Source organism: Chitinophaga deserti, from assembly GCF_003149455.1.
In the GTDB taxonomy this organism is placed as follows: Bacteria; Bacteroidota; Bacteroidia; order Chitinophagales; family Chitinophagaceae; genus Chitinophaga; species Chitinophaga deserti.
Genome location: NZ_QFFK01000003.1, coordinates 115,344 through 346,029, shown reverse-complemented (window position 1 = coordinate 346,029; position 230,686 = coordinate 115,344). Strand labels below are relative to the sequence as shown.

At 51.3% G+C, this 230,686-nt stretch carries 182 protein-coding genes and 1 other RNA gene (2 of these 183 only partly in view); 103 read left to right on the top strand and 80 right to left on the bottom strand.

Annotated features, from left to right (window positions below):
- The 10 genes from DEV76_RS08640 to DEV76_RS08595 all read left to right on the top strand — a co-directional run.
- Positions 1-440 carry the 3' portion of an SDR family NAD(P)-dependent oxidoreductase gene (locus DEV76_RS08640; protein WP_232826910.1) on the top strand. It extends 343 nt beyond the left edge of the window, so 440 of the gene's 783 nt are visible here — the last part of the coding sequence; its start codon lies off the left edge, out of view; it ends in the stop codon at positions 438-440.
- A 3-nt stretch (positions 441-443) separates the two neighbouring features.
- Positions 444-1,184, top strand: a complete 741-nt coding sequence (locus DEV76_RS08635) for a hypothetical protein (RefSeq protein WP_109697213.1) — start codon at positions 444-446, stop codon at positions 1,182-1,184.
- 9 nt (positions 1,185-1,193) lie between these two features.
- Positions 1,194-2,048, top strand: coding sequence for a fumarylacetoacetate hydrolase family protein (locus DEV76_RS08630; RefSeq protein ID WP_109697211.1), 855 nt, complete (start codon positions 1,194-1,196; stop codon positions 2,046-2,048).
- 4 nt (positions 2,049-2,052) lie between these two features.
- On the top strand, positions 2,053-2,382 hold the full coding sequence (locus DEV76_RS08625; RefSeq protein ID WP_109697209.1) for an L-rhamnose mutarotase: 330 nt from the start codon (positions 2,053-2,055) through the stop codon (positions 2,380-2,382).
- 32 nt (positions 2,383-2,414) lie between these two features.
- Positions 2,415-3,245 carry an amidohydrolase family protein gene (locus tag DEV76_RS08620; RefSeq protein ID WP_109697207.1) on the top strand — a complete coding sequence of 277 codons (831 nt, stop codon included), beginning with the start codon at positions 2,415-2,417 and terminating at the stop codon, positions 3,243-3,245.
- A gap of 14 nt (positions 3,246-3,259) precedes the next feature.
- Positions 3,260-4,042, top strand: a complete 783-nt coding sequence (locus DEV76_RS08615) for an L-fucose dehydrogenase (protein ID WP_109697205.1) — start codon at positions 3,260-3,262, stop codon at positions 4,040-4,042.
- 37 nt (positions 4,043-4,079) lie between these two features.
- Complete coding sequence (gene fucP / locus DEV76_RS08610; RefSeq protein WP_109697203.1) at positions 4,080-5,333, top strand: L-fucose:H+ symporter permease; 1,254 nt, start codon at positions 4,080-4,082, stop codon at positions 5,331-5,333.
- A gap of 88 nt (positions 5,334-5,421) precedes the next feature.
- Positions 5,422-6,165, top strand: coding sequence for an MbnP family protein (locus DEV76_RS08605; protein ID WP_109697201.1), 744 nt, complete (start codon positions 5,422-5,424; stop codon positions 6,163-6,165).
- The gene (locus tag DEV76_RS08600) at positions 6,162-7,205 is read left to right on the top strand and encodes a cytochrome-c peroxidase (protein WP_109697199.1); all 1,044 of its coding nucleotides are present in this window, start codon (positions 6,162-6,164) and stop codon (positions 7,203-7,205) included. Before DEV76_RS08605 ends, DEV76_RS08600 begins: the two co-directional genes overlap by 4 nt.
- Positions 7,206-7,303: 98 nt before the next feature.
- Positions 7,304-7,735 (top strand): septal ring lytic transglycosylase RlpA family protein, encoded by a 432-nt coding sequence (locus DEV76_RS08595; RefSeq protein ID WP_109697197.1) that lies wholly within the window; start codon positions 7,304-7,306, stop codon positions 7,733-7,735.
- A gap of 126 nt (positions 7,736-7,861) precedes the next feature.
- Here DEV76_RS08595 and DEV76_RS08590 read toward each other — a convergent pair whose 3' ends face one another.
- From DEV76_RS08590 to glmS, 3 genes are read right to left on the bottom strand one after another with little or no spacing between them, the layout of a single operon-like run.
- A complete protein-coding gene (locus DEV76_RS08590) occupies positions 7,862-8,434 on the bottom strand; it encodes a DNA-3-methyladenine glycosylase I (RefSeq protein WP_109697195.1) in 573 nt (190 codons plus the stop codon).
- Positions 8,422-10,590 (bottom strand): DUF4954 family protein, encoded by a 2,169-nt coding sequence (locus DEV76_RS08585; protein WP_109697193.1) that lies wholly within the window; start codon positions 10,588-10,590, stop codon positions 8,422-8,424. The genes DEV76_RS08590 and DEV76_RS08585 overlap by 13 nt, the downstream gene beginning before the upstream one ends.
- 7 nt (positions 10,591-10,597) lie before the next feature.
- Complete coding sequence (gene glmS, locus DEV76_RS08580) at positions 10,598-12,436, bottom strand: glutamine--fructose-6-phosphate transaminase (isomerizing) (protein ID WP_109697191.1); 1,839 nt, start codon at positions 12,434-12,436, stop codon at positions 10,598-10,600.
- Positions 12,437-12,719: 283 nt separating this feature from the next.
- Here glmS and DEV76_RS08575 point away from each other — a divergent pair, with 283 nt between their 5' ends.
- From DEV76_RS08575 to DEV76_RS08565, 3 genes are read left to right on the top strand one after another with little or no spacing between them, the layout of a single operon-like run.
- Positions 12,720-13,199: a carboxymuconolactone decarboxylase family protein gene (locus DEV76_RS08575; RefSeq protein WP_109697190.1), complete on the top strand. Its 480-nt coding sequence runs from the start codon at positions 12,720-12,722 to the stop codon at positions 13,197-13,199.
- A 43-nt stretch (positions 13,200-13,242) separates the two neighbouring features.
- Complete coding sequence (locus DEV76_RS08570) at positions 13,243-13,584, top strand: YciI family protein (RefSeq protein WP_109697188.1); 342 nt, start codon at positions 13,243-13,245, stop codon at positions 13,582-13,584.
- 55 nt (positions 13,585-13,639) lie between these two features.
- Complete coding sequence (locus DEV76_RS08565; protein WP_109697186.1) at positions 13,640-14,872, top strand: RNA polymerase sigma factor; 1,233 nt, start codon at positions 13,640-13,642, stop codon at positions 14,870-14,872.
- A gap of 91 nt (positions 14,873-14,963) precedes the next feature.
- Here the strand turns inward: DEV76_RS08565 and DEV76_RS08560 are convergent, their stop codons facing one another.
- Both DEV76_RS08560 and DEV76_RS08555 read right to left on the bottom strand, forming a co-directional pair.
- Entirely contained in the window at positions 14,964-18,545 is a 3,582-nt protein-coding gene (locus DEV76_RS08560) for a TraB/GumN family protein (RefSeq protein ID WP_109697184.1), read from the bottom strand.
- A 50-nt stretch (positions 18,546-18,595) separates the two neighbouring features.
- Positions 18,596-20,950 (bottom strand): S9 family peptidase, encoded by a 2,355-nt coding sequence (locus tag DEV76_RS08555; protein WP_198651989.1) that lies wholly within the window; start codon positions 20,948-20,950, stop codon positions 18,596-18,598.
- Between the two features lie 94 nt (positions 20,951-21,044).
- Between DEV76_RS08555 and DEV76_RS08550 the strand changes: the two genes are divergently transcribed.
- Complete coding sequence (locus DEV76_RS08550) at positions 21,045-21,587, top strand: SixA phosphatase family protein (RefSeq protein ID WP_109697180.1); 543 nt, start codon at positions 21,045-21,047, stop codon at positions 21,585-21,587.
- A gap of 6 nt (positions 21,588-21,593) precedes the next feature.
- Here DEV76_RS08550 and mgtE read toward each other — a convergent pair whose 3' ends face one another.
- Positions 21,594-22,970 (bottom strand): magnesium transporter, encoded by a 1,377-nt coding sequence (gene mgtE / locus DEV76_RS08545; protein ID WP_109697178.1) that lies wholly within the window; start codon positions 22,968-22,970, stop codon positions 21,594-21,596.
- A gap of 30 nt (positions 22,971-23,000) precedes the next feature.
- Positions 23,001-23,882: a bestrophin family protein gene (locus DEV76_RS08540; RefSeq protein WP_109697176.1), complete on the bottom strand. Its 882-nt coding sequence runs from the start codon at positions 23,880-23,882 to the stop codon at positions 23,001-23,003.
- A gap of 89 nt (positions 23,883-23,971) precedes the next feature.
- On the opposite strand from DEV76_RS08540, the gene DEV76_RS08535 reads away from it, so the two are divergent.
- The 8 genes from DEV76_RS08535 to DEV76_RS08500 all read left to right on the top strand — a co-directional run bounded on the left by DEV76_RS08535 (position 23,972) and on the right by DEV76_RS08500 (position 32,063).
- On the top strand, positions 23,972-24,361 hold the full coding sequence (locus DEV76_RS08535) for an SET domain-containing protein (protein ID WP_109697174.1): 390 nt from the start codon (positions 23,972-23,974) through the stop codon (positions 24,359-24,361).
- A gap of 76 nt (positions 24,362-24,437) precedes the next feature.
- A complete protein-coding gene (locus DEV76_RS08530) occupies positions 24,438-24,944 on the top strand; it encodes a MarR family winged helix-turn-helix transcriptional regulator (RefSeq protein WP_109697172.1) in 507 nt (168 codons plus the stop codon).
- Positions 24,941-26,509, top strand: coding sequence for a histidine ammonia-lyase (gene hutH, locus DEV76_RS08525; RefSeq protein WP_109697170.1), 1,569 nt, complete (start codon positions 24,941-24,943; stop codon positions 26,507-26,509). The genes DEV76_RS08530 and hutH overlap by 4 nt, the downstream gene beginning before the upstream one ends.
- A gap of 27 nt (positions 26,510-26,536) precedes the next feature.
- On the top strand, positions 26,537-28,210 hold the full coding sequence (hutU, locus tag DEV76_RS08520; protein ID WP_109697168.1) for a urocanate hydratase: 1,674 nt from the start codon (positions 26,537-26,539) through the stop codon (positions 28,208-28,210).
- 19 nt (positions 28,211-28,229) lie between these two features.
- Complete coding sequence (gene hutI, locus DEV76_RS08515) at positions 28,230-29,432, top strand: imidazolonepropionase (protein WP_109697722.1); 1,203 nt, start codon at positions 28,230-28,232, stop codon at positions 29,430-29,432.
- Between the two features lie 45 nt (positions 29,433-29,477).
- The gene (hutG, locus tag DEV76_RS08510; RefSeq protein ID WP_109697166.1) at positions 29,478-30,476 is read left to right on the top strand and encodes a formimidoylglutamase; all 999 of its coding nucleotides are present in this window, start codon (positions 29,478-29,480) and stop codon (positions 30,474-30,476) included.
- 17 nt (positions 30,477-30,493) lie between these two features.
- Positions 30,494-30,982 (top strand): metallophosphoesterase family protein, encoded by a 489-nt coding sequence (locus tag DEV76_RS08505; protein ID WP_109697164.1) that lies wholly within the window; start codon positions 30,494-30,496, stop codon positions 30,980-30,982.
- Positions 30,983-31,016: 34 nt separating this feature from the next.
- Entirely contained in the window at positions 31,017-32,063 is a 1,047-nt protein-coding gene (locus tag DEV76_RS08500; RefSeq protein ID WP_109697161.1) for a DUF4421 domain-containing protein, read from the top strand.
- Here the strand turns inward: DEV76_RS08500 and DEV76_RS08495 are convergent.
- Together DEV76_RS08495 and DEV76_RS08490 are read right to left on the bottom strand one after the other, a co-directional pair.
- Positions 32,058-32,687: an HD domain-containing protein gene (locus DEV76_RS08495; RefSeq protein WP_157962786.1), complete on the bottom strand. Its 630-nt coding sequence runs from the start codon at positions 32,685-32,687 to the stop codon at positions 32,058-32,060. The genes DEV76_RS08500 and DEV76_RS08495 overlap by 6 nt on opposite strands.
- An 86-nt stretch (positions 32,688-32,773) precedes the next feature.
- Entirely contained in the window at positions 32,774-35,044 is a 2,271-nt protein-coding gene (locus DEV76_RS08490; RefSeq protein ID WP_109697157.1) for an aconitate hydratase, read from the bottom strand.
- 141 nt (positions 35,045-35,185) lie between these two features.
- Here DEV76_RS08490 and DEV76_RS08485 point away from each other — a divergent pair, with 141 nt between their 5' ends.
- Positions 35,186-35,407, top strand: a complete 222-nt coding sequence (locus DEV76_RS08485; RefSeq protein WP_109697154.1) for a PspC domain-containing protein — start codon at positions 35,186-35,188, stop codon at positions 35,405-35,407.
- Between the two features lie 122 nt (positions 35,408-35,529).
- Positions 35,530-36,339: a DUF4382 domain-containing protein gene (locus tag DEV76_RS08480; protein ID WP_232826909.1), complete on the top strand. Its 810-nt coding sequence runs from the start codon at positions 35,530-35,532 to the stop codon at positions 36,337-36,339.
- A gap of 216 nt (positions 36,340-36,555) precedes the next feature.
- Here DEV76_RS08480 and DEV76_RS08475 read toward each other — a convergent pair whose 3' ends face one another.
- Positions 36,556-36,951: a hypothetical protein gene (locus DEV76_RS08475; RefSeq protein WP_109697152.1), complete on the bottom strand. Its 396-nt coding sequence runs from the start codon at positions 36,949-36,951 to the stop codon at positions 36,556-36,558.
- A 138-nt stretch (positions 36,952-37,089) separates the two neighbouring features.
- Positions 37,090-37,911, bottom strand: a complete 822-nt coding sequence (kdsA, locus tag DEV76_RS08470) for a 3-deoxy-8-phosphooctulonate synthase (protein ID WP_109697150.1) — start codon at positions 37,909-37,911, stop codon at positions 37,090-37,092.
- Positions 37,912-38,129: 218 nt separating this feature from the next.
- Between kdsA and DEV76_RS08465 the strand changes: the two genes are divergently transcribed.
- The gene (locus DEV76_RS08465) at positions 38,130-39,086 is read left to right on the top strand and encodes an NAD-dependent epimerase/dehydratase family protein (protein ID WP_109697148.1); all 957 of its coding nucleotides are present in this window, start codon (positions 38,130-38,132) and stop codon (positions 39,084-39,086) included.
- A gap of 100 nt (positions 39,087-39,186) precedes the next feature.
- A complete protein-coding gene (locus DEV76_RS08460; RefSeq protein WP_109697146.1) occupies positions 39,187-40,800 on the top strand; it encodes a hypothetical protein in 1,614 nt (537 codons plus the stop codon).
- Between the two features lie 79 nt (positions 40,801-40,879).
- Here DEV76_RS08460 and DEV76_RS08455 read toward each other — a convergent pair whose 3' ends face one another.
- The 9 genes from DEV76_RS08455 to DEV76_RS08415 form a co-directional block, all read right to left on the bottom strand.
- A complete protein-coding gene (locus tag DEV76_RS08455) occupies positions 40,880-42,127 on the bottom strand; it encodes a sulfate adenylyltransferase subunit 1 (protein ID WP_109697144.1) in 1,248 nt (415 codons plus the stop codon).
- A 27-nt stretch (positions 42,128-42,154) separates the two neighbouring features.
- Positions 42,155-43,060: a sulfate adenylyltransferase subunit CysD gene (cysD, locus tag DEV76_RS08450; RefSeq protein WP_109697142.1), complete on the bottom strand. Its 906-nt coding sequence runs from the start codon at positions 43,058-43,060 to the stop codon at positions 42,155-42,157.
- Positions 43,061-43,081: 21 nt separating this feature from the next.
- Entirely contained in the window at positions 43,082-43,768 is a 687-nt protein-coding gene (locus DEV76_RS08445; RefSeq protein WP_109697141.1) for a phosphoadenylyl-sulfate reductase, read from the bottom strand.
- Between the two features lie 859 nt (positions 43,769-44,627).
- Positions 44,628-45,044, bottom strand: a complete 417-nt coding sequence (locus DEV76_RS08440) for an RrF2 family transcriptional regulator (RefSeq protein ID WP_109697139.1) — start codon at positions 45,042-45,044, stop codon at positions 44,628-44,630.
- An 81-nt stretch (positions 45,045-45,125) separates the two neighbouring features.
- Positions 45,126-45,842: a 4-hydroxy-tetrahydrodipicolinate reductase gene (dapB, locus tag DEV76_RS08435; protein ID WP_109697137.1), complete on the bottom strand. Its 717-nt coding sequence runs from the start codon at positions 45,840-45,842 to the stop codon at positions 45,126-45,128.
- Positions 45,843-45,867: 25 nt separating this feature from the next.
- On the bottom strand, positions 45,868-46,524 hold the full coding sequence (locus DEV76_RS08430) for a DUF5683 domain-containing protein (RefSeq protein ID WP_157962785.1): 657 nt from the start codon (positions 46,522-46,524) through the stop codon (positions 45,868-45,870).
- A gap of 1 nt (position 46,525) precedes the next feature.
- Positions 46,526-47,434, bottom strand: coding sequence for a ParB/RepB/Spo0J family partition protein (locus DEV76_RS08425; RefSeq protein WP_109697133.1), 909 nt, complete (start codon positions 47,432-47,434; stop codon positions 46,526-46,528).
- The gene (locus tag DEV76_RS08420; RefSeq protein ID WP_109697131.1) at positions 47,418-48,239 is read right to left on the bottom strand and encodes a ParA family protein; all 822 of its coding nucleotides are present in this window, start codon (positions 48,237-48,239) and stop codon (positions 47,418-47,420) included. Before DEV76_RS08420 ends, DEV76_RS08425 begins: the two co-directional genes overlap by 17 nt.
- 43 nt (positions 48,240-48,282) lie before the next feature.
- Positions 48,283-48,969: a metal-dependent hydrolase gene (locus DEV76_RS08415; protein ID WP_109697129.1), complete on the bottom strand. Its 687-nt coding sequence runs from the start codon at positions 48,967-48,969 to the stop codon at positions 48,283-48,285.
- A 244-nt stretch (positions 48,970-49,213) separates the two neighbouring features.
- Between DEV76_RS08415 and DEV76_RS08410 the strand changes: the two genes are divergently transcribed.
- The 7 genes from DEV76_RS08410 (at position 49,214) to DEV76_RS08380 (ending at position 58,640) form a co-directional block, all read left to right on the top strand.
- Positions 49,214-50,497, top strand: a complete 1,284-nt coding sequence (locus DEV76_RS08410; RefSeq protein ID WP_109697127.1) for a metallophosphoesterase — start codon at positions 49,214-49,216, stop codon at positions 50,495-50,497.
- Between the two features lie 20 nt (positions 50,498-50,517).
- Positions 50,518-51,510: a hypothetical protein gene (locus tag DEV76_RS08405; RefSeq protein WP_109697125.1), complete on the top strand. Its 993-nt coding sequence runs from the start codon at positions 50,518-50,520 to the stop codon at positions 51,508-51,510.
- Between the two features lie 148 nt (positions 51,511-51,658).
- Positions 51,659-52,273: a porin family protein gene (locus DEV76_RS08400; RefSeq protein ID WP_109697122.1), complete on the top strand. Its 615-nt coding sequence runs from the start codon at positions 51,659-51,661 to the stop codon at positions 52,271-52,273.
- Between the two features lie 206 nt (positions 52,274-52,479).
- Complete coding sequence (gene lon / locus DEV76_RS08395) at positions 52,480-54,882, top strand: endopeptidase La (protein ID WP_109697120.1); 2,403 nt, start codon at positions 52,480-52,482, stop codon at positions 54,880-54,882.
- A 173-nt stretch (positions 54,883-55,055) separates the two neighbouring features.
- Positions 55,056-56,114, top strand: a complete 1,059-nt coding sequence (gene porQ / locus DEV76_RS08390) for a type IX secretion system protein PorQ (protein WP_109697118.1) — start codon at positions 55,056-55,058, stop codon at positions 56,112-56,114.
- A 35-nt stretch (positions 56,115-56,149) separates the two neighbouring features.
- The gene (locus tag DEV76_RS08385) at positions 56,150-56,920 is read left to right on the top strand and encodes an ABC transporter ATP-binding protein (RefSeq protein WP_109697116.1); all 771 of its coding nucleotides are present in this window, start codon (positions 56,150-56,152) and stop codon (positions 56,918-56,920) included.
- Positions 56,921-56,933: 13 nt separating this feature from the next.
- Positions 56,934-58,640 (top strand): hypothetical protein, encoded by a 1,707-nt coding sequence (locus tag DEV76_RS08380; protein ID WP_109697114.1) that lies wholly within the window; start codon positions 56,934-56,936, stop codon positions 58,638-58,640.
- Between the two features lie 372 nt (positions 58,641-59,012).
- Here DEV76_RS08380 and DEV76_RS08375 read toward each other — a convergent pair whose 3' ends face one another.
- Both DEV76_RS08375 and ahcY read right to left on the bottom strand, forming a co-directional pair.
- A complete protein-coding gene (locus DEV76_RS08375; RefSeq protein WP_109697112.1) occupies positions 59,013-59,744 on the bottom strand; it encodes a pyridoxine 5'-phosphate synthase in 732 nt (243 codons plus the stop codon).
- A gap of 150 nt (positions 59,745-59,894) precedes the next feature.
- Positions 59,895-61,223, bottom strand: a complete 1,329-nt coding sequence (ahcY, locus tag DEV76_RS08370) for an adenosylhomocysteinase (protein WP_109697110.1) — start codon at positions 61,221-61,223, stop codon at positions 59,895-59,897.
- 372 nt (positions 61,224-61,595) lie between these two features.
- On the opposite strand from ahcY, the gene DEV76_RS08365 reads away from it, so the two are divergent.
- Both DEV76_RS08365 and DEV76_RS08360 read left to right on the top strand, forming a co-directional pair.
- Positions 61,596-75,248, top strand: a complete 13,653-nt coding sequence (locus DEV76_RS08365) for a Calx-beta domain-containing protein (protein WP_109697108.1) — start codon at positions 61,596-61,598, stop codon at positions 75,246-75,248.
- Between the two features lie 18 nt (positions 75,249-75,266).
- Positions 75,267-76,181, top strand: a complete 915-nt coding sequence (locus DEV76_RS08360; RefSeq protein ID WP_109697106.1) for a PorP/SprF family type IX secretion system membrane protein — start codon at positions 75,267-75,269, stop codon at positions 76,179-76,181.
- Positions 76,182-77,192: 1,011 nt separating this feature from the next.
- On the opposite strand, the gene DEV76_RS08350 is transcribed toward DEV76_RS08360, so the two are convergent.
- The 5 genes from DEV76_RS08350 to rplU form a co-directional block, all read right to left on the bottom strand.
- Positions 77,193-77,918: a PrsW family intramembrane metalloprotease gene (locus tag DEV76_RS08350; protein ID WP_109697101.1), complete on the bottom strand. Its 726-nt coding sequence runs from the start codon at positions 77,916-77,918 to the stop codon at positions 77,193-77,195.
- 1 nt (position 77,919) lies between these two features.
- The gene (locus DEV76_RS08345; protein ID WP_109697099.1) at positions 77,920-79,602 is read right to left on the bottom strand and encodes a DNA polymerase/3'-5' exonuclease PolX; all 1,683 of its coding nucleotides are present in this window, start codon (positions 79,600-79,602) and stop codon (positions 77,920-77,922) included.
- Positions 79,603-79,677: 75 nt separating this feature from the next.
- Complete coding sequence (locus DEV76_RS08340) at positions 79,678-80,082, bottom strand: histone H1-like repetitive region-containing protein (protein ID WP_109697097.1); 405 nt, start codon at positions 80,080-80,082, stop codon at positions 79,678-79,680.
- 71 nt (positions 80,083-80,153) lie between these two features.
- The gene (rpmA, locus tag DEV76_RS08335) at positions 80,154-80,432 is read right to left on the bottom strand and encodes a 50S ribosomal protein L27 (RefSeq protein ID WP_109697096.1); all 279 of its coding nucleotides are present in this window, start codon (positions 80,430-80,432) and stop codon (positions 80,154-80,156) included.
- Positions 80,433-80,460: 28 nt separating this feature from the next.
- Positions 80,461-80,763, bottom strand: coding sequence for a 50S ribosomal protein L21 (gene rplU / locus DEV76_RS08330; RefSeq protein WP_109697094.1), 303 nt, complete (start codon positions 80,761-80,763; stop codon positions 80,461-80,463).
- Between the two features lie 320 nt (positions 80,764-81,083).
- On the opposite strand from rplU, the gene DEV76_RS08325 reads away from it, so the two are divergent.
- The 9 genes from DEV76_RS08325 to DEV76_RS08285 all read left to right on the top strand — a co-directional run bounded on the left by DEV76_RS08325 (position 81,084) and on the right by DEV76_RS08285 (position 92,300).
- Positions 81,084-82,583 (top strand): GH3 auxin-responsive promoter family protein, encoded by a 1,500-nt coding sequence (locus DEV76_RS08325; RefSeq protein WP_109697092.1) that lies wholly within the window; start codon positions 81,084-81,086, stop codon positions 82,581-82,583.
- Between the two features lie 116 nt (positions 82,584-82,699).
- The gene (locus DEV76_RS08320; protein WP_109697090.1) at positions 82,700-83,863 is read left to right on the top strand and encodes a 1-deoxy-D-xylulose-5-phosphate reductoisomerase; all 1,164 of its coding nucleotides are present in this window, start codon (positions 82,700-82,702) and stop codon (positions 83,861-83,863) included.
- 43 nt (positions 83,864-83,906) lie between these two features.
- Positions 83,907-85,253, top strand: a complete 1,347-nt coding sequence (gene rseP / locus DEV76_RS08315) for an RIP metalloprotease RseP (protein ID WP_109697088.1) — start codon at positions 83,907-83,909, stop codon at positions 85,251-85,253.
- Between the two features lie 38 nt (positions 85,254-85,291).
- Positions 85,292-85,663, top strand: a transfer-messenger RNA (tmRNA) gene (ssrA, locus tag DEV76_RS08310).
- Between the two features lie 267 nt (positions 85,664-85,930).
- Positions 85,931-86,695: a hypothetical protein gene (locus DEV76_RS08305; protein ID WP_109697085.1), complete on the top strand. Its 765-nt coding sequence runs from the start codon at positions 85,931-85,933 to the stop codon at positions 86,693-86,695.
- 442 nt (positions 86,696-87,137) lie between these two features.
- A complete protein-coding gene (locus tag DEV76_RS08300; RefSeq protein ID WP_198651988.1) occupies positions 87,138-89,591 on the top strand; it encodes a TonB-dependent receptor in 2,454 nt (817 codons plus the stop codon).
- 89 nt (positions 89,592-89,680) lie between these two features.
- Positions 89,681-90,097: a hypothetical protein gene (locus tag DEV76_RS08295; RefSeq protein WP_109697083.1), complete on the top strand. Its 417-nt coding sequence runs from the start codon at positions 89,681-89,683 to the stop codon at positions 90,095-90,097.
- A gap of 140 nt (positions 90,098-90,237) precedes the next feature.
- Positions 90,238-90,567, top strand: coding sequence for a nucleotide pyrophosphohydrolase (locus tag DEV76_RS08290; RefSeq protein ID WP_109697081.1), 330 nt, complete (start codon positions 90,238-90,240; stop codon positions 90,565-90,567).
- The gene (locus tag DEV76_RS08285) at positions 90,564-92,300 is read left to right on the top strand and encodes a DUF2075 domain-containing protein (protein ID WP_109697079.1); all 1,737 of its coding nucleotides are present in this window, start codon (positions 90,564-90,566) and stop codon (positions 92,298-92,300) included. Before DEV76_RS08290 ends, DEV76_RS08285 begins: the two co-directional genes overlap by 4 nt.
- A gap of 134 nt (positions 92,301-92,434) precedes the next feature.
- On the opposite strand, the gene DEV76_RS08280 is transcribed toward DEV76_RS08285, so the two are convergent.
- Entirely contained in the window at positions 92,435-93,619 is a 1,185-nt protein-coding gene (locus DEV76_RS08280) for an epoxide hydrolase family protein (RefSeq protein ID WP_232826908.1), read from the bottom strand.
- 350 nt (positions 93,620-93,969) lie between these two features.
- Here DEV76_RS08280 and DEV76_RS08275 point away from each other — a divergent pair, with 350 nt between their 5' ends.
- A complete protein-coding gene (locus DEV76_RS08275) occupies positions 93,970-95,268 on the top strand; it encodes an OmpA family protein (protein ID WP_157962784.1) in 1,299 nt (432 codons plus the stop codon).
- A gap of 71 nt (positions 95,269-95,339) precedes the next feature.
- Here DEV76_RS08275 and DEV76_RS08270 read toward each other — a convergent pair whose 3' ends face one another.
- Positions 95,340-95,681: a HopJ type III effector protein gene (locus tag DEV76_RS08270; RefSeq protein ID WP_109697718.1), complete on the bottom strand. Its 342-nt coding sequence runs from the start codon at positions 95,679-95,681 to the stop codon at positions 95,340-95,342.
- Positions 95,682-95,748: 67 nt separating this feature from the next.
- Between DEV76_RS08270 and DEV76_RS08265 the strand changes: the two genes are divergently transcribed.
- Positions 95,749-96,606 carry a family 43 glycosylhydrolase gene (locus DEV76_RS08265; protein ID WP_109697074.1) on the top strand — a complete coding sequence of 286 codons (858 nt, stop codon included), beginning with the start codon at positions 95,749-95,751 and terminating at the stop codon, positions 96,604-96,606.
- 38 nt (positions 96,607-96,644) lie between these two features.
- Here the strand turns inward: DEV76_RS08265 and DEV76_RS08260 are convergent, their stop codons facing one another.
- Positions 96,645-97,412, bottom strand: a complete 768-nt coding sequence (locus DEV76_RS08260) for a MerR family transcriptional regulator (RefSeq protein ID WP_109697072.1) — start codon at positions 97,410-97,412, stop codon at positions 96,645-96,647.
- Between the two features lie 290 nt (positions 97,413-97,702).
- Here DEV76_RS08260 and DEV76_RS08255 point away from each other — a divergent pair, with 290 nt between their 5' ends.
- The 6 genes from DEV76_RS08255 to DEV76_RS08230 all read left to right on the top strand — a co-directional run bounded on the left by DEV76_RS08255 (position 97,703) and on the right by DEV76_RS08230 (position 105,630).
- Complete coding sequence (locus DEV76_RS08255; RefSeq protein WP_109697070.1) at positions 97,703-99,010, top strand: SWIM zinc finger family protein; 1,308 nt, start codon at positions 97,703-97,705, stop codon at positions 99,008-99,010.
- Between the two features lie 4 nt (positions 99,011-99,014).
- Complete coding sequence (locus tag DEV76_RS08250) at positions 99,015-100,520, top strand: DUF5691 domain-containing protein (RefSeq protein WP_109697068.1); 1,506 nt, start codon at positions 99,015-99,017, stop codon at positions 100,518-100,520.
- A 13-nt stretch (positions 100,521-100,533) separates the two neighbouring features.
- Positions 100,534-101,613 carry an ATP-binding protein gene (locus tag DEV76_RS08245; RefSeq protein WP_109697066.1) on the top strand — a complete coding sequence of 360 codons (1,080 nt, stop codon included), beginning with the start codon at positions 100,534-100,536 and terminating at the stop codon, positions 101,611-101,613.
- A gap of 12 nt (positions 101,614-101,625) precedes the next feature.
- The gene (locus tag DEV76_RS08240) at positions 101,626-103,869 is read left to right on the top strand and encodes a DUF5682 family protein (protein ID WP_109697064.1); all 2,244 of its coding nucleotides are present in this window, start codon (positions 101,626-101,628) and stop codon (positions 103,867-103,869) included.
- Complete coding sequence (locus DEV76_RS08235) at positions 103,866-105,005, top strand: VWA domain-containing protein (protein WP_109697062.1); 1,140 nt, start codon at positions 103,866-103,868, stop codon at positions 105,003-105,005. The genes DEV76_RS08240 and DEV76_RS08235 overlap by 4 nt, the downstream gene beginning before the upstream one ends.
- Before the next feature lie 91 nt (positions 105,006-105,096).
- Complete coding sequence (locus DEV76_RS08230) at positions 105,097-105,630, top strand: OmpA family protein (protein ID WP_109697060.1); 534 nt, start codon at positions 105,097-105,099, stop codon at positions 105,628-105,630.
- A gap of 52 nt (positions 105,631-105,682) precedes the next feature.
- On the opposite strand, the gene DEV76_RS08225 is transcribed toward DEV76_RS08230, so the two are convergent.
- The 5 genes from DEV76_RS08225 to DEV76_RS08205 form a co-directional block, all read right to left on the bottom strand.
- Positions 105,683-106,255: a pentapeptide repeat-containing protein gene (locus DEV76_RS08225; RefSeq protein ID WP_109697058.1), complete on the bottom strand. Its 573-nt coding sequence runs from the start codon at positions 106,253-106,255 to the stop codon at positions 105,683-105,685.
- Positions 106,256-106,302: 47 nt separating this feature from the next.
- Positions 106,303-107,175, bottom strand: a complete 873-nt coding sequence (locus DEV76_RS08220; protein ID WP_109697056.1) for an ester cyclase — start codon at positions 107,173-107,175, stop codon at positions 106,303-106,305.
- A 63-nt stretch (positions 107,176-107,238) separates the two neighbouring features.
- Positions 107,239-108,012 carry an AraC family transcriptional regulator gene (locus tag DEV76_RS08215; protein WP_109697054.1) on the bottom strand — a complete coding sequence of 258 codons (774 nt, stop codon included), beginning with the start codon at positions 108,010-108,012 and terminating at the stop codon, positions 107,239-107,241.
- Between the two features lie 96 nt (positions 108,013-108,108).
- Complete coding sequence (locus tag DEV76_RS08210; protein ID WP_109697052.1) at positions 108,109-108,948, bottom strand: sensor histidine kinase; 840 nt, start codon at positions 108,946-108,948, stop codon at positions 108,109-108,111.
- 83 nt (positions 108,949-109,031) lie between these two features.
- On the bottom strand, positions 109,032-109,670 hold the full coding sequence (locus DEV76_RS08205; protein WP_109697050.1) for a response regulator: 639 nt from the start codon (positions 109,668-109,670) through the stop codon (positions 109,032-109,034).
- A 174-nt stretch (positions 109,671-109,844) separates the two neighbouring features.
- Here DEV76_RS08205 and DEV76_RS08200 point away from each other — a divergent pair, with 174 nt between their 5' ends.
- A complete protein-coding gene (locus tag DEV76_RS08200) occupies positions 109,845-110,654 on the top strand; it encodes a hypothetical protein (protein WP_109697048.1) in 810 nt (269 codons plus the stop codon).
- A 110-nt stretch (positions 110,655-110,764) separates the two neighbouring features.
- Here DEV76_RS08200 and DEV76_RS08195 read toward each other — a convergent pair whose 3' ends face one another.
- Positions 110,765-116,062, bottom strand: a complete 5,298-nt coding sequence (locus DEV76_RS08195; protein WP_109697046.1) for a glycoside hydrolase family 44 protein — start codon at positions 116,060-116,062, stop codon at positions 110,765-110,767.
- A 637-nt stretch (positions 116,063-116,699) separates the two neighbouring features.
- Between DEV76_RS08195 and DEV76_RS08190 the strand changes: the two genes are divergently transcribed.
- Positions 116,700-117,689, top strand: coding sequence for an ABC transporter ATP-binding protein (locus DEV76_RS08190; RefSeq protein WP_109697717.1), 990 nt, complete (start codon positions 116,700-116,702; stop codon positions 117,687-117,689).
- A gap of 3 nt (positions 117,690-117,692) precedes the next feature.
- On the opposite strand, the gene DEV76_RS08185 is transcribed toward DEV76_RS08190, so the two are convergent.
- The 6 genes from DEV76_RS08185 to DEV76_RS08160 all read right to left on the bottom strand — a co-directional run bounded on the left by DEV76_RS08185 (position 117,693) and on the right by DEV76_RS08160 (position 122,913).
- Positions 117,693-118,580, bottom strand: coding sequence for an SMP-30/gluconolactonase/LRE family protein (locus DEV76_RS08185; protein WP_232826907.1), 888 nt, complete (start codon positions 118,578-118,580; stop codon positions 117,693-117,695).
- 52 nt (positions 118,581-118,632) lie between these two features.
- Positions 118,633-118,926, bottom strand: coding sequence for a thioredoxin (gene trxA, locus DEV76_RS08180; RefSeq protein ID WP_109697042.1), 294 nt, complete (start codon positions 118,924-118,926; stop codon positions 118,633-118,635).
- A gap of 17 nt (positions 118,927-118,943) precedes the next feature.
- The gene (locus DEV76_RS08175; protein WP_109697040.1) at positions 118,944-119,459 is read right to left on the bottom strand and encodes a DsbA family protein; all 516 of its coding nucleotides are present in this window, start codon (positions 119,457-119,459) and stop codon (positions 118,944-118,946) included.
- Between the two features lie 8 nt (positions 119,460-119,467).
- A complete protein-coding gene (locus DEV76_RS08170) occupies positions 119,468-119,932 on the bottom strand; it encodes a redoxin domain-containing protein (RefSeq protein ID WP_109697038.1) in 465 nt (154 codons plus the stop codon).
- Positions 119,933-120,008: 76 nt separating this feature from the next.
- Positions 120,009-121,898, bottom strand: coding sequence for a gamma-glutamyltransferase family protein (locus DEV76_RS08165; RefSeq protein WP_109697036.1), 1,890 nt, complete (start codon positions 121,896-121,898; stop codon positions 120,009-120,011).
- A gap of 133 nt (positions 121,899-122,031) precedes the next feature.
- Positions 122,032-122,913 (bottom strand): acyl-CoA desaturase, encoded by an 882-nt coding sequence (locus DEV76_RS08160; protein WP_109697034.1) that lies wholly within the window; start codon positions 122,911-122,913, stop codon positions 122,032-122,034.
- A 200-nt stretch (positions 122,914-123,113) separates the two neighbouring features.
- Between DEV76_RS08160 and DEV76_RS08155 the strand changes: the two genes are divergently transcribed.
- Positions 123,114-124,397, top strand: coding sequence for a hypothetical protein (locus tag DEV76_RS08155; protein WP_157962783.1), 1,284 nt, complete (start codon positions 123,114-123,116; stop codon positions 124,395-124,397).
- Between the two features lie 139 nt (positions 124,398-124,536).
- Here DEV76_RS08155 and DEV76_RS08150 read toward each other — a convergent pair whose 3' ends face one another.
- Positions 124,537-124,737 carry a hypothetical protein gene (locus tag DEV76_RS08150; RefSeq protein ID WP_109697030.1) on the bottom strand — a complete coding sequence of 67 codons (201 nt, stop codon included), beginning with the start codon at positions 124,735-124,737 and terminating at the stop codon, positions 124,537-124,539.
- A gap of 222 nt (positions 124,738-124,959) precedes the next feature.
- Here DEV76_RS08150 and DEV76_RS08145 point away from each other — a divergent pair, with 222 nt between their 5' ends.
- Positions 124,960-127,092 carry a catalase gene (locus DEV76_RS08145; RefSeq protein ID WP_109697028.1) on the top strand — a complete coding sequence of 711 codons (2,133 nt, stop codon included), beginning with the start codon at positions 124,960-124,962 and terminating at the stop codon, positions 127,090-127,092.
- Between the two features lie 199 nt (positions 127,093-127,291).
- Positions 127,292-129,757, top strand: a complete 2,466-nt coding sequence (locus tag DEV76_RS08140; protein WP_232826906.1) for a TonB-dependent receptor — start codon at positions 127,292-127,294, stop codon at positions 129,755-129,757.
- A gap of 205 nt (positions 129,758-129,962) precedes the next feature.
- Here the strand turns inward: DEV76_RS08140 and DEV76_RS08135 are convergent, their stop codons facing one another.
- Positions 129,963-130,835, bottom strand: coding sequence for an AraC family transcriptional regulator (locus tag DEV76_RS08135; protein ID WP_109697026.1), 873 nt, complete (start codon positions 130,833-130,835; stop codon positions 129,963-129,965).
- A 120-nt stretch (positions 130,836-130,955) separates the two neighbouring features.
- On the opposite strand from DEV76_RS08135, the gene DEV76_RS08130 reads away from it, so the two are divergent.
- From DEV76_RS08130 to DEV76_RS08090, 9 genes are all read left to right on the top strand, one after another.
- Entirely contained in the window at positions 130,956-132,356 is a 1,401-nt protein-coding gene (locus DEV76_RS08130) for a sugar porter family MFS transporter (RefSeq protein WP_109697024.1), read from the top strand.
- A 72-nt stretch (positions 132,357-132,428) separates the two neighbouring features.
- A complete protein-coding gene (locus DEV76_RS08125) occupies positions 132,429-133,847 on the top strand; it encodes a hypothetical protein (protein ID WP_157962782.1) in 1,419 nt (472 codons plus the stop codon).
- Positions 133,848-134,043: 196 nt separating this feature from the next.
- A complete protein-coding gene (locus DEV76_RS08120) occupies positions 134,044-134,817 on the top strand; it encodes an SDR family NAD(P)-dependent oxidoreductase (protein ID WP_157962781.1) in 774 nt (257 codons plus the stop codon).
- 17 nt (positions 134,818-134,834) lie between these two features.
- A complete protein-coding gene (locus tag DEV76_RS08115) occupies positions 134,835-136,061 on the top strand; it encodes a mandelate racemase/muconate lactonizing enzyme family protein (RefSeq protein ID WP_109697018.1) in 1,227 nt (408 codons plus the stop codon).
- A 13-nt stretch (positions 136,062-136,074) separates the two neighbouring features.
- Positions 136,075-137,358: an aspartate aminotransferase family protein gene (locus DEV76_RS08110; RefSeq protein ID WP_157962780.1), complete on the top strand. Its 1,284-nt coding sequence runs from the start codon at positions 136,075-136,077 to the stop codon at positions 137,356-137,358.
- 10 nt (positions 137,359-137,368) lie between these two features.
- The gene (locus DEV76_RS08105) at positions 137,369-138,865 is read left to right on the top strand and encodes a M81 family metallopeptidase (protein ID WP_198651987.1); all 1,497 of its coding nucleotides are present in this window, start codon (positions 137,369-137,371) and stop codon (positions 138,863-138,865) included.
- 227 nt (positions 138,866-139,092) lie between these two features.
- Positions 139,093-142,230, top strand: a complete 3,138-nt coding sequence (locus tag DEV76_RS08100; protein ID WP_109697012.1) for a SusC/RagA family TonB-linked outer membrane protein — start codon at positions 139,093-139,095, stop codon at positions 142,228-142,230.
- Between the two features lie 27 nt (positions 142,231-142,257).
- Positions 142,258-143,694, top strand: coding sequence for a RagB/SusD family nutrient uptake outer membrane protein (locus DEV76_RS08095; protein WP_157962778.1), 1,437 nt, complete (start codon positions 142,258-142,260; stop codon positions 143,692-143,694).
- Positions 143,695-143,712: 18 nt separating this feature from the next.
- A complete protein-coding gene (locus DEV76_RS08090; protein ID WP_157962777.1) occupies positions 143,713-144,837 on the top strand; it encodes a glycoside hydrolase family protein in 1,125 nt (374 codons plus the stop codon).
- A 92-nt stretch (positions 144,838-144,929) separates the two neighbouring features.
- On the opposite strand, the gene DEV76_RS08085 is transcribed toward DEV76_RS08090, so the two are convergent.
- Together DEV76_RS08085 and DEV76_RS08080 are read right to left on the bottom strand one after the other, a co-directional pair.
- The gene (locus tag DEV76_RS08085; RefSeq protein WP_109697005.1) at positions 144,930-145,976 is read right to left on the bottom strand and encodes an agmatine deiminase family protein; all 1,047 of its coding nucleotides are present in this window, start codon (positions 145,974-145,976) and stop codon (positions 144,930-144,932) included.
- Entirely contained in the window at positions 145,973-146,851 is an 879-nt protein-coding gene (locus DEV76_RS08080; RefSeq protein WP_109697003.1) for a carbon-nitrogen hydrolase, read from the bottom strand. The genes DEV76_RS08085 and DEV76_RS08080 overlap by 4 nt, the downstream gene beginning before the upstream one ends.
- A 109-nt stretch (positions 146,852-146,960) precedes the next feature.
- Between DEV76_RS08080 and DEV76_RS08075 the strand changes: the two genes are divergently transcribed.
- The 4 genes from DEV76_RS08075 (at position 146,961) to DEV76_RS08060 (ending at position 151,042) form a co-directional block, all read left to right on the top strand.
- Positions 146,961-148,481, top strand: a complete 1,521-nt coding sequence (locus DEV76_RS08075; RefSeq protein WP_198651986.1) for a sensor histidine kinase — start codon at positions 146,961-146,963, stop codon at positions 148,479-148,481.
- Positions 148,478-149,680, top strand: a complete 1,203-nt coding sequence (locus DEV76_RS08070) for a DUF4407 domain-containing protein (RefSeq protein ID WP_109697001.1) — start codon at positions 148,478-148,480, stop codon at positions 149,678-149,680. Before DEV76_RS08075 ends, DEV76_RS08070 begins: the two co-directional genes overlap by 4 nt.
- 17 nt (positions 149,681-149,697) lie before the next feature.
- Complete coding sequence (locus tag DEV76_RS08065; protein ID WP_232826919.1) at positions 149,698-150,399, top strand: LytR/AlgR family response regulator transcription factor; 702 nt, start codon at positions 149,698-149,700, stop codon at positions 150,397-150,399.
- Positions 150,400-150,565: 166 nt separating this feature from the next.
- A complete protein-coding gene (locus tag DEV76_RS08060; protein WP_109696999.1) occupies positions 150,566-151,042 on the top strand; it encodes a DUF4920 domain-containing protein in 477 nt (158 codons plus the stop codon).
- 55 nt (positions 151,043-151,097) lie between these two features.
- Here the strand turns inward: DEV76_RS08060 and DEV76_RS08055 are convergent, their stop codons facing one another.
- Together DEV76_RS08055 and DEV76_RS08050 are read right to left on the bottom strand one after the other, a co-directional pair.
- Complete coding sequence (locus DEV76_RS08055) at positions 151,098-151,790, bottom strand: alpha/beta fold hydrolase (RefSeq protein WP_109696997.1); 693 nt, start codon at positions 151,788-151,790, stop codon at positions 151,098-151,100.
- Positions 151,791-152,876: 1,086 nt separating this feature from the next.
- Positions 152,877-153,260, bottom strand: a complete 384-nt coding sequence (locus DEV76_RS08050; RefSeq protein ID WP_109696995.1) for a VOC family protein — start codon at positions 153,258-153,260, stop codon at positions 152,877-152,879.
- Positions 153,261-153,449: 189 nt separating this feature from the next.
- Between DEV76_RS08050 and recQ the strand changes: the two genes are divergently transcribed.
- The 3 genes from recQ (at position 153,450) to DEV76_RS08035 (ending at position 157,141) form a co-directional block, all read left to right on the top strand.
- Complete coding sequence (recQ, locus tag DEV76_RS08045; RefSeq protein WP_109696993.1) at positions 153,450-155,609, top strand: DNA helicase RecQ; 2,160 nt, start codon at positions 153,450-153,452, stop codon at positions 155,607-155,609.
- Between the two features lie 110 nt (positions 155,610-155,719).
- On the top strand, positions 155,720-156,748 hold the full coding sequence (locus DEV76_RS08040; RefSeq protein ID WP_109696991.1) for a sugar phosphate isomerase/epimerase family protein: 1,029 nt from the start codon (positions 155,720-155,722) through the stop codon (positions 156,746-156,748).
- A 57-nt stretch (positions 156,749-156,805) separates the two neighbouring features.
- Entirely contained in the window at positions 156,806-157,141 is a 336-nt protein-coding gene (locus DEV76_RS08035) for a hypothetical protein (RefSeq protein ID WP_109696989.1), read from the top strand.
- A gap of 108 nt (positions 157,142-157,249) precedes the next feature.
- Here the strand turns inward: DEV76_RS08035 and DEV76_RS08030 are convergent, their stop codons facing one another.
- On the bottom strand, positions 157,250-158,023 hold the full coding sequence (locus DEV76_RS08030; protein ID WP_198651985.1) for a FecR family protein: 774 nt from the start codon (positions 158,021-158,023) through the stop codon (positions 157,250-157,252).
- A 204-nt stretch (positions 158,024-158,227) separates the two neighbouring features.
- On the opposite strand from DEV76_RS08030, the gene DEV76_RS08025 reads away from it, so the two are divergent.
- A complete protein-coding gene (locus DEV76_RS08025; protein WP_109696985.1) occupies positions 158,228-159,406 on the top strand; it encodes a proline dehydrogenase family protein in 1,179 nt (392 codons plus the stop codon).
- Positions 159,407-159,627: 221 nt separating this feature from the next.
- Here DEV76_RS08025 and DEV76_RS08020 read toward each other — a convergent pair whose 3' ends face one another.
- Both DEV76_RS08020 and DEV76_RS08015 read right to left on the bottom strand, forming a co-directional pair.
- A complete protein-coding gene (locus DEV76_RS08020) occupies positions 159,628-160,914 on the bottom strand; it encodes a RagB/SusD family nutrient uptake outer membrane protein (RefSeq protein ID WP_109696983.1) in 1,287 nt (428 codons plus the stop codon).
- A gap of 25 nt (positions 160,915-160,939) precedes the next feature.
- Positions 160,940-163,903, bottom strand: a complete 2,964-nt coding sequence (locus tag DEV76_RS08015) for a SusC/RagA family TonB-linked outer membrane protein (protein WP_109696981.1) — start codon at positions 163,901-163,903, stop codon at positions 160,940-160,942.
- Positions 163,904-164,560: 657 nt separating this feature from the next.
- On the opposite strand from DEV76_RS08015, the gene DEV76_RS08010 reads away from it, so the two are divergent.
- Positions 164,561-165,355, top strand: coding sequence for a thymidylate synthase (locus DEV76_RS08010; protein WP_109696979.1), 795 nt, complete (start codon positions 164,561-164,563; stop codon positions 165,353-165,355).
- Complete coding sequence (locus DEV76_RS08005) at positions 165,352-165,843, top strand: dihydrofolate reductase (protein ID WP_109696977.1); 492 nt, start codon at positions 165,352-165,354, stop codon at positions 165,841-165,843. The genes DEV76_RS08010 and DEV76_RS08005 overlap by 4 nt, the downstream gene beginning before the upstream one ends.
- A gap of 14 nt (positions 165,844-165,857) precedes the next feature.
- Here DEV76_RS08005 and dnaG read toward each other — a convergent pair whose 3' ends face one another.
- Positions 165,858-167,858 carry a DNA primase gene (gene dnaG / locus DEV76_RS08000; RefSeq protein WP_109696975.1) on the bottom strand — a complete coding sequence of 667 codons (2,001 nt, stop codon included), beginning with the start codon at positions 167,856-167,858 and terminating at the stop codon, positions 165,858-165,860.
- A gap of 120 nt (positions 167,859-167,978) precedes the next feature.
- Here dnaG and DEV76_RS07995 point away from each other — a divergent pair, with 120 nt between their 5' ends.
- Together DEV76_RS07995 and DEV76_RS07990 are read left to right on the top strand one after the other, a co-directional pair.
- Complete coding sequence (locus DEV76_RS07995) at positions 167,979-169,151, top strand: acetyl-CoA C-acyltransferase (protein ID WP_109696973.1); 1,173 nt, start codon at positions 167,979-167,981, stop codon at positions 169,149-169,151.
- Positions 169,152-169,235: 84 nt separating this feature from the next.
- Positions 169,236-170,219, top strand: a complete 984-nt coding sequence (locus DEV76_RS07990) for a pyruvate dehydrogenase complex E1 component subunit beta (protein WP_109696971.1) — start codon at positions 169,236-169,238, stop codon at positions 170,217-170,219.
- Between the two features lie 360 nt (positions 170,220-170,579).
- On the opposite strand, the gene cysM is transcribed toward DEV76_RS07990, so the two are convergent.
- Together cysM and DEV76_RS07980 are read right to left on the bottom strand one after the other, a co-directional pair.
- The gene (gene cysM, locus DEV76_RS07985) at positions 170,580-171,464 is read right to left on the bottom strand and encodes a cysteine synthase CysM (RefSeq protein ID WP_109696970.1); all 885 of its coding nucleotides are present in this window, start codon (positions 171,462-171,464) and stop codon (positions 170,580-170,582) included.
- Between the two features lie 5 nt (positions 171,465-171,469).
- On the bottom strand, positions 171,470-172,273 hold the full coding sequence (locus DEV76_RS07980) for a serine O-acetyltransferase (protein WP_232826905.1): 804 nt from the start codon (positions 172,271-172,273) through the stop codon (positions 171,470-171,472).
- Positions 172,274-172,454: 181 nt separating this feature from the next.
- On the opposite strand from DEV76_RS07980, the gene DEV76_RS07975 reads away from it, so the two are divergent.
- The 3 genes from DEV76_RS07975 to DEV76_RS07965 are packed head-to-tail and all read left to right on the top strand — an operon-like array spanning position 172,455 to position 174,482.
- Positions 172,455-173,639 carry a sigma-54-dependent transcriptional regulator gene (locus tag DEV76_RS07975; protein WP_109696968.1) on the top strand — a complete coding sequence of 395 codons (1,185 nt, stop codon included), beginning with the start codon at positions 172,455-172,457 and terminating at the stop codon, positions 173,637-173,639.
- A 47-nt stretch (positions 173,640-173,686) separates the two neighbouring features.
- Positions 173,687-173,833 carry a helix-turn-helix domain-containing protein gene (locus DEV76_RS26265; RefSeq protein WP_109696966.1) on the top strand — a complete coding sequence of 49 codons (147 nt, stop codon included), beginning with the start codon at positions 173,687-173,689 and terminating at the stop codon, positions 173,831-173,833.
- Complete coding sequence (locus tag DEV76_RS07965; protein ID WP_109696964.1) at positions 173,826-174,482, top strand: alpha/beta hydrolase; 657 nt, start codon at positions 173,826-173,828, stop codon at positions 174,480-174,482. The genes DEV76_RS26265 and DEV76_RS07965 overlap by 8 nt, the downstream gene beginning before the upstream one ends.
- Positions 174,483-174,716: 234 nt before the next feature.
- Here the strand turns inward: DEV76_RS07965 and DEV76_RS07960 are convergent, their stop codons facing one another.
- A complete protein-coding gene (locus DEV76_RS07960; RefSeq protein WP_198651984.1) occupies positions 174,717-175,616 on the bottom strand; it encodes a MerR family transcriptional regulator in 900 nt (299 codons plus the stop codon).
- Positions 175,617-175,782: 166 nt separating this feature from the next.
- On the opposite strand from DEV76_RS07960, the gene lepB reads away from it, so the two are divergent.
- From lepB to DEV76_RS07945, 3 genes are all read left to right on the top strand, one after another.
- Positions 175,783-176,946: a signal peptidase I gene (gene lepB, locus DEV76_RS07955; protein WP_109696960.1), complete on the top strand. Its 1,164-nt coding sequence runs from the start codon at positions 175,783-175,785 to the stop codon at positions 176,944-176,946.
- 106 nt (positions 176,947-177,052) lie between these two features.
- Positions 177,053-177,541: a cytidine deaminase gene (locus tag DEV76_RS07950; RefSeq protein WP_109696958.1), complete on the top strand. Its 489-nt coding sequence runs from the start codon at positions 177,053-177,055 to the stop codon at positions 177,539-177,541.
- Positions 177,542-177,637: 96 nt separating this feature from the next.
- Entirely contained in the window at positions 177,638-178,582 is a 945-nt protein-coding gene (locus DEV76_RS07945) for a tetratricopeptide repeat protein (protein ID WP_198651983.1), read from the top strand.
- A 57-nt stretch (positions 178,583-178,639) separates the two neighbouring features.
- Here DEV76_RS07945 and argS read toward each other — a convergent pair whose 3' ends face one another.
- From argS to DEV76_RS07930, 3 genes are all read right to left on the bottom strand, one after another.
- Entirely contained in the window at positions 178,640-180,571 is a 1,932-nt protein-coding gene (argS, locus tag DEV76_RS07940) for an arginine--tRNA ligase (protein ID WP_109696954.1), read from the bottom strand.
- Positions 180,572-180,676: 105 nt separating this feature from the next.
- Positions 180,677-181,264, bottom strand: a complete 588-nt coding sequence (locus tag DEV76_RS07935; RefSeq protein WP_109696952.1) for a porin family protein — start codon at positions 181,262-181,264, stop codon at positions 180,677-180,679.
- Between the two features lie 114 nt (positions 181,265-181,378).
- Positions 181,379-182,734: an OmpA family protein gene (locus tag DEV76_RS07930; RefSeq protein WP_232826904.1), complete on the bottom strand. Its 1,356-nt coding sequence runs from the start codon at positions 182,732-182,734 to the stop codon at positions 181,379-181,381.
- A 210-nt stretch (positions 182,735-182,944) separates the two neighbouring features.
- Here DEV76_RS07930 and dnaK point away from each other — a divergent pair, with 210 nt between their 5' ends.
- The gene (gene dnaK / locus DEV76_RS07925) at positions 182,945-184,864 is read left to right on the top strand and encodes a molecular chaperone DnaK (RefSeq protein ID WP_109696948.1); all 1,920 of its coding nucleotides are present in this window, start codon (positions 182,945-182,947) and stop codon (positions 184,862-184,864) included.
- Between the two features lie 66 nt (positions 184,865-184,930).
- On the opposite strand, the gene DEV76_RS07920 is transcribed toward dnaK, so the two are convergent.
- Entirely contained in the window at positions 184,931-185,845 is a 915-nt protein-coding gene (locus DEV76_RS07920; RefSeq protein ID WP_109696946.1) for a BPSS1187 family protein, read from the bottom strand.
- Positions 185,846-186,038: 193 nt separating this feature from the next.
- Here DEV76_RS07920 and DEV76_RS07915 point away from each other — a divergent pair, with 193 nt between their 5' ends.
- Together DEV76_RS07915 and DEV76_RS07910 are read left to right on the top strand one after the other, a co-directional pair.
- Entirely contained in the window at positions 186,039-188,423 is a 2,385-nt protein-coding gene (locus DEV76_RS07915; protein WP_109696945.1) for a 4-alpha-glucanotransferase, read from the top strand.
- A 47-nt stretch (positions 188,424-188,470) separates the two neighbouring features.
- Complete coding sequence (locus DEV76_RS07910) at positions 188,471-189,490, top strand: dipeptide epimerase (protein ID WP_109696943.1); 1,020 nt, start codon at positions 188,471-188,473, stop codon at positions 189,488-189,490.
- On the opposite strand, the gene DEV76_RS07905 is transcribed toward DEV76_RS07910, so the two are convergent.
- The 3 genes from DEV76_RS07905 to DEV76_RS07895 form a co-directional block, all read right to left on the bottom strand.
- Positions 189,491-189,916 (bottom strand): hypothetical protein, encoded by a 426-nt coding sequence (locus DEV76_RS07905; protein WP_157962775.1) that lies wholly within the window; start codon positions 189,914-189,916, stop codon positions 189,491-189,493. It abuts the gene before it with no gap.
- A gap of 195 nt (positions 189,917-190,111) precedes the next feature.
- Entirely contained in the window at positions 190,112-190,375 is a 264-nt protein-coding gene (locus DEV76_RS07900; RefSeq protein ID WP_109696938.1) for a hypothetical protein, read from the bottom strand.
- Positions 190,362-191,846, bottom strand: a complete 1,485-nt coding sequence (locus tag DEV76_RS07895; protein WP_157962774.1) for a hypothetical protein — start codon at positions 191,844-191,846, stop codon at positions 190,362-190,364. Before DEV76_RS07895 ends, DEV76_RS07900 begins: the two co-directional genes overlap by 14 nt.
- Before the next feature lie 106 nt (positions 191,847-191,952).
- Between DEV76_RS07895 and DEV76_RS07890 the strand changes: the two genes are divergently transcribed.
- Positions 191,953-193,212: a DUF6807 domain-containing protein gene (locus tag DEV76_RS07890; RefSeq protein ID WP_109696934.1), complete on the top strand. Its 1,260-nt coding sequence runs from the start codon at positions 191,953-191,955 to the stop codon at positions 193,210-193,212.
- Here DEV76_RS07890 and DEV76_RS07885 read toward each other — a convergent pair.
- The 3 genes from DEV76_RS07885 to DEV76_RS07875 form a co-directional block, all read right to left on the bottom strand.
- The gene (locus DEV76_RS07885) at positions 193,158-193,958 is read right to left on the bottom strand and encodes a polysaccharide deacetylase family protein (RefSeq protein WP_109696932.1); all 801 of its coding nucleotides are present in this window, start codon (positions 193,956-193,958) and stop codon (positions 193,158-193,160) included. The genes DEV76_RS07890 and DEV76_RS07885 overlap by 55 nt on opposite strands.
- A complete protein-coding gene (locus DEV76_RS07880; protein WP_109696930.1) occupies positions 193,958-194,719 on the bottom strand; it encodes a glycosyltransferase in 762 nt (253 codons plus the stop codon). Before DEV76_RS07880 ends, DEV76_RS07885 begins: the two co-directional genes overlap by 1 nt.
- A 397-nt stretch (positions 194,720-195,116) precedes the next feature.
- Positions 195,117-196,472 carry an NAD-dependent succinate-semialdehyde dehydrogenase gene (locus tag DEV76_RS07875; RefSeq protein ID WP_109696929.1) on the bottom strand — a complete coding sequence of 452 codons (1,356 nt, stop codon included), beginning with the start codon at positions 196,470-196,472 and terminating at the stop codon, positions 195,117-195,119.
- A gap of 75 nt (positions 196,473-196,547) precedes the next feature.
- On the opposite strand from DEV76_RS07875, the gene DEV76_RS07870 reads away from it, so the two are divergent.
- A complete protein-coding gene (locus DEV76_RS07870) occupies positions 196,548-197,735 on the top strand; it encodes an MFS transporter (protein WP_109697712.1) in 1,188 nt (395 codons plus the stop codon).
- Between the two features lie 346 nt (positions 197,736-198,081).
- Here the strand turns inward: DEV76_RS07870 and pyk are convergent, their stop codons facing one another.
- Both pyk and pfkA read right to left on the bottom strand, forming a co-directional pair.
- A complete protein-coding gene (gene pyk / locus DEV76_RS07865; RefSeq protein WP_109696927.1) occupies positions 198,082-199,572 on the bottom strand; it encodes a pyruvate kinase in 1,491 nt (496 codons plus the stop codon).
- A 10-nt stretch (positions 199,573-199,582) separates the two neighbouring features.
- Complete coding sequence (gene pfkA, locus DEV76_RS07860; RefSeq protein WP_109696925.1) at positions 199,583-200,563, bottom strand: 6-phosphofructokinase; 981 nt, start codon at positions 200,561-200,563, stop codon at positions 199,583-199,585.
- 281 nt (positions 200,564-200,844) lie between these two features.
- Here pfkA and DEV76_RS07855 point away from each other — a divergent pair, with 281 nt between their 5' ends.
- The gene (locus DEV76_RS07855; protein ID WP_232826903.1) at positions 200,845-202,998 is read left to right on the top strand and encodes a prolyl oligopeptidase family serine peptidase; all 2,154 of its coding nucleotides are present in this window, start codon (positions 200,845-200,847) and stop codon (positions 202,996-202,998) included.
- Positions 202,999-203,065: 67 nt separating this feature from the next.
- Positions 203,066-203,968, top strand: a complete 903-nt coding sequence (locus DEV76_RS07850) for an SDR family oxidoreductase (RefSeq protein ID WP_109696923.1) — start codon at positions 203,066-203,068, stop codon at positions 203,966-203,968.
- 435 nt (positions 203,969-204,403) lie between these two features.
- Here DEV76_RS07850 and DEV76_RS07845 read toward each other — a convergent pair whose 3' ends face one another.
- The 4 genes from DEV76_RS07845 to DEV76_RS07830 form a co-directional block, all read right to left on the bottom strand.
- Positions 204,404-205,723, bottom strand: coding sequence for a hypothetical protein (locus tag DEV76_RS07845; protein WP_109696921.1), 1,320 nt, complete (start codon positions 205,721-205,723; stop codon positions 204,404-204,406).
- Positions 205,724-205,966: 243 nt separating this feature from the next.
- A complete protein-coding gene (locus tag DEV76_RS07840; RefSeq protein ID WP_109696919.1) occupies positions 205,967-206,887 on the bottom strand; it encodes an HU domain-containing protein in 921 nt (306 codons plus the stop codon).
- A gap of 35 nt (positions 206,888-206,922) precedes the next feature.
- A complete protein-coding gene (locus DEV76_RS07835) occupies positions 206,923-208,548 on the bottom strand; it encodes a porin family protein (protein ID WP_157962772.1) in 1,626 nt (541 codons plus the stop codon).
- 8 nt (positions 208,549-208,556) lie between these two features.
- The gene (locus tag DEV76_RS07830; protein ID WP_198651982.1) at positions 208,557-211,625 is read right to left on the bottom strand and encodes a tetratricopeptide repeat protein; all 3,069 of its coding nucleotides are present in this window, start codon (positions 211,623-211,625) and stop codon (positions 208,557-208,559) included.
- A gap of 349 nt (positions 211,626-211,974) precedes the next feature.
- Between DEV76_RS07830 and DEV76_RS07825 the strand changes: the two genes are divergently transcribed.
- The 4 genes from DEV76_RS07825 (at position 211,975) to DEV76_RS07810 (ending at position 215,543) form a co-directional block, all read left to right on the top strand.
- A complete protein-coding gene (locus DEV76_RS07825) occupies positions 211,975-212,382 on the top strand; it encodes a DoxX family protein (RefSeq protein WP_109696913.1) in 408 nt (135 codons plus the stop codon).
- A gap of 114 nt (positions 212,383-212,496) precedes the next feature.
- Positions 212,497-212,931, top strand: a complete 435-nt coding sequence (locus tag DEV76_RS07820) for an acyl-CoA thioesterase (protein ID WP_109696911.1) — start codon at positions 212,497-212,499, stop codon at positions 212,929-212,931.
- Positions 212,928-214,175, top strand: a complete 1,248-nt coding sequence (locus tag DEV76_RS07815) for a CinA family nicotinamide mononucleotide deamidase-related protein (protein ID WP_109696909.1) — start codon at positions 212,928-212,930, stop codon at positions 214,173-214,175. The genes DEV76_RS07820 and DEV76_RS07815 overlap by 4 nt, the downstream gene beginning before the upstream one ends.
- A 39-nt stretch (positions 214,176-214,214) precedes the next feature.
- Positions 214,215-215,543 carry a dihydrolipoamide acetyltransferase family protein gene (locus tag DEV76_RS07810; RefSeq protein ID WP_109696907.1) on the top strand — a complete coding sequence of 443 codons (1,329 nt, stop codon included), beginning with the start codon at positions 214,215-214,217 and terminating at the stop codon, positions 215,541-215,543.
- Positions 215,544-215,664: 121 nt separating this feature from the next.
- On the opposite strand, the gene DEV76_RS07805 is transcribed toward DEV76_RS07810, so the two are convergent.
- Complete coding sequence (locus tag DEV76_RS07805) at positions 215,665-215,994, bottom strand: RNA recognition motif domain-containing protein (RefSeq protein WP_109697710.1); 330 nt, start codon at positions 215,992-215,994, stop codon at positions 215,665-215,667.
- 249 nt (positions 215,995-216,243) lie between these two features.
- Here DEV76_RS07805 and DEV76_RS07800 point away from each other — a divergent pair, with 249 nt between their 5' ends.
- Positions 216,244-216,963 (top strand): hypothetical protein, encoded by a 720-nt coding sequence (locus DEV76_RS07800; protein WP_109696905.1) that lies wholly within the window; start codon positions 216,244-216,246, stop codon positions 216,961-216,963.
- On the opposite strand, the gene DEV76_RS07795 is transcribed toward DEV76_RS07800, so the two are convergent.
- The 8 genes from DEV76_RS07795 to DEV76_RS07760 all read right to left on the bottom strand — a co-directional run bounded on the left by DEV76_RS07795 (position 216,964) and on the right by DEV76_RS07760 (position 226,012).
- Positions 216,964-217,587, bottom strand: coding sequence for a DUF4230 domain-containing protein (locus DEV76_RS07795; RefSeq protein ID WP_109696904.1), 624 nt, complete (start codon positions 217,585-217,587; stop codon positions 216,964-216,966).
- Positions 217,584-218,051 carry a GNAT family N-acetyltransferase gene (locus DEV76_RS07790; protein WP_109696902.1) on the bottom strand — a complete coding sequence of 156 codons (468 nt, stop codon included), beginning with the start codon at positions 218,049-218,051 and terminating at the stop codon, positions 217,584-217,586. The genes DEV76_RS07795 and DEV76_RS07790 overlap by 4 nt, the downstream gene beginning before the upstream one ends.
- Positions 218,052-218,137: 86 nt before the next feature.
- Positions 218,138-218,785, bottom strand: coding sequence for a DUF6597 domain-containing transcriptional factor (locus DEV76_RS07785; RefSeq protein WP_109696899.1), 648 nt, complete (start codon positions 218,783-218,785; stop codon positions 218,138-218,140).
- Positions 218,786-219,231: 446 nt separating this feature from the next.
- The gene (locus DEV76_RS07780; protein WP_232826902.1) at positions 219,232-222,075 is read right to left on the bottom strand and encodes a S9 family peptidase; all 2,844 of its coding nucleotides are present in this window, start codon (positions 222,073-222,075) and stop codon (positions 219,232-219,234) included.
- Between the two features lie 93 nt (positions 222,076-222,168).
- Positions 222,169-223,053 (bottom strand): DMT family transporter, encoded by an 885-nt coding sequence (locus DEV76_RS07775; protein ID WP_109696895.1) that lies wholly within the window; start codon positions 223,051-223,053, stop codon positions 222,169-222,171.
- Between the two features lie 9 nt (positions 223,054-223,062).
- On the bottom strand, positions 223,063-223,788 hold the full coding sequence (locus DEV76_RS07770; RefSeq protein WP_109696893.1) for a polyprenol monophosphomannose synthase: 726 nt from the start codon (positions 223,786-223,788) through the stop codon (positions 223,063-223,065).
- Positions 223,789-223,859: 71 nt separating this feature from the next.
- Entirely contained in the window at positions 223,860-224,636 is a 777-nt protein-coding gene (locus tag DEV76_RS07765; protein ID WP_109696891.1) for a 3'-5' exonuclease, read from the bottom strand.
- A 2-nt stretch (positions 224,637-224,638) separates the two neighbouring features.
- A complete protein-coding gene (locus DEV76_RS07760) occupies positions 224,639-226,012 on the bottom strand; it encodes a UDP-N-acetylmuramate--L-alanine ligase (protein ID WP_109696890.1) in 1,374 nt (457 codons plus the stop codon).
- A 167-nt stretch (positions 226,013-226,179) separates the two neighbouring features.
- Here DEV76_RS07760 and DEV76_RS25885 point away from each other — a divergent pair, with 167 nt between their 5' ends.
- From DEV76_RS25885 to DEV76_RS07730, 7 genes are all read left to right on the top strand, one after another.
- Positions 226,180-226,320 (top strand): hypothetical protein, encoded by a 141-nt coding sequence (locus DEV76_RS25885; RefSeq protein WP_157962771.1) that lies wholly within the window; start codon positions 226,180-226,182, stop codon positions 226,318-226,320.
- Positions 226,321-226,338: 18 nt separating this feature from the next.
- Complete coding sequence (gene ytxJ / locus DEV76_RS07755) at positions 226,339-226,662, top strand: bacillithiol system redox-active protein YtxJ (protein ID WP_109696887.1); 324 nt, start codon at positions 226,339-226,341, stop codon at positions 226,660-226,662.
- Between the two features lie 83 nt (positions 226,663-226,745).
- Entirely contained in the window at positions 226,746-227,306 is a 561-nt protein-coding gene (locus tag DEV76_RS07750; protein WP_109696885.1) for a UbiX family flavin prenyltransferase, read from the top strand.
- Positions 227,307-227,324: 18 nt separating this feature from the next.
- On the top strand, positions 227,325-227,744 hold the full coding sequence (gene aroQ, locus DEV76_RS07745) for a type II 3-dehydroquinate dehydratase (protein WP_109696883.1): 420 nt from the start codon (positions 227,325-227,327) through the stop codon (positions 227,742-227,744).
- Between the two features lie 99 nt (positions 227,745-227,843).
- Complete coding sequence (locus DEV76_RS07740) at positions 227,844-228,470, top strand: RNA polymerase sigma factor (protein ID WP_157962770.1); 627 nt, start codon at positions 227,844-227,846, stop codon at positions 228,468-228,470.
- A 79-nt stretch (positions 228,471-228,549) separates the two neighbouring features.
- A complete protein-coding gene (locus tag DEV76_RS07735; RefSeq protein WP_109696878.1) occupies positions 228,550-229,572 on the top strand; it encodes a FecR family protein in 1,023 nt (340 codons plus the stop codon).
- 144 nt (positions 229,573-229,716) lie between these two features.
- On the top strand, positions 229,717-230,686 hold the 5' portion of the coding sequence (locus DEV76_RS07730) for a SusC/RagA family TonB-linked outer membrane protein (RefSeq protein WP_109696876.1). It continues 2,492 nt past the right edge of the window; only the first 970 of its 3,462 coding nucleotides appear in the window; it begins with the start codon at positions 229,717-229,719; its stop codon lies beyond the right edge, outside the window.

The window sequence follows — 230,686 nt, the reverse complement described above, 5'->3', positions numbered from 1 at the left end:
TCAATGTAAAAGGAACGTACAATTGCATGTACGCCGTAATCGGGCAGATGAAAGCCCAGGGCGGCGGCGTGATCCTCAATATAGCCTCCATCGCTTCCAGCGTGGGCATCCCCGACCGCTTCGCTTACTCCATGAGCAAAGGCGCGGTACTGACCATGACGCTTTCCACCGCGAAAGACTACCTGTCTGCCGGTATCCGCGTAAACTGTGTATCTCCCGCACGTGTGCATACGCCTTTCGTAGACGGGTTCATCGCCAAAAACTATCCCGGTAAAGAAGCCGAGATGTTTGAAAAGCTGTCTAAAACACAGCCCATCGGCCGCATGGCTAAACCGGTGGAAGTAGGGCACCTGGCACTGTACCTTTGTTCCGATGAAGCAGGATTCATCACCGGTTGCGATTACCCGATCGACGGTGGCTTTATCAAACTGAACAACTAATACATGCAGAAACTGATACCCGCCATATTCCTCTTTACCCTCTGCGCATGCGGAGGTTCCGGAGATGAGAAAAGCAAAAAATACCACGAAGGCGAAGCGCCCGTTACGCCCGCCAAGCCTGCAGGAACATTGCAGGTGAAAATCGATGACCGCGAGAAAGACACTTCGAAAGTTACCTTCTTCTGGAACATCGATTCGCTTAAATATGAGAAGTCGTTCAACGACCTCCCGCTGATGCAGAACCTCACAGATACTTCGCTGTATAAAGTACTGTGGGATGCACCCAACAGCGTATGGATCGGGTTCATCAAGCCCAACCGCGATACCCGTTATTACCATGGTACGCAGGATGGCAGATCGCTCCGCATCCTCTGGGTGCCTTCACCCCCGCAGCGCATCTACCAGTATATGGAAAAAGACATGGGGCTGGGTGATGCCATCAATAATTATGAAAAAGTAACGAGCTATAAGAAGCAACTCACCTCCGGCAAAATCATCGCAGACTTTATTGTAGACTTACGCGATGCTACTCCGGATAATGTGAAAGTTTACATGGAGTTCGGCGGCATCCGCCGTGATGTGGATCTGCCAACGCCTAAAGGCACCAAGCCTTACATTATGGCAGTGGCAGATGATCATTGCGTGGTAGGGCTGGAGATGGAAGACGGAGAAACAGAAGATATCTACCAGGTAAAGGTCGTGAATGGCCGCATCGGGTACAAACAAATGAAAACAGTTAAATAATCAAAGGATATGAAATTAATCAGGTTCGGATTGCCGGGTGAAGAGAAACCGGGTGTAGCAACAGACAACGGTATGTTTGATGTATCAGCTTTCGGAGAAGATTTCGGAGAGCGCTTTTTTGAAACTGACGGTATTGCCCGTTTGCAAAAATGGTGGGCTGCCAATGGCGCCGGCTGTCCGCAGGTACCTGCCGGCACCCGTCTTGGCCCCTGCGTTCAACGCCCTTCCAAGATCATCTGCATCGGTCTTAACTATGCCGACCACGCCCGTGAAACCGGCGCCGCAATCCCTTCGGAACCTATCGTATTCTTTAAATCCACCTCTTCGCTGGTAGGGCCTAACGATAACCTCGTGATCCCCCGCAACAGTGTGAAAACCGACTGGGAAGTGGAACTGGCCGTAGTAATCGGTAAGAAAGCCAGCTATGTGGAAGAAAGCGAAGCCATGGATTATGTGGCCGGCTACTCCCTCCATAACGATTACAGCGAGCGTGAGTTTCAGCTCGAAAGAAACGGCCAGTGGGTAAAAGGCAAATCCAGCGATACCTTTGCGCCCCTCGGCCCCTGGATGGTAACCAAGGATGAAATTAAAGATGTACACAACCTGCGCCTGTGGCTCACCTTAAACGGTAAAACCATGCAGGATGGCAACACCTCCAACTTCATCTTCAACATACCTTTCGTCGTTTCTTACCTCAGCCAGTTCATGACCCTGATCCCGGGCGATGTGATTTCTACCGGTACCCCTGCTGGTGTTGGCCTGGGCTTCAACCCCCAGATCTACATTAAACCGGGAGACGTGGTGGAACTGGGAATTGAAGGACTGGGTACTTCCAAACAAACGGCGGAAGCCTGGAAAAAATAAGGATATGACGAGATATTGTCTGGCGCTGGATCTGAAAGATGATCCGGCGCTTATTGCAGAATACGAAGCGTACCACCGGTCAGTATGGCCGGAGATCCTGGAAAGCATTCGTGGTGCAGGTGTGGAAGCCTGTGAAATATACCGTGCGGGCAACCGTATGTTTATGATCATGGAAGTGGGAGCGGATTTCTCGTTTGACCGGAAGGCGGCCATGGATGCTGCCAATCCGAAAGTGCAGGAGTGGGAAACGCTGATGTGGAAATACCAGCAGGCCATCCCCGCAGCCAAACCCGGTGAAAAGTGGGTGATGATGGATAAGGTATTTTCATTGTAATAACTGATACAAACCACGCAACCAGCAACGTTATGACAATTGATGCACACCAGCACTTCTGGCGCTTCGACCCTGTGCGGGACGCCTGGATCACGGAAGAGATGAACGTCATCCGCCGTGATTTCCTGCCTGCCGACCTGGCACCCCTTCTTAAAACCGCCGGTATAGATGGCTGCGTGGCCGTTCAGGCCGATCAGTCTGAAGCCGAAACACAATTCCTGCTCGATTGTGCGCTGGAAAATGATTTCGTGAAAGCCGTGGTAGGATGGGTGGACCTCCGCTCGCCGCAGGTAGCAGAAAGGCTCGCTTACTGGGCAGGGCAGCCGCTGGTGAAAGGCTTTCGTCATATCGTACAGGGCGAGGCCGATGATAGGTTCCTGCTCCGGGAAGATTTCAATAAAGGCATCTCCGCGCTGAAGAAGCACGGATTTACTTACGACATCCTCGTGTTCCCCCACCAGCTGCCCGCCGTGGAGCAGTTTGTGGAAATGCATCCGGAACAGCCCTTCGTTATCGACCACCTCGCTAAACCATACATCAAAAAGAAAGAAATCGGCGACTGGACCAAGCAAATCCGCCGCATAGCCCGGTGGCCGCACGTACAGTGCAAACTGAGCGGCATGGTCACAGAAGCGGATATGCAGAACTGGAAAGAGTCCGACTTCCGGCCGTATCTCGATATCGTGCTGGAAGCCTTCGGCCCCGGACGCCTTATGTACGGCTCCGACTGGCCGGTGTGCCTGCTGGCGGCAGATTACACCCGGCAGAAAGGGATCGTGGATTCCTTCATCGCCAGCCTCTCCGCATCAGAAAAAGCCCGGATCATGGGCGGCAATGCGGCGGCATTTTATAACATCTCTTAAATTTATACCACAACATGAATCTCGGGTTACAGGATAAAGTAGTGATCGTAACAGGCGGTGCCAAAGGTATCGGCGCAGCTATTGCAGAACTGATTGCGCAGGAAGGCGGCGTTGCCGTGATAGCAGGAAGAAGTGAAACAGATAATGAAAAAGCCGTTAGCGCCATCCGCGCCGCAGGTGGTAAAGCTTTCGGCATCCGCGCAGAGCTGGGGAAAGTAGAAGATTGTAAACACGTGATCGACACTACCGTGAAAGAGTATGGCCGTATCGACGGGCTGATCAATAACGCCGGTGCCAACGATGGTGTTGGTCTGGAAAGCGGAAGCCCCGAGCGCTTCATGGCCTCCCTGCAGAATAACCTCTCGCATTACTACAACCTCGCGCATTTTGCACTGCCTTATCTTAAAACTGCCAAAGGAGCCATCATCAACATCGGCTCTAAAGTAGCAGAAACAGGGCAGGGGAACACATCGGGTTATGCAGCATCCAAAGGCGCCATCAACGCCCTTACCCGTGAATGGGCGGTGGAGCTGTTGCCGCATTCCGTACGTGTGAATACCGTGAACCCTGCCGAAGTGTGGACGCCGCTGTACGAAAACTGGATCAATTCCCTTTCCGATCCGAAAGCGAAACTGGCTTCCATCGTATCTAAAATTCCGCTGGAGAAGAGAATGACCACGTCGGAAGAAATTGCGAATATGACGGTGTTCCTGCTGTCTGGCCGCTCTTCCCACACTACCGGACAGATCATTTATGTAGATGGTGGTTATACCCACCTCGACCGTTCCATCAGCTAATTCCCGTTATCCAATATCACCTTAAACAAACAAAATTATGGCAGGAGGCGCCGCAACCACCACGCAATATTCTTCCACCGGTACCGCATCGGGCAATGGTAAGAAGTTTCTCTTTCCCTTTATCCTCGTTACCAGCCTGTTTTTCATGTGGGGCCTGGCCTATGGCCTGCTCGATGTGTTGAACAAGCACTTCCAGAATACACTGTCTATCGACAAGGCGCGTTCCACGCTCCTGCAGGCAGCTTATTTTGGTGCATACTTCCTGATGGCATTGCCCGCGGGTATGCTCATGAAACGGTTCGGGTATAAATTCGGCATCATCTTCGGACTTTTGCTCTATGCAGCGGGAGCCGCCCTGTTTTATCCTTCGGCGCACTATGCCAGCTTCGAGTTTTTCCTGCTGGCATTGTTCGTACTCGCATCAGGCCTTACTTTCCTTGAAACTGCGGCAAACCCGTATGTTACCGTACTGGGTGAGCCCTCCACTTCTGAGCAGCGGCTTAACCTGAGCCAGTGCTTCAACGGTCTTGGTTCTTTCCTCGGCCCCTATATCGGCATGGCGCTTTTCTTTCATGGCGGCGAAGCGGAATCCGCCGGGAACCTGGAATCGGTGCAGCTCGTGTACATCGTAATGGCAGTGGTTGTATTGCTCATCGCATTCATGTTCTACCGTACCAGCTTACCGGAGATCCAGGAGGCTACTGATGGTGAAAACACTGCAAATACAAAAGGCCGCAGCCTGATGGAACAAAAGCATTTTGTACTGGCAGTAGTAGCGCAGTTCTTTTACGTTGCCGCACAGGTAGGTATCGGAGCATTGTTCATCAACTATGTAGTGGAATACTGGGGCGAAGGTGGTACCGATAAATTAGCTTCAGGCCTGCTTGGTCTTGCTTTAGGGCTTTTCACAGTAGGGCGTTTTGCCGGTACTGCGCTGATGCGGAAGTTTGCACCTAACACGCTGCTCGCAGTATATGCTTTGATCAATATCGTACTGTGCGGTGTGGTGATGATGGGAATGGGCATCACTTCAGTGGTAGCCCTGATCGCGATATTCTTCTTTATGTCTATCATGTTCCCTACCATTTTTGCGCTGGGTGTTAAAAACCTGGGTCCCCGTACGAAGGAAGGTTCTTCTTTCATCATCATGTCCATCGTTGGCGGGGCAATTATGCCTTACGTAATGGGTTCCATTGCAGACAGTGCTTCTACCGCACTGGCATTTGTAGTGCCGCTCATTTGCTTCGTGGTGGTTCTGTTTTATGGAATGAAAGGATATAAGACACGCTAACTTGTTGGCGGTCATTAAAGAAAACGCTGCAGGGCCTTCCGGTTTTGCAGCGTTTTTTTGTGTAACTTAGTGATCACACCCCCACCGCATGAAGCCTTGCTATTTCCTTTTCACGTTGTTGATCTTTTGCACGGCCTGCAAAAAGGATCTTATCCGGAAAGACGGTAATTTCCGCCTCCGGTTTGAGCATACGGTAGGCACGGTGCCCCTGGCGCTGGGAGCCACGGTATACCAGAACCCCTCTGCAGAAGCTTACACCGTTTCCGCTTTCAAATACTACATCAGCAATATCTACCTCGTGAAAATGGATAATTCCATTTTACGCCTGCCTGCTTCCTACCACCTCGTGGATGAAAGCAAGCCCGATTCCAAAACCTTCCTGGTACCCGCACCGCAGGGAGAATACCGGGCTATCGGGTTTAAACTGGGGGTAGACAGTATCCGGAATGTAAGCGGCGCACAAACGGATGCGCTCGATCCTGCATTAGGAATGTTCTGGAGCTGGAACAGCGGATACATCATGGCGAAGATGGAAGGTGCCTCTCCATTGTCGACCGCACCGAATAACATCCTTAATTTCCATATCGGAGGGTTTAAAGGACAATACAATGCCGTACAGGACTTCCGGCTGCAAACGCCTATTTCCATCAACGTAGCGCCCGACCGTGCGCCTGAAGTAACCTTCTCGGCTGATCTCAACGCCTGGTTCAGGCAGCCTAATCCTGTTTCGTTCGCTACTTCCGCTACCATTCATACTCCCGGGGAAGCTGCCTTTAAGATATCGGAGAATTATAAAAACATGTTCCGTATTACCAACGTCACCGACCTGTGAAGAAATACGTGGTTTATACCTGCTTCATCCTGGGGCTCTTCTGGGCCTGCCGCAAGTCGGGGGACAATAACGGTCCTTCGGGGCCAACACCCTATAAAATAGAACTGCCGGCTCATTTCCCGGCACCGGTATACGACCTTTCGCAGAACCCGCCCACTGTACAGGGCGTGGCATTAGGCAGGCGCCTTTTCTATGATCCGCGCCTTTCGCGGGACAGCACCATATCATGCGGTTTCTGCCATCAGCAGTTTGCTGCTTTCGCCCATTTCGATCATCCGCTCAGCCATGGTATCGATAACCGTACGGGCTTCCGCTCGGTGCCTTCTCTCTTTAACCTCATCTGGCAGGGAGATTTTATGTGGGATGGCGGAGTTAACCATCTGGATATTCAGCCACTGACGCCTATTACCGATGCCAATGAAATGGGGGAGGACCTCAGCCGGTTGATAGAGCGCCTCAATGCCGATAAGAAATACCGTTCGCTCTTCGAAGGGGCATTCGGAACGCCGGAGATCAATAGCCAGCGCCTCTTCCGTGCCCTCTCACAGTTTATGGCTACCATGAATTCCTTTAATTCGAAATACGACAGTGTGATCGCTAAAAAGGCTGTCTTTACACCGGATGAAGCAGGCGGATATGTTGTTTTTCAAACCAAATGTGCATCCTGCCACAAAGAGCCGCTGTTTACAGACGGATCGTTCCGGAACAACGGGCTTCCCTATAATCCGGCCCTGAACGATGCCGGTCGTATGCGGATCACTAACAGTACGGGCGATTACCTCAAATTCAGGGTGCCATCGCTCCGGAATATCATAAAAAGTCCTCCCTACATGCACGATGGCCGTTTTTACGACATATTCAACGTTTTCCGGCACTATTCCAACGGGATAGAACAAACCCCCACCATTGACCCGATTGTCAAAAATGGCCTACCTTTAAGCCCGGAAGAGCAAAGGCAGTTATACCTCTTCCTCACAACCCTGACAGATCATTCTTTCATCAACAGTAAATCGTTAAGCGAAATATTAATAGATAATTGATTGGTTGAGAGTGTATAGTGTTTTTAAGCCCCGGTTTTAACATCTCTTTTAAGTCGTTTTAACGGTTTTTGGCAGGAAATTTGCCAATTCTGGGCGTCATGCAAAAAAATGTATTAAAAAAAGTGATGAAGTATGCCCTGGCTACCCTGATGCTCTTCTCGGCGGGAATTATTCCTGCCATGGCGCAGCAGAAGCCGGGTACTGGAACGGCCAGTTACTACGCCCAGAAGTTTCACGGGCGGAAAACTGCCAGCGGGGAGATTTTTGATAACAATGGAATGACCGCAGCCCACAATACCCTTCCGCTTGGGACCCTCATAAAGGTTACCAATTTGCGGAACAACCGCTGGGTAGTGGTGCGCGTTACCGACCGGCTGCATGCGGCTAACCGCCGTATCGTGGATCTTACACAGGCAGCCGCTAAGAAACTTGGATTCATTCATTGGGGATTGACCAAAGTAAAGGTGGAAGTTGTCACAAAAGAATTCGTGAACAGCCTGCCCATTCTTGAAATGGCCATGAACCCATAAAGTTTGTGTTGGAAAACCCGCAAACGTGTACACGAACCGTCTATTGTAACCCACAGAAAAACGCTGCACGTTCGCAAAAAAATACCGGCCTTATGGCCGGTATTTTCTTTTTAAGATTATCGTGGATCAGGGGTGATATTTGAAGCATCCCTTCACATGATCGTCTACCATCCCGCAGGCCTGCATATAAGCATAGCAGATAGTACTGCCGATGAATTTGAAGCCTCTTTTCTTCAGGTCTTTACTCATGGCATCGGAGATCTCCGTTTTGGCGGGCACATCCTTCATACTGGCAAAGTGATTACGGATGGTTTTACCGCCGGTAAACTGCCAGATGTATTTGGAGAAGCTGCCGAATTCTTTCTGTACAGCGAGGAAGGCCTTTGCGTTTGCGATAGTGCCCCTTATCTTCAGCTGGTTCCGGATAATGCCTGCATTCTGCATGAGCGCTTCCACTTTCTTCTCTGAATATTTCGCGATCTTTTCCGCGTCCCAGTTATCGAATGCCTTGCGGTAGTTCTCCCGTTTGATGAGCACGGTATACCAGCTGAGGCCGGCCTGTGCACCTTCCAGGTTCAGCATTTCGAACAGGTGATGATCGTCGTGGCTGGGAACGCCCCATTCCTTATCATGGTATTCGTTATACAGCGGGTCTGTTCCGGCCCAGCCACAGCGTTGCTTTTCTTTTACAGTTGCCATTTCTTCGTCAGGTCCTTTATTTGTTTCTTATAAGCTTTCAATTCTTCCGCCGTTTGCAGGATGAAACTGTTCTCATCCAGCTTACCCACCACATTTTCCATTTCCTCCGTGCTTTCGTAAGTCATCTGGCGGAAAGGGTTCTGATAATCCTTCTCGCGTGATTTGCGGATATTGACTGTAATAATACCCAATGTTTCTGCAGAATCATTCAGGAATTGGTGCAAAAGGTCAGGTGTGAGTCCGGATGGTTTAAGACCATGCAGTTCCAGCAGGCTGGCGAGGGCATGGCGGAGTTTATCTTCGTCGTATACGGCGCCGGTTTCGCGGTATGCTTCATGCAGCGCGTCCCAGCTGTTGATCTTATTCTTGCGGATGCGTTGCTTGATTTCGTTCAGGCGGTCTTCCGGCATGAGCTGTCCGCCCACATTGCTCCATGGGGTGCGGCGGCATTGTTTGAGGAAAGCCTGCAGATCGCTGAATCCTCCGAACCGTGCGTATTCGCAGAGCAGGTTGCGCATGGCATAGAGGGTAACGAGTTTGCGGAACAGGGGATAAGCTTTATCCACTTTCAGCAGTTGCGCTTTGCGGGAGGAGTTTTCACATCCTTCTGCCAGTATTTCCATCCCGGCAACTTTCAGTGGTTCTTCAGTAAGCAGGGTGCGCCCGGCTTTACGGTCTTTTCCGATTGCTTTTCCCACAGCGGTTTCAAACAGCTCCAGCGCAGTGAATACCTCGTTGATGGAATCAGGTGCAAGGTAATCGAATTCGATATGCTGGGTTTTATCGGTCCGGCGGTCGCGGTCAATATACTTCCAGGCGTTGCGGGCCAGGGCGTACATATTGTGCAGGAACCAGTAGCCCGGCATGATCTTCAGGGTATTGTCGTGCTCATCGTTCACCACAAGGCTAAACGGGAAGGGGATATGCAGTTCACTCATATAGTTTCCTTTCGCGATGAGCGTAAAGGATGCAAACATGGAGTTGTGTTTCAGGCTCACGCAGAGGCCCGGCCAGAAGCCCCTTCCGGCAATGATCTCACCATCCGCCCCGCGGGAATTATGGTTGGAGCCGATGGTGGCACCGGCGGCCATATTACTCTGGCCCATGATAAGGGCCGCGCAGAGGAAAGAATTATTATGGTGTTGTTCGTGTGCTGGAAAGATGAGTGAATTGAGTACTTCGCAGCAGGAAATAGTAGCGTTGTTGCCGAGGTAAGAGTTGATAAGGCGTGCGCCGTATTTAAGCTGTGAGTGGGAGGCCATCACAAAGCGTACGGCTTTTACTCCGTAGAACACGCGGCATCCGTAACCGATAATACCGTTCACCAGTTCACAGCCTTCCCCGATCTGGGAAGGTGCACCGGCTTCACTGTTGATGGTTACGTTCTTTATTTTATTAGCGCCTTTGAGATAAGCGTCTGTCCCGATTTTTACATCTTTAATGATCTTACAATTCTTGATCACACTACGGTCGCCTACTTCGCCATAATAACCACGGCGCTTATCGAATTGCTTTTCTGTGAAGGCTTTGAATTGCTTTTGCAGTCCATCGTCCGCCCGGTTACGGGTCCAGAGCCAGGCATCGCCGGGGAGCATGCCATCGAAAGGCAGCACACTACGGCCTCCATTCTCGTTACACAACTCCATCCAAATCCTTACATTCTCCTGTTCACCTTCTTTCACGATGCCGTTACCGAATTTACTATGGTCGGTAACCGCCATTTCGTTCACATTCGTGATAATAACTTCGTTCCCCACAATGTAATGGGAGAGGAAGTTTACGTTATGAACTACCACATTATCTCCGAAATCGCAGGAGGCGATGGTGCTGTAATATAGTCCTACAGGCAGCCGCAGGTTATGGAATTCGAGGAAGTAGGGCTCCAGCTTACCGATGCGAACAATACCATAAAACTGGCAGTGCTGCACAAGGTTGGGATCGAAGTCGTTATCCACGTAGATGTTGTTCCAGTCGTCGGAAGTATTATCGTTCCGCACCAGCGTTTCGATTTCACCGGCTTTCAGTTTGCGGTACACACTGGCTTTGCCGCGTTGCTGATCGCGCAGGTAATACTCATCGCGGCCTTTCGGCAGGTAGCGCCCTTCAACGAACTGATAACCCAGCTGGCTGAGGGGCATCTTGGCAATATGGTTCATACGCGCTTTATTCTACGGTTACTGACTTGGCGAGGTTACGGGGCTTGTCTACATCAAACCCTTTGCTGACACCGATGTGGTAGGCCAGCAGCTGCAGGGGGATGACGGAGATGATGGGGGCCACCAGTTCGTCGGCCTCCGGTACTACAATCACATCATCAGCCATGGAAGGGATCATGGCGTCGCCCTCCGTGGTAATGGCGATCACTTTACCTTTCCTTGCTTTGATTTCCTGTATGTTGGAAACGATCTTTTCATAGTAGCTGTCTTTCGTAGCCACAAACACAACAGGCAGGTTTTCGTCTACCAGTGCGATGGGGCCATGCTTCATTTCTGCAGCGGGGTATCCTTCCGCATGGATGTAGCTGATCTCCTTCAGTTTCAGTGCACCTTCGAGGGCAATGGGGAAATTGTAACCGCGGCCGAGATAAAGGAAGTCGCGGGCATCTTTGTATTTCTCTGCGATGACTTTCACCTGGTCGTTGAGCAGGAGGGCGGTGGCTACTTTCTCGGATACATCATGCAGTTCATCGAGCAGGTGCTGGAAGCGCTGTTCGGTGATGCTGCCCTTTGCCTGCGCGATCTTCAGGGCTATCATGGCAAGAACAGCGAGCTGTGCGGTGAAGGCTTTGGTGCTGGCTACGCCTATCTCCGGGCCTGCGTGGGTATACACCCCGCCGTTGCTGAGCCTGGCGATGGAGGAACCTACTACGTTGCAGACACCGAGGATGATAGCGCCTTTTTCTTTGGCACTTTCCATGGCCACCAGGGTATCGGCCGTTTCTCCCGACTGGCTCACGGCAATGATCACATCGCCTTTACCTACTACGGGGTTGCGGTACCGGAACTCGGATGCATATTCCACTTCCACCGGGATGCGGCAGAGCTCTTCTATAATATATTCTGCCACGAGCCCTGCGTGCCAGCTGGTGCCGCAGGCTACGATGATGATGCGGCGTGCGGCTGCAAGGGTATCGAGGTGTTCGCGGAGGCCACCTAAAGTGAGGGTGCCCGATTTAGCATCCAGCCTGCCACGGAGACTATCGAAAATAGTTTGCGGCTGCTCGAATACTTCTTTCAGCATAAAGTGATCATACCCACCTTTTTCGATAGCCGCCAGTTCGATGTCGAGCTTCTGGATGTAGGGGGTCTGGATCTCGTTGGAGATGTTTTTAAGGATCAGTTCATCGGCCCGGAGGATGGCGATCTCATAATCGTTTACATACACGACTTCTTTGGTGTATTCAACAATAGGCGAAGCATCGGAAGCAAGGAAGTGCTCGCCTTTACCTACGCCGATCACCAGCGGGCTGCCTTTCCGTGCGGCGATGAGCGTACCGGGATTATCTTCATCCACGATCACGATCACATACGCACCTACTACACGCTTCAGGGCAATACGCACGGCTTCTTCCGTAGAACAGTCATTGCTTTGCTTGATTTCCTGGATGAAGTGAATGAGTACTTCCGTATCGGTATCACTGCTGAACTGGTGGCCCTTGTTCAGGAGTTCCTGCTTCAGCTGCATGTAATTCTCGATAATGCCGTTGTGAACCATGGCCAGCTTCCCGTCTCCGGAGAGGTGAGGGTGGGCGTTACGGTCTGAAGGTTCTCCGTGGGTGGCCCAGCGGGTATGAGCAATGGCGATATGGCTTTTCACATCTTTACCCATTGCATACTCTTCCATTTCCGCCACTTTCCCTTTCTTCTTATATACTTTCAGTTTTCCGCCGTTGAGAAGGGCTACTCCGGCGCTGTCATATCCGCGATATTCCAGTCTTTTTAATCCTTTTAAAACTACGGGATAAGCTTCCCGGTGGCCAATATAGGCTACGATTCCACACATGGATACAGTTAGTTGAGAGGTTAAATAAGTAACAAAAACGGGTTCAATGTAAGATTTATCGGGCAATTAAGTATGATACTCAGGTAATTTTCCATTTGTATACAATTATTTAATCATGAATAAATGAAATGAAAGCATAGTTGTAAGCGGATCGACAGCTATTGAAAGCAGCGGGAGGAAAAATAATTTTTAAAAATATTTCTCCGGGATTGTCCAATCGGGATTAAGCCGTGCATTATTAGGGTATAGAACAAATAATTCACCACATTAAAAACATAACATCATGTCTGAAAGATTCAATCCCATCGAAAAAGGTTTCCCGGTAACCAAAGCTTTATTTTCTCTCGGCGCCTACCTGCACAGATCGCCTGTTTTGGAACAGCCGTTGCTGCACCTGATTTATATGCGTGTTTCGCAGATCAACGGTTGTGCTTTCTGTCTGGATATGCATTCGAAAGATCTCCTTGCCATGGGCGAAACCACCCAGCGCCTTTTATTGCTCGACGGCTGGCGCGAAACGGAACTTTATACCGACCGTGAGCGTGCCGCTTTTGCCTGGGCCGAAGCTATTACCCGCCTGAACAACCGTGAAGTGCCTGATGATGTGTATGAAGAAGCCCGTGAAATTTTCAGTGAAGAAGAACTGACGGAGCTTACCTTCGCCACCATGGTCATCAACAGCTACAACCGCTTCAATATTGCTTTCCGTATCACCGGCGGCAATTACGTGCCCGGTATGTTAAATACCAAAGCTGCTGTTTGAACTATTTATTCTTTAATTTCAAGTATCCTGTAAAACATATCACATGAAAGAATTCGCATTATTATTCCGTCAGCCTTCATACGATCATCTTGAATTGCCCGAAGCAGAGCAGGCCGCACTTTTAAAAAAGTGGCAGGACTGGCTGGGAGGAATTGCCGCTCAGGGCAGGCTGGCCATGCCGCCTACCCGCCTCATTCCCGGAGCAGGGAAGGTGCTTAAACCGGGAGGTGTGGTAACAGACGGGCCATTCGTAGAGATCCGCGAGCGCCTGGGAGGCCTTACTGTAATACGTGCTGAAAATCTGGAAGAAGCTACCACCCTGGCACATGGCTGCCCCGCCATTGATTACGGCGGCAGTGTGGAGATCAGGCAGGTAATGGGATAAATAATTTTAGATACGGTTCGCCTGCATTTGCAGGCGAACCGTTTATTTTGTGACCATGAGCCAGGAACGTACCACTATCGATCAGCTGTTTCAGCAGGAGTTTTCAAAAATGGTGGCGGTAATCAGCCGCCAGTTCGGGTTGGAGCATATCGAAACCGCAGAAGATATTGTGAGCGATACTTTCCTGACTGCAGCAGAAAACTGGGCGGAGAAAGGAGTGCCTGAGAATCCGGCTGCCTGGTTGTATGTGGTAGCCAAACATAAAACCCTGGCACATTTCCGCCGGGGGGATGTATGGCAGCAAAAAGTACTCCCGGCCGTAAAGGCCGGCATGGATACGGAAGAAGCGGAAACCGACCTCGACTTCTCCGCACAGAATATTCAGGACAGCCAGCTCCGGATGATCTTCGCTATCTGCAACCCGGCCATCGCCAGTGAGTCGCAGATAGGGCTTGCACTCCGCATTCTTTGCGGCTTCGGGATAGATGAAATTGCCGCCGCATTTCTCAGTAATAAAGAAACCATCAACAAAAGGCTCTTCCGCGCCAAAGAAAAACTCCGTACCGAAAACATCCGGATGGAGCTGCCGCCCGAGCATATGCTCGATGCGCGTCTCGATAACGTACTCCACATCATTTACCTGCTGTTCAACGAAGGATATTACAGCCGTACGCAGGATGTAATTCTGCAAAAAGACTTTTGCCTCGAAGCACTCCGCCTCGGATTGCTGTTAACCACCTTCCCCGTAACCGCCCAGCCACGCACTTATGCACTCATTGCCCTCATGTGTTTTCATGCATCCCGCTTTGAAGCACGGCAACAGGCCGGGGAAGAAATTGTTTTGTATGAAGAGCAGGACGAAACCCTGTGGGACCGTGAGTTGATTGCACAGGGCATGCAGTTTCTGGCGCTATCTGCATCAGGCAATTCCATCAGCTCCTATCACCTCGAAGCACGGATCGCTTTACTGCATTGCCAGAAAGAAGATACGCCAGAGAAGTGGCAGGAGATACTGGCTTTATATAACGAACTCCTTTTCATTCATTATTCCCCCAGCGCTGCACTCAACCGTACTTTTGCGTTGTATAAAGCCGATGGTGCAAAGGCTGCTCTTGCAGAAGCGGAAAAGCTGCAGCTGGAAGACAATCATTTTTATTGGGTATTGCTGGGAGAACTCAACAGTAAAACCGACCCTGCCAAAGCGGAATCCCATTACCGTCGGGCGTATGCACTGGCGCAAACTGTTGCGGAAAAGGAAGGTATTCTGCGTGCCATTAAGCGATTGTAAAGTAAACTGCTTATAAAAATCTTCAGGTGGATAATGCTACAGATGTATGTAGCAATATCCCCCTGATAATTTATGCATGAAACAGGTTTGTTTATTCGTAAACCGGGCGCTCCCGGTTCCTGTAGCGTGCTTTCCGTAACAGCTTCTCCTGCTGGGTAGCAATGGAAGCCTTCACATCCATGGGTTCCAGGGAAACTTCTACAAGGCCCAGTTTTGTAGTCAACTTTTTAGGATCTTCCGGCTGAAGGCCGCTAACTGCCAGGTGCCAGGTATCTTCCTGATTCCTGATACGGCATTTGTAGAAATACACCACTCCCTTTTTCAACCGGTAAGTAGTGGCCTGTTTACCGATATATACTACGGAATCTATCCGGTTTGCCCAGGCGGGTGCTGTCATCAGCACACTGCGCGACAGTAGCTCCTGCCTGCGGTAGCGCTCCGGAAAGCGTGCAGACTGATCTATTTTCTCCAGTTCTTCCCACAGCTCGGTACGATAGAGGTCCTGGGCGGCAATGGCTTCGAGCAGACTATCCTTCACCGGTACTCCGCGGCGGAGGTACAATGCTATCAGGTGAATCTGCTGGGCAGGGTGCTTCAGTTTCTCGAGGCTGTTGAAAAAGCGGGCAGCATTACGGTTCTGATGGCGGTAGGGAAGGAGGAGTATGGCATACTGCTTCACATCATCATCTGCCTCCTCGTATGTTGCTTTGCCTTCGGGGTCTTCTTCCTGCGTTTGGGATGCTGCCACCAGCGCCTGCAGGGCCGCGCGGGCGTCAAAAGCTATCTGGCCGAGGTGGTCTTCGTATACGGAAGGCGCCAGGGCACTACTGTCTACCGCCTGAGCCATGAAGCGGTAAATATTGCTTTTATATTCTGTGAGTGCGGTGAGCTGCAGCAGGCCGGGGAAGAGGCCGGCGCTGAGCTTCAGCGTATCGTACATGGGATAGAACCAGTCGTAGCTGCGGTCGCCATCTCCGAGGATGGGAATATCCGTTAGCACCAGTTCTTTAAAGAGTGCATTTGCTTCCGTGGTTTTCTGCATGAGGAGGGCCCGCGCCACGGCCTGCTGGAAAGTGGAAGTGTCTTCCGCAGCCAGGTAGGCGCTCTTCAGGTAAGGCAATACTTCAGGATGATGCAATGTGCCCAGATTGCCGATGAGGGACGATTTCAATGGCATGTAATCTTTTTCCTTCCCGCTCCAGCCACGTATCAGGCGTATGAGTGCAGGGGCGTCATTATCCTGGAAGCTGGCTGTGGCAGCAGATAATCTTGCGCCGGAACGGATAGTGCTGTCGGGAGATGTGAAGTCACGGATCAATGCCGGGCCCTGCTTTGTAAACATAGATTGCTGATCGGATGAATCGCCCAGTACGCGGAAGCTGTTGAAGAAAGTACGTACAAAATCCGAGGGACCGGCAGCCGGATCAATCAATGCCGTTACCCAGTACCGCATATGGTTATGGATAATTACTTTGTGCATGATAGCGCGCGATGAGTTGGTGTCTCTCATCTGCAACAGTAAATGGTGTGCTCCGTTCTCAAATTTCCGTTCCCGGGAGGCGATCACCATATCGTTTTCTTCACTGAGGTCTCCTTCAACAAGGCGCCAGTATTCGGTACTATCTATCGAATAATACGGATTGTATTTACGGACGGATACGCGTACTACTTCCCCCGTACTGTCTGCCACAAACCAGCGCACCTTATTCCGGGATACCTCACCGGAAGCGCGGCCCCAGCTGAGGGATTCCTCCACGGCTTCAGCCATATCGTCCTGCAATGCCTTTACGGGTGATTGTACGGTGAAGTGAAGCATGGTATCCTGTTCCTGCTTCATGGTGCCGTATTGCGCCAGTTCCGGCCGGAAGGAGGCAAGGAAAGCCTCTGCTGCCGGTTTGTCTTTAGTATAGCGGGCAGTTACCATCACGGTATGCGGCCCCTGAATGAAGAACCGCGCAATGGTGTGACTGTTATCCGTATTCTGATATTGTTGCTCCAGGCAATCGCGGCCCTGCCAGCGGATGATTTTCCTGGTGGTAGCGTGTTTGATGGATTTGGAAGCGCGGAAAGATTCTTCTGCGAACGAGAGTTCTACCGTATCCTCTTCCAGCCGTGTAAAGTTATGCAGCGGAATGCGCGACACCTGGTAGCTGTTGCCCGTATTCCGGTCCAGCATTTCGTATTCATTCCGCAGGGTCATAGCTGGAAGGGATACGGTACTGGCAAAGAAGGGAGCTTCGGGTATTTGTGCGCTGAACGCGCCGGTGGCGGAACGGTATTGTGTTTTAGGTACAATACTGTTGGAATAATCAGCCCGCAGGCGGATGGATTGCAGGAACCTGTCGCCTTCCGGCCCGGCTGCATAATCCCCGTTGCCGCTGATCTTAAAAATTAATATCTCGTGCGGGGTAACGAAGATGCGGTAGCGCTGCAGATCGCCACGGCGGGTGCGGCTTTCTATTGCAAACCCCGGTACTTCATTGTCCGTGATTTTTTTGAGGGATGTAATCTTCCCCGGTACAAATTCATACAGCGTACTGTCTATCCTGGCAATTACATCCGCAGATGTTTGTCCCAGGCTGAGGGAGTTGGTTTTGATCCGGCTCACGAGATAATAGGCTCCATTCGCGAGGTCGGCATATTGCAGCTGGCTGAGAGAAACGAGGCGGCTGAAGTTGAAAAGTTTACCGGGTAGCTCCACGGTAAAGCGGCCATCTTCTGCGGTATATTCCCTGAACTGAACGGGCGCCTTCATTTTATCCAGTTCATCTTTCTGTTTACTGTCGCGGTTGGCGTATTGGATAGGCCGGAGGGTATAACCTGCTTTCCTGAGCAGGTTGATCACTCCGCGGTCGCCAGGGAGGTGGGCTGCCCCAACTCCGGCAAAAAGACTGCTCTTCCGGATGATGGAATCAATAGCATGCGCCATATTCTCATTACGCACGTACAGGAACTTTTCAAGGAATGCAGGGGACTCCGATTGTTTGTTGGAAAGGGAGTCCAGCATATCGAGGTCGCCCCTGCGGTAAGCATCGTTCAGCAGTTCTCCGGAAGTATTACGGAAACCACCGGAACGCCCCGGTTTGCGGTTCTGCCTGTCGAGACTGGCTTCGCGGTAAGCTTCGAACATCAGTCTTTCCGATTCATCGAAATTTTCAACGCCGGCAGCCTTTTTTCCGAGCTTGCTGCCTACCTGGTAGATGTACATGTCGAGGAAAGTGTTTTCCTCGAAATCTTCCTGCATGGCATAGGAGCGGTATAACAGGTGGTTGATCATTTCAGGGCGGTAAGCCAGCCCTGCTTCCAGTGCATCTGCATAAGATGATAAGGTGAAAGCCTGATCGGGAAGGGTTTTGCGCTGAAGTGGCCTGCGCGATGCCATGCTGCCGAGGAAGAACATGCGGCTGTTGGAAAAGTCTTCCTGCAAACGTTCGGGATTGGTTTCGAGCGCCACCATATCCGACTGGCGGATGCAGTGGTAGAAAGAATCGCTGAGATGGAATGCCAGTTTACTGCTCACGTGCATGGTACCGAAGAGGTAGGAGGGTTTCCGTAGGCCATTACCGGAGATTTCCCATAACAGGCCCTGGTACCGTGGCTGTTGCTGCGCTGCGGAAGTGAGTGAAATGGTCAGCAGGAGCGCCCCCAGTGCCAGTGTTCTCCGGAATATCATAAGGTTGCAAGGGATGGTGTTACCAAATATACTTAAAAAAAAGCAGCGCCTTAATGGCGCTGCAGTTCGTTTTCAAAGAGTTTCAGGATCCGTTTGTATTCGTCCGTCCAGCTGCTGGGCTCTGTAAATCCGTGATCTTCCACGGGGTATACGGCCAGCTCCCATCCGTCTTTCCCCAGTTCTATCAGCCGCTGGGAGAGCCGCACAATGTCCTGGAAGTGCACGTTCACGTCTACCATGCCATGGCACATCAGCAGCTTGCCTTTCAGGCCTTCCGCATAATAGATCGGGGAGGAGCGGCGGTAAGCGATGCTGTCGGTAAACGGTTCGTTGAGGATGTTGCTTGTATAGCCGTGGTTATAGTGTGCCCAGTCGGTTACAGAGCGGAGCGCGGCACCTGCGGCAAAAGCATCCGGCTCGGTAAAGAGGGCCATGAGGGTGATGAACCCGCCATAGCTGCCGCCATAGATACCTATGCGTTTAGGATCGATGCCATGCTGCTTTGCCAGCCATCTGGCGCCATCTACCTGGTCGGTAAGGTCTTTACCTCCCATGTGCCGGTAAATGCCTGTGCGCCAGTCTCTGCCATAGCCTGCACTACCGCGGTAGTCGATATCCAGTACGGTATAGCCAAGGTCGGTCAGCAGGTTATGGAACATATACTCCCGGAAATAATTGCTCCACCATTTATGTGCATTCTGTAAATATCCGGCACCATGAACGAATACTACGGCGGCACCGTTCTTCTTTGCAGCTTCGGGTGTATATAACCGGGCGTACACAGGCTGGTTGTCGCGGGCATTGAAAGTAATTACATTCGCTTCGCGCCAGGGATACGAGCGGAACTCATCGCTCATAGCTTTATCAGTGATCTGCTGCGCGGGAACTCCGGCTTTATTTTCCTGCAGATACATTTCCCAGGGATGGTTGGAGTTGGAATAGCGGTAAGCGATCCACTTTTCATCCGGACTCATACTTACCGTATTGGCGCCGCTCATTGCCGTGATACGCTCTGCCTTTCCGCCGCTAACCGGCAAACGGTAGAAATGCTGCTCGCCGGGGTGTACTTCATTGGTGGTAATGTAGAAATGCTTATTGTCGTTAGACAGCTGAGCCGTCAGCACCTCATATTTGCCACTGGTGAGCGCAGTTTTTTTACCGTTGGTGACATTGAGGGTATAGAGATGGCTGTAGCCCGTGGCCTCACTCTGGAACCAGCAGGTTTGTTCATCGGTCCAGCCGAGACTGCCCCAGCTAATGCCGGGCCCGCTGATCCATGCTTCATCGCGCTGGCGGTCTAGCGGTGTGAGTTTGCCGGAAGCGGCGTCCAGCAGCATGATCCAGCGGTCTTTATTGTCCTGTGCGCGAATGTGAACGATGGCATGTGTGCCTTTGGGCGACCAGTAAGGGCCGTTGATAATAACGGGCCTGATGGTTTTGCCGGTATCGCGGCCGGGATAGTCTTTTACATAATCCGGTTTATCGTAGATGCCGGGGATTTGCGCGGTACGGATAGGGAAGGAGGTATCTTTTTCACGGTCGTATACGAACGATTCATAGCTGGGCTGTGCGCTGCCTACTTTGGAGCGGCTGCGGAGGTCAGATGTATAGGCATTGTCAGTCACGAAATTAGGGACCTCAGTGCCACGTGCCATGGCCTCGCGGAATACGCGGTATACGACAAACCTTCCGTCCGGGCTCATACGTGCATCGTTTAGAGAGCGGTCGTCGAGGTAAAGGGAGCGGAGGGAGCGTGGTTTAGGAAGATTGTTATTGTAAGCGGTGGCGGCGTCGGACTGCGCTTTCTTCTCACGCAATACCAGGAACAGCTCCTGCTGCTGGTTGTTGAGGAATTTATCCTGATCCGACAGGGATTCGCTGCGCTTGGGAGGCCTGGCGCCCATCACAAAATCGGTCATTTGTTCGGTGGCCCCGGTAGCAGGGTCCCAGCTGTAAATATTGCGCTCGCGGCGGAAGAGGATGCGGCTTTCGTTGAATCCGAATTCTGCTCCCGATTCCAGGTCGGAAGTATAGGTAACCCGTGTATCTTTACCGGAGGCCAGGTCGCGGAGCCATACATCACCCTGCCAGGTGTATACGAGGCGGGTGCGGGCCTGGTTCAGTGTACCACTCTGCAACGCCTGTATGTGCGACCTTTCGGAAGGCACTGTTTTCACAGGCTTGTGGTTAGTTAGGGTAATAGCGTGCAGGGAGTCTGCAGGTGATTTTTCAGGGTTCCAGTTGAAATAAATGGTTTTACCATCTATCCCCCAGAAAATATTATCGGGAGATGTGCCGATCCATTTCGGGTCGCGCATGATTTTTTCAACTGAAAGGGGCTGTGCCTGCTGGGCGAAGGCGATGGCCGGCCCGCAAAGCGATGCGAGTAGCGTAAGGCGTTTCATGATTGTTGGCATATTCTCTTAAACAGGAGCAGTTTTTTGATTGATTGCGGATATTTTATAATTTGATGCACAAGATACTAAACAAGATAACCCGATGATGCGTAAAATGATGGCCGGTTCGTTCCTGCTGGCGGTTCTTGGAAGCTGCGGGCCTGCTAAGGTAAAAGAGCGGCCAGTGGTGCCCGTAGCGGAAGACACTACGTTTCTGACCGGTACTTTCTTTCTCGTGCGGCATGCCGAGAAGTTCCCCGGCCGCGATTCCACGCTCACACCGGAAGGTGAAAAGCGTGCGGGTAAACTATACCGCCTCCTGAAGGATTCTTCCATCCAGCGCATCTATGCCACGCCTTTCCACCGTACCCGGCAAACCGGCGATTCCCTCCGCATTCATCTCGGGATTGATACCGTTACCTATCAGGCAGACAGTACCGGTGAATCTCTGCTGTACGAAATCTCCCGGCGAGATGACTGGGGTAAGCGTATCCTTGTTGTTGGCCACAGCAACACCCTGCTGCCGTTAATCCGCAGTCTTAATGCCAAAACCAATATAGACAGCATAGCCGATAAGGATTATGGCAATCTTTTCATCATTTACAAAAGCAGGAGCCAGAGCCGCCTGGTACACAAGCGGTTCTGAAATGCATTACAGCAGAATTCCCTGGAGGAACATGTAAGCAACCGAGAAGTAGATGAGCAGTCCGGTCACGTCTACCAGTGTGGCTACAAACGGAGCGCTTGAACTGGCAGGGTCGGCACCCGCTTTTTTAAGCAGGAGAGGGAGCATACTTCCGGAGAAGGTTCCCCAGAGTACCACGCCTATCAGTGATACGCCGAGTGTGGCACCGATGAGAACGGTATGATCGCCGTAGGTATGGAAGAAATGGTTCCAGACAATGATGCGGATGAAGCCTATAAGGCCCAGTACACTACCCAGCATAAGGCCGGAAAGTATTTCGCGCCGCATTACCCGCCACCAGTCTTTTATAGTGATTTCCCCCAATGCCATTGCCTGAATAATGAGGGTGGAAGCCTGTGAGCCGCTGTTGCCACCGCTGGAGATAATAAGGGGGATGAACAGGGCGAGTACCACTGCCTTGGCGATCTCATCTTCAAAATACGCCATTACGGAGGCTGTCAGCATTTCCCCGATAAACAGGATAACCAGCCAGCCTACCCGTTTTTTGATAAGTCGCATGAGCGGCATATCGAGGTAAGGCTCATCCAGGGCTTCGGTACCCCCGATCTTCTGAATGTCTTCCGTATGTTCTTCATTGGCGATCCAGAGGATGTCGTCGATGGTGACGATACCCAGCATCACATTGTTATCGTCCAGAACGGGGAGGGCCACACGGTTTTCCAGCCGGAACGTCTGGATGGCATCTTCCTGATCGTCGTTCACATTGAGGGCCACGAAGCGTTCGTCCATGAGGGTTTCCACTACGGTTTCCGGGGATACGAGGAGGAACTCCCTGATCCGGAAATCATCGAGCAGCTTACCCTGTTTATCGATAATATAGATAACGTCGATGGTCTCGGAATCTTTACCGTACATCCGGATGTGGTTCAGCACTTTGGCCACGGTCCAGTGAGCGCGGGCGGCGATATAGTCCGGCGTCATGAGGCGGCCCACACTGTTTTCCTTATATCCGAGGAGGGAGAGGGTTACTTTTCTTTCTTCAGGGTCCAGGAGTTTGATGAGTTCCTGAACGGCCTGGCTGGGTAACTCTTCGAGGAAGGCGGTACGGTCATCCGGCTGCAGCTCGTTGAGCAGTTCGGCAATTTTGGGAGCAGGGAGGTCGCGGATGATCTCTTCCTGTGTAGGGAACTCCAGGATGCGGAAAGCTGCCGCAGCACGGCTGAGCGTCAGGTTATTGATAATAAGTGATCCCTGTTCGGGATCTTCATAGATCAGCTCGGCAATGTCCGTGATAAGCTGATCGTCCAGGAACGCACGTAGTTCCTGAGGTTGCTGATCGCGGGCCAATTGCTCGAACTTTTCCAGTAAAGCTTCATTTTCCATAAATCCTGACTCTTGCGCGAAAATAGGTAATTACTGCATGATCTCCTGCACATGCCGGCGGATATTGAGAGAGATGCTCTCCATGGGAAGATCGTTGGCGTCTTTCCCAAAAGGATCTTCGATCTCTTCCGCGATCAGCTCAAGGCTTGCCAGTACATAGAATATGAAAACGACCATAGGCACCACGAGGTAACCCAGTCCGAACACATAGCCCATGGGCAGGGTCATTACATAGAAGAAGATGAACTTCTTCAGGAACACGCTGTAGGAAAAGGGGATAGGGGTATTCTTGATACGCTCGCAGGCGCCGCAAACATCCGTAAACGATTCCAGTTGTGTATTGAGGGTGATGAGCTGCTCACCGGTAATAACCTGCTGGCGGTACAGCTCATTCGCTTTCTCCAGAATGAGTACTGCCATACGGTTAGGGATATGTATACCGCCGCCCATGCGCTCCAGTTCTTCGGCAGGGATATCTTCCAGCTTGTCAGGGTGATGCTCGCCACGTAGGTGATCCTTCAAAGCAAACGCATAGTTAGGTATCATATGGGCATACCAGGCCACGGCGGGATGCCCTGTGGGCAGCATGGCTTTCAGTTTCATAGCGAGGTTACGGCTGCTGTTTACCAGGGTGCCCCATTGCCTGCGGCCTTCCCACCAGCGGTCGTAGGCCGTATTGGTACGGAACACCAGCAGCATGGAGATCACAAAACCAAGGAGGCCGTGCATGGCCGAAATATTCTTCAAATGGTCGCGCTCCACCTGAGACCTTACGAAATAAAGCTCCAGCCAGGCTATAATGGCACTGTATATGGCAATGGCGATGAACATGGGGAAGAGTTTCTTCACCGTATCTGCCGTATGAATGCGAAAAATAAAGGTAAACCAGTCGCGAGGGTTATAGTTGATCATAGCGCAAAAATAATAAGACGGAGGCTTATTTTGCTTAGTGTTGGTATTAGTGTTAATTTACGCCCTGCTTATCTATTCCCAACTCATTTATGATCAAGCCGTATTTGTACATACAGAAGACAAAAGAAAAAGGCCGCGGTGTTTTCACCAAAGAAGCCATTCCTGCAGGTACCACCATCGAAGTGTCGCCAGTACTCGTATTGTCTAACAGCGATACCCAAACTGTTGATACCACGAAGCTGCATAATTACATCTTCCTCTGGGGCGTAAAGGAAACCCGCTCCTGCGTGGCCCTCGGGTTCTGCTCCATCTATAACCATGCTTACGATCCCAACTGTGAGTATGAAATGGACTTTGATGCCGAAACCATGTCCATCAAAACCCGCCGCGCCATCAAAAAAGGCGAGGAACTGCACATCAACTACAATGGAGATGTGGAAGATGTTTCCCCCGTTTGGTTCGACGTGAAGCGGAAATAATCCGCCAAAAAAATTCTACGCAGTATGCGCAGGATTTTTTAATATTGTAAAATATATAAGCACTTATATAATTTACATGAGCTTCTATCCCAAACTTGGTTACCTGATATTCGGCAGCCGCCTCCGGCGCCTCAGCGAGTACTTCCTGGCGGAGGTAAATAAAGTCTATACCCACGCCGGCATCTCCTTCGATGCCAGCTGGTTCCCCCTGTTCTTCCTCCTCAGCGAAGGGAAGCAGCTCACCCTGATGGATATTGCCCAGGAACTGGAGGTTTCCCACTCCGCCGTTAGCCAGCTTATCACCAACCTTAAAGGGAAAGGGCTGGTCACTACAACCCGCTGTGCAGAAGACGGGCGCCGCCAGCTGGTAGAGCTTACCCGTAAGGGTACTGCGCTGCTGGACCAGGTGCTCCCCGTCTGGAAAGCCATCGGCCAGGCCATGGAAGAACTGGTACAGGAAGATCCGCAAAGCAAAAAAATACTCGAAGCCATCAGTGCCGTGGAACGCTCGGTAGCGGACGATCCGCTTTCCGCCCGCATCCTCCGTGCTGTGGACATCAACACCAAAACAATCTCTTTATGAGCCAGCATTTTTATTACGGAAAAGAACAACTCACTGCCCGCATCGCGCTGGATATTGCCGAAGGTCTTACCCGCGGTGTACTCGATGCTGATGTAATGGACCGCGTACGCCAGAGCTACGGTTATGTTCAGGCCATCGTGAAGGAACACCGCACTGTTTATGGTATCAATACCGGCTTCGGTCCACTTTGTGATACCAAGATATCAGAAGAAGATACCCGCGCCCTGCAGTATAATATCCTGCAAAGCCATAGCGTTGGCGTGGGGGCTCCCATTCCTGAAACCATCGCCCGTATTATGCTCATCACCAAAGTGCAGGCGCTGGCACAGGGCTTTTCCGGTGTGGCTCCTGATACGCTGGAACGCATCGTATGGCACATCGATCAGCACCTCACTCCCCTGGTTCCTGAAAAAGGCAGTGTAGGAGCTTCGGGCGATCTCGCTCCCCTGAGCCACCTTTTCCTCCCCCTTATCGGACTGGGCGAAGTTTACCGCAAAGGCCAGCGCATCCCTGCTGCCGAAGCATTGCAGCTGGAAGGTAAAGAACCGGTGGTACTGGGCCCGAAAGAAGGTCTCGCACTTATCAACGGCACCCAGTTCATCCTCTCATTCGCTGTGAGTGCTGTAGCCCGCATGCATAATATTCTCGAAGCGGCCGACCTTACAGGTGCCCTTTCGCTGGAAGGCCTCATGGGTACCTACAAGCCCTTCGATCCCCGCCTGCATGCCATTCGACCTTACGCTGGTAACCAGCTCGTAGCACACCGGCTTAATACATTACTTAGCGGCTCCGGCATTATGGCAGCGCATGCAGATTGCGGGCGTGTGCAGGATCCTTACAGCCTCCGTTGCATGCCGCAGGTACATGGCGCTTCACGCACCGCCTGGAAGCACCTCGAAGAACTCACCTCCATTGAACTGAACGCGGTGACCGATAACCCTATCGTATTCGCAGCAGACGATACCATTTCCGGCGGCAACTTCCACGGGCAGCCCATGGCCCTCCCGCTGGATTACGCCACGCTGGCCTCCGCGGAAATAGGGAATATCTCCGACCGCCGCTGTTATATGATGATCGAAGGGCGCTTCGGATTACCCAAGCTGCTCATCGAAGATGCCGGACTCAATTCCGGTTTCATGATCCCGCAATACACCACTGCCGCACTGGTAACGGAGAACAAAACACTCTGCTTCCCCGCTTCGGCCGACAGTGTGCCTACTTCACTGGGGCAGGAAGACCATGTATCCATGGGCTCCATCAGCGGCCGCAAGCTCCACCAGGTGATCGGTAACGTGGAATACATCCTTGCCATCGAACTGCTGTATGCCGCACAGGCCATGGATTTCAGGAGGCCGCTCCGATCCACGCCCGTACTGGAAGCATTGCATGCTTACGCCCGTGAGAAAGTGACCTTTGCAAAGAAGGACCGCATCTTCGCCATTGATATCGCCGCACTGCATACCATCATCGCCGATGGATCATTTGTAGCTACCGCTACCGCCGCGGCGAAAGAACATGGTATCGATCTTAACGGTCCGTACCACGAAAAATTCCGTCTGTCTTAACCATCATTCACCACAACAATCCTTACGATGAAAAATATCAATGACTTTATCTCCCAATACGCCGCTCACCCGCATTATAAAGCCCCCCGTGGTACAGACCTCCATGCGCTGAGCTGGCAAACGGAAGCACCGCTCCGTATGCTGCTCAATAACCTCGACCATGAAGTAGCCGAGAACCCAGATGAGCTGGTAGTGTATGGCGGTATCGGCCAGGCCGCCCGCAACCGGGAAGCATTGCAGCAGATCATTCAATCATTGCTTACGCTGGACAATGATCATTCTTTACTGGTACAGTCCGGCAAGCCGGTGGGTATTGTACGCACGCATCCCCAGGCACCGCGTGTACTGCTGGCTAACAGTAACCTCGTTCCGAAATGGGCTACGTGGGAGCATTTCAATGACCTCCGCGCAAAAGGACTCATGATGTACGGCCAGATGACAGCCGGCAGCTGGATCTATATCGGCACACAGGGGATTTTGCAGGGCACTTATGAAACCTTCGTGGAGTGCGGCCGTCAGCATTTCAATGGGGATCTGAAAGGTAAATTGCTTGTAACCGCCGGTATTGGCGGTATGGGCGGTGCGCAACCTCTGGCCGCCACTATGGCGGGTGCTACCTTCCTCGGTGCGGATGTAGACGCCACGCGCCTGCAGAAACGTATCGACACAAAGTACCTCGACCGTATGACGCATTCCTACGACGAAGCCATTGCCTGGGTACGCGAAGCACAGGCTAAGGGAGAAGCCATTTCTATCGGTCTGGTAAGTGATGCCGGCGATATGCTGGAGCGCCTCCTGAAGGATAACATCATCCCTGATATCCTCACTGATCAAACCTCAGCACACGACCCCATCAATGGCTATGTGCCTAATAATATGAGCCTGGAAGCCGCTGCGGAATTGCGGGTGAAAGATGCTGCAGGCTATAAACAACTGTCGTTGAAAAGCATGGCCCGCCACGTAGGCTTTATGCTGGAAATGCAGCGCCGGGGTTCGGTTACTTTTGATTATGGTAATAATCTGCGTGAGTTCGCTAAGGAGGGGGGAGAAGCAGATGCTTTCAACTTCCCCGGTTTTACACCCGCATACATCCGTCCGCTTTTCTGCGAAGGGAAAGGCCCCTTCCGCTGGGTAGCCCTCTCCGGAGATCCGGAAGATATTTATACGACAGACCGTGCCCTGATGGAACTGTTCCCCGATAATAAACCGCTGCACAACTGGTTGCAGAAAGCACAGGAGCGCGTAGCCTTCCAGGGGCTGCCTGCACGCATCTGCTGGCTCGGTATGGGAGAGCGTGAAAAGGCAGGGTTGCTGTTCAACGAACTGGTGAGAACGGGTAAAGTGAAAGCACCGATCGTTATTGGCCGCGATCACCTCGACTGTGGCTCCGTTGCATCGCCCAACCGAGAAACAGAAGCTATGAAGGATGGTTCTGATGCCGTATCCGACTGGACCTTGCTGAACCTGATGAGCAACACTGCCGGAGGTGCCACATGGGTATCCTTCCACCATGGTGGTGGCGTAGGTATGGGATATTCCCAGCATGCAGGCATGGTAGTGCTGGCAGATGGAACTGATCGTGCGGAAGAATGCCTGAAGCGCGTGCTTTATAACGATCCGGCTATGGGTATCTTCCGTCATGCAGACGCAGGATATGAAAAGGCCCTCGAAGTACGCGACCAGTTCGGACTGGGATTATAAGACCTCCAAAAGCATCCACATGAAAATCATCGGACCATTTACCCAGATATTGCCTTTAACAGGGCTTCCCGAAAAAGGCCCCATCTCCGACGAGCAGCTCACCATCATCCCCAACGGCGGGGTGCTGGTGGATGCAGGGGATATTGTTACCTGCGGAGACTTTGAAGAACTGCGCAAAGCGCATCCCACTGCAGAAATTGATAAGATAGACGAGCCTATGGTATTGCTGCCGGGCTTTGTGGATTGCCATACCCATATCTGTTTTGCCGGCACGCGCAGCCGCGATTACGCCATGCGTATCGCAGGTAAGTCGTATCTCGATATTGCCCGTGCAGGCGGTGGTATATGGGATTCAGTAACGAAAACCCGCGCTGCTACCGATACGGAATTGATGGAAAATACAGTAGCCCGTGCCAACCGGCATTTAAGGGAAGGAGTGACCACCATTGAGGTAAAGAGCGGCTATGGGCTGGATATGGCTTCGGAACTGAAAATGCTGCGTGCTATTCGTACCGCCGACCAATACACGCCTGCCGCACTGGTCACTACCTGCCTGGCGGCCCACATCCGTCCAAAGGATTTTGACGGGGATGAAAAGGCATACCTGCGCTGGATATTAAACGATCTGTTGCCCGTTCTGAAAGAAGAGCGGTTAACGGAGCGGGTAGATATTTTCGTGGAAGAAACTGCTTTTTCCTTTGAAGCATCGCGCCCTTTCCTCGCCGCAGCTAAAGCTATGGGTTTCCAATTAACGGTGCATGCCGATCAGTTTACCAGCGGTGGATCAGCAGTAGCTGTGGAAGCCGGAGCCTTGTCTGCCGACCATCTGGAAGCTTCAAATGCGGAAGACATCCGCAGGCTGGCAGCATCTGATACCGTTGCAGTAGTACTCCCGGGTGCTTCCATGGGGCTGGGCATGAAATATGCCCCCGCCCGCCAGCTGCTGGATGCAGGAGCCTGTGTGGCCATTGCCAGCGACTGGAACCCCGGTTCTGCACCCATGGGCGATCTGCTCATGCAGGCAGCAGTGATGAGTGCAGCGGAAAGGCTTTCAGCCGCAGAGGTGTTTGCAGCGCTAACCATCCGTGCATCAAAAGCACTGGGCATCCGCTCTTCCGCGGCCGACCTGCAGGCATACCCCTGTAGCGACTACAGAGAGATTCTCTACCAACAGGGCAAGCTGAAACCCTCGTTTGTGTGGAAAAACGGGGAGCGCATCTGATTTTTCAGGATATTAGCAATATCAACAGATACAACCGCACAGCCCATGACCCTTGTATGTTACCAACCAACTACGCCCGGCAGCTGGCAGGGCAGAAACGATGGCACTGAACCCGATCTGCAGCGCTGGCACCAGCTGGTGCAGCCTACCGATCTCAGCCAGCATCCGCTGCCCGCCCTTCCCGCAGGGAAGAAAGGCATTGCTTTTCTCGGCTTCGCATGCGACGAAGGTGTACGCCGCAACGGTGGCCGAACCGGTGCGGTAGCTGGCCCGGAAGCCTTGCGCAAGGCTTGTTCTTCTTTCCCTGTACATTTTGAAGGCCATGTGCTGGCCGATGCAGGCAATATTGTTTGCGACGGCCGCCAGCTTGAAATGGCACAGGAAGCACTCTCGGCAACGGTGGCGCATATACTCAAAGCAGGTTACCTGCCTGTAGTGCTGGGCGGCGGGCACGAAGTGGCTTATGGGCATGAACGCGGCATCAGCCGCCACTTCGGGAAGGAAACTGTGGGCATTATTAATTTCGATGCGCATTTCGACCTCAGGGAACCCGGCGCAGAGGGCCCCAGCTCTGGAACAGGGTTCTGGCAGATTGCGGAAGACAGGAAGCAGGAAGGCCGGCCTTTTCATTACCTCGCCCTCGGCATCCAGCAGAACTCCAACACACCCCGATTATTCGAAACGGCCGCTACACTCGGTGCCGATTATCTCCCCGCCAGCCTTTTTCAACAGAAATACCACGATCAGCTGGTTGGGGCTATCCGTTCCTTTATCCAGCGGAACGACCGGATTTATCTTACTACCTGCCTGGATGTTTTTGCCGCGCCATATGCTCCCGGCGTAAGTGCTACGGCTTATAACGGACTGGTGCCCGATGCCCTTTTCCTCGATTGCTTCCGTACCGTATTGCGCACGGGTAAACTGGCCGGGGCCGACTTCGCGGAACTCAACCCTTCACTGGATCAGGATAACCGCACAGCTAAGCTGGCAGCGTCGCTTGTATTCGAAACGGTGATGAATTATTTCCTTCGGCAGGGCGATTAATTCCATATTTTAGCGGGATGAAGATTGGATTGATGTCAGACACGCATGGATACCTCCACCCGCAGGTGTTCCGTTATTTCGAACAGGTAGACCAGATCTGGCATGCAGGTGATATTGGTAACGTAGCACTTGCCGACGAGCTGGAGGCATTCAAGCCGCTGAAGGCCGTATATGGTAATATCGACGGACAGGATATCCGCATCCGTTATCCCGAACACAATCTCTTTATCTGCGAAGGAGTAAAGGTATGGATGACCCACATCGGCGGTTATCCTCCTAAATACACACCGGCCCTGAAACCCCATATTCAGAAGAAAAGGCCGAACCTTTTCATTACCGGGCATTCCCACATTCTCAAAGTAGTTCCTGATCCGGCACTGCAATTGCTACATATTAATCCGGGTGCCTGCGGTAAGCAGGGCTGGCACAAGGTTAAAACCCTCGTGCGCTTCGAGTGTCTGAACGGAGAGATTAAAAATCTCGAAGTAATTGAACTGCCCGATTAAAGGATTTGTTGTATACCTGACCACTGTTACACTTATGATGCACCGGATAAAAGCCATTTGCTGGATTTTGTTCCTTTGCCCGGCACTCTGCCGCGCTCAGGATAAGGGCATATTAAAATGGCTCAGTACAGAGAACGATAGTGCTTATGTTCAGGACCTTACGCGCGATCTCACGGTACGCATCTATGGTTCCCGGAAGTATAATTACTACGATATGCACGACCGGAAGCTGGACGAAGAGGTGCTTTACCGCCCAAATGCCAATAACAATGTGGGGGTGGGCTTCAACTACAAGTTCATTGGTCTTAACCTCGGCTTTAACCTCCCTTTCATTAACAACGACAACGATAAATACGGCAAAACGAAATATCTCGATTTGCAGACACATCTCTACACCCGTAAGCTGGTCGTGGATTTTTACGGGCAATATTACCAGGGTTATTACAATAGCGAGACCAGGCGTTTTTTCGATAACGCCATTTCCGTGAAGGCGGATGGCATCCGCCCGGATATCATCAATACCAATATCGGACTGCATGCGCAGTACATTTTCAATGATAAGCGCTTCTCATACCGCGCGGCATTTTTACAGAACGAATATCAGAAGAAGAGTGCAGGTTCACCTTTAATAGGTGCGGAGATCTTCGCATGGCAGATGCGGGGCGATTCTGCACTGGTACCTGCAGAACCGCGCGGGGAAGGTTTTTATGAAGGCCTGCCTTTCACACGGTCGGGCAACATAAGTCTTGCGGTTAACGGCGGATATGCTTATACGCTTGTAATTGCGAAGCACTTCTTCATCACCGGTTCACTCGCCTTGGCAGCAGGTGTAAACCGCACCGTGCTTTCTTTCAACGATGGCCGTGCTAAAGAGCATGGTATTGGATGGCAGCTCAATAATACCCTTCGTATTGCGGCAGGGTACAATTCCCCTAAATACTATGTGGGTGTTCATTATGTGGATATTTCCACGCGCGGCAGCGCTCCTGTGGCCAGGGCTTATCAGACCTTTGGCGCGGGTAATCTCCGGTTCAGTATAGTGCGCCGGTTCGGGCTGAAGAAGCCAATTTTCGGATCATAATTTTTCCAGTTCTCTTTCCAGGTTTTGCCTTGCCCGCAGCTCGTATTGCCCGCGGAAAAGCTCCGTGCGGTAAATATGCGGCATGGAAAGGAAGTGCTGCAATACCTTGATTCGGCCGTTACGATATTCCAGCCACGAATACATCCGGTATTCACGCCGGATGTTTTTGGCATACAGCTTATAACGGTCGGGTGTGGCGGCGAGTATGGAAAGGTCGAAGTCAAGGAAATAATCCAGATCCGGATCGGAGAGAGCGGGCTGATGCCCTGCAGTAGCTAATATGTAGCTATATACCTTATCCTGGCGCTCTACAGGGGCGCCGGCCTTCCGGAGGTAGAAGATGGCCTCTTCTGCGCTCTTAAGCTCGTTATCGTTGCGTTTGGGCTGGTAAACGCTGTCGTGGAAGTAAATCGCGAAGAGCAGGGAGTCATTATCAAGAATCAGCGGAGCATACTGATGCTGGAGGGCCAGCAGGTCGGTAAGATGATCGAGGTTGTGATAATGCCGCCCGAAGGTGGAATACCGGAGTATGAGCCGGTCGATCTCATGACGTGCCGTGGCCGCAGGGCTTCCGCACCGTTGATTAAGTGTCATCCAGTGTTTCCTGATTGCGTCTGGTTGCATAGCCGCAGGATTTTGGGGTGTTTGGAACAAAAAACAGGCCGTTCCCGGAGAGGAACGGCCTGTAATATATGCTTTTCAGCGAGTTTTTATTTTGCCGCTGCGAACTGGGCGCGGATCACGTTCAACGCACCGCCAGCCTTAAACCATTCGATCTGCTGCTGGTTGTAGGTGTGGTTCACAATGATGGAATCTTTCGTGCCGTCTTTGTGATTCAATACCACCGTCAGCGTAGAGCCGGGTGTGAATTCAGTGAGGCCCACGATATCGATCACATCATCTTCCTGGATCTTCTCGTAATCATCTTTATCGGCAAAGGTCAGCGCAAGCATCCCTTGTTTTTTCAGGTTGGTTTCGTGGATACGCGCGAAAGATTTCACGAGGATAGCACGAACACCGAGGTGACGGGGCTCCATAGCTGCGTGTTCGCGGCTGGAACCTTCACCATAGTTTTCATCACCCACAACAACGGAGCCGATGTTAGCGGCTTTGTATGCACGCTGCGTAGCAGGTACTGCGCCGTATTCGCCGGTCAGCTGGTTCTTCACGGTGTCGGTCTTATCGTTAAACGCATTCAGCGCACCGATGAGCATGTTGTTGGAGATATTGTCCAGGTGGCCGCGGTATTTCAACCAGGGACCCGCCATGGAAATGTGGTCGGTAGTACACTTGCCTTTGGCTTTGATGAGGAGCTTCAGTCCTTTCAGGTCGGTACCTTCCCATGCTTTGAAAGCTTCCAGCAGCTGGAGGCGGTCGGAAGAAGGGGATACTACTACCTGAACACCGGTGCCATCTTCAGCAGGAGCCTGGTATCCGGCGTCTTTCACGTCGAAGCCCTGCGGAGGCAGTTCATAACCTTTAGGCTCGTCCAGTTTCACTTCCTGGCCATCACGGTTCTTCAGCTTATCGGTCAGCGGGTTGAAGGTGAGGCTGCCGGCGATAGCCAGTGCAGTCACGATCTCAGGCGATGCCACGAAAGCATGGGTAGAGGCCAGGCCGTCGTTACGTTTGGCGAAGTTACGGTTGAAGGAAGTGATGATGGAGTTTTTGCGGTTGGGATCGTCGATATGACGGGCCCATTGACCAATACAGGGGCCGCAGGCGTTTGCCAGTACAACACCGCCGATCTGGTCGAAGGTAGCGAGCAGGCCATCTCTTTCGATGGTGTAGCGTACCAGTTCGGAACCGGGAGTGATGGTGAACTCGGAATGTACTTCCAGGTTTTTATCGATAGCCTGTTTCGCCAGAGATGCGGAACGGGAGATATCTTCGTAAGAAGAGTTGGTGCAGGAACCGATGAGGGCTACTTCCAGCTTTTCGGGCCAGTTGTTTTCTTTAACAGCCTGAGCGAATTTAGAGATAGGCCATGCCAGATCCGGAGTGAAGGGACCGTTTACATAAGGCTCCAGTTCGTCGAGGTTGATTTCGATAACCTGATCGTAGAATTTGGAAGGATCAGCAGCTACTGCGTCATCCGGACGGAGGTGCTCACGCACACCGTCTGCCAGGGCAGCAACTTCGGTACGGCCGGTAACTTTCAGGTAGTCAGCCATACGGGAATCGTAAGCGAAAACGGAGCAGGTAGCGCCGATTTCAGCACCCATGTTACAGATAGTGCCTTTACCGGTAGCGCTCATGGAGTCGGCACCTTCGCCGAAGTATTCCACGATGCAGCCGGTGCCGCCTTTCACGGTGAGGATACCGGCAACGCGAAGGATTACGTCTTTCGGAGAAGCCCATCCGCTGAGTTTACCTGTCAGTTTCACACCGATCAGTTTAGGCATTTTCAGCTCCCATGCGAGGCCTGCCATTACATCCACCGCGTCAGCACCGCCAACGCCGATGGCCAGCATACCCAAACCACCTGCGTTAGGAGTGTGGGAGTCTGTACCGATCATCATACCACCGGGGAACGCGTAGTTCTCCAGTACTACCTGGTGAATGATACCGGCGCCGGGTTTCCAGAAACCGATGCCGTATTTGTCGGATATAGAAGAGAGGAATTCGTAAACTTCTTTATTGGTGTCGATAGCAGTGGCAAGGTCTTGCGCTGCGCCGGTTTTCGCCTGGATCAGGTGATCGCAGTGAACGGTAGACGGAACGGCAACCTGATCACGGCCACAGGTCATGAATTGCAGCAAAGCCATCTGCGCGGTTGCATCCTGCATCGCTACACGGTCCGGAGCAAATTCCACATAGGATTTCCCTCTTTCGTAAGGTGTAGTAGTCGGTTCATACAAATGCGCGTAAAGGATCTTTTCTGCCAGTGTAAGCGGCCGGCCCAACAACTTACGGGTAGCTTCCACTTTACCCGGGAGTGCCGCATACAATTTTTTAATCATGTCAATATCAAACACCATGGAAATAAATAATTTAAGAGCGGTTACATTAAAATTTGCACGGCGAAGTTAAACATTTTCAGACTTTTTTTAAAGTTAAAACTCTTGTTAACGTTGCCAATTTCATTTGTTAAATTTGCTGGATTGTAATAAATTTGATATATGAATAAGGTCAAAGATTTTGTTGAGTGGAAGTCCTTTGGCGTTTGTACCGCCATCGGGGAGAAACTCGGCATTGCAACCTCCCGCATCCGTCTTTTCTTCATCTATGCCACCTTCCTCGCAATGGGCTCACCCCTCATCGTGTACATGATCCTGGCTTTCTGGATGAATATCAAGAACTACATCACCAACGCCCGCAGAAACCCCCTCCGGTATTTATAGATTCCCACAGGCCCCGATCTCTTTTTTTAAAATTTCCCAAAGCTTCGTTAAACTTTCCCGGTTTGATCCCATCAAAGATGTAAGAGTGACCTAACAATGCTCGACCATTAAACAACATCAAGATGAGAAAAACCTGGAAAAACCTCGCCCTCGGCACCTTCATGCTGGGTGGTATCGCCACACTGGCAGCCTGTTCCGATTCAGATTCCAACGGCGCACCCGACAAAGCACGCCTCCAGATCTCCCTTACTGACGATCCGGGAGACTATGCCGAAGTTTGGATCGATGTGAAAGAGATCCGTTTTAACGGTTCCGATGCTGATGATCAGAACTGGGTTGTGCTGCCCGGTGTAAAAGCAGGTGCCTACAATCTGCTGGATCTTGTGAATGACAAAGACACGATGCTGGTAGACGCGGAAATACCCACCGGTAAAATTTCCCAGATCCGCCTCGTACTCGGGGATAACAACTTCCTGATAACCAACGAAGGCGAGCGCATTGCCCTCACCACGCCCAGCGCCCAGCAATCCGGCCTTAAACTGAACATCCACCAGCCGGTAGTTGCCGGTATCATCAACAAGCTCACCCTCGATTTTGACGTGGCCAAGTCCATCGTAAAAGCGGGTAACAGCGGTAAATACATCCTGAAGCCGGTTATCCGCACCGTGCTCGAAGCCGTAGGCGGTAACATCCGCGGCGGTGTATTGCCGGATAGTGTGCAGGCTGCCGTACTCGCCATTGTGGGTACAGACACCGTTGCCAGCACCTATTCGCTGAACGGGGGCTACCTCCTGCGCGGCATCCCCGCAGGTGCCTATAACCTCCACTTCCTCCCTACAGACACCAATTTCCTGCCCGCCGTTAAATTAGGCGTGCCGGTTGTACTCGGCCAGGTTACTACCGTGGATACCGTAAAGCTAATGCACAAATAAAGATTTTTGCGGTTTCCGCCGCAATGATTCCTTGTAAAGCGGGGCTGCCTTCGGGTGGCCCCGCTTTTTTAGCTTTTGAACAGGCTGTAAACCGGATTTGTCGCAAAATGGTAGGGGAGGGTGTAATAATGCAATATTGGGATTGGGATAAAGGCAAAAAAGAAAGGGTGGCTGAATGTAATCAGCCACCCTTTTTATGCATAAGAAGGAATTGTATTATTCGAGATGGAACAACGTCATCCCCGCATAGTGGTTCTGTAGTTCATGCACCATGATGGCTCCGGCAATGTTCCGGGTTTCGTCGCGGTAATGAAGGATGGTGCGGGGATCGCTGCCGTTATGAAGCGTAACAGAGAAAGGACCGCGGACATAAGTTTCCGCCGCGCCGTTAATCGTTGTTTCCTCCGCCTTTTTAAATTTTAGTTTAACCAGTTGCTCAGTGGTGAGCGGAATGGGAAAAAGTTCGGCTGGCTCATACCAGTTCTCCTGATCGGTCAATACACAGGCCTGGCCCAGCTCACGGTCTACCTGCAGGACCTTGCCTTCTCTTAACTGTTCCTCAAATTGTGCCAGCACGAGATCGCCTGTCTTTAAATCATGCAAATGAATCATAGTGCGGTGTGTTTTTGGGTTGAAAACTTAGCAATTCGAATCAGTGTGCTATGAATTTAATGGAAATCCGGCGAACTAAAAAGTAAAAAAGGCAGAACCACGTGTGCTCTGCCTTGTTATAGATCAATTCTTTCGTACTTATTTTTTGTACACTGCTTCGCGAAGGCGCACCAGGTCTTCCAGCAACGGCTCCAGCAAATCGAGGCGCAGCATGTTGGCCCCGTCGGATTTGGCGCAGGAAGGATCGGGGTGGGTTTCGATGAACAGTCCGTCGGCCCCGGTAGCGATCGCCGCTTTGGCGATGGTGCTGATCATCTGCGGATTACCGCCGGTGATACCACCGGGCTGGTTAGGCTGTTGCAGGGAATGTGTGCAATCCATCACCACGGGCGCACCGAGTCCTTTCATAACAGGGATGTTGCGGTAATCCACTACCAGGTCCTGGTAGCCGAAGGTAGTGCCACGCTCGGTGAGCAGCACATGGTTATTTCCCGCCTGGTGGATTTTTTCCACTGCAAATTTCATGGACTCGCCGCTGAGGAACTGCCCTTTCTTCACATTTACGAATTTACCGGTATCGGCGGCAGCCAGCAGGATGTCTGTCTGGCGGCAGAGGAATGCAGGTATCTGCAGCACGTCTACATACGCAGCGGCCATGGCTGCTTCTGCAGCGGAGTGGATATCAGAAGTAACGGGTACGTTAAAAGTTTTACCTACTTTCTGCAACAGGTCCAGCCCTTCCACATCACCGATGCCGGTGAATGAGTTGATGGAAGTGCGGTTGGCCTTGCGGTAGGAGGCTTTGAATACATAGGAAATGTTCAGCCGTTTACACATGGCGGAAACCTTTTCGGCGACGCCCATCACCAGGTCTTCGTCTTCAATTACGCAGGGGCCTGCAATAAGGAAAAAGTTTTCAGGATGATATTGTTCCTTGAACAATGCTTTTAAAGTTTTCATTGCTATCGCTATTAGTCTGTTTATTCAATTCAAATTGTGCCTTACTCGTTTGCACGGCGCAAAATTAGGCTTATTTCCCGACATGGCTGATGCAGCCGTTACGAAGTAAGGGGCACTCAGGGTAGAATTGTTATCGTATTGTCATTGTTTGAATGGGTAATTCCGGTAATATTGCGACTTGAAGCTAAATTTGACCTCTTATTTTATCAATCGGCAATATGAAGAAAGACAAGATACTGGTAATTGGCGCCTGCGGGCAGATCGGCGTGGAACTGACACTGGCCCTGCGCAAGATGTATGGAGACGCGAATGTGCTTGCATCCGACCTGCGGGAGGAGCATGAGCTGCTGAAGGGTACCGGCCCCTACGTGTCGCTCGACGTGATGAACAAGGAGATGCTCCATGTGTTGGTGATCCGGCATAACATCACCCAGATCTATCTCCTTGCGGCCATCCTCAGCGCCACCGGCGAAAAGAACCCCCTGCTGGCCTGGAACATCAATATGGCCAGCCTCCTCAACGTCCTCGATATCGCGAAGGAAGAAGGGCTCGATAAAATCTATTGGCCCAGCTCCATCGCCGTGTTCGGCCCCAACTCCCCGAAAGAAGAAACGCCGCAGCATACGATCATTGAGCCTACCACCATCTACGGAATCTCTAAATTCGCCGGCGAGCGCTGGTGCGAATATTACAATACACGGTACGGTATCGACGTGCGCTCCCTGCGCTACCCGGGCCTTATCAGTTACAAATCCGCCCCCGGCGGCGGTACCACCGATTATGCGGTGGAAATCTATCACGAAGCCCTCGAGGAAGGCAGCTATAAGTGCTTCCTGTCGGAAGATACCTATCTGCCCATGATGTATATGCCCGACGCTATCCGTGCCACCATCGAGCTGATGGAGGCCGATAATGCGAAGATCTCCGTGCGTTCAGGGTACAACCTGTCCGGCATGAGCTTCTCGCCTAAAGAGATAGCCGGTGCCATCCGTGAGCATATCCCCACTTTCTCCATCAGCTACGAGCCCGACTACCGGCAGCATATCGCCGATGGCTGGCCTAAAAGCATCAACGACGAGCTGGCCTCCCGCGACTGGAACTGGAAGCCTGAATTCGATCTGGAGAAAATGACAGCCGATATGCTCAAAAACCTCAGGGTTCAAAAAGGCATGTAATCTCATTTTAACACTACTATAGGTACCGCCCCGGCATTTCTGCCGGGGTTTTCTTATTATAAATAGATTATATTTGTATCGGCCTTGCCAAACCAATCCTATGAAAAAGACATTGTTTTTCTGCCTGCTCGCTTTCAGCGCCGTGCAGGCCGCCGCACAATTCACCACCATCGCCGAAAGCCCCTCCTTCCAGGAGCCGGGCGAAGGCAATGCGCGCATCCTCCAGCTCGCTAATGGCAATACGCTCTTCCTGCATTTCACTCCCCGCCAGGGTGTGCAGTTCCAGTTATTCAATAAAGCCCATCAGCGCATCGATACGCTGCCCTCTGCAACCGACTGGAAGGCGTATAAGAACACTTACCTCGATGCCGCATTTGAAGCCGGTAACGGCGATGCCGCTATATTCCTCAGCGACCGCTCTCACCGTTATCCTGTATTACGCCGCCTTACCATCAGCGCCGAAACCGGACTGTTGAAAGAAGATACCGTGGTAGCGGCACAGGAGAAGGTAGACCTGCGGAAGAAGACCCTCGCCAGCTCCGACTTCCTCATCATCCGCGATCCCCACTCGGGCAGTTATGCGGTGTGGATGTATTTCAATACCGATGAAGAAAGCGATGGCGGTTACCAGATTGTACATTACTCCGCCAACCATCGTGAGATCAGTCGTGCCCGTTTCCGCAACTTCGAAAATAATGCCCCTTTCCGCTACTGGGATATGGCAGTGATCGGAGAAGAAAAACTCTGCATCCTGGGGATGGAGGAACATAAAGGCCAGCAGGGCGACAGTGCAGTAATGAAACTTGCCACGCTCGACAGTGGAATGGTATTTTTCAAATTCCACGATCTGCGCTTTCCTGCAGAAGCCGCTGTAACAGGGGCTTTCGTGAAGTATAATCCGGTTTCGCACCAGCTGCTTTTACTGCAGGCCGTGAAAAAGGAAGAAAAGAAAACGGCCCGTATCATTACCCGCAGTTCTGTGGTTCAGCTCCCGTCACTGCATGTATCTTTCGCAAAGGATATCGTGTTCTGGAATGTAAACAGTAAGCAGCAGGAAGCATTCGGCAGTGAAACTGAATACAACGGCGTACCGCAGAATGTGTTTTTCAGGAAAGACGGCGGGTACAGCATCGTGTTCGAAGAGCTGGATAACCACGTCCGCATGATGAATAATACGCCTACCGTGGTGAGCACAGTGCTGGCAAACGTGGCGGTAGTACAATACGACCGCGATGGTAAGGAAACCAACAGCTGGATCATCCCCCGCAGGCACATCAATCAGGGGGTGATTATGAAGCCCTTTTACCTCAAAGCCCGTGAAAACGTGAATGAGCCTTTCCAGTGGGGCGATCAGTACAAGCTGTTCTCCTATATCCCCGGTTACATCCTCATCAATGATCTCGATGCACGCCATAAGGCATCTGACCCTTCGCGGCAGACTGCTATCCGCGATATCAGGGATTGCCACGGGTTCTACTATTCGCTGGAAGGTAAGGCCCCCGTACCGCAGCGTGACTTTGTATTTAATTCGGAAACCGACCGCCAGGTGGCTCTTTTTGCGTTCTCCAACTACAATGCGGAAAAGCGGATGCTGGTAACGCTGAAAAGGAATCCTGAGAATAAGAAGGAAGTGAAACTGGTATGGCTCCAGGTGCCGGAGCAACAGCCTGCGCCACAGGATATGGCAGGTGCTACGGCCAGTGATATGAAATGAAACGCTAAGTTGCTATAAACGGTAAAGCCGGAGCGCGTATGGCTCCGGCTTTTTTATTTTAGTTGACAGATGGTTCAGGTTATTCCACGAAACCTACGGCTACGGTAGCGTTCGAGAACTCGTCCACGAGGATGAACGTGCCGTTGGCAGGATTGGATTGGTATGTGTCGGCAAATACGGGCTGTGCGGTTTTCAGCACAATGCGTCCGATGTCGTTAAGGCCCATCTCACTCTTTTCTTCCACACGGTTGGTTGTTACCTCGGTTACACTGGTGATCTGCTGCACTTTTGATTTGATACGGGTAGGCCCGTGCTGGAGCAGGTAAGTTTTGCCCGGTGTGAGCTTGTTCTGGTCCATCCAGCATACCTGTGCCTGTACTTCGCGGCGTGCTTCAGGGAGGGGCTGGCCTTCCTGTACGAGTATGTTGCCGCGGCTGATATCGATCTCATCTTCGAGGGTGATGACAACACTTTCGCCTGCATGCGCGGCAGAAAGCTGTTCACCAAACTTTTCGATGGATTTGATTTTACTTTTTTGTCCGTTAGGGAGCGATACGATGGTGTCGCCCACATTAAAGCTGCCACTGGCTATTTTACCGGCAAAGCCCCTGAAGTCGTGGAACTGCTCAGTTTTAGGGCGTATCACGTACTGGATGGGGAAGCGGGCAGGATGGTTCCGGTCGTTCCGGTCAAACTGTATCTGCTCCAGGAATTCCAGCAGGGGTTCGCCTTTATACCAGCTGATCTTTTCGGTACGGGTCACTACGTTTTCGCCATAGAGGGAGGAAATGGGAATGCATTTCACTTCCAGGTTCTCGTAATAAGAACCGGGCAGCAGTTGCCGGAAGTCTTCCACGATCTGGTTGTAGCGTGCTTCGTCATACTCCACGAGGTCCATCTTGTTGATGCAGACAACGAGGTGGGGGATGCGCAGCATGCATGCGATGAAGAAGTGGCGGTATGTTTGCTCAACGATGCCTTTGCGGGCGTCTATAAGGATGAGCGATACCTGGGAGGTGCTGGCGCCGGTTACCATGTTCCGGGTGTACTCGAAGTGCCCGGGGGTATCGGCGATGATGTATTTGCGGTTGGGAGTGCTGAAGTAGATGTGTGCCACATCGATGGTGATGCCCTGCTCACGTTCGGCAATAAGGCCGTCTGTAAGGAGCGACAGGTCCGTGAAATCCAGCCCTTTTCTTTTGCTGGCCGCCTGAAGGGCTTCCATTTTATCCTGGGTGATGGATTTGGTGTCGTACAGAAGGCGCCCGATTAGGGTGCTCTTGCCATCGTCTACACTGCCGGATGTGGTGATACGTAAAACGTCCATATGTTGGGTTGCGGTTATCGGTGAATATTAGAAGTAGCCTGCCTGTTTGCGTTTTTCCATTGCGGCTTCGGATCGTTTATCGTCGATACGGGCGCCACGCTCGGAGATCTTCGCCGCGAGGATTTCCTCGATGATGTCTTCCAGCTTATCGGCTTCAGACAATACTGCGGCGGTACAGGTCATATCTCCCACGGTGCGGAAGCGTACTTTCGAACGGAAAGGCACTTCTTCTTCAGTGGTGTTGAGATAGGGAGAGAAAGGCCAGTACATACCGTCGCGTTCGATGATCTCGCGTTCGTGCGAGAAGTAGATGGAGGGGATGGCCAGTTCTTCTTCGCGGATATAATTCCATACGTCGAGTTCCGTCCAGTTAGAGATGGGGAACACGCGTACGTTTTCGCCGATATTAATTTTGCCGTTGAGCATATCGAACAGCTCGGGGCGTTGCATTTTAGCGTTCCATTGTCCGAATTCGTCGCGAACGGAGAAGATGCGTTCTTTGGCGCGGGCTTTCTCTTCATCGCGTCGCGCACCGCCGATGCAGGCGTCGAATTTCAGTTCTTCGATGGCATCGAGGAGGGTAACGGTCTGCAATGCGTTGCGGGAGGCGTATTTACCGGTTTCTTCCTTCGCTTTGCCCTGATTGATGGAGTCCTGCACATTGCGGACGATCAGTTCGAGGCCCAGTGTTTCCACAAGCCAGTCGCGGAACTCAATGGTTTCGGGGAAGTTGTGCCCGGTATCAACGTGGAGGAGGGGAAAGGGTATTTTGCCGGGATAGAAGGCTTTCTGAGCAAGGCGCACGAGGGTGATAGAGTCTTTACCACCTGAAAACAGGATAGCCGGCCGCTCAAATTGTGCGGCGGTTTCCCGGAGGATGTAAATCGCTTCGTCCTCGAGGGCCCTTGGAAATTGCCATTGTATGCTACTCATATCTTGGTGTTAAAAGTTGGTCTAACTGTGTAATCCGCATTCTTTTTTGCTCAGCTCCCACCACCAGCGGCCGGCGCGTGGGTGCTCTCCAGGTTCAATGGCACGTGTACAGGGTGCGCATCCGATGCTGATAAAACCTTTATCATGCAGTTTGTTGTACGGCACGTTCTTTTCTTTCAGGTAAGCCAGCATCTGTTCGTAGGTCCAGCCAATGAGGGGGTTGTATTTATACAGCCCGCGGTGATCGTCCCACTCCAGTACCGGCATATCGTGCCGGTTATCGCTCTGTTCGGCTCTCAATCCTGTGATCCATACTTTGGCGCCCTGTAAAGCCCTGTTGAGGGGTTCTACTTTCCGGATATGACAACATTCCTTGCGATTCTCTACAGAATCGTAGAAGCTGTTGGTACCCTTTTCCTTTAACAGATTTTGTACTGCTTCGGTTTGAGGGAAGTAAACATCGAACGGCTGCTTGTACCTGGCCCTGGTGATGTCCATGAGGTCGTAGGTCTCCTGAAAGAGGCGGCCGGTGTCGAGTGTGAAAACGCGCACCGGAAGGGCGTTTTTCCAGATGATGTCTGCCAGCACCTGGTCTTCCTGCCCGAAGGAGGTGGAAAAAACCACTGCTCCCGGAAATTCCTCCGTTAATATGCGTATTCCCGTGGCGATGTCTGTTTGCTGGGCTATAATGCCCGTTAAATCTTTCATATCCTTATCCGAGTGTCCAGACTACAAAAATACATAAAGTCTATAAAAAATATAGACTAATTTTCTGTAAAAGTGAAGAGCCCCGTCCTGCGGGGCTCTTCGGTGACTTTTCTGGGGAACGTCATATCTGGTAAAACTCTTCGAAAGCAATATAAGCGGGTAAAAATCAAAAGTATACACGTTACAAAGGGTAGCCGGCAAGCGCGCTATTTCCATGGCAACAGGTATACGTTGAACGGACTGTGGCATCCGGTGCAACAAAGGTACCGGGCGGGGAATCACGTTCCAATACTTAGAAGTGAGTATTTTCTACGCATTTGGGTGAATATTTGCTCATTTAAAAAGGCATTTTTCCGGTTGGGAGGTGTGAATTGACGCTTTGGAGGTGCTTAGGAGGCAATTGTGACAGCGCTGCCTGAGGTAATTTATTTGGGAAACTATTAGGTTAAACAGGTATTTGAGCCAGGATATCTGCTATTCCAATTGTCATATAATTGTCATGTGAGTCACCTTTGAGATACCTTTGAGCCACCTTTGAGTCACCTTTGAGATACCCTATATAAGGGTAGCTTAGAGGTAGCTTAGGGTTGGCTTAAAGGTAACTTAAAAGAGGCTCGCATTAACTTTACCCATTGGGAATGGATGTCCCTGTTTTAGACTATACACACTCCGGATAACTTCCAGTTGCAGATTTACAGGTAGATTTCTATGTCTTGTAGATGGGTTATTAGCATTTCGGGGAAATTCCAGTTCGTTTTCATCCCAGATTGCTTTTCGACAGGCCAGGTTGGCAGAAATGTAAAAAAAGAGGCTGTATCGCATCGATACAGCCTCTGTACTTATAACCCTGAGAATGTTATTACTCTCTTGTGAGGATATCTTTTAAAGATTTGTTTTCCAGCAGTTTAAGCGTAGCGTCGCGCACTTTGCTCATTACTTCATGGAGGCCGCAGATGGCTTCATCCTTACAGTTTTCGCAGCGCTCGTAATAGTTGAGGCTCACGCAGGGCAGGAGGGCGATTGGCCCGTCCAGCAGGCGGATGATGCGTGCCAAAGGAATCTCCTTGGGGGTACGCATGAGGTAATATCCACCTCCTTTTCCCTTCTTGCTGCCCAAAATACCGGCATTCTTCAGCTCCAGCAGGATGTTCTCCAGAAACTTGATGGAAATGCTTTTCTCTGAAGCGATTTCAGAAATTAGTATAGGCCCTTTGTCGACATTCTCCGCCAGGTAAATTAAGGCGTGGAATGCATATTGTGTTTTTTTAGACAGCATATTCCGTAGTCTCCTGTGATTTTTGCACTCTCAATTGTACAAATATAACAAAAACCGGCGGTTTTACCGGTCCGGCAGGTTTTAGAGGCTGAGTACATCACTCATGGTGAAAATGCCTTTTTTGCCTTTCAGCCACTCTGCAGCCGTTACCGCGCCCGCAGCAAAGCCCTCGCGGGAGTGTGCAGTATGGGTTATGGTGATATCATCGATAGCGGAATGGTAATCAATAATATGCGTACCTGCCGCAGGATCGATGCGTTTGGAATGGATATACAGCTGGGAAGGGTCGTGCGAAGCCTCGTTTACCCAGCCGTTTTTACCAGGCAGCTGTGCAATGATCTGCTCAGCCAGGGTTATGGCAGTACCCGAAGGGGCATCTTTCTTCTGGGTATGATGGATCTCTTCCATCTGCACGGTATAAGACGTCTGGCCGGCCATCAGTTCGGCAAGTTTCTTATTGAGGGCGAAGAAGATGTTTACGCCGATGCTGAAGTTGCTGGCATAAAGGAAAGCCTGGTGCTTTTCGAGGCAGGTGGCTTTCACTTCCGGCAGTTTTTCCAGCCAGCCCGTGGTGCCGCAGATAACGGGCACACCCGCTTCAAAGCACTTGAGGATGTTGGAATAGGCGGTTTCGGGAGTGGTGAACTCAATGGCAACATCGGCCTGGGAGAGTTGATCTTTTTCCAGGAGGTGGCTGCTGTTGATGTCTATGCGGTGAACGATCTCGTGGCCGCGGCTGATGGCGATGGCTTCAATGGCTTTACCCATTTTACCATACCCTATTAATGCGATTTTCATATCAGAAAGATGGATACTGTGAATATTAGAAAGAAAACCCTCCCTGGCGCGAACCGCGCGGGTTGAGGGTGAGGGTAAGCCCTACGCCCAGCTGCCTGTTATTGAGCAGGCGGGGGCTGATACGGAGGCTCAGATCGTTGGAGATATCGAACTGCCGGAGGTGCGCAAACACAGTGGCATCCACGATATTGAGCGCATATGCCGCCACAAAAACCAGTACGGAGTAGTCGACATACTGCCGGTAAGCATCGCGGAGGTACCGGAGGTCCTGATCGCTGTAGAGCTTATGCGGGTCCACGTAATCCGGGTTGTCGCGGTTGGCGATACGGGTGCGGTAAGCATCCCTGAACTCGCGGTACTTGTCCATATTCCAGACGAAAACCCCGGTAGATACACCGAGGGCGGCATATACAACGGGTACCTTCCAGTACTGGCGGTTATAGATCTGCCCTAAGCCCGGGAGCACGGCGGAGTAGAAGGCCGCTTTGCGGGGGCTGTGGAGCGGTTTGTAGTTAGCGACGATACTGTCTTCCACGCTGGCATACACGGTATCGCGCGCGGCGGCCTGGCGTTTCAGCGAGTCCATGATCGTGCGGTTGCCGGTAGTATCTGCCTGGGCGTAAGCACCTGCACACGGCAGGAGCAAAAGGCAGTAAAGCAGGTAGCGGACGCTATTTTTCACCTTACATTGATAATTTTTCCAGAATGGCGTCCAGTTCTTCATCAGAATAGAATTCGATCTGGATGTTTCCCTTCCCGTTTTTTCCCCTCGCCAGGTTTACTTTGGTGGCAAAGTGCGTGGCAAGGTTGTCCTGGATTTTCTGGTAAGCCGGCGGCAGGAGGTTTTTAGCCGGTTTTTTCGAAGTTCCCTTATCGGAGTTCTGGTTCACTTTGCGTACGAGCTCTTCGGTCTGGCGAACGGACAGGCCGTTCTTCATGATTTCGCTGAATACGAAGAGCTGCTGCTCCACATTTTCAACACCGATGAGGGTACGGGCGTGGCCCATACTGAGTTTATTATTGCGTACTGCAACCTGGATATCTGGTGGCAGTTTCAGCAGTCGGATGTAGTTGGTAACGGTGCTCCTTTCCTTGCCCATCCTTTCTGCTACCTGCTCCTGGGTGAGGTCGATCTCCTCCATGAGGCGTTTGTAGCTGAGGGCAATTTCGATGGCGTTAAGGTTCTCACGCTGGAGGTTTTCCAGCAGGGCCAGCTCCAGGAGTTCCTGGTCATTAGCCTGCCGTACATACGCGGGAATATCTTTCAGCCCGGCCATCTTACTGGCGCGGAAACGGCGTTCCCCTGCAATCAGCTGGTATTTCTTACCGATGCGGGAAACGGTTACGGGCTGTATGATGTCGTGCAGCTTGATGGACTGGCTGAGTTCCTGCAGGGCCTGCTCATCGAAATCGCGGCGGGGCTGCTTGGGATTGATCTCAATCAGGTCAAGCGGGATCCGCTCGATACCGGTAGCCTGTGCCACCACCTGTTCGGCTAATGCCCCGGTGGTTTGCTTCAGGTCTGTGTCTATGTTCTGTAACAGCGAGCGGATGCCTTTCCCCAACGCCTCTTTCTTACTCGGATTGGTCATCGTTAATAGCTAATATTTTGTCTTCTTGATTGATCTTGGTAAAGTTGTGCTTCTGCAGTATCTCCTTCGCCAGGTTCAGATAGTTAATTGCACCGGTGCTCATGGCATCGTACATGATAACTGACTTTCCGAAGCTGGGAGCTTCACCCAGTTTGGTGTTGCGGTGGATGATGGTATTGAAAACGCTTTCCTCGAAGTGTTGCTTCACTTCGTCTACCACCTGGTTGCTCAGGCGGAGACGGCCGTCGTACATGGTCATGAGGATGCCCTCTATTTCCAGTTCGGTATTCAGCCTGCTTTGCACGATTTTGATTGTGTTGAGGAGTTTACCCAAACCTTCCAGGGCGAAGAACTCGCACTGTACGGGGATGATTACGGAATGAGAGGCCACAAGGGCGTTCACGGTAATCAGGCCCAGGGAAGGGGAGCAGTCTACTATGATAAAGTCATATTCGTCTTTCACGGCATCGATCACCTGTTTCATCACCCGTTCCCGGTTGGGGTGGTTGATCAGTTCCAGCTCTGCGCCTACCAGGTCGATGTGCGAAGGCAGTACTTTCAGGTTAGGCGTGTCGGATTCCAGGATTACATCCCGGGCCTGCACGTCGTTCACCATGCAGTCATACAAACTCTGCTGGATGTTACGCAGGTCGAAGCCCAGCCCTGTAGTGCTGTTAGCCTGAGGATCCGCGTCCACGAGCAGCGTTTTGTACTCCAGTACTGCCAGGCTGCTGGCGAGGTTGATAGCGCTGGTAGTTTTCCCCACGCCCCCTTTCTGATTGGCGATTGCGATGATTCTTGCCATTGTCTTGTCTTAAATTCCAGGTTTAATAGGATTAAATAGGATATCAGGCGATGGCATTGATGGTTTCACCAATTGCCGGCAGCAACAGGGTTAGCCCCGCTGCTTCAAACTGCTTAACGGCAGCCGCCTTATCGATCTTGATATATCCGAATGTGTCGTAATGAGCTCCTATAATGCGTTGGCATTCAATAAACTCTGCTGCGATGGTAGCGTCTTCCACACCCATCGTAAAGTTGTCTCCTATGGGCAATACTGCAAAGTCGAGCTTCGCCCACCGGGGGATCAGTTCCATGTCGAATGTTAAAGCCGTATCCCCGCTGTAATAAAAATTACCCTCTCCGGTCATAAAAAGGAAACCCATGGGGTTGCCGCCGTAACTGCCGTCGGGTAAACCACTGGAGTGATGCGCTACGGTACATTTTACCGTACCAAAATCAAATGCCCATTTCCCTCCGGTGTTCATAGGATGCACATTTTCGTGCCCCTGCTTCTGTACCCACTCCGTGAGTTCATAAGCTCCCACCACGGTAGCCCCGGTACGTTTTGCCAGCCCCATAAGGTCGGCCACATGATCATTATGCCCGTGAGAAACAAATATGTAATCGGCCTCAATACGGTCGACATCTATCGACTTTGCCAGCTCATTATGCGTGATAAACGGATCAAACACAATCTTCTTTCCCTTCACTTCCACAGCAAAACTGGAGTGACCGTAATAGGTGAACTTCATATTGCAATAATAGATTATTATGACCTAATCGGACAAAAATACAACGAATCGCCTAAAAATGGGGAAAGCCCCCTATTTATTTATTCACACCACCGGCTGGGGAAAAACCACATTTTTTGAGCAACTTTTGCAATTTTTTAGTCACATAACCGTCTACTTTACCACGGAAGCCATCCTAAACAAGCCAATTGTGCTAATTTCACCGATTGCTTCAATTATTAAAATCATTGATTCATAAAGTTTTATGCGAGCCGGACCAAACTTACTATCTACCATACTCCTTGTTCTGATCATGCTGGCAATAGACGCCTACGTCTTTTTCGCCCTCCGTGCCCTCCTTGTCAACGCTGCTCCCAGGATCCGGACAATCGTGTTCGGCCTTTACTGGGTACTTTGCGCAGTAGTTATGGCATCCATCGTTTTCTATGGCAAAATTCCCTGGGCAAGGTTCATGCAGGCCCGTGCTTACTACCTCACCTTCGCCTTCTCCTTTTCCTTCTCAAAACTGATGGTAGTTCTCTTCCTCCTCATCGATGATGGCCGCCGTGCGGTGATGTGGGTGGTGGAAAAGTTCCGTTCCGCACCGGCAGTAGCTGCTGCAGTTACCGCCAACCGGGAAGTGAACGGCATGTCGCGTTCAGGGTTCCTTATGAAATCGGGCTTCCTGCTGGGCGGCACCCTTATGGGCACCCTCCTGTACGGCCTTTCCAACAAATACAACTACCACGTCCGTAAACTGCGGCTTGCCTATCCTAACCTGCCCGCCGCCTTTAAAGGGCTCAAAATCGTGCAGCTGTCGGATATCCATTCCGGATCCTTCAACGATAAGGAAGCCGTTATGCGCGGCGTTGAGCTTATTCAGGCACAAAAGCCTGATCTTGTGCTCTTTACGGGCGACCTGGTGAACGACCGCTCCATTGAAATGGACGATTACATAGATGTGTTCAACAAGATAGAAGCCCCCTTCGGCGTGTATTCCACCCTCGGGAACCACGATTACGGTGACTATTACCCCTGGCCCGATTATGATAACAACCGCCGTTCCCGCCTCAAAGCCCAGAACCTGGAAACGCTTAAAGGCATCCATGCCAAAATGGGCTGGCGCCTCCTCATGAACGAAAACAGGATACTGGAAAAGGATGGTGACCAGATCGCCCTCATAGGCGTCGAAAACTGGAGCATCAACCCCCGCTTTCCCCGCCTTGGGGATATGAAGGCCGCCTATGCCGGTACAGAAGCGGTTCCCTTCAAGATCCTGCTCTCGCACGATCCCACCCATTGGGACGGTGAGGTTCGACCTTCCTACCCGGATATCGACCTCATGCTGGCAGGGCATACCCACGGCATGCAGTTCGGTGTTGAAATTCCTTTCTTCAAATGGAGCCCCGCGCAATACATCTACCGCCAGTGGGCAGGCCTTTATGAAGAAGGTAAACAGCGCCTTTATGTGAACCGTGGCTTTGGCTTCCTGGGTTATCCCGGCCGGGTGGGCATCCTGCCGGAAATCACCGTGATCGAGCTTGTTTAAGAATCCTTAACTTGCGGGCGATGAAAAACCTGATCATCGTTACACTGTGTTTGCTGCTCCCGGCAGCAACCTGCTATGCACAAACGCTGGCCGACCTGGAGCGCGAGCTGGACTCGTTGCTGGACAGCCGTTATAAAAGTGAGGTAACCGTGGCATTAGGCTTCGGGAATAACCCCGCTTATGGCGGTAAAGCGGCAGATGCTTTCCGGCCTATAGATATGAAGCCATTCCTTTCCCCGTCTGTCAACTACACGCATAAAAGCGGGCTTTTTGCCACAGCGGGTGCATATTACCTGCTGGGTGCAGACCGCAAACCCTGGTTTGAGCTGGACCTCAGTGCCGGATACGACTATACGAGAAACCGCGACCTGCTCACCGGAATTTCCTATACGCGATATATTTATGCAGATAGTTCCGATGTACCCCAAACCCCCATTAAAAACGAACTGTATGCATATTTCATTTACCGCAAATGGTGGCTGCAGCCGGGCCTGAGCCTCGATTATGGCTTCGGGAGCTACCGACAGGAAGAAGCCGGTGTGATTACTAACGAACGCGGCAGCGATTTCAATGTGATTGTAGATGTGCGGCATCCTTTTGTTTTCATGGATGTGATCACGGCAGACGACGGGCTGCTTATTATGCCGGTGATGGGGCTCACCACCGGTACGGCGAGGTATTTCAGCAATATGAAGAGCTTCCGCTACGCTACCCGCGGTAATGCCATCAAAAAGTTCAACGAAAAAAGGAACAACGGACGGGGGAATGGTAACGGGAATGGCAATGGTAATGGCGGGCAGCAGGGGCCGCAGCCGGGAACAGAAACTGAAACAGAAACCGTCTTGTCCGACGGGAGTGCTTTTAAGCCACGGGCTGCAGACCTGGGGCTTCGGGTTTCTTACATCATCGGCAGGTTCGCCATATCTCCGTCGTTCACCCTCTTTAAAATGCTGCAGGGCCCGGATACGGGTGTGGCGGGGTATTTCACCGCCAGTGTAAGCGTAACTTTCTGATAAAGAGCAGCGCAATGCTTTTAGCATGGAATTTGCAACATGCGTAGGGGTAAATGCCCTGAAGCACGTCTTTAAAGTAATTGGAAAGGCTTCATTATCAACAGATCAAGATTAAAATAAGCTGCTTAACACTAAACAAATATCTGATATGAAAAAACTGTTTTTGGCCCTTGCCGTTATAACCGGCTTAACCGTATCCTCCGCCAAAGCACAAAAAATGGTACGTTTTGGTATCAAAGGTGGCGCCAACCTGGGCAAGATCGATGGTACCGGATATGATGACGCATTTAAACTGGGATGGCATCTGGGTGGCTTTGCCCAGATCAACCTGATGAAAGGTTTCGGCATCCAGCCCGAACTCATCTACTCCAGCTCCAAAACTGAAGTAAAGAACACCGGCGAATTCCAGACAGAATACGAACTGAGCCAGGTAAATGAGAATAAACCGAAATTGGATTATCTTTCCATCCCGGTACTGGCTAATATCGACCTCGGATCTCCCCGCTTTAAACTGCAGGTAGGCCCCCAGTTCAGTATCATGACCAGCAAGAAACGGAACGTTTTCGAGGAAGGAAAAGAAGCGTTTAAAGGTGGCGACTTCGGTGCAGTAGGCGGCCTCTGGCTCCAGCTCCCCATCGTTAACATCAGCGCCCGTTACGTAATCGGCCTGTCCAACGTAAACGATATTACTATCGCCGACGGTACCAACTCCGAAAAGTGGAAGAATCAATCTATTCAATTAGGCGTAGGTATTACCCTTTAGTGTTTACCTACAACTGAGCGATGACCGCTCCCGGAAACGGGGCGGTCTTTTTTTTGCCCGGGGCAACCCCGCACCCCCTTCCTGCGTTTCCTATTTTGGCACACCTGCAGCAATGGCATTAATATTGACTATATAGCCATGTTCTATTTTCAGGGGCATTTATGGGGGGAATCCTGCCATTCTGTCCCGATACTTAAAACTGACAGATGAATACATTTTTCTTGGGTAATACAGAGGAAGAGATGGAATTTATGCCCATCATACCTCTTAATGAAGACGGAGATGGACAGGAAGAAGACATAATACCTGATGAGCTGGCCCTTTTGCCGCTCCGCAATACAGTACTTTTCCCCGGTGTAGTACTTCCCATTACCGTAGGGAGAGATAAGTCGATCAAGGCGGTTAACGATGCGTACAAAACTGACAAAATGATCGGCGTTGTCGCACAAAAAGACAGTAACGTAGAAGAACCCGGTGTGAACGACCTGAACGAAGTGGGCACCGTGGCTAAAATCGTGAAGCTGATCAAAATGCCAGATGGTGGCACCACCATCATCATTCAGGGCCGCAAAAGGTTCAAAATCACAGAGATCGTTAGTGAAGACCCATACTTCAAAACCAAATACGAAATATTGCAGGATGAAGTGGATAACAACGACTCTGAGTTTGATGCCTATGTTTCTTCAATCAAAGACCTGGCAGGGCAAATCATTGCACTCAGTCCGCACCTGCCTTCTGAAGCCAGCATTATTCTGAAGAATATTGAAAACGCTCCTTTCCTCATTCACTTCGTATCCAGCAACCTGAACAGCGATGTAAAGGAAAAGCAGCGCATACTGGAAATCAACAATCTCCACCAGCGTGCAGAACTGCTCATGAAAATGCTGCAGATGGAATTGCAACTGGCGGAGCTGAAGAATAAGATCAACAACAAAACCAAGCAGGACCTCGATAAGCAGCAGCGCGATTACTTTCTGCAGCAGCAGATGAAATCTATCAAGGAAGAGCTGGGCGGTGATTCCAACGATCGCGAGATCAAGGAAATGCTGCGCAAGTCCGAATCCAAGAAATGGCCGGAAGCAGCGAAAGAGCTTTTCACCAAAGGCATCGAGAAACTGGAGCGCATGCACCCCAGCACACCGGATTATTCCGTGGTTTATAACCACCTCGATCTGATGCTGGACCTGCCCTGGCTGGATTATACCGAAGACAGGTACGACCTCAAAAAGGCAAAGAAAGTACTGGATCATGATCATTACGGTATGGACCGGATCAAGGACCGTATTCTCGAATATCTGGCAGTGCTGAAACTGAAAGGTGATATGAAATCGCCCATCCTCTGCTTTGTGGGCCCTCCCGGTATTGGTAAAACTTCTTTGGGTCGCTCCATCGCCAATGCTATAGGCCGTAAATATGCGCGCCTCAGCCTCGGCGGGCTGCACGATGAAAGTGAGATCCGTGGTCACCGTAAAACCTATATCGGCGCCATGGCCGGCCGTATCCTGCAAACAATCCGTAAGGTGAAGTCTTCCAACCCGGTGATGATCCTCGATGAGATCGATAAGATCGGCAGCGACCACCGTGGCGATCCTGCATCCGCCCTGCTGGAAGTGCTGGACCCCGAGCAGAACAGTACCTTTTACGATAACTACCTGGAGCTGGAGTACGACCTGAGTAAGGTACTCTTCATCGCCACCGCCAATAACCTTGGCGCCATCCCTATGGCCCTGCGCGACAGGCTGGAGATCATCGATCTCAGCGGGTATTCCATTGAAGAAAAGGTAGAGATCGCCAAGCGACACCTGATTCCCAAACAGAAGGAAGCACATGGCCTTGCCAATGTAAAACTGACGTTTGCCAATAAAGTGATCGAGAAAGTGATCGCCAACTATACCCGTGAAAGCGGTGTGCGTGAGCTGGACCGGCAGTTTGCTGCTATTATGCGTAACCTCGCCAAAGATGTGGCCATGGGAACCATGCCCAAAGAAGCCGTGACAGAAGAAAGGGTGATCAAGGCGCTGGGTAAACCGAAATATTCAAACGAGATCTATAAAACAGGCAATCCTCCCGGTGTATCAGTAGGCCTGGCCTGGACGTACGTAGGGGGCGATATCCTTTTCATCGAATCCAGCCTCTCCGACGGTAAGGGAGAACTCAAGCTGACCGGTAACCTGGGTAATGTGATGAAGGAATCGGCTGTAACAGCGCTTAGCTGGTTGCAGGCCAATGCGCAAAACTTCAAGATCGATCCGAAAGTATTCCAGCAGAAAACCGTTCATATTCACGTTCCGGAAGGGGCTGTGCCGAAGGATGGTCCCAGTGCAGGCGTTACCATGCTTACTGCCCTGGCATCGTTGTTTACCGGCCGCCGCGTAAAACCTTACATGGCTATGACGGGTGAGATCACACTGCGCGGACAGGTACTGCCCGTAGGCGGTATCAAGGAGAAGATTCTTGCCGCCAAACGTGCCGGTATTAAGGAAATTATCCTTTGCTGGCAGAACGAGAAAGACATTGCAGACATCAACCCCGATTATATCAAGGGCTTGAAATTTCATTATGTGCGCGAAATGAACCAAGTGCTCGAATCTGCGTTATTAAGGAGGTAGAACGCACGGAGCGTTACTCCTGATGCAGCCGTGCTACCATGTTCACTTTAAAAGAGTGAGCGCATGTTGATTGTTTAAGGGTTTGAATAGAGCCATCTGTGATAGGATGGCTCTATTCTTTTTATGTACTTCTATCCGTAACTTACCGGCAATAAATCTGCAGTAAGCTCCCTGTGAAATACCGTTTCCTTATCATATGGCTGTTTTTGCCCTTTGCCGTATCAGCCCAGGTGCTGGGAGGGAGGCAATCGTATGGCTTCCTGGAGCTGCCGCCATCGCCACAGATCACCGCGCTGGGAGGGGTTAACGTTGCCATTCAGGGGAACGACCTGAGTACGGCCCTGCTTAATCCTGCCTTGTTACGACCAGAAATGGGAGGACAGCTACAGGTAAATATGGCCGGATACAACGGGGGGATTAAATACGGGCATGCAGGTTTCGGGATGTATGCACCCAAACTCGCTACTTCTTTCGCCGCCAGCCTGCAGTATGTCGATTACGGGAATATACAGCATACAGATGTTACGGGGAATGTGCTGGGCACCTTTCGTCCGGCTGATTTCACTTTCCAGGTAACCGCATCGCGCCGTTATCTTCAGAAATGGCACTATGGTCTCACCCTCAAATACATCCGCTCCAGGTATTTCGATTACCGGTCTGCCGGGCTTGCTGCCGATGTAGGCATAACTTTTTCCGATACCGCACGCGGGTGGCAGGCAGGGCTCGTAGCCACGAATATGGGAACTCAGTTCACCAAATATTCAGCAACTGAAAATGCCACCCTGCCTTTCGATCTGCAGATAGGTATTTCGAAGCGGCTGGAGCATGTGCCTATCCAGTTGTCTGCCACCATTCACCACCTCCACCAGTTCGATATAAGATACGCTGGTCCCGATCTGAGAGAAGATATCAGGATAGAGAATGGAGACACCCTGCGGGCAGGAGGCGGTGGCATTGATAATCTTTTCCGGCATTTTGTACTGGCCGCACAATGGAACATCGGGAAATATCTTGAAGTAACCGGAGCTTACAATCACCTGCGCAGGCAGGAGTTGTCGTTACCGGAACGCCGCGGACTAAGCGGTTTCTCTCTGGGTGTGGGCATTGTGGTAAAAAAGATTCAGATACGTTATGCGCGCAGCTGGTATCAACGCGCAATAGGCTTTCATCACATCGGCTGCAGTATTTCATTGCAACAATGGGCGGGAATCGGTATTTTCGATAAACGCTGACAGCACACCATGCAGCCAGCTTAACACAACAAATTATGCAACCTGTTATCTCCATAAAGAATCTGAATAAAAACTTCGGTACCAAACAGGTATTGAAAGACATAAACCTGGAAGTGCATCCCGGAGAAGTGATCGGATATATCGGGCCCAATGGTGCAGGTAAATCCACCACCGTGAAGATACTTATCGGTCTCCTTGGAGATTTTGAAGGGGAAGTAAGTGTGCTGGGGCACGATATGCGGCAGAGTACCCTGGCGGTAAAAGCGCAGACGGGCTACGTACCTGAAAACGCAGAGATCTACGAAGTACTCACCCCCATGGAGTACCTGTCTTTTACCGGGAAGCTTTACGGGCTGGATGATAATATCATTACAGAGCGTGGGCAGCGAATGCTGCAGGCTTTCGGACTACTGGAGAACAAAGACCAGCGCATGGATACCTTCTCCAAAGGCATGCGTCAGAAAGTACTGATCATTTCCGGACTGCTGCATAACCCACAGATCGTGATTCTCGATGAGCCGCTTTCCGGCCTTGATGCCAATGCAGTAATCATCGTTAAGGAAATCATTACCCTGCTGAAGAAAGAACATAAAACCATTTTCTACTGCTCTCATATGATGGATGTGGTGGAAAAGGTGGCCGACAGGATAGTGCTCATTGACGAAGGGCGTATTGTGGCCGACAGTACTTTCCGGGACCTGCAGCAAACCGGTTCGGAAACACTGGAACAGGTATTTGCCCGCCTGACTGGTAAACAACAGCTGAGCGAACAGGCTGATCAGTTCATGAACGCCTTCGGGCAATAAATACACTTCGCCCATGAATAAGATTATGCTGGCGATGGTATCGCTGTTTAACCCCCTTTGGCGTGCGCTGGGAGTGAATGTGGACCAACTACGGATCATCCTGCACACGAAGCTGACGATAGACGACCGGAGGCCAAATATTTACAACAGGGGATCGCGGCAAAGCACAAAGGTTGTAAAGAACAGCGCCATTTATACGATGGTGCTTTCATTTTTTATCGGGATGGTTTACCTGTCGGTTTTTTCGGTGGGCGATGATATCCGGTTACAATCTTTCCTTTGGTTTTCGGCTTATCTGCTGACCATGTGCATTACACTGATCACGGATTTTTCCTTCGTGCTGATCGATCCCCGGGATAACTACATTCTGCTGCCACGCCCTGTGAGCGACCGTACCCTTGTAGTGAGCAGGCTTTTGCATATAGCCTTGCATATTTCGAAGATCGCAGTGCCCATGAGCCTTTCTCCGATCATATTTATCGGCATCCTGTATGGTGTTTTACCTGCGCTGTGGTTCTGGCTTCTGGCTTTGCTGCTTACATTCCTGGCTATATTCGTTATCAATACCGCGTATCTGCTGGTGTTGAGAATTACCTCTGCCGAGAAGTTCAAGGAGGTGATTAATTCCATGCAGATAGCGTTTTCTGTTGTGATGTTTGGCGTGTACTTTCTGGGTCCAAGGGCGCTGCGGAACATTGAGATCGAGGGTGCGTTCAATAACGGAGATTATCCCTGGTTACCATTTGCGCCTACCTGGTGGTTTGCCCGTGTGTTTACATGGCCATTAGTTGGCTGGCAACCGGGAATGGGGGTTGATCTGGCATTAACTTTCCTGACGCCTGTTTTGTGCCTCTGGGTGGTGGCGCGCTTTCTTGCTCCAAGCTTCAACCGAAAAATTGCAGCAATGGGGGGGAGTGACACTGCACCTCAGGTGGTGAAAAAGGTGAAGAAAGAGGATGGGGGAGTACCCTATTACAAAAGGGTGGCTGGTGTTTTTACCAGAAACGGGCATGAAAGACTGTCGTTTGAGCTTGCTTGGTTATTAACCAGCCGCACGCGTGAGTTTAAGCTGAAAGTATATCCTTCCGTAGCTTATGTGATCGTAATGTGCGTAGGCGTTTTCTTTTTCTCCGAGGGGGGAATGGGAGTTAAAAACTGGGACCAGATACGGGAAACGCCCATCTATCTGTTCCTGATATACCTGACCAGCTTCGTATTTATCACGGCATTATCTCACCTCGTTTTTTCCGATAATTATAAAGCTGCCTGGGTATATTTCGTTTCGCCCCTTGAAACGCCGGGTCATGTTTTGGTTGGCGCATGGAAGGCTGCGCTGGTGAAATTTCTCCTACCATTTTATATTATCATCTCTCTGGTTGCAGGTGTCATTTGGGGAGTCCGGATAATTCCGGACCTGATAGTCGGGTTTATTAATGTGCTGGTGATCAGTTTGATTTATGCGCTCATTATCCTTCGGGAGTTACCTTTTTCCGCCGCCCCGGATCTCTCCGGTAATACGGGAAGGTTGCTGCGGAATGTTCTCGTAATGACGGTACCCGGGTTTATTGGCCTGGCGCATTTTATACTGGGGCTTGTAGGGAAAGGCAGTGGAGGTCTATATTTCGGGATGCTGTGCTGTTTTGCTTTATTGTCTGGCTCGGCACTGTATCTGTTGTATGGATCTTACCGGAAGTCAGGCTGGAAAGACATTAAAGGTTGACGGGTTTACAGGAATGAGAGTAGCCAGCATCCTACGGTAAATATTTTGAGTTAATTTACTACCATACTATCTGCTTTATAGGTGATTTTTGTAATATCACAACCCACTCAATATCATTTAATTACCTGCAATCCTCCATCCAACCTCCATCCAACCTCCATCAACCCTTGCCATTGCTGAAGATGGATGGAGGATGGATGGAGGATCGATGAAGGTTGGGGCAATAAATCCAATATAATATTACCTCAAACAAAGGATTGTAGGAGGGAAGAGCAGTAAGCGGATAGTTGCAGGCTGATACAATTTTAAAAGGGCCGCCTCTGTGTTTTTGCAAACATATGAGGCGGCCCTTTATATTTTGTAGCGTATGCGTTAGTCCTGCAGTTGGCGCTTGTACAGCTGGATGGTATTTTCCAGGCCGAAGTACAGTGCGTCGCAAACGAGTGCGTGACCGATGGATACTTCTTTCAGTTGCGGGATGTGCAGTTTGAAGAAGCGAAGGTTCTCGAGATTAAGATCGTGACCGGCATTGATTTCCAGACCCATATCTGATGCTGCGAAGGCAGTGTTTTTATAATCGTTAAACAGCCTGAAGTTTTGCGGCTGCGTGCGTGCGTTAGCGTATTCTTCCGCATAAGGGCCGGTATACAGCTCGATACGGTCGGCTCCTGCGGCTTTGGCGCCTTCTACTTTGCTCACATCGGCATTGAGGAAAATGGATACCCGGATGCCGGCAGCTTTCAGTGTGGAGATTACATCGGTCAGGAAAGACTGGTACTGAACCGTATCCCAGCCGGTGTTGGAAGTGATAACTCCCGGCGGATCGGGAACGAGGGTGCATTGTTCGGGCTTCACTTCCAGAACGAGATCCATAAAGTCGGTAGAGGGGTAGCCTTCGATATTGAACTCGGTGGTAACGAGCGGCTTCAACTCCCGTACGTCCTGGTAACGGATATGACGCTCATCGGGCCGGGGGTGAACGGTAATGCCATCCGCACCGAAGTTTTCACAGTCCTTCGCAACTTTCAGAATATCCGGAAGGTTGCCACCGCGGGCGTTACGCAGGGTGGCAAACTTGTTGATGTTAACACTCAGCTTAGTCATGCCGCAAAATTACGATTTATGCAGGAGGATCATCGCAGGAAGCGGGATAAAAATGATGAGCGCTGTTAGCGGGATGATGAATAGTACTGACTGCATAAAAAAAGCAGCCTCTTTGCGGGAGGCTGCTTTTCGATATCGGTAAAACCGTGATTAGTAACGGTAGTATTCCGGTTTGAAGGGACCTTCGACAGGGATGCCGAGGTATTCGGATTGTGCGGAAGTGAGTTCGTCCAGTTCCACGCCGATTTTCTTCAGGTGGAGGCGGGCAACCTTTTCGTCGAGGTGCTTGGGGAGAACGTACACTTTGTTTTCGTACTTGTCAGTATTCAGCCAGAGCTCGAGCTGGGCGAGGGTCTGGTTGGTGAAGGAGTTAGACATTACGAAAGAAGGGTGGCCGGTGGCGCAGCCGAGGTTTACAAGGCGGCCTTCAGCGAGGAGGATAATGTCCTTACCATTGATGGTGTACTTGTCTACCTGCGGTTTGATTTCCACTTTGGTATTGCCGTAGTTGGTGTTCAGCCAGGCAACGTCGATCTCGATGTCGAAGTGGCCGATGTTGCACACAATGGCTTTATCTTTCATGGCTTTGAAGTGCTCGCCGGTGATGATATCGCGGCAACCGGTGGTGGTTACAATGATATCGGCTTCTTTCACGGCATCGCTCATTTTCTTCACTTCGTAACCTTCCATTGCAGCCTGAAGGGCGCAGATGGGGTCGATTTCGGTAACGATTACACGGGCACCGGCACCAGCGAGAGATTCTGCGGAGCCTTTACCTACGTCGCCGAAACCGGCAACAACGGCAACCTTACCTGCGATCATTACGTCGGTAGCACGGCGGATAGCGTCTACACAGGATTCGCGGCAACCGTATTTGTTATCGAATTTGGACTTGGTAACGGAGTCGTTGATATTGATGGCGGGCATGGGCAGCGTGCCATTTTTCATACGCTCGTACAGGCGGTGAACACCGGTAGTGGTTTCTTCGCTGAGACCTTTAATGTGCTGGATCAGCTCGGGATAAACGTCGAACACCATGTTGGTGAGGTCGCCACCATCATCGAGGATCATATTCAGCGGACGGTCGGTGCTGCCGAAAAACAGGGTTTGTTCGATGCACCAGTTAAATTCTTCTTCATTCAGGCCTTTCCAGGCGTATACGGGGATGCCTGCTGCAGCGATGGCGGCGGCGGCATGATCTTGCGTAGAGAAGATGTTGCAGGAGCTCCATTGAACTTCCGCGCCGAGGGCCACGAGGGTCTCGATCAATACGGCAGTCTGGATCGTCATGTGCAGGCAGCCTGCAATACGGGCGCCTTTCAGGGGCTGGGATTTACCGTATTCTTCACGCAGTGCCATGAGGCCCGGCATTTCGGCTTCAGCCAGCTGAATTTCCTTACGGCCCCATTCAGCCAAAGACATGTCTTTTACTTTGTACTTGAGGCTCAAATCAATTTTGGATTTTGATATAGTCGACATTCCAATAATTTTTTGCAAAGCTACCTTTATTTTACCTATTCCCATAAACTAAAATACCCTCATATCTCTATCAAAATGAATGGCTATATCCCTGCCTTTCGTATTTATATATAGATAAATAAGTATAATTATTACTTGTTTTAATATTATAATTATTATATATTTGCTTCGATAGGTGGAGTCTGTCCGCCTATTTGTTCAGTATCCGGAGTCATTGTAAGTAGGAAAGAGGCGCCTTCCCAGAGGCGCCGGGTGTGATTTTGGCATTCGTGCCGGCAGTATCCCGCAGATAACGGGCCATTCAGGCTTCCGGAACCCAAAACGTCTGTTTCAGGCGAAAAAGTATGTATGTAAAGAAATTTTAAAGTTTTTATGTTAGTCCTATTCTATCCTATGAAAGCGGCAGTTCGTGCGTCCCGTGCTCTTTTGGGCCTGGCAATCGTTCTCTTCCTCCTCCTTCCTGCCGGAAGGGCCATGGCGCAGGCACAACCTGTCACCATCAACCCCACAGGCGGCAACCTGGGTGGAAATGACCTGCGGATTACAATTACAGACACGTCTGTCCAGGTAACCCACAACGGCTACGACCAGTATAGCACCGACCCTCTTTTGGGACGGTACGAACGGGGAGGGCTGAGGACTTATCTGGTCCTCCAGCAGAAAATGGGCAAACTGTACACTATTGAGGACATTCCCCAATATCTCAAACATTGTGAGATCTCGGAAGTGAAGGGTGATGGAACCCCTGCCAACCCCTGGAAGGTAGTGGCGCAATCCAGCATTCATAACGCGCGGGGATTGGAATACTTTATCAGTACTACTTATACCTACGTTGCAGGCGCACGGCATTACAACATCGACTTTCTGGTGACTTCGCCGGAAAGAGTTTATGATGGCAGCATGTATGGCGGGGCTTACTGGCTGCATTTCTACCTTTCAGAAACTGCATTCAACAACGGGAGCATGTGCGGCAAAGGCTTCGTAAGCGGAACCACGCCCAGTATGATGGACGAATACTATGCATTTCATCACACAACCGGGCCTAACATTAACTTTTACAATACTGTTGGTGTAACGCGCGCTGCGGGAGATTGTATAAACCCGTCATTAGGCAGTCATGTGTTCAAAACACAAGACTGCTTTTCATCGTTCGCCAGCCGTCCATTTTCTTCGCGGGATGTTAAAACCGGTGTTGGATACACTTTGTCTGACATGCTTGTTAATACAGTAAACGACATGGGGATTGCCGTACATAAAGCGGTAGATTTATCCATCGTAGCGCTGCCCACCCAAATCCTGCACGTAACTAAACGTTTTGCTGTTGGCTTCGACGCTGCAGAAATGGCAGGTGTTACCGTTACAGATCAACCCATTACACTCTGGAATACCACTCCTCCTTTCTTTGACCCGATTACGCACGACCGTGTAACGGTTAATTTTGCTTCTGCTGCACCTGAAGGGCTTGAAGGATTGACTGACCATGCTATCACCGGGCTGGAATTAAAGATCGGGCAGGGATATTTCAACCTGCCGCAGATATTAGAAGTAGTAGCCACTCCCATTCCAGGGCCTGGTAACGCGGTGCCAGGCACTGATTACGAAGTGATACGTAAGAAAATCATCATTGAACCTGGCATTTATTGGGATTCAGTGATGGCGATTGATAATATATTAATTAAAGGGAACAACGTTGTGCAGGCCGACCGGAAGTTCCGCGTGGAGATTAAACCTCTCGTATGTTCGCCTCATTTACTCATTGGTACTAACAATGCAGTTGACTATACAATTATTGACGACGATGAAAACCGGATTTACCTGGAGCCTGACTTTACAACTGTGAAGGAAGGAGGGAAGGTGAAAATGAAAGTGAAGATGACAGGTACCGGCACCCTGGCTACTCCGCTTGTCGTAAATCTGGTAAGGACCGCAGCTGTAGCACCCACCGCAGAACTGACGGATCATTCCGCTATCCCCGCCACCGTTACCATTCCGGCCGGAGCATGGGATACTGAATTTGAAATCACCGCCACCGGCGACCGCATACTGGAAAACGACGAGCTTTTCAAAATTGAAGCCACCGCCGTATTCCCCACCAAAACAAGTACCCATGATGTAACTATTACCATCACGGATACAACCGGCCTCAATACAGATAACCGCATCATCACCATGAGCGTTCCGCAAGGGAAAGAAGGTGAAACGGTAACATTAAAAGCCAGCCTGCCGGATGGTGTAACCACCGAAAGCCCCATCACCATTACAATTGACCCGCTTACAGGTGATATTAATAATACCGCGGAACTGAGTGATCTCAGCACAGCCTTCCCATCCACCCTTACCATCCCTGCTGGTGGTTCGGAAACTACTTTCAATATTGATTTCTACCAGGATGGTATCATGGAAGACTGGCTGGAGTACTGGTACTTTGAAGGCAGTGCGTCTGATCATGATGGTAATTTCGTATTGGTGAATACGGGACTAGTAATAGAAGACAGTCCTGACGGTAGAAATGTGGAAGTGATGCTCATGAGCGGTTCCACAGCAAATGAGAATGAAACGGAAGTGACAGTATGGTTTACTTTATCTGATGGAGTAACCCTCCCGGCCGGGAAATCGCTTACTTTCCCGATTGTGATCGGGGCAGGTTCCACCGCTGATATGAATGACATCTCGGCTGTGCTGCCTTTCGAGATTACTATTAATGAGTATGAAGGGCATGGTGAGTATAAATTTATTGTACCAACTGATCCGGTTTGGCTCGAAGCATATGAAGAGCTGGTGATTACCACGGCCAAAGTGGGCTTCACTGCACAGCCGGCCACACTTGGTATTATAGATGATACGGCACAAGATCCCGACAACATCGCTATCATAATAGAAGGCCCGGCTAATGTGAAAGAAGGCACCAATGCTACTATCACTGCCCGCCTGGCTAAGCCTACACTGAAACATAAAGGCGCAGTGCAGGTAGATCTTACTTTTGCAGGAGCTGCCGCTGCCTCAGATTATACCTTCCCGGATACTAAAATCATCATTCCGGAAGGAGACAACAGTGCAACTATAGAACTGACGGCAGTTACCGATGCGATCGTAGAAGGCGCGGAACAATTGCAGATTACTGCCAGTGCCCTTGTAGCAGAAACTCCCGTAACGGCTAATATGAATATCGACATCGTCGATCCTCCTTCTACTAAAATTAAATTTACTGCCACTCCGCTTACGCTGACTGAAGGTTCCGCCGGAGTTACCGTTACCGCTTCATTAGAATATGGTACCGCTGCAGTGGATATTCCCATCACACTGAACATTGGTACAGGTTCCACCGCCGATGGTGATGATTTTACAACAAGTCCGGTTACCATTAAGATTCCAGCAGGTAGCTCTTCGGTTCCTTTTACCTTAACCGCGACAGACGATATGTTGCTGGAGGATACCGAAACGCTCGAACTGAGCGGTACTTCTGCCGGTTACACTTTCGAAGGACTGACCTTCACTATTAATGATAAACAATCTGCTGACGCCAATAATAAAAAGCTTACCATTCAGCCGCAGACGCCTTCGGTAAATGAGAATGGTGACGTAACTGTTTGGGTACGCCTCCCGGCAGGCATCAAAACATCCAAAGCCATTCCGGTTACCCTGGCTCGTGGCAGCGGCAGTGATGCGGATCTTTTAACATCTGAGTATGTATTACCTGCAAGTGCCACTATCCCGGTAAATGGTAACGAAGTGAGCTTCGTGCTGCATGCCAATACGGATAATGTAATCGAAGCAGATGAAATACTGGAAATCGCCGGTACGGCAACTGTATTCGGTACCGCACAATCACCCAAAGGGAATGTAACTATTAAAGATATGTCGCGGACGGCTGCTAATACTACATTGGTAGTGAGCGGTCCTACAGAAGTGGCGGAAGGTGGCGTTACTGCTAACTGGCGCATCGAACTGCCGGCAGGTGTAACCACCAGCGTTCCCATCACTTTCAACATTACTCCGGCAACAGTTGGGAATACAACTACCGGGGCCGACTTTACAGGAGGCTACCCCACAACTGCAACAATACTAAAAGGACAGGCTTTTGTACTCGTTCCTTTCATCGCCCGGGCGGATAATTCTGTGGAAGGACTGGAAAGACTGGAAATGACGCTTCAATCTCCCGACTTCACCTTTAACAAAGGGATTGGGATGAATGTAAAAGATACCGACCCCGCAAGTTACAGGATCATTCTTTCGGCTGCCAAAACCACGCTTGCCGAAGGGGAGAGCACTTTAATCACCGCCACGCTCGATGGCTTCACATCTGCTACCGCGATAGACGTGGTATTAAATGCCGGTTCAGGATCTGTAGCAGTTTCACCGGCGGATTATACTGCGCTGGGTACGATTCATATCAATGCCAACGCAACTTCCGGTACGTTCACACTTCAAACGAATACTGATCTGCTGCTGGAAGACGATGAGCTGCTCGCTATTCGTGGAACAGCAGGTACCTATACCGTTCAGGGACAGGATGTCACTATCGAAGACCTTACCGGTACCGATGCCAATAAAACCCTCTCACTTACACCGGCTACAGCCAGTGTGAATGAAGGGAATACGGTAACCATGACCGTAGGCCTTCCGGCAGGAATCATCACCACAAAAGATATTACTGTAACGCTGACGAAAGGTGCAGGCAGTGCAGCTACCATCACTGCATCAGATTATACCTTACCTGCTTCTGTAGTGATTACTGCGGGTACAGGCTCCAGGACTTTTGTTGTAGGAGCTAATACTGATGCCCTCATTGAGTCGGCTGAACTGCTGGAAGTTACTGCTTCAGGTACAGTATTCGGTTTTGCATCTGGCGATGCTTCCGGCATTACAATTAATGATGCAACCAGCAAACTCATCACGGTTACCGGAGCGGGCACTGTTGATGAGAATAATAATATTACCTGGCGCTTTGCATTGCCATCGGGCGTTACCGCTGCCAGCGATATTAATATTGCACTCGCCTACGATGCAACTTCAACAGCCACAGTGGCTGATCTGAATAGTTTGCCTGCATTGAAGATAGCTGCAGGACAGCCCTTCGGTGAAATCATCTTCGCTGCCAAACCCGACCTGCTGATTGAGCCTGCTGAGATACTGAAACTGACGCCTTCCGCTACAGGTGGCTTCACGTTCTCTCAACCGGTATCTTTCACGATCGTGGATAAAGACCTCGCCGCTGCGGGTATTCAGTTGTCTGTTACGCCCAGTCCCATTGCAGAAGGTGCCGGTACGGTGATCAAGGCTGCCTTTACAGGTGGTATCAAATCTACCGGCAACGTTGTTATAACACTGGCTAAGGGTGCGGCATCCACACTCGATAATACAGAGCATGGAGCACTTGGTACAATTACAATAGCAGCGGGTGATTCAGAAGGTACCTTCACGCTGACAACCAATAACGACCTGCTGCTGGAGCCTGTAGAAACTTTAGTGCTTACAGGAACAGCCACAGGCGCAATACCAGTTACCGGTGCAACGCTCAGCGTAACGGATGCCACCGGTACCGTAGCCAACAGAACCCTGCAGATTTCTCCCCTTACTGCTACAGTATCGGAAGGAGGTAAAGTTGTGATGACGGTAGGATTACCTGCCGGTATCATTACCACGCAGGCGATAACGGTTACCTTATCTAAAGGGGTGGGCAGTGCAGCCACACTCACATCGGGCGATTATACAATCCCTGCCACCGTTACCATTGATGCAATGACGAACAGCAAAACGTTTGATGTGGATGCTGTGGCCGACGGGCTCATCGAAAGTGCCGAACTGCTGGAACTGAGAGCAAGTGCAATTGTTTTCAGTAACAACAGCACTGCCATTTCCAACATAACTATTAATGATGCAACCAGCAAGCTCATCACGGTAACCGGCGCGGGCACTGTTGATGAGAATAATAATATTACCTGGCGCTTTGCCTTGCCATCGGGCGTTACCGCTGCCAGCGATATCAATATTGCACTCGCCTACGATGCAACTTCAACAGCTACCCTGGCCGACCTGAACAGTTTGCCTGCATTGAAGATCGCAGCAGGGCAGCCCTACGGAGAAATCATCTTCGCTGCCAAACCCGACCTGCTGATTGAACCTGCTGAGATACTGAAACTGACGCCTTCCGCAACCGGTGGCTTCACTTTCTCTCAACCGGTATCTTTCACGATCGTGGATAAGGACCTTGCAGCTGCGGGCATTCAATTGTCCGTTGCGCCGAGTCCCATTGCAGAAGGTGCCAGCACAGTGATCAAGGCTGCCTTTACAGGTGGTATAAAATCTACAGGCAACGTTATCGTAACACTGGCTAAGGGTGCAGCATCTACGCTCGACAATACAGAGCACGGAGCGCTCGGTACCATTACCATTGCGGCAGGTGATTCGGAAGGTACGTTTACCCTCACAACTAGTAACGACCTGTTGCTCGAGTCAACGGAAACATTGGTTCTTACCGGTACGGCTACCGGCGCGATACCCGTTGCCGGAGCAACACTTAATGTAACAGATGCAACCGGTACTGTTGCTAACAGAACCCTGCAGATCTCACCCCTTACTGCCACCGTATTGGAAGGTGGTAAAGTGGTGATGACGGTAGGATTACCTGCTGGTATCATCACTACACAGGCTATCACGGTAACTCTGTCCAAAGGAGCAGGCAGTGCGGCTACTCTCACATCAGGTGATTATACCTTCCCTGCCACAGTTACCATCGATGCAATGTCGAACAGCAAAACATTTGATGTGGATGCAGTGGCTGACGGGCTCATCGAGAGTGCTGAATTGCTGGAACTGAGAGCAAACGCTACCGTATTCAGTAATAACAGCACTGCCATTTCCAACATTACCATCACCGACGTTTCCAATAAACACATTACCGTATCCGGACCGGCTACCGTAGCTGAAGGAGGTAATATTAAATATACTTTCAGTTTACCATCAGGTGTAACCGCTACCAGCGATATCAATATCTCGCTGGCACTGGCGGCTGCCTCTACCGCAGAACTGGCTGACCTTACGGGGTTACCTGTACTGAAGATTGCAGCAGGTCAGTCATCCGGAGAAATCACCCTGGCAGCGAAAACTGACCTGTCCATTGAGCCGGTTGAAACACTCATATTAACACCGGGTGCGGCAGGCTTCACTTTCTCTCAACCGGTTTCCTTTACGATCACAGATAGTGATCTGGCTGCAGCAGGTATTACGCTGTCTGCAACACCGGTAAGTATTAATGAGGGCAGCAGCACGGTAATCAAAGCTACCCTTACCGGAGGTGTGACTTCCGTTTCAAACATTACCATTACACTTGGAAAAGGCGGGACTTCTACTTTAGCTGACACTGAACATGCTGCACTGGGTACTATTACCATTGCAGCGGGTGCAACAGAAGGCACTTTCAGTCTTACCACGAATACCGACCAGGTGCTGGAGCCATCGGAAACGCTGGTGCTGACAGGTACTGCTAACCCGGGCATCCCTGTAACCGGCACCACAATAACTGTGACAGACGTTACCGGCACCAATGCTAATAAAACAATTCAGCTCACACCTGCCAATGCGGCCATCGTGGAAAGCGGAAAGGTAACGATGACGGTGGCACTTCCTGCCGGCATCACTACTTCCCAGTCCATTACTGTTACCCTCACGAAAGGTGCAGGTAGTGCAGCTACGCTGACGACGGATGATTACAGCTTCCCTGCCTCGGTAGTTATTGCCGCAGGTACCGGCAGCCAGACGTTCGATGTTACGGCAGTGGCCGATGCGCTGATCGAAAGCCCCGAGCTGCTGGAACTTTCTGCAACGGCTACCGTATTCGGATATACATCTTCCGACGTATCTAACATCACCATTACCGACGTTTCCAATAAACATATTACAGTGACCGGGCCTGCCACCGTAACAGAAGGTGGTACGCTCACCTGGCGTTTCAGTCTGCCTTCCGGCGTAACTGCCACCAGCGATATTAATATTACGCTGACAGCAGACCCTGCCTCTACGGCCTCACTGGCCGACCTTACCGGAGTGCCGGTATTAAAGATCCTGGCTGGTGAACCTTATGCCGATATCACTTTTACCGCCAAGCCAGACCTGCTGATCGAGTTACCCGAAACGCTGGTGCTGAATCCTTCCAACGTTGCAGGATTCACATTCAGCCAGCCGGTAACATTTACGATTAATGACGGCGATCTTGCCGCAGCAGGCATCACCCTCTCAGCAACACCTTCAGGAGTTGCAGAAGGCGGCAGTACCGTCATCAAGGCTACACTTACCGGTGGCGTGAAAGCCGCAGCTGATATCACGGTAACCCTTTCCAAAGTAAGCTCTTCCACCCTTGGCGATGCAGAACATGGAACACTGGGTACAATCGTAATCCCGGCCGGAGCAACTGAAGGAACAGTAACGCTTGCCACCAATACCGACCTGCTGCTCGAAACCACAGAAACACTGGTGCTGGCAGGTAATGCCACCAACGCTATACCGGTAACCGGTACAACCATTACGGTAACCGATGCAACCGGCACCACGGCTAACAAAACACTGCTGCTTACTCCTGCCACTGCAACTGTTGCAGAAGGAGGGAAGGTGACCATGACAGTGGCACTGCCGGCAGGTATTATTACTACTCAAGCCATCACTGTAACACTCGGAAAAGGCGCAGGAAGCAGTGCAACCCTCACTTCAGGTGATTACAGCTTCCCTGCAACCGTAACTATTGATGCCAATACCAACAGCAAAACTTTTGATGTATCTGCACTCACAGATGGTAACATCGAAGCTGCGGAATTGCTGGAACTGACCGCTGCCGGAACAGTGTTCGGTCATGCTTCTTCTGGTATTTCCAATATCACCATCACGGATGTATCCAACAAAACGATCACAGTGAGCGGTCCGGCAACCGTAGCGGAAGGCGGAAACATCAAATATACCTTTAGCCTGCCTTCAGGCGTAACCGCAGGCAGCGATATCAATATCTCACTGGCGCTTGCCGCTTCTTCAACTGCTGATCTGGCAGACCTTACCGGCCTGGCCGCATTGAAAATTGCTGCAGGACAAACTTCCGGAGAGATCACCTTTGCTGCAAAAGCAGACCTGCAAATAGAACCTGCTGAAATACTGGAACTGGTTCCCTCAGCAGCAGGGTTCTCCTTCTCGCAGCCGGTATCCTTCACTATTACTGACGGCGACCTCGCGGCCGCAGGTATCCAGCTTACCGCTGCGCCTGCCAGCATCGCTGAAGGTGGCAGCACGGTGATTAAAGCAACCCTCACGGGTGGTGTAACCTCAAAGAATGATATTACGGTTACGCTTGTGAAAGATGGGGCCTCCACGCTTTCTAATTCAGAACATGGCGCTCCGGGCACAATCGTGATCAGTGCTGGAGATACGGAAGGAACCTTTACATTAACAACCAATACCGATCTGCTGCTGGAGCCTTCGGAAACACTCATTCTTAATGGTACTGCATCTCCGGCAATTCCGGTAACGGCCACTACCATAACAGTTACGGATGCTACCGGTTCCAACGCGAATAAAACCCTGCAGCTGTCTCCCGCCACCGCCACCATCATGGAGGGCGGAAAAGTGACCATGACTATTTCACTGCCAGCGGGCATCCAGTCGTCACAGGCAATTACAGTTTCACTGACAAGGGGGGCAGGTACCGATGCCGGGCTTACTGCAGGAGAGTACAGCTTCCCGGCAACCGTAACCATCGATCCCAACACAAATAGTAAAACTTTCGAAGTAACGGCTATTGCCGATGCCAATATTGAAACACCTGAATTGCTGGAACTGGTAGCGAACGGAACAGTATTCGGTTTTTCTTCAGCAGATAAGTCCAACATCACCATCACGGATGTATCTAATAAATATATTACAGTAACCGGTCCGGCTGTGGCTACCGTTGCAGAAGGCAGTGGTATCACCTACCGTTTCAGCCTGCCATCGGGAGTGACTGCCACCAGCGACATTGCCATTGCACTGGGTGTGGATGCCTCTTCAACCGCAGGTATTGCTGATCTGACAGGCATTCCGGTACTGAAGATACTGGCTGGCCAGCCTTACGGAGAGGTTACTCTTACAGCTAAAGCCGATCAACTCATCGAAACGGATGAACTGCTCACGCTGAACCCTTCCGCCACAGGATTCACCTTCTCCCAACCTGTTGCCTTCACTATTACCGATGGCGATCTCGCAGGTGCAGGTATCAAGCTTTCTGTAGCTCCTGTAACGATAGCAGAAGGCGGCAGCACCATCGTTAAAGCTGAGCTGACGGGAGGGGTAACATCTGCTACTGATATCATTGTTACGCTTACTAAAGACGGTGCATCTACCCTTGCAGACGCAGAACATGGCGCACTGGGAACCATTACTATTCCTGCCGGCGGTACAGATGCAACAGTAACACTCAGCACGAATGGTGATCTGCTGCTTGAGGTTGCAGAAACACTTGTACTGGGTGGTACGGCCAATCCGAATATCCCGGTTACCGGCGCTACCCTTACGGTAACTGATGTTACCGGCACCAATGCTAACAAAACACTTCAGCTCACGCCCGCCACGGCCACCGTTGCCGAAGGAGGTAAGGTGACTATGACAGTTGCACTGCCGGCTAACATTATAACTACACAAGCCATCACAGTATCGCTCAGTAAAGGCGCAGGCAGCAATGCAACCATTACTGCGGCTGATTATAGTTTCCCTGCTTCGGTTACCATTGCAGCGAACAGTAATAGCGCCACATTCGAAGTAAACGCAGAAACCGACGGAGTAATCGAAAGCAATGAGCTGCTGCAGATCACGGCATCTGCCACTGTGTTCGGATATGCGACTTCCCAGTCTGCCGGTATTACGATCACTGATGTATCCAATAAGCTGATCACCGTAACCGGTCCGGCTACGGTTACTGAAGGCGCAACCGTTACCTGGACGTTTAGTCTGCCCGCAGGCGTAACTTCCACACAGCCGGTAGTGATCAACCTGGCTCAAGGCTCTGCGGCACCTGCAGCAGCAGATGATGATCTGGATGGCGGATTCCCTGCTTCGGTTACCATTCCGGCAGGCGCTGGCGCTGTAACACTTGATATTAAGACTGCCACAGATGATAAAATAGAATCCGAAGAAACGGTAGAACTGATACCTTCGGCAGCGGGTGGTTTCACCTTTAGCAAGCCGGTGGTAGTGAAGATCCAGGATGCGCCTGTTACTGGTAACATCACAATGATTGCTTCGGTATCCACTATCCGTGAGGGCGCTGCCAAAACCACGATTACGGTATCCCTGCCGGGTGCATATATCGCCGGCAGCAACATTGTGGTGAACATTGCGAAGAACGCCCTGTCCTCTGCCGCCGGTTCCGATCATACCATGTTGCCCGCTACCATCACCATCGGTGCCGGCAAACATTCGGAAACATTTGAGATTGGAGCGGTTACGGATAATATCCTCGAACAATTAGAATCGCTGCAGCTCGAAGGTACCGCCACCGGATTTGTGGTAGATGGTATCAGCATCAGTATTGAAGATGCTACCAGCCTCGATCCTGCAAATACTAAGATCTCGTTCCTCCCCGCAGGAGCGAAAATAACTGAAGGTGCGAGCGGCCAGTTCAGGCTCAGCCTGCCGGCCGGCATCACTTCCAGTACCAATATTACCGTTCAGCTCAGTAAAACAGATGCTACATCTACTGCTGCAGATACTGACCACGGCGCCATTCCGGCGAATGTGACGATCCCTGCGCTGGCAGCTGCCAGTGCCGATTTCACGATCACTGCCAGTGCAGACGGAATTCTGGAGCCGGTGGAAGTATTGCAGGTAGGAGGCATAGCACCCGCTGGCTTCAGCTTCAACGGTGGACCGGTAGAGATAGCCGATGGCACCGGACTTATTCCTGCCAACAGGGTTATCACCATTACCATCGACTCAACTGTGCTGCATGAAGGAAGCAATACCAAAGTGAAGTTCTCCCTCCCGGCAGGCATCACCACGGCAGTGCCCATTACCATCAGTGTTGGCGCAAATGGTGCACAAACTGCCAGCGCGGCCGACTTCTTCGTAGCACCGCTCCCGGTAGCTATCGGGGCAGGGCAGCAGGAAGTAACCGTACTGCTCACAGCTATTGCAGACATGATTACTGAACCTGCGGAAGTACTGCAAATTACGGCTACCGCAACAGGATACACATTCTCACCGGCAACGCTCATTACCATTCCGGGTGAGCCGGCACCGGGCCTGAGTATAACCGCTGCTAAAACAGTGGATGCATCAGAGCCTTCCACCCACGGAACCTTCCGCATCCAGCTGGCAACGGGTACGGCTCCTTCGGATATCACGGTGAACTATACAATGGGTGGAACCGCAGCTGCGGGTAAAGACTATACCACCCTCACCAGTACTGCGGTAATTAAGGCGGGAGACGCCGGGGTAAATGTAACGGTGAATGTGCTGGATGATAAGATCCTCGAAGGCAACGAAACCGTAACTCTCACACTGGTTTCCGGCAGCTTTGATCATATGGGTACCACTGTTCCTGTAAGCATTGCTACCAGTGGCGCTCAAAGCATGACCCTGGCAGATGATGATATGGCTATCGACAGAAGCATCCTCATCGAGAAGATAGCAGATGCTTCCGAACCGGCCACTTCAGGCAGGGTACGCGTACGCTTCGCGAATACCGACCTCACCACTGTAGTACCTGTCAACGTTTCTTATAATACTACAGGCACTGCTTCAGCAGGATCCGACTACCAGGTACTGACCGGCTCCATCGATATCCCCGCCGGACAGAAAGAAGCCATTATCGTCATCCAGCCTGTGAACGATAATATCCTCGAAGGCACAGAAACCGTGGAGATTCGTCTTACAGCGGCTTCCGCACCATTGGGAAGCTACACCTGGCCTATTGCCGCGCAAAACACTGCCACTGTAAATCTGCTGGACGATGATCAGATAAAAATGGAACTGGCAGCACCCGCAGAAATCACGGAAGGCGGAACACTGACAGTAACACTCCGCTCATCAGAAGCATTCCCTGCCGCCATTCCTGTGAAGATTGATTTACAGCACGATGCACAGCGGACTGTTAGCACAGCCATACCGAAAACCGGCAGCATACTTACGGTGACCATGCCGGCGAACCAGACAGAGGTTACCTTCCAGCTGAAATCCGAAGAGAATGATACGAACGACGATGATGGTTTCATCAACCTCGCCATCCAGCCCCACACTGGCGCCGGACAGGGATATGCACTGGGTGTGGCCGATAAGTCAAGCACGGCAGTAAAAGATAACGATCCGCTCACCATCCGTTTCGCGGTAGACAGTGCGCGTGTTGAAGAAGGCAATACAGGTATGACCCAGCTGCCCTTTAAAGTGGAACTGAGCCGGAAGAGCACACGTCCCATCACCCTGCAGTATTCCTTTGCCGATGCATTTGAAGGGCAGGGAGCAGATAAGGATCCGATGCGTGCAAAAGCAACAGAAGATTTCCTGGATGCTACAAGGCAGATCATTATTGCCGCAGGGCTGCAGGAAGCAGTGATCGAAGTGCCGGTGAATGGAGATGCCATAGTAGAGAAGGATGAATATTTCGTAGTGAAACTGACAGGCGCTGTAGTAGCTTCCGCACAAAATGTTCCTGCCATCGGAACTGCTGCAGTAGCAGTGGGTGTAATCCTGAACGACGATGTGATCCCGGATATGGAAGTGCGTGTACACAAAGGATTATCGCCTAACGGAGACGGGAAGAACGATGCGCTGGTGATCGAGAATATCGAGAAATACAAACGCAACGAACTCGTGATCGTGAACCGCTGGGGCGGTACTATTTTCCAGACTACCAATTATCACAACCAGAATAACGCGTTCAAGGGCATCGCGAATAAAGGTGGCGGCAACGGCACCCAGCTGCCTGATGGTTCTTACTTCTACATGCTCCAGGTTTGGGATGCAGACGGAAAAATGACGCGCTACACTGGTTATATCGTACTAAAATCAGCTCAATAAGCCTTAAATGATTTTCTGATGAAAACAGGCATTCAAAAAATGATACTTTCCCTGGCCGTACTTTTTACGGCCGGGGAAGCTGCCGCCCAGCAACAACCGCTGTATGGCCAATACCAATACAACGGGATGGTGATCAATCCCGGTTACCCGTCGATGGACGAGTTTGGCAGCGCCACTGTGGTGATGCGGAACCAGTGGGTGGGGATGGAAGGCGCCCCTAAAACGGCCACCTTCTCTTTTTATTCGCCTATTAAGTCTACCGGCACCAGCATCGGTTTTATGGCGCTGAAGGATGAGATCACCATTTATTCCCAGACGGGATACCACCTCAATGTTTCTCAAAAGGTAAAGCTGGATGACAAGTTATACCTGGCAATGGGACTGAAAGGAGGGATGGAGCAGTATAAGGAGAATAACGAGCATCTGGGCAGTCCGGACGACCCTGTATTCTCTAATAATCAATCTTATTGGAAAACGGATGTGGGATTTGGCCTCGTGTTGTTTTCAGACAAGTGGTTTGTTGGCTTTTCCGCACCCTCATTCCATAATTTTGATCTGGGAGGGTCTGTTAATAAAGTGGAGTTTAAAAGGCATATGTACCTGCATGGTGCTTATTTGACCACTATTAACAGTTTCCTTAAATTTAAACCCGGGGTGGTTTTGCGCCAGGTAGGGGGAGCCGGAATACAGGCGGATATCAATGCCATGTTTATACTGAAAGACGTTTTATGGGCAGGGGGCACCTGGAGAACGGAGAAATCGGCCAGTGCTACGATACAGGTGCAGGCCTCTAAGAACTTCCAGTTTGGGTATTCCTATGATTTTGCTTCCTCCACCCATTTGAAGAGTATGCAGGGCGGATCGCATGAATTAATGTTGAATTACCGGTTCAGCCTGCAAAAAGATAAAAGGCCAACACCCAGATTTCTTTAACCAATAAAATTATATACATTAGCTTTATAAATATACAGGTTTACAAATCTAATATTTATCTAGTTCCGTATATACTCCCGAACAGGCATACACGACATGTATTTTCCACAATTTCAAACTGTTGTATATGCTACTAATTTTGGTTAATTGTTAGTTATCCTAACGTAAACGCTTTGAATGTTCATTTTTTTCTGTTAGATTTGAATTAGTGATTGACACCGTATGTGAGGCTGTTGTTTTCGAATCAACCAAAGTTCTTTTCAAACCGAATCCGATTATTATTACATCAAGATATTAACCTGGTGGTAACACCTGGTTGTAAGAGTTGTCTTAAGCTAAATTGGAGAAAAATTCGAGCCTGATGTTCGTGTCGGGCTCTATTTTAAACCTTTGCTTTTACAGCTTTACAGAACGCATTTTAAAGAGTCTTATTAGGGAATAAGGGATTTTTGTCTTAAGCTAAATTGGAGAAAAACGAGCCTGGTTGTCTTATCGGGCTCTTTTCTTTTTACCCCATCCCACTAACATCACTAACTGCTAAATTCAAGTCATAAAAATCTCCGCACGACTTACAGAAATAGTTTAGCAATCCTAACTATATAATTAAAATTTTGTAGATTTACAGAGAGAGACTGGCCCGCCATGGCCTCTTTCAGTTAAACCATACAACTGCAGACTTCAACTTTTTTTTATATCCACTTTGCATTACTAGTTAATTTGGAGGATGGGCCTGATTGTCAAGTCGGGCCTCTTTTTTTCCCGCTTACTTCCAAAAAAATTCCTAGATTTAAAGTCATCAACGCGCCGGAAATCCATGACAGAAGAGTTGATTCTCATGATATTATTCCTTGCCCACCTTTGGCTGGTGGTCAGGTTCGTAGTGCTGCACACCTTCAAAAAACCAGGTAACAACAGGCCATACCACCTCAAATGGCTCATCCTGGTATTCTTCCTGCCATTTATCGGATATGCCCTATATTTTTGGTTAACGAGTAATAAAGCTCCTGAAAATCAATCCTGATTCTGTTCCTGTTCTCTTTCATTTTCTTCCCGAAGCCTTTCCCATTCCCGGGAAGTAGCCCTGTGCTGCCGGATAGCCCGGATAGACAGCCTTACCGCAATGTAGAGGCTCACCAAAGCCGCCAGTACCTGGAAGATGCTGTCTCCGATAAACAGGAAGAAATCAAATGCTCCATGGAATATCACTGCCCAGAACAAGCCGGTAAACAGTAAAGTTCCCCGGTGCTGGGGGATGAACTTCGCCAGGCCGGTGTAATAGCCCATGAGGATGGCGAAGCAGGCATGCGCCGGTACGGAAATAAACATCCGCGCCCAGCCGGTAGCCATGCCATATTGAAATACATACATGATATTCTCCGCCGTAGCGAAACCCATACCAATCATTACGGAATAAACGATACCGTCGAACGGCTCGTCGAACGCCTTTTTGGGGTACGCGAAATACCGGAGTGCGAGATATTTGCCGCCTTCTTCACTCAGTCCTACTACAATAAATGCATAAAAGGCACTGTGGAGCAAACCATAACCAGATGCCCGCAAGCCGTAAACGGATGCCATTGTTTGCACAATGAGCGGCAGAATCATGCCGGCGATCCCGAGTATGAAACAACGGACCAGCAGGCCCAGCGGCTCGCGGTTCCGCTGATCCAAAGCATAAATGGCCAGCATAATGGCGATTCCAGGCGCTACAGCCAGGGCAAATGCACTCAATAACATGTTATATTCCTTTGGATTGTCGGCGTGCTGCCAGCCATGTTTCCAGCTCAGACAGGCTGAAGCTGCTCAGGTTCCTTTCTGCAGTAAGACCGCCTTTTTGGGCGGCTAAGGTGCCATAACGGATATCGTCGTACCCTTCAATAGTATGCGCATCCGGGTCAATGGACAGCATGGCGCCTTTATCAATGGCCATAGGGATCCATTCCCAGTCGATATCCAGCCGGCGCGGATGGGCGTTCAGCTCTATCACCACCTGGTTGGCCACGCATGCATCAATGATGGCAGGGTGGTTAACGGGATAGCCGTTACGGCTCAGCAGGAGGCGGCCGGTCATATGCCCGAGGATGGTGGTGTAAGGATTGGCAATGGCAGCAAGGAGGCGGGCCATAGCTTTTTCTTCCGGCATCTTCAGGTTGGAGTGTACCGATGCAATTACCAGGTCAAAGCTCCTGAGGATCTCATCCGGGTAATCAAGGCTGCCATCGTTCAGGATATCGGCCTCAATGCTTTTGAAGATTTTGAAGGGAGCCAGTTTTTTATTCAGTTCATCGATCTGTGCGTGCTGTGCGAGGATACGGTCCGGGTGGAGGCCGTTGGCATAAAAAGCGGAGCGCGAGTGATCGCTGATAACGAGATACTCGAAACCTTTATCCCTTGCGGCTTTAGCCATATCTTCCAGGGTACTCATACCATCGCTCCATTGGGAGTGGGAGTGGATGATACCTTTGATATCACCGGGTTGAATGAGTTTAGGCAAGTTACCTGCGGCAGCTTTCAGAAGGATGTCGGGCGTTTCGCGGAGCGCCGGCTCAATCACAGAAATGCCTGCACGGGCGAAGATGGCATCTTCGGTAGTTTCATTGCCACCGTTGGAAGCGCCTTCCCGGGCAAAGAATGCAGTGAGGAATGCTTCTGTACCGGTAGTGGTAAAGAGCTTGGTAGCGAAGTGCTCTGGTGCGGTGCCATAGAGGCGTATTTTAACCTGGTCGCGGAACTGGACAAGGATGGAATCGTCGTTATTGCCGAGCCGTTCGAAGCCGTCAAGTGTATGGAATTGTTCGGATACCTGGTCTATTGGTACACCGATCACGGCTTCCAGTTCGTCTATTACCGGTTGTTGCCGGCGGAAGGCGCCTGTGAGGGAAACGGGGGCGGGGGAGAAGGTTTTCTCCAGGAGTTGTGTGAGTTCTTTAGCGAAGGGAGCTACTTCTGCGTAGAGTAAGCGTTCGCGGTTGGATAGGAAGAATTCGATGCTCTGGCGGATGGATTCCTGCGTTTTCTGACCAAACCCTTTGAGGAGAGAGAGGCGGTTTTCGTTGCAGGCATATAGGAGTTCGCCGAGTGTTTCGATTTCGAGTTCTTTCCAGATGGTGGCTATTTTCTTAGGCCCGATGCCTTTGATACGCATCATGTCGAGGATACCCGGCGGTGTTTTGGCGAGGTATTCTGTGAGGGCAGTGAAGCTGCCGGTATCGAGCATTTCGAGCACGGATTTACCGGTGGATTCTCCGATGCCTTTGATGCGGAAGATGGCATCTCTGGGTGTATCCTGCAGAGGTACAGTAAGTTTTTCTATCTGGAATGCTGCGTTAGCGAATGATTTGGCTTTGAAGGGATTATCTCCGTGGATGTCCATGAGTTTGGCGAGCAGGGAGAAGTTATCAGCGATGACGTAATTTTCCATAGGGCTGTAAGTTAACAAAAAAAAGAACCTCGATTTTCATCGAGGTTCTTTATGCTACAGTTTGTAAATCCGATCTTACATGGCCGGAGCTGCAGGAGCAGAGGGAGCAGCTTTCTTAGAAGCGGCTTTCTTTTTCGGAGCAGCTTTCTTCGCGGCGGGTTTTTTAGCAGCGGCTTTTTTAGGAGCAGCTTTCTTCGCAGCGGGCTTTTTAGCAGCGGCTTTCTTTTTAGGAGCAGCTTTCTTAGCAGCAGCTTTCTTAGGAGCGGCTTTCTTAGCAGCAGCTTTTTTAGGAGCAGCTTTCTTAGCAGCAGCTTTCTTAGGAGCGGCTTTCTTAGCAGCAGCTTTCTTAGGAGCGGCTTTCTTAGCAGCAGCTTTTTTAGGAGCAGCTTTCTTAGCAGCAGCTTTTTTAGGAGCGGCTTTCTTTGCAGCAGCTTTTTTAGGAGCAGCTTTTTTAGCAGCGGCTTTCTTAATTGTTGCCATTGTTTTTTGAATTTTGGGTTAGTAATTAAAATTGGGTATTAAAAAAACTTTATGGCAAACACTACGCTGAATTAGGCTTCCGCCTGCGCAGTGGTGTCAAATGATTTAACGGAAACGAAAGTCCGGTTTTCACGGCCTTTTCTGAATTCAACCACACCGTCGGTCAGCGCATAGATAGTGAAATCTTTACCGATACCTACATTGGAACCAGCATGATACACAGTGCCTCTCTGACGGATGATGATGTTACCGGCTACAGCTGCCTGACCACCGAAGATTTTAACCCCGAGCCTTTTGCTTTGGGAATCCCGGCCGTTCTTTACACTACCTTCACCTTTTTTATGTGCCATTGTATTAGTACTTTATAACTTTATTAATTTATGCAATTTCGTTGATCCTGATCTTGGTGAAATGGGTACGGTGGCCCACTTTCTTCCGGAAGCCTTTCCTTCTCTTCATCTTGAAGGCAATCACCTTGTCACCTTGCACATGGCCCAGAATTTCAGCCTTGATCACTGATTTTACATCAGTACCTACGGTAAGTTTACCGTCGTTGTCAGTCAGCAGAACTTCTGCGAATTCTACTTTATCTCCGACGTTACCAGCCAGTTGGTGAACGAAGATCTCCTGATCTTTTGACACTTTGAACTGCTGGCCTGCGATTGTTACAACTGCGAACATAGTATTTCCAAAAATAATTTCCTGCAAAGGTATTACTTTGTTTTTTAATCAACAAAACAAATCCTGCAATTTTAATGCCGGGTAGCCCAATGCGGACCATTACCGGTTTGAAAAATAGTTAATTACATATCAAAGATACGGACTTTTTACAATTTTAGTTTTTTTTAACAATTGTTTACCATCTGCCCGTTGCCCGCGTCTGCAAGCCGTTAGCCATCTTTAACCCCGCAACCCCCGCCTGTGGCCCGTTTGAAAAACGCTTAACTTGCGTACAATTTTTATACATTTGTTACTTACGTTGATCATTAAAATAACGGGGCATGAAGTTTAAATCACTGCTGGCCAAACCATTTGCTTCGATTATCGCCGCAAAGGTGAAGAAGGAAATGATGAGGGCGGCGGAAGACCAGGAGGCCATCCTCCAGGATTTGCTGAAGACAGGTAGAAAAACAGAGTTCGGGAAAGAGCACCAGTTCGAGAATATTCAATCCTACGATTCCTATAAACAAGCCGTTCCCATCAGGGACTATGAACAATTCAGGCCCTGGATTGAAAAAATCAAGGAAGGCCGACATAACATACTCTGGAAAGGCCTCCCCATGTACTTCGCCAAAACCTCCGGCACCACCAGCGGAGTGAAATACATCCCCATTTCCAAAGAATCTATCGATCACCACTTTAATACCTCCCGCAACGCCGTTTTCTGTAACGTCGTTGAAACAGGAGACTCCACCGCTTTCGACGGCAAACTTATCTTCCTCTCCGGCTCCCCCGAACTGGAAAGGATCGCCAATATCCCCACAGGGCGCCTCAGCGGCATCGCCAACCACCAGATCCCCCGCTACCTGCGCACCAACCAGTTACCCACCTACGAAACGAACTGTATCGAAGACTGGGAAACCAAACTGGGGAAGATCGTGGACGAAACCATCAATCAGGACATGCGTCTCATCTCCGGCATTCCGCCATGGATGCAGATGTACTTCGACGAACTGATGGCCCGCAGCGGCAAATCCGTTGGCGAACTGTTCCCTAACTTCAACCTCCTCGTGCACGGTGGCGTCAATTTCGAACCTTACCGCGCCAAACTGATGGACTCCATCGGCAGGAAAGTAACCACCATCGAAACTTTCCCCGCCTCAGAAGGCTTCTTCGCCTACCAGGACACCCAGCAGCAGGAAGGCCTCCTCTTAAACACCAATGCCGGCATATTCTTCGAGTTTGTGCCCGCCACCGAGATATTCTCTCCCAATCCCACCCGTATTCCCCTCAAAGAAGTGGAATTAGGGGTGAACTACGCTATGATCGTAAGCACCAACGCGGGACTGTGGGCATATAATATAGGAGACACCGTGAAGTTCGTGTCCCGCAATCCATACCGCATCCTTGTTACCGGACGTACCAAGCATTTCATTTCCGCTTTCGGCGAACACGTGATCGGGGAGGAGGTAGAACATAGCCTGATGGGTGTGGCCGACCGCCACGGTATCCGTATCACCGAGTTCACCGTAGCTCCCAAAATTCAGGTGAATGGCGAACTGCCTTACCATGAATGGTTCGTGGAATTCGAAGAGATCCCCGGTAACCTCACCGGCTTCGCCGGCGAGGTAGACGCCGCGCTGCAAGAGAAGAACATCTATTATAACGACCTGTTGACCGGCAATATCCTCCAAACCCTGAAAATCAGGCCGGTACGCAAAAACGGGTTCATCGACTATATGAAATCAATCGGTAAACTGGGCGGGCAGAATAAAGTGCCCCGTCTCAGCAACGACCGTACCATTGCGGACGAGCTGGGCAAATACCTCGAAGGCCGCTGACAGCAGGCATTTCATAGGTAATAACTCCCCGTCTCACCAGACGGGGCGCCCCTTTTCGCACGCTGCAATTGAAAAAACCTTTAAATTTAAACGCAAGGAGAGATTACAGACAGATCATGAGTAAAAAACGCATAGGCATTTTCGGGTCTACGGGCTCCATCGGCCGCCAGGCACTGGAGGTGATTGAAGCTCACCCCGCCCTGTTTGAAGTGGAAGTGCTCACGGCACAATCGAACGAAGCCCTCCTCATAGAGCAGGCTTTGAAGCACCGGCCCAACGCCGTGGTAATCGGCGACGAAAGCAAGTACGCCGCAGTGAAGGATGTTTTATTCGACCAGGGTATCAAAGTGTTCGCCGGCCCTTCCGCCCTCGTGGAAGTGGCCGCATGGGACTCCATAGACCTGATGTTGTCCGCCATTGTAGGCTTCGCAGGCCTCGCCCCCACGCTTTCCGCGCTGGAACAGGGTACCCCTGTGGCCCTGGCCAATAAAGAAACGCTGGTGGTTGCCGGAGATATCGTGATGGCCACTGCCCGCAAGAGAAACGTGCCCATTATCCCCGTGGATTCTGAGCATTCCGCCATTTTCCAATGCCTTCAGGGAGAACCGCTCTCCCGCGTGGAAAAAGTAATCCTCACGGCTTCCGGCGGACCGTTCCTCGGCAAAAAGACCAATTTCCTCATCAACGTGAAGAAAGACCATGCCCTCCAGCATCCTAACTGGAGCATGGGCGCCAAAATAAGCATCGACTCTGCCACCCTCATGAATAAAGGACTGGAAATGATCGAAGCCAAATGGCTCTTCGGGCTCCATGCCGATCAGATTGAGGTGATTATTCATCCCCAGTCTATCATCCACTCCATGGTTCAGTTCACCGACGGTTCCCTCAAAGCCCAGATGGGCCTGCCCGATATGAAACTGCCCATCCAGTATGCCATGGGGTATCCAGACAGGCTGGTGAACGACTTCCCGCGGTTTACCTTCAAAAACTATCCCTCGCTCACCTTCGAGCAGCCAGACCTGAAAACGTTCCGTAACCTGGGCATAGCCATGGAGGCATTACGCAAAGGGGGGAACGCCGCCTGTGTCATGAATGCTGCCAACGAAGAAGTGGTGAACGCTTTCCTTAAAAACAGGATTGGATTCCTCCAGATGACGGAAGTGATCGAGGAAACGATGGCCAAAGTGCCTTTCGTGGAAAAGCCGACTTTACAACAATATTATCAGGCCGACACAACTGCCCGCGATCATGCCGCAGAGTTGATACACAGCCTGTCCTAATTACTTACATTCGCAAAAAAATCCTGGTTTTTTAAGCAAATACATGGAAACATCCGCAATATTAGTCAAGGCAGGCCAGTTGCTCCTTTCTTTATCGATCCTCGTGGTCCTGCATGAGCTTGGGCATTTTATCCCTGCCAAACTGTTTAAAACGAAGGTGGAAAAGTTCTACCTCTTCTTCGATCCCTGGTTTTCCCTCTTCAAATTCAGGAAAGGTGATACGGAATACGGCGTTGGCTGGCTGCCCCTCGGTGGCTATGTGAAAATTGCCGGTATGATTGATGAGAGCATGGACAAGGAACAGATGAACCGTCCGCCGGAGCCATGGGAGTTCCGCTCCAAGCCAGCCTGGCAGCGCCTGATCATCATGATCGGCGGTGTAACGGTGAACATCGTTCTCGGTTTCCTCATTTATACAATGATCCTCTGGCATTGGGGCGAGAAAACGCTTCCCCTCCAGAACGTGAAATATGGTATTTACACGGATTCCATCGGTCACAGCATCGGACTGAAAGACGGGGATATGATTGTGTCGGTAGACGGAAAGGTTCCGGAGGACTTCTGGGACGTTACCGGAGACGTGATCCTCGACGAAGCCAAAACCATTCAGGTGAAACGCGACGGGCAAATGGTGGACCTTCATATTAAGGACGGCTTCGTAGGAAGCACTATCCGCAAGAAGGCTCCCATCGCAGGTGTTCGTGTTCCGGCCGTAATGGATACGATCATGACCGAAAAGGAGGGGTTAACCGCAGGGCACAAAGCCGGACTGAAGTTAGGTGACACCGTTATTGCCATCAACGGAACGGAGGTGAAATACTTCCATGAAATGGCAAAGCTGCTGGTGAAGGATTCAGGCCGTACGATTGATTTAACGGTAAAACGCGGGGCAGATACAATTACGTTACATCCCACATTGCCGAAAACCGGCCAGCTGGGCGTGAATACTTTCAGTGACCGTCACCTCGATTATGTAACGAAGCGCTATACTTTCGGAGAAGCGATCCCGGCAGGCTTTACAAAAGCTATCAGCACACTGGTAGGTTACGTTCAGCAATTGCGCCTCATATTCGTATCTAAGGAAGTGAAGGCGAGTGAGTCGCTCGGTGGTTTTATGGCCATTGGTAACCTGTTCCCGTCTGTATGGGACTGGCAGAGCTTCTGGACGCTGACGGCTTTGCTGAGCATCATCCTGGCATTTATGAACATCCTGCCAATCCCGGCATTAGACGGTGGGCATGTATTGTTCCTGATCTATGAAATGATCACCGGCCGCAAGCCCAGTGAGAAGTTCATGGAGTACGCGCAGATCGTGGGTATGGTATTGCTGTTCTCATTGCTGCTGTACGCCAATGGGTTGGATATATGGCGCTGGCTGACAGGAAAATAAATCAAATAAATATTGTATCTTTGCGGTGCTAAAACACCGGGGCTGACCGGTTTTGACAGCATAGGTCTTTGAAAGTGTAAGCATGCCGTGCGTTGGATAATTAGCACGTAAATCTGAATACCCAAATTTCAATTGGCGAATCTAACTACGCCATGGCTGCCTAATTAAATTAGGTACCCATTATAGCCGCCGGAATTGTGTCCTACTGCGACTCCCGCCGCCGAATCAAACCCACAGATGGATAAGTGTACATGGTTTCTGTGAGTGTACATCGAAAAACTTAACGGATAAGGGCAAGGTTGGTTTGTTCCGTTCCTGCCAGGCCACGAAAAATCAATAAGGAAATAAGCATGTAGAAAGCTTTCCGGGAATGTGTTTGGACGCGGGTTCGACTCCCGCCAGCTCCACAACCCTCTGTAGACTCAGGTTTACAGAGGGTTTTTTGTTTTTACAATCCCCCCCTCTGATTCTAACTGCATCAGAATTCCCGCAACCGCTCACTTTTCGAAATCCTCTAACCCCGAAGCACTTCACTTTAGAAATTACCCAACCCTGAGTGCTTGCAGCCTTCAACATTCTTCAATCCAGGATTTTGCGGTATTAGATATCCTTCAATTGCCCCAGCCACAGCTCCGTAGCGGCTTTTGTAACTTTAGGGATAACAAAAAATCGCTATTATGGCAATCTTAGATTCTCTCATTCCATTCACCGGCAGGCTGGGCAATATCATTGCCTACAAGCGCAACGGCAAGCACTGTTTACGGACGGTGCCGGAAAAAGTAAGGCAAACGGCAAACACCCGCCGTGCTGCCAAAAGGTTCGGTGCGGCCAGCCGCAAGGGCGCCCTTATCCGCCACGCTATTAAGCCGCACCTGGACGTACATACCGATCATGCGCTCGTAAACCGCCTGAACAGTTTAATTCTACAGGCTGGCAGGCACAACCATGCAGCATTGGTTAAGTTCCGCTTCAATGGCTACACAGGTATCAATACCCATATCAATGCAAGGCCCGTATTCACCAAAGACGGGAAGCTGCACATCCCAGCACAGCAATTCAAGGCCTGCGCGAAAGCAGAACACATGGAGATCAAAGTGATCGCAACCCGCATCGACTTTAACACCCGCACCATCACCGGTTCTGATACTGCCGTACTGAACATCCCCCTGAAGGGACGCAATCAGTACTTCGAAGGCGCAGATATGCAGGTAAACGTTCCCGGTAAAGGCACGCTGGTAGTAGTAGTGCAGGTACAACAGTTTAAAGATGGGGATGCAATCGGTAACCGCAGGAGTTATGCAGCTGATATTATAGCGGTGGTGGAAGAAGAGCCAAAGAAAGCAGTTAGTACCTTAGTTAAACCCCTGCAGGAACTAACTCATCTCCCCGAACGCAGGCCAGTCCCTGCTCAAAGCGGGCTCCCACTCATCCAGCGGGAATAGCATATCGCCATAAGAGCGAAATTTTGTTATAAATCATTAACTATCAAAACATACGAACCCCAGATCTACCCGGCAGGCACTTCCTCCGCCAGCCATTGCCATTTATCACAGGCACGCTATCTTCACTATTTCTGCTTCCTGTCACCTTTTCACCGGCTTCGCACACGATCCTCCCCACATTCGCTTCAAGTCCACGTTCTCTCTAAATATAATATTTAGTTACCCCACAGTTACTACGGAGTAATTAACCAGTAATTGTCTTCTAACCAGCACTGTAACTGCGCTGTTGTTGGAAGCTACATGTATTGTAGTCAGGGCGTTGCCTTATGCATCACCTCTTTTTTCCGCATTGCGTAAACTGTTTTCCCGATCCGATTGGAGGAATGGATAGTCACCGCGCTACTTTTGCGGCCAGATTTTAACTTTTCATTAATACATGACCATGCGTATAAAATTTAAAAATATAGCCTTCCTGGTAGCATCTTTCATCGCTATCGTTTGCGCTTTACCTGTTATGGCGGGGGTAGAACCTTTATCCGCCATTAAAGTGAAAGTGGTAACTAACGACGGCTCACCCGCCGGCTTTGTTTCCCTACAGCTCAAAGAGAAGAACAGAGGCGGTATGACCAACGAAAGAGGGGAGTATGTATTCAGGAAACTGCATGCAGGCCGCTACACCGTTCAGGTGTACCTCATCGGTTATAACAAAGTCGAGAAAGAAGTAGACCTCAAAGAAGACGAGATCTTATCCGTAAATATCGAACTGGAAGCCACCCATGCAGAACTGCAGGAAGTGGTAGTGAACGGTGAAAGGAATAAGTATAAAGTAGACAAAGTTTCCGGATCCCTCCGTTTACAAACCCCCATCCTCGAAGTTCCCCAGAACATCCAGGTAGTATCTGCCACCGTACTGGCCGATCAGCAGGTGTTTGACGTGGTGGATGGCATCACCCGCAACGTTAGCGGCGCTACCCGCACCGGCCATTGGGATAACCAATATGCCAATATCCGTATGCGCGGCTCCAAGATCCCCGCATTCCGTAACGGCATGAACATCGAACAGAGCTGGGGACCCACCGCAGAAGATGCTTCCATGATCGACCGTATCGAGTTCGTTAAAGGCCCCGCCGGTTTCATGCTGGCAGCCGGTGAACCCGGCGGCTTCTATAACGTGGTTACCAAAAAACCTACCGGTAACACCCGCAGCTCCGTTAACCTCAGCATGGGCAGCTTCAGCACCTACCGCGCAGCGCTCGACTTCGACGGTAAACTGAGCAAAGACGGTAAGTGGCTCTACAGGCTCAACCTCGCCGGTCAGCAAAAAGACTTCCACACCAAGTACAACTACAACAACCGTTACGTGATAGCTCCGGTAGTGAAATACCTGCTCGACGAAAAAACATCCGTAACACTGGAATACACCTATCAGGCATCCAAATACCTCGGTAACGGTAACTACACTTTCTCCCGCAGAAAGCTGCTGGATGAGGATATCAAAAACGACTTCTTCTACCAGGACCCCGCCCTCGAACCCAGCACCCTGAAAGATCATAGTGCATACCTCTATTTCGACCATGAGTTCAGCGACAAATGGAAAGCACATGCACAGGTGGCTTATTTCAACTTCGCCATGGAAGGCAGCAGCATGTGGCTGTCCAGCATCGAGATGAATGGTGATATGAAGCGCTATGTGAGCCAGGGCGATGAAGCCGGTGAAAACCGTTTCGGCCAGTTCTCCCTCAGCGGCGAAGAATATACCGGCAGCATCCGCCACCGTATCCTCGGTGGGGTAGACCTTGGTATCAAAAAATTCTGGGGCGACTTCCGTACCCTGAAAAACGATATCAGGCTCCCGAATCTCGAAGATCCCAGGAAGCCCGCTGATGTGATCTTTAATGTCTACAATCCCCAATATGGTATCCCCTTCGATTCTATGCCTAAGCTGGACCGCAGCAGGAGCGTAAGGCAGCGTGCCGCCAACTCCGGCTATATTACTTCTGTAAGCTATGCTTCCGTATATCTGCAGGATGAACTGGGCTTCTTTAACAATACGCTGCGCCTCTCCGTGGCCGGCCGCTTCACACAGGCAATGACCACCGGCCGCGAACGTAAAACCGATAAAACAGACAAGGTATTTTCTCCCCGCGTAGGTCTCAGCTATTCCATCGATAAAAACACCAGCGCGTATGTACTGTACGATCAGTCGTTCGTACCCGTTACCGGTGTAGACTCTTCCGGCAATGCATTTGATCCCGTAAAAGGCAATGATATGGAATTCGGTATTAAACGCGACTGGTTCAACGGCCGCCTCAGCACCTCCGCTACCGTTTACCAGATCAAAAGGGTGAATGATAAAACAAGCACCGGTTTGGTTGACAGTCGCGGACAAGCCGTAATGCTCCAGCTGGGAGAAACCACCACCAAAGGCCTGGAGATCGACATTAACGGTGAAATCACCCCCGGTCTGAACGTAACCCTTAACTACGCCCTCACAGATTCTAAAATATCCAAAGAATCGCCCACCATTACCGAGGAATCTAAAAAGACCGTTGGTAACATCACCCCTAATACCGCCAAGCACATCACCAATGCATGGGTAAACTACCGTATGATGAAAGGTGCCCTGAAAGGCTTCGGCGTATCTGGTGGCATCCAATGGCAGGCAGAGCGTGCAGTAGGCGCTACCAGGGTATCCAACATCCCCAACTACTTCCGCGTGGATGGTGGCCTCAACTACCAGCTGGGTAAATACAACATCGGCTTCGTGATCAACAACCTGCTCGACGACCGCAGACTGCTGACACAGGCCACCCTCGCAGCCAACGCCGCAGGTTATTACACCTACATCGTGGAAGCCCGCAGGAACTTCCGTTTGAGTGTGGGATATCGTTTCTAATCGAGAAATTGTCCATATGATAGGGCGGTTTGCTTCGGCAGGCCGCCTTTTTTTGCCTCGGGGCTTTTTGATTAATTTAGCACCTGCAAATGAATAATATGCTGGATCAGGTGCTTGTATCAACAGTACTCAGGAAATATCTGCAGGACCATCATCCCGCATTTTTAACGGATGCCACCGAACATGCGAATGGCTCTATGGATTGCTCATTAAAAAGCCCTTCCAGACACTTTTCCATATGGATAGGCACCTACAATAGTGAATACACGCTCGGCCTGGAATCCCCCGACGGAGACTCCGGATGCCATACCCATTTCACCCCTTACACAGAGAGGGATTTCCCCCACGTATTGGAGAATATGTCTGCCCTGCTGAACGATATCATGTCAGGCAAAGTCATCTTTTATCACAGCACCCTGCAGGGCTACACCTGGACGAGTGATATGGACGATACGTTGAAGAAGAAGAGACCGGATGAAGAGATCATGTTCTTCTCATGGAAGTGATCGATATAACGAAAAAGGCAGCTCGTTCAGAGCTGCCTTTTTTATGGATTGGCTGTGAGGATCACAGTTGTCTTATTCTGAGACGGCTATTCCCTTAATTCTAAATTCTTTCTTAAATTACATTAACTAAAGTCAAATATATGGGCGACTGGCATTCATTAATACAACTCATCAGGCAGTTTAATCAGGAACGGGACTGGAGCCAGTTTCATAATGCTAAGGATCTGGCCCTGGCATTAAGCATTGAAGCTGGTGAACTAAATGAGTTATTCCTCTGGAAAAATGCGGAAGAGGCAGACACTGAGAAAGTGAAGGAGGAGCTTGCGGATATCTTTACATATGCGCTTCAATTGGCAGATAAATATGGTTTTGATATTAATGATATAGTTACCGGGAAAATCCAAAAGAATGCTTTGAAGTATCCTGTTGATAAGGCAAAAGGCAGCGCCAGAAAATATGATGACCTATGAATTATGAGAACGAATATTCAATATGTGAGCATAGCTTTGACAAAGAGATTATCGGGAAGATAAGTGATTATCACTTTGCTGAGGACTTCTGGCCTGTCGTTTACATGTTAACAGAAAAAGGCAATAAGAAACTTACAGCTTATGTTGGTGAAACTATTGATATCATTACCAGATTTACCAATCACTTAAATCATCCCGAGAAAAGCAAGCTACATGAAGCACTTTTGATTTCCGGTGACAAGTTCAATAAATCCGCTACGCTTGATATCGAGTCAAATTGTATCAAGTATATGTCCGGTGATGGGAAATATAAGTTGCTAAATGCAAACATCGGATTGGCGGATCATAGCTATTACCAAAAAGAGGAGTTATACACGAATATTTTTCGTGCTCTTTGGGATACGCTTCGAATTGTTGGCCTGGCAAAGCATTCTTTAAAAGAAATAACAAATTCCGATCTCTTCAAATACTCACCATATAAGACTCTTAGCTCTGACCAGACGAAGAGCCTGATATTAATCCTCAGATCATTGCTTGATGATAACTTCGATAGCATAGTAATCGAAGGTGGAGCCGGCTCAGGGAAAACCGTACTTGCTGTATTTTTGTTTAAGTTGCTGCATACACCAGTAGACGATTTTAACTTCAGCATTTTCGGGCCTGAAGATCAACTTATCGTAGAACTGGTGCTCCAACTAAGGGATAAATACCCTAATCCCAGAATGGCTTTGGTTATTGCCATGGAATCTTTCAGAACAACCGTTCAAAAAATATTCAGAAATGTCGCAGGGCTAAGAGAGGAAATGGTAGTAAGCCCCAATGACCTGGCTAAAAATCATTATGATATTATTTTAGTGGACGAAGCTCACCGCTTACGTAGAAGGAAGAACCTGGGTGCTTATATCGGAGACTTCGATGCTGTTTCTAAGAAGCTGGGTTTTGACAAGGAAAAGAATCATGAGCTGGATTGGGTGCTGGCAAGATCGGATAAAAATATTCTTTTTTATGATGAGTTCCAATCAATAAAGCCATCAGACATACCCCAGGAGGTGTTTGATATGCTCAAAAATCAGCCAAAGACAAAAACCGAATACCTCTATTCTCAGTTTAGAGTAAAAGGAGGGCTGAAATACATAAAGTTCATTACTAGTTTGCTACAAGCCGAACTTTCCGGTAGTTCTGAAAAAATTAAGCTCAAGAAGTATGAGTTCATTGTATTTCATGATTTGCAACAAATGCTCGATCAAATCAGAATAAAAAACGAGGAGGAACAACTAGCCAGAATGTTGGCTGGTTTTGCATGGCCATGGGTATCCAAGAAAAGGAAGAATGTTATTCCAAAAGATTTTGATATTGAGTTAGGCTCTTTGAAGTTGAAGTGGAATAGCACTACTAAAAATTGGATCAATTCACCGAATGCCATCAACGAAGTTGGCTGCATTCATACTGTAATGGGATGTGATTTGAATTATGCGGGTATTATTTTCGGCCACGAAATAGGTTATGATAAGGAGAAAGGAGAAATAATTGTTAGGGAAGATCACTATTTTGACAAAAATGGGAAGCATGGAATTAAAGATCCCAACCAGTTAAAAAACTTTATTATCAATATCTACAAGACTATGATGCTACGTGGTATCAAGGGAACATACATCTATATATGTGATGAAGCATTGCGGGAATATTTTTCCAGATACATCCCAGTATTTGGAGAAGCTGCTCCCGTTAGTTAAGGATACCCCATCCAAAGGAGTTTGTATTGCTGTCGGAGGAAATTACATTGCCTGATAAGAGCTTAAAGGGACTGACCCAACTATGCATTTGGCCAGTCCCTTTCCATTTTATTACTGATATTACTGTTTCACTTTTACTTCACCGCATCACTCTCAAAAAACGCTCTCACTTCCTTCGCCCACAGATCAGGTGCTTCCCATGCTGCAAAGTGACCTCCTTTCTCCATCACGGTAAACCGTTTCAGGTTCACTTTTCTTTCTGCCCATTCTTTCGGGGTAGGGGCATCGCCGGGGAAAATGGCTACTCCGGTAGGTACGTTTACTTTTTTGGAAGATGCCAGCTGCTGGGTATGGTCTACGGCGTAGGTGCGCATGGAGGAATTGATGGACTGGCTGATCCAGTAGATCATGATATTGGTCAGCAGATCGTCTTTGGTAAAGTGGTCGTCAATGGTGCCGCCGGGTGTGCGCCAGCTGTTGAACTTCTCTACGATCCAGGATGCGAGGCCTGTGGGGGAATCGTTCAGGCCGTATGCCTGTGTTTGCGGTTTGGTGGAATGCAGCATGGCGTAGGCGCCTTCCCTGTACCACCATCCCTGGATGAACTGCCCGAATTCCTGTTCTGCTTTAGACATGGTGCTCCAGTCTTCAGAGCCATCGGGGTAGCCTACGTCTGAAAGGTGAATGGCTTTCACGTTTTCAGGGTATATGTTGGCGAGTGATTTGGCAATACCCTGGCCCACATCCCCGCCTGCGGCGAAGAAGGTTTTGTAGTTCAGCACGTCTTTCATGAGGGTTGCGAAGATTTTAGCCGACTTGTCGTCTGTGCTGGAAACATGATCGGAGAAGCCAAAGCCGGGGATGGAAGGTATCACCAGGTCGTAGCCATCCGTCAGTAAGGGGATTACCTTATGGAAACGGAAGAAGTTGTCGGGCCATCCGTGGATGAGCAGGAGGGGTTTGGCATTGGGGCTTTTGCTTTTGATGTGCTGGAAGTGAATGTTTACGCCGTCTATCTCCACCGTAAACTGTGGGATTTTGTTAATGGCGGCTTCCTGTTTACGCCAGTCGTACCCGTTTTGCCAGTAAGTAACGAGGCTTTTGAGGTATACGGGGTCTGTACCGTAATTCCAGCCGATGTTTTCAGGAGCGTCGGGCCAGCGGGTCTGGCGGAGGCGGGCTTGGAGATCGTCCAGTACAGCTTGCTGTACATCAATTTTGAAAGGTTTCACATTAAACATATAGTCCGGTTTTTTGGGTTGAGCGTTTGCCATTACAGCATTGATAGCAATAGTTAGGAAAAGTACGAGAGGTTTCATGGTTACTTGGTTTGATAAGACAAAGATCTTTCTGGGTTATGACAGCAGTATGTCAGTAGGAAAATGCCAGTTAAAAATATAAAATCCTTTTGGTAGTTGAAATAGGCAAAAGTACCATCAGAAGGGCGTTTTGCGTCTCTGAAATGTATACTTTGAATGTTGTAACAGTTAAAATTCGGGTATTAATACCCGTGCCTGCACCTCTAAAATGCCATACCTTCGCATCAGCAGCATCTGTCCATATCTACATACCCCATTCGCATTGGCATAATTTCCGTAAGGCAATTGAATCAACCGTAAGCAGCATTATAGCCCCAATATATAGCCACCACCTCAAAAAAACATATGTCATGAAAGCAGTACTATTACTGATCACCTGCTTCTTTACCTGCTACAGCCTTCAGGGGCAGGATATCATCAAGAGAATCGAAGACCGCGCCAGGCAAAAAGCCAATCAGAAAATCGATCGTACCATCGATAAAGGGCTGGATAAAGCAGAGCAGTCGATAGACAGCTCCCTCACCAAAAAGGAGAAAAAGCAGCGCAGTGGCGGCCGTACCCGGGAGGGGAGTGAAGCAACCGCTTCCGCTGAGGCATCATCATCTCCCTCACCATCCCCGCGCATCACAGTAGGCCAGCGCAGCAGCTTCCTGGACTTTGTACCCGGCAGCAAGGTCATCTTCGAAGACCATTTCGAGAAAGATGCCCTGATGGACTTCCCCGCCAACTGGAACACTACCGGAACCGGCAGGGTCATCACGGTAAATGGGTTCCCGGGCCATTGGTTCGAGATTTCCCATAACTCCGTAGTAAACCCCGTACTGAAAGGCCCCCTCCCCGAAAACTGCACCATCGAGTTCGATCTGTTACTCCTCGATGAAGGCGAGAAAAGGGCGCCTTTTATCGATTTCGGCCTCACCCCGGTGAAAGACATCCTCCGGGAAGACCTCTACTACAAGGATAAATTCTACACCACCATCCGCCGTTATAACGAGAAACACGGCAAAGAGGTGGAATACGGCCTGAAGGATGCCGTAGGCAACAAAAACGACTTCCCCCTTGGTAATTATGTCAATAAAGTACTCCGCGTAAGCATGGCGATCAATAAAACCCGCGTAAGGGTATACCTGGATCAGACCAAGATCGTAGACCTCCCCCGGGCACTGACAGATCCTATGCGGAATAACTTTTTCCTCAATAATGGTTACGTCATCCCCGCATCTGAACTGCCCATGATAGTAGGCAATGTGCGCATCGCTTCCGGCAGCACCGATGCCAGAAGCCTGCTTATCAAACAATTGATGGAAGATGGTAAAACCACCACCACCGATATCCTTTTCGATGTAAACAGCGAAACCATCAAACCGGCATCCTACGATGTGATCAAACAGTTCGGCGACGCCCTGGTAGCCAATCCCGCACTTAGAATAAAGATCATCGGGCATACAGACAGTGATGGGGGAGATGCAGAAAACCTGAGCCTTTCACAAAAGCGTGCCGCAGCGGTTAAGATGTATATCACGGAGAACTATGCAGTAGCAGGCTCCCGGATTCAGACCGACGGGAAAGGAGAGAGCCAGCCCGTTGCGGGGAATACTTCTGCAGATGGTAAAGCGAAGAACAGGCGGGTGGAGTTCGTTAAACTCTGACTGTAAATTTCATAAACTACAAAGGCTGCGCATCCACGATGCGCAGCCTTTGCTATATATATACCTTTATGTTATTTCGCGGCTAAAGCTGCTCCTTCAAAAACGATCCCGTCCCAGCCATTGGCCATGAACTGCCGGATGTTCTGATGATCTGCAGCATCGGGAGTTTGTAATACAGATTGATAATGTTCCGCAAACAGGTACAGGGTATCTTCCTTGCTGAGGTTGTTCAGCTGTGCGAAAGCAAATACTTTGGCACTCCCCTGATTCTGGTTAGCCTCATTCACAGCAGCCCCGTTTTTAAAAGCAGTAGGCTGATGCTGGTAATGCGTTTCTATGAATTCAATCACCTCTTTGAAGGTGAGGGTATTGGATTTTAGTTTGTCGAGCAATGTGCTGATTTGTTCTTTCATGCAGCAAAAGTAAAATAATCGGGCGGAAGGCACAATACTTGCAGCGATCCCCTTAAACGGAAAACCCATGTCTGCAACACCCATCATCCGGCATAAATTCACCGCCGACCCAACAGCAATAGTTCACCAGAACAAAGTGTTCCTCTTCACCGGCCACGATGAACCACCTCCCGGGGTAGACGATTACGTAATGCATGACTGGCTTTGCTTTTCTTCCTCCAATCTTACAGACTGGCAGGAGTATCCCTCACCACTGAAAGCCACGGATTTTACCTGGGCTTCCGGTGATGCGTATGCTTCCAAAGTTGTTTTCAAAGACGATTGGTTTTACTGGTTTGTGGCCGTTACCCATCAACACATTCCCGGTAAAGCCATAGGCGTGGCAAAAGCTCTGCAGCCGGAAGGGCCATACCACGACGCTTTAGGCCATGCACTTATTACAGGGGATATGTTACCCGGTAAGCCGGGTGAGAAGGCCAACCTCGACCCTACAGTGCTTATTGATGATGATGGCAGATCATACATCTGCTGGGGCCACCAGGTGTGCTACTTTGCAGAATTGAAGAATGATTTTACAGGGCTGGCAAGTGATATCTCCACTATTAGCCTGCCGCATTTTATGGAGGGGAGCCATCTGTTTAAGCAAAATGACTGGTATTATCTCCTGTATGGCCACGGCACTCCGGAGCAAATAGGATATGCCATGAGCCGGGATATTCATGGTCCCTGGGAGTTTAAAGGCTTTGTGTGTGGGCCGGCGGATAATAGTGAAACCAATCGTCCGGCTACATTGGAGTATGAGGGGAGGATGTTGTTTTTCTTCCACAACGGAAACCTTCCGGGAGGTGGCAGCCACCGGCGGTCGGTGTGTTTGGATGAACTTTATTTTAATGCAGATGGTACTATACAGGAAGTGAAGATGTAAAACAGCCATGAGCATAATTGCCCATGGCTGTAGCGGGTTTATTCTCCCTGTGTTTCAATGTAATGATCCATCGCGGCTTTCATAAACTGCGCCAGCTCCAGGCTGGGCATGCCATCTACCGGTGTGTAGCGGTTGTCCTGCACATAGAGTTCTCCCAGCTTCCGGAAGTACTCCAGTTTACCCATTTCTATTTTACCGCCGCTCAGCTGCAGTATGATCTTAAACCGCCGGGCAATGCATTCCTGAACGGGTGCGCTTGTTGGGTCTGTGTTCATCATTACGGTGAGCCGGGTGTTGATGTTGCTTAGCTCCGTTTGTAAATCGCGCATCTCTTCTTTACTGAAGCTGCGGAGGGTTTCTTCGGCGGAAAGGATGGTGTCTTTCCCCCATTTGGCCATGGCCTCGGCACGGTAGGCTTCCATCTTATCGTTGGGTATGCCTTCGTATAAATCTTCTACCTGTAACATAGTGTTGTTTTTGAGTGTTACCAATGTTTTGTCAATGGTACCAACCAATGTGTCTATCCGCTCCCTTTTCGCCAACAGCGCTTTCCTGTGCCCTTCCAATGCCTGCTGCAGGTCAAATGCAGGATCTTCCAGAATGGCAAGAATGTCTTTCAGCGGAAAGTCGAGCTCCCTGTAAAACAGGATCTGCTGCAGCCGCAACAGCTCCTTATCGCCATACAGCCTGTACCTGGCCTCGGTACGGACGGATGGCTTCAGCAATCCCAGTTCATCGTACAGATGTAAGGTGCGCACACTTACCCCCGCTAATCTGGACAGCTTCTTTACAGAATAATTGTTCATCGTTTGGATTTATACCGTTCTCAGCAAATGTAGGGTATGACGTAAGGTAAGAGTCAAGCTTTCAGACAGATTTATTTTTATAACATAAAAGTTACAGCCTGCGCAGATACCCTGCGCATACCGTTGCTACTTTTACACCATGTTACCGTAACAACATTGCAAATCATTCAAAATCAATACTAATAAACGTATATGTAATGATGCTGACGAAGTGTGGAGGTATTGCTTTTTTACCTATTTTGCGTAGTATTTTTTTGTTTGTCTATAGCCAACTTTTCAAATAGAATCCCTTGCAACTAACAGAAGACCAGATACTTTCCCTTGCACCCGACGAATCTTCCCGGAAGTCGGGTAAAGACCTCGCCAATCCTGCCAAATGGGTAAGCAAAGGTATCAACGAACTAGCCCTCTGGGGCGAATGCCAGGGCAGTGGCAGCAAACCCTACCAGACCCAGGTAGATGTTGCCTCCATCGCTTTCAAATGCTCCTGTCCCAGCCGTAAATTCCCCTGTAAGCACGGCATCGGCCTCATGCTCCTGCATGCCCGTCAGGCCGCTTCTTTCACGGATAACACCGCCCCGGCATGGGTAGCAGAATGGATTGATAAACGCTCTAAACGGGAAGAAAAGAAAGCAGAAACTGCCGCCAAACCCGTGGATGAAGCAGCACAGGCTAAAAGAAAAGAAGCCCGCGAGCAAAGCGTGGAAGACGGAATGGAGGAACTGCTCCGCTGGATGAAAGACATCGTGCGAAACGGTATCCTTAATATCCCCGAAAAAGATCCGGCTTACTTCGCGGACATGGCCCGCAGGATGATAGATGCCAAGTCTCCCGGACTGGCAGGCATGGTACGCACCCTCGGTTCTTTAAACTTCTACCGCGAAGGTTGGCAAAGCCAGTTCATGGACCAGCTGTCACGCATATACCTCGTTATATCAGGATTCCGTAACCGGGAAGGGCTGCCCGCCCCATTGCTGGAAGATGTACGCAGCTGGACCGGCTTCACACAAAGCCAGGAAGAACTGAAAGCGCAACCCGGCATCACAGACACCTGGATCGTGCTGGGAAAGCAAACCATTGAAGAAGACAGTCTGCTCACAGAGCGCAACTGGCTCTATGGTACGCAGTCTAAACGCTATGCACTGGTATTACAGTTCAGCGTGCGCGGGCAGGGACTGGCCTTTTCCATCAGTCCGGGTATGCACATACAGGCTACGCTGGTGTTTTACCCATCAGCACAACCCCTGCGTGCCATCATCCGCGAACAGCATTCTACCCGCGTGCAGGAACCATATACACCCTGCAGCGGCTGGCAGGAAGTATCCGCCGCTTCTGCCGCCATTTACAGGGAACTGCCCTTTGATGCAGAGCGCCCTTTTATTGTGCAGCAGGTGAAGCCTGTTCAGCAGGATGGGCAGTGGTGGCTCTGCGATCAGGACAGCCACATCGTGCGCATTAAAAACAATTTCAAACAGCTCTATACTTTACTCTCCATCAGTGGCGGTCAGCCGCTGGATATGGCCGTACTGGGCAGGGAGCATGTATACGAACCCATGGGCGTTTGGAGCGGCGGCCAATACTTTCACCTTACAAACTAACCCCATGCCTTCCTGGAATAACATCATACAAACCGCCCAGCTCGGAACGGAAAAGCGGCAGCTGAAACCGGCAGACATGGCGCCGGAACTACAGGAAACTGTTTCCATCACACAAAGCAACCCCGCCATCGACCGGGAGGAGCAATTCCTCCAATCGGCAGCACTGGCTTTTAATTACCGGCAGAGCGGTGTTTTACCTGCCACACATTCCGCGCCGGTTATTACACCCGCGCCTCCGGAAGAAAGCGCTTACTGCAGCCCCATCGCACATCAGGCGCTGAAAGATATCCTGCTTTACGAAAGCACCGGCCTGCTTTCCCTCTGGCTGAAGCTGTGCGCGGAAAAGCAACTTCTTGCCCGGCCTGAAGTATTGCCGGTTTTACTCAATACCGCCATGCAGCAGAAAGCCCTGCGCCCTGCTATCGACGCTTGCCTTGGGCATCGCGGTAAGTGGCTGGCACGGTTTAATGAAGACTGGCAGTTTACCTCCGGCCTTACGGATGATGAGTTATGGGAAACCGGTTCTCCGCAGCAACGTAAACAGGCATTGCTGAGAGCAGGCCATACGGATCCCGAAAAGGCCGTGGCATGGCTGAAAGATACCTGGCCGAAAGAGAATGCCGCCACCCGTACAGAACTTCTGAAAGACCTCCCCGCTGCATTTTTCGAAACCAACCTCCCCTGGCTGGAAAGCCTCCTGCAGGAAAAGAGCCAGAAGGTGAAAGAGGAAGCTTTGAAGCTGCTGAAAAGGATCCCCATGTCGTCAGTAGTACAGCTGTATTGGAACACCATCCGGCACTGCGTGAGCATCGTAACGGAGAAAACCATGCTGGGCCTGTCGTCTAAGAAAGTACTGCAGATAAAAGAACCGGATGCTTTCGATGAACAGATCTTCAAAACCGGTATTGAAAGAAATACCAGTGTAGACAAGAATTATCTGTCGGCCGATGGTATGGTGATATATCAGCTGGCAGAATATATTCCCCCGCATTTTTGGGAAGCGCATTTACAGGAAGAGCCTGCGGTTATCTTCGACCTCTTCCTGAAAAATAAAACGGGAGAGAAGCTGCTCTCCGCCATGGGCATGGCCGCTTACCGCTTCGGGAACGAAGACTGGGCGCCGCTTTTTACGAAAGATGATAAACGGTATTTTCACGATATCCTGCCACTGTTGCCGCAGGACCTGCGCGAAAGGTACATGGTGAAATTCTTCGACATCATGCCCGACGGTATCATCCGCTTCCTTACAGAAAACCAGCAGGAAGACTGGGGCATGGATATCACACGCTCTTTCATGAAGTATGTGGCCAACAATCATTACCACTACAACCGCGGCTTCTACAATAAATTCATCCATCTGCTGCCATTAAAAATCGCCGGTGAACTGGATTCTTTTTCTCCGGACGATGATTACAGCAAACGCGGCTGGACGGAAATGGCGGGGCACATCCTCCAGCTGCTTTCCCTTAAAGGACAAACCATTCAGGCATTTCAATCCATAAACCACTAATAATACCCAACTTATGTCAGCGATTTTACGCAGCCATGCAGAACAGCTCTTTGCACAGGAACTGGAAGAACTGCAGAAACAGGATGGCGGCAAACGCCCCTCCAACTGGAAGTTAACACCACAGGCCGTTGTCACTTACCTGATAGGCGGCACACTCAAAAACGGATTTGAGATCACTCCCAAATATATCGGCAGCCGCCGCCTCATGGAAATTGCCGTGGCCACCCTTACTACCGATCGCGCCCTGCTGCTCTATGGACTGCCCGGCACCGCTAAAAGCTGGGTAAGCGAGCACCTGTCTGCCGCCATCAGTGGTAACAGTACCCTGATCATTCAGGGCACCGCAGGTACCAGCGAAGAATCTATCCGCTATGGCTGGAACTATGCCCGGCTGCTTTCTGAAGGTCCCAGTGAAAGGGCGCTCGTGGAAACACCCGTGATGCGCGCCATGAAGGAAGGGCAGATCGTCCGTATCGAAGAGCTGACGCGCATCGGCGCCGATGTGCAGGATACCCTCATCACCATCCTCTCCGAAAAAACACTCCCTGTTCCGGAACTGAATACCGAAGTACAGGCCTCGAAAGGCTTCAATGTAATTGCTACCGCCAATAACCGCGATAAAGGGGTGAACGACCTCTCCAGTGCGTTAAAGCGCCGCTTCAATACCGTCATCCTTCCTGTACCCGATAGCATGGATGAAGAGATCGATATCGTGAAGCGCCGGGTGGAAAGCTATGGTAAGGTAATGGAACTGCCTGCTGAAAAGCCCGCCATAGAAGAGATCCGCCGTATCGTGACCATCTTCCGGGAACTACGCTCAGGCGTAACGCTCGATGGTAAAACCAAAATCAAGGCACCATCCGGAACGCTCAGTACGGCAGAAGCCATCTCTGTAGTGAACAACGGTCTTGCCATGGCTGGTTACTTCGGCGACGGACAACTCAAAGCCGCAGACCTTGCCGCAGGCATCCTCGGTGCGGTGATCAAAGATCCCGTGCAGGATAAACTCGTTTGGCAGGAGTACCTGGAAACCGTAGTGAAGCCCCGGAGCGAATGGAAAGATATTTACAGGGCCTGTAGAGACCTGGTTTAAAACATTGCCTTTATGTCGATACACGTTTTAGGCATACGCCACCACGGCCCGGGATCTGCCAGGAGTGTGAAAGCATTCCTCGAAAAGCTAAAGCCCGATATAGTGCTGGTGGAAGGTCCTCCGGAAGCAGATGCGATCCTGCAATGGGCCAATCATGCGGAACTGAAGCCACCTGTAGCCATACTGGCCTATCAGGCCGATGATATTAAGAAATCGGTGTTCTATCCCTTCGCGGAGTTTTCTCCCGAATGGCAGGCCATTCAATATGCAAAGCAGCACAACATCCCCGTAAGGTTTATGGACCTCCCGCTGTCGCATCACTTCGCCATAGAAAACGAAGCGGCAGCAAAGGAAGCAGGAGCAGATGTTGCGCCGGTAGAAAATGCGGTGGTGGAAGAAGTGGAAGTAACGGAAAGGAAGATGCACCCCATGGATGAAATGGCCGTCGCTGCCGGATTCGGCCACAGCGATAAGTGGTGGGAGCATATGTTTGAACACCGCCTCGATAACGAAGGCGTTTTCACCGCCATCGGTGAAGCCATGCAGGCCTGCAGGGAAGTATCCCCTTCGCAGCACGACCGGGAAGAGCTGCTGCGTGAAGCTTACATGCGGAAAGTAATCCGCCAGGCAGAGCGGGAAATGTACACGGAAATAGCCGTTATATGCGGCGCCTGGCATGCGCCTGCACTGATGGATATGCCTCCGCAGAAAGGGGATAACGAGCTGCTGAAAGGCCTGCCCAAAGTGAAGGTGGAATGCACCTGGGCACCCTGGAGCTACGACCGCCTCAGCTACAAAAGCGGATATGGTGCCGGGATACAATCGCCCGGATGGTATGAACATGTATGGCATCATCCCAACGATGATGGCTCCCGCTGGATGGCCAACGTAGCCCGGCTTTTCCGGGAAAACAGTATGGATACTTCCGTAGCCCACATCATAGAAGCCGTTCGCCTTGCAGAATCACTGGCAGCCCTGCGCGGCTTACCTAAAGCAGGGCTGGAAGAACTGAACGAAGCCACCATCAGTGTACTCTGCACCGGCGAAAGTGTTATGATGCAGCTCATTGCCAGCAAGCTGATTGTAGGCGTTAAAATGGGACAGGTACCTTCCGAAATACCCAAGCCACCACTGCAGGTAGACATCGAGAAGTTTCAGAAGAAACTCCGCCTGCCCGCTTCCGCCGACTGGAAAGATTACCTGCTCGACCTCCGCAAGGAGAACGATCTCGAACGCAGCGTTTTCCTGCACCGCCTGCTGCTGCTGCAGTTAGAATGGGGCAGAAGGAGCGAAGTGGGAGGCAGAGGTACCTTCAAAGAACAATGGCGCCTCCAGTGGGATCCCTCGTTTACCATAGAAGTGATCGAGAAAGGCGTATGGGGCAACACCGTTGCCGAAGCAGCTTCCAACTTTGTGGTAGACCAGGCCGTACATTCAGGTTCCCTGAAAACCGTGAGCCAGCTGTTGTCGGATACCATTCCGGCGGAGTTACCCGCTGCAGTGGAAAAGCTCATCCAGCTGCTCAACAACCTGTCTGCCGCCAGCAGCGATGTAATGCAGCTCATGGAAGTAATACCGCCACTGGTGAACGTAAGCCGCTACGGCAACGTGCGGAATACAGACAGCGCCATGGTAACGGGTATTGCTACCGGTATGATCACCCGTATATGTATCAGTCTCCCCAATGCCTGTAACGCCGTGGCGGATGATGCTGCACAGCAGCTGCTGGAATTATTGTACCGGATGAATGATGCGGTGAACCTCCTGCAGCATCCCGATTCCACTGCCGAATGGCAGGAGATGCTGCATACGGTTGCTAACGGCGGACAAACCGCCCCCGTTATAGCAGGCTACAGTACCCGCCTGCTGGCCGATTACCAGTTGCTGACGGGAGAGGGGCTGGTGAAAGCCTTCAACTTCTCCATGTCTCAGGCAACGGAGCCTGCCATTGCAGCCGCGTGGCTGGAAGGGTTCCTCAAAGGCAGCGGTACCCTCTTACTGCTCGATCCTCAGCTATGGAATGTGGTGAACGGTTGGGTAGCCACGCTGGACGAATCCAGCTTTACACAGGTATTGCCCCTGCTGCGCAGAACCTTCGCGCACTTCACCCATTCGGAAAGGAGGAAGCTGGGAGAGAAAGTAAAACAGGGTGATAGCGGAATGGTTTCCGCTCCATCCATTCAGGAACACGCATTCGATTCGCACCGCGCGGCACAAAGCCTGCCGGTGGTAATGAACTTATTGGGATACGCATGAACAACGAATTCAACATCCGCAAATGGCGCCTGATACTGGGCGGCGGGGAAAATGACGGTACGGGCACATCGCTCGAAGGTAAGGAGCTGCAAATGGACCGTACACTGGAAGCCCTCTATGACAGTGAGCGCAGCGGCGGCCTCGGCCCCTCATCACCGAACGTAAGCCGCTGGCTGGGCGATATACGCACCTTCTTCCCCAACTCCGTAGTGCAGGTGATGCAGCAGGACGCACTGAAGCGCCTCAACCTCACCCAGATGCTTTTCGAAAAGGAAATGCTGGAAAACGTAACGCCCGACGTTCACCTCGTAGCCACCCTCATGACCCTCAGCCGGGTGATCCCCGACAAAACGAAGGATACCGCCCGCCAGGTAGTGCGTAAAGTGGTGGATGAACTGATGCGCAAACTGCAGAACCCCATGCAACAGGCCGTTACCGGCAGTCTCAACCGCAGCGTGCGCAACTTCCGCCCCCGGCACAATGAGATCAACTGGGATATGACCATCCGTAAAAATCTCCGGCATTACCAGCCCGATTACAATACCATTATCCCCGAAGTGAAAGTAGGATATGGTCGGAGAAGGAACTCCCTCAAGGATGTGGTGCTTTGTATCGACCAAAGCGGCTCCATGGGCACCTCGGTGGTGTACTCCGGCATATTCGGGTCGGTAATGGCTTCTATCCCCGCTATTAAGACCAAAATGGTCGTTTTCGATACCGCCGTGGCCGACCTTACCGAAGAACTCACTGACCCCGTAGAACTCCTCTTTGGGGTGCAGCTGGGTGGTGGCACCGATATCAATGCCGCGCTCACCTATTGCCGGCAGATCATTACCCGCCCTATGGATACCGTGCTGGTACTCATTACGGACCTCTACGAGGGCGGTAATGAGGCCGAAATGCGTAAAAGGGCAGTTGAGCTTACCGCTGCCGGGGTACAGGTAGTAGTGCTGCTGGCACTGAACGATGATGGCGCCCCCTCGTACGATCACGGCAACGCACAGTTTCTCTCCAACCTCGGCATACCCGTTTTCGCCTGCAGCCCCGATAAGTTCCCCGACCTCATGGCTGCCGCACTCAGTAAGCAGGACATTGCCGCATGGGCCGCCCGGGAAGATCTGTCACTGAAGAAATAACCTATGTAATTCGGTTATCATATTGCTGTTTATTGTCATAACACATTGATTATTGGGGATTTACATAAATTTGTGCCCAAATCGCAAGCAAATGACTTTACCAGCAGTTAATCTCCGAAGCGCCCTGCTCGTTGCAGCAGTGGCCCTGTTAACCTCCTGCTCTGCATCTAAGAAATCAGGCGGAACACATGCTTACATGAAGAAACAATACAAAGAGCTGAAAGGCGCTTTGAATGAGGCAGAAGTCTCCATCATCCAGGACAGTGTGAAGGTCATCTTCCCCCATCATGTACTTTTCGCTACCGGGTCCGACCAGTTGAAGGACGAAGTACGCCCCACCTTCGGGCGCTTTGCCGGGGTATTGAACAAGTACGACAAAACAAAGATCCTCGTTACCGGGTACACCGATAATACCGGGGCCGACCAGTTTAATAACGAACTGTCGGAAAAGCGGGCTAAGAGCGGCAAGCAATTACTCGTGGAAAACAGTGTAGCGGATAACCGCATCTTTACCTGGGGCCTCGGCGCACGCCATCCCATCGCAACCAATGATACAGATGAAGGAAAGGCCCGTAACAGGCGCGTGGAATTCGTTATCCTGTACGATGTGAAGAACGATCAGTAAATCACGGAATGGTAATAAAACAAAAAAGCAGTCTTCATCAGACTGCTTTTTTTTATGTTATCTGGATATTGTATTTCGCCAGCAGCCCCAGTACCCCGGGTAGCATAAACTTCGCTTTCTTAATCTTATTCCTTTCCGGATCAATGAGGTAATGCTCCGCCGTCCTGAAATCCGCCTGCTCCAAAATAGTGTTGCCGAAAGTGGTATTCAGCAGATCACAATGTGTGAAGAAGGAAGCGGTAAGATCCGCATTTGTAAAATCTGCCTCCCGTACCAGGCAATGAGAGAAAACGGTTTTCTTAATCTTCAGGCCAAAGAAGGAAGTATTGTTCAGCGTGCAGCGTTCGAAGGTAAAGGAGAGGTTGAAGGAATTACATTCGTCGAACCGGAGGCCCAGCAATTTACAATCCTGGAACTTTACACCGCGGAATGCAGTGCCTTTAATCGTGGTGAGACTCATATTGCAGCCGGAAAATACACAGTCGATAAATACCGCGTTGATAAGGCTGCTCCCCGAAAAGTCACAGTTCTGAAATGTGCATTGCTCATATTCCACAGCAGGCAGCGGTGTGCTGGTATAGTCTTGCCGGTCAAACGTCCGGTCGGTATAATAATCCTGTTCCATAACCCTGAAAATTAATCAATTTCCGCTTCTATGGCATCTTAGGATTTTTATTCTGCTGCCAGTTTTTCAAACACACCCGGTTCTGAACGGATACCCAGCTGCTGACGGAAGGCCGCCAGATCAAAACCTTCTTTTTCATTCGCCTGCTGCACTGCAGCTTTTGCCGATTGCAGGGCCGCTTCGTTCTGCCAGCGCACAATCGTAATAAACACGCTTTCTCCTTTATCATTTTCTTTTACATACACTGCATCTTCAATAAAGCCCGGCTGGTTGCGGAGCAGGCTACGGCTAATGTGCATGCGTTGCAGAAAAGCAGGCTTTGCCGCAGCAGGTACAGTGAGCTGGCTCATATAGGAAATACCTCCTGCAATGTGCTTCCCGGATATAGTCGCAATATCCTGTGGTAATTGTCCCAGTGCCTGCAGGAAGCCCAGCCGGTCGTTTTGCAGCTGGCCTTTCACCACCTTTCCGTCTTTCAATGTATAAATAGCCATGGCATCGCTGGTGATGGTGTTACCCGTGGCGGGTATGTATGTGTAAGCTGCCTGCTGCGTGCCTTTCCATTGCCATTTCACCACTACCTGGTCTCCTTCCGCCATCACTTCCTGCAGTTGCCATTGAATGTCAGGGAAGGCATGGATAAGCGGGGCGATGGGTGCTTCGAAGCCTGCTGCTCCTTTCAGCCCGGATGGACCGGTGTAGCTGTCAGAGATGTATGCGGGTAATTCCTTGAACCTGCGCTGGTTGATGACTTCTTCGAATAACCGGCGGATGATGGTCTTGTTTTGTTGTGCGGTGCTCATGTGAGTGCTGTTGGTGGTTTTTTGATGGGAGGATGGATGGGACTGCTGTGCAGAGGCTTGTGTTGTTTCGAGGAACATCGCAAGGGCCAGACTGGTAGCGGGTAATATCTGTTTCATAGCCTTGAATTTTTCACAAAGCTACTGGCGCCGCCTAAGGGGGAATTGTAAAAAATCATTGATTTACCAACGGCGGGTGCCGCTGAAGAAAGCACGGGGCGTTTGCCCGGTAAATTGCCGGAAGTCGCGGATGAAATGCGACTGGTCGAAGTATCCCGCATCATATGCGGCCTGTGTAAGAGAGGTGGCATCGCTATGCCGGCGTACCAGGTTGCGGAGTCTTACAATGGCGGCGTATTGCTTGGGACTGGCCCCTATGAGGGAACGGAATCGTTTTTCAAATGCATCCTGGCTGATGTGAAGACTGCCGGCCAGTTCTTTCATGCGCAATTGCCCGTTTTCCCTGCGGATGGCTGCTGTGGCAGAGAGCACCAGTTCATCCTGCCGGGTATCCGTCATCTGACCGATAAGGAACGCTTCCAGTAAGGCAATGCGCTGGGTATGACTGGTAGCCTCCTGCAGCCTTTCCATCAACTGGCGGAGGTCATGGTCAGGGAAGAGGTTTTCCGTGCCAATGCTCAGCCCGAAAATCTCATGGGCAGGCATACGGGTAAAGGCAGATATGGCTCCCTCCCGGCAAATAGCCAGCAGGTTACCCGTACCTTTTTCGTACCGGAAGCTGCGTGCGCTTTTACGCAGGCCGCCAATCACAGTATCCGGCAGTTCGGAAAACTCTATGCCATCGTTCAGGAGGATGCGCCCGCGAAAACGGAAGGAAAGTACCAATGCCGTATCGGGGATCGTCTGGTTAACGATCTCCGCATCGCTTTCAATCACCAGGTATTCCCGGATGAAAGGAGCGAGTTGGGCAGACGGATGGTATTTCCCGATAGTCATTTCATAAAAGTAACCTTTTGAAGGCAATACCAAAAAGAACGACCGTCCGGAAGGTGCCGGACGGTCGCTGTGATCACTGATTTCCGTTTAACCGAATCAGGGGTTTAAGGGGATATCAAACATGAATACAAGTCCGCCGCCGGGGTTGCGTTCCACATGCAGCGGTTCGTTATAAAGTTTCTCCAGCCGCAGGGCGGTATTGCGGAGTCCAACGCCGGAGCCGTTCATGATTTGTTCCAGCGCTCCGTCGTAACCTGCCCCGTTATCGCTCACGGTAAAGCGCAGTTTGTTCCTCACTTTAGCGCAGCGGATGGTAACCGAGCCGCCTTCTATACAGGGGCCTATACCGTGCTTTACGGCATTTTCCACGATAGGCTGCAGCAGCATGGGCGGGATGCGGCAGGCGTGTACGGATTCAGGAGCGTCTATCTGTATTTTCAACCGCGAAGAGAAGCGGTGTTGTTCGATCTGGAGGTAATCCCGGAGGAAGGAGAGCTCTTTGCCAAGAGGCACCAGGTCTGCCCGGGTAGCATCCAGTGCATACCGGAAGGTGTCTGCCAGTTGTGCGATCAGTTCGCGGGCGCTTTCCTGCTCAGCGGGGATGCTGGCATTTACATGATTCAGTGCGTTGAACAGGAAGTGGGGCTGTATCTGTGCCTTCAGTGCCCGCAGCTCTGCCTGCAGCGCCTGCTCCCGCAGTTCCGCTACTTCCGCACCCGGCTGGGGAGAAGGAGGCGTTTGTCGCGATTGCAGCGGTAGCAGCAGTAACACGGCAGAAATGATCACCGCGGCCAGCGCCAGTAATGCAGCCGGCCCGCCTGGCGCTCCGGTATGGTAAACTGTAAAAGCGAGCATGCACAGCGAGGCTGCCAGCAGCCCGGCTATCAGCATTTGTAAGAGAAAGGAGGCTTTCTTTTCCACAAGCAACATGGTCATGAAGTTTCCTCAAAACTAGGAACCAGTGCATATGGATTTAACCGATGAATTACTCGAAAAAGGAACTGAGTAAAAGTACTTAGCTAGCTGGCGAGCCCCAGTTCCATCGCCTTGCGGACGAGCGCTGCCGTGTTCTTCACATCCAGCTTCTGCATGAGGTTGTAGCGGTGGTTTTCGATGGTGCGCACGCTGAGGGAGAGCTTTTCCGCGATCTCCTGGTTACTCAGCCCCTGGGCTATGAGCCCGAGTATCTCTTTTTCGCGCTTGGTAAGGGTAGGGGCATACCGGCTGGGCTTGCGCTGGAAGATCTGCTGGAACATCTGGTCTTTCAACTCTCCATGAACATATTGCTCGCCGGAACGCACGGTATCTATGGCTTCCCGGATCTCCCGGCTGCCTGCGGTTTTGAGTAAATACCCCGCCGCCCCGTTCTGGAAAGCGGTACGGATGGTATGCTTGTCTTCCACATTAGTAAAAATAATCACCCGTGTGTCCGGATGATCGGCCGAAACCCTCCGGCAAAGAGCCAGCCCGTCCTGCCCGGGAAGCTGAATATCAAGGAATAACACTTCCGGGGCACGAACGGTCAGCCCGTCCAGCAGCTCGTCGCCATTCTGGTACGCGCCAATAACGGATACATCGGGGAAACCCTGCAGTATCATCTGTAATCCGTTAAGAATGGCCGGGTGATCGTCTACCAGGGCAATGGTCAGGCTGTTCATGTAAATTGATTAGATGCGTAATATTAACGAATCGCCGGGAGATATGAAAACATTACAGTCTGGTACGGGTTTTGAATTATCAACAGTAATGCCGGCGTATATGTTAAACCTGCTTTAACAGTTAAACCAGGGCCAACCGCGGCAGTCTAACAATTAAGACTAAAAACAGCATGTATGAAAAGGGTAATGATTCTGTTGGCTGTGATGACCGCTTTTACAGCTATAACTCCGTCCTCCGCCTCGGCGCAGGTGCGTGTGAGTGTCAATATCGGCATTCAACCCGCCTGGGGCCCCGTGGGGTACGACTACGCGGAATATTATTTCCTCCCCGATATCGATATGTACTATTACATCCCGACGCAGATGTATATCTACTTCTACGGGGGCCGATGGATACAAACCCGCTATTTACCGGACTACTGCCGCCATTACGATTTCTACCGGGGCTATAAAGTAGTGATCAACGAGCGCGACCCATGGCGCTACCACGACCGCTACCGGGTACAATACCGCCCTTACCGTAACAACCACAGCCAGATCGTACTGCGCGACAACGACCGCTGGAGGAGCCACCACCGCGACTGGAACAACAGCCGTCCGGATAATGGCCGAAGGGACTGGAACAACAGCCGCCCGGACAACGACCGCCGCGACTGGGGCAACAACCGGAATAACGATCGTAACAACGACAGGAACAACGACCGCAGGGAATGGAATAACAACCGCCCGGATAACAACCGCAGGGAATGGAACAACAATAACAACCGTGGCAACGACCGGAATACCCGGGAAAACAACGTAAACCGCGGCAATGAAAGAAGAGAATGGAATAACAACGCCAACCGTGGCAACGAACGCCGCGAATGGAAAGGAAACAACGAGAACCGTGGAAACAACGATCAGAAAGGCAACAGAGGCAATAACTCCAGCAGGGGTAACAGTAGTGCCCGGGGTAACGATAATAACAGGGGAAACAGGAACTAAGCCTGTAGTGTGTGATAGATAACCGCCGGAAACGGCGGTTTTTTTTGTAATAGCGAAAGGGCCGGCTCAGTTATCTGAGCCGGCCCTTTCGCGTATAAATCGGATGCTGGTTACTTAGCTATGATCACAGGCCGCATTTGTTTATGCTTGCCTGATTTCACCGTAACGAAGTACAGTCCGGAGTTCAGTCGTGCTGCAGGCACATATTCATTGCCCTGCTCTGCCGTGAGGATTTTGCGGAACTGCACCCGGCCAAACAGGTCGGTAACGGTCAGTTCCATTTCATTACCTGCGGGTATCACATATTTCACCCGGAAGCCTTCCTGTGCAGGGTTAGGATACACCCACAGCGTTTCACGGCTGGCTGCCACCAGGATGGTGAATTGGGCAGTACATCCCGAACCATTATCAGTAACACGCACGGTATAAGTACCGGGAGGGCGCTGGTAGAGGTCTTCCGTGGTGGATTTGTCTGACCAGAGATACTGGTAACTGCCGGTTCCGCCGTGAACGGTGATGTTGATGTTACCGTCTTCATCCGCCGCCCCAATGATCTGCAGGGTATTCAGCGATCCTGCTACCACCACGTTCTGCGTGTTGGTAAAGCCGCCATCTCCCGTTACGCGGATGGAATAAGTCCCCGGTGCGAGGTTGCGGAACTCCGGTGTATGAACACCTGCAGGATTTTCCTGGTTATTGATAAAGTAGCTGAATGCAGCAGGTGTGCCTTCACTGAGGTTAGTCAGTATCCTGCCATTGGCGCCACAGGCCGCATTCGTAACGGTATACGTGATAGTGGGGTTAGCAGTACGGGATATCCGGAAAGTCTGCCTCCGTACACAGCCGGATCCATTGTCGGTTACATCCACCCAATAATCTCCGGAAGCCAGACCCGTCACATCCTGTGTGGTGGCGTTGTTAGACCATAGGTAACTGAAAGGGCCGGTACCGCCAGCCACTGTTACATCAATGCTGCCCAGCTGCTGGTTGATCTGTGAAGTAACCACTACATCGCTCACCCATCCATCCACAAACACTGTCATGGTTTTCTCGTACCCGTTGGCACCCGTAATCCGGATGTCGTACATATCAGGAGCGAGGTTGCGGTAAACTCTTTCTCCAATACCCGAAGGGTTCGCAATACCATTGAGGTAGAACTGGTACGGTGCGGCACTTGCACCGGTCATATTCACCGTAATGGTGCCATTGGCTTCACAGTCGGCGTCGGTTGCAACGGTCGTTACATCAGGCCCGGTGCGGGTAATCACAAAATCTATGGCGGTTACGCATTTGGTATCAAAGTCCGTCACTTCGAGATGGTATCTGCCGGATGGCTGGCCCTGGAGGTCCTGCCCGCGGGAACCAGTAGACCAGAGGTACCGGTAATTCCCACTGCCACCGCTCATGGTGATATCGATATTGCCATGGTGATGGTTAACCGTGTTTTGGATTACCATCGTATTCAGGTTGCCGCCTACGGTTACATCCTGAGAGAAATCCAGTCCGCCATCGCCGGTAACACGCATCGTATAAGTACCGGGGTTCAGCTGGTTGAAGACATTATTACCTGCCCCACCGGGATTGATGACACCGTTTATAAAGTACCGTAAGTTGCCGGTACCTGCTGCCACATTCACGGTGATCATTCCATTGGGGAAACACTGTGCGTCTTTCACCTGGAAAGTTACCTGTGCGGCACGCGTAACAGTAGCAGTGCCGGTAGCGGTACATCCTGTAGTGGCATCGGTAACGGTTACGGTATAAGCACCTGTCACCACATTCGCGAGGTCTTCCACCGTTGCGTTGTTAGACCAGCGGTAGGTGTAATTGCCGCTACCACCGGTCACGGTAAGGTTTACATTGCCTGCGGCATTATCTACCTGTAATGCCAGCTGCATGCCTGTTCCGCCGGAAAGCACAATCGTTTCCACATACACAAATCCGCTATCGCCCTCTATGCGCAGGTCATACGTACCGGCAGCGAGGTTAGCGAAAACAGGACTGGTCTGGAAGGCTCCGCCGGCCAGCGAATAACGGTAGTTGCCCGAAGTGGAGGTAATGCTTTTTACTTCGATGCGCCCGTTGTTGCCACAGGCAGAAGGTTGCGATTCAATTTGTACATCGGCAACAGGTGTGCCGCTCAGGTAAATATCATCGAGCTGCACATGCGTGCCCAGCGTGGGCAGGCGTTCAGACAACAAGCCCATCCATGCAATCTTACTGGCATCAATAGGAGAGTTGTTCAGCAGGTCTGCAATAGGTATGCGTACGTTCTGGTAATTGCCGGTGTAGGAAGTGATGTAGCCGCGGGCTTTCAGTCCCAGCGACTGCGTGCTTTCACCGAAGCGGTCTTTGAAATAGATCTGCAGGTCAAAATCCTGACGGCCGCCGCCGTTAGGAACCAGTACGGAGAAGTTGAGGTAACGCTTCTGGCGCACATCAATCATCCGGGCATCTCTGAACTCCGCAAAATCCCAGGTCACATAAGCATATGGCTCCGGACCGGGCTGCAGGTGCGCTCGCATACTGATGGGGCCTTTGTTGCCGCCTGTTTGCGCTACAAAGATTCTTGACTCAGGATTGCTGGATGCTTCCGCCACCCCTTCGTTTTTCGTATCACCATCCCACAGCACATCCGAGCTGGCGCGGCTCCAAACGTAGTATTTGGCAGATGCTTCGGCAGAATTGCTCTTCTGGTCAGTAGCCGTGATCCGGAAAGTATGGTTGCCGGCAGCAGCTACAGGAGGTATTGTAAATGTAGTCGTGTAGCGGCCGTTGGTCAGTATGAGTGCGTGCTTGTTAGCACCGCCTACAGAGGAAAGGTCTGCCGTTACGGTAGCCAGGTCGTTATTCGGATCAGTAGCAATAACACTGAGCGTGATGGGTGTTAACCCATCGGCAAAGCCTTCGGCGGGTGTTATGCGCACATCGCTCACCACGGGTTGCGATATGGGATTGTCGTGCGGAATGGCACGTACATCATCGATCCATACTTCAAAACCATCCTGTGCCGTATTCACCTGGAAGTTGAGCTGCCACAATGCAGAAAGGTCGAAACCAGTGCCAACGAACAGGTCATCGAACGGGATCTTCACTTTGGTGTAACGGGTGGGGTGGAAGGAGGAAATGTAACCGCTGGCTTTAAGGGGAAGTGTACGGGAGAACGTCATGTTTGCACTGGCGTCTCTTAAACTGAAGTCTATGTCTGCATATGCCGGAGCGTTGGAACGAATGTAAAATTCAAGATAACCGTATTCACGCACGTCGCGTGCCCCTGCTGCGCTGGGATCTATCCGCCAGGTCATGAGCCCCCAGTTATTGACATCGTGTTTAAAGCGGAGGTACAGGCTGGACGGGGCTTCATTACCGCCATCGGTGCGCCTTTCTATGCGCTGTGTACCTGCTGTCTGGTCGTTAGGGTCAGAGAAACGCTCGCCTTCACCGGTTTGAATAACATCGCCATCCCAGATCACGGAAGAAGGTATTTCACGCATTACGCGGTACGATACATCTCCCGAAATACTATGTCCTGCTGCATCTACCGCAGAAACGGTCAGTGTTTTCAGGCCGGATGGGGTGTTGAGGGGAACGGTATACTGCAGGGTGTAATTATCTCCGTTACGCATCAGCTGTGCGGCGGCATTGCCTCCTACAGAACTGAGGTTTACGGTGGGAGGGCGCATATCACCGTCGGAATCGGTGATGGTAGCGGAAATAGTGAACTGTGCCGTACCATCGCTATAACCTTGTGCGGGGTTGATGCGAAGGTTAGTGATATAGGGATATACGGTGAGGTCGGTTTCTGACAGCACCAAATGGTAAACCGTCATAGGCGGCAGCTTCACTTCAAAGGAGTTGTTGGTGATGCCACGGATATCCTGCAGGCGGCGTACCTGCGGGCTGGTCCAGTCTACCGCATACACCGCTGCACTGCGGTACGCCCGTGCACCGGAAATATTGATGGTAGCCACCACTGTATCCCGCACACTGCGGTTAATGGCCATGGTATGCATGCGCTCATCGCCGGAAGCATTCACGGAAGCATATACGGCGCTGATGGCGCGGTTGTTGGTTTGTGCGCTAACCGCAGTGTTGCCGTATCTGCCGCCGTTGCCATCATAATTGCAATAGAGGTCGAAGCCGCTGCGGATGTACCCGATGATGCCACCCCAGTAAGTAGCGAGGTATACGTCGTTGGTACCGAATGCACCCAATGCATCGGCCTGCGCAATGGCGCCGGATACATGCGAAGTGCCCCCGTAGCTGTATTCCGTAATGGCCAGCTTGGTACCGGGATAAAACTGGTCGATCATGGCTTTCATTTTCGGCAGGGCCGGAAATATATTGCCGTTGGATGCGTCCGTTACCCAGGAATTTTCCTGGTAGGTATCATCCCACAATCCGCGCGACATATCCAGGCGTGCGCCTACTGAGTTATCATCGTTGTCATCATCAAAGGGGCTCATGCCGCCGAAGTCGCGGTTCTGTGCAGGGTACCAGTGCAGGTCGAGCACATCGAGGAGCCGCTTGCCTGCCTGCTGGCTGCGGGCACGCATGTTGGCGAGGTAGAAATGCACAAACAGCTCGTAGTTGCCGCGTACCTGGTCCCAGTCGGGAGCGAACTGCAGGTTCTGGTATGCGGTATACCCCCAAAGTGCAGGACCGTACACCTCTGCGGTAGGGTCCATTTCCTTGATGAGCTCGGCCGTTTCGTAAGATTTGTTCATGAGGTAATTCACCGAAACGCCGGTATGGCCCCACAGCCGCGGATGGGTATCGAACCAGAGGCAGGGCTCGTTATCGAGCGAATAGGCTTTAACGCCCCTGGTGGTGTTAGACCGGCCGTAGTTGGTGATGAGGAAGTTCAGTTCTTCATCCACATACACCGCATTATCGTTTACATCGGGTGTAAGAGACAGCTGGCCACCGGGCTTCCGGGCAATTACCTGCGCCCAGCGGGCCGAGGGCGCACTTTCCGCTTCGGTAATGGTGCTGTTCTTGTCTTTCGCCACATACCCTGCCATAGGTAATGTTACAATCCCATAACCGCCCTGTTGAAGGGTGCGGTTTTGAAAGGCGGTGAGTGCCGAGCCGGTAACATCGTACTGGTCAGGCGGCACGTCCTGTGTACCGGGTACCCAGTTGTCGCTTTGGTGGAACCAGTCGCGCCCGGCGTTACTGGCATTGTTTTCCCAGTTGTAGTTGGTTAAACGGTTACCACCCAGCCTGCTGGAAAGGGCGTAAGGATAGGGGTCGTTGGTGCCATACACCAGCGGACTGATCGCTTTCCTGTTTGCCGGAGCGGCGTTGATGGTAAACTGCACATTACGGACGGCCTGTGCCGATACTTCTGCCGTCGTGTACAGCAGCAGCATCGTACAGGCTGCAATTTTGTAGAATGGTTTCATGAGAGATGGTTGAGGTCAAAGTTTCGTTCCGCAGAACGGCATGGAGCCTGTAGGTATATCCAAAAAAATTTGAATGCAAAATACATTGATTACAGGGGGCAATGCGGCCACTTCGGCCGGGATGTCGTTATTCATGGCTGAAGTATTCCCGGCCGGGAGTGAAACGACGGTCTGTTCCGACGAAGTGATGCCGGATCTGAGGGGGAAATAAACCACCCTTACTGCAGGGTTAAAGAAGGTTTAAAGAAGGGTTAATGTATATAAACAGTATATAAACAACCCCCAAACCCAATGCAGTATTGAATAAGTACCCTAAATATACAGGTACGATATACATACAGTAAGGATGAAGTACCACCGGAGCCGGGTTTCCTTAACATTGCTTAAACGAATGAGAAAAGTGTTTTAAAGCGGGGAAAGAAGAGGGACGGGGAAAAGGGATGGTTAGGGAGGATAAGGGCGCTAAAAGGCTTTAAATGCCTGTTTTGGATAGGGGGCGGAAGTTGGCAATATCCTGATTATCCGGGTATTGGAGGGTAAGCGGAAACCCGGTCAGGATCAAGTCCCGGAAATGTTTTTTCTTTATATCCCGGAAATGGAACGCACTTTGCAGTTACCGGCCGGCAATTTAGGGAATATGACATTATTACAAGTTTCAGATATATCAAAGAAAGACGCGCTTGGTTTTGAGTTGCAGCCGCTGTCTTTCAATGTGGAGAGCGGACAGAAAGTAGCGATCATGGGCGCTTCAGGATCAGGAAAAAGTACCCTGTTGCGCATCATTGCAGGATGGGTACAGCCCGCAGACGGTACCGTACTGTTTGAAGGCAACAAAGTACTGGGCCCCGATTACCGGCTCATACCCGGCCATCCCGGCATAGCCTATCTTTCCCAGCACTACGAACTGCGGAATAACTACCGGGTGGAGGAACTGCTGGCATACGCCAACCAGCTGTCTGACGAAGAAGCCATGCGGCTGTTCGACATCTGCCGCATCAGCCATCTCCTCAAAAGGAAAACCGACCAGCTTTCCGGCGGGGAAAAACAACGCATCTCTTTAGCACGGCTGCTGGTTACCAAACCGAAGCTCCTGCTGCTCGATGAGCCTTACTCCAACCTCGATCTCATTCATACCCAGATACTCAAATCCGTGATCCGTGAGCTGGGCGAAGCCTATGGCATTACCAGCCTCCTCGTTTCGCACGATCCGGATGATGTGCTGCCCTGGGCCGATCACCTGATCATCCTCCGGGATGGACAGCTGGTGCAGCAGGGCATCCCTTCAGAAGTATACCGCCAGCCTGCGGATGAATACGCGGCAGGCCTCCTTGGCGATTATCAGCTCTTTACGCCTGAAAAGGCAAAGGTATTTGCCCTTATGCCGGGCATCGTAATAAACGGGCGCAGTCTCGTAGTACGGCCCGAACAATTCCGTTTGGTAAATGATGGCAGTGAATCAATAAAGGGCGTGGTAAAGGAAGTGCTTTTCGGCGGCAGTTATCACGATGTGGTGGTAGAGGTGCCGGGCAACCTGCTCACCGTACGCACTACGGCACCGCAGCACCGGAAGGGCGATGCGGTTTTTGTAGCCTTATCGTCTAAAGGGATCTGGTTTCTTCCTAAGTAAAAATTATTCTGCTCCCTTCACTTTCATTTGTACCGTGTACACTGCCGTGGAGGCGGTGAGGAAGAGTATGTTGCGCTTTTTACCGCCGAAGCAGGCGTTGGCGGTCCATTTTTCCGGTACTTCGATGTGGCCTATCTGCTGCCCCTGTGGGTTGTAGATGAACACACCGTTGCCGCAGAGGTAGAGGTTGCCCCGCTCATCGAGCGTTATGCCATCGCCGCCTTTGGAAGTAAAGAGGATGCGGCCGGCCAGTTTTCCATCGGGCTGAATCTCGTAGCGGTAGATCTTATCTCCGCCAATATCCGCCACATACAGGTACTTGCCATCGGGCGTTCCCACAATACCGTTGGGCTTCACGATATCATCGGCCACCATTTCCGCAGTTTTTGAACCTGCAGGTAGGCGGTATACTTTCATGCCTTCTATTTCAGGCTTCTGGCGCGTCCAGTAGTTGCGCTGGTAGTAAGGGTCGGTGAAATAAATATCTCCGTTGGGATGGATCCAGAGATCGTTGGGGCCATTCAGTTTCTTTCCTTCAAAATTATCCAGCAACACGGTGTGCCCTCCTTTGGGAGAGAACGACCATAACTGGTTATCTGCATCCGCACATGCAAGGATGTTCCCTTTCCTGTCCACATACAACCCATTTGCACGGCCGCTCTGGTCTGTGAAAAGACTGAGTTTTCCCTTTGTATCGTATTTCCAGATGGAGTTGTTGGGCTGATCGGTGAAATAGATATTGCCTTTCCGGTCGGGCGCGGGGCCTTCCGTGAATTTGAATTGTTTGGATACCAGTACGGGCTTCGCGCCATCGGCTACGAGCCTATGCAGGGAATCTGACTGGGCATTGGCAGACAGGGCGGCCAGTAACAAAAAGGCGGCTAGTTTCATGTGGAATCTTATTTCCATCAAGATAATAAAAATGTCCGAACCCTGTTTATAGCTACGCCTGTTGTATCTGGCGGATCAGCGATGCCTTGTCGATCAAACCCGCATGGCGCCATACCTCTTTCCCATTCCGGAAAATGATGAATGTAGGTACAGCTGACACGTTGAATTGCGCGGGTGTCCGTTCATTTTTATCGATATTTATCTTTACTACTTTCGCTATGCCTTTCATATCATGGGCCACATCCTGGATGGTTGGTTCCATGCTTTTGCAGGGCCCGCACCAGTCTGCATAGAAATCAACGAGCAAGAGGGGTTCTGATGCCAGGAGGTCGTTAAATGAACTCATAAATTTGTTTTGGTGGTTTAAAAAGTGAGGGAAGCCATGAGCGATTCTTCGTCATAGCTGCCGTTGTATTTATGTCCGTTGATGAAGAAGGAAGGTGTTCCGTTGACACCGCTTTTTACGCCGCTTACGAAATCATTATCTACTTTTTCTTCCAGCGCGGGGTCCTGTATATCGTTCCGGAACTGCTGGAGGTCGAGGCCCAGTTGTTTTGCAAAAGCGAAGAGGGCTTCTGGTGAAAGGAGGTCCTGGTTCTGGAAGATGGCGTGATGCATTTCCCAGAATTTGCCCTGCCTTGCCGCGGCTTCTGCTGCAATGGCGGAGGGCTTGGCCATGGGGTGCGCTTCCGACAGCGGGAAATGCCGGAAGATGAAGCGGAGGCCCGGGCCCATTTGCTGAATGATATTTTCCACTGCTGGGAATGCCCTGCCGCAATGCGGGCATTGAAAATCGCCGTATTCCACAAGCGTTACAGACGCTCCTTCCTTTCCCCGCGCATGATCCTGCGGGCCTGGAGGCGGTGTGAGTTTAGCCATATACCGTTTTATTTTTTACCCTGAATCTTTTCCAAAGCATTGAGAATGCCATCTGCACCTGGATTAACAGCCGGAGGCGATAAAAAGTTCCAGCGGATGATGCCGCTGCCATCTATCACATACAACGCGCGCTCACATTGTCCTTCCTTTTCATCATATGCCCCATATTGTTTCGCCATGGCGCCTTTAGGCTCAAAGTCGGCCAGTAGCGGGAAGTGCAGATTGCGGGATTGCATGTATGCCTGGTGGCACCACTTACTGTCTACCGATATGCCCAGCAGCGCCGCATTGTGCTTGCGGAACAACTGCAGCATTTCGTTGTAGAGCGACATCTGGTCTCCACAAACCGGGCTCCAGTCTGCAGGGTAGAACGCCAGTATCAGGTTCCGGCCCTGAAAGTCCTGCAGCGAATGCTGCTGGCCGGGTGTGGAATAAAGAGTGAAATCCGGAGCCGGGGTGCCGATCGTTAACATGCCGCATGATTTTATGACAGGAAATCAGGTTTTACAATATCAGTAAATGTACGATCAAAAAACATACCGCTGCCCGTTACCAACCAATCCCGTAATCTTCCCCATGGTTGCTGCTACCGCCCCAGATAGACTGATGCAGCCGGTCGAAGAAGATGGCATTGATGGGGCCGCTGGTACGGGCCGCAAAGCTCAGAGTGTAGCCCATGCTCTCCAGCGCGAGGCGCGTACTGTCTGGCGTATTGGAAGCCACTAAGATGCTGCCTGCGCGGGGAACCCTGTCTTTCACGGAAGTGCCTCCCAGCGAAAGCCACAGCTGGTTACTGTTGATATTGGCCGCTTCGGTAGCCTGCTGCACCGTCATCCCGAATTCAACAACATTGAGGAAAAACTGCAGCAGGTTCTGATCCTGCGTATCGCCACCCTGCACGGCAAAGGAGAGGAAAGGTTTCCCGTCTTTCAGTGCCATGGAAGGGGTGAGGGTAACACGGGGGCGCTTACCCGGGGCAATTACATTGAAGGGGTTCATCACGGAATCGAGTACGAAGCTCTGTGCCCTTTGGCTAAGCCCCACGCCGGTACGTCCCGCAATACACGCCGGGAGCCATCCGCCACTGGGAGTGATAGACACAACCCATCCTTCGGCATCTGCGGCCTCCACGCTGGTAGTGCCGCGCCATAGCCGGTCGTGGTACGCACTGTCGGCCCTGTGCATGGCAATGGCATCATGCTTTGGTACGAACTGACCGGGCTGTTGTTGTTTGGTTGTATCGGAAAGGGAAGCACGCACATCGAGGAAGCGCTTCCAGGGGTTGCGTTCGTTTTGAAAAGGGTAGGGGTCGCCGGGCATTACCTCCGGTGCATTCCGCAGGGGATCTATGGTGGCTGCACGCTGGCGGGCATAGGCTTTACTGAGCAGCCCATTTATGGGAGGCTTCAGCGTACCATACGGGTCGCCGTAATAGAAGTCACGGTCTGCAAAGCTGAGGTTCATGGCCTGATAGACCGTGTGTATGTATTGCGGGGAATTATACCCCATGGTTTTGAGATCGAAGTTTTCGAGGATATTGAGAGCCTGCAGCATCATGGGGCCTTGTGTCCATTCGCGAAGCTTGTACACGTCGATGCCTTTGTATTGAACATGCACCGGCTCTTCCACGATGGGCTTCCAGCGGGCGAGGTCTTCCATGGTAATGAGGCCTCCCTGTTCGCGTGTGCCGCGTACCAGCTCCTGTGCAATGTCTCCTTTGTAGAAGCGGTCGTACGCAGCCATGATGGCTACCTTGCGTGATTTGCCTGCGCGGAGGGCTGCCTGTTCCGCATCCACCATCTTTTGCAAGGTGGCCAAAAGATCGCGCTGCACAAAGATCTCTCCCGCCTCCGGTGCTTCCCTTGCCGCGCCGGGATGGGTGAGGAAAACGGCTTTACTGTAAGGCCATTGTTTGATCCATGATTTGCCGCGCTCTATGCTGTTGGCCGTTTGCGCGTCTATCGGATAACCGGCCGCCATTTCCATAGCGGGCTGTAATACTTCTTTCAGGCTTTTGGTACCGTATTCACTCAGCATGTAGCAAATGCCGCCGGGCGTGCCGGGAGTTACTGCCGCAAGCGGACCGTACTCCGGCGGGAAGGCATACCCTTTTCCTTTGTAGAAAGCCGCCGTGGCGCCGGTGGGCGCAACACCGAGGGCGTTGAGGGCAATCACCTTTCCGGTTTTGGGATGATAGATGAGTGCCTGTGTTTCCCCGCCCCAGCTGAGCACGTCCCACATAGTACACGTAGCGGCCAGCATAGCGCAGGCAGCATCTACCGCATTACCGCCTTTCTGGAAAATGGCGGCGCCGGCAGTAGCGGCAAGAGGCTTACCGGTAATGGCCATCCAGTGGCGGCCGTGGAGGGGTGGCTTCTGGGTTTGCTGGGCCTGTGCAGTGGAGGTAATCAGCAAAAGCAGGATGAGGAAACGTTGCATAGTAGCTAATTTAATCAATGCGGATGGAAATTAGATATAGGGACGAATGCTATTTATGGGATTATAGATGCACGACCTTCCTGAAGAAGATATCTAAAACAAAAATCCCCCCGGCAGTACCGGGGGGATTTTTTTATGCTTCAGGTGCAGTTACTTTATTATTCTCTCTTATCTTCTCCGGTACCCCGTGTATATCCCACACAAGGCCGAACCATCCCAGCATCACAATGATGTAATACGTGATATCGATCTCCCACCAATAGAAGCCCTGGCGTGTTGCACGCTGGTAGTAGTGGTGGTTGTTATGCCAGCCTTCGCCCATTGTTACCAGCGCCAGTACAAGACTGTTGCGGGATTCATCGCCGGTCTTATACCTGGGCTTACCCCATTTATGCATGAGGGAGTTAATGGTAAAGGTGCCGTGGAACAGCAGGATGGTGCTGAGGAAGAAGCCGATGAACAGGGTAGAGAGGCCTGCAGACCAGTCGAACCATCCCGCACCGTTTACCTTGTTACCGATGAAATACACCACCACTGCCAGGATTACCGGCGGAACAAAGTGGTACTTATTGAGCCAGAACAGCTCTTTATGCTTCATATCCTTGATGAGATCGTAGCGGGTTTCTTTATGCTCCTTATCCATGATCCAGCCGATGTGTGCATGCCAGAATCCGTAGATCTTGGCAGAGTGAGGATCTTCAGGGGTATCGGAGTGCTTATGGTGAACCCTGTGGTTCGCCGCCCACCACAATACGCCTTTCTGGAAACTGCTCTGCGCACCGCAGGCCAGCAGGAACTGGAAGAATCGTGAGGTTTTATATGATCGGTGGGAGAAGTATCGGTGATATCCGCCGGTTACGAAAAACATGCGCACGAAGTACAACACTGCGCACAATATCCAGTCGAAAGCAGTCACATGTGTGAAAAAGGCTAAAAACGGTACCGCGTGCATTCCGATAAAGTCCATTTCGTGCAGCCAGTTCGTTCCCTTCTTTGGTGTAATGGTGGTGTTCATTCGCCAAAATTAAGGGCAGAATTATAAATCTGCAATGATTTCAATCAACGGATTACCCCACATTTAACATTGCCTTAACTTTTTCGGGAGACTTTCCGGGTAGTAAATAGGCATCACTGCCTACGTAACCCAACGTGGATACGGATAATTTTGCCCGGCTCTCATCATAAAAAAAACAGTTGACTCCAAACACCATGCACATGAAAGGAATCTTTTATTGCCTGGCGGCATGCCTTTATTTGTCCGCCTGCAGCCCCAACTCTGAAGATGACATTGTCGTTAAACCGGAAGAACCCAAAGGGGCTATATTCCCCAAAGGGGTTCCTGCGGGAACAACCATTACGGCAGCACTCGGCCCCCAGGGTGGCGTACTCCGTTCCCTCGACGGTAAGATCAAACTGACCGTACCCGCCGGCGCCCTTACCACTACAACCCCTATCTCGGTACAGCCTGTCACCAATACCCTGCCTGGTAGTCCGGGACTGGCTTACCGCTTTACCCCCGATAATCTCCAGTTCGCCAAACCCGTGACCATGACTTTCACCTGGAACGAGGACGATTTGGAAACCACGGTTCCTGAGGCGCTTTATATGGCTTTTCAGCAGGGCGATGGTATCTGGCGTTTCCTGCCCAAGACAGCCATTAATACCGCCCAGAAAACCCTGACGGTAGAAACCACCCACTTCTCCGACTGGGCTCCCTATGCCATGTTCTACCTCACCCGCCAGAAGCCGGAAGTGAAAACGAAGGAGAGTGTAAGCCTCCGCGTACAAACCACCAAAAACTACCTCGCCTTCAACTTCGACCGTACCGAAGTGGAAATAGCACAGGAAGCGGTGCTGGACGATCCTAAGAATATTCAGAACTGGAAACTGACCGGTGCAGGACAGCTGAATGCCGAAGCCCGCATCGCCAATTATACGGCTCCCGCTACTATTCCCCAGCAGAACCCCGTATGGGTGAGTGTGGATGTGCTGCACTTCATACCCGCCGGTAAAATCCCCGGCAGGGGGAACACGGGTAAAGTGATCCTCCGCGCCCCCATCCGTATCGTGGAAGATACCTGGCATTACGGAACAGTAGGCGGTGTGGAATTTACCACCCACCAGCACTGGTTCCTGTTCCAGGACGGAATCCTTAACATTGAAGGATTACTTCCCAATGGGCACAGCGTTAATATCGATATCCTGACGCTGGCAGTGGCTACCGGCACCCATACCTGGAATAATGAACCCCTGCCCGGAACTGCCAAGTTCGTGTACCTGACAGGCCTTACCGGCGCCATGATGCACGGGTATACCGACTGCAATACCGGATACGATGTAAACGCCGGAGGCAGTGTTACCATCAGCAAGGTGGAAAACGTGAACGGAGAAAAGTATGTGGAAGGCCATTACGACATCGGGGCATTCAATGTTACGGCAGACGCATGTGCGCCGCCGGTAAAACACATCACGGGAGAGTTCCGTGTTAAATCCCGGTAGTAACTGGCATTAAGGAATGTGGAAGAGGCGTGGTATTATGTTACCATTGAAGGGAATGAATGCAACAGTATGTACAAAGCAAAAGGGCCATCGTTTAATAGTGATGGCCCTTTTGGTATATGATTGTTTAGAGAGAATTTTAAGCAAGGGATTCTCTTACTTTACGATCGGCCTTATGACTGGCCTCTGCTGCTCTTTTGCTAACGCGCTCGTAAGCATTACGGGCTGCTGTCTTCATATCGTCTATGGCTGCATCAGCACGCTGGCGGTTTTTCATGTACCAGAAAATGCCGGCGGCGGCGGTGCCCAAAACGGAAGCTGCGATGATGATCTTATTCATGACTTTTTGATTTGGTTCGTGATAGTGAAAACAAGTGGCGTGCCAGAAATTCTGAAAGAATTCCCAAAAACAGGGGCGTGGCTTCTTTTCCACACTTATTAACAATTGCTGAAACCCTATCCCTGCGCGGAGTACGGCCTCCCAATGCTGTTAGTCTTCTGGCACCCCTATTGTACCCCTTTCCCGAGGTAACCATCCTTCACTTACATTAATCCACCACACATGGCAAAATCCAAACCCGGCGGCGACGCCAAGAATGAGCAATTGGCGAAGCATACCACTGATAACGAAGATCAGTTTCTTACCACCAATCATGGCACCCGCGTTAACGATGATCAGAATTCACTCAAAGCCGGTGAGCGGGGGCCCTCACTGCTGGAAGACTTTATCATGCGCGAAAAGATCACGCACTTCGACCATGAACGTATTCCCGAAAGAATCGTTCATGCGCGTGGCTCGGCCGCACATGGTGTGTTTAAAGTATATGATAATAGTCTTGCCCCATACACCAAAGCATCTTTCCTGACAGATCCCCAGGCGGAAACGCCTGTATTCGTGCGCTTTTCCACCGTGGCAGGCTCCCGTGGGTCTACCGATCTGGCCCGTGATGTAAGAGGGTTTGCCGTGAAATTCTATACTCAGGAAGGCAACTTCGATCTCGTGGGCAACAATATGCCCGTGTTTTTCATACAGGATGCCATGAAGTTCCCCGACCTGGTACATGCCGTGAAGCCCGAACCGCACCATGAAATGCCGCAGGCCGCCAGTGCACACGATACCTTCTGGGATTTTATTTCCCTTATGCCCGAATCCGCCCATATGATCATGTGGCTGATGAGCGACCGCGCTATTCCCAGGAGCTACCGGATGATGGAGGGCTTCGGTGTTCACACCTTCCGCCTCATTGATGCAGACGGGAAATCCACCTTCGTGAAGTTTCACTGGAAACCCCTGCTGGGAGTGCACTCCGTTGCCTGGGACGAAGCGCAGAAAATATCCGGTAAAGATCCCGACTTCCACCGCCGCGACCTGTGGGAGTCAATAGAAAACGGCCAGTTCCCGGAATATGAACTGGGAGTGCAGTTAGTACCGGAAGAAGATGAACACAAATATCCGTTTGATCTGCTGGACCCTACCAAACTCATCCCTGAAGAAATGGTGCCCGTTCAGCGCATCGGCAGGCTTACGCTAAACCGCAACCCGGATAACTTTTTCGCGGAAACAGAACAGGTAGCTTTTCACGTGGGGCATATTGTACCGGGGATCGATTTCACCAACGACCCGCTGCTGCAGGGACGCTTATTCTCTTATACGGATACTCAGCTGATACGCCTGGGCGGACCTAACTTCCATGAGATACCCATCAACAGGCCGCTGCAGGAAGTACAGAACAACCAGCGCGATGGTGCTATGCGCCAGCAGATCAATAAAGGCAGAACCAGTTACAACCCTAATTCGCTGGGAGGCGGCTGTCCTTTCCAGGCGCGTTGGGATGAAGGGGGCTTCCGCTCTCATACAGAAAGGATCGAAGCCCATAAAGTACGCGGCCGCAGCAAGAGCTTCTTCGACCATTTCAGTCAGGCTACCCTGTTTTACAATAGCCAGTCGCCCGCAGAAAAAACACACCTCGAAAATGCGCTGGCATTTGAGCTGGGGAAAGTGGAAACCGTGGAAGTAAGGGAACGGATGGTGGGCATCCTCACACAGATAGACCGCGGGCTGGCCACTAAAGTAGCCGATGCTCTGGGCCTCCCCGTACCGGATGCACCCGAGCAGCCCATCAATCACAGTGTGCCTGCAGATGGCGACCCGCAGGAGTACCAGCCCATAGATGTGAAGCTGGACCTGTCTGCCAGTGCTCCCCTCAGTATGGAGAATACGGTGAAAGACACGATTAAGAGCAGGAAAGTAGCCATCCTTACTGCCGATGGGGTACTGACGGCAAATGTGGAAGCCATGCTGGCAGCACTGGAAGCAGAAGGTGCAAAAGGAGAGGTGATCGCAACGCGTCAGGGGTTTGTGGAAGGAGACGACGGGAAAGAACTGGCGGTACAACATAGTTACCTCACTGCCGCATCGGTACTCTTTGACGCAGTGTATTTACCCGGAGGCACCGCCGCACTGGTGCAGAACGGGGATGCGGTGCACTTCCTCAATGAAGCTTTCCGTCATTGCAAGCCCATTGCTGCAGACGCATCGGCTTCGGATGTGCTGGACGGTACTTATTTCGGTGCGGGAGAGCACCCCGGAGTATTTATCGGGGATGATCCTGCAGCGCTGGCAAAAGCCTTTAAAGCAGGTATCCGGCAGCACCGTTTCTGGGAAAGGGAGATACCCGGACCTATTCCCGCATAGAATATACGGCTGAAAACATACTAAAACGCCTTGGAAAGTGGGAAATCCTACCTTTTCAAGGCGTTCCTGTATGGGTGTAATCGATTGAAACACATGATAGCAGCATTTTTCCCGATTGCGTAAATGGTTTTCCGCTTTGGAGCGTGGGAACGGTTGTTTTCGTCCGTCCTTTGCGGCACAACCTAACTTCAAAACCATAATGAAGCATATTTACAGCATGATGTTCGCCGGGCTGCTACTTTCCCAGGCATCAGTTGCACAGCAAATCACCTATCTGTCAGCATCAGGATCTTCCACCGCGGTAAAGGCGGTTACTTCTGAAGAGGACCCGGAAAACCTGCCCAAAGGCTTCGTAAAAGGAATTGTGGCTACCGCAGATGGTAAGCCGGCCGGATTTGTAACCATCGTGGTACGTGGCCAGAATAAAGGCACCACCACGGAAGAAGACGGTACTTTTTCCCTCCGTAATCTTAAACCCGGTACTTACACCCTCTATATTTCTTCTGTTGGATTAAAGCCGGTGGAAAAGCAGATCACCATTTCCGCAGAGGAAGGGCTGGAGATCAGCATCACACTCGAAGAAACTGCCAAACAACTCTCAGAAGTTGTGGTAACCGATAAACGCACACAGAACGATAAGCCCGTTACCATCAGCAAACTGCCCATCCCCGTGATGGACCTCCCGCAGGCAGTAGCCGTTATCGGACAGGCTACCATCCGCGAACAGCAGGCACAGCGCCTCAGTGATGTGGTGAAGAATGTGAATGGTGTATACCTCGCATCTACCCGTGCCGGCACACAGGAAACTTTCTCTGCAAGGGGCTACGGCTTCGGCAGCAGCAATATGTTTAAAAACGGTTCCCGCGTAAACTCCGGTACCTTCCCCGAAATGAGCTCCCTCGAAAGAGTGGAGATTCTCAAAGGTAGCGCCGCCATCCTCTATGGACAGGTTGCACCCGGTGCGGTTATGAACCTGGTGACTAAACAGCCCCGTTTTGAAGGCGGTGGCGAAATATCCATGAGAGTGGGCAGCTACGACCTGTACAAGCCCGCAATCGACATCTACGGCCCCATCAGCGGCAAGGTTGCCTACCGTCTTAACGGTACCTACGAATCTGCCAACAGCTACCGCGATCAGGTGCACAGCAAACGCTACTACGTGAATCCCTCGTTGCTGTTCAAGGTTAGTCCGCGTACAGAAATAGTGGTGCAGGGCGATTACCTGAAGCACGACTTCACACCCGATTTCGGTGTGGGTACCAACAACGGTAAATCTATCGTAGATGTACCCCGCAATACTTTCTTCGGTGCTCCCTGGCAATATGCCAATGCGCAGCAATACACCGGCGGCGTAACCGTGAAGCACCAGCTGAACGATAACTGGACCCTCAACGGCAACGTTTCTTACCAGAAGTATAAAAGAGACTATTTCTCTGTAGAGCGTCTGCAGTTCACCAACGGTAAACTGGGCCGCCCGCTTGGCCGCCAGTTCAATGAAGAAGATTACTACAGCGCCACCTTCGATGTAACCGGCCATCTGAAAACCGGTTCCATTAAACATACCATCCTCGCAGGTATCGACGGCGACCGTTATAAAACCGGTTCCACCGCGTTTACCATCGATGCAACGAAAGGTATTACTTACGATACCCTCAGCCTCAACGAGCCCGGCAAATACCCGCTGCGTACAGATATGCCCAATGCAGTGGCAAATGCCCTCACGGTGTCTCCTGTTAACCGTTTTGGCGGGTACATCCAGGATCTCATCAGCATTTCCGAGAAACTGAAAGTGCTGGCAGGCGTACGCTGGAGCTATGTGGAAACATCTGCTCCCGAGAGAACCGATTACAAAACCGGTGCAATTACCAAAACCGCTGCTGCCCGTTATGATAATGCTTTCTCTCCCCGTTTTGGTGTGGTGTACAAACCCATTCCCACCACGGCCTTCTTCGTGAGCTACAGTAACTCTTTCACCCCCAATACCGGTATCGATATCTACAGCGCGCCTATTAAGCCTTCTGTGATCGACCAGTACGAAGCCGGTGTGAAGAACGATTTCTTCGGCGGCAAACTGTCTGCCAACGTTACCGTGTATAAGATCAAAAACAGCAACCTCGCGCAAACAGCGCCCTTCGATAAAGATGGTAAGGATAACACCAATACCAATATCAAAACCCTCGTAGGTGGTACTACCAGCAACGGCTTGGAGATCGACATTGCAGGGCATCCTGTGGCAGGACTGGATGTGGTGGCCGGTTACAGCTACAACGACATCTTCGTGTCCAAAGCTATAGGCGGTCCGGGTAACCTGTTCAAGGGCGACCGTCTCGTGAACACTCCGCACCATACTGCCAATGCAAGCGTGTTCTATACTTTCCAGAACACTGCACTGAAAGGCCTGAAGCTGGGTGTAATGGCCTTCTATACCGGCGACCGCCCCGTGGGTTGGAACAATACCACCACGCAGCCCGACCGTATGTTCAATGTAGACGGTTACACTACGCTCGACCTGAATGCAGGCTATAGCTGGAAGAACTTCTCCCTCATGGCGAAAGTGTCAAACATCACCAACGAATACAACTTCCTGGTGCATGAGAACTACAGCATCAACCCCATTCCTCCCACGCAGTTTACGGCTACCCTCGCGTACCGTTTCAAATACTGATTGTAATTCAATTCAGCATATAAAGTGGCCGCCTCAAGAGATTGAGTCGGCCACTTTACATTTATACCAGATAAGGATATTGGTTCTCCTTTCTGTTAGTATCGTATAGGATACCGGAGTATCAAACTTCCGCCATCCTCCTTGCGAAACGGAAGTAATGCCGGGGATAGTAAGAGGATGAATATGCAGTCCAATCCGTAGTATGCTAGATTTCTTTCAGGTATTTACGGGCGTATGCCTTGGCAGTTAGCCCTGTAATGAGACGGAACTGTCGGTTGAAATGTGAGAGGTTGTTATAGCCCGATTCGAAGGATATTTCGGAAACGGTCATGTCGCTTTTAAGTAGGAGTTTACATGCGTTGAGTATCCGGATTTCGTTCAGTACCTGGAAGCAGGTTTTATTCGTACGTGATTTGAAATACCGGCAGAAGGAGGCTTTGCTGAGATTCACGAGGGCGGCCGTTTCCTCGATGGTAACATCCCGGTTGTAATTCTTCATGAGGAAATTCATGACTTTATTGATGCGCTCGGTATCATTATCGTTCACGGAGTTGGCGTAGCCCGGGCTTGATAGCAGCTCATAGTCTTTGGTATGCGCTATCCTGTCGAGTGTTTTGAGGAAGAGGCTCAGGCGCTCGATGCCGGATGCGCGGTAGGTGCTTTTAATCAGCTCTGCAATAGCTCCATGGTCGGCACCCTGGATCTGCACGCCCTGCTGCCCGCGCTGGAACAGCTTTTTGATGTGTGTGAACTCTACCAGGTCAAAGAAGCCCTGGCCGAGAGAGTTTTCGTTAAAGTGGATCACATAAACGTCTACTTTCAGATCCTCGTTATGCTGATAGAAATCCTTGTCGTTCCGCCATACATGTGGCAGGTTAGGACTAATGAACATCAGGTCGCCGTCGGTAAAGTTGCCGATGTGGTTGCCCATGAAACGAATGCCGTAACTCTTCTCCACGAAAATAATCTCGAATTCCGGATGGTAGTGCCATGGGTAATCCATGTAATCGGTGATCTCTCTTTTCACGGCCAGAGACGAGGTTCCGCTCGGTAATATCTTTTCAAGGGCTGGTTGCATCACTTTCACGTTTATATTGCTGCTGAAAATACAAAATATAGTAAAGTGATGCAAATATAGTGTCGTAAGCAGAAAATATAGGTGTTGCTTCCCACGGGATGGAACGATAGTTTTGTTACCATGAGAGAAAATGGACCGGGAAAATTCTACATCTATAAAATTGCCCTTGTTGCTTCCATCGGCGGCTTCCTTTTCGGGTACGATCTGGTGATTATTTCAGGGGCGTTGCCTTTGCTGGAACAATCATTTGCGCTGACGCCTGCGCTGAAGGGGTTTGCGGTCAGCAGCGCCATACTGGGTGCTATTTCAGGTCCGCTGGTGGGACTATGGTGTGCCGACCGGCTGGGCCGCCGTAAAACGATGATGCTGGCCTCTTTCTTTTTTATGATATCGGCCATCGGCAGCGGGGTGGCTGTGGGCATCTGGGATTTCGGCCTCTGGCGGTTTATGGGTGGGGTAGGGATTGGCCTGGCCATGATGTCGTCTCCCATCTACATCGCGGAACTGGCGCCTCCGCAAATGCGGGGTGTATTAGTGAACGTGAACCAGCTCTCTAATGTCATCGGCATCAACCTGGCCGTTATTGCAGGGTATTTCTTTTCGTTTGACGGCTGGGGCTGGCGGTGGATGATGTATTCCGAAGCCGTGCCTGTGGTGTTTCTCGTATTAGGACTACTGGTTATACCGGAAAGTCCGCGCTGGCTGGTAGCGCAGCGGCGCAATGGAGAAGCGCTCGGTATCCTTGAAAAGATCAACGGGCGGAAACGCGCCGAAGAAGAGCTGGCCGAAATACATGCAGGCCTGCAGCAGGAAGTGGGTGGGGAGTTCAGGGAAGTATTTCAGCCGGGTATCAAAACGGCATTTATCATTGGTACGATCCTCATGATCTTTTCGCAGATCAACGGAGTGAATATGATGTTGCTATATGCACCTACTATTATGGCCGAGGCGGGTGTGAGCATGGGTTCCGGCGCTATCCTCAGTTCCATTCCTGTATATGTGGTTATTCTCATTTGTACGTTGCTGGCGTTCCCCCTGATTAAGCGATTCAGCCGCCGCGGACTGCTGATCACTTCAGTGTCGCTGATGGCTTTCGGTCACCTGGTAATGGCGTTGAACCTTTATCAGGGCTGGCCGCCTATGTTTACCCTTATCCCCATGTTTATCGGTACCGGAGCATTCACGCTCGGCTTTGCGCCATTGAGCTGGATCATCGTTTCAGAAATATTCCCTACCCGCATCCGTAGCAAGGCGCTGGCAGTGGTATGCTTTTTCCTGTACCTGTCCTCTTTCCTGATTGCACAGTTCTTCCCTTCTTTAACGGATTACTTTACCCGGAGTTTTGGCAATGCGGCAGGGGTGTACGTGATGTTCGCCATCATCTGCGCTGCCTGCGTATGGTTCTCCTGGAAGAAAGTGCCGGAAACGAAAGGGCTGAGCCTCGAAGAGATAGGCCGGTTCTGGCGTAAGAACAGCGCGGAATCACAACCGGAGAAAAACGGAGTGCCGGAACGTGTTTGATGGAGAAGTCGTCTATTGCTTTTTCCAATTGAATTGGATATCATTGAGATATCAAATGAAAAAGCAGTATCTATGATGAAGTGTGAAGAACTATTAATGGGATGGGCTGTGGAGGATATAACGCCACAAGGCTCTGCCGTGCTTTTTGGACAGTATTATGGCCGGCCGGCGCAATACGTGGAAAGTCCGCTTACCGCTACAGCCTGCGCCATGGAAAGCGCCGGCGGAAAGGAGCAGGCCATTCTCATCTCCATCGATCTCATCTGGTGCCCTGCACCGCTGCTTGCGCAACTAAAGAAAATACTTCATACAACACTCCCTGAATTCGACAGTCAATTCCTCGTTGTAAATGCCACGCATACCCATTCTGCACCGGCACCTGATATTGATACTCCCTACGGACAACTATTACTCGAAAAGCTAAACGCAGTAGCAGTGGCAGCCTGGCAACGTCGCCGGCCGGCAGCAGTGGGTAATGCATTGGGATATGCTGTAGCAGGGCATAACAGGCGCGTGCGCTATGCAGATGGCTCCGCTGAAATGTATGGTGCAACAGACCGGCCCGACTTTACCGGCATCGAAGGTCCCAGTGATAGTGCGCTGGATCTGTTGTTCTGCTGGAACGACGCCAGCCAGTTGACAGGGATATTCATCAACGTGCCCTGTCCTTCACAGGTAACGGAAGCGAAATACTATATTTCCGCAGATTTCTGGAGTGTGGTGCGAAAACTGTTGCGGCAACAGTTTGGAGAAGGTGTTCAACTGTTGGCGCAATGCGGTGCTGCGGGCGATATATCTCCCCGCAACCTCCTGCGTGCTTATACGCCTGACGAGCCTAATATGTGGGACCTGCCGGGAATGACCGCAATAGGGGAGCGCATTGCACACGCAGTGATTATGGCTTATCCCGCTGCTGAATCTAAACGGCAAAGATTGCCGCTGTTCAAACACACCGCAACATCCATACAATTACCCTTCAGGACCGTCACAGATCAGGAATACGCATCGGCAAAAGCCATAGTGTCAGAGATCCGCTCCCGCGAGCCGGAAGACCCTGCTTCGCCGGATACGGCATTCAACCGCTTTCTGGCAGATATCAAAACAAAAGAAGCCATCAGTGAATACGGGCCCTGGGATAATAAAAACTCCGACTATGGCATCCTTCGCAAGCAGGAAATCATCCTGGAACAATATATCCGCCACCGCGAACAACCTTTTTATCCAACACCGTTGCATGTCATCCGCATCGGCGATGCCGTGATCGCTACCAATCCATTTGAATTGTTTGTGGACTATGGGGTACGTATCAGATGCCGCAGCAAGGCCGCGCATACTTTTGTTGTGCAGCTCTGCAATGATTACGGCGATTACCTGCCTACCCAACTGGCCATAGAAGGTGGAGGATACAGCGCCATTGCCACTCCCATCGGGCCAAACGGCGGCTCCGTACTCGTAGAAGAAACCATCCGGCTGATCAATAGCATGTATTAAGAAACCCCTCCGTTTTGATGCCGCAGCGTGTATATATGCCTGCGCATTACCTGTTTGCTGCATGTGGAGATGTTTGCAGTTTTCAGCAGCGTAAATACAAATATAGTGTCGAGATATGAAACTATAGTGGCTGATTAAATGTAGCTGCCGCGATACTTTTGTTTGCATCGGATCAATATCTCTAATGCAACGATTAATGAAAAATAACACCGGAAAGCTGGAAAAGAAATGCCTGGTAACAGGCGGAGCTGGAGGCCTGGGCACAGCTATCTGTACCACATTGGCTAAGGAAGGATACCGCGTGTTTATGCTCGATCTGCCGGCATCACCCGGTAAGGAGGTGGCGGAACAGGTCAATGAAATGGTGGGTGCAGAGCAGGTGGTTTTCCTGCCGGGAGATCTGGCAGACCTCAACGGACTGCGCTGCCAGTCGGCCAGGCTGTTGCAGCAGGAAGGCGGGATTGATGTACTTATCAACAACGGAGGCATTGATACGATCGGCGCGCTGGAAAGTGTTTCGCTGCAAACGTTCAGCGATACGCAAACCATCAACTCCGCCGCGGCATTTGTCTTGTCGCAGGCCCTTAGCCCTGCAATGAAAGCACTTGGCGGCGGACAAATCGTAAATATCATGAGCATCATACTCAGCGGCGGATGGAATGCCCGTGTGCCCTACGCCATGTCGAAAGGCTCGCTTCTGGGGCTTACCCGTGCGCTGGCGAGAGAGCTGGGACCATTTAATATCCGGGTGAATGCAGTGAGCCCCGGTGCCATTCCCACGAATATGGAACGCAAATTCTGGACAGACAGCCGCGAGGAGCTGGACAGGTTTATCCTCGATAAGCAGGCCTTGAAGTTCCGTGCTACCGCTCAGGATGTGGCAGATGCGGTATACTTTCTCGTATCGGAACAAAGCCGCTTCATAACCGGGCATGAGCTGCATGTGAATGGCGGATGGTATATGGGTTGATAAAAAATACAATAGCAATGATCAGAATCACGAAGATAGAAACCGTACATGTTTCGCATCTGCTGATGCTTCGTGTACATACCGATGCAGGAATTATCGGTCACGGAGAAACGTATTACGCTCCCGCTGCAGTGGCGGCGCTGCTGCACGACTGGATGTCCGAAAAGCTTCTCGGTGCCAATGCGCTTGATATCGAAAAGCACTGGCGTTTTTTTTATCAGCGCTTCATGAATTTTGGTGGCCGTGGTGCGGAAATGCGAGCCATTTCAGCACTGGATCTCGCACTCTGGGATATTCTCGCACAAAGCTGCCAGCAACCTGTATGGCAATTGCTGGGCGGCTGCACGCAAAGCATACTCCCTGCATACAACAGTGCCGGCGGTACCAGTTACGGCATGCCGGCTTCTGCAGGAGGTGAGCGCCTGTCGCAGCAACTCTTCTGGCCGGGGCATGGCAGCGCTGGTTTTAATGGGCCGCTTGAAGATAACTGGGCCAGTGTATACCGTCCGGCGGAATATGCGGCAGAACTGGTGAAAGAGGGATATACCGCCATGAAAATGTGGGCACTCGATCCCCTGGCGCACCGCCCCGGCGGTACATTGCATCTGGGCTGGAAAGAGCTGCGCGCCGCATTGGACCCGCTATTCAGGGTAAGGGAAAAAGTAGGATATGATATTGAGATCATGCTGGATGGCCACGGATTTTTCCAATGGCCTGCCGCCATGCGCATTGCCGAAGTGATGAGAGACATCAAACCGCTTTGGATGGAAGATGTGTTGCGCACCGATAATATGGATACCCTCAAACGCTTCCGCGACGAAGCCGGCGTACCCATTGCCGTCAGCGAAATGCTCACTGTGCGGGACGATTACCGGCAGGTACTGGAAACCGGAGGGGCAGATTATATCATGATAGACCCCACCTGGGCAGGAGGTATTTCCGAAACACGCCGGATCACCGAAATGGCGATCCCCTATAATATCCCGGTAACGATGCACGACTGTACCGGTCCGCTTACACTGCTTGCTGGTGTGCATGTTGGTATCGCCAATCATAACGTAGTGTACCAGGAAAGTGTACGTGCGCATCTCCGGGTGGCCTATAAAAAACTGATCGATACCGATATTGAAGTAATGAAGGGTGGCATCGCTGCACCGCTAAGGCCGGGGATAGGTGCAGCCTGGCTGCCGGAACTGTTCAGCGAAACAGACCCCACCTACAGGGCATCCGTATGGCCATCATAAAATGAAAGCATACATGACACATATTCATTCTGAACAATTATATGCGGAAGCATGCAGGATCATTCCCTGCGGCGTTTCCAGCTCTATGCGCAGGAACGTGAAGCCGCTGCTGTTTTTTGAACGGGCAGACGGGCCGTATTATTTTGATGTGGACGGCAACCGGTACATCGATTACACTCTCGCCTGGGGGCCGCTCATCGCCGGCAGCAACCATCCTGTCATAAATCAGGCGGTTATGGAGCAGTTGCAGAAAAGCTATACGTTAGGTGCGCAGCACCCGCTGGAAGTAACTCTGGCGAAGCGCCTTGTAGAGATACTGCCAGGGGTGGAGCAGGTAGCCTTCAGCAACACCGGAAGCGAGGCGGTGCAATCTGCCATCCGCATTGCACGAACCTATACCGGCAAACGAAAGATCGTGAAGTTCGAAGGGCATTATCATGGCTGGCTGAACAATGTTTTGGTCAGCTACAAACCACAGGCAGGGCAACTGGGTACGCCAACACCGGGTTGCGGCGGGCAGCCGGCACCTGAATTTGAAGATACGCTGGTACTTCCCTGGAACGATCTGGCAGCTGTACAGTCATTGCTGGCAGCACGGGGCCATGAAATCGCCTGCGTCATCACAGAACCGTTACTCGCTAACTCCGGCTGCTGCATGCCGCGGGAGGGCTTCCTGCAGGGTATTATAGACTGTTGCCGTGAGTACGGTGTGGTATCTGTATTTGATGAAGTGATCACCGGATTCAGACTGGCACTGGGTGGGGCAAGGGAGTACTTCGGGCAGCAGCCCGACCTGTCTGTATATGCCAAGGCTATTGCCGGCGGCTTTACAATGGCGGCACTGGGTGGCCGTAAGGATATATTCGATGTGATCAGGGAGGGCAAAACCATCCATGCCGGTACATACAACGGCGCCTCCATTAACCTCGCCGCTGCACTGGCAACAATAGGAGTGCTTTCCTCCACAAATTGTTATGGGGAACTTAACGCATATGGTCATGCGTTACGGGCCCATCTTGAGAAAGCGGCTTCCGGATCCGGCATTGCAATGGTTACTTCCGGAGCGGGCAGTGTGTTCAGCATGCACTTTGGCATGCAGGAGGCGCCCCTGAATTATGAAGATACGCTCAGAGCCGATACTGCCCTGTTCGCCAGGTTCCGGGCGTTCATGCTCGAAGAGGGTATTCACCTCTTGCCGGACGGGCGTTGGTATATCGGCGTTACGCATGGCGCTGCAGAACTGGCCGCCACCCGGCTGGCTATAGATCACACTTTTGCCAGACTGGCTCAATCCTGAACCGATGCATATGCAACCCACTATTTTTGTATCCGGACTTTTTCATGAAACGCATACCTTCCTGCACGAACGAACCGGTATGCAGGCTTTCCACGACCTGGCGCTTTTCCACGGTAATGATATCATCACGCATAATGTAGGTAACGGTTCCCCGATGGACGGGTTCCTCTGGTACGCACGGGAGAGAAACTGGCAGGTAATTCCCGGCGTGCAAATGGCGGCGATGCCCTCGGGTATGGTGGAAGATGCAGTGTTCGATTACTTCCGGCAGCATTTCTTTGCCGCACTCGAAGTGCATATCGCATCTGTGGATGCCATCTATCTGGTGCTGCATGGCGCCATGGTATGCGAAGGTACGGCGGATGTGGAAGGCCTGTTGCTGGAGTTGCTGCAGGAATTCCTCGCGCTGCGGGGCAGGAATATTCCTGTAGTAGCGGTATTGGACCTCCATGCCAATGCTTCACAAAAGATGATTGACAACAGTACCTGCCTGTACGCATATCGTAAAAACCCGCATACCGATGCCCGCGCTGCCGCTATAGAGGCCGCAGCATTGTTACATAAACTGCTGGAACGTCCTGATGGCGTGCAGCATGTTTTCCGCAGTACTCCATACATCATTCCGCCTGCAGGCCAGGGTACTGCTGCTGACCCTATGCGCGCCGTGCTGGCAAAGGCCGCTGCCATCGAAGAGGCGCATCCGGAAATTCTTTGCATCAACGTACTGGGAGGCTTCGCCTATGCGGATATTGCAGACTGTGGATTTAGTTTCACCTGCTGCACCCGTGGCTCCGCAGCAGAGGCCGAAGCATGGCTCGGGGCGCTGGAACAGGAACTGGAAAAACATCTGTATCATGCTTACCCGGAAGAACATGTATTGGAAGAAGTGCTGGCACTAACCGGACGGCAGACGCCGGTGCTGCTGATAGAAGCATCCGACAACATTGGTGGCGGAACCCCGGGCGACGGTACAGGCATACTGGCTCCGCTGCTCGCTTCAGGCAAAAAAGGCATTGTTGCCATATTAAATGATCCTTTGGCTGTACAGGCATGCATACAGGCCGGGATGAGCGCATCGGTCTCATTAGTAATTGGGGCTAAGACAGATTCTTTTCACGGGCAACCCGTTGCGTTCAGCGGTAAGGTGAAGAACCTGACGGACGGGCGGTTTAAACTGGAGAATGTAAACTCCCATCTTGCTTCTATCACCGGCGCTTATGTGAATATGGGCCCCTGTGCAGTCGTGAAGAATGAACAGGCAGTTATACTGCTCACCACACATAAAACACCGCCGATGGATCTGGGGCAGTTACGTTCGCAGGGTATTACACCGGAAGCGGCACAATATATCATCGTAAAAGCTGCCGTATCGCACAAGCAGGCATATGACCCGGTTGCCGCTGCAGCGTTTTATATCGATAGTCCCGGCCTTTGCACCAGCAATCTGCTCAGGCTGCCCTACCGGCATATCGGGCATAAAAGGATTGCACCGGATGTACAGGCCTGATGTTTTGTGCCTGTCATTTACATTCCGTACTGGGAATTACCCGCTGCGATGCAAATATGCTGTCGTACTTTGATAACAACGTGTCCAATTAAAAAAGGAATACGAATTATTTTTGAAAAGGCCGGGGGTGAGCCAATTCAACCAATTTCTTGAAACATTATTCACCACGTTAAGCTGTTTTATTTTGAACGGCATGAGTTTTTTTTGACTTATTAGAAGCATACACTATGAATGTATCAGCAGTTTTAATGATTGTATTGTCTCTGGGAACGGCCGGTGCTACCGCTGCACCGGTACCTTTATCCAACACGGCGGCTGCCATAAGCCACACAGTAGCGCGTGTACCTGTAGCAGGAAGGGTAACGGATGCTTCCGGCCAGCCGCTGGAAGGGGTTACCGTGTTTGTTAAAGGCACGCAACGCGGTACCGCTACTAATGCAGATGGCCGCTTCCAGATCGAAGCATCCAAAGGCGACGTGCTTATTTTCCGCATCGTAGGGTTCAAGGAGCAGAGCGTGGTAGTGGGCGACAATGGCGTGCCCGTTGTAGCACTGGAATCCAGCCACTCCGATCTCGATGAAGTAGTGGTAGTAGGATATGGCACCAGTTCCAAACGCAAACTTACCACTGCCATCGCCAAAGTATCCGGTGCAGACCTAAGCAGGCAGCCCGTAACCAACCCCGGAGATGCACTGGCCGGCCTTGCAGCAGGCGTACAGGTGCAATCTGCAGGTGGCAGCATGCCGGGTGATGCACCCACCATCCGCATCCGCGGTATAGGATCCATGGGTGCTTCAAACGATCCGCTGTATGTGGTGGATGGTTATCCTTTGCCTAACGCTGCACAGTTTCAGCGGATCAATGTGGCTGACATCGCATCTATAGAAGTGTTGAAAGATGCAGCCTCTGCAGCCATATACGGCTCCCGTGCCGCCAACGGTGTGGTGATCGTAACCACTAAACGGGGCAAAGCAGGGAAAACCTCCTTCAACGTCAATGCTTATACCGGCATGCAGCGCGTTTCCCGCACCATGAAAATGATGAACAAAAGCGAATACCTTCAATACGCTAAAGACGCCACAACAGCACAAAACAAACAATACCCGGATGTATTCAATACACCCGATCAGCTGGCTGATACAGACTGGCAGGATGTGATCTTCCGTACGGCTCCTATGTCAGACATACAGGTGAGTGCCCGCGGCGGTAATGAAAAAGTCCGCTTCTCCATATCCGGTAACTATACCAACCAGAAAGGCATCATGATCGGTACCGACTATAAAATGGGTACAGTGAATGCGAATATAGATGCCGATCTGAGCAGCAAATTAAAAGTAGGCGCCAGCTTCGCACCTTCGTTTACCACGCGCAATGTAAAGCCGGCCCCGGGTATGAGCGGTCCCGCATCCTATATGCCGGTATATGCCGCCATGCTGATGCCGCCTGTTGTGCCTGTACGCCTGCCTAACGGTGATTATGGTCAGAACAACGTGTTGCCTTTCACACAGTACGGCTTCAGCGAGCCGGGTATTCATAACCCGCTGGCGGTACTGGAACTGTATGAGAACAAGCAGCAATATTCCGGATTGCTCAGCAACGCTTTCCTGCAATGGGAGCCGCTGAAAGGACTGCAGCTCAGATCGCAGGGAGGTGTAACTGCCGGTGCTACAACGTATACTGAATATACGCCCTCTACACTGGCATATGGCAGCGCGGCCTTCGCCAACCTGTCTAACCCATTGCTGACGGGCATCGCAAGCCAGGTGGCCAATAACCGGGTTAACGGCTGGCTCTGGGAGAATACGCTGAACTACAGCAAAACCCTGCAGGGCGGCCATACTTTCGGCGGTATGCTGCTCTATTCCATGCAGCGTTACAGCGGTAACAGTACCACCACGCGTGGTAAAGCAGGTACCTTCGTAAACGACCAGGTGCATAACCCCGCTGCCGCTACCGAACAGATCGGTACGCTGAGTTATGAGCTGAACAGCTTCCTTTCTTACGCCGCTCGCATAAACTACGATTACAAGAATAAATATCTCCTTTCCGCCTCCATTCGTACAGATGCTTCGTCGCGCTTCGGCCCTGAGAACCGTTATGGTGTATTCCAGTCTTATTCCGCCGCCTGGCGTATTACGGAAGAAGACTTCATGAAAGGGCAGCAGCTGTTCGATGAACTGAAGCTGAGAGCCAGCTATGGTGAAACGGGTAATGCCAATATCGGCGACTTCACCTGGATGAGCGGCATCGATTATACCAACTACAGCCTGGGCGATCAGCGTGTGCCGGGGGTATACCAGACCGGATACATGAATAAGGAACTGACCTGGGAGAAGAATAAACAGCTAGGTATAGGACTGGAAGCGGCTTTCCTCAATGAGCGTATTTACCTGACGGTGGATGTGTATAACAAGGAAACCGATGGCATGCTCTTTTCCAAAGATCTGCCGGGTGTGATCGGTTATGCTTCTTCTTTCCAGACCAATATCGGCAAGCTTCGCAACCGTGGTTACGAAATTGAACTGAATACCCGGAATATGAAAGGTGCCTTCACCTGGAATACGAACTTCAATATCGCCTATAACCGTTCCGAAGTAATGAGCCTCGGTGGCAGAAAGTCACTCAATGCCTTCGACGGCATCGGCGGCTGGCCCAATGCGTACCGGGTAGAAGTAGGAAAGCCCCTGGGTAATTTCTATGGTTTCATTATCGACGGCGTAATTAAAAATGCAGACGAGCTGGCGAAGATCGCCAAATGGCCCGGCTCCGGTGTAGGCGATTACAAGATCCGTGACGTGAATGGAGACGGAGTGATCAACGAAGGCGACCGTACCCTGCTCGGCAATGGATTCCCTGACTATGTTTATGGTATCACCAATAACTTCTCTTACAAAAACTTCGATCTGAGCGTTCTGTTCCAGGGTACACTCGGCAATGGCATCATCAACGGTGCCGCCCGCCACTCCCAGCTGTGGATCGGTAAGTTCAATGCAGTGAAAGAAATGGCCAACAACTACTACCGTCCCGACCAGCCCGACAGGGATGTGAAGTACGCCCGCGTTGGCCCCCGTGCCGGTTTCAGTACAGCAGGACAATTAAGCTCATATGCAGTACACAGCGGCTCTTTCCTGCGCCTGCGTAATGTGACGCTGGGTTACAACCTGCCGGATGCTTTGGCTAAACGGTTCACCCTGCAATCGGCCCGCCTGTACCTCACAGCACAGAACCTCTTCACTTTCACCAAGTACCCGGGCTTCAATCCCGAACCCAGCCAGTACGGAGCTTCGGTATATCAGCCGGGTGCAGACCAGGGCAGCTATCCGCTGGCGAAAAGTATGATGGTGGGTATCAACATCGGGTTTTAATTGATCACGAACTTAAAAGAAGCGCAGATGAAATCGCATACATATAAACTGCTGGGTATGGCCGCTCTGATGCTTGGCCTCACACAAAGCTGCAAAGATTTTACAGACCTGAACTCGCCCACAGTGGTAAACAGGGACAATTACTTCAACCGCGAATCGGATATGACAGCCGCCGTAAACGGCATGTACGCCAGTTTACGCGGATATTACAACAACTACTTTATAGTGGCGGAAGTACCGTCAGACAATACGGAAGCTAATAATGGCAACCTGGCATATTCGGATGTGGATCAGCAAACATGGTTGAACAACAATACCTATTTCCAGGCGCTCTGGCTGAATTCCTATTCCGTTATCAGCCGTGCCAACATCATTCTCGACAAGATTGATGCGGTGCCGATGGCCGATAACCTGAAGAAGCAGTACAAAGGCGAGGCGCTGTTCGTTCGTTCCCTAATGTACCTGCACCTCGCACAGTTCTTCGGTGATGTACCTCTTATCCTGAAAGAGGTGAAAACAGAAGCGGAAGCCTACAGCTACCTCCGTGAACCGGTGACTAAAATATACGCGCAGCTGGAAACAGACCTGATAGCCGCCGCAGAAGGTTTGCCACCCACTTACACCGGTGCAAACGTGGGCCGCGTACCCAAAGGTGCGGCGCAGGCACTGCTGGGTAAACTTTACCTTGTGACCAAACAGTTCGGTAAAGCTGTGCCTGTGCTGAAAGCCGTGAAAGATGCAGGGATTTACGGCTTGCTGGATGATTACGGGCAGGTATTCAGTGTATTGAACCGCAATAACCGGGAGATCCTCTATTCCGTTCAATATCTTGGTAACGGAAACGGGGAGGGCAGCAGTTTCTGTATCCGTTTTGCGCCCTTCGGCTCTGGTACGGAAATAACTACCGGTGCTTTTCCCACAGGCTCCAACCAGGGAACGGAAGACCTGTATGCTGCCTTTGAAGCAGACGATATCCGCCGCCCGGTAGCCATTGAACGGTATGCTACTACCGGCGCCCTGTATACCCGGAAGTTCCTGGATCGCCCGATCGCCAACAATGAAGGGAAAAACAACTGGCCCGTACTGCGGTATGCCGATGTGCTGCTCATGTACGCCGAAGCCCTCAATGAAACCGGTGCTACCGGGGAGGCTATCAAGCCTCTCAACGAAGTGCGCAAGCGCGCTAATCTGGAAGATGCCCCCGATAACGGACAAGTTGATCTGCGTAAGGTAATTCAGCACGAACGCCGGGTAGAGCTTTGCTTCGAAGGCCACCGCTGGCTCGATCTGTTGCGCACCGGCACAATGCTGGAAGTAATGCGGGCGTACAAGGAACAATACAAAGGAGTTGGGTATCTTGTAGAAAACTATGAGATCAAAGACCGGAACGTGCTGTTTCCCATACCGTTCAGGGAAAGAAGCCTGAACCCGAAACTTACGCAGAACACGGGTTACGATCAATAACATATGCAAGCAAAAGATATGAGGTTATTTGTATTGATGATGTGCCTGATGTGGTCCGCTGCCGCCATGGCGGATCCCATCACGCCGAACGATTTCAGGAAAGGGACAGACAGTGAGCGCATCGAAGCGGCCATCCGGGAAGCATTGCGCACAGGAGTTAACGCCATCGAGATTCCACGCTGGAACCAGCAACGCAAAGCCGCCGAATGGCTCATCGACCGTGCCATACTGGTACCCTCTGATTTTACTTTGGTGTTGAACGACTGCCTCGTTCGCCTGTCTCCCGGTACGGCGGATAATATTATCACCAACGCAGGTGCCCGCACACAACCCCTGTCTGCCAACAGGAACGTACGGATCACGGGTAAAGGGAATGCTGTCCTGAGCGGTGGACTGGAAGCACACTTCAATCCGCCGGGCGATAAGAGTGGTTACCGCACCATCGGTATCCTCTTGTACGACACGCAGCACTTTACTATCGAAGGTTTTACCATGGAAGAAACGCAGGCGTGGGCCATTTCCATGGAGCATGGTTGCGCATATGGCAGGGTGGCCAATATCAACTTCGCCAACACCAATAAATTCCCGAACCAGGATGGTGTGGATGTACGCAAAGGCTGCCACGATATCGTGATCGAAAACATTACCGGCGTTACCGGCGATGATGTGATTGCCCTTACCGGACTGGCCACGCCGAACGATACTGCCCGCACCAGTATGCAGGTGGGAGGCCGCCTCCCGCGTAATAACGATGATATCTACAACATCATCATCCGCAATGTGCAGGCTAAATGCATTGGCGGGCATGCCCTTGTGCGCCTGCTGAACCAGGACGGTATCAAAATGTACAACATAACGGTGTCCGGGATCTTTGATACTTCTACCGAAGAAGACATCAGGCCGGCCACGGGTATCCGGATCGGGGAGGAGCACTATTGGTCTTCCCGGATGAACGTTCTGGGAGAAACCTATAACATCAAGGTCGATAACGTACATACCAGAGCGAAAACCGCGGTGAAAGTCGTGGGGACGCTGAAGGATGCCACTTTCACCAATATCACCAGTTACGGCGGTATTTCCCAGCTGGTGGAATTTGGGCGGCAACCGGTAGAAGGGGTTCGGATAGAGGCGCAGAAGCTATAATGTTACCCCAAAAATCCATGATTATAACGTGTGTCAAAAAGGCCGTTCTCCTATCGCGGGAACGGCCTTTACTTTTTGGGAGATGAACCTGCTTACACCGCAGGTTCCTGCTGGCTGAGGCAGTGGAAGCTGCCAAGGCCCCAGATAATATCGGTAGAATCCACGCCTACCACTTCGCGGCCGGGGAAGCAGCCGGAGATGATATCGAGCGCGGTATCGTCTTTATCGCACTGGAAAGTGGGAACGATCACGTATTTATTGCTGATACAGAAGTTAGCGTACGAAGCAGGCAGGCGCTGATCTTCACAGATCACCGCTGCGGGCATGGGCAGCTCTATGATATTGAGCTGTTTGCCGTTCAGGAGGCGCATGGCTTTGAGCTGGTGCAGGTTCTGCTGCAGTATTTGGTAGTTCTCATCCTGCTTGTCGGTTTCAACAACGGTAAGCACGGTGTCTTCATTCACGAAACGGATGGTATCGTCGATATGCCCGTCGGTATCATCGCCTACAATGCCTTCATCTACCCAGAGTACCTGCTCTGCACCATAGTAGTCGCACAGGTATTTTTCCACCTGTTCGCGGTTGAGGTGCGGGTTGCGGTTTTCATTGAGCAGGCAGCAGGTGCTGGTGAGGATGGTGCCTTTCCCGTTAAACTCTACCGATCCGCCTTCCATGATAATGCCCGGCTCAAAGAGGGGCAGATCAAAGTGGCGGGCGATGCGGGTGGGGATGATATCATCCTGATCGAAGGGAGGATATTTACCGCCCCAGGCGTTATAGTTCCAGTCTACCACCGCCTTCTTCTTCTCCGCATTGGGGTTGATGAGGAAAGCCGGACCATGATCGCGGCACCAGGCATCGTTGGTAGGGTGGAGGAAAAACTCCACGTTACCCATATTCACACCGGCAGTTTGCAGGTGGCCGGTGGCAAATGCTTTCATGGCTTCATCGGCCACGTTGATGCGCACCAGCTCACTGTCGGCCAGGTATTTAACGAAGCGGCTGTAATGGGGGAAGATGGTATTGATCTTCCCGGGCCAGGAGGCTTCTTTATGCGGCCAGCTGAGCCAGGTGGCTACATGCTGGTGAAATTCTGCAGGGAAGTAATAACCCAGTTCGCGCGGCGTAGGTTGTATCATTGTTCGTCGTCGATGTATCTTTTAGTGATCGGTTGGTAGGAATCAATTCTGCGGTCGCGCAGGAAAGGCCAGTGGGTACGGTAGCGGTCGGTTTTGGAAAGGTCCAGTTCCAGTACTGCGTTTTCTTCATCGGTATGGGAGCTCTGATGCAGCACGGTGCCGAAAGGATTGGCTACAAAGGAGCCGCCCCAGAATTTCATGAGTCCGTCCTGCTCGAAACCCGTACGGTTCACGCTTACCACGTGTACCCCGTTAGCCACGGCATGACTGCGCTGGATGGTTTGCCAGGCATTGTACTGTTCGGTATTGGTGGCATCGTCCTGGTTCGTGGCCCAGCCGATGGCGGTGGGGTAGAAGAGGATCTGTGCGCCCATGAGGGAAGTGATACGCGCTGCTTCGGGGTACCACTGGTCCCAGCAGATGAGAACGCCGATAGTGGCGAATTTGGTTTTGAACACTTTATAGCCGAGGTCTCCGGGCGTGAAGTAGAACTTCTCATAATACGCCGGATCATCAGGGATGTGCATTTTGCGGTATTTGCCGAGGTATTTGCCATCGGCATCCAGCACGGCAGTGGTGTTGTGGTACAACCCTTCCGTACGCTTTTCAAAGAGGGAGGCGATGATCACCACACCCAGCTCTTTGGCCACATCCGCGAGCGACTCCGTGGAGGGGCCGGGGATAGGCTCCGCCAGCTTAAAGTTCTCATAATCTTCCACATCGCAGAAATACAGCGAGGTGAACAACTCCTGGAGGCAGATGATCTGCGCTCCTTTGGCTGCAGTCTCGCGCACCTTCTCAATGGCTTTGGCGAGGTTTTCCGCTTTAGAGGCGGAGCAGCTCATCTGTACGTAACCGACTTTTACTTTAGACATGGGCGCAAAGTTATAAAAAAGGAAGCTTCGTCCCATATTCGGCTCTTTTCATCCCTTTTCCCCCTATGGGTGAGCCGGGATTGTTAATATTGCATCAAAGAAATCCTGCATGAAAAGATTCCAGAAAGGGGAAATATGGGTAGCCACGGGTTTTTACCTGTTCGCATGGCTGATTATCCTTTTCCCGGTCCTTACCTTCGATCAGGAAGCTATATATAGTGATCAGGCATACCGCTTCCGCCGTACTGAAATCACTTATGATTTTATCCTCCATACCGTTTGGCCCCAACTGCTGTTTGTAACTGCCATATACGGCGGATTTATGTCCCTTAACTTCTGGGTGGCCCCTCAGTTCCTGGAACATGGCCGGATATCCAAAGGCCTGTGGTCAGGGGCACTGGTGGTAGCCAGTTGCTTCCTCATGGTGATGGTCGGGGAAACCTGGTGGTATGGGTATAAGACCAATTTCCCCACCGTTAGCGCCTTCCATATCTGGTGTGCCGGGCGGGCGGCGGTTATCATGTTTGTATGGCTGCTAGGGTTTGCCGTATATACGCTGGTTAAGAACATATTGCCGGAATTAATGGACGATCCCCGGTTTACCCGCTATTTCCGCATTAAGCCGCGGGCAGATATGATCGTACTGATCATCTTCTGGCTGGCATGTGTCGCTTTCTTTATACTGGACAGGCGGCCTGCACGCGTACAGTTTTTCATCTGGGCCGGTGGTGCCTACCTGATAGCCTACTACCTACTGAGCCGCTATTTCTTTGAACCGCTGCTCCGGAAAGAACGTACGTGGTTGCAACTGGCGCCCAACGCATTGGTGATCATCACTATCACCTTCGTGGCTGCCTGCTTTATGTGCGACATTTCCACGAACATCCGCTACATGGCGTCTGTCTATGTATTTATCCTGATGTGGGAAATCATAATCGTAATACCACTGGCATGGGGCATCACCCGCTTACGCCTCCGTCAGAAAAATGAGGTGTTGGTGCTGGAGAAGGCGCTCGGTCGTTCTTCCGCCAATCTGGACTTTCTGCGCTCCCAGATCAACCCTCATTTCCTTTTCAACGCCCTTAATACCCTCTACGGCACCGCCCTCCAGGAGCGGGCCGCCCGTACCAGTGAAGGCATTCAGCGGCTGGGGGATATGATGCGCTTTATGCTCCACGAGAATGTGGAAGAAAAGATACATCTCAGCAAAGAGGTAGCCTATCTGCAAAACTACATCGCCCTGCAACGCCTCCGTACACAGGAATCACCGGATATCAAGATCGAAGTAAATATTACGGAGTCCGGCTATGAACACACCATCGCTCCCATGCTGCTGATCCCCTTCGTGGAAAACGCTTTCAAGCATGGTATCAGTCTCCGTAACCGCTCCTGGATCGTGGTATCGCTTTCCTGCGATGCGGAACACATCTACTTCGATGCATATAACAGCGTACACCCGAGGCCGGATAATGATCCGGAAAAGAACAGTCTGGGTATTGGCCTGAACAACGTGCGCCACAGGCTGCAGCACCTTTACCCGGGCAGGCACGAACTGTCTATCCGCCAGACCAATACCGAATTCTTCGTACACCTTACTATTACTACCCAAAAAGCAGCAGCAACAGCATGAACGGAACCACGCAACCAACCAACACGCAGCCTTCACAACCAACGCCTCCCGATGGATGGAGCCGCTTCCTGTGGTGGCTCGCCGCGGCAGATCCTGAAGTATTGGCCGAATGTAAATCCGACAGGGAAAGATACCGCATCATAGGCCTGGCAGTACTCGTTACCGCCCTGTTTGCCACACTGGCGTGGGGGTACTTCTTTTCCACCGTGGTAAAAGATGATCTCCTCATCGGAGGACTGGCCCTCTTTTTCGGCTTCGCCATTTTGTGTATAGACCGTAGTCTCATAGCCGCCATGCAACGGAACGGCAAACCGCAATTCCTTCCGGTAGCCTTCCGCCTTGTATTGGCAGTCACTATCGGACTATTCATTTCCCAACCCGTGGTGCTGATGCTTTTTCAGAAAGATATACAGGCCCAGATGGTGGTGGACCAGCAGCGGAAGATGGAAGAATTCCGGAAGCAGCAGTTGGCCTTTAACAGCGATCGCACTACCCACCTGCGCAACCAGCTGGCAGGGTACGATAAAGCAATAGCCGACCGGGAAAAGCAGGTGAAAGAATACAAAGACGCTTATATCCGTGAAACCGACGGTACCGGCGGCTCCGGGAAAATAGGAGAGTATACTGTAGCAAAAGTAAAACGGAACGAATACCTGAAGGCAGAAGAAGAGCTGCGCAAACTGCAGTCGGAAACAGGCCCTCTCCGCGAAGTACCTTTGCAGGAGCTGGCCGTGATCCATGCAGCAGACAGTGTAAGTGAGGCCGCTTACCGCGCCACGCTTACCGACGGCTTCCTTGCACAAACGGAAGCACTGAGTACCCTTACCGAAGAGCGCCCGCCGCTGAAGCAGCGTTACCGCCTCATCGTGTTCATCATCACGCTCATTGAGATTATGCCATTGCTCACGAAGCTCATGATGCCCAAAGGGGAATACGATGCACGTCTTGCTGCTATTACGGCTGCCAGTGTAAACGAATCGGAGCTTTCCATAGCGCAGCAGCGCCAGTTGCAGGCGCATTATCATGAAGGGGCCGGTGCGGCAGATAAGGAAGTGATGGATCACCTCTTTAGTATGACGGCCGGAGCGCGGCGGAGAGAATCTGCCAAACTGGTGGAGGAATGGGAACAGGCGGATGGCAGCAGCTTCCGCAAATTATGGGCATCCGCAAGGAGACTCCTTTTACTTCATAAAGCCTGAAATCGTACATTGTGACCATGAAGATGACCGCCATAGCGATCGATGATGAACCAGTAGCGCTGTCCGTTATTTCCGCACATGCGGAGAAGGTGCCGTTTATGGAACTGAAGCGCACGTTCACCAATGCCTTCGAGGCAATGGACTACCTGCGCCGTGAAAAAATAGACCTTCTTTTCCTCGATATCAAAATGCCCGACATCTCCGGGCTGGATTTCCTCTCGGGCCTGCATGAGCCGCCCATGACAATCTTCACCACTGCATATTCAGAACATGCGGTGCAGAGCTTTGAGCTGGATGCGATCGACTACCTGCTTAAACCATTTTCGCTTGCCCGGTTCCTGAAGGCATGCAACAAAGCACACAGCCTGCTCACCCTGAAGGCTGACAAGCCACAAGGCCCTCCCGTGCAGGATTACATCTTCATCAAAAGCGGGTACGAACAGTTTAAGATCAATTTTACGGAAATACTGTATGTGGAAAGTGCAGGCAACTATGTGCAATTCGTAACGGCCGACCGTAAAGTGCTCAGCCGCCTCTCCATGCAGGAAGCCCTGGCATTACTCCCTGCAGGACAATTCACCCGCGTTCACCGCTCGTATATTGTGGCGAATACGCAGGTTGACAGGATAGACCGCAGCAGTGTTTACATCGGTACAGCCGAGATACCGGTAGGGGCAGCTTTTGCAGAAGCGGTGAGTAAGATCAGCGGGGAAGGGTAAAAGGTACGGGCGCCGCCGTGGCAACGCCCGTGTTCAGATGGTGTATCCGGTAGGAGTTTCCTACACTACAAAGATATATTATAACATGTCATCAATTAAAAAAAATCCGAATGATGTTAGGGGAAAAATGCGGCGTATATTTGGGATCCAACGTTAATCTGAACTTATGAGAAAGATCCTTTTCCTTTTTGCCGCAGCAATACTGTCTGCAGGCGGGGCAATGGCCCAATCCAATATTACACCCGCCGCCCCCGGCGTTACTTATGGTAAAACGATTGATGCTCAGGGAGCTGTACAACTCGGTGCGCTGGAGCAGCAGCTGGGTACAGACACAGCATATGCCGGCAAAATCGAAGGTAAAGTGGTGGAAGTATGTAAGAAGAAGGGCTGCTTCATGAAACTGGAGCGCACCAACGGCGAAGCGGTAATGGTGAAGTTCACCGACTACGGGTACTTTATGCCGCAAAACATTGTAGGTAAAACCGTTGTGGTAGAAGGTAATGCCAAAGTAACCGAAACCTCCGTTGAAAGGCTGCGCCATTTCGCGGAAGATGCCGGTAAAAGCAAAGCTGAGATCGAAAAGATCACCAAACCCAAGAAAGATATTGTGATTGTGGCAGACGGGGTGGTGGTTGTGAAATAACCCTCTTCCCGAAGAATATTGGAAGCGCTCCCAGCCGGGGCGCTTTTTTTATGGTTTACAGGGTCATAAACGAACGGATCTCCCAGATGAGGACAGCTTTATTGACCTTCTCGATAGGGTGCTTCGTTTCCGGTAGTACTACCATGGAGCCGTTGGGGAGGCTTCGGAAGATGCCCAGTGTTTCCTCGATGCTAACCATATGATCGCGGTCGCCCACCATGAGGCGTACCGGAATATTGATATCGGCTACCGTTTCAGGGGTAAGGAGGGGTTGCATGCCAAGGGCTTCCATGAGGCCAACGGTGGCGGGTAATAGTGGTTCCCAGGCTTCTGAGCCATGGAGTTCTGCCAGCTGGTTCACGAAAGCAGGGGCTTTTTCACGGAGGAAGCCGGCATTGAGCTGGCGTGCTTCTTTGGCGGCGGTCTCCGGGGTCCAGTCGAACTTAGTACCGAGGGTGAGTATGCGCGAGACGGTTTCCGGCGCCTGGATGGCAGCCTGCATGGCGATGTAGCCACCCATGCTGTAACCGAATATGGCTGCTGAGCCTAAATTGTTATCCCGGATATATTGGATCAGTTGTTCGGTAAGTATTTCCATGCGCAGCGGGGCATCGGGCAGCGGCGTGCCTCCATGGCCGCGCAGGTTGAAGCGGTGAATTTCATACTGGTCTTCCAGCACGGTTGCAATACTGTCGAAATGTTGAGCAGCGCCAAGTGCGCCATGTAAAAGTAGGAGGGCAGGTTTCATAAAGGAAGCGGGGCTTTTTTTAAAAAGTATCTATGGAATCAGCGAATTTAACTATATTTATGTAAATCTGAATCTGCTGTCTTCAACACATTGATTATCGCCCGCTTACCATAAAACTATTTTCCATAAACGCATTGTCCTCGAAAACCCTACAGGAGCAGAAGGAATGTGAGCTACATGGATAATAGCCGCAGCTTATACGCTGCGGTTTTTTTATCGCTTACAATCTGCTTTGTCCTGCTGCTGTCTATGCCCTTATATGCATCGTTTGCGTTACGATCACACTCCTTCCCCGAACACCTCATCAGCCTTCCATCTCCCTGCCATTTCCATCATACCAGCCCTGATCTGGTTTTTCATGCTAACCAACCTTACTGCTGTATTGCTGCACCCTGCTCATTCATGTGGAACCCTTGTCTGCGGGGAGTATCAGTATTTTGCATAACCCTCTCTTAAACAGCCTGCATCCTCCTGTAATCTTAATTCCGGGAATTATCTGCAACTGGTTTACACCTCCTTGTCAGGGAACCCTGAAATTGGCTTACGGTATGCAAATCTGCGATGCTATTTCTGCCGGCTATTATGCAAACCTGTCAGAGTCCTGCCGGGATTCCTTGTGCCCATTTGAGGCGTTCCCTGTCCGGGTTCCTATTTTCCTTCCCTTTAACTCCTATGCATATGGTATCCAAAGGCTGGGTTTAAGATAAGATAAGCCGCCCTTAAGCCGCCTATATCCCGCCCTTAAGCCGCTCATAAGCCGCCCCTATATAAGGGCGGCTTATCTACGGGTTATCCCCGGTTTAAATCCGGGTAGACGACGGATTATCCCGTCAGCAGGCATATAGTTCTTCCAAAGCATCCCTGTGTGATAGCAAAAGCATACCTGCCCATGGCAGCCGGGCTGCCTTATTCAGACAAACCCGCTAATAGCAAAAAACACCCCGGAGGGGGTGTTTATGCAATGCGGTAAAGTTGCGGGGTACTTTGCGAAGGCAATTACTTACCCGCGCTGTATCCGTTATATGCAGGGCGCAGTTAGCCCGTGAAAGACATCGGGCCTTTCATGCACAGATCATCATTGAAGTATTAAGCGCTGATCTGCTCGCCGAACTGGAGCAGATAACCGTTGTTGTCGTAAATCCCGAATTCGCGCATGCCGTATTCGAAATTCTGGACAGGGAAGCATACCTCTGCACGGTCTTTCACCTTCTCCCATAATTCATCAATGCCATCCATATGAATGTAAATAGCACCGGTAAATACAGGTTCTTCAAAAGGTGTTGAGCTGCCAAAAGGGAATTTTGCCTGTGGGTGTACCAGTTGCATGGTTACCTTGTCTTTCTGGATAGATGCAAATTTCCATTGCTCGTCGAGCGTGTTACAGGTGAAGTCCAATACGGAAACGTAAAAATCAACGGTTTCCTGGAGCGATGGTGTAGCCAGTGTAGGAATGGGTGCCAGCAGTTCCATAAATTCAGTTGTTTGGGTGTGATGTGTGTGACAGTTGTACCAGTGTTGTTTGTTCGATTTAGTTTCGAAGCAGAGTGACTCTCGTTATAAATTTAATTAAATATTCTTACTGCCTGTAGTTGTTCATGTTAAATTTATGCACATCCTTTTATCCTATATTTGCCCGGAAGCTAAATTTTCGTTCCGGGTATGCAGATTTTGTTATCGCTTCTTAAACAACATTTCGGTTATACGCAATTCCGTCATAATCAGCAGGCTATTATCGAGCATGTGCTGAATGGGGGAGATGCGATGGTATTAATGCCTACAGGCGGTGGTAAATCCATCTGCTACCAGCTGCCCGCTCTGGCGCTGGGAGGCCTTACCGTAGTGGTTTCTCCGCTCATCGCTCTCATGAAAGACCAGGTGGATGCCCTCCGGGCAAACGGTATTTCCGCCGCCTGCCTCAATTCCACACAGCCGATGGCGGAACAGCAATCCATTATGCAAATGTTGCAGATGGGGCAGATTAAACTGCTGTACCTGGCGCCGGAACGCCTCATCGGTGAAGCGAATTTCATCCAATGGCTCTCAGGACTCAACGTTTCGCTCTTTGCGATCGATGAAGCGCACTGTATCAGCCATTGGGGCCACGATTTCAGGCAGGAATACCTGGCACTGGGGCAGCTGAAGGATAAATTCCCCGGCGTACCCGTGATAGCCCTCACCGCTACGGCAGATGGCATCACCAAACAGGATATCCTCGAAAAGCTCCGCCTGCACAATCCCGCCGTGTTCGAAAATTCTTTCAACCGGCCCAATATCCACTACAGCATACGCCCTAAACGCGACCACTACCAGCAACTGGTAGAATACCTGCGCCAGCATCCGGACGATAGCGGGATCATTTACTGTCTTTCCCGCTCAGGCACCGAATCGCTGGCGGAAGACCTTCATGCAGAAGGCTTCGCTGCCGCTGCATACCACGCAGGTCTGGAAAGGCAGTTACGCGAAGACCGGCAGGACCGCTTCCTGCGCGATGATATCCGTATCATGGTAGCCACTATCGCCTTCGGCATGGGTATCAATAAAAGCAACGTGCGCTTTGTGGTGCATGTGGATCTTCCCAAGAACATTGAAGGTTATTACCAGGAAACAGGCCGTGCCGGGCGCGATGGCCTGCCCAGTGAAGCCGTACTCTTTTATAGCGGGGGCGATGTGTTTAAAATGAAACGCTTCGCCAGTGTGGATGGCAACGAAGAGCAGTCGGCCGTTATGCTCCGTAAGCTGGAGCAGATGGCAGGGCTCTGCGAAACCATTACCTGCCGCCGCCAGTACCTGCTGCGCTATTTCGGGGAAGATGCTCCGGATAACTGCGGCAACTGTGATATATGCCTCGGCCAGTACGAGAAGGCCGATGGTACCGTAGCCGCACAGAAACTGCTCAGCGCGGTATACCGCCTGCAGGAGCGCTTCGGGCTGAATTATGTGGTAGACTTCCTGCGGGGCAGCGCCACTGTGCGGGATGCCCACCAGGAATTAAAAACCTACGGCATCGGGAAAGATATCAGTAAAGAGCAATGGAAACAATATGCCCGTGAGCTGATGCAGCTGGGCTACCTGGGGCAGTCGAACGGGGAGTACCCCTTACTGCGGCTCACTGATACCAGCTGGAGCGTACTGAAAGGCGAAGTGCCTGTACAGCTTACCGCTCCCGCACCCGCCAGTGCCACGATGAACACCACGCCGGGCCGTAAGGGAGAAGATATCCCGCAGCCTTTGCTGCTGGCAGAGCTGAAGCAGCTCCGGCGGAACTTTGCCGAAAAAGAACGCGTACCACCCTACATTATATTCTCCGATGCCACGCTGGCAGAGCTTTGCACCTTCCTGCCCCAACAAATGAGCGATATGGGACGCATCTCCGGGTTCGGGGAAGTGAAGCTGGCCAAATACGGATCAGCATTCCTCGAAGCCATGCAGTCGTATTGCCGGCGCCACGGCCTCCAGAGCCAGATGCACCATAAAGCAGAAAAGGCTAAACCCCGTAAAGCGAAATCAGATGCCGGCGGCAGCCAGCGTGCCACCCTCCAGTTCTTTTCTGAGGGTTTGGCCATTGAAGAAATCGCTGCACGGAGGGGACTGGCCATATCCACCATCGAAAGCCACCTGGCCGATTTTGTGCGGAAAGGGGAACTGGATATCCGGGAAATGGTGCCCGACAGCGGCCGCCTTTCCTGGATCATGAAAGCCATTGAAGCCGCGGGAGGGCAGGGCCTCACCGGTATCAGGGAACAGCTGGGCAACGAGGTGGGGTACGGAGAGATACGGGCTGTACAGAACTACTATTTCTGGCTGCAGGAACAGGCCTGATGATCCAAGTCTTTTTTTTATCGTTTTTTCCTTAAATTGTTTGATGCTTCCACGTTTACGTTTGTTACACGTGTAGTCTTTACTGTTTCATTACATTCAAATCTTTACAAATGTCATCATCCACGAATCGCAGAAACTTCTTACGCCAGATCGGTATGTTTACGGCCGGCGTAACCCTCGGCCCGGCATTCCTCTCTGCCTGCAACAATGCAGGACAGTCCGGCAACGCAGACTCTTCGAAAGCCGATAGTACCGGAACTGCCGGTGCGGCGAAAGAACTCTTCTTTAAAATCTCACTGGCAGAATGGTCTTTCCACAACGCCATCTGGTCCGGTAAAATGACTAACCTCGATTTCGCCGAGAAAGCGAAAAAGGATTACGGCATTACCGGGGTAGAATATGTAAACCAGTTTTTCAAAGACAAAGCGAAGGATAAGACTTACCTCGCAGACATGAAGAAGCGTGCGGACGATAACGGCGTTACCAGTGTACTCATCATGTGCGACGGCGAAGGTGAACTGGGCGATCTGGACCCCAAGAAGCGTACACAGGCAGTAGAGAACCATTATAAGTGGGTAGAAGCCGCCCAGTTCCTGGGTTGCCACTCCATCCGTGTGAACGCGGCAGGCCATGGCAAGGCGGAAGAAGTGAAGAAAGCAGCGATCGACGGCCTTGGCCGCCTTACTGATTTCGGGAAAGATTTCAATATCAATGTAATCGTGGAAAACCACGGCGGCTTCTCCTCCAACGGCATCTGGCTGAGCGATGTGATGAAGGGCGTAGGTAAACCCGGTTGCGGTACCCTGCCCGACTTTGGTAACTTCTGCATTACCCGCACCGAACCGAAAGATAATACCCCCGAAGCCTGGGCTGCCACCACCTGCACCGAGGAATACGACCGCTATAAAGGCGTACTGGAATTGATGCCTTTCGCGAAAGGCGTTAGTGCCAAAACCCATGATTTTGATGCCAATGGCAACGAAACCGAAACAGATTACCGTAAAATGCTGCAAATTGTAAAAGATGCAGGATACAAAGGTTATATCGGCATCGAATACGAAGGATTGAAAGACGCGGAAGAAGTAGGCGTGCGCAAAACGCTCGAACTGCTGAAGCGCGTAGGCATGGAGCTGAGCTGATAAACAATTGGCCCTGCCTATTGTTTTCATTAAATAACGGAATTAAAACACGGCCATATGGAAACAAAACCAGGAGAAATGACGACACTGTCTGAAGTGATGGAAGTACTGAAAGAAAGAGGCTGCGATCATGAATTGCACTTTCTGAAAAACGGGCAGCTGGAGGATACAGACTCCGGCAGGATTTATAATCCCGCAGGGATGAAGATCATCCGGACGTACCGTTTTGAAGGGGATTCCAATCCTTCTGATGCGGCAGTACTCTACCTGCTGGAGAATGAAGACGGTATTGCGGGATATATCATTGACGCCTACGGTGCTTACAGCGATTACGAAGGCGATGCATTCGATAGTTTCATCCGCAATCTGCCGGTGGAAGAGCGGGAATGGTAACATTCAGGGCCACAAAATATCAAAGGGTGACGTGAAAGCTGATTGCTTTTCCGTCACCCTTTTCCTTTCCCCGTTGCGGGGACCTTTTCTCAGAGGATATGGAGGGGTTTAGAACTTAATCACGACTTTGTCGCGGGTAATGCGGTATGTAAAGCCCATGCTATCCTGCAGGGCGTCGAGCATTTCATGGAGGCTTTCCTTGCTGAACTCGCCGCTGATGTTTTTAGACGGCCCGCGGCGGCCTTTCACTTCCATTTCCACGCCATACCAGTCTTCCATCTTCTTAAACGCTGCAGGCAGCGGCGTATTGTTGAACACCAGCCGGTTATTCAGACAATCGCGCTGTTCTTCCAGTTCAAACGTCTCTTTTTCCATCAGATCGATCATTTTATTGGCCAGTACGCTTTGTCCGGCAATGAGATCTTCGGGCTGGTTATCGGAAGGGGAGTGGTACGATTTACGGACGTGGGCAGCACCGCTGAGCACATAAACAAATGCGCCCTGTTGCGATTCGAGGCTGTGCAGGCGGAAGGTGGCGCCGGGTGTAACGGTCTTCAGTTTGTCAGTCCATACCGTTAATTGCGGCCCCTGCGGAACGGAAAAGAATGCTTCCCCGTCCAGGATGAGTTCACGGGTGGCAGGGTAGCCTTCGGGCATATAGAGGCGGGAGCGGGAGTTGAGGATCACGAGGGTACTGTCGGGCAGGCGAACGGCTTTGCGTTCCCCATACCGGCTCTGGTACATGGTATAGCGGGTACCGGGCTGTAACATGGCGGAACTGCGCTGATGACGGCCTGCGAGGTAATACAAGACCCCGCCTGCAATGAGCATAACGAGTATCAGCGCGAGGGCAACGGGCTGCCAGCTACGCCTTTTTTTCATATACAGTGGAAGTCTTGGCCGTCTGATTTGCGTGATTCGTGCACTCATGGTTGGGAATAAAAGATTTGGTGTACGTTGTCCCGGCTACAATATAATAAAAAATTGGCTCAACCTCCTGCTATCCTGAACGTTGTATGTCAGAAAACGATCATAAGAAAAAACAGTTTTTTTTACAACGTACCGATCCCCTTAACTTTGCGGGCCATGGAACAAAAACTACCATTATCATTTGAGAATACGGCCATTGCATTTGAGCATATGACCGACAAAGAACTGAAGAGAGCCAATTTTTTATTCAGCAACATCGGCAAGCCCTGGCTGGTTAAGTTTGGCGCCTTCGCCACACCGCTGGCATTTAAGCTCCACCTGCCGGTGAAAGGCCTCATCAAAAGCACCATCTTCAACCACTTCTGCGGAGGCGAATCTCTCGAGGAAGCCGTTCAGGCAGCTGAAGCCCTCGGCCGTTACGGCGTAGGTGTAGCGCTCGACTATGGTGTGGAAGCCCTCGAAGGCGAAGAAAATTACGATCGCGCCGTTCCTGAATTCCTCCGGGCCATCCAATATGCCGCCGGTAAACCATACATCCCTTTCCTGCCCATTAAGGTTACAGGCTTCGCCCGCTTCTCCCTGCTGGAAAAGATCCATGCACAGGAAGAGCTGAGTGCCGAAGAACAGGCAGAGTTCGACCGCGTGCGCGAACGCATCCGCACCATCTGCGCTGCCGCTGCCAAAGCTAAAATAAGCGTACTGGTAGATGCCGAAGAATCCTGGGTGCAGCAGCCGGTAGATGACCTTACCGACGAAATGATGTCCCTTTTCAACAAAGACAACGTATTCGTTTACAATACCTTCCAGCTTTACCGGCACGACCGGCTCGAGTATCTCAAAAGATCCTGGGAAGAAGCGCAGGCTAACGGCTACCACCTCGGCGCCAAGCTGGTTCGCGGTGCTTACATGGAAAAAGAGCGCAAGCGTGCGGAAGAACTCGAGTATACTTCCCCCATTCAGCCCAATAAAACATCGGCCGATGAGGATTATGACGATGCCCTCCGCTTCTGCCTCGACCGCCTGGATTCCCTGGCCGTATTCATTGGAACGCATAACGAAGACAGCTGTATGCTGGCTGCCCGCCTGATGGATGAGAAGAAGATCCCGCATAACCACCCCCGTGTCAGCTTCTCGCAGCTGTATGGCATGAGCGATAACATCACCTTCAACCTGGCGCATGCGGGCTACCGTGTGTCCAAATACCTGCCGTATGGCCCGGTAAAAGAAGTGATGCCCTACCTCATCCGCCGGGCACAGGAGAATACCTCTATTGCCGGCCAGATGGGCAGGGAACTGGGGTTGATCCGTAAAGAGATGAAACGCAGGGGTTTATAACAGTCCTGTCGTAAAATAACGGCCGCTTCCTTCCCGGGAGCGGCTTTTTTTATTCTGTTCACTGCTGTAACATTTCCGGGATATAGTACGTCTTACACATACTAATCCGCCGGTTTAATGGCGGAGTTGAACGGAAACCATACTTATTTCTTTTGCTACGTAGAAGAAAAAGGGCGCCTCTTTACAGGGGCGCCCTTCTTGTTTTTATCGTTCTCCTCTAATCAGTTTCCTTCTGTAAGCGGGATGGGGAATTTTTCCCAAACCTTATCTCCCGGCCGGGGATTGGGCAGGTCGGCCAGTCTGTTATACCGGCGCATATCTATCCAGCGGTGGCCTTCTGCGAACAGGGAGTACCGGCGGTGATACAACATTTCGTTGATCAGCGCGGCCTGTGTTATACCGCCTGCATAAGGCGTCAGGTTATGATCTACGCGGAGGCGGTTAATAGCCACAATGGCATCCGGTATCTGGTTCAGCTGGATTTTAGCTTCCGCATAGATCAGGATCAGTTCCTCGTTGCGGATAATGAATACCGGTGCTTCATTGCTTTTATGGATCCATACATCGCGGTTGCTGACAAGCCCCAGCTGGGAGGCTGGTTCTGTACGCAGTGTGGCCTTTGCAATGCGGTCGTCGCCCGGGAGGATCTGGGCCACATAATAGGGAGTAGCTACCCTGAACTCACCGGAAGTGGTGTTTTGCGGCAGGAACAAGGGGTTCAGCTGGTCGCCGGATTTATTACTGAATGAATGGAAATACCCGTTTTCGAACGGACCGTTAAGGTCAAAGAAAGACTCGTTCAGTGCTGTGAGCGCTGCTGCCCATTGCTGCCGGTAAATGGCCACACGAGCTGCAAGGGCGCGGTTGAACTTAATGACAGCCGCTGCATTGGTAGCGCCGATGGTAATGGGGAAAGCTATTTCGGAACCGGTAAGCTCCGCCTTACCCGCGTCCAGCAACGCAGCAATATCGGCCAGCGATTCAGGATACCCTTTAAACGGCCCGATGTTATTGGGGTCTTTCACATCGGTACGCACCCCGTTGGTATACGTCATGTTCAGGTTCATCAGCAGTTGATAAGCCATGATGGTTTTGGTGTAACCGGTATAGCCTTTCTTCTGCGCATCCGAAAGGTAAGTGGCATTGGCCACCACGTCGTGGATGATATTGCCCTGGCGCACTACGCGGTAGCGGGCAGACCATGGGTTGGTGATGTAGAAAGTATTATTGTCCAGCGCACCATCGCCCATGAGCTCTTTGGTATACCGCGGCTCTGAGGCAGACATGCGGTAGATCTCCCGGCCTATGAGGCCGATGGCGTCGTAGTAGGTGGCTAAACTGTTACGCGTGCCGGATTCCAGCCCCACCATGAGGTTATCGAGCTTGACCTTGGTGCCGTTGCGTATGGCGTCGTCCACGATGGGACTGTTGAGGTTGGGAATTTCTCCCTTCTGGCAGGCAGCCAGACCGATGAGCGATCCCAACAATATGATCAGATGCTTTTTCATGTTAAATTCTTTTCGGTTAAAACAATCAGAACGTTACAGTCACGTGGAAAGTGGCGCGCTTCGATGCCGGGTAAGGCATTACTTCCACACCGGAAGACAAGCCGTTGCTGCCTCTTGAAGTGGCGGTGGAAAGCGTGTTGGAACCGAAGTTGGAAGATTCCGGATCGTAGCTGTTATACTTCGTCCAGGTAATCCAGTTGTTCAGTGATGCGCCTATATTCACACCGGTGATGTATTTGTTCCGTGGAACGGGCACTTCGTAGTAAAGCCCTATTTCACGAATGCGCACGTAAGACGCGTCCTGCACAAATCCTGCGGCTTCGCCTTTACCGAATGCGGTATTGCGGTCGTCGCCATCTTTAATACCGTTACCATTCTTATCATCGTCATAGTCGGGCGAGGTCTGGTTAAGATCGTTCAGCAGCTGGGTGAGGTTGATGTTGTCACCACCTTTTTTCCAGTGCAGCATAAAGCGTAAGCTGAAATTTTTGAGGAAACTGATTTCGTTGAGCGTGCTCAGCTGGAAGTCGGGTTCAGAATTCCCGAGCACTCCTATACCGGGTGTGGCGCCCAAGGTACCGATGATCTGGGTGGCTGATTTGCCTTCTTCGATATAGAAGTTACCCAGCGAGTTGCCGAAGGCGCCCATGGGGAAGGGAGGAATCAGCAGCTTGGTGATCTTCGATTTGTTTTTCCAGAAATTGACATGCGTGTTCCAGCGGAAGTTCTTCGTGTTAACGGGTATGGCACCGATACCGATTTCGATACCCTGGTTGCGAAGGTCACCCGCGTTGAGCCACTGTGCCGTAAAGCCGGTAGATGGCTGCAGGTTACGGCGGATGAGGAGGTCGTAGATGTTTTTGTTATAGTAGGTAGCCTCCAGGGTTAACCGTCCGTTGAGGAAGCTCACGTCTAACCCGGTTTCGAACTCAGCCTGTTTCTCCTGCTTGATGTCGGGGTTACCCAGCTGGTTATCTACCAGTACACCGCCGTTGCCGCCGATGTTGTTAGGCAGTGCGGCCAGGAACCTTGCACCGTAAGGCGCTACGTTACCCGACTGCCCGTAAGCTGCGCGGATCTTTAAGCTGTTGATGAGCTGCATCTTCCAGAATGGCATTTTTGCCAGGTTCCAGGAGAAGGATGCTTTGGGCAGCACGAAGTATTTCTTATAGTCGCCGTTGTTGGTAGACCGGTCGAAGCGTACACCTGCGCCAATGGAAATAGCGTCCATGATCAGCACATCTTCCTGAATGAAAATACCATTATCGCGGTATTTGGTACGGAATTGCTGCAATGCGGCGTTGGCGGCCATGTCTACGTTCGTTTGCAACGGCGTGGTGTTGGTAGCCGTGGCAACGATGAGGTCGAGGTAATTGGTTTCCAGCGTGGCGCCCAGCGATGTGGTGAAGTTCAGTTTGGTGTTGGCAGCAAACTGGTTTACGAGGATGCCGGCGAGGTTGGAGTTGAGGTTGCTGGTATTACCCTGTATAGACGCACCTTCCAGGTTGTCTTTCATAAATGGAAGGGAGCGGGGGAAGATGGCTTCCGTTTTCAGGTGGAAGTAATCCACACCTCCGCGAACAATGAGGCGGGTATTGGTTTTGGTGTTTTCCTGCAGGTTCACCTTGATTTCACCGCCGGTGATCACGCGGTTAACGGATTCATTGTTCCGCATTTTATCGCGTGTTTCGATGGGGTTCTGTCCGCCTACGAGCAGGGGATAGTTGCCATTGGCATCGGGCAGCAGGGGCACATACTCCGGAGCAGCGGAAAGGGCAACGCCATAGCTGACAGAGTTGTTGTCGTTATTGGTAAGGCCGCGGTCTGCCGATGTTTTCATATACGTGGCACGCAAACCAACGGATATGCGGTTGTTGAGTTTGTGGTCTACGTTCAGGCGCAGGGAGTTATTGGAATAGCCGGTGTTTTTAATGATACCGTCTTCATCCTTACGGTTGGCGGAGAAAAAGACGCCGGTGCGTTCGTCGCCCCCGGTTACGCTTACATTGGTGTTGAGGAGCAGGCCTTTTTCACCGTACATTTCTTTTTCATGATCAAACAGTTTACCGGCGTTTCTTGCGGCGATAAATGCATCTCTTGCTGCGGCGCCGCCTTTATCGAAAGCGGTTTGTTCGGTGAAGTGCCGCATGCCGAGAAGTTTGCGGGCCTGCGTCCAGCCCACATCCTGCCTGGCACGTACCACGGTGCGCCCTGCCTGGCCTTTCTTGGTGGTGATGATAACCACGCCTGCTGCGGCTTTGGAACCGTAGATGGCGGCAGCGGAGGCACCTTTAAGTACTTCGATGTTTTCGATATCATCCGGGTTGATATCTGCTACGCGGCTGGAAGGGTTATCCTGGTATTGTTCGTTCCCTGCGCGCGAAGCTGCGGTGATGATGTTGAGGTTTGCGGGAACGGATACGTTACTGATAAAGATACCATCTACCACATACAGCGGCTGGCTGTTGGAGAAGATGGAAGTAACGCCGCGCATTTTAACGGACATACCGCCACCGGGAGCGCCGGAGTTGGCGGTGATGAGTGCGCCGGGAATCTTACCGCTGAGTGCAGCGTCGAAGGTTTGGGCAGGAGCCACACCGTACAGCTCTTTGGCGGAAATAGTAGCCACGGCGTTGGCGAGGTTACTGCGTTTTACGGAAGTGGCAAGGCCGGTGATTACCACTTCATCCAGGTTGGCGAAGTCTTCTTCCAGCTGAATGTTCATTGCGCCGGCGGAAGCTGCCTGCTGCACGGTTTTGTATCCTGTGAAGGAAAATACGAGGGTGTTGCCCACATTGGCTTCGAGGCTGAAGCGGCCCTGTATGTCTGATACGGTTCCGCGGTTAGTGTTTTGGATACGGACCGTTACTCCGGGCAATCCGTTGCCCTCTTTGTCCGTAACGCGGCCGCTTACACGCTGCTGGGCATGCGCCGATATGGCACTGCAGAGCAGGATGAGCAGCCAGGTACATTGTTTTAGGAAATGCATGTTCTGGCGATTTAGAGGTTTGATAATAGAGGAGGTTGATAAAAATGTGGTTTAACAGGAAATGCTACGAATCTGTGGCGTTGTGCATGTTGTAATTGATTTAGAGGTTGATAATACGTGTTACTGGCAGGTAGTGGTAATGCATACGGGTTCGCACGGGCTATAGCCGCGTGAATTCATGGCATCCTTCCGGCGGGTTAATGCCGGCTTGCTTCGGGTCTGGATTCTGTTGCATATGTCTTAATTGCGTACCTGCGTCCTGCCGGGCTGCTTCCGGCATACTGATATGGCCTTTCTGCTACATACATCTATAGTTGTCTTGCCCCTGCCCGATTTAATTGTTTTGATAAGTCCTGTTTTTCAATTCGTGGCGCTGCTATTGCTATTTGCGGTTCCAGGTGCTGTTTTTCAATTCTTTATAACACGGATGTTAGGCTCCGTGCCGGTTTATGCTGTTGTAACGTCGTGGGGGCATACTCACTTTTGCAGATTAACGAAATTTGAGAAAAATGAGATTTGTTTATGTGCAGCTTTTAGGTTATATTAATCCATCCTGTAATTTGTACTGTTATCCGGGCACATTCATGAGGTTATCCACATGATGTCAGGAGAAAACTGGCCCGGAATTCTGCATTTACCATTAAGTTTGCAGTGTATATGGAACAGTATAAAGACCTTCTCCAACATATCCTTGATCATGGAGCAGATAAAACGGACCGTACCGGCACCGGTACCCGTAGCTGCTTCGGTTACCAGATGCGGTTCGACCTTGCAAAGGGATTCCCCATGGTTACCACCAAGAAACTTCACCTTAAATCCATCATTTACGAACTGCTGTGGTTCCTCAACGGCGATACCAACGTACGCTATCTGCAGGACCACGGGGTGAAGATATGGGACGAGTGGGCCGATGCGGATGGCAACCTGGGCCCCGTTTATGGCAAACAATGGCGCAGCTGGGAAGGCGCCGACGGTAAAACCTATGATCAGATCCGCGACGTAGTGGACCAGATCAAAAAGAACCCCGACTCCCGCCGCCTCATCGTAAACGCCTGGAATGTGGGAGAACTGCCCGAAATGGCCCTCAGCCCCTGCCACTGCCTCTTCCAGTTCTATGTGGCAAACGGTAAGCTCAGCTGCCAGCTCTACCAGCGCAGTGCCGACGTTTTCCTCGGTGTCCCCTTCAACATCGCCTCATACGCCCTGCTGACGCTCATGATCGCACAGGTATGCGGACTGCAGCCCGGCGAATTCGTTCACAGCTTCGGGGATGTACATCTGTACAATAACCACTTCGAGCAGGCTCGCCTCCAGCTGGAACGCGAACCTTTCCCCCTGCCGGTTATGAAGATTAACCCGGATGTGAAAGATATCTTCTCTTTCAAATACGAAGATTTTACACTGGAAAACTACCAGTCTCACCCACATATCAAAGCCCCCGTTGCCGTATGATTTCTGTTATTGTAGCCGCATCTGAAAATAACGTCATCGGCATCAACAACCAGCTTCCCTGGAAGCTGCCCGACGATTTCAAATTCTTTAAGAACACCACCTACGGGTTCCCCATCATCATGGGCCGCAAAACCTGGGAATCCCTCGGCGGGAAGCCCCTCAAAGGCCGGCATAATATCGTCATCACCCGGCAGGAGGATTATGCCGCCGAAGGCGTTACCATTACCAACTCCCTCGCCGGTGCCCTGGCCATTGCGGAGAGGGATGATGTGAAAGAGATTTTTGTGATAGGAGGGATGGAGATCATCCGGCAGGCGTGGAACCAGGTAGACCGTATCTACCTCACCCGTGTGCACGGCACTTTCGAAGGCGATGCCTTCTTCCCCGACGTGAACCCCGCGGAATGGAAGCGCGTACATGCAGAAGAGCATCCTGCTGATGACAGGCATGCCTATGCCTTCACGTTCGAGACGTGGGAGCGCATTTAGTTTTCCCTTGATGTTTACTTGAAAATTACGGTACCTACAGCCTCTGTAAGCTCCTTCATGATCTGCTTGAGGTGCTTATCCATCTCAAGGCAGCGAACCTGTGCTTCATAGTCTGTGGCTACGCTTAGCTCCTGCTGGTTTTCCGCGATCAGTTTCTGGATCTTACGGATGATGAGGTAGTTGCTGCAGCTGATGGTATCGCGCCGGAAAGCATCGTCTCCATACACGGTTTTGATCTCGAACCTGTCTCTCCATGCCGCGCTCAGCTCGGCTTCCTTGTCTTCCAGAATAATGGCCACGTTCCGCGCCACCTCATCATCGGGGTGGTAAAGGAACATCTTTTTATCCGGGATGGTGCCCTGGTCGTACGATTCCTTGTATTCGCGGAGGATGCGTTTTACCACTTCGTTTTCCGACAGGGATTCGAAATCGTATGGCAGGTGGAAGATGTAATCGGCCACGGTGGTCTGCTGTTCTTCATCGAAGATCTTATCACCGAAGCGCAGCAGTATCTTGATGAGTTCCCTTTCCTGCCGCTCGGAAGTGTTGAAGATATTCTCTGTGGGAGCAGCGGGAGCATCGCCGCCATCGGGGAAGTACTCGGGGTACATTTCCGCGAGGGAAGGACCGTCGTCCTGCGGGGGAGGGGCGTCGAAACCGCCTTTCTTTTTATTGGAAGGTTCGTTGAGCGCCTGTTTGGCAAGGCGTTCGCGGATGAATTTGTTTACAAGGTCTACCAGCCGCTCTTCATCGATCTTCAGTAACTGGCTGCACTGGCGGATGTAATCCTGCTGGCGGGTGAAATCCTCTACTTTGTCGATCCGCGCAATGGTTTCCGCGATCTCGTTTACCAGCTGAGATTTGCGGGAGGTATCGTTGCCCGCTTCCTTCATGGAAACGTGCAGCTTGAAAAGGACGAAGTCCTGCTTGTTGTCGAGAATAAACTGTCGGAACGCTTCTGCGCCTATCTTTCTTACGTAGCTGTCCGGATCTTCCTTATCGGGGATAAGGGCCAGCTTCACGTTCAGGCCTTCTTCAATGGCCATGTCCAGCCCGCGGAGCGCTGCTTTCACACCTGCGTTATCGCCATCGTACAGAATGGTGAGGTTATTCGTGTACTTCTTGATGAGCCGCAGCTGATCGGTAGTGAGCGAGGTGCCCGACGATGCCACCACGTTTTCGATACCCGCCTGATGCAGGGATATTACGTCGGTATAGCCTTCCACCAGCAGGCACTCATCGTGCTTGTCGATGGCATGCCGCGCGAAGTAGGTGCCGTAGAGCACCTTGCTTTTAACGTAAATATCGTTCTCCGGGGAGTTGATGTATTTGGGAGCCTTGTCGGATTTAACGAGGATGCGCGCGCCGAAGCCCAGTACTTTCCCGCTCTGGTTGTGAATGGGGAAGATGACACGGCCGCGGTAGTTATCTATCGGCTGATCGTTGCGGACGGTGACTAGGCCCGTTTTCTGCAGGTATTCGAGGTTGTAGCCCTTATGCTGCGCTTCGCGGACGAAGGCTTCCCGGAGGTTAAGGGCATACCCCAGCTGGAACTTGCGTACGATCTCTTCCGAAAAGCCGCGCTCTTCGAAATAGGAGAGGCCCACGTTCTGTCCTTCGTCGGTTTCAAACAGTGTTTTTACGAAGTAGTCGCGGGCGAAGTTATTGATAATGAACAGGCTCTCTGCCTGCTGCTGGCGGGCTTTGACTTCAGGGCTTACCTCCGTTTCTTCTATTTCCACCTGGTACCGCTGTGCCAGCCACCGGATGGCTTCCACATAGGAGTACTTTTCGTGCTCCATGACGAAGTTGATGGCGTTGCCGCTTTTGCCGCAGCCGAAGCACTTGTAGATTTCCTTGGTACCGGAAACGGTGAAAGAGGGGGATTTTTCGTTATGGAAAGGACAGAGGCCCATGTAATTGGCGCCCCGTTTCTTCAGTTTCACGAAAGCTCCTACCACATCAATGATATCGATGCGGTGGAGGATCTGTTGTATGGTATTCTGAGTGATCAATGCCGGTAGTAGTGTATCTGCAAACTTAACGGAATTTTAGCGAACGGCGGGCGTTTTGGCGGCAGTCGGTCAATTCGGTATATTTGTCAGATTCCACCAAAACACCCGGAAAAATCAGTTATGAAAGAAGTATTTATCGTATCCGTAGCCAGAACCCCCATCGGGGCATTCAACGGCGCACTGGCCTCCGTGCCTGCCACCACATTGGGCGCAACGGTGATCACGGCCGCATTGGAGCGTGCCGGCGTAAACAAGGAGCAGGTGCAGGAAGTATACATGGGTAATGTGATCAGCGCCAACATCGGCCAGGCGCCCGCCAACCAGGCGAGCCTCTACGCCGGGTTGCCCAACACCGTACCCTGTACAACGGTTAATAAAGTATGCGCATCCGGTATGAAAGCCATTATGCTTGGCGCCCAGAGCATTATGCTGGGCGATAACGACATTGTGGTGGCCGGTGGCATGGAATCCATGAGCAACATCCCGTACTACCTCGATAAAGCCCGTAACGGCTACCGCCTTGGCCATGGTTCCGTGATCGACGGCATCCTGCGCGACGGGCTGTGGGACCCTTACAAGGACTTCCATATGGGCAACGCCGCCGAGATCTGCGCCACGGAGTATAAAATTACCCGGGAAGATCAGGATAACTACGCCAAACAGAGCTACCAGCGCTCCGCTGATGCGTGGAGCAAAGGCTACTTCGCCGGGGAAATCGTTCCGGTGAGCACAGGCGGTAAAACGCCGGTTACCGTGAGCGACGATGAAGAATACAAGAAAGTGAATTTCGATAAAATGACCACGCTGAAGCCCGCTTTTCAGAAAGACGGGACGGTGACGGCTGCCAATGCTTCCAAGATCAACGACGGTGCTGCCGCCGTGGTACTGGTAAGCGGGGAGAAGGTAAAGGAACTTGGCCTGAAGCCGCTGGCGCGTATTGTAAGCTTTGCGGATGCCAGCCAGGCGCCGGAATGGTTTACTACCACCCCCGTGCTGGCCGTAAATAAAGCGCTGACTAAAGCGAAACTGGGTATGGGCGATATGGATTTTGTGGAAATTAACGAAGCTTTTTCCTGCGTGGCGCTGGCCAACGGGAAAGATCTGGGCATCCCCAACGAAAAACTGAACGTATGGGGCGGCGCAGTGGCACTGGGGCACCCTATCGGCTGTTCCGGGGCGCGTATCATCGTTACCCTTACCTCCATCCTGCGGCAGGAAAACGGCCGTTTCGGCGTAGCCGGGATCTGTAATGGGGGAGGCGGTGCCAGTGCAATGGTGATAGAGAAAATCTAATTCCTTTGCTTTTTGGGAAACAAACGATAAATTTGCCCTGCCTTTTCAAAAAGGAACATCATTAAACATATAGTAAAGAATCAAATGCGTCAGATAGCCTTCAGACAAGCCTTAAGAGAAGCCATGCAGGAAGAAATGCGCCGTGACGAACGGGTGTTCCTGATGGGAGAGGAAGTGGCAGAGTACAACGGTGCCTACAAAGTTAGCCAGGGAATGCTCGATGAGTTCGGCGCCCGCCGCGTGATCGATACCCCGATCGCAGAGCTTGGTTTTACCGCAATCGGCGTAGGTGCTGCCCAGAACGGACTTCGTCCCGTGGTGGAATTCATGACCTGGAACTTCGCCGTACTGGCCCTCGACCAGATCCTCAATACCGCCTCCAAAATGCTGGCAATGTCCGGCGGACAGGTGGGTTGCCCCATCGTTTTCCGTGGAGCTAACGGTTCCGCAGGCCAGCTGGGTGCACAGCACTCTACCGCATTTGAAAGCTATTATGCCAATATCCCAGGCCTGAAAGTGATCTCCGTATCTAATCCTTACGATGCGAAAGGTCTCCTCAAAGCCGCTATCCGCGACGAAGATCCCGTGGTTTTCATGGAATCCGAGCAGATGTATGGCGATATGGGTGAAGTTCCTGAAGAAGAATACATCATCCCCATCGGTAAAGCAGATATCAAACGCGCCGGTAAAGATGTTACCATCGTGTCTTTCAACAAAATGATGAAAGTAGCCCTCGGCGCAGCCGAAGAGCTGGCAAAAGAAGGTATCGAAGCCGAAGTAATCGACCTCCGTACCATCCGTCCCCTCGACTGGTTCACCATCCTGGAGTCTGTTAAGAAGACCAACCGCCTCGTGATCGTGGAAGAGCAATGGCCCTTCGCCAGCATATCCTCCGAGATCTCTTACCGCATCCAGAAAGAAGGTTTCGACTACCTGGACGCGCCTATCCGCCGTATCACCGCTGTGGATGCTCCCATGCACTACGCTCCCAACCTCGTAAAACTGTACCTCCCCGATGTGGAACGTACCGTGAAACTGGTGAAGGAAGTAATGTACATGAAGAAATAGAAGTCAACTTTACAGTGCATATTTACAGCTGCGCTCCCAACAGGGGGCGCAGTTTTTTTATGCCCATTACCTAAGCCCGCATCCTGCTACCCGGTATACCTGCCATCAGGATATTGCAGTACGAAAACAATACCGGAAGCATACGGGAAGAGTACGGGAAGAGGGCGTCAACAGTACGGCAAATGGACTTCAAGTGAAGAGAGTAGGTGGAGGTGAGGTGGACATGAGGTGGACTTGATGCGTATATGTAGCTGGTTAACAAAGAGATAGGGAAAGGGGGAAACAGGGCTAAAATAGCGAACCGTGCCCCCGAAGAGGCACGGCCGGATTGACTGATGGTTGATGATATAAAGAGTTGAATTATTGTCCGAAAAGGTCGGTACTCAGATATCGGTCGCCCCGGTCACAAATAATGGCAACAATCACGCCACTTGTAAGCTCCCGGGAAAGCCTCACAGCCGCCGCTACAGCACCTCCGCTGCTCATACCGCAGAAAATGGCTTCCTCACGTGCCAGGCGGTTCGTCATAACACGGGCTTCGGCTTCTGAGATATCCATAACCCTGTCTACCCGCTGCCGCTCGAATATCTTAGGCAGGTAAGCTTCCGGCCATTTACGGATACCGGGTATCTTGCTGCCGTCTGTAGGCTGGCAGCCTACTATCTGAACTTCCGGGTTTACTTCTTTCAGGAACCGGGAAACACCCATAATCGTGCCCGTAGTGCCCATGGCAGATACGAAGTGGGTGATGCCATGCTGCGTATCGCGCCATATCTCGGGGCCGGTAGTACGGTAATGCATACCATAGTTATCGGGGTTGGCGAACTGGTTCAGCATATGAAAACCGCCTTTAGCTACCTGTGCATGGGCGTAATCAATGGCACCTTCCATGCTTTGCTCCTTTGGCGTGAGGGTAACCTTTGCGCCAAAAGCTTCCATGGTCAGCACGCGCTCGCGGGTAGCATCTTCCGGCATCACGATCTCTATCTCCACATTGAAGAGGTTGGCGATCATGGCCAGGGCAATGCCTGTGTTTCCACTGGTGGCTTCTATCAGTTTAATACCGGGGCGTATCTCTCCGCGGTCCAGCGCTCCTTTGATCATGCCATAGGCCGCCCTGTCTTTCACACTGCCGCCGGGGTTAGTGCCTTCCAGCTTGGCGTAAATAGTTACATCGGGATTTTCCGGGATGCGCTGCAGGGCCACCATGGGGGTGTTGCCCACTAAATCCAAAACTGAGCTCATACTTTTTAAGTGACTTTTATACTTCCGTCTGCTTTATAATATATCCTGGAAAGCGGCTCCACCGATTTGATGAGCCACACGTTCCCTCCGATTACGCTGTGATGGCCGATTACCGTATCGCCCCCCAGAATGGTGGCGCCAGCGTAGATCACCACGCCTTCCTCAATAGTGGGGTGGCGCTTGGCGCGGGCCATCGTTTTATCGATGCTCAGGGCGCCCAGCGTAACGCCCTGGTATATTTTAACATGCGGGCCTATCACGGTGGTTTCACCGATTACGATGCCCGTTCCATGATCAATGCAGAAATACGGTGCGATCTCTGCCGCAGGGTGAATATCCACTCCCGTTTTTGCATGCGCGTATTCCGTAATTACGCGGGGCAGGAGGGGTACTTCCAGCAAATGAAGCCCGTGGGCCACCCGGTAGGCTGCAATGGCGGCAAAGCCGGGATATGCCCTGATTACTTCGTATAGACAGGTAGCCGCGGGATCACCCTGGAGGATGGCTTCCGCATCTTTCGTCAGGTCTGCATAAATACCGGGTACCATCTCCATAAACTGGCGGCTTACCACCTGGGGAGACTCGGTGAGCTGGGTAGGGATGTGCATCAGCAGGTCGTTCAGCTGCATTTCCAGCCGCACGGCATACTGCTCAATGGCTGCATCATCCATCACCCGGCCGCTATGCTCGGGAAAAAGCCAGTTGATCAGGTCGTTGCAGAACTGCCAGACAGCTTCCGAACTGGGATAGGGCACAACGCCGGCCGCAGCGTGCCGCAGTTTCAATAATTCGAGTAGTTGGTGCATCATAACGATAGTTACCTGTGTCGGGCTAAAATTACTGATAAAACCAACAAGATTGGTAGACTTTATGTGCTTAAAACCCCCGTCCATGGATATTTTTTTATTTCAGTGCCGTATAAAGTAAGTGAATTGTGCTACATCGGCCGTTTTCCTTTATTTTTGCCCTGTTTAAAATAATAGACAATCTATGGCCAACATTCTGATCATCGACGACGAAAAGAGCATCCGGAAAACGCTCTCCGAAATCCTCACTTACGAAGGATACAAAATCGACGAAGCGGCAGACGGAGCAGAAGGCTTTAAAATGTTCCAGGCCAAAACCTACGACGCCGTACTCTGCGATATTAAAATGCCTAAAATGGACGGACTCGAGTTTCTCGAGAAAGCCCGTGAAATAAATGGAGACGTTCCCATCATCATGGTATCCGGCCACGGTAACCTCGAAACCGCGGTAGATGCCGTGAAGAAAGGGGCCTTCGATTATATCTCCAAACCGCCCGATCTCAACCGCCTCCTCATCACCCTCCGCAATGCGCTGGACAAAACCACCCTCGTGGCAGAAACCAAAACGCTGCGCAAGAAAGTGAATAAAACACCCGACATGATCGGCGAATCTGCACCCATCGTGCGGATTAAGGATACCATTCATAAAGTAGCCCCTACCGACGCACGCGTACTCGTAACCGGAGAAAACGGCGCCGGCAAGGAACTCGTAGCCCGCTGGATTCATACCTACAGCAACCGTGCAAACGGTCCGCTCGTAGAAGTGAACTGCGCCGCCATCCCTTCCGAGCTCATCGAATCCGAACTGTTCGGTCACGAGAAAGGCTCTTTCACCTCTGCTGTGAAGCAACGCATCGGTAAGTTCGAACAGGCTACCGGCGGAACGCTTTTCCTCGATGAGATCGGTGATATGAGCCTCAGCGCGCAGGCAAAAGTGCTCCGCGCCCTGCAGGAAGGTAAAATCACCAGGGTAGGGGGCGATAAAGAAATCAGTGTGGATGTGCGTGTAGTGGCCGCTACCAATAAAGACCTGCTGAAAGAAGTGGAAGAAAAAAACTTCCGCCTCGATCTCTATCACCGCCTCAGCGTGATCCTCATTCACGTGCCTTCCCTAAACGACCGGCGCGATGATATTCCCCTGCTGGTAGATCATTTCCTCGACCTGGTGTGTGCGGAATACGGCATGGCAAGGAAACAGGCGGATAAAGACGCCATGAAAGCATTACAGAACCATCAGTGGACGGGTAACATCCGCGAACTGCGCAATGTGGTGGAAAGACTGGTGATCCTCTCCGGCAAAACCATCTCGGCCGATGATGTGGAGAATTATGTAGTGCCTAACCACGACAAAAAAAAAGCCACTACCTGAATGACGAGCTGCTGATTTTAACGAAGCTGCACGACTTTCGCGACGAAGTGGAAAAGATATTCATCGAATTCATGTTGCAAAAGAACGGAGGAAACGTAACCAAAACTGCTCAGGCGCTGGATATCCAGCGCAGCCATCTTTACAACAAGATGGAGCGTTACGGCATCCGGAAAACTGCCGGTGGAGATGAGTGAACGCAGACATATATACCTCATCAGCGGTCTTGGTGCCGATGAACGGGTGTTTGAACGGCTGGTATTCCCGGCCGACTGTGACGTTCATTACCTCCCCTGGATCACGCCGCTGAATGCAGACGAACCCATTGCGGAATATGCCGTGCGCATGGCCCGCAGGATCATGCACCCCGATCCTATCCTCGTAGGACTTTCCTTCGGGGGCATGATGAGCATCGAGATCGCCAGGCAGATGCCTGTTCGGCAGGTGGTACTGATTTCCAGTGTAAAGAACCGTTTTGAGCTGCCGCCATATTACAACAACTTTGCCCGTAAGGTATTGCGCACATTGCCAGACAGGCTGTTGTTCACCAACCGCCAGTTTGTAGTACGCCTGTTCATGCAATGTCAGAGCGATGAAGAACGCAGCCTGCTGGATGCATATCTGGGCAAAAAAGACCTCCGCTACATGCGCTGGGCACTCAACAACGTGCTGCAATGGAGCAATGAATGGGCGCCTCCCGGCCTATTACACATCCATGGCAGCAGCGACCGGCCTTTCCCGCGGCGGTACGTTTCTCCCACGCATACGATTATTAAGGGCGGGCATTTCATGATCATGAACCGCGCCCCTGAAATCAGCCTCATTCTGGAAAAGAACCTGTTGTAAATAATTAAAGCCCCGGTTTTGCAGGACCGGGGCTTTTTTATGCCTTGTAAATGAGGAATGCTATGTATAGCCGGGCCTACTTCAGGGATACTCCTTACTTACTGAATGTATATCGTACCCGGTATTCAGGTATATAAAACCTTTACTGTATTGGGTTTTACCGGGTTTTATATACAGATGATATACATTAACCCTTCTTTTACCCTTCAGTAACCCTGCATTAAGTAAGTATTATCAGGAAGCGGGGACAGGTTTACGGCGTGCAAACTGCAGCACCTCGTCCATAGAGAGGAGCACTTTCACGTTTTCAGGGAGAGGTACGGAGATACGGGCGATCTGCGGGCCGGAGATGGTAACCGGGATGCCGGGGAAGAGGCGGCCAAGGTCTTTCACGAAATTATCCAGCGCCCTTTGGGGGTAGTTGGTAATAATGTGGGTATAGATCTGGTCTACCTGTTTGCGGTCGGTATAAAAACGGAGATCTTCCAGCGGTACGTTGGCGCCGAAGTTCACCACCCTGCAGCCGTGCTTTTTGAGCAGGTAATGCATGAAAAGGAGGGGGATCTCGTGCCATTCGCCTTCGGGAAGGAATACCATGAAGGATTCTTTGGGATTTTCGGGGATATCCAGCCCGTCTATCGCCACAATCAGCTTTTTACGGATGATGTTGGCGGCAAAGTGTTCCTGGGCGGGAATAACACAATCTACCAGCCAGAGCAGCCCTATGCGCTCCAGGTAGGGATATATTACCTTCAGCATGCATTGCTCGAAGCCCATGCGGAGAAGGATGTTATGAAAGATTTTTTCGATACGGACCTGGTCGAAGTCGATCATGGCTTCCACCAGCTGATTGATGTACACCTGGTGCAGGTGGTTGCCGTTCTGCCCGGTTTCCTCCAGAGAAAGCTGTTTAATCTCTTCTTCCGTCATCCCCACGATCTTGGATATCTTGTAGCCATGGCGGTAGAGGTAGGCAATACGCATGATGTGCTTCAGATCCCCATTGTCATAAACACGGTGATTCGTGTCTTTCCGTTTGGGACGAAGTACATTGTAGCGCTGTTCCCATATGCGGATGGTATGCGCTTTTATGCCCGTCAGGCTTTCAATATCTTTTATCGTGAAGCTGTTCAATGTTCTGGATATAGAATTAAACAAAAATAAAAAGAAAGTGGTTCAACCGCTGTTTTCATTTGGTAACTTACGTGGTATTTTTTTAAGAAAACTTTATCGGGAGAAAAAAGGGCTGACAATTAACAGAATATTATATTTGTTGATCAAATAAACTAAAACACATCGCATGAATCTGGTTTTTTGGAGGAAGAAGGACGGCCAGCCGAAGAAAAAGAAGTCCGCCGTGCGGGAATGGCTGGATGCGGCCATCTTCGCCATTATTGCGGCTACGCTGATACGTACTTTCATATTCGAGGCCTATACCATCCCTACGCCTTCCATGGAAAAAACGCTGCTGGTCAATGATTTCCTCTTTGTCAGCAAAGTTAGCTACGGTCCGCGCATCCCCATGACACCACTGGCGGTGCCCTTTACCCATCATACACTTCCCCTTACGAAATATACCAAAGCCTACTCCGAAGCCATTCAGTGGAAATACCGCCGTTTACCCGGTTTCAGTGAAGTAAAAAGGAACGATGTTGTGGTATTCAACTTCCCTGAAGGTGATACCGTGGCTCTCGAAATACAGGAAAACTCCGTGTATTCAGAAGAAGTTCGTAAAAACGGGCGTGATTATGTCTGGAATACCTATCGCGTGATCTCCCGGCCGGTTGATAAACGTGAAAACTATATCAAGCGTTGTGTGGGCATCCCGGGCGACAGCCTCGAAGTGCGCGACGGAATCGTGATCGTGAACGGAACACCCGAAACGCCCCCGCCAAACGGGCAGCGTAACTACACGGTGGCTACCAGCGATAACAGCGATCTTAATCCCATCCGCCTCGAAGAGCTGGGTATTGAGCATTCCCCCGGCGAACAATATAACCTCACACCCGGTGAAGCCAGGACTATCGCAGGCTTTGGTGGAACCGTTACCGGTGTAACGCCAAACGTTTATCCCGGCAGCACTGAAATCTGGCCGCATGATACTTCCAAATTCAAATACTCCATTGATAATCTCGGCCCTATCTACATTCCTAAAAAAGGCGCAACCGTGAAGCTCGACAGTGCTTCCATTGAGCTGTACCGCCGCATCATCGCGGTGTATGAAGAAAACAAACTGGAAGAAAAGGGCCCCAACGAGTTTATCATCAACGGTAAGCCCGCCACCACCTACACTTTCAAAATGGATTACTACTGGATGATGGGCGACAACCGTCACCGCTCCCTCGATTCCCGGTACTGGGGGTTTGTACCTGAAGACCACATCGTGGGTAAAGCCTGGATGATCTGGATGAGCTACGGTAAAAACGGCATCCGCTGGAGCCGCCTCTTCCGTACCATCAAATAAGGTACTTTTTACTGATTCAGTATATAATGGCAGTCACGCCCGCATCCCGAAAAAAATGTACTTTCGGACCGCAGCGTGACTGCCCTTTTTATGTAAACGCCTTTCCATGCAAAACAAAGCCCGGCACATTATCGAGTTCGAGACATATGCAGACAGCAGCGCCCTTGCGCCTGCAGACGCCGCCCTGCTGGACAAAGCCCGGCAGTCCACCGCATCTGCCTATGCGCCGTATTCCCGCTTCCGTGTTGCGGCAGCTGCCCTGCTGGAGAACGGGGAGGTGGTTACCGGCACCAACCAGGAAAATGCCAGCTACCCGGTAGGTATCTGTGCCGAGCGCACCGTACTTTCCGCCGCCTCCAGCATATACCCCGGCGTGCCGGTGGTTGCCATCGCCGTGAGCTATAATAATGAGCTGGCTCCCTCCGTAACTCCTATTGCCCCCTGTGGCATCTGCCGCCAAACGCTGGTAGAATACGAGGCCCGCTATGCCCGCCCCATCCGCCTTATCTTATCCGGGCAAACCGGGGAGGTAATTGCCATCGCTAAAAGCGGCGACCTGATGCCTTTATCATTTTCTGCTACTAGTATGAAATAAATTATATATATTTGATTCAGTGCCTAAGCGCATTGAAAGATGTTCCTATACCGTATTATCCTTATCCTATGCTTAGCCGGCCCGGCAATTCCGTCCATGGCCGTGATGGTTCCGCCCTTCAGCGGTGACCCTGCTACCGAATTATACCGCAAAGGAGAACAGCATATGCTGCGTGGTGAGCTGGATGATGCGGAGCAATGTTTTGAAGCGGCTATAGCGGCTAACCGCCGTTTTTCTGCTGCCTATCTTCATCTGGCCATTCTGCACCGCCTGAGGCAACAGCCAGAGCTGGCCCGGCAGCAATTCCTGAAATTACTGGTGATAATACCGGAAGAGCCTGCAGCACTGGCAGGCCTTGCGGAGGTGTGCTTTGAACTGAAGCAGTGGGAAGATGCTTTAACCTGGGCCCGCAGGGCGCAGGAGCGGGGAGCCCCTGCCATGGATGCTATTATAGGGATGAGTTATGCGGCACTAGACCAGCCTGCAGAAGCCATCAGGGCAATAGAGCGCTCGCTGCGGGATGATCCCTGGCAGCCCGCCCTCCGGATTAAACTGGCGCGCCTCCATGCACAGGAGGAAAATTATGCGGCAGCACTCAGAATATACGAAGAAGCACTGAAGACGGATAGTACTTCAGCAGATTTATATTTGGAATCAGGAATGATGCATTTTAATATGGAAAACTACAAAAACGCAGCCGGCGCATTCGAAATGGCAGCCAGGTACGGTACTTCCGGCGATGCGGATCTTTATGCAAACCTGGGTGTGGCCTACCTGCAACAGGCCGCTTATGCCGACGCCATTCAGAATCTCCAGAAAGCACTGCAGATTCGCCCTTCTGACATTAAAATCATGCAGCAGCTGGCGCATGCCTTTTTTAAACAGCAAAACTACTCACAGGCAGCCATGCAGTGGAACAGGATACTCGTGCTGCAACCGCAGAACGCTTTTGCCATGTTCATGCTCGGGAAATCCTATATATGCTCGGGTGAAGTGGTGAAGGGACAGCGCATCTGCGATCAGGCGCTGCAGTTACACTAGGGGCAAAAAGAAATGTCAATGACAGACGTCATTGACATTTCGGCAGTTTCTTATTTCCTACATTCTTTCAGGTACCCTGATGCCCAGGAACTTCATGGATTGCCGGATGGTATTGGCAGTCAGCGATGCGATCTGCAAACGCAGTTTCCGCTTGTCTTCGCTTTCCGCATCCCTTACGGAATAGGTATACTTACCGCTTTCCTTTTTAGCGTAGAAGGAGTTGAATGTTTGCGCCAGTAAGAAGGCGTAGTTCGCAATCACGGAAGGACTTAATTCCCGGCCTGCTTCTGCCAGTACATCGCCAAACTGCTCGTTGATCATGATCAGCTCCTTTTCCATGGGCAGCAGCGCATCCGTATGCCGGTAGCTTTCAAGCGCCTGCATATCACCTGAAGAGAACTCCCGCAGGATGGAACGGATACGGGCATGGCTGTATTGAATGAACGGCCCGGTGAAGCCATGGATATCGATAGACTCTTCCGGGTTGAATACCATTTTCTTTTTCGGATCCACTTTCAGGAGGAAGAATTTCATAGCGCCGAGGCCGATGGTCTCGTACAGTTCGCGCAGTTCTTCTTCCGTAAAGTCCTTCACCTTGCCGAGTTCTTCGGTATACCTGGCAGCGGTTGTCACCATTTCTTCCACGAGATCATCAGCATCCACAACGGTACCTTCGCGGCTCTTCATCCGGCCGTGAGGCAGTTCCACCATACCATAGGAGAGGTGGGCAATACCATCTGCCGAAGGCTCTCCGAGCTTCTGCATAATGAGCTTCAGTACTTTGAAGTGGTAATTCTGTTCGTCGGCTACCACGTAAATGCTTTGGTTCATGTGATAGTCGTCGTACTTCAGCCTTGCCGTACCAATATCCTGTGTGATGTATACGGAAGTACCGTCGCCGCGGAGCACGAGCTTTTCGTCGAGCCCGTCTGACGTTAGGTCGATCCATACGGAGTTGTCGGGCTTTTTGAAGAACACGCCTTTGCGGAGGCCTTCTTCCACCACGTCTTTCCCGAGCAGATAAGTGTTGCTTTCGAAATACATTTTATCGAAGTCGATACCGAGGCGTTTGTAAGTAGCTTCAAAGCCTTCGTATACCCAGCTGTTCATGGTTTGCCACAGGGCACGTACTTCGGGGTTGCCTGCTTCCCATTGCTGCAGCATGATCTTGGCCTGTGCCATGATCTCGGTGCGGTTGCGGGAGAGTTCTTTTATTTCGTCTTTTACCTTACCGGATTTCTCTTTATCGTTTTGCACTTCCGGCTTATGCAGCGCAGTATGCAGTTTAGTGATACGCTCGAGTTGCTCACCGTCAAAGTCACTGAAATCACCTTCCAGTACGCGGGAGATGATGGGTTCAGACTGGTCGCGCAGGATGGATTCGAAGTGGACGTAGAAGTCGCCCACGAGGTGGTCGCCCTTCTTGCCTGTGGTCTCAGGAGTATCGCCATGGGCAAAAAGCTGCCAGGCGAGCATGGACTTGCAAATATGAATACCACGGTCGTTCACCAGGTTAGCTTTGATCACTTCATAGCCATTGGCTTTAAGGATCTCGGATACGGAGAAGCCGAGGAAGTTATTACGGAGGTGCCCCAGGTGGAGGGGTTTGTTGGTGTTGGGGGAGGAGTATTCCACCATTACCTTCTGGCCGTTGGCAGGCTGCTGGCCTACGAGGGCGTTATGATGCGCACCCTGTACAAAGGCCGTCCAGGTCTGATCATGGATGGTAAGGTTGAGGAAGCCTTTCACCACATTGAAGCCTGCAACGAGGCCGGGATGATTGGCTGCCAGCCAGGTACCTATTGTCTGTGCCGTTTCTTCAGGTTTCTGGCGGCTGAATTTCGTAAAGGGAAACACAACGATGGTATACTCGCCTTCGAATTCGGGCTTAGTGGTATTTACGGATACATCCGCCGCGGTGAAAGGCTGCTGGTACAGCGCCTGTACAGCCGCCGCGGCGGCTTGTTTAATAGAAGCAACTACGCTCATGGAAATCAATTGTAGAGGGCAAAGGTAACAGATCGGAGGGGCAAAAAAAAGAGCAGCGGCCTTTCGGCGCGCTGCTGTGGGTTTTATAGGCTACTGCCTTTATAATTATTTTCTGATGCTGAATTTGCCGAAAGTATAGGTTACACCAAACTGGGCAACGGAATTGGCGTGCTTCTCGCGTGCATCGCTGACGTCGGTAAGACCGAAATTATAACGTGCACCCACACCCAGCCCGAAATCGAAATCATATCCCAGTCCAAAGCCCAGTCCAAGGTCAAGACCTTTATATCCGTCGCCCACATCATATGAATTTCCGTCGTCCTTCACCCTGGCAGCTACCCTGAACCCGATCTGCGGGCCTGCTTCGAGGTAGAACTCGGGGATAATATGATATTGAGCCATAATGGGCAGGTTGATGTAATTAATGGCTACCGTATAGTCGTCTAAGATCGGGGGATCGGCTACATAGCCCTGCCCGGAATACACCAGCTCCGGCTGGATGCTCCAGTTTTCTGTGAGGCCTACACGGGCAAACCCGCCCAGGTATATACCGGCGCGGCTCTTCGCATAGTCGTTATTGGTAAGCCTGGAAATGTTGAGACCTCCTTTTACACCGAATTTTACCTGCTGTGCCAGTGTTGTAAGGCTGAAAAGAGATACGGTCAGGAATAGGAAGATGGCTTTTTTTGTCATATGTTAAAATTGGAATGCATGTTTTAACAAAATGCATGCCGGATCAGCAAAAAGCCCCTCCGGAGTGAACGGAGGGGCTTTTGTCATGTTGTCATTATCTTTTGACAGATTGTTTTAGTAGATAGTGAATTCCACACGGCGGTTCTGCTGGCGGCCTGCTGCAGTTTTGTTGGTTGCAATGGGCTGATCCTGTCCATAGCCGGTAGCTTCGATACGGCTGGGGTTTACACCTTTGCCAACGAGGTAAGCTTTTACTGACTCGGCCCTGTCTTTGGAAAGGCGCATATTGAGCGCACGGTTACCGGTGTTATCGGTATGGCCTGCCAGTTTGAGGCTCAGGTTCTTACGGGTGAGGAGGGAGGCTACTTCATCCAGTGAAGCGTAAGATTTGGGTTTGATGTTGGATTTACCGGTTTCAAACTCCAGGTTGTCGATGGCATTGCGAACAAGACGGCGGTCGTCGTCCGTAATAATAACCTGTACCGGTGGTTTTACCACTTCGGGCTTGGGCAGCGGGCAGCCGGAGCCGTCTACCTTATCGCCGGCCTTGGTATCGGGGCATTTGTCGAAAATATCGGAAACACCGTCGCCATCACTGTCTGTCTGTAGCTTGGCTACATCTGCGGCCAGTTTGGCATTATTGGCGTTAGCGGCATCCAGTTCGGCCTTAAGGCGGTCGCGCTGGGCGGCCAGGTCGTCGTACATCACGGCAGGGGCGTTATGCCATTGCAGCTGGGGCTTGGTGCGGGAACCGAGGGCAAATTCAAGTCCGGCATAGCCATAGGAGAACTTGTCTTTGGCGGTACCGTACTTAAAGCCATCGAGGTTGTCGCCATCGGTAAAGTTCATGGTATACCCCAGGTCGAGGTTCATGAAGTCATTGAGTCTGAACTTGATACCGGCGCCAACAGGAATAATGAGTTCCTGGATGTTGCCGTCTGTTTTATAATCCGTTTCCGTGCCGCCGGCAGGTTTGATGGTGGGGCTGTACCCGGCGAGGCCACCGCCCACGGAGGCGTATAACTGGGCAATGGGTTTGCGGTAAGCCCAGTTGATAGTGGCGAAATTAAATACCCCGCTGAGGCTGGCGGTCCATTTCAGCTTTGTCTCGAAAGATTCTACTGCTCTGTTGGGTTTGCTGCCGTCTCCCAGTTCGCGGCTCTGGTCGCCTTTGAGGCGGCCGCCCATATAGTCGGCCCGGAGACTAAAGAAATGCAGGATCTGCCATTTGGCGTATGCGCCGTAGCCATAGCTGATGAGCGATTTGGTGAAATCGTTGCTGCCGCCAATGAGAACGGAAGGGGCTGTGATACCGCCGTTAATGCCGATAGAGAAGGTCCTGTAATTCATGCCACCGCCACCGAAGAGGCTGCTATGGCTGTTGGGGGTTGGTTCTGTGGATTGGGCAACGCTGAGAAGGGGAGATGCGGTCATGGCGCAAATGACCCACCGTAACATGGTTTTTTTCATATGAATGTCGGTTGTGTACATACTTGAAAACAAAAAACACCCGACTGTGTTCTATAAGGGAAGACATTCTTTTAATCTATATACAAAGCAGTTAGCGCGGAAACTGACATAATTTCATATTGCCATCCGTTGGCATAATCATTGACTATACGAGGACAAGCCCGGTACTCCCGGGATACACACTGTTTCACAAAGGAGAATTTTATCATTATGGGAAAAATCATAGGTATTGACTTAGGAACTACCAACTCTTGCGTTGCTGTAATGGAAGGCAACGAACCGGTAGTTATCGCCAATGACGAAGGGCGCCGTACCACCCCTTCGGTTGTGGCATTTTTAAAGAACGGAGAAAGAAAGGTGGGCGACCCCGCCAAGCGCCAGGCGATCACCAATCCCGTTAACACCATCATGTCGGTAAAGCGTTTCATGGGCCGTCATTTCGACGAAGTGTCCAACGAACAGAGCCACGTGAGCTATAAAGTGGTAAAAGGCGACAACAACACTACCCGCATCGATATAGATGGCAGAATGTATACTCCGCAGGAGATTTCAGCCATGATCCTTCAGAAAATGAAGAAAACGGCTGAAGATTACCTCGGCCAGGAAGTATCTGAAGCGGTTATTACCGTTCCGGCTTACTTTAACGACGCCCAGCGTCAGGCAACCAAGGAAGCCGGAGAGATCGCGGGCCTCACTGTTCGCCGTATCATCAACGAGCCTACTGCCGCAGCACTGGCGTATGGCATGGATAAAAAACATCAGGACAGCATGATCGCTGTGTTTGACCTTGGCGGCGGTACCTTCGACGTATCCATCCTCGAACTGGGTGATGGCGTGTTTGAAGTGAAATCTACCAACGGCGACACCCACCTCGGTGGCGATGACTTTGATAAAGTGATCATGGACTGGCTGGCAGATGATTTTAAGAAAGACGAAGCTGTAGACCTGCATAAAGATCCCATGGCATGGCAGCGCCTGAAAGAGGCTGCTGAGAAAGCGAAGATCGAACTGTCTTCTTCCCAGGAGACCGAGATCAACCTGCCTTACATCACTGCGGTAGACGGTGTGCCCAAGCACCTCGTGAAGAAACTGACCCGTGCTAAATTTGAGCAGCTGAGCGACAGCCTGGTGGAAAGAACACTGGAGCCTTGCCGTAAAGCACTGAGCGATGCCGGTATCGATATCAGCAAAATCGACGAAGTAATCCTGGTAGGTGGTTCTACCCGTATCCCCCGCATCCAGGAAGTAGTGGAGAAATTCTTCGGTAAGAAACCGAACAGGGGTGTAAACCCTGACGAAGTTGTGGCTGTAGGTGCTGCTATCCAGGGCGGCGTACTCACCGGTGAGGTGAAAGATGTACTGCTGCTGGACGTGACTCCGCTTTCCCTCGGTATCGAAACCATGGGCGGCGTGATGACCAGGCTCATCGAGTCCAACACCACCATTCCTACTAAAAAGAGCGAAGTGTTCTCTACTGCCGCTGATAACCAGCCCAGCGTAGAAATCCACGTACTGCAAGGCGAACGACCCATGGCCAGCCAGAACAGAACGCTGGGACGCTTCATCCTCAACGATATCCCGCCTGCGCAACGCGGCGTGCCTAAGATCGAAGTGGTATTCGACATCGATGCCAACGGTATCCTGCACGTAACTGCGAAAGACCAGGGCACCGGCAAATCTCAGAACATCCGTATCGAAGCCGGCAGCGGCCTCAATAAAGATGAGATCGAAAAGATGAAAGCCGAGGCTAAAGCCAACGAAGCGGAAGATAAAGCCGCCCGTGAAAAAGTTGAGAAAATCAACCAGGCAGACAGCCTCATCTTCCAGACTGAAAAGCAGCTGAAAGAATACGGCGATAAAATCCCCGCTGAGAAAAAAGCACCTATCGAAGGCGCACTGGAGAAACTGCGTGAAGCGCAAAAGACCCAGGACATCGCTCAGATCGATGCCGCTGTAAACGAACTGAACACTGCATGGACTGCCGCATCTGAAGAGATGTACAAGGCTTCCCAGGCACAAGGCGGCGCTAATGGCGGAGCCGAACAGGGCGGACAGCAACAGCAGCAGGCCGGTCAGCAGGGCGCTAACGGTGATACCGTTACCGATGCTGAATTTGAAGAAGTAAAATAAGGATCACTGCGAATAAGAAAAAAGCCCGGGAGCGTAAGCTTCCGGGCTTTTTTTATGCCCTGCATTTTACTGCAGGAAATGCACCCATGCATTATCTGTGATGGAAGCAGGTGCGTAAACATCTACCACTGTCATATTATGAAACCTGGAAGGCAGGAGTATTGCCGGAGCTGCTTTGGTGGTAAGCGCCCGGCTTGCCGGTGCAATGGGCTGGTCTGCCGTGGCAGGAGTACCCATGGCAAGATGGCTCCAGCCGTTCTTAACGATATCTATATCCAGCAGCTCATCCTGTTCATGATGCAAGGCATAGAACCGGTCGCTGCGGGTAGTATTCTGAACCCAGTCGGGGATTAGTCCATTGGTGAGAAAGTCCATACCGGAAAACAGGATGGCTCTGTGAAGGGGATAGGTTTTACCCATCACGGCAGCATGCCCTGCACCCTGGGAGTGCCCTGCCATGAGTATCTTCTCCCAAGCCGGTTGTGCACCGGAAATATACTGTGCCCAGTTTTCTTCCGGATGGGCTTTATGGAGGTATTGTAAAAGGGAGAGGAGGCGCTGGTTGATGGAATTGCCGGTATTCACATTCACGCCTGCATGCCGGTCGGTACCATCGATGATTTCAAGACGAGCGCGGGAGTGGCTGGTTACATCGCCAGATCCTGCACAAATCTGGTTGATAGCAGGTTCGTTGGGATACATAAGGCCTATGGCGTGGTATCCTTTGGATGCAGCAAGGCGTATGAACTTGCGGTAGTTTTTAGGCTCAGCTCCTGTGCCCGGGAGGAAAACGAGGAGCTGGTTACGCCGCTTGTCGTCGGGGATAATGTAAGCATAATGCGGCTCGTTGTAAGTGGAGATAGCTGTGCTGGTGGCAGATGGTAACACTACATATTCCCGGAGACCCGGCGGAGTAGGGAGACCGGGAGATTTGGAGCATGCTGCTACAAGGAAGGCGGATAGTATAAGTAGGCGGATCATGGTTGTAAAAACGGAGTTACGATAGATTTTATTTCAAATACAGTTTAGTGTGATAGTAGTAACAAGTTATTGATTTTACATTCAAAGTAGTAGGTAATGTATCCGACACCGGCTTGCAATAGGGAATGCTGTGTGCCATGGGAGGAAATGTAATGGCCGGAAGGGTATGCTTGTTTTTTTGTAATTTCCGGGCATGACCCTCCGCTTTTATGTCCGGTTTGCTTCTACATGGGGCCAGCAATTGTTCCTCTGCCCCGACAACGGGCAGCGGCTGGGCATGGAATATGCCGGTGATGCCTTGTGGGCATATACGCTGCAATGGGATGATCCCGTGATTGAATACAGGTATGCTGTGGAATCGGAGGGCATCTGGCAGGAGGTGGCATTGAGAACAGTTGAGATCCCTGCTAACGTTGACGCTTATGCCATACAGGATACTTTCCAGTGGCCCGGCAGCCATGAAGAAGCCTGGATGAAAGCACCTTTTCAGGAAGTGTTTTTTGCAGGGCATACAGCAGCAGGGGAGCCGGCTGCAGAAGGTGAGGTAGGCAGTTACCAGTTCAGAATAAGAGTACCGCTATTACCTGCAGACAAATCAGTATGGCTGCTGGGTAATGCAGAAACACTGGGCAACTGGGCGCCGGATTTTGCAGTTCCCCTGCGCTCCGGAAAAGACGGGATATTTACTGCAAACGTACAGTTACCATTACATACGGCCATCGCATACAAGTATTGTTTATCTGGCGGGGAAGACGACTGGGAATGGGAGCAGGGCGATAACAGGACCTTTTTTACAGAAGGACCGGCCACTATTGATGACGGGGTTGCCCGTTTCCCAAGGGAGCAGTGGAAAGGAGCGGGAGTGGCTGTACCGGTGTTCTCCCTTCGGTCGGAGAAGAGCCTGGGCTGCGGGGAATTCGCCGATCTGCCTTTGCTGGGAGAATGGGCTGCTGCCACAGGTATCCGGCTTATTCAGCTGTTACCGGTGAATGATACCACCTGGAGCCGTACCTGGCAGGATTCGTATCCATATGCTGCGGTGTCGGCCTTTGCATTACATCCTGTCTATATTCACCTGCCTGCCATTGGTCCCGTAAAAGGATATACCGTTCAGCAACAACGGCTGGATTTGCCGGAGATGGACTATGAAGCAACCCTTGCTTTCAAGGAAACCACTTTACGGGGTTTTTACCGCACATTTAAACCGGATGAAGCTTTCCGGCAGTGGAAGCTTTCACAAGCACACTGGCTGAATGCTTATGCGGCTTTCTGCTGCCGCAGGGATGGTACGGATGATCCGGGATATTATTGCTACGTACAATACCAGCTGCACCGCCAGTTATCAACAGCCGTTGCCTCCCTGCAGGCGAAAGGCATAGCGCTGAAAGGGGACTTACCCATCGGGATGTTCTTACACAGTGCGGATGTATTGGAGCAACCTGCTTTATTCAATACGACGGTTCAGGCCGGAGCTCCGCCTGATGAGTTTGCTGCAGAAGGACAGAACTGGGGTTTCCCGGCTTATAACTGGGAGCAGATGGAAGCTGAAGGCTATGTATGGTGGCGGCGCAGGTTGCAGCATATGGCGCAATACTTTTCCGCATTCAGGATCGATCATGTGCTGGGGTTCTTCCGCCTGTGGCAGGTTCCACGCCATGCACCCAGCGCATTGATGGGGTATTTTCATCCTTCCATTCCATTTACTGCTGATGAATTAACCGCAGCCGGCATCCCGTTTTCCCGGGAAAGATATTGCCGGCCCTATATAACTGATGCCATCCTGCAGCAGGTATTTGGTGACGATGCTCAAAGAGTTAAGAAGGAATACCTGGAAGCGGAATCTCCCGGCTTTTACCGGATGAAGCAACAGCAGCCTTTTGCCGGAGAGAAGCCCACAGTGGCAAGGGGGCTGCGGCTGCTGGTATCAAATGTATTGTTCCTGGAACCGGTGGAGGGTGCGTTTCACCCACGGTTCGGATTAGCGGATACCTATTCGTTTAAGTCTTTACCATTTGCCGAACAGGAACTGCTCCGCCGCTTGTCTGACGAATTCTTTTTCCGGCGGCACGATGCTTTGTGGCGGGAGTCGGCCATGCGAAAATTGCCGGTACTCACCAGCGCTACCAATATGCTCGTTTGCGGGGAAGACCTCGGCCTTATCCCGCACAGCGTACCTGAAGTGATGGCGGGACTGGGCATCTTAGGCCTGGAGGTAGACAGGATGCCGCGCTACCCCGGCAGAACGCCTGCTGATGCTCCCTATCTTTCCGTTATTACGCCTTCCACCCATGATATGAGTACCCTCCGGAGTGAGGTGCAGGAAGATACGGAGCCGGCTATCCGCCGCCAGTTACTTTCACCGGCCATGTGGTGTATACTGCAGTTGCAGGACTGGCTGTCGCTCGACACCTCACTTCCGCATCCGGAAGACCCTGCACGGGAGCGCATCAATGTTCCGGCCATATATCCGTGGTACTGGCGTTACCGGATGCCCCTCACGCTGGAAGCACTGCTGGAAGCCACAACTCTCCGCAGTAAAATACATACACTGCTCTCTGATTCGGGCAGGCATAGTTAGCTTTCCATAGCCCTAGGAAATGAAACTTTCCGCCGTATATTTATCCTATGGAATTGACATTATATCCCTTTGAACTCAAATTCCGGCATACCTTTACCATCTCCCGGAAAAGTAAAGACGTACAGCCCCTCCTCGTTGCCAGACTTACGCAAAACGGCTTCAGCGGGCTGGGTGAAACGGCCGACAATTCCTACTACAATATCACCGTTCCCATGCTCATGGATGCCATCAATGCGCATCGCACGTTTATTGAAAACTATACACTCGATACACCCGAAGCTTTCTGGGACGAAATGTTTCCCCGCCTGAAGAATAACATGTTTGCACTCTGCGCCATTGACCTTGCCGCACATGATCTCTATGCGCAGCAACTTGGCAAGAAGCTGTATGAAGTATGGCACCTCGACCCTTCGGATAATCCTATGACGGATTACACCATTGGCATAGATACCGTGGGGCATATGGTGAAGAAGCTGCAGGAATTCCCCTGGCCCATCTATAAGATCAAATTAGGAACGAAAGATGATATCGCCATCATTCGTGAGCTGCGCAAACATACCTCCGCAGTATTCAGGGTGGATGCGAATTGCGCCTGGGGGGTGGATGAAACCCTGCGTAATGCAGAAGCCTTCAGGGAACTGGGTGTGGAGTTCATAGAACAGCCCATGCCTGCTGCCGATTGGGATGGCATGAAGAAGGTATTCGAAAAATCTGCACTGCCCCTAATTGCAGACGAAAGCTGTATAGTGGAGCAGGACGTGGCCCGCTGCCATGGCTACTTCCATGGCATCAACATCAAGCTTACCAAATGTGGCGGCATTACCCCGGCGCGGCGAATGATCCTCGAAGCAAAGCAGCGCGGCATGAAAGTAATGACGGGCAGCATGAACGAGAGTACGGTTGGCACCTCCGCAGTAGCGCATCTGCTGCCATATCTTGATTTCGTGGATATGGACGGGCCGCTCCTCCTCGCGGAAGATATCGCCAGTGGCGTACGCATCGAAAATGGAGTGATCCATTATGCAGACCGGAATGGCACGGGCGCTGTGCTCACCCGTACCAGCTGATCATTTCCTCGTTAGTACCGGTCCTTCGGCAGCCGGTACCTGTTTCATCCCCGAGAAGCTATACGTTGGCGCATCAAAATCGTTACGCACCAGCATATAACCGCTGATGATCCCTTCCTCCCGGAAGGAGAAATAGACCTTGTTGTTGAGCAGCCATTCATGTGGCTTGCACGACGATAAAACGTAAGGTGCCCCGTGCTTCAGATCGGGTTTCATGATGAAATCATAACGTTTTCCCGGTGTTACGATCCCTTTAATGTAACAGAAATCCCTGCGGTTGGGGCTATACCGCAGATCATTTTCCATTCTCCCGTAAAAGAACATCCCGCTTATGCTGTCGATATGCAGCATATAGCGCAACGTGCCTACATGGGATTTGAAGGAGATGTAATAAGTACCGGGTAATGCAGCGGTTTTTTGCTGCATGAGGCGATTGGTTTGCTGACAGTTTGCCTGCAGGGGCACAGTACACAGGTATAACACTGCAAGTAAACAAACAGTCAACCAGGAATTAGAATGGCGGAACATGGCGACAGTTTTGTTTAATTTAAAGACAGCAACTGTGCCTGTAAGGTTGCATCCGATTACATGAACGGAAAGAGCTGGATTACTTGGTGAAGATTATTTGGGTTCAGGGATTTCGCGCCATTTGGTGGCAAAGAAGACGTAGGAACTCCTGCGGCCGGTGGCTTCAATGTATTTACCGGCCAGTTCTGCGAGGGGATTATTCATAAAGGGGTTGCCGGAAGCCGGGCGTATCAGGAAACAGTCGTTCTCCGTTTCCAGGTACACACCCAGGCTTTCGCTCTTGGTAGTTCTCGCAAAGGTGCGCAGCGTAAGCCGCCCTTTCACCTTTTGCAGTTTATCTGGTTTATCTTCTGACATATGTTCGTTCTCCCAATATCTGTCCGGCCCTTTCTTTTACCACCAACACATTGGTTTCCTTGAACTTGCCGTGAAACTTAGATGCCGAATATACGTGAAATTTCACTTGTCCTCCCACGCCTTTCGCATGTAATCCGCGGGTGAGGGGAGGTGTGCCGCCTTCTGTTATGAATACCTTCTTGGTTAGTTTACCGGGGAATTTATGGGCCTTTACGAGAGCCTTGAGATTAGCAGGCTCTGTGGTGCCGGATACCTGCTTAGGGGTAGCAAGGAACTGGCCCAGCATCTCGCCTTTAGCTTGTGTACTATCCCGCCGGTTCTCGCGGACATCACGCATTTTAGTGGGTACGTTTACCGGTACCAGCGAAGGGTCGCCCAGCAGGTAGAACTGGGAAAGCGTTTTGATCTCATAAGGGTCCAGCGTAGGCCCCATTTCATCCAGGAAGCGCTGCCGTGCTTCGAGGAAGGCGCGGCCGGTAGAAGCACCCCGCAGTACATTGATGAGGAAATACTGGGTAATGAGATCTGCCAGGCCCTGGCCTTCTGTAGGACCATAAGCAATGGTAGTACTGCCCGCCACGGCTATAGCGTGCTGGAGCAGGTATTGCGATGCCAGGCTGGGGTAACCGGAATCTGTGATGGTGGGATTATACAGTTGTGCGCCATAGCAACATTCAGCCGCCACAATAGTGCCTTTTGCAATCTTCTTCTCCAGCCATCCTGATGTATGAGAGATGGGGTAATTCCCCCCTTTCTGGCCGTAGTAATTCCCATCTTCCAGTGCACCGTGGCAGTTAATGAAATGCGTTTTGGCTTTCAGCTGCGTGGGCGTCCAGCGGGGGCCTTTTGTGGGTGAGAGGTGTAACTGGTCTGCATTACCGAAAATGTTCTGCAGGCTTTGCTGCGTAGAGAGGCGCCAGTCGTATACGCTGATCCCTAAGTAATTCAGGTAATCTTTCTGATTGCCGGGCTTGCTGGCGATAGCATCGCGGACGAGCGACCGGAAGTACTTGGGGTCTTTACCGCCGGGCAGGTCGGGCAGGCGGCCTACTACACGGGTGGGGCTCACGAACTTCGACGGGTCTTCTGACCAGGCCTTGTCGCTTGCGTATGGGAGGTCGCTGGGAACGATGGCGTCTTCATCATCCGGACTGTGAATAAGATTCTTCAGGGGCTGGAAAGGAATTACGTCCTGGGCACCGGCGATGAGGATGTAATCCGGCTGGAAGTGCTTGTACAATCCATCGATGGCGCGTTTATTCTGGCGGGCATCTTCTGCGTTTTTCACGGCAGTTACCTTGTAGCTTTTCATGGCCCTGGTATCGTCGAGGAATACGATCACACTGTCGAGCCCCCGTTCTTTATCGGCGGCTTTCAGGTCTTCAAGATCTTGCAAAATGGAGGGTAATTTGGCGCCATACTTCGATTCCAGCGCTTTCCTGTTGGATACGATGATTTTATCCTTTTTCATGGATGAGGGGGTTTTGGGGTTCAATACAGGCTAAATTACACTATTTCCAGTTATTGTAAATGTGGGCAGGAATGCATATTTTTCGTTTATAATAACCTTTTATAATATGGCAAAACCGTATTATGTCCTATGTTGCCTTGCGCTCATAATGGGCAACTCCGCTCTGGCGCAAACTGTTGCCAGGATCACTGTTAAATCCGGCGCTTTCGACCGGCATAACTCTATCATCCGCATACCTTTCGATATTGAACCGGGAGTAGCATACAGGCTTGTGTGTAAAGAGAACGGGAAAAAGACAGAGGATTATCTGCAATCCGGTGATGATATGCTTACCTGGCGGATGTATAAAGACCTCCCGGCTGGTGAGGAGCGTTCCTATGATCTTATCCGTACGACGAAAGGAGGCTCGGCCGGCAAATCGCCGCAGGATGGAGTAACCTATTATGAAAAGGATGGTGGATTTACTATTGAACGGGGCAGGGATTCGGCGTTGCATTACCGTGCCGCGATCATGGAACCACCTGCCGGGGCAGATACTGCCTTTCGCCGCGGGGGATTTATTCACCCGGCATGGACGCCATCAGGAAAGGTACTCACCAATATCCATCCCAAAGATCATTACCACCATCTCGGCATCTGGAACCCCTGGACGGATACGGAGTTCGAAGGGAAAACGGTAGATTTCTGGAACCTGAAGAAGCGTTCCGGCACCGTGCGCCCCATATCATCTCCCCGCAACCACCTTATTGCAGGCACGGTATACGGCGGTTTCCGGCAGGTACAGGAGCATGTGGTGATTGGTAACCCTGATCGTGCTGCCATGACAGAAGAGCTGGAAGTAATCGTTTACAGTCGCCCCGACGATTATATGACCTGGGATTATAATTCTACTCTCCAATGTGCTTCCGCAGCACCCATTACTCTTAATGAATACCGCTATGGCGGAGGCTTCGCGATGAGGGGCACGGCTTTCTGGAATAACGAAAACAGCCAGCTCATTTCTTCTGAAGGTAAAACGAGGAAGGATGCAGACGGTTCCCTTGCACGGTGGTTCATTATGCAGGGTGCGCTGGAAGGCGGGAAGGGCGGATTGCTCGTATTGTCTGATCCCAATAACTTCAACGCTCCCCAGCCACTGCGTATATGGCCGGAAAAGGACCAGGAAGGACAGGTGTTCGTTAACTTCAGTCCTACCAAAAACAAGCCCTGGCCGCTCGTACCCGGACAAACCTATTCACAGCGTTACCGCGTGGTTACGTTCGACGGAGAGATGACACCGCAGAAAGCGGAGGCTTTATGGAAAGACTATGCTTATCCTGCAGAGGTGACGGTGGAAATGGTGAGCCGCCCGGTTTCGCGGAGATAGTCGGAGTGGGTAACGAATTTACCTTTCGTACCCAGCCAGCAAAGATACCTGCGCATCTTTTCAAGCAGTTTGTTGCCATGTACGCGGCGCACATAAACGGGTAGTTTATAGTGGCCGATGTTTTCCAGCTCCCAGGGGTGGAAGTAGCAGCTGAAATAATCTTCTTTTGCAAGAATACTGGTAGTACAGTTTTGGGTAAACCAGAGCGGCATGTTTTTAACGCTGAGCCAGAAAACGGGGAGGCGCATCCTTGGCGTAACAGAGGTCGGCATAATCCATAATGGCCCGTTGGTATGTACATGCCGCGAAATATGCCGGTTATCGTAGCGCCCGGGAAGCCATGTAGGGTTAATGGAAGCATCGTACCTGTAACCCGCATCATGTAATACATCTATGCTCACTGGTTTAAGGCGCGGCATCCGGAAGCCTTTAACGGGTTGTCCTGAAATGCTTTCCAGTTCGAGGCGGGATGCCAGCAGGTCTGCATTTTCAAAACGGTCGTGGTAATAAGCATGCGAAGCAATCTCGTGGCGTTGTGCAATTATGCGAACCAGCTCGGGATAGTGCTTCGCCCAGAAAGCGGTAATGAAGAAGGTCCCCCTTACACCGCATTCCTCAAACAGGGCCAGCGTTTTACGCACACCGGCTTCACTCACACGCAGCTTCTCTTCCAGCGGTATCTGCTGGCCATATTCTTCAGGAATATCAAATTCCTCCACATCAACGCTGATCAGTATCTGCTTCATTACTTAACGAGTAATCCCATAAAATTAACAAATTCACGCAGCAGTACCGTACTCCTGAAATCGGAAAACCGGATATCGGGCCGGCAGGAGATGGGAATAGACTGTATGCTGAGTGTTTTATTACGCCCTGCCCGTTTCACGAACTCACTGTCGTACAGAAAACCATCTATCCGGGTAGAAAGGAATTCCATTCTGCCACGGGTATTGAAAGCTTTCAATCCCGCCTGCGCATCGGCCACGGGTAATTGGAGGAGGTAACGGTTCATCAGGCGGTTTACCCTTGTGATCATTTTACGGGTGGGCGGCAGCAGTGCAACGTATTGGTGCCCGCGGGAGCCAGCTACTACATCCACACCATCCAGCAATTTGTCGAAGGCACGTTTTACTGCTTCCACACCAAAGGGAAAGTCGTAATCGGTACACACGAGATAGGGGGCATCGCTTACTGCTACGCCTAAGCGGCATGCATATCCCTTACCGCGGTTCACGGGGTGGTCAATGATGCGGATGCCGGGGATGCGGTTCGTCAGTTCCTGCAACATAACGGAGTGCATGTTGCGGACGGATCCGTCGTTCACCAGTATCAGGCGTATGTCTGTTCCGGGCATGAGTGCCTGCAGTTCCCGGAAATCCGCTGTCATTTGCCCTACCCACCCTTCCGGAGGGTTGCAGCAGGGGATAATGAGGTCAAGTTTGGGTGTTACCTTGTTGTCTGTTATAGTCAGGTTTGTTTTCAAAGGTAACTTCGATAGTTCCAGCATGTCTGTTACAACTTTTTTAATTCACAGCTCGTACGTTAGGTTTCAAATATTCAATACAGCATTTTTTTACCCGGGGCAGCCCGCGTACATAGTTTTAGTTCACCGAACAGATTGACAGCATGAGAACTCTTCCCGGCACGGATGCCCGGAAACGAGAATATACCTTTGGGGAAAGGCGTATGATGAATTGGCGTTGGGATAAATGGCCTTCTTGGCTGGATGCGCTGGCCCTTGCCGTTACATCGGTCGTATGCATATTAGTTAGGTTCTGTCTCTAAGGACGCCCAAATATACCAACTACCCCTATGCTTTTCTAGCAGGAGCCCTTAAATTTTACTTAAATACTACGAACGTGGGAAGTTGAAAGTCAACTGTATTGACGGAAAAGAGAAGGTTTTTACTGGATATAAACGGTCTTTATATTGAGGAATTCGTGCACCCCTTCTATGGAAAGCTCACGCCCGTAACCCGATTGTTTAATGCCTCCGAATGGCAGCCGTGCATCCGACCGCATCATGGCATTTACGAACACATTGCCGCTTTCAATAAGCGGGGCAAGACGGGCAGCTTTTTCAAGATCCTTCGTCCAGATGGAAGCGCCCAGTCCGAAGGGGGTATTATTAGCGAGACGGATGGCATCCTGCTCATCGTTGGCGGTGATGACAACTGCCAGGGGACCGAAGGTTTCTTCGTCGAAAGCCGTCATGCCGGGTTTAACGCCGGAAAGGAGGGTGGCAGCGAAGTTAGCGCCATTGGTTTCCCCGCCTGCCAGGAGCTCTGCACCCTGCCAGATGGTGCTTTGCAGCTGGCTGTTCAGGTCTTTGGCGAGATCAGGACGGGCCATGGGGCCAAGGTCGGTTCCGGGAAGGAAAGGGTCGCCCTGTTGCATGGAAGAAATGATATCCTGCACCCGTTGCGTGAAATCTTCCACGATGCTTTTATCCACGATCCATCTTTTAGCGGCGATGCAGGATTGTCCTGCGTTTTGCATGCGGGCTTTTACGGCGGTAGTGGCAGCAGTGGTAAGGTCAGCATCTTTCAGGACAATGAAGGGATCGCTCCCGCCCAGTTCGAGCACTGTTTTCTTCAGATGCTTCCCTGCGAGTGAGGCCACGCTCATGCCGGCGGGTGTACTGCCGGTAAGCGTTACACCCTGTACGCGAGGGTCTGCTATGATGGGTTCAATATCTTTTGAAGCTACGAGCAATGCCTGGAATGCCCCTTCGGGGAATCCTGCTTCGAGGAATACTTTTTCAATGGCCAGTCCGCACCCGCTTACATTACTGGCATGTTTGAGTACGGCGGCGTTGCCGGCCAGCAAATTGGGAATAGCGAACCGCAGTACCTGCCAGTAGGGGAAATTCCATGGCATGATGGCGAGTATGATGCCTTTGGGTTCGAAAGCGGCATAGCTTTTTCGCGCGTCGGAGGATATGATCCGCGGCTGCAGCATGCTTTCGATATTGGCGGCGTAGTATTCGGCTGTGGCAGCACATTTTCCTACTTCTGCCTTTGCTTCCTTCAGCGTTTTTCCCATTTCCCTAGTTATCAGTTCCGCATGCCTGTCGGCCTGCTCCGTCAGCAGCCGGGCTGCGTTTAACATCCATTCTGCCCGTTGGGAAAGCGGTGCCTGGCGAAGGGCCTGGAATGCACGGTGACCGGCTTTCAGCTTAGCCTGCAGTTCATCCGGCGTATGGGCCGGATAGCTGGCTATGGTTTCTCCGTTGAAGGGGTAAATGCTCTCGAAACTCATAGCTTAAAGATAAGAATTTTCCCGCCGCGGCACTTTCTGTGAATGCCGTACCTTTGCATCCTGAATGAACGGAACATGTCTCTGAGCAAATGGAATATTGCGATCATGGCCACCTGCACGGGCCTGATCGTTGCGAACATCTACTACGCACAACCTTTACTGGTCCTCATCGCGCGCGAATTCAACGTCAGCGAATCCAACGCAGGCCAGGTTACCTTTTTTACCCAGATAGGCTATGCACTGGGGTTATTGTTTTGCGTTCCCCTGGGCGATAAGCTCGAAAGGCGCGGGCAGATACTCGTCATGACGGCCTGTGCCGTGGCAGCCCTTGCAGCAGCAGCTTTATCTGTGAATATCACGATGCTTAAAATAACCGGTTTCATCATCGGTTTTACTTCTATAGTGCCGCAACTGATACTGCCGCTGGCAGCTACACTGGCGGAGCCTTCGAAGCGGGGGAAAGTGATCGGGGTGATCATGAGCGGGCTGCTCATTGGTATACTGCTCTCCCGGACTATCAGCGGTTTTGTGGGGCAGCACCTGGGCTGGAGGGCCATGTTCTGGATAGCGGCCGCCATGTCTTTCGCCATGATGGCAGTCATGATGGCGTCTTTCCCTAAAAACCGCCCGGCGTTTGAGGGTTCGTATGGTGCGTTGATGCGTTCGGTACTCCAGCTGGTGAAGGAGCAACCGCTTTTGCGGGAGGCCTCCGCAATTAATGCCTGCTGTTTCGCAGTTTTCGGGCTGTTCTGGACCACTTCGGTATTTCTTCTGAGCAATCCGCCATACAATTACGGCAGCGACGTAATCGGCCTCCTTGGCCTTGCTGCGGCAACCGGTGCACTGGGGGCACCCCTCATAGGCCGTATCGCAGATAAAAAGAATCCCCGCATCGCTATCGGCTACGGTATCGCCTGTGTGCTGGGTTCCTATCTCGTTTTCTGGGCTTTCAGCACCTCTATCATAGGTATAGTGGCTGGTATCGTTCTGCTCGACCTGGGCCTCCAGGGCGTACACGTTTCCAACCAGACCCGCATTTATGCCCTCATGCCCGAAGCCCGCAACCGGATGAATACGGTGTTCATGACCGTTTCCTTCCTCGGTACTTCCATCGGCTCAGGCATCGGCCTCTGGGTATGGGGCATCGGTAAATGGACAGGCGTTTGCATCGCGGGACTTGCCATTACTCTCATCGCTGTATTGATATATTCCCTCACGTACAACAGGGCAGGGGAAGCGCAAAAAGAGGGTGTAGCGGGATAACAGGTATTTCGGCATATTATTTGCCTAAATAGTTCATTGTCAATTGTTATGAACCAGTTTTGCCATTTGCAGCTTCTGCCTGTTTTCTTCCCCATTTCCGGGTTTCCATACTGATTGATTATCAGTATGATATACGCATCAAGTCCACATCAAGTCCACCTCATATCCACCTGATCTCCGCGATCGCCTGCCATTAGACGCGCATTTCACGTATTGTTCACTTTATGTTCCCGTACTCTTCCCATAGGCTAACCGTGGTGCAGGTATAAAGTATGACCGGCTTTAACACATAAAAAAATCCCGTCCGCGGTAATGCCGGGACGGGATTCTTATTTTAAGGATAACCTTACTCAGGTACCCGTGTAATCTTCAGAATGTTGGTGGGCAGGTGCTCCTTAACGGGCGTGCTGCCGGTGTTCACCACCACATCGTTGGTCTTCAGGAAGCCACGCTCTTTCAGAATGTTGATCTGATCCGTTACGATTTCATCCAGGCTTTCTTCTTCACCGTAGTAGAACGCGCGAACGCCCCAGCTGAGGCTCAGCTGGTTTACCAGTGTGCGCTCTTTGGTGAAAATGAACAGGGGAGATTTCGGACGGTAGCTCGACAGCATGAAGCCGGTATAGCCGGACTGCGTCATCCCGATCAGTGCATCAGCCTCTACGTCTTCCGCGATTTTGCAGGCGTTGTAGCACAGTGCATCGCTGAGGAAGGTAGGAGAGTGACGGTGAGGAATGAGGTTACGGTTGTAGATGATGCTTTCTTTTTCTACTTCACCGATGATCTTACGCATGGTCTGGATCACGAGGGTGGGGTAGTTACCGGTAGCGGTTTCGCCAGACAGCATTACTGCGTCAGCTCCTTCCAGTACGGCATTGGCCACGTCGGTGATCTCGGAACGGTTAGGACGGGTACGGTCGATCATGGATTCCATCATCTGGGTAGCCACGATAACGGGTTTAGCGCGGTGGATACATTTGCGGATGATGTCTTTCTGGATCATGGGCACCTGCTCAACAGGGAGCTCCACGCCAAGGTCGCCACGGGCGATCATAACGCCATCGCTTTCCCAGATGATTTCTTTCAGGTTCTGGATCGCTTCCGGTTTCTCGATCTTGGAGATGATCTTGATTTTGGAATTGCGGTCAGTCAGGCGCTTGCGCAGCAGGGCAAGGTCTTTTACGTTACGTACGAAAGACAATGCTACCCAGTCGCACTCATGGTCGATGATGAAATCGAGGTCCACTTCGTCTTTCTCAGTGAGGGCGGGAAGGGAAACCTTGGTATCGGGAAGGTTGAAGCCTTTTTTGGAGGACAGAACGCCGCCCAGCAGTACTTCAGCCTTGATGAGGTTGTCAGGAGTGATTTCTTTTACCACGGTTTCGATCTTACCATCATCGAGGAGGATCTTCTGACCGGGGCGTACGTCTCTCGGGAGGTCGTGGTAGGATACATAGATCCTTTCCATGGTTCCCACGCATTTTTCGGTGGTAAAGGTGAGGATATCACCGGTTTTGAGGGGGAGGGCGTTGTTCTCGATCTCACCCACACGCAGTTTCGGACCCTGCAGATCGGCCAGGATGGCGATGTTGTAAGGTTCGGTTTTATTGATCTGGCGGATGTAGTTGATAATCCGCAGCTTGTCTTCATGGCTGCCATGGGAAAAGTTCAGACGGAACACATTCACCCCGGCCTGTACGAGTTCCAATAACTTCTCATAGGTATCGCTGGCAGGACCTACGGTTGCCACGATTTTGGTCTTTTGCTTTGCATGCGCCAGACCGGCTTCATTGTCCATTTGCTTATGAAAGTATTTGGACAGATCTTTTGTACTCATAGACGTTTATTTAACTCGCAAGTATTTTGACAATCTTTAACCATTCCGGATCGATTTTCTGTTTGGCTTTTACGGCCTTATCGAGCGGAGTAAACTGGATTTTGTTATTGACGATGCCGACCATTACGTTAGACGTTCCGTTGAGGAGCGCGTCTACAGCGGCGTAGCCCATACGGCTGGCCACGAGACGGTCGATGCAGGTGGGGGAGCCACCGCGTTGTATATGTCCGAGGATGCAGACACGGGTATCGAGGTGAGGCATTCTTTCCTTCACGTGGCGGGCCACTTCGTTGGCGCCACCAAACTCGTCGCCTTCTGCTACCACGATGAGGTTCACCATTTTAGAACGGCGCTCGTTGGCAGTGAGGTCATCGATCACATCATCTATATTGGTTTTGCGCTCGGGGATGAGGATGGTTTCCGCTCCTGTGGCAATACCACTGTGGAGGGCAATGTATCCTGCATCGCGGCCCATTACTTCAATAATGAAAAGGCGGTCGTGCGCATCTGCCGTATCACGGATCTTATCGATCGCTTCCACGGCAGTGTTTACTGCGGTGTCGAAACCAATCGTGAAATCAGTACCGGCGATATCCTTGTCGATCGTGCCGGGGAGGCCGATGCAGGGGATGTCAAATTCTTCGCTGAACTTCTGGGCACCCTTAAAGGAACCATCGCCCCCGATCACCACCAGCCCGTCGATCCCGAACTTCTTCAGGTTCTCGTAAGCTTTTTTGCGGCCTTCCGGTTCGTAGAATTCCTTACAGCGGGCAGTTTTGAGAACGGTGCCGCCCCTTTGGATGATATTGGCGACAGACTTGGATTCCATGGGAAAAATTTCCCCGGTCAACATCCCTTTGTAACCATACATCACCCCGTAAACATTCAAATGATGGTAGATGCCCGTCCGAACTACCGCGCGGACAGCTGCGTTCATCCCGGGAGCGTCGCCTCCGGAGGTAAGAACTGCGATGTTGTTCACTTTTTTCATGTGTGATCTTCTGTTTGTCATGGCCACATGGAATGCTTCCTCCCGTGCCGCCTGATGAATTTCCTTGGCCTACTAAATCGTTTTTCCTACCGCCCATCTAAATTTTAACACTACTGGCCCACTTGTAATGGTTATTTCATAGTATTTTGCCGGTTAGCCGGCATTCAAAAGGGCGCACGAAATTAACATTTTTTAATAGTTTCCTATCAGATATTCGATGAAATAACTAAATTTTTAATTTCCATCAAACAAACAGCTTAGAATTTTATAAAAATATACGTATGACAAAATTAAACCATAAGCACCTTGCCATGAGTATGATGATGTTGATGGGAGCAGGGACAGCCCTCGCGCAGAACCAACCTCTCAGGTATCCGGACACCCGTAAAGTAGACACAGTAGACAATTATCACGGCACCAAAGTAGCCGACCCCTACCGCTGGCTCGAAGATGATCATGCCGACGATACCAAGGCATGGGTAGATGCCCAGAACGTGGTAACGCAGGACTATCTCGCCTCAATTCCCTTCCGTGGCCAGATCAAACAGCGCCTCGAAGCCCTTTGGAACTTCCCCCGCTACGGCGCCCCCTTCCGTGAAGGCAGGTATTACTATTTCTATAAAAACGATGGCCTGCAGAACCAGGCAGTGCTCTACCGCCAGGAAGGCCTGAACAGTACGCCTGAAGTGTTCATCGACCCCAATAAGCTCTCCGATAAAGGTACCGCTGCCCTCGGCGCTCTCACTTTCTCGAAAGATGGCCGCTACGCCGCTTACCTCATCGCCAAAGCGGGATCAGACTGGCAGGAAGCTTTCGTAATGGACGTAGCAACCAAACAGCTGCTGTCCGACAAGCTGGACTGGATCAAGTTCTCCGGCCTCTCCTGGAAAGGCGACGGCTTCTACTACAGCCGTTACGACGCTCCGGATGAGCAGAGCAAACTCTCCAAAAAGAACGAATTCCATAAAGTATACTACCATAAAGTAGGCACCACGCAGGATCAGGACCAGCTGGTATATGTAGATAAGGAACACCCCCTCCGCAATGCCGGTGTGGGCCTTACGGAAGATGAGCGCTTCCTCATCCTCAGCACCTCAGAAGGAACCAGCGGTAACGAAGTATGGTACCGCGACCTCAACGATGCTTCACAGACCGAGTTCAAACTCCTGATAAAAGGCTTTGAATACGAACCCAGCGTAGTAGAAAACGTGGGCGACAAACTGCTGCTGCTCACCAATCACGACGCACCTAATTACAAACTGGTACTCGTAGACCCGAAGAACCCCGCTAAGGAAAACTGGAATTTGATCATCCCCGAGCAGCCGGAAGTACTGCAGGGAGTAGGTACCGCAGGCGGTAAACTGTTTGCCAGCTACCTGAAGAATGCCTCCACCCGCATCGTTCAGTATGATGTAAACGGCAAGAAAGACCGCGACATCCACCTGCCAGGTCTCGGAACTGCCGGCGGCTTCGGTGGTAAAAAGGAAGATGGAACTTTCTTCTATACTTACACCTCCTTCGTGGCACCCGCTACCATTTATAAATACGACATCAAATCCGGCAAATCGGAACTGTATCGCAAGTCGGAAGTGAAGTTTAACCAGGACGATTACGAAACCAAACAGGTTTTCTTCACCAGTAAAGACGGTACCAAAGTACCTGTGTTCCTTTCCTATAAGAAAGGCCTCAAGCTGAATGGCTCAAACCCTGTATTGCTGTATGGCTATGGCGGATTCAATATTCCCATGACGCCTTCTTTCTCCGTAAGCAACCAGTTCTTTATGGAACAGGGTGGTATCTACGCGGTGGTGAACCTCCGTGGCGGCAGTGAGTTTGGCGAAGCCTGGCATAAAGCCGGTATGATGGAAAAGAAACAGAATGTGTTCGACGATTTCATCGGCGCAGCTGAATTCCTGGTGAAAGAGAAATACACCAACCCTTCCAAGATCGCTATCCGTGGCGGTTCTAACGGCGGGTTGCTGGTAGGTGCGGCAATGACGCAGCGTCCGGATCTCTTCAAAGTGGCGCTCCCGGCAGTAGGGGTAATGGATATGCTCCGTTTCCAGAAGTTTACCATCGGCTGGGCATGGGTTACTGAATACGGCACCAGTGAGAAAGCCGATCAGTTCCCTTACCTCATTAAATACTCTCCCCTCCACAACCTGAAGAAAGGCACGGCATACCCTGCTACTATGGTTACCACGGCGGATCACGACGACCGTGTGGTGCCTGCCCATTCCTTCAAATTTGCGGCTGCACTGCAGGAAGCCCACAACGGGCCTAACCCTGTGCTGATCCGTGTGGAGAAACAGGCTGGTCATGGCGCGGGTAAACCCACGTCTAAACTTATCGACGAAGCTACCGACATCTGGGCCTTCGTGATGTACAACCTTGGCATGAATTTCAACCAGGTGAGCACCGGTAAGAAAATGTAACGGGTTCACTATCATCAATAAACGCCGCGTGATGCTACATTACGCGGCGTTTTTGTATATTGACATTATGAAAGTGCTCATTACAGGGAGTAATGGTCTCCTCGGACAATACCTGGTGCAGCGCCTGGCGGGCCTTCCGGAATACGAAGTAATCGCCACCGGCCGCGGCGCCAACCGCCTACGCATACAGCAGGGTTATACCTACGAATCAGTGAACCTGGCAGACGAGTCGGCGGTGAAAGGATTGGTAGAACGGCATCAGCCTCAGGTGATCGTTCATGCAGGTGCCATGACGCAGGCCGACGATTGTGAGCGGAACAAAGATGCCTGCTGGATGGTGAATGTAACCGCCACCCGCTACCTGCTGCAGGGCGCGGAAAAGGCAGGTGCTTACTTCGTTTTCCTGTCTACAGACTTTGTATTCGACGGACTGGCAGGGCCTTATAAAGAAGACGATCCCGTGAACCCCATTAACTACTACGGCGCCAGCAAAGTGGCCGCAGAAAGGATCGTAAAGCAATCCAAAGCCAAATGGGGCATCGCACGGACGGTTTTGGTATACGGCCTGGCCGACGATCCGCGGCGCAGCAACATCATCACCTGGGTAAAGTCTAACCTCGAACAGAAGAAGAAACTGAAAGTAGTGAGCGACCAGTGGCGTACGCCCACCCTCGTGCAGGACCTTGCCGAAGGCGTTAAACTGATGCTCGATAAGAAGGCTGAAGGCGTATATCACCTTTCCGGGAAAGATATGCTGACGCCTTTTGAGATGGCCATACAGGTAGCAGATTACCTTGAACTGGATACGAAGCTCCTCGAAAAAGTGGATGCCTCTACGTTCAAACAACCTGCCCCGCGGCCTGGCAGAACAGGCTTTGTGATCGATAAAGCCGTGCAGGATCTCGGATATGCACCACACAGTTTTGAAGAAGGATTGAAAGTGGTGATAGAGCAGCTCAAACCTAAATGACATTAAAACATATACTGAATAAGGGATGGCCTTTCGCCATCCCTTTCTTTTTAGTAGTGAGTGATGATGTTAAAGGGAATAGGATATGGTCTTCCTCACAAATGTAAGTGCGGCAGTCAAAGGAAAAGAACAAAGTAATCAGAGATGCGGAAACTGATCGCTTATGTGTAGAAAAACAGTGCTGACCAAAACAGGCCCTTCCTGAAAAGCAAAAGCCGGACGATGGATATCGCCCGGCAGTACTTTAATCTAATCGATTTTTGGGAACGAATAGGACCAGTAATGAAGCGGTGACGGCAAGGCGCCGCCACCGCGTTTTTTATACCCCATCATTCAGCACGTTTGGAATGTTTTTCCCTGGATTGTCCGGGATCTGTCATTCGATATTTTTATCCGGTAAGCTGATAGCTGATGAGCCTTTGGGGCTATACAATATCAGGGTATGATCTTAGTTCTGAAATGAAGATCGAAGGGCAGGGAAGTTCCGGGCCCGCAGTTGATCTGCGGATAAAATTCACCTCTTAATCGGCCGGTTATATACTCCACCCCGCCGAGGTTTTCCACTTGATGGATCACCAGCAGCCCGGTGGAGGCCCGGTATTCTTCCACTGTCTGGCTCGCATCACATTTGCTCCAGAATGTTTTGCCGGTAACAGTAGCAGGCGCCGTAAACGTGCCATATACGGCCGTTGCGGTACCTCCGCGGTCAGGTGCAAACCACTGGTATTGGGTAGCCTGTATGGGCTTGCTGATGTTTTCAATGTTCACGGAGAAGCCGAGGTTATCACGGATAGTACCCGAAATGTTGATCCAGTTGGTGCCGGGAATATATTTGTGGTGCTGGTCGATGCAGAATATTTCCACACCGTTTACTGTTCCGGAAAAGTATACCTCGTCTACCACCTGGATTTTGGTAAGCAATATCAGTTTACCCGTGGCGCCGCGGCCGGGTATTACGCCGGCGGGGATAAAATTATGGATCTCCACTGAAACGGTCACTTTACTGGGGTTAGGCACTTTGGCGGGAGCCTTGTAAATAGCAAGCCGTCCTTCAGGAGTTAAAGTGCCGGCGCCGGTGAGTTTCCAGTTCCTGATGTTAGCGGAGTTTTCGAGTACCCTTTCCCGGCGGATGGCAACAGGGCCGGCATCAGCTCCCGGCTTCATATTCTGCTTGGTTGAATAGATAAATACGCCTGTGCTCTTTGTAACGAGTACACTGGCCCCATCTGCCCGTAACCAGTACATGGCGAATGGCGCCCAGTCGGAGAAGTGGGTGGTTTCTACTGTCAGCGTTTTAGCGGTAGTATTGAGCGCAGTTTTAGGCAAAAAGCGCCAGATGCCATCCTGCGACTGGTAGGCCATAAAAAGGGCTTCCGCATCGGTACTGTCCAGGTGCCTGTCGGTATATTTGAAGGTGAGCTTCACCGGCTTGGTGAACTTAACATTTTCCGGGAGCAGGCGGTAGGAGTCACCGGGACTGCCGGGCAGCGTGTTAGTCACCGCCTGCACACTGATAACGGTATTGGCAGTTAACGCACCTGCGGGAATGTCTATTTGCAGGGTATTATCTTTCGAAGTCAGCGTACCGCCGGCAGCGCCGATGGTTTTAGATACCAGGTCACCGGTTGGGGTGCCATGAGCACGTACCGCGGGGGGCTCCTGATCGTCAGGGTTTGGCTCTTCCTTGCCGCCGCTCTTGGAGCAGGCGGTCAAAAGAAAAGGGATAAACAGCAGGAAAGGCAGAAATCTTTTCATTATGTAATGGCTTAATGGTTTACGATAGCAGTTACGTAAGTGATTACAGTTATGCAAATGTATATGGCTTGCAGATTGGGTGTTTCCATGTACGGGCGTAATGTCATTTGGTTCCACTGGAATGACGGATACAAGCAGCGGAATGCAGGGGGGAATGGGGTGGGGAATTCGATAAAATGAAGCAGATACGGCAAAAAAAAACGCCTCCGTAAGGAGGCGCTTCTGTATTAAGCAATAATATTTTTAATAAAGGATACTAATTTCTTTCGACATGAACCGCTTTGAAACGGAGTCTTTCGCAGCGGTAGTATCTGCCCGCAATGTACGGTAGGGTACGGCCATTTTGAACTGGGTGGAATCCTCAGAATAAAAAAGCACCACGTCTTTATAACCCCATGCATGCCGCTTGGAGAGACTGCGCTCTGCGTTTTCACGGACCTTATAGGTTTGAAATATCACGTAATACGAGATACTGTCACTCACCGGTGCCACGGGTTCTATGGGAGCCGTTACCACACTATCCTGCTCTGGAGCGGAAGGAGCAACAGCCACTTTTTCTTCTGCTTTAGGTGCGGAAGGGGGAACGATCTGGTCTTTAAACATCCAGCCGGCCACACCTGCACCGATCAGTACGAGGGGCAGCACTACCCACCACCAGCGGAAGCGCCCCTGGCTTTCCGGCTCTTCATAAACTGCGCCGGTATGTTCTACCACTACCTGGTTCTCCACTTCGGTAGTGCCCTGCAATACGCGGGGCGTAGCTTCAGAGCGGATCACCTGCTCCAGCGCAATGGGCTGCCAGGCATCCGGGAGCTCCTGGGGAGTAAAGCGGAGCTGTCCCAGCGGATCGATCCGAAGGCTGCCGATACCCGGTAAATCCAGCGGTTCTCCTGCTGCCAGCGCATCCCTGAACTGCTGCAGGTATTTATCCAGCTTCAGCGATGCTACCGGCTCCAGCAGGTTCTCTTTCCGGGAGATCCAGCGGAGCAAAGAGCCATCATCTTCCCAGCGGGTATCAAACTGAACCTGCTGGCGCGGTGGCGTCAGCGACTGGTCAGCCATACTAAACTGGGCTGGAATGTGCTGGATCGTAAAGGTGCCCACCTGCGGAACGGTGCAGGTTTGCTGCCGGAAAAGGACTTCTGTGATATATTGCTGTAGCATTGAGGCCGGTAACTTTTGAGTGCAAGTTTACGCAATTAAAACTTAACGGTAACCCCGCCAAGCACGTTCAGCCCGTAAGAGGGGTACCCGTGCCAGCGTTCGTACTTGGAACTGAACAGGTTATTCACGTTCACCCAGAGGTTGAAGTTCTTGGTGATGTTGTACTCTGCCCCCGCATTCAGATCCTGTACTGCTTTGGTTTTACCCATATTGTCTACCCCTTCTTTCCGCATCACATAGTAAGTGCTGCTCAGGGTATACAGGTTAGCATTCAGGTGAAACTTCTTCGCGAAGGTATACTGGGCAAACAGGCTGGCCCTGAAGGGCTGCACATGCCAGGGCTTCAGTTCGGTCTTCTGTTTATTGAAGTCGTACCAGTCTATGCTCAGCCTTGCCTGGAACTTCTCTTCCTGGATATACCCAACTTCCGCATGCAGCTGGAAGGCGCGGAGCTCTTCCTCGTTTCGGGTGTAGAAGCTCTTACCATCCGTGCTGTCGTTCACGAAAAGCGGACGGTTATGCCAGGTGATGGCGCCGAACTTGGTGTTGTAATTGAAGTGATTGCCGAGGGTACCTTTGATGCCGGTGTACTTTTCTTCGATGCGGGTATTGAGCATACCGTCCTGATAGGAATTGAACCAGGGGTTCTCCGAAGCCAGGTTGCGGAAGTTGTTTTTCTGGAAGTAGGAGATCCAGCCGGAGCTGAGGATCAGCTTTTCGCGGATCAGGTGCGATTCGTTCACGATATCCGGCAGGAGGTGGAACTTACCGTTGGTCCAGGTAGGATTGGCGCCTGCATGCAGTACAAAGCCCGGCTTGGTGATTTCCACGGCGGGGTGAATGGCGGCGATGTTGTTATTGATCTGGTCGTTATTGTCTTCCTTGAACACGCTCAGGTCCACCACTCCTTCCGCTTTCAGCCAGATGTCTTCGAAGATCTGCTTTTTGATGGGAGCTTTCAGCACAAAGGTGTTTTCCATCCTTTTGTACTTATCACCGAAGATGGCGAATTCGGCCTGCGGCTGAAACTGGAAAGCCCAGTCGTTCTGCGGCCTGTTCTTCAGTCCCACCTTGGCTACCACTTCATTGAACGCCTGCTTTACATCGCTTTTATCGTATTGATGCACGGCATGGTCGTACCCGAAGTAATTCACCTGGTTGCGGTTGTAACCGAGGCTGGCATTCACTTCGAAGAGGGGAGTAAAGTAAGTGCCGGAGCCGAGGATGTTCATCTGCGACACGTCCTGGTACTGGATGTCACCTTTGGAAGAGGTGTAGTTGAACAGTACGCCGAAGTTATACTTGTCTTTGCGGCCGCTTCCAAACCCTGCCTGAATGAGCGGGGTGTTGTAATTGCCGTAACCCAGTTTCACGTAATTGTTCTGCAGCTGGAGCGACGAAGTATCTTTCCCCAGTGCCAGCGGCCGGATGGGTACGGGCTGGTACATGAAATAGAGGTTGAGCGCCGGCACCTGGTAACCCAGGCGGGGGCGGCTCGTGTCTACCGTGGGCAGGGAAGCCGTCAGGTTCAGCTTGGCTGCGTTGGGCAACTTAGGCTGGTATTTCGAAATGATGTCAATCGTTTCCTGCTTCAGCGTATCCTTCTGTGCGACGGCGCTGAGCGGGAAGGCGAGTGCGAGTGCGATATATATGCGCTTCATGTTTTTCCTCATTTAATTTTAGAGCCTGCTTTTTCTTCCGCTTCGGCTTTAGCCAGCTTTTCTTTTGCTTCGGCTTTCAGTTCCGGGATGGGACAGTTTTCGGCAATGCTCTGGTAAGTGGCTTTGGCATTGAAATAATCCTTCTGGCGGTGGTAGATATCACCGAGGAGGATGTAGGATTTGGCTACCCACACCTCGTAGGAGGAGGTATTCTTGATTACATCGAAGCCGGCTTTTTCAGCAGCGGCCAGATCGTTTTTATCGAAAAGGCATTTGGCAATATTGTACCGCGCTTCGGCACCTACTTCCGATTTGGTAAGGCCCGTCACGATTTTGTATTCGCTGATGGCATCATCGAACTGGCCACGTTGCTGTTGCGATTTGCCAAGGTAGAAATGACCGATGATCTGATCGTCGGTAGAAATGTTTTCGGCAGACAGCAGCTCTTCTGCCAGCGGCGCCACTTCATCCCACGCACCCAGCTGGTAATTGCTGCGGAGCAGGCCGCGCGTGGCGGTAAGGGTATTGTCTTTGGTGGTGGAAAGACTGCGGAGCTGTCCATAGAACTGTTTCGCCTTGTTGTAGTCTTTCACCTGGTAGTAGTTCAGGTAAGCAGCCTGCTGTGCGGAGCGTTCAGCAAACGGACTGTTACCACGGCCCAGTACAGATTCGTAAGCAGGGAGCGCATTCGCGTAATCCTTGCTGTTGTAAAGGCATTCTGCTTTGTAGAAATTGGCCTGCAGGGCAAACTGACCGTTAGGATATTTCTGCAGGTAGTTGCTGAAGGCATTTACCGCACCGGTGTAATCACCGTTGCTGAAGCGGGTTTCCGCCGCAGCATAGCTGAGGGAGTCTTCCGCAGAAGCGCTTACTGACTTACCGGCTGCTTTCAGCAGTGCCAGGTAATCGTCGGTTTTACCCTGATCCACATAAATGGTGCGGATGTTCTGGAGGGCAGTATTGGCTTCGTTGGAGGCGGGGAATTTCTCCACCACCTGCCGGAAGTATTGCAGCGCCTGGTTGTCGTTGTCGGTATTGAAATAAGCCAGCCCCAGTTTCAGCAGTGCTTTCGGTGCATTAGGCCCGTCCGGGTGCTGCTGGAGGATGTTTTTGAGGTGGGGGATGGCATCGGAGAAGCGTTCGTCGCTCAGGTAGGTGTCTGCAATCTCCATCTCCGCATCGTTGTTGAAACCGGAATTGGGATACTTCACCGCCAGCTGTTTGAGCAGGCTCAGTTTGTCTGCATGCTTGCCCTGGATACCGAGGATGATGCTTTTCTGGTAAGTGGCATAATCCGCTCCCGGCTGGTTTTCAGTGATCACCCTGTCGTACAGTGCAGTGGCCTGGGGGAAGGCGCGCAGCATGTAATGACAGTCTGCAGTACGCAGCAATGCATCGTTCGTGATACGTCCTGCATTGGGGCCGCTGGTGCGCTGGGCTGCTTCGAAGTAAGGCAATGCGTTGGCGTATTGTTCTTTCTTCAGGAGACTGTAACCCATGTTGTAACTGGCGGTCTGCACATTGGCTTCACCGGACACGGGAGCGCCGCTGTTGCCAAGGTAAGCCTGCAGGGCAGGGATGGCTTTATCGGTTTGGCCCTGGCGCAGAGCAATCTCCGCTTTCCAGAACTGTGCCAGGCGGGTGATCTGCGGGTCGTAGTTATGGGAAAGGGAAATACCGAGAAGGCGGTCGCCCTCCGCGAGCTGGCCATCGTTCACCAGCTGGGTGGCGCGGCCGTAAGATACTTTCTGGTATGCTTTCAGTACGGCAGGACTTTTCTCCGGCAATGCATCCAGCAGCGCAATGGCTTCCTTGTAGTTATTCGTATTGGCGAAGAGCTGCACGAGTATTTCGCGGGCTTCGCGGGTGTATTCCGAATTAGGGTAGGTGTTGATGTAACCGGTGAGTTCGGAGATGGCAGCATCCTGGTAGCCCAGTTCAAACGACAGCTTGCCGTAGTTGAATTTGGAGATTTCCTGCTGCTTCGGGTTAGAGCTGTTGCGGGCGCTGTAAGCGAAGGCGTTACGTGCGTTGGCCTTCTGGCCGGTGCGGAGGTAGCAGTCGCCCAGCAGGTACATGGAGTTCTGGCCGAGGGAGTCTTTCGAGCTGCTCAGTTGTTTGAAGCCTTTGATGGCTTTATCGAGATTGGCGGTTTGGTAGTAGGCGTAAGAAAGCTGATATACATCTTCTTTCCGTACTTCTTCGGCATTCTCGTGATATTCTTCGAGGTAAGGGAGTGCTTTAGCGTAATCTTTCCGTTCGAAATAGGCCTGGCCAACGAGTTGTTTCAGTTCAGCATCGTAATACATGTCGCCTTTCTTGATGAGCGGCTCGGCGTATTTGATGAGCTGGTCGCGTTTGCCCTGGAAGTAGTAGATCTCCGCGATGTAGTAGGGTACAACGCCGGCGTACTTAGGCTCCTGCTGCACGCGCTGGAAGCTGGTGAGCGCATCGTTATACTGTTTGTTGTAGTACGAGATGAAGCCGTAGTAGTAATTGGCGGGGATGTAGTATTTGTTCTGGATCTCTTTGATGGAGGCAAAGAGGGGTTGAGCTTTGGCAAAGTCTTTCAGGTTGAAGTAGCAATACGCCAGTTCAAACTTGGCATCGGCGATCTCTTCGTTGGAGAGGTTATCGATGGAAGCTTTTTCATAGAACGGGATGGCTTCCTGGAGCTTGTTGCGGTGGAAGTAATAGCGGGCAAGCTGGAAGCTGATCATTTGTTCGCGCGGGGCGTTGTTGAAACGCTCGATGAAGCTGAGGGCTTTTTTCTCCGCGTCTTCATTCTGAAGCTTCAGGGCGCACATGGCATAGTAGAAATGCGCGTCCGTATTCACGAGGGAGCGGTTGGTTTCGGAGAAATACCCGATCCCGTCGATGGTTTGCCGGAACAATTGGAGGGACAGGGCATATTTACCTTCGCGGTAGAGTTGCTGCGCTTCCCGGAAAGTCCTGTCTGGCTCCGTATGAATGCGGGTTTGCTGTGCTCCGGCCGAGGCGGCACCCGTTAAACCTGCTGCCAGCAGGAATATGCGGAGGCCCGGAAAAGCACAGTTTTGTCTTTTGAATAGCTTCATGCTTTTGATATTATTGTCGACAATTTTTACAAAAAACGGCACCGGCCGGGAATTATTACAGAAACGGTAAAATCCGCTGCAGAAAAGATTCCGGAGGCCGGCAGGTGTTGGCAATGTTATGAGGGAAACAAACGAAGCAAATATAGCGGATTGCGCTTGCTTTGCCCCTCGCAGGTTATCTACTGCATGTGGATAAACTACGGGATGTGGATAACTAATCATGCTGGCAGTTGGCTGACAGAAAGGAGACAACTAAATTTGAAATTTATTCTTATATACATTAAGAATATCTAAATTTGAGCAGAATCCTTTCGAGGGGTACTCTTATCAAGAATCAAACCAAATTACTATGGCAAAACTACTATCCACCAAGTACAGCAATGCAGGCATCAGCCTTTCCCTGCTGCTCCTCCGTTTGCTCTTCGGCGGCCTTATCATGACGCACGGCTGGCCCAAGCTCGTGAATTTCGCTACCTATGCACAGAAATTCGCAGACCCTTTCGGAATTGGTAAAACCGCATCGCTCGGCCTCACCATCTTCGCCGAATTCTTCTGCGGTGCCCTCGTGCTCGTAGGCCTCCTTACCCGCGTGGCCACCATCCCGCTCATCATCTGCTTTGTAGTGATCGTGTTTATGATTCACGGGCAGGATCCGCTGCACGACAAGGAAGTAGCAGTTATGTTCCTTGCCGGCTGGGTTTCCCTGCTTATCTCCGGTCCCGGAAAATATTCGCTCGACGGCGTGCTCGGCAAATAACCGGCACATCAGAAAGTTTTTATCAGCAAGAGTTCCTGCGCATCCCGCGCACGGAACTCTTTTTTTTACCCCGCCAAATCCCCTACATTTACAGACATTTTCAACAACGGGACAATGTACAGCACAACGATTGACATACGCGTGAGATACGGAGAAACCGACCAGATGGGCTACCTCTATTACGGCAACTACGCACTTTATTACGAAGTAGGCAGAACGGATGCCATCCGGCAACTGGGCTTCACTTACCGCGAGCTGGAAGAACAGGGTATCATCATGCCCGTGGCAGAACTGCAGGTCAAATACCTCCGGCCCGCTTATTACGACGATGTTATAACGGTTAAGACTATACTGAAAGAACTGCCTCCCGCACATAAGATCCAGTTCCACTCAGAACTGTACAACCAGCAGGGAGAGCTGCTGAACGTGGGAACCGTCACCCTTGCGTTCATCGACGGTAAAACCAAGAAACGCACGAACATGCCTGACATCCTCCGCGATAAACTGGCTCCTTATTTCGAGAACAATACAAACGCGCCACTTCCATGAACAGGATCCGCGCCAGCATCATCACCATAGGCGACGAATTACTTATCGGGCAAACCGTTGATACCAACTCCGCCTGGATGGGCACGCATCTCAACGATGCCGGCATCTGGGTACAACGCCGTGTGGCAGTGGGAGACGACCGCCAGGCTATCCTCTCCGCACTCGATGAAGAATCCGCTAAATCCAAAGTAGTACTCATTACCGGAGGCCTCGGCCCAACGGCCGACGATATCACCAAACCCGTGCTGCTGGAATATTTCGGCGGGCGGATGGTGCAGGACGAAGATACCTACACCCGTGTGATGGCACTCTTCGAAAGCCGCGGCCTGCCTGTATTGGAACGCAACGTTGCACAGGCCATGGTGCCCGATAGTTGTACCGTACTTCCTAACCTGCGCGGCACTGCTCCGGGCATGTGGTTCGAGAAGAACGACTGCATATTCGTATCTATGCCCGGCGTGCCGCATGAGATGAAAGGACTGATGGAGAACGCCGTGATACCCCGCCTGCAGGAGCGTTTCGAAACGCCTGCACTTTTACATCATACCCTTATCACATCCGGCATGGGCGAATCTTTTGTTGCGGAGCGCATCCGTGATTTCGAAGCCGCCCTTCCCAAACATATTAAGCTGGCTTACCTGCCCAGCTATGGCCTGCTTAAGCTGCGCCTCACTACCGAAGCGCCCGACAAGATCACTGCCGCTGCAGAAATGAAAGATGCTTTCCAGACATTAAGATCACTGGTGGCAGACATCCTCGTGGCGGAGGCCGACCTGCCGATGGGCGTGATCCTCGGTAATGTATTGCTGGAAAAAGGCAAAACGGTAGGTACGGCAGAAAGCTGTACAGGTGGCCGCATCGCGAGCCAGATCACCGCAGTGGCCGGCAGCTCCCGGTATTTTAAAGGCAGTGTAGTTTCTTATGCCAACGAAACCAAAATCAACCTTTTACGCGTAAACCCCAACACCCTCCTGCAACATGGCGCCGTGAGCGAACAAACGGTCCGCGAAATGGCCGAAGGCGCACTTGAAACCCTGAAAGTGGATTGTGTAATGGCCGTATCGGGCATTATGGGTCCTGATGGCGGAACGGATGAAAAGCCCGTGGGCAGCGTCTGGATCGCAGTGGGAGGGAAGGGAGATATCCGCACGATGCTGTACCGCTTCCGGTACGACCGTCCCCGGAATACGGAGATGACGGTGGTAGCCGCGATGAACGAACTGCGGAAGTGGCTGGAAGGTTAAATTCCCTTATTTTTGTCATCTACTAAAACAATCACTTATATGGCAATTGTCGAACTGGTGATGCCCAAGATGGGAGAGAGCATCATGGAGGCCACCATTCTTCGCTGGCACAAGAAGCCAGGCGATGCGGTAAAGGTGGACGATACGGTGCTGGAGATCGCTACGGACAAAGTGGACAGTGAAGTGCCCTCCATTGCGGAAGGCGTAATCACAGAGATCCTTTTTAATGAAAACGACGTAGTACCAGTAGGTACTGTGATCGCCAGGGTGGAGACCGCTGCGGGAGCGCAGGTGGCTGCTTCCCCTGCCGCTGCATCTGCGCCTGCCGCCGAAGCCCCCCGTGCCGCAGAGCCCCAATACCAGACTGCACCTCCCCGTCCGCAGGCTGCCCCCGCTGCTGTGGCTCCTACAGGTGAAGCCCGTTTCTACTCCCCGCTCGTGCTTACCATTGCACAGCAGGAAGGCGTGAGCTTTGCTGAACTGGAAAAGATCCCCGGATCCGGTACGGAAGGCCGTGTTACGAAAAGAGATATCCTCGATTATATCGCCAACAGAGGCAACCATGTACAGGAGGCGGAAGTTATGCGCGAAGCACCCCAGGCTGCTCCCGCTGCCTCCCGCGAAATCACCACCGTGGCCGCTACCAACAGTTATGGCGGTAATGTGGAAATCATTGAAATGGACCGTATGCGTAAGCTGATTGCTGACCATATGGTGCGCAGCAAACATACCAGTCCGCACGTTACCAGCTTCGCTGAATGCGACGTAACCAATATGGTGCGCTGGCGCGATGCCGTGAAGAAGGATTTTGAAAAGCGCGAAGGGGAGAAGATCACCTTTATGCCCCTCTTCGTGGAAGCCGTTGTGAAATGCATCAAGAAATTCCCGTTGGTGAACTGCTCGCTGGATGGCGACAAGATCATCCTGAAGAAAGATATTAATATAGGTATGGCCACCGCGCTGCCGTCGGGTAACCTGATTGTGCCGGTGATCCGCAATGCCGATAACCTGAACCTGGTGGGCCTTACCAAACAGGTGAATATGCTGGCCAATTCTGCCCGTCAAAACCGTCTGAAGCCCGAACACACACAGGATGGTACGTTTACCATTACCAACGTGGGTACCTTCGGCAGCCTTACCGGAACGCCTATCATTAACCAGCCGCAGGTAGCCATCCTGGCGGTGGGAGCTATCAAAAAGCGCCCGGTGGTAGTGGAAACGGAGCAGGGCGATTCTATCGCTATCCGTCATATGATGTACCTCTCCCTGTCGTACGATCACCGGATTGTAGACGGTTCCCTGGGTTCTACTTTCCTGAGTGCGGTAGCTACAGAACTGGAGAATTTCGATCCGTCAAGAGGATTCTAAACAGACTATATAAAACGCAAAAGAGCGGCGGGAATAATTCCGCCGCTCTTTTTTTTGATACCAAACAAAAAGGCTTCCCCGGAGGGAAGCCTTGTATAGGATCGTTAGAATACTCTGCCTATTAGTAACGACGATCGCGTCCGCCGCCGCCGTAACCACCGCCGCCACCGGGACGGTTGTTTCTGAAACCACCACCACCAGAGGAGGGTTGTTTCGGACGAGCTTCGTTGACCATCAGTTGTTTGCCTTCCACTTCACTACCGTTCAGACGCTCCATTGCGAGAGTGCCTTCCTCTTGGTTGGCCATCTCAACAAAACCAAAACCACGTGAACGACCGGTTTCGTGATCCTTAATGATTTTAGCAGAGGTAACTTGCCCGAATTCGCTAAAGATTTGGTGAAGGTCCTCATCGTTCAACCTGTAGTGCAGGTTGGCTACGTAGATGTTCATGATAAAAAAATTAAAAAATGAAAAATAATACTGTATGAAGATAAGGAATCTTCCCAATACTATGTTTCGCTGACGCAAAATAAATTTTCAGGATTTCCTTAAAGGTAACAGTTTCTAAAATGCGAACATGTATTTATTAGAAAATTAATAGGTTACGTATTATTTAAATAACTGTAGCTTTAGAGTAGGGTAACCGTGACATTAAAAAATTTCGTAAATTCAGGTAGGACTAAAATAATTGTCCGGTTTATGAAAGGATTGAGTGAGACATGGTTTGCCGACGGGTACATCGATTTTGAGCTGAAAAAATATACCTTACTGGCCTACTTGCAGGAAATCAACCATTGCTTCCATCAGAACAAGCTTTACCCCCAGTTGGGCGATGTTATCTTCCATTACAACAACCTTGCAGCTTTTCGCGACACCAAGCAGTTTATGCAACAGCAGTTCCCCAAAAGGCTCACTTCGGTGGACCTCCAGCGGCTGCAACTGCTGTATGAACAGATCGTGAGCGATGATGAAATGATGGAAGAACTCGAAAACATCATCCAGTTTGCCCTCACCGAAATGAACGGCACCATCCAGGGCGGAACGGAGATCTATGAGTTCGTGGAAGAACAGCTGGTGATTGCGCCGGTGGGCATTGTTCCGCTGGACAGTCAGGAGGGCTACATGCTGCTGTGCGACGGCCGTGCCAGTGATACGCGGGTATACCAGTACCGCCTTACTATTTTTGAACGGCACGATGAGAAGTACCGCGGCATTCATACCCAGTTTATCAGTACCTATACCCGCAGTTTTGCCAACACGCAGCTAAGCATTAAATCAGACCTCATCCGCTACCGCAGAGAGCTGCCTAACCCTGCAGTATACACGGTGGAAACGGATCTTACTTTCCCTGTGGAGGAAACACTGCTGCCTATCGCCAAACGCTTGCTGGTGAAGTATATCACGCTGCATGCCGCCTGATCAGTTCAGATCGGGTGTTTGAAAACGGGAGGTGTTATTGGTGAACTCAACCTTCAGTTCATATCCCAGCGGGGTATAGTAACTGCGAAGGATGGCAATGATCTTGTCCATACTTTGCTTCTGGTACATCACATTTTCTTCCAGCTGGGAGCGGTTCGTATCGTATAATTTCTTCTGAACTTCCGTATACGTTTCATCGTCAGAAAAGGTGAACCATCCTTTGCGGGAGGAGGTTTCCATCTTATTCATTTTCAGCTCAAAACTCAGTAGTTTCGGGGGCGGCAGCTGAATGGTGACGGTTTTGCCGGTAACAAAAAGGTTGAAGTTAGTACTGTCTGTATCCACCCCGTATTTAGCAGTGTAGGGAACGGATACCCAGGCGGTATTTTCTGCAAACACGCGTTTGAGATTATCGCTCCATTCACCGCTGTTGGATACATTGCTTTGCTTGAAAGATGCATTGCCCTGTACTTCCATACTGGCGAGTTCTGCAATCTCCCGGATCAGTAACACATTGTTGACTGCCTTTTCATTGACGGTGCTGCCACCGCCGGTGCAGCGCCCCAGCAGGAAGATGCCGATGATGAATAGTACGATTACTGCCCATGTCAGTATTTTTTTCATGCCTCTTTATTTTTCATGTCCGAATAAGGAACACCAATTCTTCTGCTCATACATCTGTCAGGGTATTCCCATACCGTAAACCCGTACTGTGCGTATAATCCCTGCGCATCCTGCGTCATGAGCATCATGCGGCGCAGCTGTTGCAAACCGGGGTGGGCGAGGATGTTTTCCATCAGCCATTTCGATAAGCCCTGTCCACGGTGGCCGGGTAGTACAAACACATCTGCCAGGTAACCGAAGGTAGCATAGTCTGTAACAACACGGGCAAATCCCACCTGTTCATCGTTATGATAAATGCCATAGCAAAGCGAATGTTCAATACTTGTTTCCACGAGGGAAATGGGAATGTCCTGCGCCCAGTAGCTGTCTTCGCTGAGGTAGCGGTGGATAACGGGCAGCTGCAGCTGCGATTTGTCTGTGTTGATGCGGTAGTTTCCTTTCGTGGTTTCCAATGGCTGTTGCATGTGATTATTTTGCGAGCCTAAAAATAAAACAAAAACGCCGGATGCTTTGATCCGGCGCCTTGCATATTCCGTACAAGTCAAAATCTTTACGCAATCCGTTGCCGCCGCAAGATGCGGTTGTACAATTGCGGGGTGAGCCCGGTCACTTCCATGAACTGGCGCTCCAGTGTATGACGGCTGGTTTTGAAACGCAGGGCCAGGTCGAGCATTGCCACCTTTCCCTTTTGTTCGATTAGGTAATCCACCATTTCATCCACCTGTTTCAAGGTAGACTGCTGGTTTGGAAGCAGGCTTTCGAGCGCCTGGTCCAGGATATGATGAATAGAATGGATGTCGTTTGTTTCACGGATGGCTTTGCTTACTTCCGCCCATTGCGTGCTTACACGGGTGAGGTCGCGGAAATAGTTGGTTACCGATTCCATGCTGATGCCCATGAGGCGGTGACTGGCGTATGCGTTCAGCTGAACGATCACGGCGCTCAGATTACCGGTAACCCGGGCATTTACCACACAGGTAAACGGCCCCGTTACTGCTGCTTCGGGCAGATCGAAAGCGGCATGGTCTTCCGGCTTAAATGCAAGCCCTCCCTGGCGGATAAACACCAGGTACTGTTTGCCAGCCGTAAAAAGTTTTTGCTTCGCGATCTCCGCAGCGGAGCTCACATTCTCCAGCACTATATAGCGCTGTACGAAGGGATGGAGGTTGTCTTTCGGACGGAAGATATAGGTATTCATAGGTCTAATTGCAGATTTTCAATCATCCACAGGTGCTTCAACCGTATGTAAATATATACATTTTGCGACATGTAAAAGTATTTTAATTAGATATTTTTCTGTCATTTATAGAAATGGTTGAAAATCTTCCAGTTAACGATAGGATAACAAAATTCCTGGCCCGCCTGCCAACCCCGTGACATGCCGGTTCAGATATAAGATCATGCGGTTACAAGCTAACGTCAAGCTAAGGACTAGCTAACGACAAGGTATTATCTAAAGGTTTTTAATAGTAGTAACAGCACTCAACAAGCACTCAACATGCACTCAGCAAGCACTCAACAAGCACTTTGAATGCACTCAGCATGCACTATTCATGCACTCAGGGTGCATCAGTGGCTGGCTGCCCAATAAAAAAAGGGCGACCCGTTTCCGGATCACCCTTTTGAATATCAATACAGTAAAGCTTATTGTTCTATATCAAACCCCCAATCGCGGCCCTTATCGGTAGCCGGAACGCCCTTAGCCAGCCATTTGGGGGCAGGGGCGCCTTTCAGGTAATGGTCGAAGAACTGCTGCTGGCGCACCTGGATGTCTTTCCGATTCTGGCGCTGCATCAGGTTATGCGCATCGCCATTGTAGTTGAGCATCCAAACGGGTTTGCCAAGTCGGCGCAGGCCGGTGAACATTTCAATACCCTGATACCAGGGAACGGCCCCGTCACCATCGTTGTGCATGATTACCAGCGGAGTAGTCACCTTCGGGAGGTGGAACAGCGGGGAATTCTCGATGTACAGCTCAGGCTTTTCCCATAGTGTAGCACCAATACGGCTTTGGGTATGCTCGTACTGGAACTGCCGGTTCATCCCGCTTTCCCAGCGGATGCCACCGTAGGCGCTCGTCATATTCGCTACTGGAGCGCCAGACCATGCTGCCTTAAATAATGGAGTGGCCGTAATGAGGTGGCACACCTGGTAACCACCCCAGCTCTGGCCCTGAATGGCCATATTGGCACGGTCTATCCAGGGGTTTTTAGCCAGCGCTTCCGCTCCGCTCACAATGTAATCGTACGCACTTTTGCCGGGATGCCCGGTCTCGTACCGGATATCGGGTGCCAGTACCACATAACCACGGCTTACGAAGAACGTGATGTTCAGGCGCGAAGGCGTGGGCGCAGGAGCCTGGTAGCTATATAGCCCATCGGTCAGCTTTTCGTAAAAGTAAATGAGAACGGGATATTTTTGGGAAGGATCGAAGTCTTCAGGCTTATAAACGATACCCTCGGTTTCCTGTCCGTTAAACGTTTTCCATTTAAACAGCTCGGCGGTTCCCCAGTTGTAATCTTTCTGCTGGGGATTGAGCTGGCTGATGCGCTTAGCAGTAGCCAGTTCCTCACCGGCAAATACATCAGGCGATTCCTGGAAGCTGGAGCGCTGATAAAGGATCATGCTGGCGTTCTTCGCTTTCAGGGGAGCAGTATACATCCATGGGCCGCTCACCAGCTGCCGGGGCGCTGCCTTGTCAGACAGCCGCAAGGTCCAGAAGCCGCCATATTTGGAGGAGTCGGACTGGCTTTCGAGCAGCAGGGTTTGTTTGGCGGTGTAGAAACGCTCTTCGGGGTTGAGCTTCACATTACGCAGCACAGTTTTCTTTGCGCGGCCTGCACCCTGTGTGATCATGAAGGCTGGTTCTTTACCGGAAGGATCTACCTGCCAGATATCGTAACGGTCGTTGATGTATACGTATTTATCGTTCTCCATCCAGCCGGAAGTACCGTAAGGGGAGGGGAAGTCGGGCACATCGTTCTCTTCATCCGTCAGCTTCACGGAAATACCTGCGGAAATAATGCGGGTAGAGCCGGTGAGGAAGTCGTAGGTAGAGTATTGCCCGCTCATATTGTCGAACCAGATGATGTACTTGCCCGAAGGTGAGAGGGCGATCTGTCCGTTCAGGTCCTGTTTAACAGACATTCGGCGGCCGCTGGGGATGTGCACCATCCAGGCGTTTTTGTTGGTTTTGCCGGTCCACTGGAGGGCAACACGCGAGTGACTGTCGCTCGTACCAAGTCCGTATTCAGCATTTCCTTCGTCGGCATACTGGAAGTTTTCCATGGAGTCGTCGCTCAGCTGAACCATACGGTTATCTGCAGTAAGGAACACGGCGGTGTAGCTGCGTTTCAGATCTTTATCCAGGTTTTTGAGCTGCATGGGTTGCAGGTAATCATCGAGGTAATGCCATACGTCTACTTTAGCCACTTCAAAATCCACGATGGTCGTGTCTTTTGCTTTGGGGATGGGGGCAGAGCCGAAGAAGATGCGCTGGCCGTTGCGGGAGAAAACGATGTTGCCGTTTTCTGAAACGCTCCACTTATCGCGCATGCCGCTGGATTTGGCGGTTACTGCCAAACGTGCGGAATCCATTCCGGGTCCATACCATGCGAGGGAGTAAATGGCAACGGGAGCTTTGGCACTGTCGCGGCTCACCGCCCATGCCAGCTGTTCGCCTCTTTCATCGAAAGCGAACTGTGCAAATTTACCTTCGCCTGCGGAGATGAGTTTGCCTTCGCGTTTGGCGGTGTACCAGAGGAGTACTCCGGGTTTGGCCAGACTATCCTTTTTTGCGGGCTGTATGGTTACGGAGATGGTGTTACCGGGTTTGGAGAGGGTGTATCCGGCTACGTGGCGGATGGTATCGAACGCCAGTGTTTTACCGGTTTGAACGATAACGAGGTCGCCGGTGGTGGAGACGCCGCCTTTACCGGGAGCATCATCATCCGCATCGGTGAAGGAATCATCATCGGCTTTAGCGGGCGTTTTGGCGGGGGCTTTCTTCGTGGTATCCTTAGCGGGTTCCACGAGGTAGGCGAGGATGCCGCTGCCTTTTTCCGGTGTTTTAAAGGATTTCACTTTGGCGGTACGGATGAGCATTTTACCGCTTTCCAGTTCGAGGAACGCCATGGAATCCTTAGGCATGTCATCAGGTTTGGCCTTTTTAATACGGGCCTGCCTGGTTTCTTTAAACGGTGCCTTGATGGTGAATGCGATGTACCGGGAATCTTCCGTGATAACAGGTGTGGTGCCGCGTTCGAAGGCGGTTTGTTTGCCTGACTGGAGGTTACGGATGTAGAGTACGGCATCGCCTTCCTGTGGCGTAACGGTGTAAGCGGCCCAGCGCCCGTCGGGGCTGACCAGTTTTACGCCAATATTTTGCCAGCTGTCGTACACGCTGTGATCCAGCGGTTTTTTAGATTGCGCCATAGCGCCGGTGCTCAATAGGCTGAGGGATACGAGCCACATTGCAGATCGGGTCATAAGCCAGTTTATTTGTAATAGTTCGTAAAGTTGGTTAGGATGCCTGCAAAATACGGCATTCATGGAAAGTTGCACCCATAAGGTGATGAACGGTTAATGGGCGGGAGTGTGCTTTGCCTGGCGGGCTACGCGTATCATCTGTAGTACTACGGAGAGCAGGATGAGGCCGAGGCCGGCGTAGAACCCGCTGTGGAGCAGCTTATTCTCATGAAAAATGATGAAAGCAAGCACGATGCTGTAAAGAGGTTCCAGATTAAAACAGAGGTTTACCGTAAAGGCCGATATTTTTTTAAGCGCGTTCATGGACAGGGTGTACATGAGCACGGTGCAGAACCATGAGAGTATAAGAAGGTACATGGAATCGGACAGGCTGGGAATCAGACTGTCTACCGGGAAAGCCATGAGGTAAGCGGGCATGATGAGTGTAAGGCCGAGGAAGCCAACGCCCAGTTCGTAAAAGGTAATGGTGGCGGTATCGTGCTTTACTACCAGTTGCTTGTTGAATACGGTAAAGAGGGCGGCAAACATGCTGGAGATGATGCCGAGGATGATGCCGGTGCGGTATTGTGTATCGAAATGGAAGATGAGCAGGATGCCTGCCAGGGTGAGCATGCTGAGGAGCATCTCCATTTTATCGAACCGGCGGCGGTTGATGATGGGATCGAATACGGCGGTGAAAAGACTGGTGAGGGAGAAGCAGACCACGCCGATGGAAACGTTGGCGTATTTGATGCTGCCATAGAAGAATATCCAGTGAAGTGCTACCAGGCATCCTACGCCGCCGATCCGCAATACGTCGCGAATGGGGAGTTTCTTGAGTTTGCCCTGCCAGCGGAAGAGGACGTACATGGTCACCGCGGTGATCAGCATCCGGTACCAGACCAGCATGCCCTCATTGAGGGTAATGAGTTTGCCGAGGATGCCCGTAAACCCGGCGAGGAATACGGAGAGATGTAGCTCTATAAACGCTTTCTTCACTGCACAATATTAGCGGCGCTTTCCAAAAAGGCTGTGCCACTGGATCTTCAGCACTCCGAAAATCCCTTCTTTCACGATGCCCTTGCTCATTTTGGAGTAGCCTTCCTTCCGGTCGATAAAAGTAATGGGAACTTCGGCGATCCGGAAACCGAGCTTCCAAGCGGTAAATTTCATTTCGATCTGGAAAGCGTATCCTACAAACCGGATATCTCCCAGGTTCATCGTTTCCAGCACCTTACGCGTGTAGCACACGAAGCCTGCAGTGGCATCTTTCACCGGCATCCAGGTAATGCAGCGCACGTAAATGGAGGCGCCGTAGGAGAGCACCGCCCTGTCCCAGGGCCAGTTCTCCGTTTTGCCTCCCGGTACGTAGCGGGAACCTACCGATACATCGGCACCTCCTGTGGCGCAGGCGTCGTAGAGGCGGATGAGATCTTTCGGATTGTGGGAAAAGTCGGCATCCATCTCGAAGATGTACTGATAGCTGCGTTGCAGCGCCCATCTGAACCCGTGGATGTATGCTGTGCCCAGGCCCTGCTTACCGCTGCGTTCTTCAATGAATAACTGCCCGGGAAACTGTGCCTGCATGCCTTTGACGATCGCACCCGTGCCATCCGGCGAGCCGTCGTCAACAATAAGGATATGGAACCCCTGTTGCAACGAAAACACCGTCTCGATCATGCGCGCGATATTGTCCTTTTCGTTGTAAGTGGGTATGATAACTAATTTTTCCAATTAGCTGAAATGATTTAAGGATAGCAAAAATAGATAATATCCAGCGGTTTTGCGCCGGAACTACTAAACTTTTATGGTTTTTTTAGCATCATGTCGTGATAGATCTCTGTCAGCTTTTCCTTCGTGTTGAGTGGGAATTCGGCTTTCATCATCCAGTCGTAGTACTGTGGCTCTGCTTTCAGTACATCACGAACAGCACGGCCTTTGTACTTCCCGAAGTTGAACATTTCAACTCCGTTCTGCCGGATAATGCGGCGGGCAAAGTCTACATACTCATCTTCTTTGGTAAACTGTGCGAGGGCTTCCACATCGGCCTTCAGCAGGGTAGCGTAGCGGTCCAGCTGGGCTTCCAGTATCTCGAAAGTGGCCTCGGCATCGGCTTCGGCACTATGGGCGTTCGTAAGGTCTTTATCGCAATAAAACTTGTAAGCGGCGCCGAGGGTACGCTTTTCCATGAGGTGGAAAATCTTCTGTACGTCTACAAACCGGCGGTCGGCCACATCAAAGGTGAGCCCTACCCGCAGAAACTCTTCCACGAGCATGGGAATATCAAACCTGTTAGAGTTGTACCCGGCAATGTCGCATTGCTCGAGGAACTGGCGGAACTCGTTTGCGGCCTGCTTCCAGGTAGGCGCGTCTGCCACATCTTCATCCTTAATGCCATGAATAGCAGTACTGGCCGGGGGAATAGGCATCTGAGGGTTAATCCGTTTTACCTTGCGCTGCACGGAACGGTCCGGCATCACTTTGATGACAGCGATTTCAATGATTCGGTCGGTGGCAACGTTTGTGCCGGTTGTCTCCAGGTCGATCACGGCGAGGGGACGGGTAAGTTGTAAAGCAGACATTATTATGATTGAGGTTTCTGAACCGGTAAATATTTTTTAAGTCCTGCGAAATCGAGTCCTTCGTAATCTCCTGAGCTCATCATCAGCAGGTTGGCGTGTGCAAAAGAGCGGCCGCCGAGCCACTTTTCGAGGTCGGCACGGTTGGTAAAGACCTTGAGATCTTCCCTTCCGAAGCCTTCTCTGATTACGGAGGGCTCAAGGTACGGCATCCGCTTGATTTCCAGTGCATGGCCACTGTAAAATACTGCTGCTTCATCTGCAGGAGCCAATGCTCCGTTGTATTCTTTCATGAACCCGGCGCTGAGGCTGGAATAGGTATGCAGCTCCAGAACAGCAATGAGTTTCCGCTCGGGGTATTGCTCCTTTACTGCATGAATGGTGGCTTTTACTTTGGAAGGTGCGTGCGCAAAATCGCGGTAGATGGCGGATTCTTCATTCTTACCCACCAGCTCCAGTCTTTTCGCTGCGCCTTTGAAAGTGGCGATAGCTGCGAGGAAGTCGATATCCCCTACGCCGAGTGCCCGGCATACGAGCAGGGCGGCATGGATATTCAGCAGGTTATGCCCGCCAAACACCTGAAGGTCGGTAGAAGCGTTGCCGAACCTTACGCGGGTAACCCCGTTACGGATCACGTGCTCCGGCATGCCATACGGCTCAAGCGTGAGGTGTTTACCTTCTTTTTCCACCAGCTGGCGAAGCGTTTCGTCAGACTCATTATAGATCAGCCTGCCACCCGGTTCCATGGTACGGATAAAGATGGCGAACTGCTCCAGGTAGTTGTCGAAAGTGGGGAATACGTTGATATGATCCCAGGCGATGCCGCTTAATACTGCCACCTGCGGGTGGAGGAAGTGGAATTTGGGCCGCTTTTCAATGACGGAAGCGGGATATTCGTCGGCCTCACAAACGATGAGGGGGGCGTCGGTAATGTTTACGGACTGGGCAAACCCTTCGAGGCGCGCACCTACGAGGTAATCGAACTGCATGCTGCACTGCTGTAAAACGTGCATTACCATGGAGGTGATGGTGGTTTTACCATGGCTGCCGCCGATGGCTACGCGGGTTTTGTTCCTGCTTTCCTGGTACATATATTCCGGGAAGGAGTAAATGGGCAGTTTCAGCTCCCGGGCGCGGATCAGCTCGGGGTTATCGGCCCGGGCGTGCATGCCGAGGATAACGGCATGAAGATCAGGCGTTACCCTTTCCGGATCCCAGCCCAGCGTATCGGGGAGGATGCCTGCGAGGCGGAGATTGGTGCGGGAAGGCTCGAAAATCTCATCGTCGCTCCCGGAAACCTCATACCCTTTATTTTTCAGTGCAATGGCCAGCTGGTGCATCACGCTCCCGCCTATTGCTATAAAATGTACTTTTGTCATAACTTAGGTTCACTGTGCCACCCGTCCATTTTCATGCCACCGGGACCACATAGGATTGTTTTTTTTAATATAAAGTATATATTTGCAAAATAACGTTACAAAATACACATCACAAAGTTCTACAATCCAGGCCTATGAAATTTCGTTTAATTACTAAAACGCAGACTATGAGATCAGCAAGCCGTATGTTCGGTACATTTTGTGTGGTGGCAGTGGTTGCTGCCCTGTTTTCTTCCTGCGCTTCCCAGAAGCTGGGTTGCCCTATGAAGATTACGAAAGTGCAGCATGAGCAAAATAAACAGTGTTAGTCATTATCTTTGTGGGCTATGTGGACAACGTTGGAAAGTGAAGAACAGCTGGCAGAAATCCAGCAACGGTCGTTCGACCATCCGGTCGTGATATTCAAGCACAGCACGCGCTGCCCTACAAGCGGCATGGTTAAAACGCGGCTGGAGCGATCTGTAGCGCCGGAAGGCTGGGAGTTTTATTACCTCGACCTTATCCGCTACCGCCCCGTGAGCAATCACATCGCCGAAAAGTTCGGTGTGGAGCATGAATCGCCCCAGGTGCTGCTGATCCGGAATGGTGAATGTGTGTACGACGAAAGTCATATGGCCATCCGCATGGAGGAACTGACAGAGATGAGCTAAGAAAAATATTAAAAAAAGGGTACGGTCCTGTTGAAAAGCGTAAATGCTTTTTAACAGGACCGTGTTTTTTGTAGATTTGCCATATGAAGCATCGTATAGTTGTGGCGGTTACCGGGGCGAGCGGTTCTATATACGCACGCCAGCTCCTGCAGAAGCTGGACCGGTTGAAGGACCAGGTAGAGCAGGTGGCCATTGTAATGACGGACAATGCGAAGACCGTCTGGGAAACCGAGCTGGACGATAAGGGGTATGAGCATCTGCCTTTCCCGGTGTTTTCGCAGAAAGATTTCCATGCACCGTTTGCCAGCGGTAGCGGGCGCTTCAATACCATGATCATCTGCCCCTGTTCCATGGGTACGCTGGGCCGTATTGCAGGAGGCATCTCCAACGATCTGATTACCCGTGCGGCGGATGTGGTGCTGAAAGAGCGGCGTAAACTAATATGCGTGCTGCGCGATACGCCTTACAACCTGGTGCACATCCGCAATATGCAGACAGTAACGGAAGCGGGAGGGATTATTTGTCCGGCTACGCCTTCCTTTTATTCAAAGCCCCGCACCATCGAAGAGGTGGCAGCAACGGTAACCGACCGGGTAATTGACCTGGCGGGCCTCGAGCAGGATACATTCCGCTGGGGATCTTAAAACTGATCAATCTTCTACATGAAAATAGCCATCATCAACGGACCCAACCTGAACCTGTTGGGCAAGCGCGAACCAGAGATCTACGGAAAGATCTCTTTCGAACAGTATTTCGACCAGCTGAAGGCTGCCTTCCCGCAGGCCGACCTGGTGTATTACCAGAGCAACGTGGAAGGGGAGCTGATCAATAAGCTCCAGGAAGTAGGGTTTGAATACGACGGCATCATCTTTAATGGCGGCGCCTATACACACTATTCCTACGCCATCCGCGATGCCATTGCAGGTATACAAACGCCCGTGGTGGAGGTGCATATCAGTAATGTGTATGCCCGGGAAGAGTTCCGGCATAAATCCATCACCGGCGGTAAAGCGGTGGGGGTGATTACGGGCCTTGGCATGAAAGGCTACGATCTGGCCGTGCGCTATTTGCTGGAGCGCTAAGAAAAAAAGTGGTTGATTTCCCGCATTATACAGGCTTCTCCGGTTCGGGGAAGCCTTTTCTGTTGCTTTCCAGCAATCCCCTTTTTATCTTTAGCGGACTTGAGCAAGGGAACAGAACATATGAATGCCGCCGCTGGTAAATACTCCGGCCTTGCAGACGCGGACCTGTGGATGAAAGTGAAGGATGGCGACCGGGAAGCGCTGGGCTACATCTACCGCCAGCACTTCCGCCCGCTGTTTGGCTACGGAATGAAGGTACATGCCAGCGAAACCATCGTGCAGGATGCCATTCATGATGTATTCGTGAGCATCTGGCAGGGCAGGGGCGGCCTTTCCGTTACCGACTCCATTCGCTACTATCTCCTTTCCAGCCTTAAAAGGCGCATACTCCAACATTTAGGCAGGCAGCTGGAGCTGCACGATGATCCTGCGGATTTCGCGGATACACCTTCCGCATCTCCGGAAGAAGAGCTCATTGGCCGCCAGAGCGACCTGCAGCGCAGGGAGCGCCTGGCGGGTGTAATGGCTCAGTTGCCGCCGCGGCAGCAGGAAGTATTATATCTCCGTTATTACCAGGGCCTGGATACACAGGAAACTGCCGGCATCATGTCGCTTTCCGTGAATTCAGCTTACGTATTGCTGTCTAAAGCACTGAAGTATTTAAAAGATAACAGCGACAAAATCGTTTCAGCAACCACTTTTTTATGGACATGCGGGTTTTGCTGAGAAAAAAATATTTTAAAAATAATCAGGAAAGGGCGCTAAGATTTTTGCCATTCCACGCTTTACCTGTTAAGTAATCATCATGGCCGACCAGAACTTCACGTTGGAATACTTCTTATCGCAACCCGGTTTCCGGGCGTGGGTGCTTGAAAAAGATACCCGCGCAACGGAGGAATGGGAAGCATGGACGCGCCGGCATCCGGAACATGCGGCTGCCGTACAGGCCGCGAAAGACTGGCTGCTGGTAACAGACGGAGAGGAAGCTCAGCCCGGCGCCCATATGGAAGAAGCTACCTGGCAAAAGGTGATGGCTACCATTGATGCAACGCCTGCCCGCCAAAGCCGCAGCGCCATCGTGCGCTGGCTGCCATGGGCTGCCGCCGCCATCGTAATAGGTATAGCAGTGATGGTACTTGCACCGCGTAAAGAACAAAGCGTCCTGGCCGCCATGCATACCGTTACCACTGCCTTCGGGGAAGTGAAAACGATCGCGCTGCCCGATGGGTCGGAGATACGCCTCAATGTAAATTCCACGGTAAAATATGCCGCTTCATGGGATCATGATTCCACCCGCGAAGTATGGCTGGGAGGCGAAGCTTTTTTTGAAGTGAAGCACGAAGCCGGTAACCGGAAGTTCATTGTACATACCGATGATGTGGATATTCAGGTGGTGGGGACAGCCTTCAACGTCAACACCCGTCGTGTACAAACACAGGTAGTGCTGCGAAATGGTAAGGTGAACCTGAAACTGAATCAGAAAGATACGGCACTCATTGCCATGAAGCCGGGGGATATGGTAACCTGGAGCGCCCAACGCAGGGAGCTTTCCAACCAGCAGGTAGACCCCGGTAATTACGACGCCTGGCAGCAGCAGCGGCTCATCTTCCATGATGCAACGCTGGCCGAAGTACTGCTGGCATTAGAAGAAAATACGGGTGTGAAAGTGCGGCTGGAAGACAGTGCCATGCTGCAGGAAACTTTCACGGGAACAATACCGACCGGACAGCCGGAAGTGTTCTTTAAAACACTGACACGGTCGTTCGATATCACGATCACAGAGAGCGGAAAGAAAAGTTACGTAATCCGAAGGAAAGGGGGACAGTAAAAGACATTCTCAGCATACATCAACAGACGCCGGAATAGCCGGAACCGTGCAGCATGCCATGCCGCCGGAAGGGAAAATTATGCCATTATGGGACCAAACCGAAATCGACATTCTGATAAACAACCAACCTAAATCTACATTGCTATGGGACAATTCAACGCCGGCCGATGCCTGACGCTGGCGATGTGCCTGGCCTTGAGCGCCACACAGGCAGCATCGGGCTATGTCATGACGCAAAGGGTGCCAGCCCCCTCATACCTGGAGCCCCCGCAGGAAACGGGAGGAAAGAAACTGCCGCTGAAGCGCGTGCTTGCCAACATGGAGAAAGAGCTGCGCGTGCGCATCAATTACATGGGCAACACCGTAAGTAATCAATTAGCCGACCCTCCGCCTGCCCGCAGTGGTGAAGCTGTTCTCACTTACCTCAACCGCTACCTCGCTGCATTCGGCCTCGAAGCAGAACAGGCATCGGGTAACGATTACATCATTTACAAAAAAGAGAAACCTGCTGCTGCACCGGTGTCTTCCGGCACAACGGCAGCTACTGCCGCAGCCGCTCCCCTGCAGGACCTTACCGCCATTCCGCAGCAACAGGCTGCAGTGCGCGGCCTCGTAACAGATGAGCAGGGCCTTCCGCTGCCTGGCGTTACCGTGCTGGTAAAAGGTACTGTTAACGGTACCAAAACCAACGACAACGGCCGCTACGAGATCCGTAACGTACCTCCCAACGCCACGCTGGTATATAGCTTCATCGGCTATAAAGCACAGGAAGTGAAAGTGGGCAAACGTACACAGATCGATATGAAACTGCTCACCGATGTGCAATCTATGAAAGACGTGGTGATCACCGGTTATCAGCGCATCAAGCGCGACAACTACACAGGCTCCGCTGTAACCATTACAGGCGAAGAACTGAAGCGCTTCAATCCGCAGAATATACTTTCGAGCATACAGGCCTACGATCCCTCGTTCCGCATTGCAGAAAATAACCTCGCAGGCTCCGACCCTAACCGGTTGCCGAACATCAGCATCCGCGGTACTACCGCCCTCCCTGCCAATACCGACAACGTACTCAGCCGTAATCAGCTGGCCAGTGTTACCAACCTGCCCCTGT

What these genes read in the sequence shown, in the direction of transcription:
- DEV76_RS08635 (WP_109697213.1), top strand. Translation starts at nt 444, where the DNA reads ATGCAGAAACTGATACCCGCCATATTCCTCTTTACCCTCTGCGCATGC.
- DEV76_RS08630 (WP_109697211.1), top strand. Translation starts at nt 1,194, where the DNA reads ATGAAATTAATCAGGTTCGGATTGCCGGGTGAAGAGAAACCGGGTGTA.
- DEV76_RS08625 (WP_109697209.1), top strand. Translation starts at nt 2,053, where the DNA reads ATGACGAGATATTGTCTGGCGCTGGATCTGAAAGATGATCCGGCGCTT.
- DEV76_RS08620 (WP_109697207.1), top strand. Translation starts at nt 2,415, where the DNA reads ATGACAATTGATGCACACCAGCACTTCTGGCGCTTCGACCCTGTGCGG.
- DEV76_RS08615 (WP_109697205.1), top strand. Translation starts at nt 3,260, where the DNA reads ATGAATCTCGGGTTACAGGATAAAGTAGTGATCGTAACAGGCGGTGCC.
- fucP (WP_109697203.1), top strand. Translation starts at nt 4,080, where the DNA reads ATGGCAGGAGGCGCCGCAACCACCACGCAATATTCTTCCACCGGTACC.
- DEV76_RS08605 (WP_109697201.1), top strand. Translation starts at nt 5,422, where the DNA reads ATGAAGCCTTGCTATTTCCTTTTCACGTTGTTGATCTTTTGCACGGCC.
- DEV76_RS08595 (WP_109697197.1), top strand. Translation starts at nt 7,304, where the DNA reads ATGCAAAAAAATGTATTAAAAAAAGTGATGAAGTATGCCCTGGCTACC.
- DEV76_RS08590 (WP_109697195.1), bottom strand. Translation starts at nt 8,434, where the DNA reads ATGGCAACTGTAAAAGAAAAGCAACGCTGTGGCTGGGCCGGAACAGAC.
- DEV76_RS08585 (WP_109697193.1), bottom strand. Translation starts at nt 10,590, where the DNA reads ATGAACCATATTGCCAAGATGCCCCTCAGCCAGCTGGGTTATCAGTTC.
- glmS (WP_109697191.1), bottom strand. Translation starts at nt 12,436, where the DNA reads ATGTGTGGAATCGTAGCCTATATTGGCCACCGGGAAGCTTATCCCGTA.
- DEV76_RS08575 (WP_109697190.1), top strand. Translation starts at nt 12,720, where the DNA reads ATGTCTGAAAGATTCAATCCCATCGAAAAAGGTTTCCCGGTAACCAAA.
- DEV76_RS08570 (WP_109697188.1), top strand. Translation starts at nt 13,243, where the DNA reads ATGAAAGAATTCGCATTATTATTCCGTCAGCCTTCATACGATCATCTT.
- DEV76_RS08565 (WP_109697186.1), top strand. Translation starts at nt 13,640, where the DNA reads ATGAGCCAGGAACGTACCACTATCGATCAGCTGTTTCAGCAGGAGTTT.
- DEV76_RS08560 (WP_109697184.1), bottom strand. Translation starts at nt 18,545, where the DNA reads ATGATATTCCGGAGAACACTGGCACTGGGGGCGCTCCTGCTGACCATT.
- DEV76_RS08555 (WP_198651989.1), bottom strand. Translation starts at nt 20,950, where the DNA reads ATGAAACGCCTTACGCTACTCGCATCGCTTTGCGGGCCGGCCATCGCC.
- DEV76_RS08550 (WP_109697180.1), top strand. Translation starts at nt 21,045, where the DNA reads ATGATGCGTAAAATGATGGCCGGTTCGTTCCTGCTGGCGGTTCTTGGA.
- mgtE (WP_109697178.1), bottom strand. Translation starts at nt 22,970, where the DNA reads ATGGAAAATGAAGCTTTACTGGAAAAGTTCGAGCAATTGGCCCGCGAT.
- DEV76_RS08540 (WP_109697176.1), bottom strand. Translation starts at nt 23,882, where the DNA reads ATGATCAACTATAACCCTCGCGACTGGTTTACCTTTATTTTTCGCATT.
- DEV76_RS08535 (WP_109697174.1), top strand. Translation starts at nt 23,972, where the DNA reads ATGATCAAGCCGTATTTGTACATACAGAAGACAAAAGAAAAAGGCCGC.
- DEV76_RS08530 (WP_109697172.1), top strand. Translation starts at nt 24,438, where the DNA reads ATGAGCTTCTATCCCAAACTTGGTTACCTGATATTCGGCAGCCGCCTC.
- hutH (WP_109697170.1), top strand. Translation starts at nt 24,941, where the DNA reads ATGAGCCAGCATTTTTATTACGGAAAAGAACAACTCACTGCCCGCATC.
- hutU (WP_109697168.1), top strand. Translation starts at nt 26,537, where the DNA reads ATGAAAAATATCAATGACTTTATCTCCCAATACGCCGCTCACCCGCAT.
- hutI (WP_109697722.1), top strand. Translation starts at nt 28,230, where the DNA reads ATGAAAATCATCGGACCATTTACCCAGATATTGCCTTTAACAGGGCTT.
- hutG (WP_109697166.1), top strand. Translation starts at nt 29,478, where the DNA reads ATGACCCTTGTATGTTACCAACCAACTACGCCCGGCAGCTGGCAGGGC.
- DEV76_RS08505 (WP_109697164.1), top strand. Translation starts at nt 30,494, where the DNA reads ATGAAGATTGGATTGATGTCAGACACGCATGGATACCTCCACCCGCAG.
- DEV76_RS08500 (WP_109697161.1), top strand. Translation starts at nt 31,017, where the DNA reads ATGATGCACCGGATAAAAGCCATTTGCTGGATTTTGTTCCTTTGCCCG.
- DEV76_RS08495 (WP_157962786.1), bottom strand. Translation starts at nt 32,687, where the DNA reads ATGCAACCAGACGCAATCAGGAAACACTGGATGACACTTAATCAACGG.
- DEV76_RS08490 (WP_109697157.1), bottom strand. Translation starts at nt 35,044, where the DNA reads ATGGTGTTTGATATTGACATGATTAAAAAATTGTATGCGGCACTCCCG.
- DEV76_RS08485 (WP_109697154.1), top strand. Translation starts at nt 35,186, where the DNA reads ATGAATAAGGTCAAAGATTTTGTTGAGTGGAAGTCCTTTGGCGTTTGT.
- DEV76_RS08480 (WP_232826909.1), top strand. Translation starts at nt 35,530, where the DNA reads ATGAGAAAAACCTGGAAAAACCTCGCCCTCGGCACCTTCATGCTGGGT.
- DEV76_RS08475 (WP_109697152.1), bottom strand. Translation starts at nt 36,951, where the DNA reads ATGATTCATTTGCATGATTTAAAGACAGGCGATCTCGTGCTGGCACAA.
- kdsA (WP_109697150.1), bottom strand. Translation starts at nt 37,911, where the DNA reads ATGAAAACTTTAAAAGCATTGTTCAAGGAACAATATCATCCTGAAAAC.
- DEV76_RS08465 (WP_109697148.1), top strand. Translation starts at nt 38,130, where the DNA reads ATGAAGAAAGACAAGATACTGGTAATTGGCGCCTGCGGGCAGATCGGC.
- DEV76_RS08460 (WP_109697146.1), top strand. Translation starts at nt 39,187, where the DNA reads ATGAAAAAGACATTGTTTTTCTGCCTGCTCGCTTTCAGCGCCGTGCAG.
- DEV76_RS08455 (WP_109697144.1), bottom strand. Translation starts at nt 42,127, where the DNA reads ATGGACGTTTTACGTATCACCACATCCGGCAGTGTAGACGATGGCAAG.
- cysD (WP_109697142.1), bottom strand. Translation starts at nt 43,060, where the DNA reads ATGAGTAGCATACAATGGCAATTTCCAAGGGCCCTCGAGGACGAAGCG.
- DEV76_RS08445 (WP_109697141.1), bottom strand. Translation starts at nt 43,768, where the DNA reads ATGAAAGATTTAACGGGCATTATAGCCCAGCAAACAGACATCGCCACG.
- DEV76_RS08440 (WP_109697139.1), bottom strand. Translation starts at nt 45,044, where the DNA reads ATGCTGTCTAAAAAAACACAATATGCATTCCACGCCTTAATTTACCTG.
- dapB (WP_109697137.1), bottom strand. Translation starts at nt 45,842, where the DNA reads ATGAAAATCGCATTAATAGGGTATGGTAAAATGGGTAAAGCCATTGAA.
- DEV76_RS08425 (WP_109697133.1), bottom strand. Translation starts at nt 47,434, where the DNA reads ATGACCAATCCGAGTAAGAAAGAGGCGTTGGGGAAAGGCATCCGCTCG.
- DEV76_RS08420 (WP_109697131.1), bottom strand. Translation starts at nt 48,239, where the DNA reads ATGGCAAGAATCATCGCAATCGCCAATCAGAAAGGGGGCGTGGGGAAA.
- DEV76_RS08415 (WP_109697129.1), bottom strand. Translation starts at nt 48,969, where the DNA reads ATGAAGTTCACCTATTACGGTCACTCCAGTTTTGCTGTGGAAGTGAAG.
- DEV76_RS08410 (WP_109697127.1), top strand. Translation starts at nt 49,214, where the DNA reads ATGCGAGCCGGACCAAACTTACTATCTACCATACTCCTTGTTCTGATC.
- DEV76_RS08405 (WP_109697125.1), top strand. Translation starts at nt 50,518, where the DNA reads ATGAAAAACCTGATCATCGTTACACTGTGTTTGCTGCTCCCGGCAGCA.
- DEV76_RS08400 (WP_109697122.1), top strand. Translation starts at nt 51,659, where the DNA reads ATGAAAAAACTGTTTTTGGCCCTTGCCGTTATAACCGGCTTAACCGTA.
- lon (WP_109697120.1), top strand. Translation starts at nt 52,480, where the DNA reads ATGAATACATTTTTCTTGGGTAATACAGAGGAAGAGATGGAATTTATG.
- DEV76_RS08385 (WP_109697116.1), top strand. Translation starts at nt 56,150, where the DNA reads ATGCAACCTGTTATCTCCATAAAGAATCTGAATAAAAACTTCGGTACC.
- DEV76_RS08380 (WP_109697114.1), top strand. Translation starts at nt 56,934, where the DNA reads ATGAATAAGATTATGCTGGCGATGGTATCGCTGTTTAACCCCCTTTGG.
- DEV76_RS08375 (WP_109697112.1), bottom strand. Translation starts at nt 59,744, where the DNA reads ATGACTAAGCTGAGTGTTAACATCAACAAGTTTGCCACCCTGCGTAAC.
- ahcY (WP_109697110.1), bottom strand. Translation starts at nt 61,223, where the DNA reads ATGTCGACTATATCAAAATCCAAAATTGATTTGAGCCTCAAGTACAAA.
- DEV76_RS08365 (WP_109697108.1), top strand. Translation starts at nt 61,596, where the DNA reads ATGTTAGTCCTATTCTATCCTATGAAAGCGGCAGTTCGTGCGTCCCGT.
- DEV76_RS08360 (WP_109697106.1), top strand. Translation starts at nt 75,267, where the DNA reads ATGAAAACAGGCATTCAAAAAATGATACTTTCCCTGGCCGTACTTTTT.
- DEV76_RS08350 (WP_109697101.1), bottom strand. Translation starts at nt 77,918, where the DNA reads ATGTTATTGAGTGCATTTGCCCTGGCTGTAGCGCCTGGAATCGCCATT.
- DEV76_RS08345 (WP_109697099.1), bottom strand. Translation starts at nt 79,602, where the DNA reads ATGGAAAATTACGTCATCGCTGATAACTTCTCCCTGCTCGCCAAACTC.
- DEV76_RS08340 (WP_109697097.1), bottom strand. Translation starts at nt 80,082, where the DNA reads ATGGCAACAATTAAGAAAGCCGCTGCTAAAAAAGCTGCTCCTAAAAAA.
- rpmA (WP_109697096.1), bottom strand. Translation starts at nt 80,432, where the DNA reads ATGGCACATAAAAAAGGTGAAGGTAGTGTAAAGAACGGCCGGGATTCC.
- rplU (WP_109697094.1), bottom strand. Translation starts at nt 80,763, where the DNA reads ATGTTCGCAGTTGTAACAATCGCAGGCCAGCAGTTCAAAGTGTCAAAA.
- DEV76_RS08325 (WP_109697092.1), top strand. Translation starts at nt 81,084, where the DNA reads ATGAAGTTTAAATCACTGCTGGCCAAACCATTTGCTTCGATTATCGCC.
- DEV76_RS08320 (WP_109697090.1), top strand. Translation starts at nt 82,700, where the DNA reads ATGAGTAAAAAACGCATAGGCATTTTCGGGTCTACGGGCTCCATCGGC.
- rseP (WP_109697088.1), top strand. Translation starts at nt 83,907, where the DNA reads ATGGAAACATCCGCAATATTAGTCAAGGCAGGCCAGTTGCTCCTTTCT.
- DEV76_RS08305 (WP_109697085.1), top strand. Translation starts at nt 85,931, where the DNA reads ATGGCAATCTTAGATTCTCTCATTCCATTCACCGGCAGGCTGGGCAAT.
- DEV76_RS08300 (WP_198651988.1), top strand. Translation starts at nt 87,138, where the DNA reads ATGCGTATAAAATTTAAAAATATAGCCTTCCTGGTAGCATCTTTCATC.
- DEV76_RS08295 (WP_109697083.1), top strand. Translation starts at nt 89,681, where the DNA reads ATGAATAATATGCTGGATCAGGTGCTTGTATCAACAGTACTCAGGAAA.
- DEV76_RS08290 (WP_109697081.1), top strand. Translation starts at nt 90,238, where the DNA reads ATGGGCGACTGGCATTCATTAATACAACTCATCAGGCAGTTTAATCAG.
- DEV76_RS08285 (WP_109697079.1), top strand. Translation starts at nt 90,564, where the DNA reads ATGAATTATGAGAACGAATATTCAATATGTGAGCATAGCTTTGACAAA.
- DEV76_RS08280 (WP_232826908.1), bottom strand. Translation starts at nt 93,619, where the DNA reads ATGAAACCTCTCGTACTTTTCCTAACTATTGCTATCAATGCTGTAATG.
- DEV76_RS08275 (WP_157962784.1), top strand. Translation starts at nt 93,970, where the DNA reads ATGAAAGCAGTACTATTACTGATCACCTGCTTCTTTACCTGCTACAGC.
- DEV76_RS08270 (WP_109697718.1), bottom strand. Translation starts at nt 95,681, where the DNA reads ATGAAAGAACAAATCAGCACATTGCTCGACAAACTAAAATCCAATACC.
- DEV76_RS08265 (WP_109697074.1), top strand. Translation starts at nt 95,749, where the DNA reads ATGTCTGCAACACCCATCATCCGGCATAAATTCACCGCCGACCCAACA.
- DEV76_RS08260 (WP_109697072.1), bottom strand. Translation starts at nt 97,412, where the DNA reads ATGAACAATTATTCTGTAAAGAAGCTGTCCAGATTAGCGGGGGTAAGT.
- DEV76_RS08250 (WP_109697068.1), top strand. Translation starts at nt 99,015, where the DNA reads ATGCCTTCCTGGAATAACATCATACAAACCGCCCAGCTCGGAACGGAA.
- DEV76_RS08245 (WP_109697066.1), top strand. Translation starts at nt 100,534, where the DNA reads ATGTCAGCGATTTTACGCAGCCATGCAGAACAGCTCTTTGCACAGGAA.
- DEV76_RS08240 (WP_109697064.1), top strand. Translation starts at nt 101,626, where the DNA reads ATGTCGATACACGTTTTAGGCATACGCCACCACGGCCCGGGATCTGCC.
- DEV76_RS08235 (WP_109697062.1), top strand. Translation starts at nt 103,866, where the DNA reads ATGAACAACGAATTCAACATCCGCAAATGGCGCCTGATACTGGGCGGC.
- DEV76_RS08230 (WP_109697060.1), top strand. Translation starts at nt 105,097, where the DNA reads ATGACTTTACCAGCAGTTAATCTCCGAAGCGCCCTGCTCGTTGCAGCA.
- DEV76_RS08225 (WP_109697058.1), bottom strand. Translation starts at nt 106,255, where the DNA reads ATGGAACAGGATTATTATACCGACCGGACGTTTGACCGGCAAGACTAT.
- DEV76_RS08220 (WP_109697056.1), bottom strand. Translation starts at nt 107,175, where the DNA reads ATGAAACAGATATTACCCGCTACCAGTCTGGCCCTTGCGATGTTCCTC.
- DEV76_RS08215 (WP_109697054.1), bottom strand. Translation starts at nt 108,012, where the DNA reads ATGACTATCGGGAAATACCATCCGTCTGCCCAACTCGCTCCTTTCATC.
- DEV76_RS08210 (WP_109697052.1), bottom strand. Translation starts at nt 108,948, where the DNA reads ATGACCATGTTGCTTGTGGAAAAGAAAGCCTCCTTTCTCTTACAAATG.
- DEV76_RS08205 (WP_109697050.1), bottom strand. Translation starts at nt 109,670, where the DNA reads ATGAACAGCCTGACCATTGCCCTGGTAGACGATCACCCGGCCATTCTT.
- DEV76_RS08200 (WP_109697048.1), top strand. Translation starts at nt 109,845, where the DNA reads ATGAAAAGGGTAATGATTCTGTTGGCTGTGATGACCGCTTTTACAGCT.
- DEV76_RS08195 (WP_109697046.1), bottom strand. Translation starts at nt 116,062, where the DNA reads ATGAAACCATTCTACAAAATTGCAGCCTGTACGATGCTGCTGCTGTAC.
- DEV76_RS08190 (WP_109697717.1), top strand. Translation starts at nt 116,700, where the DNA reads ATGACATTATTACAAGTTTCAGATATATCAAAGAAAGACGCGCTTGGT.
- DEV76_RS08185 (WP_232826907.1), bottom strand. Translation starts at nt 118,580, where the DNA reads ATGAAACTAGCCGCCTTTTTGTTACTGGCCGCCCTGTCTGCCAATGCC.
- trxA (WP_109697042.1), bottom strand. Translation starts at nt 118,926, where the DNA reads ATGAGTTCATTTAACGACCTCCTGGCATCAGAACCCCTCTTGCTCGTT.
- DEV76_RS08175 (WP_109697040.1), bottom strand. Translation starts at nt 119,459, where the DNA reads ATGGCTAAACTCACACCGCCTCCAGGCCCGCAGGATCATGCGCGGGGA.
- DEV76_RS08170 (WP_109697038.1), bottom strand. Translation starts at nt 119,932, where the DNA reads ATGTTAACGATCGGCACCCCGGCTCCGGATTTCACTCTTTATTCCACA.
- DEV76_RS08165 (WP_109697036.1), bottom strand. Translation starts at nt 121,898, where the DNA reads ATGCAACGTTTCCTCATCCTGCTTTTGCTGATTACCTCCACTGCACAG.
- DEV76_RS08160 (WP_109697034.1), bottom strand. Translation starts at nt 122,913, where the DNA reads ATGAACACCACCATTACACCAAAGAAGGGAACGAACTGGCTGCACGAA.
- DEV76_RS08155 (WP_157962783.1), top strand. Translation starts at nt 123,114, where the DNA reads ATGAAAGGAATCTTTTATTGCCTGGCGGCATGCCTTTATTTGTCCGCC.
- DEV76_RS08150 (WP_109697030.1), bottom strand. Translation starts at nt 124,737, where the DNA reads ATGAATAAGATCATCATCGCAGCTTCCGTTTTGGGCACCGCCGCCGCC.
- DEV76_RS08145 (WP_109697028.1), top strand. Translation starts at nt 124,960, where the DNA reads ATGGCAAAATCCAAACCCGGCGGCGACGCCAAGAATGAGCAATTGGCG.
- DEV76_RS08140 (WP_232826906.1), top strand. Translation starts at nt 127,292, where the DNA reads ATGAAGCATATTTACAGCATGATGTTCGCCGGGCTGCTACTTTCCCAG.
- DEV76_RS08135 (WP_109697026.1), bottom strand. Translation starts at nt 130,835, where the DNA reads ATGCAACCAGCCCTTGAAAAGATATTACCGAGCGGAACCTCGTCTCTG.
- DEV76_RS08130 (WP_109697024.1), top strand. Translation starts at nt 130,956, where the DNA reads ATGAGAGAAAATGGACCGGGAAAATTCTACATCTATAAAATTGCCCTT.
- DEV76_RS08125 (WP_157962782.1), top strand. Translation starts at nt 132,429, where the DNA reads ATGATGAAGTGTGAAGAACTATTAATGGGATGGGCTGTGGAGGATATA.
- DEV76_RS08120 (WP_157962781.1), top strand. Translation starts at nt 134,044, where the DNA reads ATGAAAAATAACACCGGAAAGCTGGAAAAGAAATGCCTGGTAACAGGC.
- DEV76_RS08115 (WP_109697018.1), top strand. Translation starts at nt 134,835, where the DNA reads ATGATCAGAATCACGAAGATAGAAACCGTACATGTTTCGCATCTGCTG.
- DEV76_RS08110 (WP_157962780.1), top strand. Translation starts at nt 136,075, where the DNA reads ATGACACATATTCATTCTGAACAATTATATGCGGAAGCATGCAGGATC.
- DEV76_RS08105 (WP_198651987.1), top strand. Translation starts at nt 137,369, where the DNA reads ATGCAACCCACTATTTTTGTATCCGGACTTTTTCATGAAACGCATACC.
- DEV76_RS08100 (WP_109697012.1), top strand. Translation starts at nt 139,093, where the DNA reads ATGAATGTATCAGCAGTTTTAATGATTGTATTGTCTCTGGGAACGGCC.
- DEV76_RS08095 (WP_157962778.1), top strand. Translation starts at nt 142,258, where the DNA reads ATGAAATCGCATACATATAAACTGCTGGGTATGGCCGCTCTGATGCTT.
- DEV76_RS08090 (WP_157962777.1), top strand. Translation starts at nt 143,713, where the DNA reads ATGAGGTTATTTGTATTGATGATGTGCCTGATGTGGTCCGCTGCCGCC.
- DEV76_RS08085 (WP_109697005.1), bottom strand. Translation starts at nt 145,976, where the DNA reads ATGATACAACCTACGCCGCGCGAACTGGGTTATTACTTCCCTGCAGAA.
- DEV76_RS08080 (WP_109697003.1), bottom strand. Translation starts at nt 146,851, where the DNA reads ATGTCTAAAGTAAAAGTCGGTTACGTACAGATGAGCTGCTCCGCCTCT.
- DEV76_RS08075 (WP_198651986.1), top strand. Translation starts at nt 146,961, where the DNA reads ATGAAAAGATTCCAGAAAGGGGAAATATGGGTAGCCACGGGTTTTTAC.
- DEV76_RS08070 (WP_109697001.1), top strand. Translation starts at nt 148,478, where the DNA reads ATGAACGGAACCACGCAACCAACCAACACGCAGCCTTCACAACCAACG.
- DEV76_RS08065 (WP_232826919.1), top strand. Translation starts at nt 149,698, where the DNA reads ATGAAGATGACCGCCATAGCGATCGATGATGAACCAGTAGCGCTGTCC.
- DEV76_RS08060 (WP_109696999.1), top strand. Translation starts at nt 150,566, where the DNA reads ATGAGAAAGATCCTTTTCCTTTTTGCCGCAGCAATACTGTCTGCAGGC.
- DEV76_RS08055 (WP_109696997.1), bottom strand. Translation starts at nt 151,790, where the DNA reads ATGAAACCTGCCCTCCTACTTTTACATGGCGCACTTGGCGCTGCTCAA.
- DEV76_RS08050 (WP_109696995.1), bottom strand. Translation starts at nt 153,260, where the DNA reads ATGGAACTGCTGGCACCCATTCCTACACTGGCTACACCATCGCTCCAG.
- recQ (WP_109696993.1), top strand. Translation starts at nt 153,450, where the DNA reads ATGCAGATTTTGTTATCGCTTCTTAAACAACATTTCGGTTATACGCAA.
- DEV76_RS08040 (WP_109696991.1), top strand. Translation starts at nt 155,720, where the DNA reads ATGTCATCATCCACGAATCGCAGAAACTTCTTACGCCAGATCGGTATG.
- DEV76_RS08035 (WP_109696989.1), top strand. Translation starts at nt 156,806, where the DNA reads ATGGAAACAAAACCAGGAGAAATGACGACACTGTCTGAAGTGATGGAA.
- DEV76_RS08030 (WP_198651985.1), bottom strand. Translation starts at nt 158,023, where the DNA reads ATGAAAAAAAGGCGTAGCTGGCAGCCCGTTGCCCTCGCGCTGATACTC.
- DEV76_RS08025 (WP_109696985.1), top strand. Translation starts at nt 158,228, where the DNA reads ATGGAACAAAAACTACCATTATCATTTGAGAATACGGCCATTGCATTT.
- DEV76_RS08020 (WP_109696983.1), bottom strand. Translation starts at nt 160,914, where the DNA reads ATGAAAAAGCATCTGATCATATTGTTGGGATCGCTCATCGGTCTGGCT.
- DEV76_RS08015 (WP_109696981.1), bottom strand. Translation starts at nt 163,903, where the DNA reads ATGCATTTCCTAAAACAATGTACCTGGCTGCTCATCCTGCTCTGCAGT.
- DEV76_RS08010 (WP_109696979.1), top strand. Translation starts at nt 164,561, where the DNA reads ATGGAACAGTATAAAGACCTTCTCCAACATATCCTTGATCATGGAGCA.
- DEV76_RS08005 (WP_109696977.1), top strand. Translation starts at nt 165,352, where the DNA reads ATGATTTCTGTTATTGTAGCCGCATCTGAAAATAACGTCATCGGCATC.
- DEV76_RS07995 (WP_109696973.1), top strand. Translation starts at nt 167,979, where the DNA reads ATGAAAGAAGTATTTATCGTATCCGTAGCCAGAACCCCCATCGGGGCA.
- DEV76_RS07990 (WP_109696971.1), top strand. Translation starts at nt 169,236, where the DNA reads ATGCGTCAGATAGCCTTCAGACAAGCCTTAAGAGAAGCCATGCAGGAA.
- cysM (WP_109696970.1), bottom strand. Translation starts at nt 171,464, where the DNA reads ATGAGCTCAGTTTTGGATTTAGTGGGCAACACCCCCATGGTGGCCCTG.
- DEV76_RS07980 (WP_232826905.1), bottom strand. Translation starts at nt 172,273, where the DNA reads ATGATGCACCAACTACTCGAATTATTGAAACTGCGGCACGCTGCGGCC.
- DEV76_RS07975 (WP_109696968.1), top strand. Translation starts at nt 172,455, where the DNA reads ATGGCCAACATTCTGATCATCGACGACGAAAAGAGCATCCGGAAAACG.
- DEV76_RS07965 (WP_109696964.1), top strand. Translation starts at nt 173,826, where the DNA reads ATGAGTGAACGCAGACATATATACCTCATCAGCGGTCTTGGTGCCGAT.
- lepB (WP_109696960.1), top strand. Translation starts at nt 175,783, where the DNA reads ATGAATCTGGTTTTTTGGAGGAAGAAGGACGGCCAGCCGAAGAAAAAG.
- DEV76_RS07950 (WP_109696958.1), top strand. Translation starts at nt 177,053, where the DNA reads ATGCAAAACAAAGCCCGGCACATTATCGAGTTCGAGACATATGCAGAC.
- DEV76_RS07945 (WP_198651983.1), top strand. Translation starts at nt 177,638, where the DNA reads ATGGCCGTGATGGTTCCGCCCTTCAGCGGTGACCCTGCTACCGAATTA.
- argS (WP_109696954.1), bottom strand. Translation starts at nt 180,571, where the DNA reads ATGAGCGTAGTTGCTTCTATTAAACAAGCCGCCGCGGCGGCTGTACAG.
- DEV76_RS07935 (WP_109696952.1), bottom strand. Translation starts at nt 181,264, where the DNA reads ATGACAAAAAAAGCCATCTTCCTATTCCTGACCGTATCTCTTTTCAGC.
- DEV76_RS07930 (WP_232826904.1), bottom strand. Translation starts at nt 182,734, where the DNA reads ATGAAAAAAACCATGTTACGGTGGGTCATTTGCGCCATGACCGCATCT.
- dnaK (WP_109696948.1), top strand. Translation starts at nt 182,945, where the DNA reads ATGGGAAAAATCATAGGTATTGACTTAGGAACTACCAACTCTTGCGTT.
- DEV76_RS07920 (WP_109696946.1), bottom strand. Translation starts at nt 185,845, where the DNA reads ATGATCCGCCTACTTATACTATCCGCCTTCCTTGTAGCAGCATGCTCC.
- DEV76_RS07915 (WP_109696945.1), top strand. Translation starts at nt 186,039, where the DNA reads ATGACCCTCCGCTTTTATGTCCGGTTTGCTTCTACATGGGGCCAGCAA.
- DEV76_RS07910 (WP_109696943.1), top strand. Translation starts at nt 188,471, where the DNA reads ATGGAATTGACATTATATCCCTTTGAACTCAAATTCCGGCATACCTTT.
- DEV76_RS07905 (WP_157962775.1), bottom strand. Translation starts at nt 189,916, where the DNA reads ATGCAGCAAAAAACCGCTGCATTACCCGGTACTTATTACATCTCCTTC.
- DEV76_RS07900 (WP_109696938.1), bottom strand. Translation starts at nt 190,375, where the DNA reads ATGTCAGAAGATAAACCAGATAAACTGCAAAAGGTGAAAGGGCGGCTT.
- DEV76_RS07895 (WP_157962774.1), bottom strand. Translation starts at nt 191,846, where the DNA reads ATGAAAAAGGATAAAATCATCGTATCCAACAGGAAAGCGCTGGAATCG.
- DEV76_RS07890 (WP_109696934.1), top strand. Translation starts at nt 191,953, where the DNA reads ATGGCAAAACCGTATTATGTCCTATGTTGCCTTGCGCTCATAATGGGC.
- DEV76_RS07885 (WP_109696932.1), bottom strand. Translation starts at nt 193,958, where the DNA reads ATGAAGCAGATACTGATCAGCGTTGATGTGGAGGAATTTGATATTCCT.
- DEV76_RS07880 (WP_109696930.1), bottom strand. Translation starts at nt 194,719, where the DNA reads ATGCTGGAACTATCGAAGTTACCTTTGAAAACAAACCTGACTATAACA.
- DEV76_RS07875 (WP_109696929.1), bottom strand. Translation starts at nt 196,472, where the DNA reads ATGAGTTTCGAGAGCATTTACCCCTTCAACGGAGAAACCATAGCCAGC.
- DEV76_RS07870 (WP_109697712.1), top strand. Translation starts at nt 196,548, where the DNA reads ATGTCTCTGAGCAAATGGAATATTGCGATCATGGCCACCTGCACGGGC.
- pyk (WP_109696927.1), bottom strand. Translation starts at nt 199,572, where the DNA reads ATGAGTACAAAAGATCTGTCCAAATACTTTCATAAGCAAATGGACAAT.
- pfkA (WP_109696925.1), bottom strand. Translation starts at nt 200,563, where the DNA reads ATGAAAAAAGTGAACAACATCGCAGTTCTTACCTCCGGAGGCGACGCT.
- DEV76_RS07855 (WP_232826903.1), top strand. Translation starts at nt 200,845, where the DNA reads ATGACAAAATTAAACCATAAGCACCTTGCCATGAGTATGATGATGTTG.
- DEV76_RS07850 (WP_109696923.1), top strand. Translation starts at nt 203,066, where the DNA reads ATGAAAGTGCTCATTACAGGGAGTAATGGTCTCCTCGGACAATACCTG.
- DEV76_RS07845 (WP_109696921.1), bottom strand. Translation starts at nt 205,723, where the DNA reads ATGAAAAGATTTCTGCCTTTCCTGCTGTTTATCCCTTTTCTTTTGACC.
- DEV76_RS07840 (WP_109696919.1), bottom strand. Translation starts at nt 206,887, where the DNA reads ATGCTACAGCAATATATCACAGAAGTCCTTTTCCGGCAGCAAACCTGC.
- DEV76_RS07835 (WP_157962772.1), bottom strand. Translation starts at nt 208,548, where the DNA reads ATGAAGCGCATATATATCGCACTCGCACTCGCCTTCCCGCTCAGCGCC.
- DEV76_RS07830 (WP_198651982.1), bottom strand. Translation starts at nt 211,625, where the DNA reads ATGAAGCTATTCAAAAGACAAAACTGTGCTTTTCCGGGCCTCCGCATA.
- DEV76_RS07825 (WP_109696913.1), top strand. Translation starts at nt 211,975, where the DNA reads ATGGCAAAACTACTATCCACCAAGTACAGCAATGCAGGCATCAGCCTT.
- DEV76_RS07820 (WP_109696911.1), top strand. Translation starts at nt 212,497, where the DNA reads ATGTACAGCACAACGATTGACATACGCGTGAGATACGGAGAAACCGAC.
- DEV76_RS07815 (WP_109696909.1), top strand. Translation starts at nt 212,928, where the DNA reads ATGAACAGGATCCGCGCCAGCATCATCACCATAGGCGACGAATTACTT.
- DEV76_RS07810 (WP_109696907.1), top strand. Translation starts at nt 214,215, where the DNA reads ATGGCAATTGTCGAACTGGTGATGCCCAAGATGGGAGAGAGCATCATG.
- DEV76_RS07805 (WP_109697710.1), bottom strand. Translation starts at nt 215,994, where the DNA reads ATGAACATCTACGTAGCCAACCTGCACTACAGGTTGAACGATGAGGAC.
- DEV76_RS07800 (WP_109696905.1), top strand. Translation starts at nt 216,244, where the DNA reads ATGAAAGGATTGAGTGAGACATGGTTTGCCGACGGGTACATCGATTTT.
- DEV76_RS07795 (WP_109696904.1), bottom strand. Translation starts at nt 217,587, where the DNA reads ATGAAAAAAATACTGACATGGGCAGTAATCGTACTATTCATCATCGGC.
- DEV76_RS07790 (WP_109696902.1), bottom strand. Translation starts at nt 218,051, where the DNA reads ATGCAACAGCCATTGGAAACCACGAAAGGAAACTACCGCATCAACACA.
- DEV76_RS07785 (WP_109696899.1), bottom strand. Translation starts at nt 218,785, where the DNA reads ATGAATACCTATATCTTCCGTCCGAAAGACAACCTCCATCCCTTCGTA.
- DEV76_RS07780 (WP_232826902.1), bottom strand. Translation starts at nt 222,075, where the DNA reads ATGACCCGATCTGCAATGTGGCTCGTATCCCTCAGCCTATTGAGCACC.
- DEV76_RS07765 (WP_109696891.1), bottom strand. Translation starts at nt 224,636, where the DNA reads ATGTCTGCTTTACAACTTACCCGTCCCCTCGCCGTGATCGACCTGGAG.
- DEV76_RS07760 (WP_109696890.1), bottom strand. Translation starts at nt 226,012, where the DNA reads ATGACAAAAGTACATTTTATAGCAATAGGCGGGAGCGTGATGCACCAG.
- DEV76_RS25885 (WP_157962771.1), top strand. Translation starts at nt 226,180, where the DNA reads ATGAGATCAGCAAGCCGTATGTTCGGTACATTTTGTGTGGTGGCAGTG.
- ytxJ (WP_109696887.1), top strand. Translation starts at nt 226,339, where the DNA reads ATGTGGACAACGTTGGAAAGTGAAGAACAGCTGGCAGAAATCCAGCAA.
- DEV76_RS07750 (WP_109696885.1), top strand. Translation starts at nt 226,746, where the DNA reads ATGAAGCATCGTATAGTTGTGGCGGTTACCGGGGCGAGCGGTTCTATA.
- aroQ (WP_109696883.1), top strand. Translation starts at nt 227,325, where the DNA reads ATGAAAATAGCCATCATCAACGGACCCAACCTGAACCTGTTGGGCAAG.
- DEV76_RS07735 (WP_109696878.1), top strand. Translation starts at nt 228,550, where the DNA reads ATGGCCGACCAGAACTTCACGTTGGAATACTTCTTATCGCAACCCGGT.